Source organism: Pseudomonas sp. B611, assembly GCF_055407965.1.
In genome coordinates this window covers 170,962-396,193 of sequence record NZ_JBUZST010000006.1, presented here as the reverse complement: position 1 = coordinate 396,193, position 225,232 = coordinate 170,962, and the positions used below count along the sequence as shown (strand labels likewise).

At 61.1% G+C, this 225,232-nt stretch carries 214 protein-coding genes, 3 tRNA genes and 5 pseudogenes (2 of these 222 running past the window's edge); 98 read left to right on the top strand and 124 right to left on the bottom strand.

What is annotated here, in order from left to right; translation table 11 throughout:
* On the bottom strand, positions 1-63 hold the start of the coding sequence (locus ACZRMO_RS16700) for a LysR family transcriptional regulator (RefSeq protein WP_463973524.1). Its footprint begins 822 nt before the window's first position; only the first 63 of its 885 coding nucleotides appear in the window; it begins with the start codon at positions 61-63; its stop codon lies beyond the left edge, outside the window.
* Between the two features lie 80 nt (positions 64-143).
* On the opposite strand from ACZRMO_RS16700, the gene ACZRMO_RS16695 reads away from it, so the two are divergent.
* Both ACZRMO_RS16695 and ACZRMO_RS16690 read left to right on the top strand, forming a co-directional pair.
* Positions 144-842, top strand: coding sequence for a CTP synthase C-terminal region-related (seleno)protein (locus ACZRMO_RS16695; protein WP_463973523.1), 699 nt, complete (start codon positions 144-146; stop codon positions 840-842).
* Positions 839-1,159: an antibiotic biosynthesis monooxygenase family protein gene (locus ACZRMO_RS16690; protein ID WP_463973522.1), complete on the top strand. Its 321-nt coding sequence runs from the start codon at positions 839-841 to the stop codon at positions 1,157-1,159. The genes ACZRMO_RS16695 and ACZRMO_RS16690 overlap by 4 nt, the downstream gene beginning before the upstream one ends.
* 118 nt (positions 1,160-1,277) lie before the next feature.
* Here ACZRMO_RS16690 and ACZRMO_RS16685 read toward each other — a convergent pair whose 3' ends face one another.
* A complete protein-coding gene (locus ACZRMO_RS16685) occupies positions 1,278-1,601 on the bottom strand; it encodes a DUF2025 family protein (protein ID WP_124524831.1) in 324 nt (107 codons plus the stop codon).
* Between the two features lie 232 nt (positions 1,602-1,833).
* Here ACZRMO_RS16685 and ACZRMO_RS16680 point away from each other — a divergent pair, with 232 nt between their 5' ends.
* Together ACZRMO_RS16680 and ACZRMO_RS16675 are read left to right on the top strand one after the other, a co-directional pair.
* Positions 1,834-2,961, top strand: coding sequence for a glycerophosphodiester phosphodiesterase family protein (locus ACZRMO_RS16680; protein WP_124524832.1), 1,128 nt, complete (start codon positions 1,834-1,836; stop codon positions 2,959-2,961).
* A complete protein-coding gene (locus tag ACZRMO_RS16675; RefSeq protein WP_463973521.1) occupies positions 2,962-3,615 on the top strand; it encodes a helix-turn-helix domain-containing protein in 654 nt (217 codons plus the stop codon).
* Here the strand turns inward: ACZRMO_RS16675 and ACZRMO_RS16670 are convergent.
* Positions 3,607-4,470 carry a sterol desaturase family protein gene (locus ACZRMO_RS16670; RefSeq protein ID WP_463973520.1) on the bottom strand — a complete coding sequence of 288 codons (864 nt, stop codon included), beginning with the start codon at positions 4,468-4,470 and terminating at the stop codon, positions 3,607-3,609. The two genes, ACZRMO_RS16675 and ACZRMO_RS16670, sit on opposite strands and share 9 nt — an antisense overlap.
* Positions 4,471-4,624: 154 nt before the next feature.
* Between ACZRMO_RS16670 and ACZRMO_RS16665 the strand changes: the two genes are divergently transcribed.
* Entirely contained in the window at positions 4,625-4,930 is a 306-nt protein-coding gene (locus ACZRMO_RS16665; protein ID WP_463973519.1) for a PepSY domain-containing protein, read from the top strand.
* Between the two features lie 177 nt (positions 4,931-5,107).
* Here the strand turns inward: ACZRMO_RS16665 and ACZRMO_RS16660 are convergent.
* Positions 5,108-5,374 (bottom strand): annotated as a pseudogene (locus ACZRMO_RS16660) (methyl-accepting chemotaxis protein); the annotation flags it as partial.
* Between the two features lie 173 nt (positions 5,375-5,547).
* Here ACZRMO_RS16660 and ACZRMO_RS16655 point away from each other — a divergent pair.
* Together ACZRMO_RS16655 and ACZRMO_RS16650 are read left to right on the top strand one after the other, a co-directional pair.
* Positions 5,548-6,570, top strand: a complete 1,023-nt coding sequence (locus ACZRMO_RS16655; protein WP_463973518.1) for a transporter — start codon at positions 5,548-5,550, stop codon at positions 6,568-6,570.
* Positions 6,571-6,819: 249 nt separating this feature from the next.
* Positions 6,820-8,436, top strand: a complete 1,617-nt coding sequence (locus ACZRMO_RS16650; RefSeq protein WP_463973517.1) for an inorganic phosphate transporter — start codon at positions 6,820-6,822, stop codon at positions 8,434-8,436.
* 155 nt (positions 8,437-8,591) lie between these two features.
* Here the strand turns inward: ACZRMO_RS16650 and ACZRMO_RS16645 are convergent, their stop codons facing one another.
* Genes ACZRMO_RS16645 through ACZRMO_RS16635 form a run of 3 tightly spaced genes read right to left on the bottom strand, consistent with a single transcriptional unit; the run spans position 8,592 to position 11,258 of the window.
* On the bottom strand, positions 8,592-9,566 hold the full coding sequence (locus tag ACZRMO_RS16645; protein WP_463973516.1) for a 5-oxoprolinase subunit C family protein: 975 nt from the start codon (positions 9,564-9,566) through the stop codon (positions 8,592-8,594).
* Positions 9,563-10,441 carry a 5-oxoprolinase subunit B family protein gene (locus ACZRMO_RS16640; RefSeq protein WP_463973515.1) on the bottom strand — a complete coding sequence of 293 codons (879 nt, stop codon included), beginning with the start codon at positions 10,439-10,441 and terminating at the stop codon, positions 9,563-9,565. Before ACZRMO_RS16640 ends, ACZRMO_RS16645 begins: the two co-directional genes overlap by 4 nt.
* A 58-nt stretch (positions 10,442-10,499) precedes the next feature.
* The gene (locus ACZRMO_RS16635; protein WP_017738803.1) at positions 10,500-11,258 is read right to left on the bottom strand and encodes a 5-oxoprolinase subunit PxpA; all 759 of its coding nucleotides are present in this window, start codon (positions 11,256-11,258) and stop codon (positions 10,500-10,502) included.
* Between the two features lie 226 nt (positions 11,259-11,484).
* Here ACZRMO_RS16635 and ACZRMO_RS16630 point away from each other — a divergent pair, with 226 nt between their 5' ends.
* On the top strand, positions 11,485-12,402 hold the full coding sequence (locus ACZRMO_RS16630; protein WP_463973514.1) for a LysR family transcriptional regulator: 918 nt from the start codon (positions 11,485-11,487) through the stop codon (positions 12,400-12,402).
* Here ACZRMO_RS16630 and ACZRMO_RS16625 read toward each other — a convergent pair.
* Positions 12,399-13,295, bottom strand: a complete 897-nt coding sequence (locus ACZRMO_RS16625) for a LysR family transcriptional regulator (protein WP_207040792.1) — start codon at positions 13,293-13,295, stop codon at positions 12,399-12,401. The two genes, ACZRMO_RS16630 and ACZRMO_RS16625, sit on opposite strands and share 4 nt — an antisense overlap.
* 106 nt (positions 13,296-13,401) lie before the next feature.
* Between ACZRMO_RS16625 and ACZRMO_RS16620 the strand changes: the two genes are divergently transcribed.
* A complete protein-coding gene (locus ACZRMO_RS16620) occupies positions 13,402-14,160 on the top strand; it encodes an SDR family NAD(P)-dependent oxidoreductase (RefSeq protein WP_463973513.1) in 759 nt (252 codons plus the stop codon).
* Here ACZRMO_RS16620 and ACZRMO_RS16615 read toward each other — a convergent pair.
* Positions 14,117-14,578 carry a multidrug/biocide efflux PACE transporter gene (locus tag ACZRMO_RS16615; protein ID WP_463973512.1) on the bottom strand — a complete coding sequence of 154 codons (462 nt, stop codon included), beginning with the start codon at positions 14,576-14,578 and terminating at the stop codon, positions 14,117-14,119. The genes ACZRMO_RS16620 and ACZRMO_RS16615 overlap by 44 nt on opposite strands.
* Positions 14,579-14,666: 88 nt before the next feature.
* Here ACZRMO_RS16615 and ACZRMO_RS16610 point away from each other — a divergent pair, with 88 nt between their 5' ends.
* The gene (locus tag ACZRMO_RS16610; RefSeq protein ID WP_463973511.1) at positions 14,667-15,521 is read left to right on the top strand and encodes a LysR family transcriptional regulator; all 855 of its coding nucleotides are present in this window, start codon (positions 14,667-14,669) and stop codon (positions 15,519-15,521) included.
* A gap of 11 nt (positions 15,522-15,532) precedes the next feature.
* On the opposite strand, the gene ACZRMO_RS16605 is transcribed toward ACZRMO_RS16610, so the two are convergent.
* Positions 15,533-16,375: a LysR family transcriptional regulator gene (locus tag ACZRMO_RS16605; RefSeq protein WP_463973510.1), complete on the bottom strand. Its 843-nt coding sequence runs from the start codon at positions 16,373-16,375 to the stop codon at positions 15,533-15,535.
* Positions 16,376-16,486: 111 nt separating this feature from the next.
* On the opposite strand from ACZRMO_RS16605, the gene ACZRMO_RS16600 reads away from it, so the two are divergent.
* Positions 16,487-17,212, top strand: a complete 726-nt coding sequence (locus ACZRMO_RS16600) for an SDR family oxidoreductase (protein WP_463973509.1) — start codon at positions 16,487-16,489, stop codon at positions 17,210-17,212.
* Between the two features lie 43 nt (positions 17,213-17,255).
* Here the strand turns inward: ACZRMO_RS16600 and ACZRMO_RS16595 are convergent, their stop codons facing one another.
* The 4 genes from ACZRMO_RS16595 to ACZRMO_RS16580 are packed head-to-tail and all read right to left on the bottom strand — an operon-like array spanning position 17,256 to position 19,784.
* Positions 17,256-18,470 (bottom strand): RNA polymerase sigma factor, encoded by a 1,215-nt coding sequence (locus ACZRMO_RS16595; RefSeq protein ID WP_463973508.1) that lies wholly within the window; start codon positions 18,468-18,470, stop codon positions 17,256-17,258.
* Positions 18,467-18,943, bottom strand: coding sequence for an SRPBCC family protein (locus tag ACZRMO_RS16590; protein ID WP_124524848.1), 477 nt, complete (start codon positions 18,941-18,943; stop codon positions 18,467-18,469). The genes ACZRMO_RS16595 and ACZRMO_RS16590 overlap by 4 nt, the downstream gene beginning before the upstream one ends.
* A 34-nt stretch (positions 18,944-18,977) precedes the next feature.
* On the bottom strand, positions 18,978-19,322 hold the full coding sequence (locus ACZRMO_RS16585; protein ID WP_061449320.1) for a YciI family protein: 345 nt from the start codon (positions 19,320-19,322) through the stop codon (positions 18,978-18,980).
* A 42-nt stretch (positions 19,323-19,364) separates the two neighbouring features.
* Positions 19,365-19,784: a YybH family protein gene (locus tag ACZRMO_RS16580; protein WP_463973507.1), complete on the bottom strand. Its 420-nt coding sequence runs from the start codon at positions 19,782-19,784 to the stop codon at positions 19,365-19,367.
* Positions 19,785-19,933: 149 nt separating this feature from the next.
* On the opposite strand from ACZRMO_RS16580, the gene ACZRMO_RS16575 reads away from it, so the two are divergent.
* Positions 19,934-20,434, top strand: coding sequence for a GNAT family N-acetyltransferase (locus tag ACZRMO_RS16575; RefSeq protein WP_463973506.1), 501 nt, complete (start codon positions 19,934-19,936; stop codon positions 20,432-20,434).
* Positions 20,435-20,494: 60 nt separating this feature from the next.
* On the opposite strand, the gene ACZRMO_RS16570 is transcribed toward ACZRMO_RS16575, so the two are convergent.
* Entirely contained in the window at positions 20,495-20,977 is a 483-nt protein-coding gene (locus ACZRMO_RS16570; RefSeq protein ID WP_463973505.1) for a GyrI-like domain-containing protein, read from the bottom strand.
* A 193-nt stretch (positions 20,978-21,170) separates the two neighbouring features.
* Between ACZRMO_RS16570 and alaC the strand changes: the two genes are divergently transcribed.
* Complete coding sequence (gene alaC / locus ACZRMO_RS16565; protein WP_017738792.1) at positions 21,171-22,382, top strand: alanine transaminase; 1,212 nt, start codon at positions 21,171-21,173, stop codon at positions 22,380-22,382.
* A gap of 158 nt (positions 22,383-22,540) precedes the next feature.
* Here the strand turns inward: alaC and ACZRMO_RS16560 are convergent, their stop codons facing one another.
* Both ACZRMO_RS16560 and ACZRMO_RS16555 read right to left on the bottom strand, forming a co-directional pair.
* A complete protein-coding gene (locus ACZRMO_RS16560; protein ID WP_122488943.1) occupies positions 22,541-23,893 on the bottom strand; it encodes a GntP family permease in 1,353 nt (450 codons plus the stop codon).
* 84 nt (positions 23,894-23,977) lie between these two features.
* Positions 23,978-24,511: a gluconokinase gene (locus ACZRMO_RS16555; RefSeq protein ID WP_026137052.1), complete on the bottom strand. Its 534-nt coding sequence runs from the start codon at positions 24,509-24,511 to the stop codon at positions 23,978-23,980.
* 214 nt (positions 24,512-24,725) lie between these two features.
* On the opposite strand from ACZRMO_RS16555, the gene gntR reads away from it, so the two are divergent.
* From gntR to ACZRMO_RS16530, 5 genes are all read left to right on the top strand, one after another.
* A complete protein-coding gene (gene gntR / locus ACZRMO_RS16550; protein WP_177413989.1) occupies positions 24,726-25,757 on the top strand; it encodes an HTH-type transcriptional regulator GntR in 1,032 nt (343 codons plus the stop codon).
* 200 nt (positions 25,758-25,957) lie between these two features.
* Complete coding sequence (locus tag ACZRMO_RS16545; RefSeq protein ID WP_463973504.1) at positions 25,958-26,590, top strand: glutathione S-transferase family protein; 633 nt, start codon at positions 25,958-25,960, stop codon at positions 26,588-26,590.
* A 15-nt stretch (positions 26,591-26,605) separates the two neighbouring features.
* Positions 26,606-27,343, top strand: a complete 738-nt coding sequence (locus tag ACZRMO_RS16540; RefSeq protein ID WP_463973503.1) for an NAD-dependent epimerase/dehydratase family protein — start codon at positions 26,606-26,608, stop codon at positions 27,341-27,343.
* Positions 27,344-27,489: 146 nt separating this feature from the next.
* The gene (locus ACZRMO_RS16535; RefSeq protein WP_463973502.1) at positions 27,490-27,909 is read left to right on the top strand and encodes a hypothetical protein; all 420 of its coding nucleotides are present in this window, start codon (positions 27,490-27,492) and stop codon (positions 27,907-27,909) included.
* A gap of 160 nt (positions 27,910-28,069) precedes the next feature.
* Positions 28,070-28,558 carry a hypothetical protein gene (locus tag ACZRMO_RS16530; protein WP_463973501.1) on the top strand — a complete coding sequence of 163 codons (489 nt, stop codon included), beginning with the start codon at positions 28,070-28,072 and terminating at the stop codon, positions 28,556-28,558.
* 185 nt (positions 28,559-28,743) lie between these two features.
* Here the strand turns inward: ACZRMO_RS16530 and ACZRMO_RS16525 are convergent.
* The 3 genes and pseudogenes from ACZRMO_RS16525 to ACZRMO_RS16515 all read right to left on the bottom strand — a co-directional run.
* Positions 28,744-29,157, bottom strand: a pseudogene (locus ACZRMO_RS16525) (methyl-accepting chemotaxis protein); the annotation flags it as partial.
* 177 nt (positions 29,158-29,334) lie between these two features.
* Positions 29,335-29,958, bottom strand: a pseudogene (locus ACZRMO_RS16520) (PAS domain-containing protein); the annotation flags it as partial.
* Positions 29,959-30,228: 270 nt separating this feature from the next.
* A complete protein-coding gene (locus ACZRMO_RS16515) occupies positions 30,229-31,098 on the bottom strand; it encodes a LysR family transcriptional regulator (RefSeq protein ID WP_463973500.1) in 870 nt (289 codons plus the stop codon).
* A gap of 95 nt (positions 31,099-31,193) precedes the next feature.
* Between ACZRMO_RS16515 and gstA the strand changes: the two genes are divergently transcribed.
* The gene (gene gstA, locus ACZRMO_RS16510) at positions 31,194-31,796 is read left to right on the top strand and encodes a glutathione transferase GstA (RefSeq protein ID WP_463973499.1); all 603 of its coding nucleotides are present in this window, start codon (positions 31,194-31,196) and stop codon (positions 31,794-31,796) included.
* 86 nt (positions 31,797-31,882) lie between these two features.
* On the opposite strand, the gene ACZRMO_RS16505 is transcribed toward gstA, so the two are convergent.
* The 4 genes from ACZRMO_RS16505 to ACZRMO_RS16490 form a co-directional block, all read right to left on the bottom strand.
* Positions 31,883-32,887 (bottom strand): ABC transporter substrate-binding protein, encoded by a 1,005-nt coding sequence (locus ACZRMO_RS16505; RefSeq protein WP_463973498.1) that lies wholly within the window; start codon positions 32,885-32,887, stop codon positions 31,883-31,885.
* On the bottom strand, positions 32,884-33,399 hold the full coding sequence (locus ACZRMO_RS16500) for a sigma-70 family RNA polymerase sigma factor (RefSeq protein ID WP_463973497.1): 516 nt from the start codon (positions 33,397-33,399) through the stop codon (positions 32,884-32,886). The genes ACZRMO_RS16505 and ACZRMO_RS16500 overlap by 4 nt, the downstream gene beginning before the upstream one ends.
* 219 nt (positions 33,400-33,618) lie before the next feature.
* Positions 33,619-34,410 (bottom strand): phosphate/phosphite/phosphonate ABC transporter substrate-binding protein, encoded by a 792-nt coding sequence (locus ACZRMO_RS16495; RefSeq protein WP_463973496.1) that lies wholly within the window; start codon positions 34,408-34,410, stop codon positions 33,619-33,621.
* A gap of 9 nt (positions 34,411-34,419) precedes the next feature.
* Positions 34,420-35,349: a fatty acid desaturase gene (locus ACZRMO_RS16490; protein ID WP_463973495.1), complete on the bottom strand. Its 930-nt coding sequence runs from the start codon at positions 35,347-35,349 to the stop codon at positions 34,420-34,422.
* Positions 35,350-35,650: 301 nt separating this feature from the next.
* Between ACZRMO_RS16490 and ACZRMO_RS16485 the strand changes: the two genes are divergently transcribed.
* Both ACZRMO_RS16485 and ACZRMO_RS16480 read left to right on the top strand, forming a co-directional pair.
* Positions 35,651-36,088 carry a GNAT family N-acetyltransferase gene (locus ACZRMO_RS16485; RefSeq protein ID WP_463973494.1) on the top strand — a complete coding sequence of 146 codons (438 nt, stop codon included), beginning with the start codon at positions 35,651-35,653 and terminating at the stop codon, positions 36,086-36,088.
* A 60-nt stretch (positions 36,089-36,148) separates the two neighbouring features.
* On the top strand, positions 36,149-36,967 hold the full coding sequence (locus ACZRMO_RS16480) for a class I SAM-dependent methyltransferase (protein WP_463973493.1): 819 nt from the start codon (positions 36,149-36,151) through the stop codon (positions 36,965-36,967).
* A gap of 137 nt (positions 36,968-37,104) precedes the next feature.
* Here the strand turns inward: ACZRMO_RS16480 and def are convergent, their stop codons facing one another.
* The 3 genes from def to ACZRMO_RS16465 all read right to left on the bottom strand — a co-directional run bounded on the left by def (position 37,105) and on the right by ACZRMO_RS16465 (position 38,947).
* Positions 37,105-37,644, bottom strand: a complete 540-nt coding sequence (gene def, locus ACZRMO_RS16475) for a peptide deformylase (RefSeq protein ID WP_463973492.1) — start codon at positions 37,642-37,644, stop codon at positions 37,105-37,107.
* Positions 37,645-37,647: 3 nt separating this feature from the next.
* Positions 37,648-38,592, bottom strand: coding sequence for a YihY/virulence factor BrkB family protein (locus tag ACZRMO_RS16470; RefSeq protein ID WP_463973491.1), 945 nt, complete (start codon positions 38,590-38,592; stop codon positions 37,648-37,650).
* A gap of 169 nt (positions 38,593-38,761) precedes the next feature.
* Positions 38,762-38,947, bottom strand: coding sequence for a CsbD family protein (locus ACZRMO_RS16465; protein ID WP_463973490.1), 186 nt, complete (start codon positions 38,945-38,947; stop codon positions 38,762-38,764).
* 200 nt (positions 38,948-39,147) lie between these two features.
* On the opposite strand from ACZRMO_RS16465, the gene ACZRMO_RS16460 reads away from it, so the two are divergent.
* Positions 39,148-39,525 carry a hypothetical protein gene (locus ACZRMO_RS16460; protein WP_448183399.1) on the top strand — a complete coding sequence of 126 codons (378 nt, stop codon included), beginning with the start codon at positions 39,148-39,150 and terminating at the stop codon, positions 39,523-39,525.
* A gap of 191 nt (positions 39,526-39,716) precedes the next feature.
* Here the strand turns inward: ACZRMO_RS16460 and fadD1 are convergent, their stop codons facing one another.
* Positions 39,717-41,408 carry a long-chain-fatty-acid--CoA ligase FadD1 gene (gene fadD1, locus ACZRMO_RS16455; protein WP_463973489.1) on the bottom strand — a complete coding sequence of 564 codons (1,692 nt, stop codon included), beginning with the start codon at positions 41,406-41,408 and terminating at the stop codon, positions 39,717-39,719.
* A 390-nt stretch (positions 41,409-41,798) separates the two neighbouring features.
* A complete protein-coding gene (fadD2, locus tag ACZRMO_RS16450) occupies positions 41,799-43,487 on the bottom strand; it encodes a long-chain-fatty-acid--CoA ligase FadD2 (RefSeq protein ID WP_463973488.1) in 1,689 nt (562 codons plus the stop codon).
* A 210-nt stretch (positions 43,488-43,697) separates the two neighbouring features.
* Between fadD2 and ACZRMO_RS16445 the strand changes: the two genes are divergently transcribed.
* Positions 43,698-44,642: an alpha/beta hydrolase gene (locus ACZRMO_RS16445; protein ID WP_463973487.1), complete on the top strand. Its 945-nt coding sequence runs from the start codon at positions 43,698-43,700 to the stop codon at positions 44,640-44,642.
* Between the two features lie 57 nt (positions 44,643-44,699).
* Positions 44,700-45,170, top strand: a complete 471-nt coding sequence (locus ACZRMO_RS16440; protein WP_010208208.1) for a MaoC family dehydratase — start codon at positions 44,700-44,702, stop codon at positions 45,168-45,170.
* 181 nt (positions 45,171-45,351) lie between these two features.
* Here ACZRMO_RS16440 and ACZRMO_RS16435 read toward each other — a convergent pair whose 3' ends face one another.
* Entirely contained in the window at positions 45,352-45,819 is a 468-nt protein-coding gene (locus ACZRMO_RS16435; protein ID WP_010208206.1) for a ferritin-like domain-containing protein, read from the bottom strand.
* Between the two features lie 205 nt (positions 45,820-46,024).
* Between ACZRMO_RS16435 and ACZRMO_RS16430 the strand changes: the two genes are divergently transcribed.
* Together ACZRMO_RS16430 and ACZRMO_RS16425 are read left to right on the top strand one after the other, a co-directional pair.
* Entirely contained in the window at positions 46,025-46,261 is a 237-nt protein-coding gene (locus ACZRMO_RS16430; protein ID WP_076949988.1) for a DUF3820 family protein, read from the top strand.
* A gap of 10 nt (positions 46,262-46,271) precedes the next feature.
* Complete coding sequence (locus ACZRMO_RS16425; RefSeq protein ID WP_463973486.1) at positions 46,272-47,447, top strand: aminotransferase class V-fold PLP-dependent enzyme; 1,176 nt, start codon at positions 46,272-46,274, stop codon at positions 47,445-47,447.
* A gap of 213 nt (positions 47,448-47,660) precedes the next feature.
* On the opposite strand, the gene ACZRMO_RS16420 is transcribed toward ACZRMO_RS16425, so the two are convergent.
* The 3 genes from ACZRMO_RS16420 to zwf are packed head-to-tail and all read right to left on the bottom strand — an operon-like array spanning position 47,661 to position 50,510.
* Positions 47,661-48,326, bottom strand: a complete 666-nt coding sequence (locus ACZRMO_RS16420) for a bifunctional 4-hydroxy-2-oxoglutarate aldolase/2-dehydro-3-deoxy-phosphogluconate aldolase (protein ID WP_099585438.1) — start codon at positions 48,324-48,326, stop codon at positions 47,661-47,663.
* A 17-nt stretch (positions 48,327-48,343) separates the two neighbouring features.
* Positions 48,344-49,057 (bottom strand): 6-phosphogluconolactonase, encoded by a 714-nt coding sequence (gene pgl, locus ACZRMO_RS16415; protein WP_463973485.1) that lies wholly within the window; start codon positions 49,055-49,057, stop codon positions 48,344-48,346.
* Positions 49,044-50,510 (bottom strand): glucose-6-phosphate dehydrogenase, encoded by a 1,467-nt coding sequence (gene zwf / locus ACZRMO_RS16410; RefSeq protein WP_463973484.1) that lies wholly within the window; start codon positions 50,508-50,510, stop codon positions 49,044-49,046. The genes pgl and zwf overlap by 14 nt, the downstream gene beginning before the upstream one ends.
* A gap of 219 nt (positions 50,511-50,729) precedes the next feature.
* On the opposite strand from zwf, the gene ACZRMO_RS16405 reads away from it, so the two are divergent.
* The gene (locus tag ACZRMO_RS16405; RefSeq protein ID WP_177413991.1) at positions 50,730-51,590 is read left to right on the top strand and encodes a MurR/RpiR family transcriptional regulator; all 861 of its coding nucleotides are present in this window, start codon (positions 50,730-50,732) and stop codon (positions 51,588-51,590) included.
* A gap of 122 nt (positions 51,591-51,712) precedes the next feature.
* On the opposite strand, the gene ACZRMO_RS16400 is transcribed toward ACZRMO_RS16405, so the two are convergent.
* The 10 genes from ACZRMO_RS16400 to ACZRMO_RS16355 form a co-directional block, all read right to left on the bottom strand.
* Complete coding sequence (locus ACZRMO_RS16400; protein ID WP_124524879.1) at positions 51,713-52,558, bottom strand: D-hexose-6-phosphate mutarotase; 846 nt, start codon at positions 52,556-52,558, stop codon at positions 51,713-51,715.
* Positions 52,559-52,698: 140 nt separating this feature from the next.
* Positions 52,699-54,045: a carbohydrate porin gene (locus ACZRMO_RS16395; protein ID WP_463973483.1), complete on the bottom strand. Its 1,347-nt coding sequence runs from the start codon at positions 54,043-54,045 to the stop codon at positions 52,699-52,701.
* Between the two features lie 85 nt (positions 54,046-54,130).
* Positions 54,131-55,291 carry an ABC transporter ATP-binding protein gene (locus tag ACZRMO_RS16390; protein ID WP_124524881.1) on the bottom strand — a complete coding sequence of 387 codons (1,161 nt, stop codon included), beginning with the start codon at positions 55,289-55,291 and terminating at the stop codon, positions 54,131-54,133.
* A 2-nt stretch (positions 55,292-55,293) separates the two neighbouring features.
* Complete coding sequence (locus ACZRMO_RS16385; protein WP_017737960.1) at positions 55,294-56,139, bottom strand: carbohydrate ABC transporter permease; 846 nt, start codon at positions 56,137-56,139, stop codon at positions 55,294-55,296.
* Positions 56,132-57,040: a carbohydrate ABC transporter permease gene (locus ACZRMO_RS16380; protein WP_026136944.1), complete on the bottom strand. Its 909-nt coding sequence runs from the start codon at positions 57,038-57,040 to the stop codon at positions 56,132-56,134. The genes ACZRMO_RS16385 and ACZRMO_RS16380 overlap by 8 nt, the downstream gene beginning before the upstream one ends.
* A 170-nt stretch (positions 57,041-57,210) precedes the next feature.
* On the bottom strand, positions 57,211-58,497 hold the full coding sequence (locus ACZRMO_RS16375; protein ID WP_463973482.1) for an ABC transporter substrate-binding protein: 1,287 nt from the start codon (positions 58,495-58,497) through the stop codon (positions 57,211-57,213).
* A gap of 104 nt (positions 58,498-58,601) precedes the next feature.
* Positions 58,602-59,861 carry a D-mannose isomerase gene (locus ACZRMO_RS16370; RefSeq protein ID WP_463973481.1) on the bottom strand — a complete coding sequence of 420 codons (1,260 nt, stop codon included), beginning with the start codon at positions 59,859-59,861 and terminating at the stop codon, positions 58,602-58,604.
* A 252-nt stretch (positions 59,862-60,113) separates the two neighbouring features.
* Entirely contained in the window at positions 60,114-60,959 is an 846-nt protein-coding gene (locus ACZRMO_RS16365) for an ATPase (RefSeq protein ID WP_463973480.1), read from the bottom strand.
* A gap of 114 nt (positions 60,960-61,073) precedes the next feature.
* Entirely contained in the window at positions 61,074-62,072 is a 999-nt protein-coding gene (locus ACZRMO_RS16360; RefSeq protein WP_124524887.1) for an NAD-dependent epimerase/dehydratase family protein, read from the bottom strand.
* 52 nt (positions 62,073-62,124) lie between these two features.
* Entirely contained in the window at positions 62,125-63,018 is an 894-nt protein-coding gene (locus tag ACZRMO_RS16355; RefSeq protein WP_463973479.1) for a LysR family transcriptional regulator ArgP, read from the bottom strand.
* Positions 63,019-63,116: 98 nt separating this feature from the next.
* On the opposite strand from ACZRMO_RS16355, the gene ACZRMO_RS16350 reads away from it, so the two are divergent.
* The 7 genes from ACZRMO_RS16350 to ACZRMO_RS16320 all read left to right on the top strand — a co-directional run bounded on the left by ACZRMO_RS16350 (position 63,117) and on the right by ACZRMO_RS16320 (position 70,696).
* Positions 63,117-63,518 (top strand): ACT domain-containing protein, encoded by a 402-nt coding sequence (locus ACZRMO_RS16350; RefSeq protein WP_463973478.1) that lies wholly within the window; start codon positions 63,117-63,119, stop codon positions 63,516-63,518.
* A 5-nt stretch (positions 63,519-63,523) separates the two neighbouring features.
* On the top strand, positions 63,524-64,123 hold the full coding sequence (locus tag ACZRMO_RS16345; protein ID WP_463973477.1) for a LysE/ArgO family amino acid transporter: 600 nt from the start codon (positions 63,524-63,526) through the stop codon (positions 64,121-64,123).
* A gap of 178 nt (positions 64,124-64,301) precedes the next feature.
* A complete protein-coding gene (locus tag ACZRMO_RS16340) occupies positions 64,302-64,898 on the top strand; it encodes a superoxide dismutase (RefSeq protein WP_016975406.1) in 597 nt (198 codons plus the stop codon).
* A 152-nt stretch (positions 64,899-65,050) separates the two neighbouring features.
* Entirely contained in the window at positions 65,051-65,233 is a 183-nt protein-coding gene (locus ACZRMO_RS16335) for a hypothetical protein (protein WP_463973476.1), read from the top strand.
* Between the two features lie 226 nt (positions 65,234-65,459).
* A complete protein-coding gene (locus tag ACZRMO_RS16330) occupies positions 65,460-67,511 on the top strand; it encodes a putative bifunctional diguanylate cyclase/phosphodiesterase (protein WP_124524892.1) in 2,052 nt (683 codons plus the stop codon).
* 127 nt (positions 67,512-67,638) lie between these two features.
* Positions 67,639-68,982 carry an imelysin family protein gene (locus tag ACZRMO_RS16325; protein ID WP_463973475.1) on the top strand — a complete coding sequence of 448 codons (1,344 nt, stop codon included), beginning with the start codon at positions 67,639-67,641 and terminating at the stop codon, positions 68,980-68,982.
* Positions 68,983-69,241: 259 nt separating this feature from the next.
* Positions 69,242-70,696, top strand: a complete 1,455-nt coding sequence (locus ACZRMO_RS16320) for a TrkH family potassium uptake protein (protein ID WP_017737972.1) — start codon at positions 69,242-69,244, stop codon at positions 70,694-70,696.
* Here ACZRMO_RS16320 and ACZRMO_RS16315 read toward each other — a convergent pair.
* Positions 70,653-71,711: an AraC family transcriptional regulator gene (locus tag ACZRMO_RS16315; protein ID WP_463973474.1), complete on the bottom strand. Its 1,059-nt coding sequence runs from the start codon at positions 71,709-71,711 to the stop codon at positions 70,653-70,655. The genes ACZRMO_RS16320 and ACZRMO_RS16315 overlap by 44 nt on opposite strands.
* Positions 71,712-71,874: 163 nt before the next feature.
* Between ACZRMO_RS16315 and ACZRMO_RS16310 the strand changes: the two genes are divergently transcribed.
* The 4 genes from ACZRMO_RS16310 (at position 71,875) to ACZRMO_RS16295 (ending at position 74,022) form a co-directional block, all read left to right on the top strand.
* On the top strand, positions 71,875-72,186 hold the full coding sequence (locus ACZRMO_RS16310; protein WP_463973473.1) for an Mpo1-like protein: 312 nt from the start codon (positions 71,875-71,877) through the stop codon (positions 72,184-72,186).
* A gap of 160 nt (positions 72,187-72,346) precedes the next feature.
* Positions 72,347-72,475, top strand: a complete 129-nt coding sequence (locus ACZRMO_RS16305) for a hypothetical protein (protein WP_256659200.1) — start codon at positions 72,347-72,349, stop codon at positions 72,473-72,475.
* Between the two features lie 75 nt (positions 72,476-72,550).
* Positions 72,551-72,721 carry a hypothetical protein gene (locus ACZRMO_RS16300; protein ID WP_463973472.1) on the top strand — a complete coding sequence of 57 codons (171 nt, stop codon included), beginning with the start codon at positions 72,551-72,553 and terminating at the stop codon, positions 72,719-72,721.
* Positions 72,722-72,825: 104 nt separating this feature from the next.
* The gene (locus ACZRMO_RS16295) at positions 72,826-74,022 is read left to right on the top strand and encodes an MFS transporter (RefSeq protein WP_207040695.1); all 1,197 of its coding nucleotides are present in this window, start codon (positions 72,826-72,828) and stop codon (positions 74,020-74,022) included.
* Here ACZRMO_RS16295 and arfB read toward each other — a convergent pair.
* The 8 genes from arfB to ACZRMO_RS16255 all read right to left on the bottom strand — a co-directional run bounded on the left by arfB (position 74,019) and on the right by ACZRMO_RS16255 (position 82,081).
* Positions 74,019-74,432: an alternative ribosome rescue aminoacyl-tRNA hydrolase ArfB gene (arfB, locus tag ACZRMO_RS16290; protein ID WP_463973471.1), complete on the bottom strand. Its 414-nt coding sequence runs from the start codon at positions 74,430-74,432 to the stop codon at positions 74,019-74,021. The genes ACZRMO_RS16295 and arfB overlap by 4 nt on opposite strands.
* 12 nt (positions 74,433-74,444) lie before the next feature.
* Entirely contained in the window at positions 74,445-75,128 is a 684-nt protein-coding gene (locus ACZRMO_RS16285; RefSeq protein WP_463973470.1) for a pentapeptide repeat-containing protein, read from the bottom strand.
* Between the two features lie 105 nt (positions 75,129-75,233).
* Positions 75,234-76,655 (bottom strand): amino acid permease, encoded by a 1,422-nt coding sequence (locus ACZRMO_RS16280; protein ID WP_463973469.1) that lies wholly within the window; start codon positions 76,653-76,655, stop codon positions 75,234-75,236.
* Positions 76,656-77,308: 653 nt separating this feature from the next.
* Entirely contained in the window at positions 77,309-78,517 is a 1,209-nt protein-coding gene (gene rluB, locus ACZRMO_RS16275; RefSeq protein WP_305431118.1) for a 23S rRNA pseudouridine(2605) synthase RluB, read from the bottom strand.
* A 305-nt stretch (positions 78,518-78,822) separates the two neighbouring features.
* Positions 78,823-79,743: an SMC-Scp complex subunit ScpB gene (scpB, locus tag ACZRMO_RS16270; RefSeq protein WP_463973468.1), complete on the bottom strand. Its 921-nt coding sequence runs from the start codon at positions 79,741-79,743 to the stop codon at positions 78,823-78,825.
* 12 nt (positions 79,744-79,755) lie between these two features.
* Entirely contained in the window at positions 79,756-80,454 is a 699-nt protein-coding gene (locus ACZRMO_RS16265) for a segregation and condensation protein A (protein ID WP_177325347.1), read from the bottom strand.
* Between the two features lie 120 nt (positions 80,455-80,574).
* Positions 80,575-81,204 carry an L-threonylcarbamoyladenylate synthase gene (locus ACZRMO_RS16260; RefSeq protein ID WP_463973542.1) on the bottom strand — a complete coding sequence of 210 codons (630 nt, stop codon included), beginning with the start codon at positions 81,202-81,204 and terminating at the stop codon, positions 80,575-80,577.
* Between the two features lie 13 nt (positions 81,205-81,217).
* Positions 81,218-82,081: a PHP domain-containing protein gene (locus ACZRMO_RS16255; protein ID WP_463973467.1), complete on the bottom strand. Its 864-nt coding sequence runs from the start codon at positions 82,079-82,081 to the stop codon at positions 81,218-81,220.
* 87 nt (positions 82,082-82,168) lie between these two features.
* On the opposite strand from ACZRMO_RS16255, the gene ACZRMO_RS16250 reads away from it, so the two are divergent.
* The 7 genes from ACZRMO_RS16250 to ACZRMO_RS16220 all read left to right on the top strand — a co-directional run bounded on the left by ACZRMO_RS16250 (position 82,169) and on the right by ACZRMO_RS16220 (position 87,800).
* Complete coding sequence (locus ACZRMO_RS16250; RefSeq protein WP_463973466.1) at positions 82,169-82,765, top strand: septation protein A; 597 nt, start codon at positions 82,169-82,171, stop codon at positions 82,763-82,765.
* 1 nt (position 82,766) lies between these two features.
* Entirely contained in the window at positions 82,767-83,066 is a 300-nt protein-coding gene (locus ACZRMO_RS16245; protein ID WP_124524906.1) for a YciI family protein, read from the top strand.
* A gap of 107 nt (positions 83,067-83,173) precedes the next feature.
* Complete coding sequence (locus ACZRMO_RS16240; RefSeq protein ID WP_463973465.1) at positions 83,174-83,581, top strand: SH3 domain-containing protein; 408 nt, start codon at positions 83,174-83,176, stop codon at positions 83,579-83,581.
* 7 nt (positions 83,582-83,588) lie between these two features.
* Complete coding sequence (locus ACZRMO_RS16235) at positions 83,589-84,266, top strand: response regulator transcription factor (protein WP_124524908.1); 678 nt, start codon at positions 83,589-83,591, stop codon at positions 84,264-84,266.
* A gap of 267 nt (positions 84,267-84,533) precedes the next feature.
* A complete protein-coding gene (locus tag ACZRMO_RS16230) occupies positions 84,534-84,998 on the top strand; it encodes a Spy/CpxP family protein refolding chaperone (protein ID WP_017737990.1) in 465 nt (154 codons plus the stop codon).
* A 68-nt stretch (positions 84,999-85,066) separates the two neighbouring features.
* Positions 85,067-86,410, top strand: a complete 1,344-nt coding sequence (locus ACZRMO_RS16225) for a sensor histidine kinase (protein WP_463973464.1) — start codon at positions 85,067-85,069, stop codon at positions 86,408-86,410.
* Positions 86,411-86,450: 40 nt separating this feature from the next.
* Positions 86,451-87,800: a CoA transferase gene (locus ACZRMO_RS16220; protein WP_463973463.1), complete on the top strand. Its 1,350-nt coding sequence runs from the start codon at positions 86,451-86,453 to the stop codon at positions 87,798-87,800.
* Between the two features lie 115 nt (positions 87,801-87,915).
* Here ACZRMO_RS16220 and ACZRMO_RS16215 read toward each other — a convergent pair whose 3' ends face one another.
* Together ACZRMO_RS16215 and arcD (ACZRMO_RS16210) are read right to left on the bottom strand one after the other, a co-directional pair.
* A complete protein-coding gene (locus ACZRMO_RS16215; protein ID WP_463973462.1) occupies positions 87,916-88,776 on the bottom strand; it encodes a DNA-3-methyladenine glycosylase family protein in 861 nt (286 codons plus the stop codon).
* Positions 88,773-90,200 carry an arginine-ornithine antiporter gene (arcD, locus tag ACZRMO_RS16210; protein ID WP_463973461.1) on the bottom strand — a complete coding sequence of 476 codons (1,428 nt, stop codon included), beginning with the start codon at positions 90,198-90,200 and terminating at the stop codon, positions 88,773-88,775. The genes ACZRMO_RS16215 and arcD (ACZRMO_RS16210) overlap by 4 nt, the downstream gene beginning before the upstream one ends.
* A gap of 447 nt (positions 90,201-90,647) precedes the next feature.
* Between arcD (ACZRMO_RS16210) and arcD (ACZRMO_RS16205) the strand changes: the two genes are divergently transcribed.
* From arcD (ACZRMO_RS16205) to ACZRMO_RS16150, 12 genes are all read left to right on the top strand, one after another.
* A complete protein-coding gene (arcD, locus tag ACZRMO_RS16205) occupies positions 90,648-92,075 on the top strand; it encodes an arginine-ornithine antiporter (RefSeq protein WP_026136948.1) in 1,428 nt (475 codons plus the stop codon).
* A 34-nt stretch (positions 92,076-92,109) separates the two neighbouring features.
* On the top strand, positions 92,110-93,366 hold the full coding sequence (gene arcA, locus ACZRMO_RS16200) for an arginine deiminase (RefSeq protein ID WP_124524914.1): 1,257 nt from the start codon (positions 92,110-92,112) through the stop codon (positions 93,364-93,366).
* 69 nt (positions 93,367-93,435) lie between these two features.
* Complete coding sequence (locus tag ACZRMO_RS16195; protein WP_124524915.1) at positions 93,436-94,446, top strand: ornithine carbamoyltransferase; 1,011 nt, start codon at positions 93,436-93,438, stop codon at positions 94,444-94,446.
* 156 nt (positions 94,447-94,602) lie between these two features.
* On the top strand, positions 94,603-95,532 hold the full coding sequence (gene arcC / locus ACZRMO_RS16190; RefSeq protein ID WP_124524917.1) for a carbamate kinase: 930 nt from the start codon (positions 94,603-94,605) through the stop codon (positions 95,530-95,532).
* A gap of 18 nt (positions 95,533-95,550) precedes the next feature.
* Entirely contained in the window at positions 95,551-95,913 is a 363-nt protein-coding gene (locus ACZRMO_RS16185) for a DUF5064 family protein (RefSeq protein WP_207040665.1), read from the top strand.
* 214 nt (positions 95,914-96,127) lie between these two features.
* A complete protein-coding gene (locus ACZRMO_RS16180) occupies positions 96,128-97,636 on the top strand; it encodes a sigma-54-dependent transcriptional regulator (protein ID WP_448183364.1) in 1,509 nt (502 codons plus the stop codon).
* Positions 97,637-98,055: 419 nt separating this feature from the next.
* Positions 98,056-98,439: a glycine cleavage system protein GcvH gene (gene gcvH, locus ACZRMO_RS16175; RefSeq protein WP_078738842.1), complete on the top strand. Its 384-nt coding sequence runs from the start codon at positions 98,056-98,058 to the stop codon at positions 98,437-98,439.
* A gap of 10 nt (positions 98,440-98,449) precedes the next feature.
* Positions 98,450-101,287: an aminomethyl-transferring glycine dehydrogenase gene (gene gcvP / locus ACZRMO_RS16170; protein WP_463973460.1), complete on the top strand. Its 2,838-nt coding sequence runs from the start codon at positions 98,450-98,452 to the stop codon at positions 101,285-101,287.
* A gap of 162 nt (positions 101,288-101,449) precedes the next feature.
* On the top strand, positions 101,450-102,826 hold the full coding sequence (locus tag ACZRMO_RS16165; protein WP_463973459.1) for an L-serine ammonia-lyase: 1,377 nt from the start codon (positions 101,450-101,452) through the stop codon (positions 102,824-102,826).
* A gap of 39 nt (positions 102,827-102,865) precedes the next feature.
* Positions 102,866-103,990: a glycine cleavage system aminomethyltransferase GcvT gene (gene gcvT, locus ACZRMO_RS16160; protein WP_463973458.1), complete on the top strand. Its 1,125-nt coding sequence runs from the start codon at positions 102,866-102,868 to the stop codon at positions 103,988-103,990.
* A 391-nt stretch (positions 103,991-104,381) separates the two neighbouring features.
* Entirely contained in the window at positions 104,382-104,594 is a 213-nt protein-coding gene (locus tag ACZRMO_RS16155; protein ID WP_004887993.1) for a cold-shock protein, read from the top strand.
* Positions 104,595-104,688: 94 nt separating this feature from the next.
* Positions 104,689-105,177, top strand: a complete 489-nt coding sequence (locus ACZRMO_RS16150; protein WP_463973457.1) for an RDD family protein — start codon at positions 104,689-104,691, stop codon at positions 105,175-105,177.
* A gap of 136 nt (positions 105,178-105,313) precedes the next feature.
* Here ACZRMO_RS16150 and nadA read toward each other — a convergent pair whose 3' ends face one another.
* The 15 genes from nadA to ACZRMO_RS16075 all read right to left on the bottom strand — a co-directional run bounded on the left by nadA (position 105,314) and on the right by ACZRMO_RS16075 (position 126,326).
* Positions 105,314-106,372 (bottom strand): quinolinate synthase NadA, encoded by a 1,059-nt coding sequence (nadA, locus tag ACZRMO_RS16145; RefSeq protein WP_159955586.1) that lies wholly within the window; start codon positions 106,370-106,372, stop codon positions 105,314-105,316.
* Between the two features lie 241 nt (positions 106,373-106,613).
* The gene (locus tag ACZRMO_RS16140) at positions 106,614-107,900 is read right to left on the bottom strand and encodes an OmpP1/FadL family transporter (RefSeq protein ID WP_463973456.1); all 1,287 of its coding nucleotides are present in this window, start codon (positions 107,898-107,900) and stop codon (positions 106,614-106,616) included.
* A gap of 190 nt (positions 107,901-108,090) precedes the next feature.
* Positions 108,091-109,164, bottom strand: coding sequence for a glucuronyl hydrolase (locus ACZRMO_RS16135; protein ID WP_463973455.1), 1,074 nt, complete (start codon positions 109,162-109,164; stop codon positions 108,091-108,093).
* Positions 109,161-110,315, bottom strand: coding sequence for an MFS transporter (locus tag ACZRMO_RS16130; protein ID WP_463973454.1), 1,155 nt, complete (start codon positions 110,313-110,315; stop codon positions 109,161-109,163). The genes ACZRMO_RS16135 and ACZRMO_RS16130 overlap by 4 nt, the downstream gene beginning before the upstream one ends.
* Positions 110,312-111,448: an acyl-CoA dehydrogenase family protein gene (locus ACZRMO_RS16125; protein ID WP_463973453.1), complete on the bottom strand. Its 1,137-nt coding sequence runs from the start codon at positions 111,446-111,448 to the stop codon at positions 110,312-110,314. The genes ACZRMO_RS16130 and ACZRMO_RS16125 overlap by 4 nt, the downstream gene beginning before the upstream one ends.
* Positions 111,442-113,091, bottom strand: a complete 1,650-nt coding sequence (locus ACZRMO_RS16120; RefSeq protein ID WP_463973452.1) for a class I adenylate-forming enzyme family protein — start codon at positions 113,089-113,091, stop codon at positions 111,442-111,444. Before ACZRMO_RS16120 ends, ACZRMO_RS16125 begins: the two co-directional genes overlap by 7 nt.
* The gene (locus tag ACZRMO_RS16115) at positions 113,088-114,899 is read right to left on the bottom strand and encodes a CoA transferase (protein ID WP_463973451.1); all 1,812 of its coding nucleotides are present in this window, start codon (positions 114,897-114,899) and stop codon (positions 113,088-113,090) included. The genes ACZRMO_RS16120 and ACZRMO_RS16115 overlap by 4 nt, the downstream gene beginning before the upstream one ends.
* Positions 114,900-114,985: 86 nt before the next feature.
* Positions 114,986-115,258, bottom strand: coding sequence for a MoaD family protein (locus ACZRMO_RS16110; protein WP_463973450.1), 273 nt, complete (start codon positions 115,256-115,258; stop codon positions 114,986-114,988).
* A gap of 44 nt (positions 115,259-115,302) precedes the next feature.
* A complete protein-coding gene (locus ACZRMO_RS16105) occupies positions 115,303-115,710 on the bottom strand; it encodes a M67 family metallopeptidase (protein WP_463973449.1) in 408 nt (135 codons plus the stop codon).
* A gap of 5 nt (positions 115,711-115,715) precedes the next feature.
* Positions 115,716-116,888: a molybdopterin-synthase adenylyltransferase MoeB gene (moeB, locus tag ACZRMO_RS16100; RefSeq protein ID WP_463973448.1), complete on the bottom strand. Its 1,173-nt coding sequence runs from the start codon at positions 116,886-116,888 to the stop codon at positions 115,716-115,718.
* Positions 116,889-117,127: 239 nt separating this feature from the next.
* Positions 117,128-119,626: a prodigiosin MAP biosynthesis aminotransferase PigE gene (gene pigE, locus ACZRMO_RS16095; protein WP_463973447.1), complete on the bottom strand. Its 2,499-nt coding sequence runs from the start codon at positions 119,624-119,626 to the stop codon at positions 117,128-117,130.
* 20 nt (positions 119,627-119,646) lie between these two features.
* A complete protein-coding gene (locus ACZRMO_RS16090; protein WP_463973446.1) occupies positions 119,647-122,049 on the bottom strand; it encodes a decarboxylase in 2,403 nt (800 codons plus the stop codon).
* Positions 122,050-122,080: 31 nt separating this feature from the next.
* Positions 122,081-123,310 carry an MFS transporter gene (locus ACZRMO_RS16085; RefSeq protein WP_463973445.1) on the bottom strand — a complete coding sequence of 410 codons (1,230 nt, stop codon included), beginning with the start codon at positions 123,308-123,310 and terminating at the stop codon, positions 122,081-122,083.
* Positions 123,307-124,338, bottom strand: a complete 1,032-nt coding sequence (locus ACZRMO_RS16080) for a methyltransferase (RefSeq protein WP_463973444.1) — start codon at positions 124,336-124,338, stop codon at positions 123,307-123,309. The genes ACZRMO_RS16085 and ACZRMO_RS16080 overlap by 4 nt, the downstream gene beginning before the upstream one ends.
* Before the next feature lie 11 nt (positions 124,339-124,349).
* Positions 124,350-126,326: a TonB-dependent receptor gene (locus ACZRMO_RS16075; RefSeq protein ID WP_463973443.1), complete on the bottom strand. Its 1,977-nt coding sequence runs from the start codon at positions 126,324-126,326 to the stop codon at positions 124,350-124,352.
* 162 nt (positions 126,327-126,488) lie between these two features.
* On the opposite strand from ACZRMO_RS16075, the gene ACZRMO_RS16070 reads away from it, so the two are divergent.
* Positions 126,489-127,454 carry a helix-turn-helix domain-containing protein gene (locus ACZRMO_RS16070; RefSeq protein ID WP_463973442.1) on the top strand — a complete coding sequence of 322 codons (966 nt, stop codon included), beginning with the start codon at positions 126,489-126,491 and terminating at the stop codon, positions 127,452-127,454.
* A 5-nt stretch (positions 127,455-127,459) separates the two neighbouring features.
* On the opposite strand, the gene ACZRMO_RS16065 is transcribed toward ACZRMO_RS16070, so the two are convergent.
* From ACZRMO_RS16065 to ACZRMO_RS15965, 21 genes are all read right to left on the bottom strand, one after another.
* Entirely contained in the window at positions 127,460-128,329 is an 870-nt protein-coding gene (locus ACZRMO_RS16065; protein ID WP_463973441.1) for a phosphotransferase, read from the bottom strand.
* 201 nt (positions 128,330-128,530) lie between these two features.
* Positions 128,531-129,397, bottom strand: a complete 867-nt coding sequence (locus tag ACZRMO_RS16060) for an HNH endonuclease (RefSeq protein WP_463973440.1) — start codon at positions 129,395-129,397, stop codon at positions 128,531-128,533.
* Positions 129,398-129,428: 31 nt separating this feature from the next.
* Entirely contained in the window at positions 129,429-130,568 is a 1,140-nt protein-coding gene (locus ACZRMO_RS16055) for a PDDEXK-like family protein (RefSeq protein ID WP_463973439.1), read from the bottom strand.
* A 235-nt stretch (positions 130,569-130,803) separates the two neighbouring features.
* Positions 130,804-130,879 (bottom strand) — tRNA-Lys (locus ACZRMO_RS16050).
* A gap of 63 nt (positions 130,880-130,942) precedes the next feature.
* Complete coding sequence (gene queC, locus ACZRMO_RS16045; RefSeq protein ID WP_463973438.1) at positions 130,943-131,632, bottom strand: 7-cyano-7-deazaguanine synthase QueC; 690 nt, start codon at positions 131,630-131,632, stop codon at positions 130,943-130,945.
* Between the two features lies 1 nt (position 131,633).
* The gene (queE, locus tag ACZRMO_RS16040; protein ID WP_124524942.1) at positions 131,634-132,281 is read right to left on the bottom strand and encodes a 7-carboxy-7-deazaguanine synthase QueE; all 648 of its coding nucleotides are present in this window, start codon (positions 132,279-132,281) and stop codon (positions 131,634-131,636) included.
* 164 nt (positions 132,282-132,445) lie between these two features.
* Complete coding sequence (ybgF, locus tag ACZRMO_RS16035; RefSeq protein ID WP_463973437.1) at positions 132,446-133,279, bottom strand: tol-pal system protein YbgF; 834 nt, start codon at positions 133,277-133,279, stop codon at positions 132,446-132,448.
* A 6-nt stretch (positions 133,280-133,285) separates the two neighbouring features.
* The gene (gene pal / locus ACZRMO_RS16030; RefSeq protein ID WP_003209827.1) at positions 133,286-133,786 is read right to left on the bottom strand and encodes a peptidoglycan-associated lipoprotein Pal; all 501 of its coding nucleotides are present in this window, start codon (positions 133,784-133,786) and stop codon (positions 133,286-133,288) included.
* A 55-nt stretch (positions 133,787-133,841) separates the two neighbouring features.
* Complete coding sequence (tolB, locus tag ACZRMO_RS16025) at positions 133,842-135,122, bottom strand: Tol-Pal system beta propeller repeat protein TolB (RefSeq protein WP_463973436.1); 1,281 nt, start codon at positions 135,120-135,122, stop codon at positions 133,842-133,844.
* A 17-nt stretch (positions 135,123-135,139) separates the two neighbouring features.
* Complete coding sequence (gene tolA / locus ACZRMO_RS16020) at positions 135,140-136,213, bottom strand: cell envelope integrity protein TolA (protein WP_017738026.1); 1,074 nt, start codon at positions 136,211-136,213, stop codon at positions 135,140-135,142.
* Entirely contained in the window at positions 136,213-136,665 is a 453-nt protein-coding gene (tolR, locus tag ACZRMO_RS16015) for a protein TolR (protein WP_463973541.1), read from the bottom strand. Before tolR ends, tolA begins: the two co-directional genes overlap by 1 nt.
* Before the next feature lie 23 nt (positions 136,666-136,688).
* Positions 136,689-137,384 carry a protein TolQ gene (gene tolQ / locus ACZRMO_RS16010; protein ID WP_015885609.1) on the bottom strand — a complete coding sequence of 232 codons (696 nt, stop codon included), beginning with the start codon at positions 137,382-137,384 and terminating at the stop codon, positions 136,689-136,691.
* A 1-nt stretch (position 137,385) separates the two neighbouring features.
* A complete protein-coding gene (ybgC, locus tag ACZRMO_RS16005; RefSeq protein WP_071484353.1) occupies positions 137,386-137,841 on the bottom strand; it encodes a tol-pal system-associated acyl-CoA thioesterase in 456 nt (151 codons plus the stop codon).
* A 140-nt stretch (positions 137,842-137,981) separates the two neighbouring features.
* On the bottom strand, positions 137,982-139,040 hold the full coding sequence (ruvB, locus tag ACZRMO_RS16000; protein WP_463973435.1) for a Holliday junction branch migration DNA helicase RuvB: 1,059 nt from the start codon (positions 139,038-139,040) through the stop codon (positions 137,982-137,984).
* On the bottom strand, positions 139,041-139,652 hold the full coding sequence (ruvA, locus tag ACZRMO_RS15995; RefSeq protein ID WP_003193868.1) for a Holliday junction branch migration protein RuvA: 612 nt from the start codon (positions 139,650-139,652) through the stop codon (positions 139,041-139,043). It abuts the gene before it with no gap.
* 68 nt (positions 139,653-139,720) lie between these two features.
* Positions 139,721-140,245 (bottom strand): crossover junction endodeoxyribonuclease RuvC, encoded by a 525-nt coding sequence (gene ruvC / locus ACZRMO_RS15990; RefSeq protein ID WP_065908840.1) that lies wholly within the window; start codon positions 140,243-140,245, stop codon positions 139,721-139,723.
* A 158-nt stretch (positions 140,246-140,403) separates the two neighbouring features.
* Positions 140,404-141,150, bottom strand: a complete 747-nt coding sequence (locus ACZRMO_RS15985) for a YebC/PmpR family DNA-binding transcriptional regulator (protein ID WP_257781293.1) — start codon at positions 141,148-141,150, stop codon at positions 140,404-140,406.
* Positions 141,151-141,283: 133 nt separating this feature from the next.
* The gene (gene aspS / locus ACZRMO_RS15980) at positions 141,284-143,059 is read right to left on the bottom strand and encodes an aspartate--tRNA ligase (protein ID WP_017738029.1); all 1,776 of its coding nucleotides are present in this window, start codon (positions 143,057-143,059) and stop codon (positions 141,284-141,286) included.
* 108 nt (positions 143,060-143,167) lie between these two features.
* Positions 143,168-143,389, bottom strand: a complete 222-nt coding sequence (locus ACZRMO_RS15975; protein WP_010208103.1) for an FmdB family zinc ribbon protein — start codon at positions 143,387-143,389, stop codon at positions 143,168-143,170.
* A gap of 171 nt (positions 143,390-143,560) precedes the next feature.
* Positions 143,561-143,902: a ribbon-helix-helix domain-containing protein gene (locus ACZRMO_RS15970; RefSeq protein WP_463973434.1), complete on the bottom strand. Its 342-nt coding sequence runs from the start codon at positions 143,900-143,902 to the stop codon at positions 143,561-143,563.
* Positions 143,903-144,083: 181 nt separating this feature from the next.
* The gene (locus ACZRMO_RS15965; RefSeq protein WP_099585507.1) at positions 144,084-144,557 is read right to left on the bottom strand and encodes a Dps family protein; all 474 of its coding nucleotides are present in this window, start codon (positions 144,555-144,557) and stop codon (positions 144,084-144,086) included.
* A gap of 431 nt (positions 144,558-144,988) precedes the next feature.
* On the opposite strand from ACZRMO_RS15965, the gene ACZRMO_RS15960 reads away from it, so the two are divergent.
* Positions 144,989-145,591, top strand: coding sequence for a cold-shock protein (locus ACZRMO_RS15960; RefSeq protein WP_005790922.1), 603 nt, complete (start codon positions 144,989-144,991; stop codon positions 145,589-145,591).
* Positions 145,592-145,673: 82 nt separating this feature from the next.
* Here ACZRMO_RS15960 and ACZRMO_RS15955 read toward each other — a convergent pair whose 3' ends face one another.
* Positions 145,674-145,880: a SlyX family protein gene (locus tag ACZRMO_RS15955; protein ID WP_016975456.1), complete on the bottom strand. Its 207-nt coding sequence runs from the start codon at positions 145,878-145,880 to the stop codon at positions 145,674-145,676.
* Between the two features lie 3 nt (positions 145,881-145,883).
* The gene (locus tag ACZRMO_RS15950) at positions 145,884-146,309 is read right to left on the bottom strand and encodes an HIT domain-containing protein (RefSeq protein WP_463973433.1); all 426 of its coding nucleotides are present in this window, start codon (positions 146,307-146,309) and stop codon (positions 145,884-145,886) included.
* Positions 146,310-147,042: 733 nt separating this feature from the next.
* Between ACZRMO_RS15950 and ACZRMO_RS15945 the strand changes: the two genes are divergently transcribed.
* On the top strand, positions 147,043-148,338 hold the full coding sequence (locus ACZRMO_RS15945) for an OprD family porin (RefSeq protein ID WP_463973432.1): 1,296 nt from the start codon (positions 147,043-147,045) through the stop codon (positions 148,336-148,338).
* A 191-nt stretch (positions 148,339-148,529) separates the two neighbouring features.
* Here the strand turns inward: ACZRMO_RS15945 and ACZRMO_RS15940 are convergent, their stop codons facing one another.
* Together ACZRMO_RS15940 and ACZRMO_RS15935 are read right to left on the bottom strand one after the other, a co-directional pair.
* Positions 148,530-149,372, bottom strand: coding sequence for a mechanosensitive ion channel family protein (locus ACZRMO_RS15940; protein WP_463973431.1), 843 nt, complete (start codon positions 149,370-149,372; stop codon positions 148,530-148,532).
* A 138-nt stretch (positions 149,373-149,510) separates the two neighbouring features.
* Positions 149,511-149,996, bottom strand: coding sequence for a YajQ family cyclic di-GMP-binding protein (locus ACZRMO_RS15935; RefSeq protein ID WP_003209785.1), 486 nt, complete (start codon positions 149,994-149,996; stop codon positions 149,511-149,513).
* A 123-nt stretch (positions 149,997-150,119) separates the two neighbouring features.
* On the opposite strand from ACZRMO_RS15935, the gene ACZRMO_RS15930 reads away from it, so the two are divergent.
* Genes ACZRMO_RS15930 through ACZRMO_RS15920 form a run of 3 tightly spaced genes read left to right on the top strand, consistent with a single transcriptional unit; the run spans position 150,120 to position 153,701 of the window.
* Positions 150,120-151,037 carry a putative 2-dehydropantoate 2-reductase gene (locus tag ACZRMO_RS15930; RefSeq protein ID WP_463973430.1) on the top strand — a complete coding sequence of 306 codons (918 nt, stop codon included), beginning with the start codon at positions 150,120-150,122 and terminating at the stop codon, positions 151,035-151,037.
* A 46-nt stretch (positions 151,038-151,083) separates the two neighbouring features.
* The gene (locus ACZRMO_RS15925) at positions 151,084-153,120 is read left to right on the top strand and encodes a sensor histidine kinase (RefSeq protein ID WP_463973429.1); all 2,037 of its coding nucleotides are present in this window, start codon (positions 151,084-151,086) and stop codon (positions 153,118-153,120) included.
* Positions 153,121-153,122: 2 nt separating this feature from the next.
* A complete protein-coding gene (locus tag ACZRMO_RS15920; RefSeq protein WP_124524954.1) occupies positions 153,123-153,701 on the top strand; it encodes a cob(I)yrinic acid a,c-diamide adenosyltransferase in 579 nt (192 codons plus the stop codon).
* Positions 153,702-153,838: 137 nt separating this feature from the next.
* On the opposite strand, the gene ACZRMO_RS15915 is transcribed toward ACZRMO_RS15920, so the two are convergent.
* The 3 genes from ACZRMO_RS15915 to secA form a co-directional block, all read right to left on the bottom strand.
* Positions 153,839-154,783 carry a Nudix family hydrolase gene (locus ACZRMO_RS15915; protein ID WP_463973428.1) on the bottom strand — a complete coding sequence of 315 codons (945 nt, stop codon included), beginning with the start codon at positions 154,781-154,783 and terminating at the stop codon, positions 153,839-153,841.
* Positions 154,784-154,803: 20 nt separating this feature from the next.
* The gene (gene argJ, locus ACZRMO_RS15910) at positions 154,804-156,021 is read right to left on the bottom strand and encodes a bifunctional glutamate N-acetyltransferase/amino-acid acetyltransferase ArgJ (protein ID WP_463973427.1); all 1,218 of its coding nucleotides are present in this window, start codon (positions 156,019-156,021) and stop codon (positions 154,804-154,806) included.
* Between the two features lie 124 nt (positions 156,022-156,145).
* Positions 156,146-158,881, bottom strand: a complete 2,736-nt coding sequence (secA, locus tag ACZRMO_RS15905) for a preprotein translocase subunit SecA (RefSeq protein ID WP_463973426.1) — start codon at positions 158,879-158,881, stop codon at positions 156,146-156,148.
* 305 nt (positions 158,882-159,186) lie between these two features.
* Here secA and ACZRMO_RS15900 point away from each other — a divergent pair, with 305 nt between their 5' ends.
* Entirely contained in the window at positions 159,187-159,642 is a 456-nt protein-coding gene (locus ACZRMO_RS15900) for a DUF721 domain-containing protein (RefSeq protein ID WP_463973425.1), read from the top strand.
* A 4-nt stretch (positions 159,643-159,646) separates the two neighbouring features.
* Here the strand turns inward: ACZRMO_RS15900 and ACZRMO_RS15895 are convergent, their stop codons facing one another.
* Entirely contained in the window at positions 159,647-161,125 is a 1,479-nt protein-coding gene (locus ACZRMO_RS15895) for a helicase HerA-like domain-containing protein (protein ID WP_463973424.1), read from the bottom strand.
* A gap of 204 nt (positions 161,126-161,329) precedes the next feature.
* On the opposite strand from ACZRMO_RS15895, the pseudogene ACZRMO_RS15890 reads away from it, so the two are divergent.
* Both ACZRMO_RS15890 and ACZRMO_RS15885 read left to right on the top strand, forming a co-directional pair.
* A pseudogene (locus tag ACZRMO_RS15890) lies at positions 161,330-162,361 on the top strand (cache domain-containing protein); the annotation flags it as partial.
* Positions 162,362-162,454: 93 nt separating this feature from the next.
* Complete coding sequence (locus ACZRMO_RS15885) at positions 162,455-163,219, top strand: methyl-accepting chemotaxis protein (RefSeq protein ID WP_463973540.1); 765 nt, start codon at positions 162,455-162,457, stop codon at positions 163,217-163,219.
* Positions 163,220-163,749: 530 nt separating this feature from the next.
* Here ACZRMO_RS15885 and ACZRMO_RS15880 read toward each other — a convergent pair.
* Both ACZRMO_RS15880 and purU read right to left on the bottom strand, forming a co-directional pair.
* Positions 163,750-163,920: a hypothetical protein gene (locus ACZRMO_RS15880; RefSeq protein WP_305431177.1), complete on the bottom strand. Its 171-nt coding sequence runs from the start codon at positions 163,918-163,920 to the stop codon at positions 163,750-163,752.
* A gap of 86 nt (positions 163,921-164,006) precedes the next feature.
* Entirely contained in the window at positions 164,007-164,855 is an 849-nt protein-coding gene (gene purU / locus ACZRMO_RS15875; protein ID WP_010208067.1) for a formyltetrahydrofolate deformylase, read from the bottom strand.
* A gap of 346 nt (positions 164,856-165,201) precedes the next feature.
* On the opposite strand from purU, the gene mvaT reads away from it, so the two are divergent.
* A complete protein-coding gene (gene mvaT, locus ACZRMO_RS15870) occupies positions 165,202-165,576 on the top strand; it encodes a histone-like nucleoid-structuring protein MvaT (RefSeq protein WP_005790963.1) in 375 nt (124 codons plus the stop codon).
* A gap of 86 nt (positions 165,577-165,662) precedes the next feature.
* On the opposite strand, the gene sbcB is transcribed toward mvaT, so the two are convergent.
* The gene (gene sbcB, locus ACZRMO_RS15865; protein ID WP_463973423.1) at positions 165,663-167,090 is read right to left on the bottom strand and encodes an exodeoxyribonuclease I; all 1,428 of its coding nucleotides are present in this window, start codon (positions 167,088-167,090) and stop codon (positions 165,663-165,665) included.
* Between the two features lie 167 nt (positions 167,091-167,257).
* Between sbcB and ACZRMO_RS15860 the strand changes: the two genes are divergently transcribed.
* From ACZRMO_RS15860 to ACZRMO_RS15835, 6 genes are read left to right on the top strand one after another with little or no spacing between them, the layout of a single operon-like run.
* Positions 167,258-167,950, top strand: a complete 693-nt coding sequence (locus tag ACZRMO_RS15860) for an RDD family protein (protein ID WP_463973422.1) — start codon at positions 167,258-167,260, stop codon at positions 167,948-167,950.
* A complete protein-coding gene (locus ACZRMO_RS15855) occupies positions 167,947-168,927 on the top strand; it encodes a stage II sporulation protein M (protein ID WP_463973421.1) in 981 nt (326 codons plus the stop codon). The genes ACZRMO_RS15860 and ACZRMO_RS15855 overlap by 4 nt, the downstream gene beginning before the upstream one ends.
* Entirely contained in the window at positions 168,914-170,443 is a 1,530-nt protein-coding gene (locus ACZRMO_RS15850) for a DUF4129 domain-containing protein (protein WP_463973420.1), read from the top strand. The genes ACZRMO_RS15855 and ACZRMO_RS15850 overlap by 14 nt, the downstream gene beginning before the upstream one ends.
* Positions 170,440-171,597 (top strand): DUF4350 domain-containing protein, encoded by a 1,158-nt coding sequence (locus ACZRMO_RS15845; protein WP_463973419.1) that lies wholly within the window; start codon positions 170,440-170,442, stop codon positions 171,595-171,597. Before ACZRMO_RS15850 ends, ACZRMO_RS15845 begins: the two co-directional genes overlap by 4 nt.
* Positions 171,594-172,589 (top strand): AAA family ATPase, encoded by a 996-nt coding sequence (locus ACZRMO_RS15840; RefSeq protein WP_124524966.1) that lies wholly within the window; start codon positions 171,594-171,596, stop codon positions 172,587-172,589. The genes ACZRMO_RS15845 and ACZRMO_RS15840 overlap by 4 nt, the downstream gene beginning before the upstream one ends.
* A 7-nt stretch (positions 172,590-172,596) precedes the next feature.
* Positions 172,597-173,928: a DUF58 domain-containing protein gene (locus ACZRMO_RS15835; RefSeq protein WP_463973418.1), complete on the top strand. Its 1,332-nt coding sequence runs from the start codon at positions 172,597-172,599 to the stop codon at positions 173,926-173,928.
* Between the two features lie 61 nt (positions 173,929-173,989).
* On the opposite strand, the gene ACZRMO_RS15830 is transcribed toward ACZRMO_RS15835, so the two are convergent.
* Both ACZRMO_RS15830 and ACZRMO_RS15825 read right to left on the bottom strand, forming a co-directional pair.
* Positions 173,990-174,349: a PilZ domain-containing protein gene (locus ACZRMO_RS15830; protein ID WP_463973417.1), complete on the bottom strand. Its 360-nt coding sequence runs from the start codon at positions 174,347-174,349 to the stop codon at positions 173,990-173,992.
* 222 nt (positions 174,350-174,571) lie between these two features.
* On the bottom strand, positions 174,572-174,946 hold the full coding sequence (locus tag ACZRMO_RS15825; protein WP_124524969.1) for a tol-pal system YbgF family protein: 375 nt from the start codon (positions 174,944-174,946) through the stop codon (positions 174,572-174,574).
* Between the two features lie 173 nt (positions 174,947-175,119).
* On the opposite strand from ACZRMO_RS15825, the gene pyk reads away from it, so the two are divergent.
* Positions 175,120-176,571, top strand: a complete 1,452-nt coding sequence (gene pyk / locus ACZRMO_RS15820) for a pyruvate kinase (RefSeq protein ID WP_207040618.1) — start codon at positions 175,120-175,122, stop codon at positions 176,569-176,571.
* Positions 176,572-176,770: 199 nt separating this feature from the next.
* Here the strand turns inward: pyk and ACZRMO_RS15815 are convergent, their stop codons facing one another.
* Together ACZRMO_RS15815 and ACZRMO_RS15810 are read right to left on the bottom strand one after the other, a co-directional pair.
* Positions 176,771-177,520, bottom strand: a complete 750-nt coding sequence (locus ACZRMO_RS15815; RefSeq protein WP_463973416.1) for an enoyl-CoA hydratase-related protein — start codon at positions 177,518-177,520, stop codon at positions 176,771-176,773.
* Positions 177,521-177,550: 30 nt separating this feature from the next.
* Positions 177,551-178,483, bottom strand: a complete 933-nt coding sequence (locus ACZRMO_RS15810; RefSeq protein WP_463973415.1) for an iron-sulfur-binding ferredoxin reductase — start codon at positions 178,481-178,483, stop codon at positions 177,551-177,553.
* 215 nt (positions 178,484-178,698) lie between these two features.
* Here ACZRMO_RS15810 and ACZRMO_RS15805 point away from each other — a divergent pair, with 215 nt between their 5' ends.
* The 4 genes from ACZRMO_RS15805 (at position 178,699) to ACZRMO_RS15790 (ending at position 185,170) form a co-directional block, all read left to right on the top strand.
* Positions 178,699-180,222: a fumarate hydratase gene (locus ACZRMO_RS15805; RefSeq protein WP_016971118.1), complete on the top strand. Its 1,524-nt coding sequence runs from the start codon at positions 178,699-178,701 to the stop codon at positions 180,220-180,222.
* 254 nt (positions 180,223-180,476) lie between these two features.
* On the top strand, positions 180,477-182,252 hold the full coding sequence (locus ACZRMO_RS15800) for an ATP-binding protein (RefSeq protein WP_463973414.1): 1,776 nt from the start codon (positions 180,477-180,479) through the stop codon (positions 182,250-182,252).
* Positions 182,237-183,562, top strand: coding sequence for a sigma-54-dependent transcriptional regulator (locus ACZRMO_RS15795; RefSeq protein ID WP_463973413.1), 1,326 nt, complete (start codon positions 182,237-182,239; stop codon positions 183,560-183,562). The genes ACZRMO_RS15800 and ACZRMO_RS15795 overlap by 16 nt, the downstream gene beginning before the upstream one ends.
* A 288-nt stretch (positions 183,563-183,850) precedes the next feature.
* Positions 183,851-185,170: an MFS transporter gene (locus tag ACZRMO_RS15790; protein ID WP_124524981.1), complete on the top strand. Its 1,320-nt coding sequence runs from the start codon at positions 183,851-183,853 to the stop codon at positions 185,168-185,170.
* A 133-nt stretch (positions 185,171-185,303) separates the two neighbouring features.
* On the opposite strand, the gene ACZRMO_RS15785 is transcribed toward ACZRMO_RS15790, so the two are convergent.
* Complete coding sequence (locus ACZRMO_RS15785; protein WP_463973412.1) at positions 185,304-186,065, bottom strand: COG4705 family protein; 762 nt, start codon at positions 186,063-186,065, stop codon at positions 185,304-185,306.
* Between the two features lie 166 nt (positions 186,066-186,231).
* Here ACZRMO_RS15785 and ACZRMO_RS15780 point away from each other — a divergent pair, with 166 nt between their 5' ends.
* Complete coding sequence (locus tag ACZRMO_RS15780; protein ID WP_463973411.1) at positions 186,232-186,864, top strand: flavin reductase family protein; 633 nt, start codon at positions 186,232-186,234, stop codon at positions 186,862-186,864.
* Positions 186,865-187,009: 145 nt separating this feature from the next.
* Here the strand turns inward: ACZRMO_RS15780 and ACZRMO_RS15775 are convergent, their stop codons facing one another.
* Together ACZRMO_RS15775 and ACZRMO_RS15770 are read right to left on the bottom strand one after the other, a co-directional pair.
* Positions 187,010-187,288 carry a hypothetical protein gene (locus tag ACZRMO_RS15775; RefSeq protein ID WP_463973410.1) on the bottom strand — a complete coding sequence of 93 codons (279 nt, stop codon included), beginning with the start codon at positions 187,286-187,288 and terminating at the stop codon, positions 187,010-187,012.
* Positions 187,289-187,300: 12 nt separating this feature from the next.
* A complete protein-coding gene (locus ACZRMO_RS15770) occupies positions 187,301-187,642 on the bottom strand; it encodes an antibiotic biosynthesis monooxygenase family protein (protein ID WP_463973409.1) in 342 nt (113 codons plus the stop codon).
* A gap of 328 nt (positions 187,643-187,970) precedes the next feature.
* Between ACZRMO_RS15770 and ACZRMO_RS15765 the strand changes: the two genes are divergently transcribed.
* Positions 187,971-188,900 (top strand): AraC family transcriptional regulator, encoded by a 930-nt coding sequence (locus tag ACZRMO_RS15765; protein WP_463973408.1) that lies wholly within the window; start codon positions 187,971-187,973, stop codon positions 188,898-188,900.
* 140 nt (positions 188,901-189,040) lie between these two features.
* Here ACZRMO_RS15765 and ACZRMO_RS15760 read toward each other — a convergent pair whose 3' ends face one another.
* The 4 genes from ACZRMO_RS15760 to edd all read right to left on the bottom strand — a co-directional run bounded on the left by ACZRMO_RS15760 (position 189,041) and on the right by edd (position 194,157).
* Positions 189,041-190,510, bottom strand: a complete 1,470-nt coding sequence (locus tag ACZRMO_RS15760) for an ATP-binding protein (protein WP_124524987.1) — start codon at positions 190,508-190,510, stop codon at positions 189,041-189,043.
* Entirely contained in the window at positions 190,500-191,234 is a 735-nt protein-coding gene (locus ACZRMO_RS15755; RefSeq protein ID WP_017738074.1) for a response regulator, read from the bottom strand. The genes ACZRMO_RS15760 and ACZRMO_RS15755 overlap by 11 nt, the downstream gene beginning before the upstream one ends.
* Positions 191,235-191,377: 143 nt before the next feature.
* On the bottom strand, positions 191,378-192,334 hold the full coding sequence (locus ACZRMO_RS15750; RefSeq protein ID WP_463973407.1) for a glucokinase: 957 nt from the start codon (positions 192,332-192,334) through the stop codon (positions 191,378-191,380).
* Entirely contained in the window at positions 192,331-194,157 is a 1,827-nt protein-coding gene (gene edd, locus ACZRMO_RS15745; protein ID WP_124524989.1) for a phosphogluconate dehydratase, read from the bottom strand. The genes ACZRMO_RS15750 and edd overlap by 4 nt, the downstream gene beginning before the upstream one ends.
* A gap of 221 nt (positions 194,158-194,378) precedes the next feature.
* Between edd and gap the strand changes: the two genes are divergently transcribed.
* From gap to ACZRMO_RS15705, 8 genes and pseudogenes are all read left to right on the top strand, one after another.
* Positions 194,379-195,380, top strand: coding sequence for a type I glyceraldehyde-3-phosphate dehydrogenase (gene gap, locus ACZRMO_RS15740; protein WP_064453966.1), 1,002 nt, complete (start codon positions 194,379-194,381; stop codon positions 195,378-195,380).
* Between the two features lie 212 nt (positions 195,381-195,592).
* Entirely contained in the window at positions 195,593-196,111 is a 519-nt protein-coding gene (locus ACZRMO_RS15735; RefSeq protein ID WP_122674402.1) for an RNA polymerase sigma factor, read from the top strand.
* 61 nt (positions 196,112-196,172) lie between these two features.
* On the top strand, positions 196,173-197,141 hold the full coding sequence (locus ACZRMO_RS15730; protein WP_463973406.1) for a FecR family protein: 969 nt from the start codon (positions 196,173-196,175) through the stop codon (positions 197,139-197,141).
* Between the two features lie 115 nt (positions 197,142-197,256).
* Positions 197,257-199,827, top strand: coding sequence for a TonB-dependent receptor (locus ACZRMO_RS15725; protein WP_463973405.1), 2,571 nt, complete (start codon positions 197,257-197,259; stop codon positions 199,825-199,827).
* A 136-nt stretch (positions 199,828-199,963) separates the two neighbouring features.
* Positions 199,964-200,572 (top strand): biliverdin-producing heme oxygenase, encoded by a 609-nt coding sequence (locus ACZRMO_RS15720; RefSeq protein ID WP_463973404.1) that lies wholly within the window; start codon positions 199,964-199,966, stop codon positions 200,570-200,572.
* 184 nt (positions 200,573-200,756) lie between these two features.
* Complete coding sequence (locus ACZRMO_RS15715; RefSeq protein ID WP_463973403.1) at positions 200,757-201,158, top strand: YbaN family protein; 402 nt, start codon at positions 200,757-200,759, stop codon at positions 201,156-201,158.
* 85 nt (positions 201,159-201,243) lie between these two features.
* Positions 201,244-202,575, top strand: a pseudogene (locus ACZRMO_RS15710) (methyl-accepting chemotaxis protein); the annotation flags it as partial.
* Positions 202,576-202,677: 102 nt separating this feature from the next.
* Complete coding sequence (locus ACZRMO_RS15705; RefSeq protein WP_463973539.1) at positions 202,678-203,433, top strand: methyl-accepting chemotaxis protein; 756 nt, start codon at positions 202,678-202,680, stop codon at positions 203,431-203,433.
* A 168-nt stretch (positions 203,434-203,601) separates the two neighbouring features.
* Here ACZRMO_RS15705 and ACZRMO_RS15700 read toward each other — a convergent pair whose 3' ends face one another.
* Positions 203,602-204,165 (bottom strand): NAD(P)H nitroreductase, encoded by a 564-nt coding sequence (locus tag ACZRMO_RS15700; protein WP_463973402.1) that lies wholly within the window; start codon positions 204,163-204,165, stop codon positions 203,602-203,604.
* A 139-nt stretch (positions 204,166-204,304) separates the two neighbouring features.
* On the opposite strand from ACZRMO_RS15700, the gene ACZRMO_RS15695 reads away from it, so the two are divergent.
* The 3 genes from ACZRMO_RS15695 to ACZRMO_RS15685 are packed head-to-tail and all read left to right on the top strand — an operon-like array spanning position 204,305 to position 207,928.
* A complete protein-coding gene (locus tag ACZRMO_RS15695; RefSeq protein ID WP_463973401.1) occupies positions 204,305-205,732 on the top strand; it encodes a di-heme oxidoreductase family protein in 1,428 nt (475 codons plus the stop codon).
* Positions 205,733-205,763: 31 nt separating this feature from the next.
* Positions 205,764-206,828: an imelysin family protein gene (locus tag ACZRMO_RS15690; RefSeq protein ID WP_448183301.1), complete on the top strand. Its 1,065-nt coding sequence runs from the start codon at positions 205,764-205,766 to the stop codon at positions 206,826-206,828.
* A 2-nt stretch (positions 206,829-206,830) separates the two neighbouring features.
* On the top strand, positions 206,831-207,928 hold the full coding sequence (locus ACZRMO_RS15685) for a DUF1513 domain-containing protein (RefSeq protein WP_463973538.1): 1,098 nt from the start codon (positions 206,831-206,833) through the stop codon (positions 207,926-207,928).
* A 161-nt stretch (positions 207,929-208,089) separates the two neighbouring features.
* On the opposite strand, the gene ACZRMO_RS15680 is transcribed toward ACZRMO_RS15685, so the two are convergent.
* From ACZRMO_RS15680 to ACZRMO_RS15635, 10 genes are all read right to left on the bottom strand, one after another.
* On the bottom strand, positions 208,090-208,317 hold the full coding sequence (locus ACZRMO_RS15680) for a hypothetical protein (RefSeq protein ID WP_017738089.1): 228 nt from the start codon (positions 208,315-208,317) through the stop codon (positions 208,090-208,092).
* Complete coding sequence (locus tag ACZRMO_RS15675; protein WP_124524998.1) at positions 208,314-209,033, bottom strand: lipopolysaccharide kinase InaA family protein; 720 nt, start codon at positions 209,031-209,033, stop codon at positions 208,314-208,316. The genes ACZRMO_RS15680 and ACZRMO_RS15675 overlap by 4 nt, the downstream gene beginning before the upstream one ends.
* A gap of 4 nt (positions 209,034-209,037) precedes the next feature.
* A complete protein-coding gene (locus tag ACZRMO_RS15670; RefSeq protein ID WP_124524999.1) occupies positions 209,038-209,718 on the bottom strand; it encodes a class I SAM-dependent methyltransferase in 681 nt (226 codons plus the stop codon).
* Between the two features lie 191 nt (positions 209,719-209,909).
* On the bottom strand, positions 209,910-211,190 hold the full coding sequence (locus ACZRMO_RS15665; RefSeq protein WP_463973400.1) for a sensor histidine kinase: 1,281 nt from the start codon (positions 211,188-211,190) through the stop codon (positions 209,910-209,912).
* Complete coding sequence (colR, locus tag ACZRMO_RS15660) at positions 211,180-211,863, bottom strand: two-component system response regulator ColR (protein ID WP_026136965.1); 684 nt, start codon at positions 211,861-211,863, stop codon at positions 211,180-211,182. The genes ACZRMO_RS15665 and colR overlap by 11 nt, the downstream gene beginning before the upstream one ends.
* Positions 211,864-212,200: 337 nt before the next feature.
* The gene (groL, locus tag ACZRMO_RS15655) at positions 212,201-213,847 is read right to left on the bottom strand and encodes a chaperonin GroEL (protein ID WP_463973399.1); all 1,647 of its coding nucleotides are present in this window, start codon (positions 213,845-213,847) and stop codon (positions 212,201-212,203) included.
* Positions 213,848-213,897: 50 nt separating this feature from the next.
* Complete coding sequence (locus ACZRMO_RS15650) at positions 213,898-214,194, bottom strand: co-chaperone GroES (protein ID WP_124525003.1); 297 nt, start codon at positions 214,192-214,194, stop codon at positions 213,898-213,900.
* Positions 214,195-214,440: 246 nt separating this feature from the next.
* On the bottom strand, positions 214,441-214,917 hold the full coding sequence (locus ACZRMO_RS15645) for an FxsA family protein (protein ID WP_017736750.1): 477 nt from the start codon (positions 214,915-214,917) through the stop codon (positions 214,441-214,443).
* A 66-nt stretch (positions 214,918-214,983) separates the two neighbouring features.
* A complete protein-coding gene (locus ACZRMO_RS15640; protein WP_463973398.1) occupies positions 214,984-215,715 on the bottom strand; it encodes a HugZ family pyridoxamine 5'-phosphate oxidase in 732 nt (243 codons plus the stop codon).
* 106 nt (positions 215,716-215,821) lie between these two features.
* On the bottom strand, positions 215,822-216,829 hold the full coding sequence (locus tag ACZRMO_RS15635; protein WP_124525006.1) for a DUF481 domain-containing protein: 1,008 nt from the start codon (positions 216,827-216,829) through the stop codon (positions 215,822-215,824).
* 193 nt (positions 216,830-217,022) lie between these two features.
* Between ACZRMO_RS15635 and ACZRMO_RS15630 the strand changes: the two genes are divergently transcribed.
* The 4 genes from ACZRMO_RS15630 to ACZRMO_RS15615 all read left to right on the top strand — a co-directional run bounded on the left by ACZRMO_RS15630 (position 217,023) and on the right by ACZRMO_RS15615 (position 221,819).
* Positions 217,023-217,337 (top strand): MGMT family protein, encoded by a 315-nt coding sequence (locus ACZRMO_RS15630; RefSeq protein WP_463973537.1) that lies wholly within the window; start codon positions 217,023-217,025, stop codon positions 217,335-217,337.
* 43 nt (positions 217,338-217,380) lie between these two features.
* On the top strand, positions 217,381-218,913 hold the full coding sequence (locus tag ACZRMO_RS15625; RefSeq protein WP_463973397.1) for an AmpG family muropeptide MFS transporter: 1,533 nt from the start codon (positions 217,381-217,383) through the stop codon (positions 218,911-218,913).
* Between the two features lie 216 nt (positions 218,914-219,129).
* Positions 219,130-220,845 carry a proline--tRNA ligase gene (locus ACZRMO_RS15620; protein WP_463973396.1) on the top strand — a complete coding sequence of 572 codons (1,716 nt, stop codon included), beginning with the start codon at positions 219,130-219,132 and terminating at the stop codon, positions 220,843-220,845.
* Positions 220,846-220,865: 20 nt separating this feature from the next.
* Entirely contained in the window at positions 220,866-221,819 is a 954-nt protein-coding gene (locus ACZRMO_RS15615) for a hypothetical protein (RefSeq protein ID WP_463973395.1), read from the top strand.
* A 132-nt stretch (positions 221,820-221,951) separates the two neighbouring features.
* Here ACZRMO_RS15615 and dinB read toward each other — a convergent pair whose 3' ends face one another.
* Positions 221,952-223,010, bottom strand: a complete 1,059-nt coding sequence (gene dinB, locus ACZRMO_RS15610; RefSeq protein WP_463973394.1) for a DNA polymerase IV — start codon at positions 223,008-223,010, stop codon at positions 221,952-221,954.
* A gap of 279 nt (positions 223,011-223,289) precedes the next feature.
* Here dinB and ACZRMO_RS15605 point away from each other — a divergent pair.
* From ACZRMO_RS15605 to mprF, 3 genes are all read left to right on the top strand, one after another.
* Positions 223,290-223,366: transfer RNA gene (locus ACZRMO_RS15605), tRNA-Met, on the top strand.
* A gap of 333 nt (positions 223,367-223,699) precedes the next feature.
* A tRNA-Met gene (locus tag ACZRMO_RS15600) sits at positions 223,700-223,776 on the top strand.
* Between the two features lie 279 nt (positions 223,777-224,055).
* Positions 224,056-225,232, top strand: the beginning of a protein-coding gene (gene mprF / locus ACZRMO_RS15595) for a bifunctional lysylphosphatidylglycerol flippase/synthetase MprF (RefSeq protein ID WP_463973393.1). It continues 1,466 nt past the right edge of the window; only the first 1,177 of its 2,643 coding nucleotides appear in the window; it begins with the start codon at positions 224,056-224,058; its stop codon lies beyond the right edge, outside the window.

Genomic DNA, 225,232 nt, shown 5'->3' with positions numbered 1-225,232 from the left:
CAGCGCGAGGATCAGCGACAGGTCCGCGTGTTCGATTTGATAGTGCGTTGCTGCATTGAACATATGGGTAAACGCCAATATTGATTGCGCGAACGCCAATCTATAGTGCGCTCCAGGACACCACAAGCCATGGGATGCACACGATGACAAGCACGACGCTGAACCTCGCCCTGATCGGCGATTACAACCCTGAGGTGACCGCACACCAGGCCATTCCCGTGGCACTGCAACAGGCAGGCGACTCACTCGGCCTGACGGTTCACCTGCATTGGCTCGACACCGATACACGCCCGTCATTGCATGGCTTCGACGGTTTCTGGTGCGTGCCCGCCAGCCCCTACCGCGACCTCGACGGCGCACTGCGGGCGATCCGTTTTGCCCGCGAGCAGCGGCGACCTTTCCTCGGCACCTGTGCTGGTTTTCAACACGCGCTGCTGGAATATACGCGCAACGTATTGGGTTGGGCGGATGCCGAGCATGGCGAGTTGGCACCCGACGCCAAACGCGCCGTGATCGCACCTTTGAGCTGCGCGTTGGTGGAAGCCGTCGACAGCGTGCGTTTGGTGCCCTACACCCGTATCGCCGAGGCTTACGGCTCGTTGGATCTGCACGAAGGTTACCGTTGCCGCTATGGGGCAAACCCTGAGTTTCTGCACGCCCTGCTGGACGCAGACTTGATTCCCAGCGGCCACGACTCGAACGGCGACTTGCGCGCGGTGGAATTGCTCGACCATCCGTTCTTCGTCGCCACTCTGTTCCAACCCGAACGCGCCGCGCTTAAAGGCATCACCCCGCCGCTGGCCGTGGCGTTGCTCAAGGCTTGCCAGGCGGTGTCGGCATGATCGCCAACACGCCTGCCCCGCCCTACTACGCGGTGATCTTCAGCTCGCTGCGCACCGACGGTGACCACGGCTACGGCGAAGCCGCCACGCGCATGCTGGAACTGGCGCGTGAGCAGCCAGGGTTTCTCGGGGTGGAATCGGCACGGGAGGATGGACTGGGGATTACCGTGTCGTATTGGGAAAGTGAGGCGGCGATCCTGGCGTGGAAGCAGAACGCCGAGCATAGCGCCATGCGCGAACAAGGGCGGGCAAGCTGGTATTCAGCGTTCCAGACACGGGTATGCAAGGTCGAGCGGGCCTACACATTCCAAAACTGAAATGCGGACCCTGTGGGAGCTGGCTTGCCTGCGATGGCGGTAGTGAATTCAACACTGTCATCGCAGGCACGCCAGCTCCCACATTGGGTTCTCTATAACATCGGAAATGTGTTGTGACTTAACTCACTAGGCTACGCAACGCACTGATCTGCGGAATTTCCACCCGGCGCATATACACCCGCAGCGGCTCGCTGATGTTGATGCGGTCGTCGATATTCTGGTCCAGCAGCAACTGGATACGCTCGCGCGACAGGGTCATGGTGTCATCCGTGGCCGGCAGCCAGACAAACTCGGCGGTGGGGATGATGCCGTCATCGGCCACGTCCATGCCAAAGGAGTCTTCGCTGAAACGCACGATGTATTGGCCGGTCTTGCGGTTCAAGCCAACAAATCCGTGGAGTTGGTCAGCGGCCTGGCAGATAAGCTCGGAAGTGATGCGCATGGTAAACCTCACTGAAAAGTCCCACTGGGACTGGAAAGATGGTTTACACGCGTGGCAGAAATGGATGCCCTCTAACGGAGCAGCTCTGCGCAAGATTACTGCAATGCACCACAAAAAAACCGAGAAAATTGACGCCCACGCACGTTAATGTCGGTTTGGTGATAGCGCCATTCGCAATCAATTGTTAAAAAGGAGGCCTTCTAAAAGCTACCTCCTCGAAAGGACTTCGCATATGCCTGTCACGTTCACCAAGAGCGCCCTGCTGCTCGCACTGATGCTGGGCCTTGGCCAGGCACAGGCTGCCGACCCGATCAGCCCGGCTGAATTGGCAACCAACGCAGGCATTCCGTACCCGGCGGTCATCGCCCACCGTGGCGCATCCTACGACGCCCCCGAATCCACCGCCGCTGCTTACAAGGTCGCCCGCGACCTAGGTGCCGACTACCTGGAAATGGACTTGCAGCGCAGCAAGGACGGCGTGCTGTTCGCCCTGCATGACAACAACCTGCAGCGCACCACCGACGTGGCCACCAAGTTCCCCGAGCGCAAAGACGCGCCGGCCAACGAATTCACCTGGAAAGAACTGCAAACCCTCGACGCTGGCAGCTGGTTCAACGCCGCCTACCCCGACCGCGCCCGCCCGGGTTTTGTCGGCCTGAAAATCCAGAGCCTGGACGACATCATCAAGATCGCCGAAGGCAACCCGCAGCACAAACCCGGCCTGTACATCGAGACCAAGGAGCCCAAGCAATTCCCGGGCATCGAAGCCGACCTGAAAAACAAGCTGCTGGATAAGGGCTGGTTGAGCTCCGCCGGTTCCAAGCTGGGCAAGAGCAACACCGGCGTCGGCCAGGGCAAGGGCCGCGTAGTGCTGCAAACCTTCGAAAAATCCAGCCTGGTCGAGCTGCAGAAAGAAATGCCGAACACCCCGAAAATCCTGCTGTTGTGGGTCGGTGAAGGCAGCATCGAGCCAAAATCCAAGCAGACGTTCGCCGAGTCCGGTGAAACCACCAAGGCCGCCTACTACGCCAAGCAGGAGCCGAAAGACGCCGCCGAGTTCGAGAAGTGGGTAGACGAAGCCAAGAGTCTGGGCGCCATCGGCACCGGTCCTTCGGCGGAGCTGACCGCGCACGGCGATCAAAGCTATTCGGACCTGGTCAAGCCAGAGATGAACAAGCTGACCCACGACAAAGGCCTGCTGGTGCACGTCTACACCGTGGATGAGCCGGTGGATTTCGACAAAGTGATGAAGGCCGGCGTCGATGGCATCTTCACCAACCGTGCCGCCGAACTGTTGAAGTTCTACAAGCGCTGGCCGTCGTCCAGCGTGCAAGACCTGCTGAACGACTATAAGTACTGAGTGAAGGCCGAATGGTCGGGCCGCTTGTGGTTGGGCCGTGACTACGGTCTGATCCTCGGCGAGCTGGGGCGCACTGCGCCCCATGCGCACTATGCGCATCAGTTGATGTGCAGCACGGGCTCACCGATCACGGTCAGCCTGGATGGCCAGGTCACCACGGCCCATCGCCTGTTTATCCCTTCGCGACACACCCACGCCATTCTTGAAACACAGGGCGAGGTAACGGTGTTGTATGCCGAACCTGCCGTGTTTGATATCGCCCCTTTGCTGCACGCGGACCTGTCCCTGGAGGCCTTGCGCCAACTGCCCCGGCGCAGCCTGGATGACCCGCGCCTGGAACGCGCCCTCAGCGCCCTGGATCAACAGCTGGGCGGCAAGGTGTCGGCCCAGGCGTTGGCCGAGGCGGCGCACCTGTCGCTCAGCCAGTTGGAGCGCCTGTTCAGCCATCGCCTCGGCGTGCCCGTGCGCCGCCTGGTGCTGTGGCGACGGCTGCGTGTCGCCCTGCAATTGGCCCTCGCCGGCAACACGCTGACCCAAGCCGCACACGGCGCGGGCTTTGCCGATTCGGCGCATTTCTCGCGGACCATGAAGCAGTTGTTCGGCGTCACGGCGGCGGCGTCATTGCGCCAGTTGGATGTGCAACTGCTAGCGTAGCGCGTCGGGCAGTGGCGGCTCCTTGCCGGTACGTACCGGCATAAACGGATCACGCAATTGCGCGCCATAGTCCAGCGGAAAATCCGGCCGGCTGCCAATGCCCAGATCCCCCGGGCCCATGCGGTAGTCATCACGGTAAAACGCGGTGCCCAGCAGCCAGTCCCACAGGTTGAAAAACAAGCCGAAATTCACATCTCCCGCGCGCCCGTATTTCATATGGTGGAAGCGATGCACCGGTGCCCAGGCGAACACCCAGCGCAACGGCCCCAGGCGCATGTCGACATTGGAATGCTGCAACAGCAGTTGCACGGCAATCGCCAACGCCAGCAACAGGGCCACGTCCAGGGGAATGCCCAGCAAGATCAGCGGCAGCAGGCCAGCCGTGGCTTCGAGCATTTGGTGCAAGGGATGTTTCATCAAGCCGTTGAAACCATAGAGCCGCTGCACACTGTGGTGCACCGCATGCAAACGCCACAACGGCGCGATGCGATGGCTGGCGTAGTGCATCAAGGTGATGCCCGCGTCGGCCAGCACGATAGCCATCAGCAGTTGCTGCCACAACGGCCAGCCACGCGGCCAGATGCCATCGAACGCCAGCAACGCCGTGAGCCCCGGCAGGATCAACAGGCCCAAGGCGTTGAGGCTTTCGTTGACCAGCGCATGCAAGGTGTCGCGGCGGCGATCGCCCAGGCTGCGATTCCACTGCGGTTCGTAGGGCAACCACTGTTCCGCCAGGAACGACACCGCCACCGCCGTGGCAAAGATCAACAGCAGCCACTGCGGCTGGCAGAGTGCCCAACCGATAAAGCCCAGCAGAAATGCCGGCGCATAGATCCAACTGACTAACCGTTTCATCCGAGTCTCCCTTTAAATGAGGACCCAGCATGAAATCCTGCGCGCCTGGCGGATTGAACAAACTGCGCAACTGCTTGAATTAATTAAGGGTGAATTAAGTTGCGCTGGCTAACCTGAGGCCACTTAAACAGCTCACCCGAAAAGGACACACACGATGAAAACCCTGACCGCTTTGTTCGCAGCCACCGCCTTGACCCTGACCGCCGGCCTGGCCCAGGCCGACGTGCGCCCTGACCAGATTCCAGGCCTGTTGCAGTCCGGCGCGGTGAAGCCTTTCGAGCAACTGAACAAAGACGCCCTGGCCAAACACCCTGGCGCCACCATCAATGACACCGAACTGGACGACGAAGCCGGTCGCCTGGTCTACGAAGTGGACCTGACCGACACCACGGGCAAAAAGTGGGACGTGAAGCTCGACGCCAAGACCGGCGAAGTGCTGGAAAACAAACTGGATACTTGATCAACACACAGACTGCACCTGTTGATCGTTCCCACGCTCTGCGTGGGAACGCCGCCGGTGACGCTCCGCGTCACGCCTTCAAGAACGGACGCAGAGCGTCCAGGGATGCATTCCCACGCAGAGCGAGGGAACGATCAACCCAGTGTGGGAGCCCGCTCCCACATTTTTTGTACCCAGTCAGGCACCCAACCGCGCCGTCACCTCATTCAACTCCCCCGACAAGCCCCGCAAATTCTGACTCGCCGCTTCCGTACGCTGCACGTTATCCATATTGGCCGTGGCCACCGTGGTGATCTGCGTAATGTTGCGCGAAATGTCCTCGGCCGCCGTCGCGATGTGCCGGTTCATGTCGCGAGCGGCCAGATGCCCGAGTTCATCCTGGCGACGGCTGGCCACACGCTCGGCGAATCGGCCGTGGCTCAGTTGGGTAACGTAGTCGATCGAACCGCGAATCGGCCGCGCCAGACGCTTCTTGAACGCTTCCTGACAAATAGTCAAATTAATGTCACAACGGCGAAATAACTAGAAAACTGTCACAAAACTGTCAAATCCACTTGCAATGATTCGCCTACGCGAACCTGTGAAACGTCCTACAGGCCCTTTGTCTGCGAGCCGCCATGAACCACAGCATTGACCACAGCCACCAGGATCCCGATCTGTTTGGCTTGCTTTACGGTTTCCGTTTTCGCCCCGGCGAAAAGGGCGAGCAGATTGATTCAGCCACGGCCTTGCGGGCCTTGCAGCAACCGGCCGACCCGGAAGAATTTTTGTGGCTGCACCTGAACCTGGCCCACGCCGCGTGCGAGCGTTGGATGCAGACGCACCTGCAATTGCCCGAAGAATTCTTCGAAGCGCTGCACGAAGGCTCGCGCTCCACCCGTATCGAACACGTCGACTCGGCCTTGCTGGCGGTGGTCAACGACGTGGTGTTCAACTTCAGCAGCATGGTCTCCTCGGATATTTCCACCCTGTGGGTCTGCGCCCGCAGCCGCTTGCTGGTCAGCGCGCGCCTGCAACCGCTGCACTCGGTGGACAAGCTGCGCTCGTCGGTGAAGGCCGGCGAACGCTTCCGCTCACCGCTGGAGTTGCTTGTGCATTTGCTGCGCGACCAGGGCGAAGTGTTGACCCAGATCGTGCGCAAGACCAGCATCAGCGTCGACCATATCGAAGACCAGTTGCTGTCTTCACGCCTGTCCACCAACCGCGCCGAACTGGGCGCCGCACGCCGCGTGCTAGTGCGCTTGCAACGCCTGCTTGCGTTGGAACCCGGCTCGCTGCTGCGCCTGCTCAACCGCCCGCCGCAATGGCTGCAAAAGGAAGACGTGAAGGAGTTGCGCAAATCCACCGAGGAGTTTGCGCTGATCATCAACGACCTGATGGCCCTCGGTGAGCGCATCAAGCTGTTGCAGGAAGAAATCGCCGCCAACCTCAACGAGCAAAGCAACCGCACGCTGTTTACCCTCACAGTGGTGACGGTGCTGGCGTTGCCGATAAATATCATTGCCGGTTTTTTTGGCATGAACGTGGGGGGCGTGCCGCTTTCCACAGACCCGGAGGGGTTCTGGATTCTGGTGGCGTTGGTGGCGACGTTTACTTTGATTGCCGGGCGTTGGGCTTTCAGAAAGCGCAAAGACTACTGAACTGGAATGCAGTTAAAAATGTGGGAGCGGGCTTGCTCGCGAAAGCGGTATGTCAGTTATAGATAAGTTGACTGACCCACCGCTTTCGCGAGCAAGCCCGCTCCCACACAAGCCCACTCCACATTTAGCCCTGCGGTGTTATCTCGACCGGCGGCATCTTCAATCATTGAAACACTGACATATGGCAGCATCTCTGTAACATTCTGCAATGATCATGAACGACATCCCTCCCACACTGGATGCTCCGGCATGGCCACCCCTTCCCTGACTGCCTCCCCCCACACCTCCCCCGCAGACCCCAAGCCCCGGCTGGATAAGAAACCCAACCTGGTGACGGTGATCATTTTCTTCGCCGTGCTCGCCATGGGCCTGCTGTTCACCGCCTACAGCCTGATGCACGACATGCACGAGCTGGGCACGGTGGTCACCACCTGGACGCCGTTCCTGCTGCTCGGCGTGGCGCTGTTGATTGCCCTGGGTTTCGAGTTCGTCAACGGCTTCCACGACACCGCCAACGCCGTGGCGACAGTGATTTACACCAACTCGCTGCCGCCGCATTTTGCGGTGGTGTGGTCGGGCTTTTTCAACTTCCTTGGCGTGCTGCTGTCCAGCGGCGCGGTGGCGTTCGGCATCATTGCCCTGCTGCCAGTGGAGCTGATTTTGCAGGTCGGTTCATCGGCCGGTTTCGCGATGATCTTTGCCCTGCTGATCGCGGCGATCCTGTGGAACCTCGGCACCTGGTGGCTGGGCTTGCCGGCCTCATCGTCCCACACCCTGATCGGTTCGATCATCGGCGTCGGCGTGGCCAACGCCTTGATGCACGGGCGTGACGGCACCAGCGGGGTGGACTGGGCCCAGGCGATCAAGATTGGCTATGCGTTGCTGCTGTCGCCGCTGATCGGCTTCGGGTTTGCCGCGCTGCTGTTGCTGGCCCTGCGCGCCTTTGTGAAGAACCGCTCGCTGTACAAGGCACCGAAAGGCGACACCCCGCCGCCGTGGTGGATTCGCGGCATGCTGATCGCCACCTGCACCGGCGTGTCATTCGCCCACGGCTCCAACGATGGGCAAAAAGGCATGGGCCTGATCATGCTGATCCTGGTGGGCACGTTGCCGATGGCCTACGCGCTGAACCGCACCATGCCCGCCGAACAGTCGTTGCAGTTCGCTGCGGTGGCCGAAGTGACCCAGGTCGCCCTGGTGAAAAGCGCGCCGCAGGTGTTGGCGGGCGATCCACGGCCGATCCTCTCCACCTACGTGCGCACCAAGGAAGCCACGCCGGAACTGGTGCCGGCCCTCGCCGCGCTCGCCGGGCAGATCGGTGAAGAAGTCAAAGGCTACGGCTCCCTGGCCAAAGTCCCCGCCGAAGCCGTAGGCAACGTGCGCAACGACATGTACCTGACCAGCGAAACCATTCGCTTGATGGACAAGGGCAAGGTCGGCAACTTCGATGCCGACACCCAAGGCAAGCTGCAACTGTTCAAGCAACAGATCGACAACTCCACGCGCTTTATCCCGCTGTGGGTGAAGATCGCCGTGGCCATCGCCCTCGGCCTGGGCACCATGGTCGGTTGGAAGCGCATCGTGGTAACCGTAGGCGAGAAGATCGGCAAGACCCACCTGACCTACGCCCAGGGCGCGGCCGCGGAAACCGTGGCGATGCTGACCATCGGCGCGGCGGATATGTATGGCTTGCCGGTGTCCACCACCCATGTGTTGTCCTCCGGTGTGGCCGGGACCATGGTGGCGAATGGCGGTGGGTTGCAGATGAAGACCATCCGCAATTTGTTGATGGCGTGGGTGCTGACGTTACCCGCGGCGATCCTATTGTCGGGCAGCCTCTACTGGCTATTCACCAAACTCTTCTGACCCAACACAGAGCAAAAATGTGGGAGCGGGCTTGCTCGCGAATGCGGTGTGTCAGTCAATTCATCTCTGACTGATCCACCGCATTCGCGAGCAAGTCGAATCGTCGCACCGCCGCTCCCACACAAGCCAGCTCCCACATTTGGATGTTTGTTTCTTCAGTTGTTGAAGAGCCCAGCCAAAGCCTTCACCCGCTTTTTATAGACCCGCCGCGCCTCCAGCGCCTCTTCCAGGCTCACCGCCACAAACCCCGCCCGCTGGTTCGGCTGCATCTGCCCGATCAAGTCCAGGTCGGCGCTGATCACCGTGCCGATCATCGCGTAGCCACCGCCCGACACCGCATCCCGATGCAGCACAATCGGCTCCAGCCCCGCCGGCACCTGGATCGAGCCGATCGGGTAGCAACTGTCGACAATGTTCGACGGATCCGAGCCCGCGCCAAACGGCTGCTCCCGTGGCTGAAAACTCAGCGCGCTGCCGCCCTTGAAGCGATAGCCGATACGGTCCGCCTCTGAACCCACGGTCCAGGGCTCGGCAAAAAAGCTGCTTTTCGCCGCCTCGCTCAAACGCTCGTAATACAAGCCTGGCACCACCCGCAAGGTCACATCACCGCCGACGGAACGGCGCAAGGCCATCGGCAAACTGTTGCCGGCACGTCCCGCACCACTCGCCGCGCCGATGGGCAACACATCGCCTTCCTGCAAGCGCCGCCCGTGGAACCCACCGAGCGCGCCCAGGGTATAAGTCGAGCGACTGCCCAGCACCACCGGCACATCGATACCACCGGCCACCGCCAAGTATGTGCGGGCGCCGGCCTTGGGAAATTCAAAGCGCAATACCTGCCCGGCACGCACCTGGAACGCGGTGTCCTGGTGCACCACTTCACCGTCCAGGCGCGGTGACATCAACGCACCGCTGAGGGCCACCAGAGCATCCTCCTGGAATTCCAATTCGGGGCCGATCAACGTGCATTCCAGACCAGCCGCGCCAGGCGGGTTGCCCACCAGGTGGTTGGCCGCGCTCAGCGCGTACTGGTCCAACGCCCCTGAGGGTGGAATGCCCAGGTGGTAATAACCTTCGCGGCCAAGGTCTTGCACCGAGGTGGCGAGGCCGGGTTTGAGGACCTTGATCATGCCAGCGCCTCCTGCAGGGTTTTCGGATAGCCGATGGGATCAGCCAGAAAGGCGTCGAGGGAAAATTCCACTGCTCGGATGCGCAGGTCGAAACGTCCTGCGTCCACCTCGGCGACGGCCCTGTCGTAGGCGTCACGGTCCATGGGGGTGAACTGCACGATATCGCCGGGGCGGAAGAACACCATGTGCTCCTTGAGGTACGCCAACTGCTGCGCCGGGTCGTAGATCGGTGCCGGGGTCACGCCGAACATCTGGTAGCCGCCGGCGCCGCGCACCGAGTAGATGCAGCCGAAGCAGCCGCCATGGCCGAGGGTCAATTTTGGCGTGTCGGTGCGCGGGCGCAGGTACTTGGGCACCTGCAATTGGCGTTCGCGCTCGACCATCTGGAACATGAACGGTAAGCCCGCGACAAACCCCACCATCGACACAAACCACGGTGCGCCACTGTGGGCGGCGATAAACGCGTCCACATCGGCGAGGCCATTGATGCGTGCGGCGTATTCCAGGTCCGTGCCGCTGGGGTCTTGATGGCGGTCGCGAAAGCGCATCAGCGTCTCGTGGGTCCAGGGGTCGTTGTACAGCACCGGGATTTCGATGATGCGCGTGTGCAAGGTGCGCTCGGCCACGGCCTGGGCTTCGGCGCTTTGCACCGCATCGAGCAGCACGTGGGGCGCGATGCGGTCGGGGTCGAAGCGGATCTGGAACGAGGCATTGGCCAGGCACACATCCAGCACGCCTTCCAGCGCCAGGCGCTCCACCGCGCGGGTCACCGCCATGCCTTTGAAAAAGGCCTCCAGGGACATGCTGTCGCTGACCTCGGCAAACAGGTGTTCATCACCGCCGAAGCTGTAGCGGATAGGGGTCGTTTCAGCCATGTCTGTTCCTCTTGGAATCATTGTAGAAAGGCAGGCGAAAAAAAATAACGGGGCGATCTTATTCTGCGGTTTTTACCGTAATGCCCGCTTGGTCCAGGGCTTCGCGGGTGGCTTCCACCAACTCCAGCGCACCCGGGGTGTCGCTGTGCAGGCAGATGGAATCAAATTCGATAAACAGGTCTTCGCCTTCGACGGTGCGCACCAGTCCGGTCTGACAAGCCCGTAGGACTCGCGCCGCGACCGTCGCAGGATCCAACGCACGCACCGTGCGGGTAAACACAATGGAGCCGCTGAGATCGTACTCACGATCCGCATAGAATTCGCGCACCACCGGTTGCCCCAGCTCCTTGGCCACGCGCCAGATCACCGAGTTGGGCATGCAGTACAGCAACAGCGTCGGTTCGATGATTTGCAGGTTTTGCACCAACAGGCGCGCGGCTTCTTCGTCGCGGGCCAGGTGCATATAGAGCGCGCCATGGGGCTTGATATGTTGCAGGGTCATACCTTGGGCGCGGGCGATTTCCCGCAGGGCGCCGAGTTGGTAGAGGATGTCGTCGACCAATTCCTGGGCCGGTGCGTTGATATGCCGACGGCCAAAGCCAACCAGGTCGCGAAAGCCAGGGTGCGCGCCGATGGCCACGCCCAGTTGCTTGGCACGCTCGACGGTGCGGCGCATGGTGCCGGGGTCGCCGGCGTGGAAGCCGGTGGCGATATTGGCCGAGCTGATGTAGGCCATCAGCTCCGCGTCGACGCCATCGCCGATGGTCCAGGGGCCGAAGCCTTCGCCCATGTCCGAGTTGAAATCCACTGCCTGCATAGAGGTCGCTCCGCCTAAGTGATGGCAGAAAGTAGGCTGCGGCTTGACCCCTTGGGAAGATCTATTATCAGATAGTCCATCTTCTGAAAAACAGATACACACTGATCGCTCCCATGCTCCGCGTGGGAGCGTAGCCATGGACGCTCTGCGTCCGCTCTTTGAACCGTGACGCGGAGCGTCACCAGAGGCATTCCCACGCGGAGCGTGGGAACGATCGGAGCCACAAATGTCCCTGACCTTGCGCCAAGTCCGCTACTTCGTCGCCACCGCCGAGATCGGCCAGATCTCCCAGGCGGCGATTCACCTGAACATCTCCCAGTCGGCGGTGACCACGGCGATCAAGGAACTGGAAGCCATGCTCGGCGTGCAACTGTTTGTGCGCTCGGCCCAGGGCATGAGCCTGACCGACGCCGGGCGGCATTTTCTCAACCGCGCCTATGTGATCCAGCGCAGCGTGGACGACGCGCTGAACAGCCCGCTGCCCGACTACCGCGCCAGCGGCGTACTGCGGGTGGCCGCCAGCTACACGGTGCTCGGTTACTTCCTGCCCCACCACTTGCAACGCATGGAACACTGGCACCCGGACGTACACATCAAGGTCTTCGAGCAGGAACGCCAGGCCATCGAGCAAGGCCTGCTGGACGGCCAATTCGACATGGCCGTGGTGCTTACCGCCAACCTGACCCACGCGGATATCACCTCGGAGATCCTGTTCAACTCGGAACGCCGCTTCTGGCTGCCCAGCCATCACCCGCTGTGCGACCGCGACGCCGTGAGCCTGGCGGACGTGGCCCGGGAACCCTACATCCTGCTCACCGTCGATGAGGCCGAACACAGCGCCATGCGCTACTGGGAACAGGCCGGGCAAACGCCCCAGGTGCGGCTGCGCACCAGTTCGGTGGAGGCCGTGCGCAGCATGGTCGCCAATGGTAGCGGCGTGGCGATTCTGTCGGACCTGGTACACCGGCCCTGGTCGCTGGAAGGCAAACGCATCGAAACGCTGACCGTTACCGACCCCGTCACACCGATGAGCGTCGGCCTGGCCTGGCACCGCGAGCGCGCGTTCACTCCGGCGATGCAGGCGTTTCGCGACTACTTCCACGACGCCTTCCTCGCCCCGCAACAGTTGTCGGCACGCCGCTAAAGTGCGCCTTGCAACAGCGCGGCCAGCCAATCCATAAACACTCGCACCCGCAGCGGTAAATGCCGTTGGCCGGCGTAGAGCAACGATACGTCCAGCGGCGGCGCCGGGTAGTCGGGCAAGAACGCCACCAATTCGCCGCTGGCCAGCAACTCGCGAATGCCCAGGGCCGGCACCTGGGTGATGCCGAACCCGCCCAGGCACGCCACGCGGTACGCATCGGTGCTGTTGACCGTGACCCGCCCGGCCATGGCAATGCGGTGCACCTTGTTACCTTGCTGGTATTCAAACCCCGCCGAGCGTGAACCCAACGGCCGCACGTAATGCACCAGTTGATGGTGGGCAAGGTCGGCCAACGTCGTCGGCACGCCGTAACGTTGCAGGTACGCCGCGCTCGCGCAGTTGATCATCGGCAGGCTGCACAGCAGGCGCGCCACCACGCTCTGGTCCGGTTGCGCGCCGACCCGCAGCACACAGTCGAAGCCTTCGGCGAGCAGGTCGACCTGGCGGTCGGTGCTGCTGATTTCCAGCTCGATCAGCGGGTGCGCGTCCATGAACTCCGGCAGGCGCGGCAGGATCAATTCCCGCGCCATCACGTTGGGCATGTCCACCCGGATGCGCCCGCTCAGTTGCGCCTCGTCCTGGCGGAACAGCCCTTCCAACTCCTCCATGTGCGCCAGCAGATCCTTGCTGCGTTCGTACAGCACGCGCCCGTCCTGGGTCGCCTGTACCTTGCGCGTGGTGCGCTGCAACAGGCGCGCGCCGAGCAGTTCTTCCAGCGCTTGCACGTGCTCGGACACGGTGGAGCGTGGCAGGCCGAGGCTCTCGCCGGCGCCGGTAAAGCTCGACAGTTCGGTGACGCGCACAAACGTGCGCAGCAGCTCAAGTTTGTTCATCGGATTGTTCGCCTTATCCGGCCAGTGATTCCGGTATAGCGCTGTTTATCACGTAATGGGCGGACAAATACACTCAACCCCACAGACAACCTGAGAGGGATACACCATGACCCGTAAAATTGCATTGATCACCGGCGCCAGCCGCGGCCTGGGCAAAAGCGCGGCGCTGCACCTGGCGGCACAGGGTGTCGATATCATCGGTACTTACCACAGCGCGGCGGCCGAAGCCCAAGCGGTGGTCGAGCAGATCCAGGCCCTGGGCGGCCGCGCCGCAATGCTGCAACTGGATGTGAGCCAGAGCGCCACCTTCCATGATTTTGTCGGCGAAGTCGCCGGCGTGCTCAAGGATGTGTTCGCACAGGATCACTTCAACTTTCTGATCAACAACGCCGGCATCGGCGCCCACGCCAGCTTTGCCGACACCAGCGAAGCGCAGTTCGACCAACTGGTGGCGATCCAATTCAAGGGCCCGTTTTTCCTCACGCAAAAGCTGCTGCCGCTGATCCGTGATGGCGGGCGCATCGTCAATATTTCCAGTGGCCTGGCGCGGTTCAGCCTGCCGGGCTATGCGGCGTACGCGGCGATGAAAGGCGCGATGGAAGTGCTGACGCGCTACCAGGCCAAGGAACTGGGCGCGCGTGGGATCACCGTGAATATTCTCGCCCCCGGCGCCATCGAGACCGACTTCGGCGGCGGCGCCGTGCGTGACAATGCGGCCCTCAACAGCATGGTCGCCAACAACACGGCACTGGGGCGTGCCGGGTTGCCGGACGATATCGGCGGGGCCATTGCAACCTTGCTGGCCGACGGCAGCCATTGGATCACCGGTCAGCGCATTGAGGCTTCGGGCGGGATGTTTCTTTGACCGCCTGGAGCTTGTCGCGCAGCACGTCATAGGCCCAGTGATAGACATAGGTGTACGGCAGGAAGAACAGCAGTACACCGATGTCGAGGATAAACGCGTCCAACAGGCTGATATTCAGCCACGCGGCAATCAGCGGCACGCACACGATGATCAGCCCGCCTTCAAACATCAGCGCATGCAGCACCCGCGTCCAGGCGTTGTTGGCCAGTTGCAGGCGCGCCTTGAGGCGGTCGAACAGGCTGTTGAAAATGATGTTCCAGGTCAGCGCCAGCAAGCTGATGCCCAATGTCACCGCGCCCATCTCCAGCGCCGGCCGGCCGGTGATCCACACCAGCAACGGCGTGCAGATCAACAGGGCCAGGCCTTCAAAACCGAGGGCTTGGCCAACACGTTCAGAAATCGATTTGGTAGGGTTCATGGTCTGGCTCCGTGGGGGGTGATGGTTGCCATGATTACCCCCTGCGCCGATACTTCATAACCAATAACCATCGAGATAGGCGATAGTCATGGCGTCCAACGAAGTGCTGCAGGCGTTTGTACAGGCCGCCACCCAAGGCTCGTTTTCCGCGGCGGCGCGCAAGCTGGGCAAAAGCCAGTCCACCGTCAGTGCCGCCGTGGCGAGCCTGGAGATTGACCTGGACCTGGTGCTGTTTGACCGCAGCAGCCGCAAGCCCACACTGACCGCCGCCGGGCAGGTGTTGCTGCAACGTGCCGAGCAGGTGCTGGAAGCCAGCAGCCGTTTGGAATTGGCGGCGAGCCAGTTGTCCCAGGGCCTGGAGCCAAAACTGACGATTGCCATGTCGGATACCTATCAATCCGACCGCTTCGAGGTCGCCCTCAGCGCGTTCGAACAACGCTACCCGGACCTTGAACTGGAATGCCTGATCGCCGAATGCGAAGACTTGATCGCCCTGGTGCAAAGTGGCCGGGCGCAAGTCGCGTTTATCGAAAAACAAGAGGTGTACCCGCCCGACCTGACCGGCGCGCCCGTGGAGGAACGCACGGAAATCGCGCTGTATGTCGCGTCCAAGCACCCCTTGGCGAAGCTGCAAAACATCCCCGCCGACACCCTGCGACAACACCGCGAACTGCGCCTGGCCAGCATCATCAATCCGAATGAAACCCGTGCCAGCGGGCGGGTGTGGTCGGCGCCGAGTTACCTGATGCTGATGGAGATGGCCCAGCTCGGATTTGGCTGGGCGCCGCTGCCGCGCTGGCTGGTGGAGCGCTTTGATGGCGGCCAACTGGTGGAGCTCAAAGCCCGCAGTTGGCCGCGCTCGGTGGCGGTGGATGCACTGTGGTCGCGGCACCACCCGCCGGGGCCGGCGGGGAGTTGGTTGCTGGGCAAGATGCTTGAGTAACCCCTGGCGGGTTATGCGGCCGACACCTGCGGCGGGCGGTTGGCCTGGAAATATTCGTGCAGAGCACGTAATGCTGGCAACTCCAGTGCTTGCGCGGCGAAACACAACCCCACTCGGCGTGTAGGGGCGGGCAGGTGCCATTCACGAATGACTACGCCAGCCCGCTCCGCCGCCATCGACTGCGGCAACATCGCCACGCCTACCCCCGCCGCGACCATATGCAGCGCCTGGGTCAGGGACCCGGCGTGCCCCGCCACCGCCTGCGGCGAGCGGCCGTACAAGGCCATCAAGCGCTGGTGTGAATCGTGTTGCGGGCAGGTAATCCAATCTTCAATCGGTGCCCATGCCTGTTCTTTGCTCGACTGCGCCATGGGGTGTGCGGCTGGCAACACCATCACGTAGGACTCTTCCCAAAGCGGCAGGAACAACTCGTCCTCGCAGCACATTTCCTCCACAGCCAGACGCCCTTGGCCTTCGCAGCCTTCCTGCAAAGTCAGCAACAAGCCCGGTAGGCCTTGGTGCGCCATGCGCAGGAAGGTTTCGATCTGGCTGTCGGCGATATCGCCCTCCACACCCAGCTCCAGGGCGATGCGATTTTCGCGCCCGCGAAACAAACGGCTTAACGCCTCGGCTTCGGCCACCATGCGCCGCGCCTGGGGATACAGCACCCGCGCCTCGGCACTCACCGCCACACCCCGTGGCTGACGCACGAACAACGCCACGCCCAGTTCGTCTTCCAACTGCTTGATGGTCACCGACAAGGTCGGCTGGCTGATAAACAAACGCTGGGCTGCCGCGGTGATATTGCGCTCTTCAAAGACCGCGAGAAATGCCTTGAGGTGACGCACATCCATAGTTGAATCCGATGGCTGACAGAGAAATAAGGCATTTTTCAGCCTTGTCGACGGTAAATATACTGCGACCACCAGCCAGTTATCGATTTTTCTTATCTCAGGAGTTCATGCATGAGCAAGCCACTGATCATCATCACCGGCGCCAGTTCCGGTATCGGCGAAGCCACTGCCCGCCGGTTGTCGGCCGCCGGCCACCCGCTGTTGCTGTTGGCACGTCGTATTGATCGCCTTGACGAGCTGGGCCTGCCGAACACCTTGAATCGTGGCGTCGACATCACCGACCGCGCCGCGCTGGTCGCCGCCGTGAAAGAAGCCGAAGCCCGATTCGGCCCGGCCGATGCGCTGATTAACAATGCCGGCGTAATGTTGCTGGGCGCGGTCAGCGAGCAAGACCCGACGCAGTGGGAACAGATGCTGGATGTGAACGTCAAGGGCCTGCTCAACGGTATCCACGCCGTGGCGGGTAGCATGGTTGCGCGTAAAGCCGGCACCATTATCAACGTCAGCTCGGTGGCCGGGCGCAAGACCTTCCCGAATCACGTGGCGTATGTGGGCACCAAGTTTGCCGTGCATGGGATTTCGGAAAACCTGCGTGAAGAATTGTCGCCCAGCAATGTGCGCGTCATCACCATCGCCCCTGGCGCGGTGGAAACCGAATTGCTCAGCCACACCACTGACGAAGCGATCAAGACCGGCTACCAGGCCTGGAAACAGGACATGGGCGGCACCGTGCTCAGCGCCGATGATGTGGCCTCGGCGATTGCCTATGCCTACCAGCAGCCGCAGCATGTGTGCATTCGCGAGATCGTGTTGGCCGCTACGCGCCAGCAACCATAACCCAGATATTGCGAACAACTCGGCCCGCTCCCACACTTGGTCTTCATTGTTTGAGTTGGGCCAAGCGTCGTTCGAGGAAGCGTTTTTCTGGCGCCTGCTGGGTCAGTGACAGGGCTTTTTCATACGACATGCGCGCTTCTTCAACGCGCCCCAGTTGCCGGCAAAACTCCCCACGCGCCGAGTGCGCCAAGTGGTAATCCAACAAATCGCCACGCGCCAGGATCCCCTCGACCTGTTGCAGCCCCGCCAAGGGTCCATCGCGCATGGCCAGTGCCACGGCGCGGTTCAGTTCGATCACGGCTGACGGCATCATCCTGAGCAACACATCGTAGAGCCCGACGATCTGCGGCCAGTCGGTTTCTCCCGCACTGGGCGCTTCGGCGTGCACGGCCGCGATCGCCGCTTGCAGGCAATAAGGCCCAAAGCGCCGAGTGGTCAACGCGTGCTCCACCAGTGCACAGCCTTCGTCGATCAAGAAGGCATCCCACAGCGAGCGGTCTTGCTCATCCAGCAATACCAACTCCCCACTGGCCGTGGTGCGCGCCGGGCGGCGGGATTCATGCAACAGCATCAATGCCAGCAAGCCCATGACTTCGGGTTCGGGCAGCAACTCCATCAACAATCGACCCAGGCGAATGGCCTCACGGGTCAAATCCTCGCGAGTCAGGTCCGCCCCGATGGACGCCGAATAGCCCTCGTTGAACACCAGGTAAATCACCCGCAACACGCTGTCCAGGCGCTCGGGCAATTCGTCCCGGGACGGCACTTGATAAGGGATCTTCGCCTCACGGATCTTGCCCTTGGCCCGCACGATGCGCTGGGCGATGGTCGCCGGCGAGGCCAGGAACGCCCGGGCGATTTCCTCGGTGGTCAGGTCGCAGATCTCGCGCAAGGTCAGCGCCGCCTGGGCGTCGGCTGCCAGTGCCGGGTGGCAGCAGGTGAAGATCAGGCGCAGGCGGTCATCTTCCACGTGTTCATCGCTCCAGTCTGCCGCTTCCAGTGCCTCGGCCTGCGCCTGCAGCAACGGAGTGAACCGCGCCTGGCGACGCAGACGGTCGATGGCCTTGAAGCGCCCGGTCGACACCAGCCAGGCGCGTGGATTGTCCGGCACACCGTCCAGCGGCCAGCGCTGCACCGCTACAAAAAACGCTTCGTGCAGGGCTTCTTCGGCCAGGTCGAAATCACCCAGCAAGCGAATCAACGTCGCGAGTACCCGGCGTGATTCACTGCGGTAAATGGCCTCGACCGACAGGTTCAATCGGGCATGCCCTGGGTCACCAGGGTGACCAGCCGATCCAGGCTCTGGCCCCAGCCATCATGAAAGCCCATGGCTTCGTGGGCCTGCTTGTCTTCGGCACTCCAGTGCATGGCGCGGGCGGTGTAAAGCGTCTTGCCGTCGACCTCTTCAAAGGTGACCTCGGCACTCATGAACGGCTTGCCCGAAGGTATCCAGCCGGGCATGAAAGCATCGGTAAACACCAGCCGATTGGGCGCATCGATTTCCAGGAATACACCCTGGGTCGGGTACTCGGCACCGTCCGGCGCCCGCATCAAGGTGCGAAACAAGCCACCGACCCACAGGTTCATTTCGCACTCGGGGGTGGTCATGCCGTGGGGGCCCCACCATTGCTGGAGCAAAGCGGGTTCGGTCCAGGCGCGGAACACCCGGCTGCGCGGCGCATCGATCATGCGGCTGATGGACAATTCAAACTCGGCAGGTTGCATGGACATGGGGTAAACCTCTTGAGTCTTGGGGTTGTTGTATTCAGAGATTCAATTCACGTACGGGGCGCACTTCCACACTGCCGACCCGGGCGGCCGGAATGCCACCGGCCACCTGGATCGCTTCATTCAAGTCACGGGCCTCGATCAGGTAGAAACCGGCGAGCTGCTCCTTGGTCTCGGCAAACGGTCCGTCGGTGATCGACAACTTGCCATTGCGCATACGCACGGTGGTAGCGGTGGTCACCGACTCCAGTGGCTCGGCGGCCAGCATGCGACCGCTGGCCTGAACGGACTGCGCGTAGGCGAAGCACTCCGGGTCTGCCGGGCTGTCCGGCGAGGTGTGCAGCACCTGTTCGTTGCTGTAGATCAGGCACAGATATTTCATGGTGTTCTCCGTTTTCGGACTACTGACTATAGATCGCGCAGGTCAAGGTTTCAGGTCGAACAGACCGGCGCCGGTCTCCATGTCGAACGGCGCGGACCAATGCTCATGCACCACTTTCCATTGGCCATCGATGCGCTGGTAACCGGCGCTGACGCGCATCCAGCAGGTCTTGAGCACTCCGTCCGGGCCGGTGCCCCCACAGTGGGCCAGCCAGTGGGCAAAGGCGCTGTCTGCTCCGGCAACGATATGCAGCTCATGAAAGTCGAACACGCCGGGGCCAGGGCAGAACTCCATACACGCCTGCCAATGCGCCTGGTAGGCAGCCTTGCCCTTGAATTGCAGCGCGCCAACGGCATCGAACGCGGTGATATCGTCGGCGTAAAAGCTGACAATTTTCTCGACATCCTTGGCGGTGACAGCCTGTTTCCATTGTTCGATCAGGGTGTTGATAGCAGTGCTCATGGCGATACTCCTTGGGGTAGAAACCATCACGGAAGACACCCTTAGTCGAATGGCCCACCGGCAAATCGACACCCCCCTTAAAAATAATTTCGCCACCGACAAACCCGCTAGAATCCAGGCCTCTTTGTAGGATTTCGGATACGCCCCCGATGGAAACCCGCCTCGCCCTTTATGAGACGCTGAGCCTTGCGCAGAAACAGCAACTCGACACCCTGCAAGTACACCCCGAGCAACTGGCGTATTCCGGCGATATCTACTGTGCGCTGAACAGCTTGCTGGTCAATCCCCATCCCGACGCCATCAAAGGCTTCGCCCTGCTCGCCGACGAAACGCCCGTGGCCTTCCTGCTGCTCAAACGCCCGCCCTGCCTGCCCCATTGGGCGGATGAACACAGCGCCACGCTGCATGCATTCCAGGTGGATCGCGGGCAACAAGGCCGGGGGTTTGGCAAGGCGTGCCTACAGGCGCTGCCGGAGGCGGCGCGGTTGGCGTGGCCGCAGATCAAGGGGATTGAGTTGTCGGTGGACGCAGACAATGTGGCGGCGACGGGGCTGTATCTGGCGGCAGGTTGGGTCGACGACGGCGAGGCGTACAAGGGACGGATTGGCTATGAGCGCAGGTTGAGGTGGGTGTTTGCGCCACAACGCTGATGTCACGTAAACAGGGCATTCAAAGGTTCATGTCCTGTTTACGTGACAGTGGCTGACGTATCAGCCTCGTTCGCCCACAGGTAGCCAGATCTCCACCGTCCCGGTGCCCTTGCGCGCGTCAAAATCGGCGCTGTAGCGCTCGAAATCAGCGCCCATCACCTTGTAGCCCGAGTGCGGCAACCACTCGAACATGATGCGTTCATACGTTTGCTCAAGCGCCTGCACCGGCCCGTAATGCGGGAACACGGCGTAGTTGAGCGGTGGGATTTCGATGTATTCGAAGTTGCCCGGCACATCGGCTTTGCTAGGGACTTCGACGCCGGCCATGTAGTCGAATTCGCCATGTTTGGGGTTATGGCAAACGCCATAGGTCACACCGCCGACGCGCTTTTTGATGTCCTTGATGCAGGTATCAAACAACTCCCACAGCTTGGGAATATCGCCCACGGTGGCCTTCGAATAACGCCCTTGTACACCGGCAATCACCAGCGCCTTGCCCGCTTCCATGCGTGGCTCCAACGGTTGTTTTGTCTGCTGATCCATACGAACAGTCTCCTTCTTATAGGGAACAAACCCGCATCGAGTATAGGGGCATATCCGCGCTGTACTCCAAGCAGAAAATTTTCCTGCGCATCTGGACAACTGGCCATCATCGCCCGTATTGTCTGCCCGCAGGCCACCGCAGTGGCCGACGTCGCTCGGACGGTTCCGGGCGCTTACGTACCTCGAGGCAACAATGGCAGACCAAGGTTCGCCGCGCCGCTTTGCGCGCATAGATCGACTCCCCCCTTACGTTTTCAATATCACAGCCGAGCTGAAGATGGCTGCGCGTCGGCGCGGCGAAGACATCATCGACTTGAGCATGGGCAACCCCGACGGCCCCACGCCGCCGCACATTGTCGAAAAACTCGTGCAAGTGGCCCAGCGTGAAGACACCCACGGCTACTCCACCTCCAAAGGCATTCCGCGTCTGCGCCGGGCGATTTCGCGCTGGTACAAAGACCGCTATGAAGTGGACATCGACCCCGAGTCGGAAGCCATCGTGACCATCGGGTCCAAGGAAGGCCTGGCACACTTGATGCTGGCCACCCTGGACCAGGGCGACACCGTGCTGGTGCCCAACCCGAGCTACCCGATCCACATCTACGGTGCCGTGATTGCCGGCGCCCAGGTGCGATCGGTGCCGCTGATTCCCGGCGTGGATTTCTTCGCCGAACTGGAACGGGCGATTCGCGGCTCGATCCCCAAGCCAAAGATGATGATCCTCGGCTTCCCGTCCAACCCCACCGCGCAGTGCGTGGAGCTGGATTTCTTCGAACGCGTGATCGCGCTGGCCAAACAGTACGACGTGCTGGTGATCCACGACCTGGCCTATGCCGACATCGTCTACGACGGCTGGAAAGCCCCGTCGATCATGCAGGTGCCGGGCGCCAAGGACATTGCGGTGGAGTTTTTCACCCTGTCCAAGAGCTACAACATGGCCGGCTGGCGCATCGGTTTCATGGTGGGCAACCCGGAACTGGTCAACGCCCTGGCGCGCATCAAGAGCTACCACGACTACGGCACGTTCACCCCGCTGCAAGTGGCGGCGATTGCCGCGCTGGAAGGCGACCAACAGTGCGTGAAGGACATTGCCGAGCAGTATCGCCAACGCCGCAACGTGCTGGTCAAGGGCCTGCATGAGTTGGGTTGGATGGTGGAGAATCCGAAGGCGTCGATGTACGTCTGGGCGAAGATTCCCGAGGCGTATGCCGCCATGGGTTCGCTGGAGTTTGCCAAGAAGTTGTTGCTGGAGGCGAAGGTGTGCGTGTCGCCGGGGATTGGGTTTGGCGAGTATGGCGATGATCACGTGCGCTTTGCGCTGATCGAGAACCAGGACCGGATTCGGCAGGCGGTGCGAGGGATTCGCGGGATGTTCAGGGCGGATGGCCTGGTTACCAAGGCATAACCCAATCCACCTGTAGGAATAGGGTCAAAACTGTGGGAGCGGGCTTGCTCGCGAATGCGGTGGATCAGTCAATGTATTGGGTGACTGATCCACCGCATTCGCGAGCAAGCCCGCTCCCACATTTGGATTGGGTTTGCACCCTACCTTTGTGGTGTGGGTTACACCACCAACGACAACAGCATGATGAAGATCAACGCCACCACGGACAGAATCGTCTCCATCGCCGTCCACGTCTTGAACGTCTCTGCTACGGTCATATTGAAGTACTGCTTCACCAGCCAGAACCCCGCATCGTTGACGTGCGACAAGATCAACGACCCCGCCCCCGTCGCCAACACCAGCAGCTCACGGTTAACGCCTGGGATCATGCCCACCACCGGCACCACGATGCCCGCGCCAGTAATGGTTGCCACGGTTGCCGAACCGGTTGCGATACGAATCACCGCCGCCACCAGCCACGCCAACAGGATCGGGTTGATCTGCGCGTTTACTGCCATATGGCCGATCACGTCGCCCACGCCGCTGGTCACCAGCATCTGCTTGAAGCCACCACCGGCACCGATGATCAGGATGATCGCGGCGGTCGGCGCAAGGCTGGCGTCGAGCAATTTGAGGATCTGCTTGGAGTGAATGCCCTGGCGATGACCAAAGGTGTACAGCGACAGCAGCAACGCCAGCAACAGCGCGGAGATCGGGTGACCGATCATGTCCATCCAGTTGCGCACGATATGGCCGTCAGGCAAGCCGATATCCGCAAATGTTTTCAACAGCATCAGGAACACCGGCAGCAGCACGGTGATCAGGGTGATGCTGAAGCTCGGCAGGTTCTTGTGTTCCGACTCGCGGGCCAGTTGGTCCACCAGTTCCTGGGACGGGTTGCCCGGGATGTACTTGGCGATGAACGTACCGAAGATCGGGCCGGCGATGATGGCCGTCGGCAGCGCGACGATCAGGCCGTACAGGATAGTCTTGCCGATGTCCGCGCCAAACACGCCGATGGCCAGCAGTGGGCCCGGGTGCGGTGGCACCAGGCCGTGCACCGCCGAGAGACCGGCGAGCAGCGGGATGCCGATCTTGATCAGCGACACGCCGGTGCGGCGCGCGACGATGAATACCAGCGGGATCAGCAACACAAAACCGATCTCGAAGAACAGCGGGATGCCCACCAGGAACGCGGCGAACATCATGGCCCACTGGACCTTTTCCTTGCCGAAGGCGCGGATCAGGGTCTGCGCGATCTGATCGGCACCGCCGGATTCGGCCATCATCTTGCCGAGCATCGTGCCCAGCGCGAGGATGATGCCGACAAAGCCGAGCACCCCGCCGAAGCCGTCCTGGAACGCCTTGATGATCTTGTCCACGGGCATGCCCGAGGTCAGGCCGAGGAAGCCGGCCGCGATGATCAGTGCAATGAACGGGTGCACCTTGAACTTGGTGATCAGTACGATCAACCCGATGATAGTGACCACTGCATCAAGCAGCAGGTAGGACTCGTGGGACATGCCAAACATGGGGGGTCTCTCCTGTTTGTTGTTGTTATTAAAGCGGGTGTTGAATTTCCTGCCGGGGATAGCGCTATCTTTTCCGGCAAAAAATCACTTGGAAGGTTCGAAGCCGTGTTGCAGCCACCAGGCATGGGTCTGCTCGGCCAACGCCTCGACACTGTCTACGCTGGCGTTGAGCGCCAGGGTCAGCGGCTCGCCCACGGGCGATTCAAGGGTGGCGAACTGGCTGTCGATCAGGCTTGCCGGCATGAAGTGGCCGGGGCGGTGGGACACGCGGTCGGACGCCACTTCACGGCTCAGCTCCAGAAACACGAAACCCAGGCCCGGCGCGGCTTCGCGCAGGTGGTCGCGGTATTTCTTCTTGAGGGCGGAACAGGTCAGTACCGGGTGTTCACCGGCTTTCAGCGAACGGCGCAATTCATCGCAGAGGATGTCGAGCCAGCCGGCACGGTCGTCGTCGTTGAGGGGGTGGCCGGCGCTCATCTTTTCGATGTTCGCGGCAGGGTGAAAGCTGTCGCCTTCAATCGCAGTGGCGCCGTTCAGACGGCACACGGCCTCGCTGACGCTGGTCTTGCCACAGCCAGCAACACCCATGATGACCAGGGCAGTAACAGGTTGACTCATGAAACACCTCAGGACGCAGATAGCGCTACCTTTGCACGCTGTAAGGCTAGTGCAAAAACAGGCTTTTCCCGCGCCGTCTTGTCTTTTTTTATGGAGTGACGCGTGCATCCGCTCCAAGCGTTTGAACCCGGATCAGGCAACCCGAAATTCAAGAATTTGCAGCCTTTTGGAGACAGCGCTACCTTAGTGCCTCGATTTTTGTTTGGCAAGCCGCCTGATGACCTCCAAGAACGATAAAAAATTGCGCACCACGGGTCGCCCGACCCTTAACGAAGTCGCTCGCCTCGCCGGCGTCAGCCCGATTACCGCGTCCCGCGCCTTGCGCGGCATCAGCACCGTGGCCACCGAACTGGTGGAAAAAGTGCAAAAGGCCGCCAGCGAACTGAACTACGTGGTCAACCCCGCCGCCCGCGCCCTGGCCTCGGCCCAGAGCCATTCGGTGGTGGTGATCGTGCCGTCATTGTCCAACCTGCTGTTTATCGAAACCCTCGAAGCCATCCACCAAGTGCTGCGGCCCAAGGGCTTTGAAGTGCTGATCGGCAACTCCCACTACTCGCGCGATGAAGAAGAAAACCTGCTGCGCAACTACATGGCCTACCAGCCACGGGGCTTGCTGCTGACTGGCTTCGACCGGACCGAGAGCGCCCGACGAATGGTCGAGGCCAGCAATGTGCCGTGTGTGTACATGATGGACCTGGACCCGAATGCCGGCGTGAACTGCGTGGGTTTCTCGCAATTGGCGGCGGGTGAAACGGCGGCGGCGCACCTGCTGTCCCGCGGGCGCAAGCGCCTGGCCTATATAGGCGCGCAACTGGATCAGCGCACCTTGCTGCGTGGCGAAGGTTTCCGCCGTGCACTGCAACAGGCGGGCATGTACGACCCGGCGCTGGAATTGCTGACGCCGCGCCCCTCCTCCGTGGGCCTGGGCGGCGAACTGTTCCTGCAGATGCTGGCAGCCCATCCCGACGTGGACGCGATCTTCTTCGGCAACGACGACTTGGCCCAGGGCGCCTTGCTGGAAGCCCTGCGCCACGGCATCAACGTGCCGGCGCGCGTAGCGGTGCTGGGTTTCAACGACCTGCCCGCCTCGTCGTTCATGGTGCCGCGCCTGAGCAGCATCAGTACGCCGCGTGAGGCGATCGGGCGGCGATCGGCGGAGCATCTGTTGACGATCATGGCGGGCAACAAGGTGGCCAAGCCGGTGGTGGACATGGGCTTTGAACTGCAAGTTCGGGAAAGCACCTGACCCTCTAAAGCCGAACACCCTCAAAATGTGGGAGCTGGCTTGCCTGCGATAGCGTCCGTCCAGTCACTGCAATATTGACTGATAGACCGCTATCGCAGGCAAGCCAGCTCCCACATCTTTTTTACCGTGCCCACTTGGAAATATCGCGGTCGGCTCCTACCCCTGCTAGATTGGCGGCTCTCCACCGCAAGGAAAGCACCATGGGACACTCTCTGAAAATCTTGGGCCGCACGTCCTCCATCAACGTGCGCAAAGTGCTGTGGACCTGCCAGGAACTCGGCATCGACTACCACCGCGAAGACTGGGGCATCGGCTACACCCCCACCCAATCCCCCGAGTTCCTCGCCTTGAACCCCAACGCCCAGGTGCCGGTACTGATCGACGATCACGGCGTGCTGTGGGAATCCAACACCATCTGCCGTTACCTCGTCGGCCTCTACGAGCGCCATGACCTGTTGCCCGCCGAACCTGCGCCACGGGCGCGCGTCGAGCAATGGATGGACTGGCAAGCCACTGAACTCAACCCGTCCTGGGGCTATGCCTTTCACGCGTTGGTGCGGCACAACCCCGACTACCAGGACCCGCAGCGCATCCAGGCCGGCGTGCAAGCCTGGAACAGCAAGATGGGCCTGCTCGAACAACAGTTGATCAAGACGGGCGCCTATGTGGCCGGCAATGAATTTACCCTGGCCGATATCCTCGTTGGCCTGTCGGTACACCGCTGGCGCAACGCCCCGCTGGACCATCCGCCCTACCCTGCGGTCGAGGCGTATTACCAGCGCCTCAGCCAGCGCCCTGGTTTCCAGGCCTTCGCCCTCGACGGCCATAACTAAAACAAGGACAACACCGTGAAAGGACTCAACGTACTGCTCACCGGCGCCTGCGGCAGAATCGGCAAGACGTTTTTCGAAGCCTCGAAAGAGCGCTACCGCTTCACCCTGACCGACCGCATCGCGCCGGATTTCGCCCTCGGCGAACACCGCTTCATGCACGCCGACCTCAGCGACAAAACCGGCCTGGCGGCGTTGCTCGACGGTATCGACGTGATCGTGCACCTGTCGGGCATCCCCCACGCCAGCGCTTCGTTCGACGAATTGCTGCCGAACAATATCCTTGCCACCACCTACCTGTTCGAAGCCGCCGTGGCCGCCGGGGTCAAGCGTCTGGTCTTCGCCAGCAGCGCGCAGACCATCGAAGGTTACCCGGTGGACCGCCAGATCGTTCCCGGCATGCCGGTAATGCCCGCCAACCTGTATGGCGTGAGCAAATGCTACGGCGAGGCGCTGTGCGCCTACTACGCGGCGAAAACCCCGCTCTCGACGATTGCCCTGCGCATCGGCGCCTTCGAGTTCGTCAAAACCCACGACCTCAACAACGCCCGCGACCTCAGCGCCTGGCTCAGCCCGCGCGATGCGGTGCAGCTGCTGCAACGCTCGGTGGAAGCCGAAGGCGTGAAGCACCTGATCGCCCATGGCATCTCCAACAACCGCTTCAAGCGTTTGGATTTGAGCGAAACCACGCGGGTGTTGGGTTATCAGCCGCAGGATGATGCGTTCCAGACGTTTGAAATCCCGATCACTTACTAAGCCCTTTGGCGGCCCAAGGACTACCATTCGTCCGCTCAGTGAAAAAACTGTCAATTCTGACAGTGGCTCCCGTCCTTCTTCGACGTTCTACTGCCGAGCAGGCTCGCCCATGTTAGGCGGCTGCGATGTCGAATAAGGAGATGAACATGGCACAAAGCACCCCTGAAGCCTCCGAGGGCTGGTTGAAATCCACGGCCTTCGAAGGCGATATCGATACCACCGACGTCAGTTATCGCCAATCACCCACGGGAACCAGAGGCATCACGCTGTATGGCCTACAGCCAACCCTGGCTGGCAGTTTTACTGGCATTCAAATCGACTTCCCCAATAGCGTGAGCCCAGGCCCGATTCCTGTACCGCAACCGTTCCCGGCCACCGTTCAAGTGAGCTACTTTCGCCAGACAAGCAGCGGCTTAAGGACCTCTTTTCATGCAAAGAGTGGCATGCTCGATTTGACCACTTTTAACCAACCACTTGGCTTCGCATCGGGCACATTCGACGTAATGGCAGATGTTGATGGCACCGACCAGACGTTCAAAGGGACGTTTGACATCCATACGGTATGAAGAAGGCAAGGCCTAGTCACGCTGCGGCAACGATTGACCCATACATGGTCATTCATTGCCGCTTCTTATCGTTTAGGCACCGCGAAAATAACAGGAATGCCCCCCCGGCACGCTATTTGCTCCACCTGAGGCACACAGACATTCCCCCAGGTGACCGATCATGCTGGTTAACAACAACACCCAAGCCGTGACCACCGTGCAGCAGCTCAAGCGCTCCGACATGGACCCGGCCAACGCCGCCGCCAGCGCGCTGTACAGCGGCGCCCTGCAAGCGGCGCAGCAAAGCGTGACCGTGCCGGCCGCGCAGAAGGCACTGGACAAGGCCGCCGACCGCATCGACGAAGCCTTCGCCAAGACCCGCGTGCAGTTGCAAACCAGCAGCACGGATGTGCCGACGGTCAACGCCACGTCTTCGGCCCGCGCAGAATTCACCGACTACATGAGCAAATCCCCGGCCGAACGCATCCGTGAGCAATTGCTCAAGGAACAAGGTTTGACCGAGGCGGATGTGCAGGGCATGTCCCAGGAAAAGCAGGACGCGATCAGCAAGCAAGTGGCGGAGCGCGTGAAGCAGCAGCAAGAGCAACAGGTCGTCGCGAAGGCCACTGACCCGGCGCAGGCGGTGAAAGCGACCTTGGCGGCTATTTAAGCCAAATGTGCAATGGCTGTTGCCAGTTGATTAAGGGTTAACACTGTACCTGTGGCGAGGGAGCTTGCTCCCGCTGGAGTGCGAAGCGCTCCCAAAATCTTGGGGCTGCTACGCAGCCCAGCGGGAGCAAGCTCCCTCGCCACAGGTTACTTTTATCCCTTCCACATTCTTGGCCTGCTGCCAGGTTATTGCAGTTGTAACGTGGAATTGAACTGACTGATCGCATCCACCACATGCTTTGACCCTTCCTGAATCTCCAGGATCACCTGTCCCGCCTCGTTCGCCAGCTCCACCCCCAGCCCCGTGCGGCTCAAGCTCGACTGCATGCTCGACACCGCACTCAGCGACAGGTCGTGGTTCTTGCGCACCACATCGACAATTTCCACCGTCGCCTGGCTGGTCCTGGCCGCGAGGCTGCGCACCTCATCGGCCACCACCGCAAAGCCGCGCCCATGCTCACCGGCGCGCGCCGCTTCGATGGCCGCGTTGAGCGCGAGCATATTGGTTTGCTCGGCGATGCTGCGGATGGTCTGCACAATGGCGCCGATGATGTCCGACTGCTTGCTCACCGCGTCGATGCTTTGCGCCGCCTGGTTCAAGTCGTGGGAAATCTCTTCAATGATCTGCACGGTTTGCTGCACCACCTCCGAGCCTTTGCGCGCGCAGGCGTCGTTTTGTACCGAGGTGGCGTGGGCCGAATCGGCAGCATTGCGCAAGGTGGTGACCTGATCGGTGATGTCGCTGGCAAACTTCACCACTTTGTACAGGCGCCCATTGGTGTCGAAGATCGGGTTGTAGGACGCTTCCAGAAACAGCGTCTTGCCGTGTTTGTTTCTGCGCTCAAATCGGTGGGAATGGTATTCGCCACGGTTGAGAGAAGCCCAGAACGCCTTGTAGGCCGGCGACTCCACCTCGCTGCGATGGCAGAACATGCTGTGGTGCTGGCCGATGATTTCGTCCAACGAGTACTGCACGGTGCGCAGGAAGTTGTCGTTGGCGTTGAGGATCTGCCCCTGCGGGGTGAACTCGATCACCGCCATGGAGCGGCCGATGGCATCGATCAGGCTTTGGTTTTCGTGTTCATGGTGAACCCGTGCGGAAATATCCGACGCCACCTTGATCACACTCTGAACCTGCTTGTTGCTGTCCAGCACGGGCATGTAGCTGGCTTCGAGCCACACTTCCTGACCGCGCTTGTTCAGGCGCATAAAGGTGCCGCTGATGGCCTCGCCCCGCGCCAGGTCACGCCAGAGCTTGGCGTAGGGCTCGCTGTGGGTGTAGGCCTCCTCGCAAAAGATCCGATGATGTTTGCCGCGAATCTCCTCGGCGCTGTAGCCCATGGTTTTGCAGAAGTTGTCGTTGGCATCGAGGATCACGCCATTGCGGTCAAACTCGATCATTGCCATGGAACGGCTGATGGCGGCGAGTTTGGCGTTGGCTTCGGTAAGGGCGCAGGAGAAACGTTCGATTTCTTGTAGGTCGGATTTGTGATGGCGGTTGAACATGGTCAGATCACCCTTGATTCCCGGCGCCGGTCGGCGCATTCCATTCATCTGTTGGATACTGCTGGCAAACCTTGCATGGGGAACAACCATCCGAATCGCTTTATATGCCAAGCGTCATAACGGTTCTGGGTGAGCATAGACAGGGCTTGGCGCTATGCAAGGCCACTAGTCAGCCAGCATTTTTAACAATGCATGGGCGGCGGGTGATGGCGGGCAGGTTTGCGAGGCCACCAAGGAGAATTCGCGGTGTACGGGAACGGCCAGCGGCATCACGCGCAGGCCCTGGCGTTGGGCCGGCAGGGTCATTTCCGGCACCAGGGTCACGCCGACGCCTTCACGCACCAGGCTGAAGGCGCTGCTCCACTCGCGCACTTCCACGCGGATATCCGCCAGGGCCAGTCCGGCCTCGGCGCCCAGGCTGCGGGCGTTGGCAGTGCAGCCGCCCGTGGCCAGCACAAAAGGTTGCTGCAACAACTCTTCCAGCGTCAGCGTGGCATCGGCCGGCCGTTGCGCCAGCGCGTGCTGCTGCGGCAACACCGCCAGCCAGTTATCGCGTCCCAACACCGTGGCGTTACGCTCGGGCTTGGGGTTGAGCACCACGCCGAGATCGATCAGGCCAGCTTCGAGCAAGGTGTTCACTTCGTTGTCAGTGACTTCAAGGGTGGTGACTTCGATGCCTGGGTACAGCTGAGCGAAGCGCTGCAACAGCGGCGTCAGAAACGTCGCCAGCACCATGGGGAAACTCGCGATGCGAATACTCCCACGCAACATGGGCTTGGCGTCGTCCACGGTGCTGCGGATGGCCTGCAAGGCGCCAAGCATCACCCGCGCCTGCTCGATCACACTCAGCCCCAGCGCCGTGGGCAAGGTCTTGCGTGGCGCGCGGGTAAACAGCTGCGCCCCCAAGGTGGCCTCCATGCCGGCCATGGCCTGGCTGGCGGCGGACTGGGTCATGCCCACGCGCTCGGCGGCGGCGGTGATGCTGCCGTGGTCGGCAACGGCCACCAGCAAGCGCCAGTGCATCAGGTTCATCATGGCAGTAGCTGTCCTTATGGCAGGGACTGAAGGTTTAATTTTACCCACGGTGCCATGGCCGCGAGACTGGCGCAAATCCCCTGGAGCTGCCCTCGATGAAACTGTATTACTTCCCACACGCCTGTTCCCTGGCACCGCATATCGTCCTGCGGGAATTGGCGCTGCCGTTCGAACTGGTGCGGGTGGATAACCAAGCGAAAACCACAGCCAATGGCGAAGACTTCCTGCAGATCAACCCCAAGGGCTATGTGGCGGCGCTGCAACTGGACAACGGCGAAGTGCTGACCGAAGCCGCTGCGATCCTGCAATACCTGGCCGACCTCAAACCCACCGCCGGCCTGGTCCCGGCCAATGGCAGCTGGGCGCGCGTGCGCTTGCAGGAATGGCTGAATTTTATTGCCACCGAGATTCACGGCGGGCTGGCGGTGTTCTTCAACGCGGCGATCCAGGGCGAGGTGCGGGCTATGTTCCAGGCCACGCTGTTCAAGCGGTTGGCGATTTTGGAGCAGACGTTGGAAGGCCAGGACTATCTGCTGGGTGCGCAGTATTCGGTGGCGGATGCGTATTTGTTTGTGGTGCTGCGCTGGGCGGCTTTCCACGATATTGACCTGGGCAAATGGCCGGCGTTGGCGGCGTTCCAACAACGGATCGGGCAGCGGCCAGCGGTGATTGCGGCATTGGCTGCCGAGAGCCAATAAGAGGCCACACCACCAACCACTGTGGGAGCGGGCAAGCCCGCTCCCACATAAGCCTTCATCCACAGTTGAGTTTTGTGGCTTTCAACTCAGAGCGCGGCGTTAACCTTGGCCGCCACCTCCGCTGGCACCCACTGCTGCCACACCTGTGGCTGTTCCTTGAGGAACGCCAAGGCTACTTGGCGCGGTGGGGTGCGCTTCTCGCTCATGTCCGCGAGGATGCCGTTGAGCAGATCAATCGGCAGGTCGACCTTTTCAAAGAAACTCACCAGCTGCGGATACTGCGCCTTGAACGGCGCCGACACGCCAATCGCCAGCTGCGCCGGCATTGAGCGGGTGCCGATGGGGTTGGGGTTTTTCGCGTCTGCGAGGGTCTTCCAGGCGTCGGCGTTGAACGCCGGTTCTTCCAGCTTGATCAGCTTGAAGCGCCCCAGCAGCGGCGTCGGCGACCAGTAGTAGAACAACACCGGCTTGCCGCGCCGGATCGACGAAGCCACTTCCGCATCCAGCGCCGCGCCGGAGCCGGTGCGGAAGTTGACGAAGCTGTCGGTGAGGCCGTATGCCTTGATCTTCTGGCTGTTGACGATCTCCGAGGTCCAGCCGGTGGGGCTGTTGAGGAAGCGCCCGCGGCTCGGGTCTTCGGGGTCGCGGAACACGTCCTTGTAGCGCGCCAGGTCGGCCACCGACTTAAGGTCCGGCGCCAGGGGCTTGATGCCGCGCGCCGCGTCGCCCTTGATCACGTATTCGGGCACCCACCAACCTTCGGTGGCGCCTTTGACCGTGTCACCGAGGCCGAACACCTTGCCTTCGCTTTCAGCCTTGACCCACGCCGGACTGCGCCCGGCCCATTCTTCGCCGATCACCTGGATATCGTCCTTGGCCAGGGCGGCTTCGAGGCTGACGGTGCTGCCGGGTAAGGTATCGGTGGGCAGGCCGTAGCCTTTTTCGACGATCAGGCGCAAGACTTCGGTGATCAGGCTGCCGCTTTCCCACGTGATATCGCCGAAGTGGATCGGGGCGGCGGCGTGTGTCGGCGGGGCCAATAGCGTCAGTGCGAGCAGCGAGCCACCCAGCAGGTTTTTCAGTCTTTTCATGCAGAACCTCGTGTTGATGATCGTTGGCGGGTGAAGACCCGGGCCATGTAGTCGCTCACCGAGCGCTGGGAAATGCCCAGCTCGACGGCGATTTGCGGGTAGGTCAGGCCATTGAGCCGGGATAGCAGGAAGGTCGCTTTGACCTTGGCCGGCAAGCCGCCGAGCATCTGGTCAATCGCTTGCAGCGCTTCGAGCGTTTGCGCCAAGTCTTCGGGGGACGGTGCTCTGCAGGTCTCGTCGTGGTCGAGGGCATCCAGGTAGGCGCGTTCCAGGTCACGGCGGCGCCACAGCTGGTACATCAGGCGCTGGGCGATGGTGGTGAGCAAGGCGCGGGGCTGGCGGATCGGCAGCCGGTCCGGCGACGTCAGCAGTTGGACGAACGTGTCGGCCGCAATGTCTTCGGCATGGGCGCGGGAATCGAGGTGGCGGTGCAGGCGGCCGCACAGCCAGTCGTAATGGCTGCGGAATAACCCGCCCACGTAATCGCTGTGAGAACTGTCGGCGCCGGACATAGTGGCTCCATCTGATTGGGTTGCACGTTATGTCCGGTGTTCCGGTGGGGCGATCCTAGCAAGGCTGCTTATTCTTTAATAATATTTAAAATTCATTCTTATATAACTGATCGTTCCCACGCTCTGCGTGGGAATGCAGCCCCTGACGCTCTGCATCTGCTCTTTGGCGCGTGACGCGGAGCGTCACAGGGGGCATTCCCACGCGGAGCGTGGGAATGATCATTTGAGTACTGAGTAGCCAGTGCTGGCGGCTTGCTGCTGGAAGTCCAGGAGCACTTGGTAGTCGTCTTCGCTGGCTGGCAGGACTTCCCGTACCCCGAGGGTTTCCGCGACCTGCGGCAAATCCTGCAACGCCAGGTTCATCGCCTCACGGATCCTTGCGGCCTGCGCATCGCTCAAGCCCAGCGGGCCGATATAGGGCAACGTCGGGCTCGGCGCGCTGCGGGTGACGAGGCGCAACCCTGCCACTTCGTCAGGGGCGAAACGCGAGAGGTAGTCGTAGGTGACGCTGTCGATGGCAGCGAGGTCGGCGCGGTTTTCCCGCAGCCAGCGCAAGCTCCCACGGTGGGCGCCGCTGATGGCGACGCTGGCAAAGAAACGGCCGTCGCGTTGCCAAGGGGCCAGGCGTTCGCGCAGCAGGTTCATGCCGCTGTTGGAGTCGTGGCCGTTGATCACGCCACGGCTGTTGTAGAAATCGGCCAAGGCGGTGCGCAGATTGTCGTCGCGGGTCAGCAGCAGGCTGCAATGTTCACCCTGGCTGCTGTGGGCGAGCTCATAACGGGGACGGCCAATGACGCGGACCTGGCCGCGCAGCTGGGTCATCAGCGGGTAGCCGCAGGTTTGGCTCACGAGCAGTTCGGGGGCGAGCCACAGGCTGCGCAGGTCCAGATGATCGGCGTTGCGACGTTTGAGACCCAGCCGTTCGAAGATACGCGCCAGCCACTCTTGGTTGGCGTGCTGGATTTGCTCGGGCGCCACATACATCAGCAACTCGGCGTAGTGCTCACTCATGCTTGTCTCTCATGCAAAAGGATGGCGCGGGCTGTCGATGGCCTTGAGGGCGTGGCGGCTGATCAACTGCCCGTAGCCCTGCACCAGGAAACCACCGCTGCGCGCCAGCCACTGCTCGCGGCGGGCACGGTAGACCGTGGGCAGAAAATACCAGGGCAGCTTCGGCAAGTCGTGGTGCACCAGGTGCAGGTTGTTATTGAGGAACAACCAGGACCAGGGCCAGGCCGCTTCGTTAAGCACGGTACGTTGCTCGGGTTGCGGGTGCGGGCGATGTTCATAGTAGGAACGGATCGACGCCAGGGACAGCGCCGGCACGCTGACCAGCAGCAGGTAATGCCACACCGACAGTGCGCTGTAGTGGGCGATGAAACCCAGCATCAACAGGGTGATGGCGCCATGGGCCAGCCACATCGGCCAGGCCTGGGGCAGGCGCTGCCATTCATGGCGCGCCAGGCGTGCTATCGCCAACGGCGCAGCCAAGAGGAAGCGCCCCAGTACCGTCTTGGTCAACCAATGGATGCCGCGTTCGAACAACGAGCTGTGGTCCCACTGCTGTTGGTTGAGGTAGCGGCTTTCCGGATCGATGCCCGGCAGGGTCAGGTCGCCGTCGTTATGGTGCAGCAGGTGGCTGTCGCGGTACAGGGTGTAGGGGTACCAGACGGCGAATGGCGCGTAACCGAGGAGTTTGTTGAGCAGCAGCGAACGGGTTGGATGGCCGTGGAGCAATTCGTGCTGCACCGACAACCACAGCGTCACCAGCGGGATCAGCAACAGCGTGCTCAGCCACACGCCCAGCCAATGGCTGCCAAGGATCACGGTAAACCAGCCGGCATACACGCCGACCAGCAGCAGCCAGGTCGGCCATTCGGTCTTGGCGGTGAAGCTTTGCGCCAGGGCTTGGATTTCCTGGCGGTGGATCGGGTCAAGGTAGTGGGCCATCGTCAGCTCAGAGCAGGTGTTTCCTGCTCTGTGCCGTGACGCGGGAAAATCTTGCAGATCATTTGGTTCTAAGCTTGGAACTCAATGGCCGAACAAGCCGCTCTCAGACTTCTTGGCTTTCTTGTCGGCGCGTTTTTCATCGGCGGTCTTTGCCGTTTTTTTCTTCGCGGCTTTCTTTGAATCCATACCTTTGGCCATGATGCATGCTCCACTGACAGTGAATGTAACAGTGGGTATACCACCTATTGCCCGGCAGAAGGCGCTTATAATCGCGCCCCCTTTCTCACGCCTCCTGAACACCATGCCCGAGTTGACCATCGATCTGCTGGCAGAGCCCCTGTGGCCGCTGCTGAACAAGTTTTATCGCAGCCACAATTCGTCGATGAAGGCGCTCAAGGGCGGGCGTTTGTGGGTCGCGCGCGATGGCGAGATCGTCGCCGGCTTGTGCCTGACGCCCGTCGTGGGCGGGCAATGGTTGACCGGGGTGTTTGTCGACCCGGCGTATCGTGGCCAGGGCTTGGCGGCGAAGTTGATTCTTCAAGCAGCCGCGGAAGGCGAAGGCACGCTGTGGCTGTTGTGCCATCCCGACCTGGAGGGGTTGTATCAGCGCATGGGTTTTACCCAGGACACGCTGCTGCCCCAATCCCTCAGCGAACGGCTGGTGCGCTACAAGCGCAACAAGCCGATGATCGCCATGGGCTTAGAACGTTTGGTGAGGTCGACCTCGGATAATGTGTGATCGACCGATAGCGGGCCCATGCTAGCCTCGGCGGCACAGTGGCCCACTTTTCGGATGATCATGAAAACGACGTTTGCAGCGCTGTCCCTTACCGCCCTCCTCTTCCCGACTTTCAGCCAGGCCGCCGACGCGCCCATCAGCGCCCAGCAGTACGCCAGCGTGCTCGCCGGCAGTTGGCGCGACCCGGCCAACAGCGCCCGCGATGGTTATCGCCACCCGCAGCAGACCCTGGCGCTTTTCGGCCTGGGCGCCAAACAGACGGTGATCGAAATCACCCCCGGCGGCGGTTGGTACAGCGAACTGCTGGCGCCATTACTCAAGGACCACGGGCACTACATCGCCGCCGTACAGGCCGCGAGCAGCAGTACCTACGCGCGTACATCCGAAGAAAACCTGAAGAAGAAGTTCGCGGCGGACCCGGCGCGGTATGGCAAGGCACAGGTGGTCGAGTTCGAGCCCAAGGCGCCGGTGTTTGGCCAGCCGAGTTCGGCGGATGCGGTGCTGACCTTTCGCAACGTGCACAACTGGGTAGAAGCAGGCACCGCGCCGGCCACGTTCAGTGCGTTTTATGCCGTGTTGAAACCGGGTGGCGTGCTGGGGGTGGAGGATCACCGGGCCAAGGACGGGGCGGATCTTGCGGCGATCAAGGACACGGGTTACCTGACCACGGCCCAGGTGGTGAAACTGGCCACCGATGCCGGGTTCAAGCTGGCGGCGCAGAGTGAAGTGAACGCCAACCCGAAGGACACCAAGGATTACCCGGCAGGGGTGTGGACGTTGCCACCGACGTTGCGGCTGGGGGAGCAGGATAAGGCGAAGTATGTGGCGATTGGCGAGTCGGATCGGATGACGTTGCGGTTCGTCAAACCCACCCAATAACCCGACTTGAAATGCCTTTCAAATGTGGGAGCTGGCTTGCCTGCGATAGCGGTGCAACAGTCACAGCAAGGGTGACTGACCCACCGCTATCGCAGGCAAGCCAGCTCCCACAGTTTTGATCCCAGTGAATCTGGAAATCAGTCGTCGGCAGTGGGGTCCATGTCCGGAAACATCACTTCGATATAGCCGAACTTAGTGAAATCGGTGATCCGCGACGGGTACAACCGCCCGATCAAGTGATCGCACTCATGCTGCACCACCCGCGCATGGAAACCCTCGGCAATCCGTACGATCGGCTCGCCCTTGGGGTCGAAACCTTCGTAGCGGATTTGCTGATACCGGTCCACCGCCCCGCGCAAACCAGGCACGGACAGGCAACCCTCAAAGCCCTCTTCCAGCACCGGACTCAACGGCGTGATCAGCGGGTTGATCAGGATGGTCTGCGGCACCGGCGGCGCGTCCGGGTAGCGTTCGCTGGCCTCGAAACCAAAGATCACCAGTTGCAGGTCAACGCCGATCTGCGGCGCGGCCAGGCCAACACCGCCTACGTGTTCCATGGTCTGGAACATGTCATCGATCAATTGCCACAGCTCGGGGCTGTCGAACATTTCCGGGGGCACCGGTGGCGCGATACGCAGCAGGCGCTCGTCACCCATTTTCAGGATTTCACGGATCATCGATCAGACTTCATCAGTGGTTGGCTTGGAGTGGTCCCGGCCGAGGCCCGAGACATGTTGTTTTTCCTGCGGCGGCTCATCGAAATCCTTGGCACCCGGCGCCTTGCCTTCGGCCGACATGTGTTCGATCACCGCATTCATTTCCGCCCCCAGCAGCAACACGGCGGCGGAAATATAGAAGTACAGCAGCAACACAATGATCGCACCGATACTGCCATACATGGCGTTGTAGTCGGCGAAGGTTTTCACGTAGTAGCCAAAGCCCAGGGACGCGACGATCCACACCACCACCGCCAACACGGAGCCCGGGGTGATAAAGCGGAATTTCTGCTTCACGTCGGGCATCACGTAGTACATGAGGGCCACCGCGAACATCAGCAGGATAACGATCAGCGGCCAACGCAGGATGGTCCACAGGGTAACCACGAATTCTTGCATGCCGATCTGCCCGGCGACCCATTCCATCACTTGCGGGCCAAGCACCATCAGTGCGGCGGCGGCCAGCAGCATGCCGGCAATGCCGACGGTGTAGAAGATCGACAGCGGAAAGCGCTTCCAGATCGGCCGGCCTTCGACCACGTCATAGGCGGCGTTCATCGCGCTCATCATCAGGCGCACGCCGGCCGATGCGGTCCACAGGGCAATCACGATACCCACCGAGAGCAGGCCGCCCTTGGATTGCTGCAACTGGTCGATCACCGGGTTGACCTGCTCCAGGGCCTGGGGCGGCAACACCAGTTCCGACTGCAAGCGCAGCCAGGAGAAAAAGTCAGGCAGGTGCAGGAAACCAATCAGGGCGATGAGGAACAGCAGGAAGGGAAACAGCGAAAACAGCATCTGGTAGGCCAACGCCGAGGCGTAGGTGGGCATCTCGTCATCGACAAACTCTTTGACGGTGCGCATCAGTACTTTGTGGAGCTTGAGGCCGTTGAGGACCGGAAAAATCATAGCGTCTCCTTTCGCCGCAAAAAATTGAGTTCAAGGGCGACTCAGGGGCCGTTTTCTACATCAAGGTAGCTTATTTGGCGACCTTGAAACAATTTCGAAACTTTAACTGCATCCGGTGACATAAAAACGGCCATCCGTGGATGGCCGCTTTCCCTGCTCAAGTACCCGCCTATTTGACGGCTTTCTTGACGGCGTCCTTGGTGTCGCCAATGGCTTTTTCGACCTGGCCTTTCTTTTCCTGCACCACGCCTTCAGCGTGCAGTTTGTCGTTGCCGGTGACTTTGCCGATGCCTTGCTTGATGTTGCCAATGGCTTCGTCTTTCAAACCTTTTGCCTTATCCGCTGTGCTGCCCATGGTATTTCTCCAGAAGAACAATCAAGGGTTTTGGTCATTACCTACAGATTGACCCGGCGCTGTCCGGCAGAGTTTCAATTATTTTTCGATGGGCATTTCATCGCCAGGCGCAGGTTTGGCTTTATGTTTTGCGGCCAACCCACGAGAATGCCCGGCACATTCAGGCTATAACGCTGAATAACAGATCCCGTAGGAAGGTTATGAAACTCAATAAAGCACAGGCCATCGCCCGCAGAAACACCGAACTGGGCGGTGCCGTACTCGGCGTCAACAACTGCCACTTCACCGACCTGGACAGCAAGCGCAACATCTGGTGGTTCGACCTGCCCGTGGTGCGTATTGGCGTGGGCCAGTACGAGTGGATCCACCTGTTGATGCACAACGCCGAGACCGACCAGTTGCTGCACCTGAAGGTGCCGACTGTGTTCCTGCGTGAGCACATCGAAGGGCTGGTGGTGCGTAATGCGAACAAGCGCAAGCCGGAGATCACCCTGGAGCTGAGCGCGGACAAGGATTCGTTCTTGAAGGATGTGCGGCCGGCGGGTGCGGGCATCAGCTTCGCGCAGTTTGCCCTGTAAAAACCGAATCGAAATGTGGGAGCGGGCTTGCTCGCGAATACGGAGTGTCAGTCGCAGATGCTTTGACTGATCCACCGCCTTCGCGAGCAAGCCCGCTCCCACACAAGCCAGCTCCCACATGGGATTGCATTTCAAGGCAAGCCAGTCGGCCGGCATTAAAAAACCCCGCATTCGCGGGGTTTTTTATTGGGTTACTTCTTCAGGCCCAGCTTCTTCAGCTCTTCATCACGCAACTCACGACGCAGGATCTTGCCCACGTTGGTCGTCGGCAAGGCATCGCGGAATTCCACGAGCTTGGGCACCTTGTAAGCGGTGACGTTGGCACGCATGTGCTCCATCACCTGGTCCTTGGTCAAGGTGGCACCCGGCTTGACCACGATGAAGATCTTGATGATCTCACCGGACTTCTCGTCCGGCACACCGATGGCCGCGCATTGCAGCACGCCCGGCAGGCCGGCCAGCACGTCTTCCAGCTCATTGGGGTACACGTTGAAGCCCGACACCAGGATCATGTCCTTCTTGCGGTCGACAATGCGCATGTAGCCATCCGGCTGGATGATCGCGATGTCGCCGGTCTTCAACCAACCTTCGCTGTCGAGCATCTCGGCGGTGGCGTCTTCACGCTGCCAATAGCCCTTCATCACTTGTGGCCCCTTCACGCACAGCTCGCCGGTTTCGCCCAGCGGCAGCTCGGTGCCGTCATCGGCGATGACTTTGCACACGGTGGACGGCACGGGAATGCCGATGGTGCCGACCTGGATATGCTGGATCGGGTTCACGGTCGCCACGGGGCTGGTTTCGGTCATGCCGTAGCCTTCGCAGATGCCACAGCCGGTCACGTCCTTCCAACGCTCGGCGGCTGCCAATTGCAGGGCCATGCCGCCCGACAGGGTGACTTTCAGCGCAGAGAAATCCAGCTTGCGGAACGCCTCGTTGTTGCACAGTGCCACGAACAGCGTGTTCAGGCCGACAAAGCCGCTGAACTTCCACTTCGACAGTTCCTTGACCATCGCCGGCAGGTCGCGCGGGTTGCTGATCAGGATGTTGTGGTTGCCGATCAGCATCATCGCCATGCAATGAAAGGTGAACGCATAGATGTGGTACAGCGGCAGCGGCGTGATCAGGATCTCGCAGCCTTCATTGAGGTTGGAGCCCATCAGCGCCTTGCATTGCAGCATGTTGGCGACCAGGTTGCGGTGGGTGAGCATCGCGCCCTTGGCCACGCCGGTGGTACCACCGGTGTATTGCAGCACCGCGACATCGCCGCTCGCCGGGCTGGCATCGCTGACCGGTTGGCCGTGCCCCTTGGCCAGCACGTCGTTGAACTTGATCGCGTTGGGCAGGTGATAGGCCGGGACCATCTTCTTCACGTACTTGATCACGCTGTTGATCAGCAAGCGCTTGAGCGGCGGCAACAGGTCGGCGACTTCGGTGACGATGATGTGCTTGACGGCGGTCTTGGGCACGACTTTTTCTGCCAGGTGCGCCATGTTGGCCAGGCAGACCAGGGCCTTGGCACCGGAGTCGTTGAATTGGTGTTCCATTTCCCGCGCGGTGTACAGCGGGTTGGTGTTGACCACGATCAGGCCAGCCCGGATGGCACCGAACACGGCGACCGGGTATTGCAGGACGTTGGGCAACTGCACGGCGATGCGGTCGCCGGGCTTCAAGTCGGTATGCTGTTGCAGGTACGCGGCAAACGCGCCGGACAGTTCGTACAATTCACCATAGGTGATTGTCTTGCCCAGGTTGCTGAAAGCCGGTTTGTTGGCGAAGCGCTGGCAGGACTGTTTCAGTACCGCCTGAATATTTGGATACTCGTCTGGATTGATCTCTGGAGCAATCCCGGCGGGGTACTTATCCTTCCAAAAGTCTTCGTTCATGGAAGCCCACTCCTCAGCGACGCGAATTCATCATCGCATTTGATGCGATTATTATTGGTGTATGTTTTTTTAGGTGAATCTGGCGCTTTCAAGCAGGCCGAGACGTCACAAAGCGCGCCGAGAGTAGCAGCTTTGCCAAGGGCCGCCTAGAGCCAAACGCGGGCCCCACAGTCATATTCGCGACTGTCCTACAATATTTGGTCACACTATAAACAACCCCGAAACAACATCGCAAAAGGCTCTGGAATAGGCTCTTCAGGGCAACAAAAGACAAATGTGGGAGCGGGCTTGCTCGCGAATGCGGTGTATCAGTCAACCTATCTGGTGACTGACACTCAGCATTCGCGAGCAAGCCCGCTCCCACACTTTTGATTGCATTTCAATTCAAGGTCAGGCGATGTCGCGAAGCTCACGCCGCAAGATTTTCCCTACAGGCGTCATCGGCAACGACTCACGCAACACAATATGCTTGGGCACTTTGTAGCCCGTGAAGTTGGTCTTGCAGTACGCCTTCAATTCCTCAAGGCTCACGCCCTGGGCGCGCGCGACCACGAACAGCTTCACCGCCTCCCCCGTGCGCTCGTCCGGCACGCCGATCACCGCACAGTTGGCCACCGCCGGGTGCGCCATCACCACGTCTTCGATCTCGTTGGGGTACACGTTGAAGCCCGAGACGATGATCAGGTCTTTCTTGCGGTCGACAATGCGGATAAACCCGTCCTCATCGATCACCGCAATATCGCCAGTCTTGAGCCAGCCCTCAGCGTCCAGCGTGTCGGCAGTGGCGGCCTGTTGCTGCCAATAGCCCTTCATCACTTGCGGGCCCTTGATACACAGTTCGCCACGTTCGCCCAATGGCAATTCAACGCCGTTGTCATCGATTACCTTCATCGCTGTATTTGGCACCGGGATGCCCACAGTGCCCAGGCGCGATTTATTGCCGTAGGGGTTGGTGCTGGCCACCGGTGAGGTTTCCGTCAGACCGTAGCCTTCGCCAATGGCGCAACCGGTGAGTTGCTCCCAGCGTTCGGCGGTAGCCTTGATCAGCGCGGTGCCGCCGGAGTTGGTGAGCTTGAGATGAGAAAAGTCCAGGGTCTTGAAATCGGGGTGGTCCATCAATGCCACAAACAACGTGTTCAAGCCAAGCAGCCCAGTGAACCGCCACTTTTTCAGCTCCTTGATAAAGCCACCGATGTCCCGTGGATTGGTGATCAGCACGTTGTGATTACCGGAAACCATCATGCACATGCAATTCGCGGTGAATGCATAGATGTGGTACAGCGGCAGCGGCGCAATCATCACCTCCTGCCCTTCCTTGATCAGCGGATGGCCGTCCTCGCCAGTCTGGGACATGCAGGCGCGTACCTGCTGCATATTCGCCACCAGGTTGCCGTGGGTGAGCATCGCGCCCTTGGCCAAACCGGTGGTGCCGCCGGTGTATTGCAGCACGGCAATATCATCCAACGTCACCGGATGGCGGGTCACGCCCAGGCCTGCGCCCATGCGCAAGGCGCGCTTGAACGAAACGGCCCGCGGCAGGCTGTAGGCCGGGACCATCTTCTTCACCTTGTCCACCACGGTGTTGATCAGCCAGCCTTTGGCGGCGGGCATGAAGTCGCCCATCTTGGCTTCGATCAGGTAGTCGATCTCGGTGTCGCCGCACACCTCCTGCACCCGCGAACCGAACAGGTTGAGGTACACCAGCGCCCGCACACCGGCGTCCTTGAACTGGTGGCGCATTTCGCGCGGGGTATACAGCGGGTTGGTGTTGACCACGATCAGCCCGGCGCGCAAGGCACCGAACACGGCAATCGGATAATGCAGCACGTTGGGCATCTGTACCGCAATGCGCTCGCCCGGCTTGAGGTCGGTGTGCTGTTGCAGGTAGCCGGCGAACGCCGCGCTCTGGCGCTCCAGCTCGGCATACGTGAGGGTGATGCCCATGTTGCTGAACGCCGGACGGTCGGCAAAGGCCTTGCAGGAACGTTCGAAGACTTCGATTACCGACTTGTAGGCCGTGAGGTCGATGTCATTGGGGACGCCTGCGGCGCGTTTGTCATTCCAGAAATCAGGTTGCATTATTCTTGTCCTCTTACCTGAGTGTGTCCGGCCGCTTTTGCAGTGCTATATAAAGCGGAGCTTGGGGGACGTTAGCAGTTATGGCCAAACTGGCAAATACGCCAAACCGTGTCATTGATTGTATGAATCTCGCCTCTGATGCGTAGGCAGATACCCCGCCCCTCAACGGATGAGCTATACACTGCATCGACCCCGAGCAAAGGAAGCGCCATGAACCACAGCACCTTCTGGCTGACCGCGAATGACCGCAGCCGCCTGTACGTCAATCAATGGCTGCCGGAAGGCCGTGCCAAGGCGATGATCATGCTGTCCCACGGCATGGCCGAGCACAGCGGGCGTTATGCACGCCTGGCGGGCGCCTTGTGCGCAGCGGGCTACGGCCTGTATGCGCTGGACCAGCGCGGCCACGGCCGCACCGCCGACGAAGGCACCCTGGGCCTGTACGCCGAAAAAGATGGCTGGAACAAGGTGGTGGGCGATCTCGCCAGCCTCAACCAGCACATCGGCCAGCAGCAGCCGGGCCTGCCGATCATCCTGTTGGGGCACAGCATGGGCAGCTATATCGCCCAGGCCTACCTGCTGCACCACAGTGCCAGCCTGGACGGGGCGATTCTCAGTGGTTCAAATTTCCAGCCGGTGGCGCTGTACCGTGCCGCACGGCTGATCGCGCGGATCGAGCGCGCGCGCCAGGGCTTGCGTGGGCGCAGTGCGTTGATCGAGTTCCTGTCGTTCGGTTCATTCAACAAAGCGTTCAAACCCAACCGCACCGCTTTCGACTGGCTCAGCCGCGACCCGGATGAGGTGGACAAGTACATCAACGACCCACTCTGCGGTTTCCGCTGCACCAACCAGCTGTGGATCGACCTGCTCGGTGGGTTGCAGCAGATCAGCAAAGCGTCCAATCTCGCGCAGATCGATCCGGGCCTGCCGATCCTGGTGACCGGCGGCGAATGTGATCCGGTGAGTGAGGGCAAGCGTCTCACAGGCCTGGCCAACGCCCTGCGCGAGGCCGGCTGCCAGCAGCTACAACTGACGATCTACCCGCAGGCGCGCCATGAAGTGTTCAACGAAACCAACCGCGAGGAAGTCACCGCGGATGTGCTGACGTGGCTCGACCAGGCCCTGACCCTGCACAGGCCGGCCCGCTGCGAGTAATTTTTGCTTTAAAATCAGCCGATTAAATGACCGATTAGCCACAGGATGCACCTTTAGATGACCCAGGTAACCAACACCCCGTACGAAGCCCTCGAAGTCGGCCAGACCGCCAGCTACAGCAAATTGGTGGAAGAGCGCGATATCCAGCTGTTCGCCGCGATGTCCGGTGACCACAACCCGGTGCACCTGGACGCCGAATACGCCAAGGCGACCATGTTCAAGGAGCGTATCGCCCACGGCATGTTCAGCGGCGCCCTGATCAGCGCGGCCGTGGCCTGCGAACTGCCTGGGCCGGGCACTATCTATATCGGCCAGCAGATGAGCTTCCAGAAGCCGGTGAAAATTGGCGACACCCTGACCGTGCGCCTGGAAATCCTCGAAAAACTGCCGAAGTTCCGTGTGCGTATTGCCACTCGCGTGTTCAACCAGCGGGATGAGTTGGTGGTGGATGGCGAAGCAGAGATCCTGGCGCCGCGTAAGCAGCAGGTTGTAACGCTGACCGAATTGCCGCCGATCAGCATTGGCTGATCTCGATCTAAGCCATACGCAAAAAAATGTGGGAGCGGGCTTGTGTGGGAGCGGCGGTGCGACGATTCGACTTGCTCGCGAAAGCGCTGGGTCAGTCAATGAAGCAGTGACTGAAAGACCGCATTCGCGAGCAAGCCCGCTCCCACAAAAGACCACTCCCACATTAGTTACAGGGTAAGGCTTACGACTGAGCGCGAGCCTGGTTACGCAGTGCCTTCACCTGGTCGTGGTTGCGTTGTACGCCGTGGTACTGACGCTCAACCAAGTCACGAATGCCCAACAGGTTATGCTTGTTGATCTTCTCGATCGCTTCCTTGTAAGCCTTCAGCGCGTGGTCTTCACCGCGCTCGGCTTCGTTCAGGACAGCCTCTTCATCTTTACCGGTGAGCATCGACTTCACGTCGACCCAGCCACGGTGCAGTGCGCCGGCAACGCTGCCGGAATCTTCCGGGTCACCGCCCAAGGCACGTACTGCGGTTTTCAGCTCAGCGGCGGCAGTCGCGCAATCGGCGGAACGTTTTGCAAACAGGGCTTTGAGTTCTGGGTGCTTGATGTCTTCAGCGCACTCCTTGAAACCCTTTTGGCCGTCGATGCTGGTCTCGATCAGGTCGTTCAGTACGGAGATCGATTCTTTATTGATGTCAGTCATTTTTCAATTCCTTGTACGGGTTAGAAGGTTGTCTTAATGGTTGCAGCGCCCGTGCCAGGTTTTCAAAAAACAAATTAGTCTTTATTTTCAATTAGTTACGATAAATTGAACCATCTGTATGTACGTTATTTGCATGATCTGTCATTTGGCCTTCATGCAGAATGCCTGTATTTTCCAGGGTCTCGATACAAACACCTGAGCCTTCATGAACCCCGAAAAACTCGAACTGCTGATCACCCGCCAAATGCCCTTCGGCAAGTACAAAGGGCGGATCATTGCCGACCTGCCCGGCCCCTACTTGAACTGGTTTGCCCGTGAAGGTTTCCCCCACGGCGAGCTGGGTGGACTGCTGGCATTAATGCAGGAAATCGACAGCAACGGCCTCTCTGAATTGCTCGAACCGCTGCGCGCCAAGCACGGTAAACCCGCCCCTCGCCATTAAGAGCCCTGCCATGCCAAGGAATGCCGATAACGAACACCACTGGCACACCATCGCCCAGCGCTATGAGCTGGAGCCCGGGCCGATCAACCTGGAAAACGGCTACTTCGGCCGCATGAGTCGCGTCGTGCGTGCGCAGTATCTGGAGCAGGTGGCGTTTATCAACCGCAGCAACTCGTGGCATGTACGCCAGCGTTTCGAGCAGGGTGAAAACGTCGAAATCCGCCACCAGTTGGCTGAGCTGATCAATGTCGACCCCGAGTCGGTGGCCTTTACCCGCAACGCCACCGAAGCCTTGCAGTCGCTGATCCGCAACTACAACCGCCTGCAACCGGGCGATCAGGTGTTGATCAGTGACCTGGAGTACGACACGGTCAAAGGCGCCATGCGCTGGTTGGCTGGGGTTCGCGGTGTGGAGGTGATCGAACTGTCCCACGCACACCCGGCCAGTTTCGACAGCCTGGTGCAGACTTATCGTGATGCGTTCACCCAGTACCCGCGTTTAAAGCTGATGGCGCTGACCCACGTCACCCATCGCACTGGCCTGGTGATGCCCGTTGCAGCGATTGCCAAGGCCGCGCGCGAGCATGAGGTGGACGTAATCCTCGATGGCGCCCACGCCCTGGGCCAGATCGACTTCAACCTCGCCGAACTGGGCATTCAATTCGCCGGTTTCAACCTGCACAAATGGATCGGCGCACCGCTGACCCTGGGCTTTCTGTACATCGCGCCCGAGCGCCTGGCCGACATCGACCCGGACATGGGCGAGTTTCACTACCCGCTCAACGACGTGCGCGCACGCACGTCCTACAGCACGCCGAACTTTCCGGCGCTGATGACCTTGCCGATGGTGTTTGCAGAGCATCGAGCCTTGGGTGGCTCGGCGGCCAAAGGTGCGCGGGTCAATTACCTGCGGGACCTGTGGGTGAGCCAGGTGCGGCCGTTGGCGGGAATTGAGGTGCTGACGTCGGATGATCCACGGCTGTATTGCGGGATCACGGCGTTCAAGTTTGTAGGGCGGGATCAGCAGGCGATGGCAGATCGTTTGCTCAAGGACTACAACCTGTTCACCACCACACGGGTGGGTGCGGCGTTTGGCACCTGCATTCGGGTGACGCCGGGGTTGGTCACTTCGGCTGCGGACATCAATGTCTTGGTCAACGCCATCACCGAACTGAGCACCGATTAAAACTGTGGGAGCTGGCTTGCCTGCGATAGCGGTCTATCAGCTAATGCAACGGTGACTGACCCACCGCTATCGCAGGCAAGCCAGCTCCCACATTGATCATTCCCACAGTTGCTTAGCGGTGATATCCAGTTTTTTTCAGGCAAAAAAAAGCGGTACACCGACCAAGTGCACCGCCAAAAATGCCGTTAAGCACAGCAACAACGATTCGATAAATCAGTCCAGCAGCGCCAGCGCCTCGGCGGTGACTTCCTGGATACGCGCCCAGTCGCCGTTCTTGATCCACTCAGGATCAAGCATCCAGCTACCGCCCACGCACATCACGTTTTTCAACGCCATGTAGTTCTTGATGTTGGCCGGGCCAACACCGCCAGTCGGGCAGAATTTCACTTCGCCGAACGGGCCGCCGAGGGCCTTGATCGCCGCGACGCCGCCGCTGACTTCCGCCGGGAACAGCTTGAAGCGGCGATAACCCAGGCCATAACCTTCCATGATGCCGGAAGCATTGCTGATGCCCGGCAGCAGCGGGATCGGGCTGTGTACCGAGGCTTCCAGCAGGTCGCGGGTGATACCTGGGGTGACGATAAACTGCGAACCGGCGACTTCCGCCGCTTCGAGCATATGGCGATCCAGCACGGTGCCAGCACCGGTGCACAGTTCAGGACGTTGCTCGCGCAGGACCTGAATGGCCTTGAGGCCGAACTCGGAACGCAGGGTCACTTCCAATGCGGTCAAACCACCGGCTGCCAGGGCATCGGCCAGCGGCAGGATGTCCTGTTCGCGGGCGATGGTGATCACCGGCAGGATCCGCGCCTTGGCGCAGAGGCTGTCGATCAAGGCAACTTTATCCGCCATGGACACGGTCGGTTGAGGGCTTTTCATAGCGGCTGATCCTTGGCTCATGGGCACCAGTAAATCTCTAATGTAGGTTGCAAAAACGCGCGAATCGGCATGGCAGCAACGTCGTCACTGGCCAGCGCGGCGCTCAAGGTGGTCAATTTCGAACTGCCGGAAATCGACAGCACGGTGTAGTGCGCCGTGGCCAGCAGGGCGCGACTCATGGTCAGGCGCTGGTGCGGCACGGTGGGCGCCAGCATTGGCCAGCAACGGCGGGTACCGTCAGGCTTCAAGGCTTCGGTCAGGTTCGGGCTGTTGGGGAACAGCGACGCGGTATGGCCGTCATCGCCCATGCCCAGCACCAGCACGTCAATCGCCGGCAATTCAGCCAGCAGGCGATCGGCCTGCTCGGCAGCGTCTTCAAGGTTGGCCGCAGCGCTGTAGAGGCTAAGGAACTTGGCCTTGGCCGCCGGGCCTTGCAGCAAGTGTTGCTTGAGCAAACCGGCGTTGCTGTCGGCGTGTTCCACCGGCACCCAGCGTTCGTCGGCCAGGGTGATGGTCACCTTGGACCAGTCCAGGCCCTGCTTGGCCAGGTGCTGGAAAAACGCCACGGGACTACGGCCACCGGACACCACCAACGTCGCTTCGCCACGGGCACTGATGGCCGCGCGCAATTGCTCGGCCACATCATTGGCCAGGCCTTCCGCCAACAGCACCGGCGTGCGGTACTCATGGGGCGTGACGCCCTGGGGCAGTTTCAAATCAGATATCGCCATACCACGACCTCCCATCCCGCGTGATCAGTGCAATGGAGCTCATCGGCCCCCAGGAACCCGCCGCGTACGGCTTGGGCGCATCGCCGGATTTTTTCCACCCGGCGATCAACTGGTCACACCACTTCCACGCGGCTTCGATTTCATCTTTGCGGACAAACAGGTTCTGATTGCCGCGCATCACTTCCAGCAACAACCGCTCGTAGGCATCGGGAATCCGTGCGCTGCGATAGGTGTCGGAAAAATTCAGTTGCAGTGGGCCGCTGCGCAGTTGCATGCCCTTGTCCAGGCCTTGTTCCTTGGTCATCACACGCAAGGAAATACCTTCGTCCGGTTGCAGGCGGATGATCAGTTTGTTGCTGATCTGCAAGCGCTGCTCGGGAGCGAAGATGTAGTGGGACGGTTCCTTGAAGTGGATAACGATCTGCGACAACTTTTGCGGCATGCGCTTGCCGGTCCGCAGGTAGAACGGCACGCCGGCCCAACGCCAGTTGCGGATATCGGCACGCAGGGCGACGAAGGTTTCGGTGTCGCTCTGGGTGTTGGAATTCTCTTCTTCCAGGTAACCCGGCACCGGCTTGCCCGCGCTGTAGCCGGCGATGTACTGGCCGCGCACCACCTGGGTGGTCAGGCCTTCCGGGCTGATGGGCGCCAGGGCCTTGAGCACCTTGACCTTCTCGTCACGGATGCTGTCGGCGGACAAGTCGGCCGGCGGGTCCATGGCGATCAGGCAAAGCAGTTGCAGCAGGTGGTTCTGGATCATGTCCCGCAGCTGGCCGGCCTTGTCGAAATAGCCCCAACGGCCTTCGATACCGACCTGCTCGGCCACGGTGATTTCCACGTGGGAGATGTAGTTCTGGTTCCACTGGGTTTCGAACAGGCTGTTGGCGAAACGCAGGGCGATCAGGTTCTGGACGGTTTCTTTGCCCAGGTAGTGGTCGATGCGGTAGGTGCGGTTCTCCGGGAAGAACTGCGCCACGGCGTCGTTGACCTTGCGCGAGGATTCCAGGTCCGAACCGATGGGCTTTTCCAGCACCACACGGGTGTTTTCCGCCAGGCCAGCCTTGGCCAGGTTTTCGCAGATCGCGCCGTACACGGCCGCCGGGGTGGCGAAGTAGGCGATCAGGCGTTGCTCGCTGCCGACTTTTTCCGCCAGGGCGATGTAGTCGTCAGCGTTCTTGAAGTCAACGTGAACATAGGTCAGGCGCGCCAGGAAACGCTGGGCGATGGTTTCGTCCAGTTCCTTGCCGACGTAGCTGCGCAGTTCCTTTTCGATATGGGCCAGGTGCTGTTGCTCGGTCCCGGCTTCACGGGCCAGGGCCAGGATGCGGGTGTCGTCGTGCAAGAGCCCGGCGCCATCGAGTTGATAGAGGGCAGGAAATAACTTGCGCAGCGCCAGATCACCCAAGGCGCCAAACAGGGCAAAGGTGCAGGGTTCTACGGTTATCGAAGGCATGATGTTTGTTCTTTTATCAAGTTAAGCTACAAATACCTTTTTTCAAGGCATCACTCAAGGAAAAATGTAGTAATAACCACAACATTTTCCCGAAATACGCATTCCGAGTGGTGGTGTTCAGCTACCCTCAGTAGGATAGGCCACCGCAAAAGACCACTGGTCGATTGGTTGCCACCCTTTATTTGCATCGTCGCCCGAAGGAAAGACTGAATGGACCGCGTGCGAAATCTTCTGGAACAGATCCAGAACCGCCTCGAAGAATTGAACAAGGCCGAGAAAAAAGTCGCCGAGGTCATCCTGCTCAACCCACAGCAGGCGACCCGCTTCTCTATCGCCGCCCTCGCCCAAGCCGCCTCGGTCAGTGAACCGACGGTCAACCGTTTCTGCCGTTCGTTCGGCGTCAGCGGCTACCCTGAACTGAAACTGCAACTGGCGCAAAGCCTGGCCAGTGGTGCGGCGTATGTCAGCCGCGCCGTGGAAGCCGATGATAACCCTGAGGCCTATACGCAGAAGATCTTTGGCAGCGCCATTGCCTCCCTGGACAGCGCTTGCCAGGCACTGGACCCGAACCTGATCAGCAAGGCCGTGGACCTGTTGATCCAGGCGCGGCAGATCCACTTCTTCGGCCTTGGCGCTTCGGCACCGGTGGCCATGGATGCGCTGCACAAGTTCTTCCGCTTCAACCTGTCGGTCACCGCCCACGCGGACGTGCTGATGCAGCGCATGATCGCTTCGGTGGCGCATACGGGCGAGCTGTTCGTGATTATTTCCTACACCGGGCGTACCCGCGAGTTGGTGGAAGTGGCGCGTATCGCCCGTAGCAACGGTGCCTCGGTGCTGGGCGTAACCGCCGAGAACTCACCGCTGGCCAAGGCCAGCACAGTGAGCCTGAATATCCCGTTGCCGGAAGATACCGACATCTACATGCCGATGACCTCGCGGATCATTCAGTTGACGGTACTGGATGTGCTGGCCACCGGTATGACGTTGCGCCGTGGCGTGGATTTCCAGCCGCATCTGCGCAAGATCAAAGAGAGCTTGAATGACAGCCGGTATCCGGTTGGGGATGAGTTCAACTAAGGCTGGAATCTCGACCAGCAGTACCGGCCTCATCGCGGGCAAGCCCGCTCCCACATTTTGATTTGTGAACACATTCAAATGTGGGAGCGGGCTTGCTCGCGAAGGGGCCAGCAGCCACACCGCTAAACCCCAGCCCGCGCCTGCAAACTCAAATGCGCCCGCTCCCCCGGCGCCAAACTGGCCGCGGCCATCGCCGACTCCACACACACAAACCCCGACGCCTCGTTGAAGCTCACGCCCAACAGCGGCCGGCTGCCCGGATGCCATACCACTGTGTCGGCGCTGTCGCCGGTGTCGATGCACAGCTCACGCTGCCAGGCATGGTCCTTGAGCTGCAATTCCCCATCATGCTGGAACACCCGCTGGCACCCACCGTCCACCCGCAACTCACCTTCCTGTTGGCAGGCCTGGCGGCTGAGCTGGTCATAGCCTTGCGCGCCGTCGAGCCCAGACAGCGCTATCTCATCGACATGACCAATACGCCAGTAGGCATGCAAAGCATGGCTCAATTGGCACGGCAGCTCGTCCTGATGCTCGGTGCTCAGGCGCAGTTCCAGGGTTTCGCCCAGGTGCGCGTGCAGGTCCACCTGCCAGTCGCACAGCTGCAGTTGCCAGTGCAGGCGCACGCCATCGTCGTCGGTGCTGCTGTCGAGCAGTTTCCAGTCGATCAACCGCGCCCAGCCATGGGACGGCCACGCGTTCTCGCTGGGGTGACGGCCATACCACGGCCAGCACACCGGCACGCCGCCCCGGATGGCGCCGACCTGCGGCCACTTCGCCGCGCACCACAACCAGGGTTTTTGCCCAGTGGGCTGAAAGTGCAACAGTTGCGCGCCCTGGCGACTGAACACCGCCTGGCACAGCGGGTGGTCGATCACCAACACGTCACGCATCTGGAAGCGCTCCCAGGCAAACACAGGGCGTTCACGCAGGGATTTGAAAAAGCGTTGCAGCGGTTGCTCATGCATTTGCCACAGTCCTGAATGTCTTTGTAGGGGCTGGCCTGCCAGCTCCCACAGGGAGATGTGCTCCCCTTCCCCAAAAAAAAGCGGATAGCCATGGCTACCCGCAAAATGCGCACAGAGAGAAGGAGCTTATCGCAACAGCGTTAGAACGTAGACTGAATTTTCAGGCCGGCCACCAACGCGTTGTCGACTTTATCCACGCCGCCAGGTTGCACGACGTATTGCAGGTTGGGACGCACGGTCAGCCAGTTGGTGACGTGGAAACCGTAGTTGATTTCGAAGTTGTACTCGGTCTCGCGGATCGGCCGGTACAGCGGGTTGTCATAGTCGCTCACACCATTGGCGATGTTGAGCAACTCAGCGTCTTTCTTCACGTCCTTGTTGACGTGCAGACGCGCCGCGCCAATACCGACGTCGTCTTTTGGACGCGCATCGAATGGGCCTTTGTACACCAGCATCAGCGACTGGTAGTTGTCGACGGTGTTGGTTTCCTTGTCGTGGAACGTGGCGTTGGCCGCGATGTTCAGACCACGGGAAGCGTCGCCGTTGTGCGTGGTGAGTTGCTGTTGCGCAACGAACCAGTAGCCTTTCTTGCTGCTGCGGGTACGGTAGTCGGCGCCGCTGGTCGCTGCGTCGCCGCCATTGACGTCTTCACGCACGTCAGAGGCATCGGCCGCGCTCTTGTAGTAACCCACACGGTATTCGCCTGGCAGGTTGTTGACCTTCGGCGACCAGACCAATTCCACCGGGATCACGGTGCCCTTGGTGCCGCTGCCGCTGAGTTTGAAGCCGTTGCCGTGCTCCAGTTGCGATGGGTTCTGGTTGTACGCACCGATTTGCGCATACAGCTCAGGGGTGATGTGGTACTTCACGCGGATCGCCGCCTGGCTGACGGGCCAGTTGTACCAGGTGTTTACATAGTTACCGACCTGGGAACCGCAGAACGACAGGTTCTGGAAGTCGCACGGGAAGGTGTTGAAGTCTTCGCCTTCACCGAAGTAACCGAGTTTCACATCCAGCTTGTTGTCGAACATCTGGTGCTGGATCCAGAACTGGGTCAGACGCACCATATGGCCACGACCATAGACTTCCATCGACGAGCTCAGCGTGCCGGCACGTGGGTCGCCGATGCGGTCGTTGGAGATGTTCTGGCCATTACGGTTGGTCAACTGGATCTTGGCCTGGGTGTTGTCCCAGCCCCACAGTTTTTCCAGGTCCAGGGCTACACCCAGACCAAACTGGTCGGCATAGCGACCGGTCTTGTCGTTGTTGTAGCCGCCGTGGGCGTTGTAGCCCATTTCGCCTACGTAGTCAGCCTTGATATCGATACCTTGCTCGATCAGCTTGGTCCGTTCGCCGCCCCAATCGCCGGTCATCCACTTGGAATCGGCGCTGAATGCTTCGTCCGCCATCGCATTGGCGGACAAAACCAGGGCTGCTGCCGCTGACAGTTGGCAGATCAGCCGGGTAGTGTTGTGTTGCTTTTTCATCCCTACATCCTCGTCTTTATTGTTATTAAACTGTTTTTATCTAACGTGGTTTACTTTTTTTATCTAAAACAACAACTTATCTGCTTCAGCGGCCTTTGAATTGGGCCACATTGTCGGCATGCCCCTGTGCAGGCGATGAAGAAGCAGTGCCCAGACGCTCACCGGTACTGGCGTCGAACAGCAATACCTTGGATGGATCGAATTGCAGGGTCAGGGTCTCGCCCACCTGCGGTGCCACATCGGGCGCCAGGCGGCAGCAGACCTTGGTGTCATTGAGCTGCACGAACACCAGGGTGTCCGGGCCGGTGGGCTCGGTGACTTGCACTTCGGCGCGAATGCTCGACGCGCTGTCGCCCTCGCCCGCCGCGAGCATGATCTGCTCCGGGCGCAGGCCGAGGATCACGTCGCGGTCTTCAAGGCCGGCATCGGTCACGTTCAGCGCCAGTTCGCAACGGGCCTGGCCGCTGTCGAGCACGGCCACCAGGCGACCGTCCTTGCGCTGCAGGCGCAGGGGCACGAAGTTCATCGGCGGCGAGCCGATAAAGCTCGCCACGAACTGGTTGGCCGGGTTGTTGTAGATGTCTTTCGGCGTGCCGAACTGCTGGATGATGCCGTCCTTCATCACCGCCACTTTGTCGCCCAGGGTCATCGCTTCGATCTGGTCGTGGGTCACGTAGACGGTGGTGGTTTTCAGACGCTGGTGCATCAGTTTCATTTCGGTGCGCATCTCGACGCGCAGCTTGGCGTCGAGGTTGGACAGCGGTTCGTCGAACAGGTAGATCTTCGGCCGACGTGCCAGGGCGCGGCCCATGGCCACACGTTGCTGTTGGCCACCGGAAAGCTGGCCTGGCTTGCGGTTGAGCAGGTGTTCGATCTGCAACAGCTTGGCCACGCGCGCCACTTCGGTATCGATGTCAGCCTGGGGCATCTTGCGGATCTTCAGGCCGAACTCGATGTTTTCGCGCACGCTCATGGTCGGGTACAGCGCGTAGGACTGGAACACCATGGCGATGTCGCGATCCTTGGGGCTCATGCCGCTGACGTCCTGGTCGCCGATCATGATCGCGCCGCCGGTGATGGTCTCAAGGCCGGCGATGCAGTTCATCAGCGTGGATTTGCCGCAACCCGAAGGGCCGACCAGAATCAGGAATTCGCCTTCCTTGATCGACAACTCGATGTTCTTCAAGGTGTCGGGCAGGCCAGGGCCATAGGTCTTGTTTACATTGCGAAGTTCAAGCGTAGCCATGATTACCCCTTGACCGCGCCGGCCGTGAGGCCGCGCACGAAATACTTGCCTGCGATCACATAGACCAGCAGGGTCGGCAGGCCGGCGATCATCGCCGCTGCCATATCCACGTTATATTCCTTGGCCCCGGTGCTGGTGTTGACCAGGTTGTTCAGCGCCACCGTGATGGGCTGCGAATCGCCGCTGGAGAACACCACGCCGAACAGGAAGTCGTTCCAGATCTGGGTAAATTGCCAGATCAGGCAGACCATGATGATCGGGGTCGACATCGGCAGAATGATCCGACGAAAGATGGTGAAAAATCCTGCGCCATCCAGGCGTGCAGCCTTCACCAACGCATCGGGAATGCTCACGTAGTAGTTACGGAAGAACAACGTGGTGAACGCCAGGCCGTAGACTACATGGATAAACACCAGGCCGGTGGTGGTGCTGGCCAGGCCCATCTTGCCGAGGGTGAACGACGCCGGCAGCAGCACGGTCTGGAACGGCAGGAAGCAGCCGAACAACAGCAAGCCGAAGAACAGCTGCGAACCTTTGAAGCGCCAGAACGACAGCACGTAGCCGTTCAACGCACCGATAGCGGTGGAGATCAGTACGGCCGGCACGGTGATCTTGATCGAGTTCCAGAAGTAACCATCCACCGTGGCCCAGGCCTTGACCCAGCCGATGCCGGTGACCACGGTCGGCCAGCTCAGCAGGTTGCCGTTGCTGATGTCGTCCGGGGTCTTGAAGCTGGTGAGCAGCATCACCACCAGCGGCACCAGGTACAGCAGCACGGCGAGGATCAGCACCGCGTAGATCGCGATGCGACTCAGGCTGATGGCAGGTTTGGAGGCGAGACTAGTCATTACGTTTGGTCCTCAGCTCGGAGTAGAGGTAAGGCACGATGATCGCGAGGATCGCACCGAGCATCAGGATGGCACTGGCCGAACCCATGCCCATCTGGCCACGGCTGAAGGTGAACGAGTACATGAACATCGCCGGCAGGTCGGACGAATAGCCCGGGCCGCCTGCGGTCATCGCCGCCACCAGGTCGAAGCTCTTGATCGCAATATGCGCGAGGATCATCACCGCACTGAAGAACACCGGGCGCAGGCTAGGCAGCACCACGCTCCAGTAGATGCGCGGCAGGCTTGCGCCGTCGATCTGCGCGGCGCGTATGATCGACTGATCAACTCCACGCAGGCCAGCGAGGAACATCGCCATGATGAAGCCCGAGGCTTGCCACACAGCGGCGATCACCAGGCAATAGACCACGCGATCCGGGTCGATCAGCCAGTCGAGACGGAAGCCTTCCCAGCCCCAGTCCCGCAGGAGTTTGTCCAGGCCCATGCCCGGGTTGAGCAGCCATTTCCAGGCCGTACCGGTGACGATCATCGAGAGCGCCATCGGGTACAGGTAAATGGTGCGGATAAAACCTTCGCGGCGGATACGCTGGTCGAGGAACACCGCCAGCAGCACACCAATGACCAGGGTGATGCCAATGAACATGCCGCCGAACAGCGCCAGGTTCTTGCTCGCCACCCACCAGCGGTCGTTGTCGAACAGGCGCTCGTATTGCGCCAGGCCCGCCCACTTGTAGCTGGGCAGGAAGGTGGACGTGGTGAACGACAACACAAACGTCCACAGGATGTAGCCGTAGAAGCCCACCAACACGATGAACATGCTCGGCGCCAGCACCAATTTCGGTAGCCAGCGCTGCAGTGCATCGAACGGCGAGGCTTTGCTGAACACAGCAACAGAACTCATGGGGAAATCCAATACAGGGAAAAAGGACTACAGCCTGTCGAAGTCAGTTCGTTGTGGCGAGGGAGCTTGCTCCCGCTCGGCTGCGCAGCAGACGCCGCCTTTGGGGGCGCTTCGCACCCCAGCGGGAGCAAGCTCCCTCGCCACAACAACCCGACTCCTACAGAAAGGTGTTACTTCGCAGACTTGATCGCAGCGCCCAGTTTCTTGGCAGTGTCGGCCGGGTCGGCTTTCGGGTCGTTGAGGAAGTTGGTCACGACATCAAAGAACGCACCTTGCACCGCCAGGTTGGTGGCCATGTTGTGCGCCATGCTTGGCTGCAGGCCGCCAGTCTTGGCGTCGGCCAGGAAGTCCTTGGCGGCGGTCTGGGCGCAGGAGTCGAAACCGAGCTTGTCCATTTCGTGGAGCATATCGTTGCGCACCGGGATCGAACCCTTGTTGATGCTGAACACTTTCTGGAAGTTTTCACCCAGCACGACTTTGGCAATGTCCTGCTGGCCGGCAGCAGTGCCTTTGTCTTTCTGCTTGAACACCGCCAGGGAGTCGATGTTGTAGGTGAAGGCTTTTTCAGTACCCGGGAAGGCTACGCACTCGTAGTCCTTGCCAGCGACTTTCTTCGCGGCAGTCCACTCGGACTTGGCCCAGTCACCCATGATCTGCATGCCGGCCTTGCCGTTGATGACCTTGCCTGCTTCGAGGTTCCAGTCCTGGCCTTTGCCGTCAACGTCCATATAGGTCGCGACTTTCTTCAGTTCGGTGAGGGACTTGACCATTTCCGGGCCGGTCAGCGCGGCGTTGTCCAGGTCCACCAGGGCTTTCTTGTAGCCATCGGCACCCATCACCGAGAGGACGACGGCTTCAAATACGGTGCTGTCCTGCCACGGCTGGCCACCGTGGGCGAGTGCGATGAAGCCCGCGGCTTTAAGCTTGTCGCCGGCTGCGTAGAATTCTTCGAGGGTTGTCGGGTTCTTGGTGATACCGGCTTTCTTGAAGACTTCCGGGTTGATCCACAGCCAGTTCACGCGGTGGATGTTGACCGGTACGGCGACGTAGTCACCGTCGTACTTCACGGTATCGGAGACTTTCTTGTCGAGCAGGGAGTCCCACTTTTCTTCTTTGGCGACGTCTTTGAGCACGTCGGTGTCGAGCAGGCCGGTGGACGCCCATTCCTGGATGTCGGGACCTTTGATCTGGGCAACGCCAGGCGGGTTGCCGGCGACTGCGCGACTTTTCAGCACGGTCATGGCCGTGGCACCACCGCCACCGGCGACGGCGCCGTCTTTCCAGATGAAACCGTCTTTCTCAACTTGGGCCTTCAGGACATCTACAGCCGCCTTTTCACCGCCAGACGTCCACCAATGCACCACTTCCACCGTACCTTTGGAGTCGGCGGCAAATGCAGTGAGGGGAAACAACGAGGCAATGGAAATAGCGACGGCGAGGCGATTAATCGCGTTCATCTGAGTACCTTTTTTTGTTGTTATGCATGCAAGTCTAGAGCTTGCGCTGCACGGAGTTTAAACATGGATTTTTGCGGCGCAGGTAACAAAGGGACGTACAAATGTCACCATCTGGTGACATAGCACCCTTCCCCAATCGCACTGGCCATGCTGGGTGCCAAAGGTAGCGCAGGCAGCACGACCGCTTGCCAGGCATGGTACAGGTCCGGCTTGCCGCCCCAGATGGTGCTGCTGGGTTGGTTGTGCGGGCTGAGTTCGTGGTGCCAGCTGCCGTGGATGCGGTCGATGAAATGGGTTTCGCAGAATTCCCAGAAACGCCGATACCAGGTTTCGTAGTGCAACTCACCGGTGCGTTTGAGCAAGGCCTGAGCGGCGGCGCTGGCTTCGGCGTGGGTCCAGTGCAGGCGTTCGCGCACCACCGGGCGGTGGCTCCAGTCGAGGGTATAGACAATGCCGGGGGCACCATCGACGGCCCAGGCGTATTCGCAGGCGCTGGCGAACAGGCCCTTGGCGTCGGTCAACAGCCAGTCCGGCGTGGCCAGCCCGGCGTGCAGACGCGCGGCTTCCAGGTGCAACACCAGCCGCGCCCACTCAAAACCGTGGCCGGGGGTGATGCCGTAGGGGCGAAAGCCATCGGCGGGGTTGTCTTGGTTGTAGTCGAGTTGGGGTTGCCATTGGGCGTCGAAATGCTCGATCACCATGAATTGGTTGCCGGCGGCGTGGGTATGGATCACCCGCTCGACGATCCGCAGCGCGCGGTCCAGCCAGCGTGTTTCGCCGGTCACATCGGCCAGGGCGAGGAACGCTTCGGTGGCGTGCATGTTGCTGTTGGCGCCGCGATAGGCTTCGACCCCGCTCCAGTCCTGGGCAAAGGATTCGAGCATCACGCCCTCTTCCTCACTCCAGAAAAACTGGTCGATGATGTGGGTCGCGTCGTTGAGCAGGTTCTGTGCACCGGGCGCGCCGGCCACTGCCGCTGAACTGGCGGCCAGGGCGACAAAGGCGTGCAGATAGGCAGCCTTGCCACGGTTGCCATCGAGGGCGTGGGGTGTGGCGAACCAGCCGCCGTGTGCCGCATCCTTCAGCGGGCCACTGAGGGCCGCAACACCGTGGGCTACCAGGTCGGCGTAACCCGGCAACCCCAGGGCGTGGGCCATGGCGAAGCTGTGGGTCATGCGGGCGGTGTTCATGGTTTCGGCGTGGGCACCGGCTGGCAGTTGGCCGTTGTCGTCCAGGTTGCCGAAACCGTCGGGCAGTCGCGAAGCCTTGGCGAACGCCAGCAGGCGCTGACCTTCGGCAGCCAGCCAGGCGTGATGGGCAGGCGCGTTCAGCCAACTGCTGGCAGGCAGAGGTTGGGTGGTCATGGGTGGCCCTTATTATTGTTTGTGGGATGACCGGAGTCTAAACAAGGAGGCCTGGGGGGCAAGTAACGAAGGGGATGGGAAATGTCACCAGGCGGTGACACTTCACTGACGATCGTTCCCACGCTCTGCGTGGGAATGCCGCCTTGGACGCTCTGCGTCTGCGCACCGGACTGGTGACGCGGAGCGTCAGGGGATGCATTCCCACGCGGAGCGTGGGAACGATCATCACGATCATCAGCCAACCCCCACAAGTCACTGGCTCAGCGGTATGACCTTCGCCGGTTCACTGAGCCGTTGGTGCAGGTTCTGTACCTGGCTCTGCAAGGTGGTGATGTTGCGGGTGGTCTGGATGCGGAACACATCGAACTCTTTGTTGGTCGGCGCATCGCTGTTGGCCGGCTGGTTGTCCTGGGCACTCTTGAGCACCAGCAGGTCCTGCTCCAGACGGGCAATGGCCGCACTTGGGTTGCCTTGTTTTTTCAGCGCGGCCACATCGGCCACCAGCTCCTTGAACTCGGCATCGCGCTTGGCCGCATCACCTTGCGCCGCTTTCAGGGTGGCCACGGCGTCGGTCAAGGCCTGGACCTCGCCTTGCAGCTTGCTGTTGGCACTCGACAGCTCGGTGGTGCTGGCGCTCATTTGTGCCAGGCGCTTGTCCAACTCGGAGGCCTGGCCGGCCACACCAACCTGTTGCTTGCCCTGTTCCAGCAACTGGGTTTCCAACTGGCGGATCTGCAACTTCAGCGCTTCGCTGCCGTTGTTCACACTGGCTTCACTGGCGACGACCTTGCCGGAAATATCCTGCAGGCGCCCCGCCGCTTCTTCGCTGATACGCGCAAAGGCTTCCTGGGTCGCGACCAGTTGCTGGCCCATCAGGGAAATCTGCTGGAAGCTCCACCAGGCCAGGCCGGCAAAGGCGATCAGCAACGCGCCGATCAACGCCCACAATGGCCCGGTGCTGGCGCTCTTGACCTTGACCACGGGGGTGTTGCGCGAGCGCACGGACGTGGCGGGAGTCGGTTCGAAATCGTCGTCATCCCCCAGGTCGGCCCGCAGGCTGGGAACGTTGTCGAAATCGTCTTTAGCATCGTTACGCATGAATCAACCCTGAATCGGTGAGGTGGCGAGCGCCGGGAGTATAAACCGCTGTCCTGTTGCTCTGATCGACCCGGAACCACGAATTCGGTTCCCGATGTGTTGCCTGTTGTGACCTTACTTCAGCCCCGGATCCTGGGCCTTCCACCAACCGCAGAACTCGTCGAGGGCGGTCCACAGGCTAACCTTGGGCTCGTAGTCCAGATAATGCCTGGCACGGCTGATATCGAGGGTGAAATCTTTGTTCATCACCTGCATGCCCAACCGCGACAGCGCGGGTTCCGGGCGCCCCGGCCACATCGCGCAGAACGCTTCGTTGAGCGCCGCCACGCTGTAGGACAAGCCGTAGGACCGGTAACGTTTCACCTGCGGCAATTCCATCTGGCGCATCACGTAGTTCACCACATCCCACACCGGCACCGGGGTGCCGTTGCTGATGTTGTAGGCCTTGCCCAACGCCGAGCCGGTGGCGAGCAAACTGCTGAGCAACGCTTCGTTGAGGTTGTGCACACTGGTGAAATCGACTTTGTTCAAACCGTCGCCAACGATGGCCAAGCGGTTCTTGCGCTGCATTTTCAGCAGGCGCGGGAAGATGCTCATGTCGCCGGCGCCGGTGACAAAGCGCGGGCGCAGGGCCAGCACTTCAAGGCCGAACTCCTGGGCACCAAAGACTTTTTGCTCGGCCAGGTATTTGGTCGCGGCATAAGGGTGCTTGAAGCGCTTGGGCACTTGCTCTTCGGTCAGGCCCAAATGGTCGCGGCCATCAAAATAGATCGACGGCGACGACAGGTGGACCAAGCGCCCGACACGCTGTTTAAGGCAGGCCTCGACGACATTTTCGGTCACTAGCACATTGCCTTGGTGGAAGTCCTGATACTTGCCCCACAGCCCGACGGCGCCGGCGCAATGCACCACGGCTTCAACGTCGCGGCACAGGTCACGCACCAGGTCGGCATCATTCAAATCACCCTGGATAAACTCGGCGCCGCGCCGGACCAGGTGTTCCACACCTTCGGCACGCCGCCCGTTGACCCGTACGTCCAGGCCTTGCTCCAGGGCGAAACGCGCAAAGCGCCCGCCAATGAAGCCGCTTGCGCCGGTGACCAGAATTTTCATGTATTACTCCGTGCTCTTTCGTTTTTCATCGCTGTTGCCTTGACGCGCGCCATCACTCCAACGGCACCAACCATTGGCCGCACGCCTGGGCCAGATGGTCGGTCAACAAGCCCAACAGTTGCCCGCCACTGCGCCAATGATGCCAGTACAGCGGCACATCGATGGGCTTATCTGGCAACAACTCCACCAATACGCCCTTTGCCAGCTGGTCGCGCACCTGCAATTCCGGCACCAGGCCCCAACCGAGCCCGGCCTCAGTGAGGCGGATAAAACCTTCGGACGACGGGCATAAATGGTGTTCGAAACCGCCGTCCACGCCGAGAGACGCCAGGTAGCGGTGTTGCAGGAAATCATCCGGGCCAAACACCAATGCCGGCGTGCGCGCCAGTTGATCGGCGCGTACGCCCTCGGGAAAGTGCCGGGCGATAAAGGCCGGGCTGGCCAGCGCACGATAGCGCATGGCGCCGAGCAACAGGCTACGGGCCCCGGCCACCGGGCGTTCGCTGGCGCAGATACACGCCGCCACTTCACCGGCGCGCATGCGCTTGAGGCCGACGGTCTGGTCTTCCACCACCAAGTCCAGCAACAGGTGTTGCTCGGCACAAAACACGCTGACCGCCTCGGCCCACCAGGTGGCGAGGCTGTCCGCATTCAAGGCGATGCGCAGGCGTTCAGGCATGCCCTCTGCGTCCAGCGCTGGCACCTGGCTTTGCAGGTCGCGCTCCAGCAGGCGCACCTGCTGCACATGGTTGAGCAGGCGCCGGCCGATGTCGGTGGGCGTCGGCGGTGTGGCGCGTACCAGCACCGGCTGACCGATGCGCGCCTCCAGCAATTTAATGCGCTGGGAGATCGCCGATTGCGAGACCCCGAGCACTTGGGCGCCGCGCTCGAAGCCGGCCTGTTCCACCACCGCCGCCAGGGCGGAAAGCAATTTATAGTCGAACATCAGTTTCTCTAATGAGCGATCAGCAATATTGGTTTTTCTTATACAGCTTGGCCCGTGAGAATGACCAGCATTGCTTCTCTCTATTCAAGGAATCTCACATGGCTGGCGAAACCGCCCTGGCAACCCTGCTGCGCAGCATGAGCCCGCAGCTGAATGACGGCGATTACGTGTTCTGCACCCTGCCCGACCCGCGCATCCCGGCGGGTTGCGAGGTGATCGGCAGCTTTCGCGAGAGGGAAGGCCTGACGCTTATCGTCGAACGCCAGCAGGCGGAACAGGCGGGCCTGGTCTTCGACTACGTCGCCGCGTGGATCACCCTGAACGTGCATTCGGCCCTGGAAGCCGTGGGCCTCACCGCCGCGTTCGCCAGCGCGTTGGGCCAGGCCGGCATCAGTTGCAATGTGATTGCCGGTTATTACCACGATCACCTGTTCGTTGGCCGCGCCGATGCAGAACGCGCGATGCAGGTATTACGGCAACTGGCGGCGGACGCGGAGTAAATCCCATGTGGCAAAGCTACGTAAATGGCCTGTTGGTGGCCCTCGGTTTGATCATGGCCATTGGCACCCAGAACGCATTTGTCCTGGCGCAAAGCCTGCGCCGTGAGCACCACTTGCCTGTCGCGGCGTTGTGCGTGGTGTGCGATGCGTTACTGGTGGCTGCAGGGGTTTTCGGCCTGGCCACGGTGCTGGCGCAAAACCCGCTGCTGCTGGCGATTGCCCGCTGGGGCGGCGCGGCGTTCCTGTTGTGGTACGGCACGTTGGCGCTGCGCCGGGCGTTCTCGGCGCAGAGCCTGGAGCAAGGCGGCAACCTCAAGACCCGTTCGCTACGCGCCGTGATGCTCAGCGCGTTGGCGGTGACGCTGCTCAATCCCCACGTCTATCTGGACACGGTGCTGCTGATCGGCTCACTCGGCGCACAGCAAACCGAACCCGGCGCCTACGTGGCCGGGGCGGCCAGTGCCTCGTTCCTGTGGTTCGCCACTTTGGCGCTCGGCGCGGCATGGCTGGCGCCGTGGCTGGCGCGGCCGGCCACCTGGCGCCTGCTGGACCTGTTGGTGGCGGTGATGATGTTCAGCGTGGCCTATCAATTGATCGCCGCGTAGGGAATATTCCAAAACGCTCTGGAACCTCTATCCCACACAGTTGTTGCGTGGTTTTGCCGCACCCCCGGTGCTATGATCCTGCCCCTGCGCCGCAAAGAGTACAAACTCCCCGGCGCTTGTTTGGCCGCCCGTGATCGGCCTTGCGCTCACCGCAACTGACCTGATTAGGAGAATCATCATGGCTTTCGAATTGCCGCCGCTGCCCTACGCACACGATGCCCTGCAGCCGCACATTTCCAAGGAAACCTTGGAATTCCACCACGACAAGCACCACAACACCTACGTCGTGAACCTGAACAACCTGGTGCCAGGCACCGAGTTCGAAGGCAAGACCCTGGAAGAGATCGTCAAGTCTTCTTCGGGCGGCATCTTCAACAACGCCGCTCAGGTCTGGAACCACACCTTCTACTGGAACTGCCTGGCGCCAAACGCCGGCGGTCAACCAACCGGCGCGCTGGCTGAAGCCATCAACGCTGCGTTCGGTTCGTTCGACAAGTTCAAGGAAGAGTTCACCAAGACGTCCGTCGGCACCTTCGGTTCCGGTTGGGGCTGGCTGGTGAAAAAGGCTGACGGTTCCCTGGCCCTGGCCAGCACCATCGGTGCCGGCAACCCGCTGACCAATGGCGATACCCCGCTGCTGACCTGCGACGTCTGGGAACACGCTTACTACATCGACTACCGCAACGTGCGTCCAAAGTATGTGGAAGCGTTCTGGAACCTGGTCAACTGGAAGTTCGTGGCTGAGCAGTTCGAAGGCAAGACCTTCACTGCCTAAGCAACGCTTGCAGTAAAAAGAGCCCGGCGATTGCCGGGTTTTTTTTGCGCGTAATTTCACACAACGAACGAAGAATCGTGGAACTCATTCTGGAAACATCTCCACTCAGTCGCGGGAGGAATAGACCTCTTAATCAAATGTGGAGAATCACTATGGATCCTATTTCGATGGCGGTAGGTGCAGTACCCATGGTTTCAGGCCTTCTTGATAAAGGCATGGATCTGGCAAAGGGTGCCATGGACATGGCAGGACAACTGTTGAACAACATGTCTGACGCAGGACAAAAAGCCGGAGATACCGGGGCGCAATCACAAGTTCAGATTACTTACGACTGACTCCGCACGCCTCACCCAGGAAGGCCGGCCCGCCCGGTCTTCTCACCCACCAGGCCTTGGTGCCTTGACCCCCTCCGACACGCACCGCCCCTTCTTGATGCCTCCCCAGCCCCTCGCGCCAAAAACTCAATTGCGCCGGTACCCCAATGTCCCTTTGACTGCCATCACGAGATTGCCAATACTCATGGCATATTGAGGCTACCCGCATGGAACAAGGAATAACCCTTTGAAGCTGGAACTCAAAAACAGCTTGTCGGTGAAGTTGCTACGGGTCGTGCTGCTGTCGGCATTGGTCGTGGGTGTGGCGCTCAGCGTGGCGCAGATCGTGTTTGACGCCTATAAGACGCGCCAGGCCGTGGCCAGCGACGCCCAGCGCATCCTCGACATGTTCCGCGACCCCTCGACCCAGGCCGTCTACAGCCTTGACCGCGAGATGGGCATGCAGGTCATCGAGGGCTTGTTTCAGGACGACGCCGTGCGCATGGCGTCCATCGGCCACCCCAACGAAACCATGCTCGCGGAAAAAAGCCGCGCCTTGCAGCAATCCCCCAGCCGCTGGCTGACCGACCTGATTCTGGGCCAGGAACGCACGTTCACCACGGCATTGGTGGGTAAAGGCCCCTACAGCGAGTATTACGGCGACCTGAGCATCACCCTCGACACCGCTACATACGGCAAGGGTTTCATTGTCAGCTCGGTGATCATCTTTATCTCCGGGGTGCTGCGCGCCTTGGCCATGGGCCTGGTGTTGTACCTGGTCTACCACTGGCTGCTGACCAAGCCGTTATCGCGGATTATCGAACACCTGACGTCGATCAACCCGGACCGCCCCAGCGAACACAAGATCCCCCAACTCAAGGGCCATGAGCGCAATGAACTGGGACTGTGGATCAACACCGCCAACCAGTTGCTCGAATCCATTGAACGCAACACCCACCTGCGTCACGAGGCCGAAAGCAGCCTGCGGCGCATGGCGCAGTACGACTTCCTGACCGGCTTGCCGAATCGCCAGAAGTTGCAGGAGCAACTGGACAAGATCCTCATCGATGCGGGCCGCCGGCAACGCCGCGTGGCGGTACTGTGTGTGGGCCTGGACGACTTCAAAAGCGTCAACGAGCAGTTCACCTACCAGGCTGGCGACCAACTGCTGCTGGCCCTGGCCGACCGTTTGCGCGCCCACAGTGGCCGCCTCGGCGCCCTGGCCCGCCTGGGGGGCGACCAGTTCGCCCTGGTGCAGGCCGACATCGACCAGCCGTACGAAGCCGCCGAACTGGCGCAAAGCATCCTCGATGACCTGGAAGCCGAGTTCGCCCTCGACCACGAGCAGATCCGCCTGCGCGCCACCATCGGCATCACCTTGTTCCCGGAAGACGGCGACAGCACCGAGAAACTGCTGCAAAAAGCCGAGCAGACCATGACCCTGGCCAAGAGCCGCTCGCGCAATCGCTACCAGTTCTATATCGCCAGCGTGGACAGCGAAATGCGCCGTCGCCGCGAACTGGAAAAAGACCTGCGCGACGCCTTGAGCCGCAACCAGTTTCACCTGGTGTACCAGCCGCAGATCAGCTACCGCGAGCATCGCGTGGTGGGCGTCGAAGCACTGATCCGCTGGCAGCACCCGGAGCACGGCCTGGTGCCGCCCGACCTGTTCATCCCGCTGGCCGAACAGAACGGCACCATCATTGCGATTGGCGAATGGGTGCTGGACCAGGCCTGCCGGCAGTTGCGCGAATGGCACGACCAGGGTTTCACCGAGTTGCGCATGGCGGTCAACCTGTCCACCGTGCAGTTGCACCACACCGAGTTGCCGCGGGTGGTCAACAATCTGATGCAGATCTACCGCCTGCCACCCCGCAGCCTGGAGCTGGAAGTCACCGAAACCGGCCTGATGGAAGACATCAGCACCGCCGCCCAACACCTGCTGAGCCTGCGCCGCTCCGGGGCGTTGATCGCCATCGACGACTTCGGCACCGGCTATTCATCCCTCAGCTACCTGAAAAGCCTGCCGCTGGACAAGATCAAGATCGACAAGAGCTTTGTCCAGGACCTGTTGGATGACGACGACGATGCCACCATCGTGCGGGCCATCATTCAGCTGGGCAAAAGCCTGGGCATGCAGGTGATCGCCGAAGGCGTGGAAACCGCCGAACAGGAGGCGTACATCATCTCCGAGGGCTGCCACGAGGGGCAGGGTTATCACTACAGCAAACCGCTGCCGGCCCGGGAGTTGGCGGCTTTTTTGAAACAGTCCGAGCGCAATAACGCCGCGATTCTTTGAACCGGGAAAACGATACTGAATATTTCCCGCGTTTAAGCCTTTACACAAAATGCAAATCTTTCGCATTATGTCGCAGTTTTGCGCTCCCCCCGCGCGCCCTATCAACAACCGAAGCAGGATGTTCGCCATGATTCGTATGCCCCTGGCCACCGCCAGTCTGCTGGCCATTGCCATTTCTCTCGCCGGTTGCGGCGAAGGTAAAGACAAGGCCGCCGCGCCACAGGCGCCGACCCCGGCTGCCAGCACTACCGCTCCAGCGGCTGCCACCCCTGCCGGCCAGGTTGACGAAGCCGCCGCCAAGGCTGTGGTCGCGCATTACGCTGACATGGTGTTCGCGGTCTACAGCGACGCCGAATCCACCGCAAAAACCCTGCAAACCGCGATCGACGCGTTCCTCGCCAAGCCAAGCGACGAAACCCTGAAAGCCGCCCGCGCCGCCTGGGTTGCCGCCCGCGTGCCGTACCTGCAGAGCGAAGTGTTCCGCTTCGGCAACACCATCATCGACGACTGGGAAGGCCAGGTGAACGCATGGCCACTGGACGAAGGCCTGATCGATTACGTCGACAAGTCCTACGAACACGCCCTGGGCAACCCGGGCGCCACCGCCAACATTATCGCCAACACCGAGATCCAGGTCGGCGAAGACAAAGTCGATGTGAAGGAAATCACCCCGGAAAAACTCGCCAGCCTCAATGAGCTGGGCGGTTCCGAAGCCAACGTTGCCACCGGCTACCACGCCATCGAGTTCCTGCTCTGGGGCCAAGACCTCAACGGCACCGGCCCTGGCGCCGGTAACCGTCCAGCGTCGGACTACCTGACCGGCGACGGCGCCACTGGCGGCCACAACGAGCGTCGCCGCGCCTACCTGAGCGCCGTGACCCAACTGCTGGTCAGCGACCTGGAAGAAATGGTCGGCAACTGGAAGCCAAACGTCGCCGACAACTACCGCGCCACCCTGGAGGCAGAACCTGCCACCGACGGCCTGCGCAAAATGCTGTTCGGCATGGGCAGCCTGTCCCTCGGCGAGCTGGCCGGTGAGCGCATGAAGGTGTCCCTGGAAGCCAATTCGCCGGAAGACGAGCAAGACTGCTTCAGCGACAACACCCACAACTCGCACTTCTACGACGCCAAGGGCATCCGCAACGTCTACCAGGGCGAGTACACCCGCACCGACGGTACCCAGATGACCGGCGCCAGCCTGTCGTCCCTGGTGGCCAAGGCCGACCCGGCTGCCGACAGCGCATTGAAGGCTGACCTGGCGGCGACCGAAGCGAAGATCCAGGTCATGGTTGATCACGCTGGCAAAGGTGAGCACTACGACCAATTGATCGCCGCCGGTAACGATGCGGGCAACCAGATCGTACGCGACGCCATCGCCGCCCTGGTCAAGCAGACCGGTTCGATCGAAGCCGCTGCGGGCAAGCTGGGTATCAGCGACCTGAACCCGGATAGCGCTGATCACGAGTTCTGATCAGTGCCAAGTTGAAAAAGGCGACCTTCGGGTCGCCTTTTTTATGCACGCCTTTCCACACTCGTTCAAACACCACAAAACCCATGTGGGAGCGGGCTTGCTCGCGAATTCGGTGGGTCAGCCAAATATCCAGTGACTGATACACCGCATTCGCGAGCAAGCCCGCTCCCACATTTGCTCCGTATCGCCTGAAGGGGCCGGTTTACAAGACCTGCACCGCAGGTAGAATGACGCCACTCCCACATACCCGAGTTCACTCATGGCGTTGCCGACCCTACGCATCATCGGTTTCATCATCGGCATCTTCCTGATCACCCTCGCGATCGCCATGGTCGTGCCCATGGCCACCTTGGTGATCTTCGAACGCACCCAAGACCTGCCGTCGTTCCTGTGGGCCAGCATGATCACCTTTCTCGCCGGCCTGGCCCTGGTCATTCCCGGGCGCCCTGAACACGTACACCTGCGGCCACGGGACATGTACCTGCTGACCGTCACCAGCTGGGTGGTGGTGTGCATCTTTGCCGCGCTGCCGTTCCTGCTGACCCAGCACATCAGCTACACCGACTCGTTTTTTGAAAGCATGTCCGGCATCACCGCCACCGGCTCCACCGTATTGAGCGGGCTGGACAGCATGTCCCCGGGCATCCTGATGTGGCGCTCGCTGCTGCACTGGCTGGGGGGCATCGGCTTTATCGGCATGGCGGTGGCGATTCTGCCGCTGCTGCGCATCGGTGGCATGCGCCTGTTCCAGACCGAATCCTCCGACCGCTCGGAAAAGGTCATGCCGCGCTCGCACATGGTGGCGCGGCTGATCGTGGCGGCGTACGTGGGCATCACCATTCTTGGCAGCCTGGCGTTCTGGTGGGCCGGGATGGGGTTGTTCGATGCGATCAACCACGCGATGTCGGCGATTTCCACCGGCGGTTTTTCCACCTCCGATGAGTCCCTGGCCCACTGGAAACAACCGGCGGTGCATTGGGTCGCCGTGGTGGTGATGATCCTCGGCAGCTTGCCGTTTACCCTGTACGTGGCCACGTTGCGCGGCAACCGCAAGGCATTGATCAAGGACCAGCAGGTGCAGGGTTTGCTCGGCTTGCTGCTGGTGACCTGGCTGGTGCTCGGCACCTGGTACTGGTGGACCACCAACCTGCATTGGCTGGACGCCCTGCGCCACGTGGCGCTGAACGTGACCTCGGTGGTCACCACCACCGGCTTCGCACTGGGGGACTACAGCCTGTGGGGTAACTTCTCACTGATGCTGTTTTTCTACCTGGGCTTTATCGGCGGTTGCTCGGGCTCCACGGCCGGCGGGATCAAGATCTTCCGCTTCCAGGTCGCCTACATCCTGCTCAAGGCCAACTTGAACCAACTGATTCACCCCCGCGCAGTGATCAAGCAGAAGTACAACGGCCACCGTCTCGACGAAGAAATCGTGCGCTCGATCCTGACCTTCTCGTTTTTCTTCGCTATCACCATCTGCGCCATCGCCCTGGCCCTGTCGCTGCTCGGCCTGGACTGGATGACCGCGCTGACCGGCGCCGCCAGCACCGTGTCCGGCGTCGGCCCGGGACTGGGGGAAACCATCGGCCCGGCCGGCAACTTCGCCAGCCTGCCGGACGCCGCCAAGTGGATCCTGTCCCTCGGCATGCTGCTGGGCCGACTGGAGATCATTACAGTGTTTGTGCTGTGTATTCCGGCGTTTTGGCGCCACTGATCGCCGTCGCTTCCAGCAACCGCGCCCGGTACTCGCCGGGCGTGGCATCGAACCAGCGACGAAACGCGCGGAAGAAGTTACTCGGATCGGCAAACCCCAACAGGTAGGCAATTTCCAGCAAGGTCATGCTCGGCTGCGCCAGGTATTGCTCGGCCAGTTCGCGACGGGTGTCGTCAAGCAAGGTCTGGAAGCTGGTGCCCTCCTCCTGCAAACGCCGCTGCAAGGTGCGCTGGGACAGGTGCAGGGTCTGGGCCACCACTTCACGCTTGGGCTCACCCTGGGGCAACAGGCGGCACAGCACCTGGCGCGCCTTGTGGGTCACGCGGCTTTCCGAGAAACGTGCCAGGTATTCTCCGGCAAACCGATCATGCAACAGCGCCATGGCTTCGTTGGCGGTGGGCAGCGGCGCATCCATATCGGCGCGCTCGAAGATCAGCGCGTCGTACGGCGCGTTGAACTCCAGGGGGGCATGGAACGCTTGTTTATAGGGCGCCAGATCCTCGGGCTGATCACCTTGCAACAGCACTTTACGGGGTTGCAGGGTGCGCCCGGTGAGCCAGCCGCACAGGGCCAAGGCACTGGCCAGCGAAGCTTCGGCACTCTGCCGGGTCGGTGGGAGATGATCGCCATGCACCGTCAGAATCAGCGCATAGCCTTCGGGTAACAGGCGGAAACTCAGGTCGGCGCTTTCCGCAATGATCCGCTGGTAACGCACCAGGCGCATAAAGCCTTCGGCCAGCGTGTTGCTGGACATCAGCGCATACCCCGCCACATGAAACGACGCAGGGCGCACCACTTTACCCATATTCAAGCCAATCGCCGGGTTGCCCGACAGCTCCACCGCTCGCTGCCACAGGCGGGTCATGGAGTCTTGCGGGAACCGCGCATCGGGATCATCCAGGGCGCTGTAGTCCAGGCCCAGTTGCTTGAACAGGGCGCGGCAATCCAGGCCGTCCATCTCCAGTGCCTTGACTATCCCCATCGCCCAGCTTGCAGAAGTTGTTCGTTCGCTCATGGCGTCTTCTTAATGTAAGCAGGCTTAAAACGGCAGCCAGGAATGCCAAGGATACTAAAGTGGCATCTATTGTCACTGGCTGTTACCACTGATCACTCTAGACTCAAATAAGCTCCCCGCCGAACATCTGTTGGGCGGCACAACAATCAAAGGGCCGGCCACCGTGGAAAACGTCAAGCAATTCAATAGCTTCGCTGAGTTCTACCCCTACTACTTAAAAGAGCACGGCAACAGCACCTGCCGACGCCTGCACTTTATCGGCACCACGCTGGTGATTGGCCTCCTCGCCTACGCCATTGGTCGCGGTTCGTTGGGCTTGCTGCTGGCCATACCCGTTGCCGGCTACAGCTTTGCCTGGATCGGCCACTTCTTCTTCGAAAAGAACCGTCCCGCGACGTTTAAACACCCGTTCTACAGCTTATTGGGGGATTTCGTGATGTATCGCGACATGATCCTCGGCAAGGTGCCGTTCTAGACCTGTGACCTCATGTCACTTGCGTTAAAGAATGAAAGTTCAGCCATCCGCCTACATAAAATTCTTTTTGTCATTTGCAGTGCTGTATCCTGCCAAGGCTTTTTGAGAGCGCGGAATCACCTGCGATTGAAAAAAACAGACCTTGCGAGGAGCGACGACGATGCACGAGATACCTAATCTCCCCTTCCCAAGCCTGCACGAAACTGAGCAGCCAACACCGCAGCAGGCCGGCGACAAGCAGCCTGAGGCCAAAGAAGCCAAACCAGTCGACAGCGAAAGCCAGGACTGACGCCGTACCAGACCGTGTGGAAAGCGCAGCTTTGAGCGCTTTCCACACTGCCTGAACAGACCCGGACACCCCTTGATGACCGACACCCCAGACACCGCCGTGCTCGACGCTGCCTTGCAGATGGTCGACGTATGGAACCGCCTCAGCGCGGAGAAACAAGCCGTGCTGCTCAAGCGCTTCGGTACCCAGGAAAACGCCTTGGCCGCCCTGGTTACCACTCAACTGCTCGCCCCCGCCCAACCCTGACGTCTTTTTGATCTGACGATTTTGCGATTTACCACCCTGCGCGAGCCCAACCACCGGTATCATTAGCAGCCTATCTTTACCTGCTGCGACTGTGGACCTCTCCCATGCCAGATACCCAGCGCCCCATGGCGGTCACGCTGCAAGTTGTTTCCATCGTGTTGTTCACCTTTATCGGCTACCTGAATATCGGCATTCCCCTCGCCGTATTGCCGGGCTATGTCCACAGTACGCTTGGCTACGGCGCCGTGATCGCCGGGTTGGTGATCAGCGTGCAATACCTGGCCACCCTGCTGAGCCGCCCGTACGCTGGCAAAATCATCGACAACCTGGGTAGCAAGCGCGCGGTGCTGATCGGTTTGGCGGGCTGCGGCTTGAGCGGCGTGTTCATGCTGTTGGCAGCGTGGTTTGCCAGCCTACCGGCCGTCAGCCTGGGCAGCCTGTTGATTGGTCGCCTGGTCTTGGGCAGCGCGGAGAGCCTGGTCGGCTCGGGCGCCATCGGCTGGGGCATCGGTCGCGTCGGCGCGGCCAATACGGCCAAGGTCATTTCCTGGAACGGTATCGCCAGCTACGGCGCCCTGGCCGTCGGCGCGCCGCTGGGGGTGCTGCTGGTCAGCCATCTCGGGCTGTGGAGCATGGGCGTCAGCATCATCTTGCTGGCGATCATCGGCTTGCTGCTGGCCTGGAAGAAGGAACCCGCGCCCATCGTCGCCGGCGTGCGCCTGCCCTTCATGAATGTGCTGGGCCGCGTGCTGCCCCACGGTTGTGCGTTGGCGCTGGGTTCCATCGGTTTCGGCACCATCGCCACCTTTATCACCCTGTATTACACCACCCAGCACTGGGACAACGCCGTGTGGGCCCTGAGCCTGTTCGGCGCGAGTTTTATCGGCGCACGCCTGCTGTTTGGCAACCTGATCAACCGCATCGGCGGCTTTCGCGTGGCGATTGCCTGCCTGTCCGTGGAAATCCTCGGCCTGCTGCTGTTGTGGCTGGCGCCGGACGCCAACCTGGCCCTGGCCGGTGCAGCGTTGAGCGGGTTTGGCTTTTCCCTGGTGTTTCCGGCGCTGGGCGTCGAAGCGGTCAACCTGGTGCCAGCGTCCAGCCGTGGCTCGGCGGTGGGGGCTTACTCGCTGTTTATCGACTTGTCGCTGGGGATTACCGGCCCGTTGGCCGGGGCGGTTGCGGCAGGCTTCGGCTTTGCGTCGATCTTCCTGTTCGCCGCCCTCGCCGCCCTCGGTGGGTTGCTGCTGAGCGTCTACCTGTACCGGCAAGCGCCCAAGGCCCGCGAAGCGCGCGGCGACTAGAAGTCGACCTTGCCGCGCCCGGCCTTGATGGTGCCGCGCTTGGTCTTGGACTCCAGGCGACGTTTTTTCGAGCCCAGGGTGGGCTTGGTCGGACGGCGCTTCTTCTCGACCTTGATGGCACTGAGGATCAGCTCCACCAGGCGCTCCAGCGCATCCGCGCGATTCTGCTCCTGGGTCCGATATTGCTGGGCCTTGAGCACCAGCACGCCTTCGCTGGTGATACGGCTGTCGCGCAGCGCCAGCAGCCGCTCCTTGTAGAATTCCGGCAACGACGACGCCGGAATATCAAAACGCAGGTGCACCGCGCTCGACACCTTGTTGACGTTCTGCCCACCGGCGCCCTGGGCGCGAATCGCGGTCAGCTCGATCTCGGCATCCGGCAGCTGCACATTGTTGGAAATCACCAGCATCAATCAAAAACCCTAGGCAACGGACAAGCCCAACTCGGACAACAACATCGACGCCTGGGCTTTGGAAATCACGGCGCCTTTGAACAGTTTGGCATCATTGAGGCGAAACCCGCTCAAATCCGCGCCCCGCAGGTCGGCCCCGGCAAAGTTGGCACCGTTGATACGGGCGTGGGCGAGGCTGCAGTCGATCAATTCAGCCTTGCGAAAGTCGGCATCCGACAAATCGCTATCGGAGAAATCCAGGTTATTCAGCACAGTGCGCGCAAACGACAACCCGGACAGGAAGGCACTGTTGAGCCGGGTCTCGCTGAAACTCAGGCCCAGGGATGCACAGTGGGTAAAGTTGGCACCGGTCAACTTGCAGTGCTCGAAACTCGCCTGGGGCAGTTTGTTGCGCTGCCAGCGGGTGTTGTTCAGGTCGCAGCTGTGGAACTGCGCTTCCAGCAGGTTGGCCGCTTCGAATATCGCGAGACTGGCGCGGCAGCTTTTCCACTGGGTGCCTTCCAGGCGGGCGCCGAGGAAAGAGGTCTGGACCAGGATGCAGCGTTCGAAGATCCAGTGATCAAGCACCATGCGCGACAGGTCGGCACCGCTCAGGTCCACACCGATCAGGCGCAAGGGGCCGCTGTGCTGGTCGATCAGGTCTTCCAGGTCAGAGCGTTGCAGGGTGCCGCCGTCGATGTCGGTGTGGTGCATGGAGCCTCCGAGCCTGTATCAAATTAAAACGAGGCGCGAGTCTAACCCGTCAACGCCAACAAAAAACCCCGCAAAGCGCCGGGTTTTCTGTTTACGGGAAGGTTCTTACTCCAGAACCGTTCCGGTTGTGCTCAAGGCTGCCTGCGCCTTGCGCTTGTTCTTGACCCAGTAACACACCGCCATAAACGCTACCCACACCGGGATCGCGTACACCGACACCTGGATCCCCGGGATCATCAGCATGACCACCAGGATAAACGCCACGAACGCCAGGCAGACATAGTTGCCGTACGGGTACCACAGCGCCTTGAACAGCGGCACCTGGCCGGTGCGGTTCATGTGCTGGCGGAACTTGAAGTGGGAGAAGCTGATCATCGCCCAGTTGATCACCAACGTGGCCACCACCAGGGACATCAGCAGTTCCAGCGCGTGTTGCGGGATCAGGTAGTTCATCAGCACCGCCACCAGGGTGACCGCCGCCGAAGCGAGGATCGAGCGCACCGGCACGCCGCGTTTGTCGATCTTCGCCAGCGCCTTGGGCGCATCGCCCTGTTCAGCCATGCCCAGCAACATGCGGCTGTTGCAGTAGGTGCCGCTGTTGTACACCGACAGCGCCGCCGTCAGCACCACGAAGTTGAGGATGTGCGCCGCCGTGTTGCTGCCCAGCATCGAGAACACCTGTACGAACGGGCTGCCGCTGTAGGCATCGCCGGACGCATTGAGGGTGGTCAGCAGCGCATCCCACGGGGTCAGCGACAGCAGCACCACCAGCGCGCCGATGTAGAAGATCAGGATGCGGTAGATCACCTGGTTGATCGCTTTCGGGATCACCGTGCGTGGCTGGTCAGCCTCGGCAGCGGTGAAACCGAGCATTTCCAGGCCGCCGAAGGAGAACATGATGATCGCCATGGCCATTACCAGGCCGCCCACGCCGTGGGGGAAGAAGCCACCGTGTTCCCACAGGTTGCTCACCGAGGCTTGCGGGCCGCCACTGCCGCTGACCAGCAAATAGCTGCCCAGGGCGATCATGCCGACGATGGCCACCACCTTGATGATCGCAAACCAGAACTCGGCTTCACCGAAGACTTTGACGTTGGCCAGGTTGATCAGGTTGATCAGCACGAAGAACGCCGCCGCCGAGACCCAGGTCGGGATCTCCGGCCACCAGTAGTGCACATATTTGCCGACAGCCGTCAGCTCCGACATGCCCACGAGAATGTACAGGATCCAGCAGTTCCAACCCGACAGGAAGCCGGCGAAACCGCCCCAGTACTTGTGGGCAAAGTGGCTGAAGGAACCGGCCACCGGCTCTTCGACGATCATCTCGCCGAGTTGGCGCATGATCATGAAGGCGATAAAGCCGCAGATGGCATAGCCCAGGATCATCGACGGTCCGGCGGATTTGAGCACCCCGGCCGAGCCGAGGAACAGGCCGGTACCGATGGCGCCACCGAGGGCGATCAACTGGATATGACGATTTTTCAGGCCGCGTTTCAGCTCGCCTGAAGAGGAATGGGGTCCACTCATGAAAAGGATCTCACGCAAGGTTTGATGATGTTGAATGCACGTCGCTCGCTCGAATCTCGACTCAAGCAGCGCCGCTCAAACCCCAGCGCAGGCACCAGGAATACAGCGTGTTTATATCGGTCATGCGTCACCTGTTTGTTTTTATCTGTGACGAAATCGAACCCGTCCGGCTCGTGGCCAGGCGGAGTGATCAGGGTAGGCAAACCCTGGGTCTTGGCCTTTTGCGTGGGTACGCAAGGGGGGTCACAGTAAAACGCGGCGGATTGTACACGCAGACAAGCTTTAGGCCGAGCCTTGTCGTCAAGGATCAGAACTGTCAGGTAATCCTTACAACTTTCCCTACCCCAATAAACACGCCACCAAGTCGTAAACTATTCGTTACGGAGCGGAATGCAGACGTTACAGACACTGGAGATCACCTGTGGGAGCGGGCTTGTGTGGGAGCGGGCTTGCTCGCGAATGCAGTGTGTCAGCTAACACATCTATAACTGGTCCACCGCATTCGCGAGCAAGCCCGCTCCCACATAAGCTTGCATCCACATAAGCCCGCATCCACAGGTGTCATCGCATTTCAGATTCAAAGCCAAAAAAAACGCCAACCCGAGGGTTGGCGTTGTTTCTTGCAGCTTGCCGCTAAAAACTAGCCGCTGCCTTTAAGGCTTCTTGCGACCAAAACCAGGACGCTGACCCGAACCGGCCGGAGCGCCGCGGCGCTTGCCCGATGGCTCGTCCGCGACCAGTTTCGGGCCAGGGCGCTTGTTCGCCGCGGGCTTGGCTGGACGCTTGGTGCTGGCGTTGTCGGCTGGACGCTCGGCTTCACCACGGTTGCTGCGACCACCGGCCGGGGCCGGACGCGGCGTGCGTGGAGCACGTTCGCCTTCCTGGCGCGATGGCGCGGTTGGGCGACGCTCGCCTTCGATGTGCGGCTGACGGGAAATACGCCCGCCAGTGGCCGGTGCATCCAGCGCCGGGCGCACGGTACGTGCAACGCGCTCGGTGCGGGCGACAGGACGCGACGATTTACGCTGCATACGCTCAAGCTTGTCTTTGCTCTTGGCGTTCATCTGCGGCATGGCCACTGGCGTCAGGCCGACTTCGGCACTGAGGATGTCCACTTCGTACTGGCTCATTTCGCGCCAGCGGCCCATCGGCAGGTCGGAGTTCAAGAACACCGGGCCGAAACGCACGCGCTTCAGGCGGCTGACCACCAGGCCCTGGGATTCCCACAGGCGACGTACTTCACGGTTACGGCCTTCCATCACCACGCAGTGGTACCAGTGGTTGAAACCTTCGCCGCCTGGCGCCTGCTTGATGTCGGTGAACTTGGCCGGGCCGTCTTCCAGCACCACGCCGGCTTTCAAGCGCTCGATCATCTCGTCATCGACTTCGCCACGTACACGCACGGCGTATTCGCGGTCCATCTCGTAGGACGGGTGCATCAGGCGGTTGGCCAGTTCACCGTCGGTGGTGAACATCAGCAAGCCGGTAGTGTTGATGTCGAGACGACCGATGTTGATCCAACGGCCTTCTTTGGGCTTAGGCATCTTGTCGAACACGGTCGGACGGCCTTCCGGGTCGTCACGGGTGCAGATCTCGCCGTCTGGTTTGTTGTACATGATCACGCGGCGCACCGATTCGGCGGCCTCTTCACGCTTGATGACCTTGCCATCAATGGTGATTGCATCGTGCAGGTCGACTCGCTGGCCGAGGGTGGCCTCGACGCCGTTGACCTTGATGCGCTTCTGGGTGATCCAGGCTTCGACGTCGCGGCGCGAGCCCACGCCGATACGCGCCAGCACCTTTTGCAGTTTTTCACCTGCTGGGCCGATTTCCTGGCTGTCGTTCTGGTCTTTGTCGTTCATCTTAAGCACCTCCCGGTGGGTCGATTCAGGCGTGGCCTGAAGAGTGTTGAAAGCGGGGTCTTGGCCGAAGAGGTCGGCGAAGGGTCGCGAATCATACGCGTATGGCGGGCGTTGCGCATCACAGACTAGTCGATAAAGGTAAAGTCACCTGCCTTGCGCCGACCAGTGGCCCACAGCAGGTCAACATGTGGGAGCGGGCTTGCTCGCGAATGCGGCGTGTCAGTCACCACTTAAGTCAACTGATAGACCGCTTTCGCGAGCAAGCCCGCTCCCACAAGGGTTTCAGCGGTGTTTGTGAGATTGAGTCAGTCTTCAAACTCGCGGCGTTCAGCCTCGATGGCTTCGGCCAGCGCACGGGCTTCCGCTTCTTCGTCGCTCAAGGCCGGCTGTTCAAGAGCGGCGACAGCGGCCAGGAGTTTTTCGCGGGCTTCGGCAACGCCGAGGATGTCTTCCTCAGGCTCAGGCTCGGGTTCAGGCTCAGCACTTTCCGGGGCCTCAGGCTCGACAGCACCATCACGCAGCAAGTCATCAAAGTCAGTCTTGATGCCCTGCTCCATGTCGTCCAGTTCCAACAGCAACGTATGAAAGCTGGTTTCGTCCTTCGGCTCTTCCGGCTCGGCGCTGGCGTCGGCCAGCTCTTGCAGGCTGGCGGGCACCGGCGCGTCGTCGAAGTCGAGGACCGGCTCGGCTTCCATCTCGCGCAACTCGGCGAGCGGCGGCAAATCATCGAGGTTTTTCAGGTTGAAGTGGTCAAGAAACACCTTGGTGGTGGCAAACATCGCCGGTTTACCCGGCACGTCACGGTAGCCAACGATGCGAATCCACTCACGCTCCAGCAGCGTCTTGACGATATGGCTGTTGACCGCCACACCCCGCACGTCCTCGATCTCGCCCCGGGTGATCGGCTGGCGATAGGCGATCAGCGCCATGGTCTCCAGCATCGCCCGCGAATAACGCTGCGGGCGCTCTTCCCACAGGCGACCGACCCAAGGGGAAAATTTCTCACGGATCTGCAGGCGATAACCCGATGCCACTTCCCGCAGCTCAAAGGCCCGGCCATCGCAGGATTTGCGCAGGATCTCCAGCGCCTTCTTGAACACCGGCGGCTCGGGGCGTTCGGCCTCTTCAAAGAGTTCGAACAGGCGTTCCAGGGATTGCGGCTTGCCCGAGGCCAGTAGAAAGGCCTCCAGCAACGGGGCCAGTTCGCGGGGTTCAGTCAGATTCATCGATTCAGCTCTTTATTCGGCTCGCGCCCGCACGTGGATAGCCGCAAAAGGCTCATTCTGGACCAGCTCGACCAAGGATTCCTTGACCAGTTCAAGCACCGCCATAAAGGTCACCACCACCCCCAGGCGCCCTTCTTCTTTAGTGAACAGCTCGACAAACGGCACAAACCCACCGCCCTTGAGGCGTTCCAACACATCGCTCATACGCTCGCGGGTCGACAGCGCCTCGCGGCTGACCTGGTGGCTTTCAAACATATCGCCACGGCGCAGCACTTCGGCCATGGACATCAACAATTCTTCCAGGCTCACATCCGGCAACAATTTGCGCGCGCGCGCCTCGGGGGCATCCAGCTTGGGCACCACCACGTCGCGGCCGACGCGGCTCAAACCGTCGATACCTTCGGCAGCGGCCTTGAAGCGCTCGTACTCTTGCAGGCGGCGGATCAGTTCGGCACGCGGGTCGTCTTCCTCGGCTTCCACCGTCTCCGAACGCGGCAACAGCATGCGCGACTTGATCTCGGCAAGCATCGCGGCCATCACCAGGTACTCGGCGGCCAGTTCCAGGCGCACCGACTGCATTAATTCGACATAGCCCATGTACTGGCGGGTGATTTCCGCCACCGGGATGTCGAGGATGTTGATGTTCTGCTTGCGTATCAGGTACAGCAGCAAGTCCAGCGGGCCTTCGAAGGCTTCGAGGAAGACTTCCAGCGCGTCCGGAGGGATGTACAGATCCAGCGGCATCTCCATGACCGCCTGGCCATAGACCATGGCAAACGGCAGTTCCTGCTGGGCGCCGGCCTGGGGATCAACGGTTTCCACGGCGGACATTCAGGCCTCGACCATGAACGGCGCCGGGTCACCGCAACCCACGCGGATCACTTCAGGCTCGCCGTCGGCCAGGTTGATCACGGTGGAGGCTTTGTTGCCGCCGAAACCACCGTCGATGATCAGGTCGACCTGTTTTTCCAGGAGCTGGCGCATTTCGTAGGGATCTTCCAGCGGCTCAGTGTCACCGGGCATGATCAGCGACACGCTCATCAACGGTTCGCCCAGCTCCGCCAGCAACGCCAGGGCGATGGGATGCTCGGGCACCCGCAGGCCGATGGTGCGTTTCTTCGGGTGCAGCAACAGGCGCGGCACTTCGCGGGTGGCGTTGAGGATAAAGGTGTAGGGCCCCGGCGTGTGCGCCTTGAGCAGGCGGAACGTGCCCGTATCGACCTTGGCGAACAGGCCCAACTGGGACAGGTCGCTGCAGATCAGCGCGAAGTTGTGCTTGTCGTCCAATTGACGCAGGCGTCGTACACGCTCGACCGCGCCCTTGTCGCCGATCTGGCAACCGATGGCGTAGGACGAGTCCGTTGGATAGATCACCACGCCACCGGCGCGAATGATCTCCACAGCCTGTTTGATCAGGCGCGCCTGGGGGTTCTCCGGGTGAATCTGGAAGAATTGACTCACGTGTTCTACCTGTTCAGACGGTGGCAGTAATGGGGTCATGCTTGAATCGCCCCGACAAGAGCGGCAGGTCTTCAGGTACCTGGCGATACTCGCCGATTTCGGACCACCCACCTGGGCCATGAAAATCACTGCCGGCGCTGACCAGCAGACCAAATTCGCGGGCAAGGATCGCCAGGCTGCCGACCTGCTCGGCAGGCTGGTGGCCGTTGACCACTTCGATCGCGTGGCCGCCTGCTCCAATATAGTCGCTGATCAGCTTGCGACGCTTGCTGCGGGTGAAATCGTAATGCCACGGGTGCGCCAGGCTGACCCAGGCCCCGGAGGCGCGCAAGGTCGCGACCGTGTCTTCAAGGGTCGGCCAGTGTTGCTTGACGTCACCCAGCTTGCCGGCGCCCAGCCATTTGCGGAAGGCCTCGGCGCGGTCCTTGACGAAACCCTCGCGCACCATCCAGTCGGCGAAGTGCGGGCGGGCCGGCGCGTTGCCACTGTCGCCGAGCTCCTGCTGGATCGCACGGGCGCCGTCGAGGGCATTGGGCATGCCTTTGAGGCTGAGTTTGCGGCTGATTTCTTCGGAGCGCAGCCAGCGGCCATCGTGCAAAGCGGCGATGGCGGCCGCCAGCGGTGCAGCTGTTTGATCGAAACCGTAGCCGAGCACATGAATGGTGGCGCCGCCCCAGGTGCAGGACAATTCCACGCCGTTGACCAACTGCATACCCAGCGCATGCGCGGCTTCGCGAGCCTCGTCGAGGCCTTCGAGGGTGTCGTGGTCGGTCAACGCCAGGACTCGCACGCCTTTTTCAAACGCACGCGCAACCAGTACCGCGGGCGCCAGGGCGCCGTCGGAGGCCGTGCTGTGGCAGTGCAAATCAACATTCACGGGGATGTGTAACCTCAAGTCAGCTGGCGCTTTCGCTACCTAGGATGTTTGTTATTATGCCGCCACATCCAGCTTCTGGCTCTTACTGTGAAACAATTCATCGACTTCATCCCGCTGTTGCTGTTTTTCATCGTTACCAAAATCGACCCCCGGGTCATCGATATCGCCGGTCACCCGGTGTCGTTCGGAGGCATCTACAGCGCCACCGCCGTCCTGATCATCAGTTCTATCGTCGTCTACGGCGCCATCTTCATCTCCCAGCGCAAGCTGGAAAAAAGCCAATGGCTGACCCTCGTCGCCTGCCTGGTCTTCGGCGGCCTGACCCTGGCCTTCCACAGCGAAACCTTCCTTAAATGGAAAGCGCCGGTGGTCAACTGGCTGTTCGCCCTGGTCTTTATCGGCAGCCACTTCATCGGTGACCGCCTGCTGATCAAGCGGATCATGGGCCATGCACTGACCCTGCCGGAGCCGGTGTGGACGCGCTTGAACGTCGCCTGGATCGTGTTTTTCCTGTTCTGCGGCGCCGCCAACCTGTTCGTGGCCTTTACCTTCCAGGACTACTGGGTCGACTTCAAAGTGTTCGGCAGCCTGGGCATGACCGTGTTGTTCCTGGTCGGCCAGGGCATCTACCTGTCGCGCCACCTGCATGACGCTGCCCCTACCACGCCAAAAACCGAGGACTGACATGCTCTACGCCATCATTGCCACCGACGTCGCCAACTCGCTGGAAAAACGCCTGAGCGTGCGCCCGGCCCACGTCGAGCGCCTCAAGCAGCTGCAAGCCGAAGGCCGCCTCGTCCTGGCCGGCCCGCACCCGGCCGTAGACAGCAATGACCCGGGCGACGCCGGTTTCACCGGTAGCCTGATCGTCGCCGAGTTCGCCTCGCTGGCAGACGCCCAGGCCTGGGCCAAGGCCGATCCGTATATCGCCGCCGGCGTTTATGCCGACGTCGTGATCAAGCCGTTCAAGCAAGTCCTGCCTTGACCCGAGCCTGTGCCGGACCGATTGCGCTCGGCACACACCTAATTGCTCATTATTCTCGGTAACCTGCCGACAACGTCCTGAATATTCGTGTGGAATCAGGAGTTCCGATGCGCTTACGTCAGTTGTGTCTGTTGGCAGTGTTAATGATCGGGGCTACGGCCCACGCGGAAGAAACCTCGAACATCGGCAATTCGACGCCCCTGTCGTTGAGTGCCGGCAGCCAGATCAGCGAGTTGCAGCAACGCTTGAAAGACAGCGAGCGGCAACGTGAAGAACTGAGCAAGCAACTGCAGAACGCGGAGGCTGCCCGCGAAAGCGCGCAATTAAGTCGCCTTCGCCAAGAGAACCAACGCCTGTCCCAGCAACTCAAAGAGACACAGGGCGGTGCCTTGACCCGTTGGCTGACCGAGCAACAACAGTGGTTTGTCACCGGTGGGGCCGTCGCACTGATCGCCTTGCTGTGCGGGATCTTCGCCAGCGGTGGGCACCGTCGCCGTCGACAATGGCTAAATTGAGTGAGTCATGAGCGAGCTGTTACTGATAGATGATGACCAGGAGCTCTGTGAGCTGCTGACCAGTTGGTTGAGCCAGGAAGGCTTCCAGGTGCGCGCCTGCCATGACGGCTTGAGCGCGCGTAAAGCCCTGGCTGACACGGCGCCTGCCGCCGTGGTGCTGGATGTGATGCTGCCCGACGGCAGCGGCCTGGAGCTGCTCAAGCAGTTGCGCAGCGATCACCCGGACTTGCCCGTGCTGATGCTGTCAGCCCGGGGCGAACCGCTGGACCGCATCCTCGGCCTGGAACTCGGCGCCGACGACTACCTGGCCAAGCCTTGCGACCCACGGGAACTGACCGCCCGCCTGCGCGCGGTCCTGCGCCGCAGCCACCCGGCCGCCGTGTCAACGCAGATGGAACTGGGCGACCTGTGCTTCAGCCCGGTGCGCGGCGTGGTCAGCATCGACGAGCAGGAATTCACCCTCACCGTCTCCGAAAGCCGCCTGCTGGAAGCTTTGCTGCGCCAGCCCGGCGAGCCACTGGACAAACAGGAACTGGCGCAGATCGCCCTGGGTCGCAAGCTGACCCTTTACGATCGCAGCCTGGACATGCACGTCAGCAACCTGCGCAAAAAGATCGGCCCACACCCGGATGGCCGGCCACGGATCGTGGCGTTGCGTAGCCGTGGGTACTACTACGCCCCCTGAGCATCAACACTATTCCCTGTTGAGCGGGCTTGTGTGGGAGCGGGCTTGCTCGCGAAGACGGAGTGTCAGGCAACATATTCATTGGCTGATCCACCGCTTTCGCGAGCAAGCCCGCTCCCACATTTGATCTCATCTGCCTTGCTGGTTTTGTCAGCTCCCTCCAACCCCCTCTTTACCCAAGCTTTACGCTCCCCTGACTGCCGCTGACCTTCATCTCCGTAATCTACTTACATCCGGACTCACCGGAATAGAGACAGGAGAATCACCATGCGCAAGACCCTTATCGCTTTGATGTTCGCCGCTGCCCTGCCAACCGTTGCCATGGCGGCAATGCCCGACGGCCGCGGCCCGATGGGCGGCCCGGAAGGCCACATGATGGGCGGCCCGGGCCACGGCGGTGAACACGGTCCGCGTGGCAAAGGCGGCCCCTTCAGCCAGCTGGACTTGAGCAAAGAGCAGCGCGAGCAAATCGGCAAACTGATGGGCGACCAATGGCACGCTCGCAAAGACCTGACCAAGAAGTACCTGGACAAACTCCCGGCCGCTGAGCAGAAAGCCATGCAGGACGAGATCGCTGCCGGCAAGCAGAAAACCCAGGCGGATATCCGCGCCGTGCTGAAACCCGATCAGCAGAAGAAATTCGACGAGATCGTCAAGAAACAAGCCGAGCGCCGTGCCGAGTGGAAGGAATTCCAGGCCTGGAAAGCGCAACAGCCGCAAAAAGCGCAATAATGCCCATGCGTTAACGCTTCCAGCCCAGTGGCCACCGCCACTGGGCTTTTCCTGTTTGAGGGTTTCCTGTGCGCTCATTGTTCTGGCGGATCCTGGCCAGTTTCTGGCTGGCCATCGCTCTGGTTGCCGGGTTGTCGATCCTGCTTGGGCACATGCTCAACCAGGACGGCTGGATTCTCAGCCGCCACCCCGGCCTCGCCAACCTGCCCGAAGAATGGGCGCAACTCTACGAATCCCAGGGTGAAGATGCCGCCCAGGAGTTGTTGCAACAGCGCAAGCGCCAGTACCACATTGACGTGCAAGTGCTCAATGAAAGCGGCGAGCCGGTGGTGCGCGGCACGTTCCCGCGGCGCTCGGCCGCGTTCGAAGCCCGGCAAAATGACAGCAAGGACGGCCATCTGCCGTGGCGCCGCCTGACCGCCGAGTACACCAGCGAGAAAACCGGCGACACCTACCTGCTGATCTACCGCATCCCCCACCCGGAACTGGACGCCTGGCACCGCAGCAGCCTGTTGTGGCCGTTGAGTGCGCTGGCGATTGCCCTGGTGGTGCTGACGTTGTTCAGCTTGCTGGTGACGCTGTCCATCACCCGCCCCTTGAGCCGTTTGCGCGGCGCAGTGCATGACCTCGGCCAAGCCACCTACCAGCAAAACAGCCTGGCACGCCTGGCCAACCGTCGCGACGAGTTCGGCGTGCTCGCCACCGACTTCAACCGCATGGGCGCGCGCCTGCAAAGCCTGATCGGCAGCCAGCGCCAACTGCTGCGCGACGTCTCCCATGAACTGCGCTCGCCCCTGGCCCGCCTGCGCATCGCCCTGGCCCTGGCCGAGCGCGCCAGCCCCGATGAACGGGAGAAACTCTGGCCGCGCCTGACCCGTGAATGCGACCGCCTCGAAGCCTTGATCAGTGAAATCCTGGTCCTGGCCCGCGTCGATGCCGACAACGCCAGCGCCGAAGACGTCGATCTCGACCCGTTGCTCAAGGCCCTGCAAAAAGACGCCCTGCTCAGTGCACCCGAGCAAAAGGTGCTACTGAGCGGCGACAGCGACCTGCACCTCAAGGGCTGGCCGACCATGATCGAACGCGCCGTGGACAACCTGCTGCGCAATGCCCAGCGCTTCAACCCACCGGAGCACCCCATCGAATTGCATGCCCAGCGCCAGGGCGAGCGCATCCTGATCAGCGTGCGCGACCACGGCCCCGGCGTGGAAGCCGAGCACCTGCACCAGTTGGGCGAACCGTTTTACCGCGCCCCTGGCCAGACCGCCCAAGGCCACGGCCTGGGCCTGGCGATCGCGCGCCGCGCGGCCGAACGTCACGGCGGCAGCCTGCTCCTGGCCAATCACCCGGGCGGCGGGTTTATCGCCAGCATCGACCTGCCGCTGGAACCTGGGGTTGTCACACCGACCTGATGATCTCTTATAGTGGCCCTTCTCTTACGGAGGGCCTTTGATGACTGACCTGCTGACTCCCATCCAAGCCGCACTCGATCTACCCCACACGCCGCTGGCCTTTACCGAGGCCGGCGCCCTGCCCTCGGCCTTCGCCGTTACCGAACTGGCCAGCGCCAGCCTCGGCGCCGCGGGCCAGGCGGTGGCGCAACTGATCCTGCAACAGACCGGGCGGTTGCCCGCCGTCAGCGTGGACCGGCGCCTCGCCTCCTTCTGGTTCTCGTCTTCGATCCGCCCGGTGGGCTGGCAAGTGCCGCCACTATGGGACCCGGTGGCCGGCGATTACGCCAGTGCCGATGGCTGGATTCGCCTGCACACCAACGCGCCCCATCACCGTGCGGCCGCCGAACGCATCCTCGGCAAGGTCGCCGACCGCAACGAGATGGCCAGCAAGGTAGCCCAATGGAACGCCGCCGAACTGGAGCAGGCGATTGTCGATGAAGGCGGCTGTGCCGCGCAGATGCGCTCGTGGCAGGCCTGGCAGGCGCACCCGCAAGGCTTGGCCGTGAATGCCGAGGCGTTGGTGCAGCATCAGACCGTGACAACCACCTCCGACAAACCCTGGCTCGGCTCAATCGCACGGCCACTGGCGGGCATCAAGGTGCTCGACCTGACCCGCGTCCTGGCCGGCCCGGTGGCCAGTCGCTTCCTCGCTGGCCTTGGCGCCGACGTGCTGCGCATCGACTCGCCGACCTGGGACGAGGCTGGCGTGGTGCCGGAGATGACCCTGGGCAAACGCTGCGCGCGCCTCGACCTGAAAAGCCCCGAAGGCCGGCAGGTGTTCGAAGCGCTCCTCAAGGACACCGACATTCTGCTCCACGGTTACCGCGCCGACGCCCTGGAACACCTGGGCTACACCGCCAGCGAATTGCAGCAGATCGCCCCGGGCCTGATCGATGTGAGCCTCAACGCCTACGGCTGGAGCGGACCGTGGCGCAATCGCCGCGGGTTCGACAGCCTGGTGCAGATGAGCAGCGGGATTGCCGACGCGGGGATGGCCTGGAAACACGCGGATAAACCGGTGCCGCTGCCGTTGCAGGCGCTGGATCACGCCACCGGGTACTTGATGGCAGCCAGTGCGATCCAGGCCTTGAGCGAGCGTTTGAACACCGGGCGCGGTGGTTCGGCGCGGTTGTCGCTGGCGCGCACGGCGGCGTTGCTGGTAGAGGCTGGGCAAGTGCCGCCGCAACCGGCGTTGCGGGCGGAGCAGGCAAGTGATCAAGGTTTGCTGGTGGAGCAGACGGCCTGGGGGCCGGCCCATCGATTGCTCGCACCGGTGACGATCAGCGGCACGCCGTTGCAGTGGGATTTGCCGGCTGGGGAATTGGGGGCACATCGGGCTCAGTGGTGACCTGAAAATCGCTATCGCAGGCAAGCCAGCTCCCACACTTGACCGCATTCCAAGGGATGTACTCGGTCAAAATGTGGGAGCTGGCTTGCCTGCGATGAGGCCCTCACCGTCACTATCAATCCCCCCGACTCAACGACGCCCACAAATGCTGCGCCGCATACGCCCGCAACGGCCGCCAAGCCTCGGCCCGTGCCAACAGCTGCCGCGCCGAAACCGGCCCGCCCTCCAGTGCTGCCAGGGCATTGATCAAACCAATATCCCCCGAGGCAAACGCATCCACCTCACGCATCTGACGCATGGCGATGTACTGCGCCGTCCAATCACCAATCCCCGGCAACGCCACCAACCGCGCCACGCCGTCCTTGAGGCTGGCCTTGGCCTCGAACAATTCAGGATCATCCAGCAACGCCTGGGCAACACCGGACAAGGTGCGACCCCGTGCCTTTGGCATGCCCAGGGTCGCCAAGTCTGCCACCGCCAACACCTGGGCCGTCGGGAACACATGGGTGATGCCCGCGTGTGGCGTCGCCAGTGGCTGGCCATACTGGGCGACCAATTTACCCGCCAGGCGAATCGCCGCCGCCACCGTGATCTGCTGGCCCAATACCGCACGGATCGCCAGTTCCAGGCCGTCCCAGGTGCCCGGCAAGCGCAGGCCAGGACGGGCCGCCACCAGCTGCGCCATCAACGGGTCGCTCGCCAACTGTGGGTTGATCACCTGCGGCTGGGCATCCAGATCAAACATCCGGCGCAAGCGCCGCTCGATCTCGGGCAAGGCGGCGTCAGGAAAATCGACGGTGACCTCCAGCCAATCCCCCATCCCCAGCGCCACACTGATCCAGCCATGCTGGCCGCCGACGCTGATGCTGCGTCGATACACACCTGCCTCGACCGTCTCCAACCCGCTGATCGCCCGCGCCGACAAAAAACCGATCATCTCTGCCCAATCGTAGGGCGGCGCAAATGCCAGTCTCACAACGTCAATACCCCGCTATACAGCCCATACGCCGCCAGCCCGGCGCCAGCGATCACGCAGCTGAAAATGCCCTTTTCCATATGGGTAAACAACGGCTGGCCCTGCTCACGCTTGGCCAGGGCAAACAGGATCACCCCCGGCGCGTACAGCAGCGCCGACAACAGCAAGTACTTCAACCCCCCGGCATACAGCAGCCACACCGCATACCCGAAGGCAATCAGCGCCACCAGCAAGTCCTTCAAGCGTTGGCCATGGGCGCCTTCGTAGGTCTCGCCACGCCCGCTCAACAGCACCGCATAGGCCGCAGACCACAGGTACGGCACCAGGATCATCGACGAGGCCAGGTAGATCAGGGTGGTGTAGGTGCTGTGGGAAAACAGCGTGATCACCAGGAAGATCTGGATCATCACATTGGTCAGCCACAGCGCATTGACCGGCACCTGATTGGCGTTTTCCTTTTTCAGAAACGCCGGCATGGTCTTGTCATGGGCGGTGGCGTAGAGAATTTCGGCGCAGAGCAACGCCCACGACAGCAACGCGCCGAGCAGCGACACAGCCAGGCCGATGCTGATCGCCATGGCGCCCCACGGCCCGACGATATGTTCCAGCACGCCCGCCAGGGACGGGTTCTGCAATTGTGCCAGCTCAGGCTGGCTCATGATCCCCAGGGACAACACGTTCACCAGCACCAGCAACGCCAGCACGCCGAGAAAACCGATCACCGTGGCCCGGCCCACATCCGAGCGTTTCTCGGCCCGCGCGGAGTACACGCTGGCACCTTCGATGCCGATAAACACAAACACGGTGACCAGCATCATGTTGCGCACCTGGTCCACCACATCGCCGAGCTGCGGGTTGCCCAGGCCCCAGATATCGCGGGTGAAAATATCCGCTTTGAACGCCACGGCGGCGATCACGATAAACATCAGCAACGGCACGATCTTCGCCACGGTGGTGATCAGGTTGATAAACGCCGCCTCCTTGATCCCACGCATCACCAGAAAATGCACCGCCCACAGCAACAGCGACGCACAGCCGATGGCCACCGGCGTGTTGCCCTGGCCAAACACCGGGAAGAAGTAGCCCAGGGTGCTGAACAGCAACACGAAGTAACCGACGTTGCCCATCCACGCGCTGATCCAGTAACCCCAGGCAGACGAGAAGCCCATGTAATCGCCAAACCCCGCCTTGGCGTAGGCGTACACCCCGGAATCCAGCTCGGGCTTGCGGTTGGCCAGGGTCTGGAACACAAACGCCAGGGTCAGCATGCCCACGGCGGTAATCCCCCAGCCGATCAATACGGCCCCCACTTCGGCGCGGGCGGCCATATTTTGCGGCAGGGAAAAAATCCCCCCGCCGATCATCGAACCCACCACCAGAGCGATCAGGGCGCCAAGTCGAAGTTTCTGGGCCGGTTGGGACATGGCGACTCCTGGATTAACAACTGTTTGAACTGACAACTGCGCACTCAACTCATTAACTCATCGAGTGTAGCGTTTATTAGAGAAGGCGATAAAACAGACATATTCATAACCAAAAAGCATGTCGCGCCGTGAAGTTTAGGCTTATTTAGATTTTAAATACGGCACAAAACTTAACGTTTATAGCGCGTTTGTGAAACTTCGTTCAAAAAGTTTGCACATCCGTAAAAAGGGGCTAGCTTCAAACGTCCATGCCCCTGACTAAATGATTAACAACAACGGCGAAACCGCTCTGGAAAGCGATTTCCCGCGCCTTTTTATTGCCCAAGGGATTCCATCCTAAGTCATTAATTCACAATGGAATGTGCCAATGAAGTGATCTGAGTCAGCTGTTTGAATAGCGCACAGAATTATTCTGTGGTCTCTCTTCTCCTGCATTGGAGTCACGCAATGTCTGATACTCCCGGAAAACTTAGGCTAGGTGCATTGGTTGCACTTGTCGTGGGTTCAATGATTGGTGGCGGGATCTTCTCTCTGCCACAAAACATGGCCGCCAGCGCCGATGTCGGCGCAGTGTTGATTGGTTGGGTGATTACCGCCATCGGCATGTTGACCCTCGCTTTTGTGTTCCAGACCCTCGCCAACCGCAAGCCCGACCTCGACGGCGGTGTGTATGCCTACGCCAAGGCCGGTTTTGGCGATTACATGGGCTTCTCGTCCGCCTGGGGTTACTGGATCAGCGCCTGGCTGGGCAACGTCGGTTACTTCGTATTGCTGTTCAGCACCCTCGGTTATTTTTTCCCGATCTTCGGCGAAGGCAATACGCCGGCGGCGGTAATAGGTGCCTCGGCGCTGCTGTGGGCCGTGCATTTCCTGGTGTTGCGCGGGATCAAGGAAGCGGCGTTCATCAACCTGGTGACCACCGTCGCCAAGGTCGTGCCGCTGGTGCTGTTCGTGTTGATCGCGCTGTTCGCATTCAAGCTGGAGATCTTCACCGCTGACATCTGGGGCGTGAAAAACCCCGACCTGGGCAGCGTGATGAACCAGGTGCGCAACATGATGCTGGTCACCGTGTGGGTGTTTATCGGTATCGAGGGCGCGAGCATCTTCTCGTCCCGTGCGGAAAAGCGCTCCGACGTCGGCAAGGCCACCGTGATCGGCTTTATCACCGTGCTGCTGTTCCTGATGCTGGTGAACGTGCTGTCCCTGGGGATCATGACCCAACCGGAACTGGCCAAGCTGCAGAACCCGTCGATGGCCGCCGTGCTGGAGCATGTGGTGGGCCACTGGGGCGCGGTGCTGATCAGCGTCGGCTTGATCATCTCGCTGCTGGGAGCGCTGCTGTCGTGGGTGCTGCTGTGTGCGGAGATCATGTTCGCCGCCGCCAAAGACCACACCATGCCGGAGTTCCTGCGCAAGGAAAACGCCAACCACGTACCGGTCAACGCCCTGTGGCTGACCAACGCGATGGTGCAGCTGTTCCTGATCATCACGCTGTTCTCCGCCAGCACCTACCTGTCGCTGATCTACCTCGCCACCTCGATGATCCTGGTGCCCTACCTGTGGTCGGCGGCCTACGCCCTGCTGCTGGCGGTGCGCGGCGAGACCTACGAAAACGCCCTCAAGGAGCGCAAGAAAGACCTGTTCATCGGCGCCATCGCCCTGATCTACGCGATCTGGCTGCTCTACGCCGGCGGCACCAAATACCTGCTGCTCTCCGCCCTGCTCTACGCCCCCGGCGCGATCCTGTTCGCCAAGGCCAAGCGTGAACTGGGCAAACCGATTTTCACCAACGTCGAGAAGCTGATTTTCGCCGCAGTGGTCATTGGCGCCCTGGTGGCGGCCTATGGGCTCTACGACGGCTTCCTGACCCTGTAACACCTGAATCTTTTTGTTCACTGGAGGATCTGAAATGACCACGGAAAAAGTGAAGTACGGCGTACATTCCGAAGCCGGCAAACTGCGCAAAGTCATGGTGTGCTCCCCAGGCTTGGCCCACCAGCGGCTGACCCCCAACAACTGCGATGAACTGCTGTTCGATGACGTGCTGTGGGTGGCCCAGGCCAAGCGCGACCACTTCGACTTCGTGACCAAGATGCGCGAGCGGGATATTGATGTGCTGGAAATGCACAACCTGCTCACCGACATCGTCGCCATCCCTGAAGCGCTGGACTGGATCCTGGAGCGCAAGATCACCGCCAACACCGTTGGCCTGGGCCTGGTCAATGAAGTCGGCTCGTGGCTGCGCAGCCTGGAGCCGCGCAAGACCGCCGAGTTCCTCATCGGTGGCGTATCCGCCGATGACCTGCCAAGCCAATTTGGCGGCAAGACCATCGAGATGTTCCGCGACTTCCTCGGCCACGCCAGCTTTATCCTGCCGCCGCTGCCCAACACCCAGTTCACCCGTGACACCACCTGCTGGATCTACGGCGGCGTGACGCTGAACCCGATGTACTGGCCGGCGCGACGTCAGGAAACCCTGCTGACCACCGCCATCTACAAGTTCCACCCCGAGTTCACCAACGCCGACTTCCAGATCTGGTACGGCGACCCCGACCAGGAACACGGCGCCTCCACCCTGGAAGGTGGCGACGTAATGCCAATCGGCAACGGTGTGGTGTTGATCGGCATGGGCGAGCGCTCGTCCCACCAGGCCATCGGCCAACTGGCGCGCAATCTGTTCAAGAACAAGGCAGTGGAAAAGGTCATCGTCGCCGGCCTGCCGAAATCCCGCGCCGCGATGCACCTGGACACCGTGTTCAGCTTCTGCGATCGCGACCTCGTGACCATCTTCCCCGAAGTGGTCAACCAGATCGTCGCCTTCACCCTGCGCCCTGACGAGAGCAAACCCCACGGCATCGACATCCAACGCGAGAAATCCAACTTCCTCGACACCGTCGCCGCCGCTCTCGGCCTCAAGGCCCTGCGCGTGGTGGAAACCGGCGGCAACGCCTTCGCCGCCGAGCGCGAGCAGTGGGACGACGGCAACAACGTGGTGGCCGTGGAGCCTGGCGTGGTCATCGGCTATGACCGCAACACCTACACCAACACCCTGCTGCGCAAGGCCGGCGTGGAAGTCATCACCATCAGCGCCGGTGAACTGGGCCGGGGCCGTGGCGGCGGCCACTGCATGACCTGCCCGATCATCCGCGACCCTATCGACTACTAAACGACCCTCCACCCGGCGGCGCATATCCCGCGCCGACCGGGCCGATTACCGAATCCAAGGAGAATCATCATGGCGTTCAACATCCACAACCGCAGCCTGCTCAGCCTCGAACACCACACCCCGCGGGAGCTGCGCTACCTGCTGGACCTGTCCCGCGACCTCAAGCGCGCCAAGTACACCGGCACCGAACAGCAGCACCTCAAAGGCAACAACATTGCGCTGATCTTCGAAAAAACCTCCACCCGCACCCGCTGTGCCTTCGAAGTGGCGGCCTATGACCAGGGCGCCAACGTCACCTACATCGACCCGGGCTCGTCGCAGATCGGCCACAAAGAAAGCATGAAGGACACCGCCCGCGTGCTCGGGCGCATGTACGACGCCATCGAATACCGTGGCTTCAAGCAGGAAATCGTCGAAGAACTGGCCAAGTTCGCCGGCGTGCCGGTGTTCAACGGCCTCACCGATGAATACCACCCGACCCAGATGATCGCCGACGTGCTGACCATGCGTGAACACGCCGACAAGCCGATCCACGAGATCAGCTACGCGTACCTGGGCGATGCGCGCAACAACATGGGCAACTCGTTGCTGCTGGTGGGTTCCAAGCTGGGCATGGACGTGCGCATCTGCGCGCCAAAAGCCCTGTGGCCTCACGACGACCTGGTCGGCCGCTGCAAAAAATACGCGGAAGAAAGTGGCGCACGCATCACCCTCACCGAAGACCCGAAGGCCGCGGTGAAAGGCGTGGACTTCATCCACACCGACGTCTGGGTCTCCATGGGCGAACCGGTTGAAGCCTGGGCCGAGCGCATCGAGCAACTGCTGCCGTACCAAGTGAACGCCGAGCTGATGAAAGCCACCGGCAACCCACGCACCAAGTTCATGCACTGCCTGCCGGCGTTCCATAACAGCGATACCAAGATCGGCAAACAGATTGCCGAACAGTATCCGCACCTGGCCAATGGCATTGAAGTGACGGACGACGTGTTCGAGTCACCGGCGTGCATTGCCTTTGAGCAGGCGGAGAACCGTATGCATACCATCAAGGCAATCCTGGTTTCGACCCTCGCCGACCTGTAACTGAAGGAATGCGGACCAACCTGTGGGAGCGGGCTTGCTCGCGAAAGCGGTGCATCAGTCAACACATGTATCAACTGATCCACCGCTTTCGCGAGCAAGCCCGCTCCCACATTTTGTCCCGCGTTCACAACGATGGATTCCAGAAGGACACTCTGTATGCGTATCGTCGTTGCACTGGGCGGGAACGCCCTGCTCCGCCGTGGTGAACCCATGACTGCGGACAACCAACGCGCCAATATCCGAATTGCCACCGAACAGATCGCCAAGATCCACCCCGGCAACGAACTGGTCATCGCCCACGGCAATGGCCCGCAAGTCGGCCTGCTGTCGTTGCAGGCGGCGGCCTACACCCAGGTGTCGCCGTACCCGCTGGACGTGCTCGGCGCCGAGACCGAAGGCATGATCGGCTACATCATCGAACAGGAGCTGGGCAACCTGCTGGACTTCGAAGTGCCCTTCGCCACCCTGCTCACCCAGGTCGAAGTGGACGCCAACGACCCCGCCTTCAAAAACCCGACCAAGCCCATCGGCCCGGTGTATTCCAAGGCCGAAGCGGAAAAACTCGCCGCCGAAAAAGGCTGGGCGATAGCCCCGGACGGCGACAAATACCGCCGCGTGGTGGCCAGCCCACGGCCGAAACGCATCTTTGAAATCCGCCCGATCAAGTGGCTGCTGGAAAAAAGCAGCATCGTGATCTGCGCCGGCGGTGGCGGCATCCCGACCATGTACGGCGAAGACGGCAAGCTCAAGGGCATCGAAGCGGTGATCGATAAGGACCTGTGCTCGTCGCTGCTGGCCTCGCAACTGGAAGCCGACTTGCTGGTGATCGCCACCGACGTCAACGCCGCCTTTATCGACTACGGCAAGCCGACGCAGAAAGCCATCGGCCAGGCCCACCCCGACGAAATCGAAAAACTCGGCTTCGCCGCCGGCTCCATGGGGCCCAAGGTGCAAGCGGCCTGCGAGTTCGCCCGCAAGACTGGCAAAACCGCCGTCATCGGTTCACTCTCGGACATCGAAGCGATTGTCCAGGGCAGCGCCGGTACACGCATCAGCACGGCAAAGCCTGGCATTACCTACCTGTGAAGTTGAGGAGAAACGCCTATGGCCATCTTTGAACCGGGTCACTTGCACGTCGAACGTCATGCGCTCAATGCCAATGACTACAGCTACAACCTGTGCATCGACTACGAAGTCAGCCAGGACCCCAAGGAAGGCAAGGGCATGCTTTTCAAGCTGCATGGTTCGGTGCAGGGCAAGGACCTCAAGGAAGAGTTCTTTTTACCCAAGGACCAGGCGTTCGACTTCGCCCGGCATGCGATGAACATCGCGCAGAAATACGGCATGCCAAAGATCGCGGTGCTGAACGGCTCGATGCACAAGCAATACGACCTGATGTTCGAGGATGTGCGGCATCAGTTGGATGTGAAGCCAGGTGATCCGGTCAAGCCCGAACACCTAGAGTAAGAACACCGTAAATCCCCTGTGGGAGCGGGCTTGTGTGGGAGCGGGCTTGCTCGCGAATACGGTGTATCAGTTGATACATATGCTGACTGACACACCGCCTTCGCGAGCAAGCCCGCTCCCACATTTTGATCTCCACCCCATGTGAGATTTCACCTCTACCCTCGCTCCAAGGCATACTGGCCGCCTCTCGCTCGCCAGAATCCAGATTCGCCCCATGCGTATCCACGTCAGCTTCATCGACCGCGTCGGCATCACCCAGGAAGTCCTGGCCCTGCTCGGTGGGCGCAATCTCAACCTGGATGCGGTGGAGATGGTGCCGCCCAACGTCTATATCGACGCGCCAACCCTCAGCGCCGAGGTGCTCGAAGAACTGCGCGATGCGCTCTTCAGCGTGCACGGCGTGCAGGCCGTCACCGTGGTGGACATCCTCCCCGGCCAGCGCCGCCACCTGCAACTCGACGCCCTGCTGGCTGCCATGACCGACCCGGTGCTGGCCCTGGACAGCGCGGGCAAGATCCTGCTGGCCAACCCGGCCCTGATCGCGCTGTACGGTCGCGAACCCGCCGGCGAAAGCATCAGTGAATTGTTCAACGACCCGGCGCTGCTGGCGACCTTGCTGGAACATGGCTTTCGGTTGCCGCTGCGCGAGATCAGCGTCAACGGCCAGACCCTGCTGCTGGACGCCACGCCGATCACCGACGCCGGCGCCCTGCTGACCCTCTACCAACCCAACCGCATCGGCGAACAACTGTCGGCGCTGCACCACGACCATGCCGAAGGCTTTGATGCGCTGCTCGGCGAGTCGCCGGTGATCCGCACCCTCAAGGCGCGGGCGCAGCGGGTGGCGGCGCTGGATGCGCCATTGTTGATCCAGGGCGAGACCGGCACCGGCAAAGAGCTGGTGGCGCGGGCCTGCCACGCCAGCAGTGCGCGCCACAGTGCGCCGTTCCTGGCATTGAACTGCGCGGCGTTGCCGGAGAACCTCGCCGAAAGCGAGCTGTTCGGCTATGCACCGGGCGCGTTTACCGGCGCGCAACGTGGCGGCAAGCCGGGGCTGATGGAGCTGGCCAACCAGGGCACGGTGTTTCTCGATGAGATCGGCGAGATGTCGCCGTATTTGCAGGCCAAGCTGTTGCGTTTTCTCAATGACGGCAGCTTCCGCCGCGTCGGGGGCGACCGTGAGGTGAAGGTCAACGTGCGCATCCTCAGCGCCACCCACCGTGATCTGGAAAAGATGGTCAGCGAGGGCACCTTTCGCGAAGACCTGTTCTACCGCCTCAACGTGCTCAACGTCGAAGTGCCACCGCTGCGCCAACGCGGCCAGGACATCCTGCTGCTGGCGCGCTACTTCATGCAGCAGGCCTGCGCGCAGATCCAGCGCCCGGTCTGCCGCCTCGCGCCGGGCACCTACCCGGCGCTGTTGGGCAACCGCTGGCCGGGCAACGTGCGCCAGTTGCAGAACGTGATCTTCCGCGCCGCCGCCATCTGCGAAAGCAGCCTGGTGGACATCGGCGACCTCGACATCGCCGGCACGTCGGTAGCGCGCCAGAGTGACAACGAAGTCGACAGCCTGGAACAGGCGGTGGAAGATTTCGAACGCAGCCTGCTGGAGAAGCTCTACACCAGCTATCCCTCGACTCGGCAATTGGCCAGCCGGTTGCAGACCTCGCACACCGCCATCGCCCATCGCCTGCGCAAGTACGGCATCCCCAACAAGCCTTAGCTGACAAACCGCAGTTCAACATGTGAAACCTGGCTTTCTGTGGGAGCTGGCTTGCCTGCGATAGCGGTGGATCAGGCTACCCATCTGTCACTGACAGGCCGCCATCGCAGGCAAGCCAGCTCCCACAGGGATCGCATTCCAAGTTTTGGTCCAGGAACGACATCGGCTGTACTGAAAGCGCTACAGCGTAACGATATCGCTACAACCCTGTTTTTTGCGTGCCATGCAAGGCTTTGATCCACATAGGCTTTTTTTCCTGCGCCCAACTGTAGCGAAATCGCTACAGTCGTACTGCATAACGCTATAACCATTTTTATTAACTTGTTGATTTATAACGATTTAACAACCTTGGCCGCGATCTTGCTAAGCAACTCCCCATTATTCCGTCCACCAGACGAATCTGGCCCCGAGGAGTTTCCATGAGCGAGTTGCGTTTCACTGAAGATCACGAATGGCTGCGCGCCGAAGCCGACGGCAGCGTCACCGTGGGTATCACCGCTTTCGCACAGAACGCGCTGGGTGATGTGGTTTTCGTGCAACTGCCGGAGTTGCAGGCCTACGACAAGGGCGCCGAAGCGTCCACCGTGGAGTCGGTCAAGGCCGCCAGCGGCGTGTACATGCCGCTGACGGGCGAAGTGTTGGAAGTGAACGACAAGTTGAGCGACAGCCCGGAACTGGTCAACGAAGACCCGATGGGCGAAGGCTGGTTCTTCCGCTTTAAACCGGCCGATGCCGACGCGGTAGCTAAACTGTTGGATCAGGACGCGTACGACCGCCTGATCAAAGCCAACGCTGAAGCTTGAGGAGCGCGCAATGACCGTTCAACTGACCACCGCCAACGAATTCATCGCCCGCCACATCGGCCCGCGCCAGGAAGATGAGCAGCAGATGCTCGCCAGCCTCGGTTTTGACTCCCTGGAAGCCCTGAGCGCCAGCGTGATCCCGGAAAGCATCAAGGGCACCAGCGTGCTCGGCCTGGAAGACGGCCTGAGCGAAGCCGAGGCCCTGGCCAAGATCAAGGCCATCGCCGGCAAGAACCAGCTGTTCAAGACCTACATCGGCCAGGGCTACTACAACTGCCACACACCGTCGCCGATCCTGCGCAACCTCCTGGAAAACCCGGCCTGGTACACCGCCTACACCCCGTACCAACCCGAGATCTCCCAAGGCCGCCTGGAAGCGCTGCTGAACTTCCAGACCCTGATCAGCGACCTCACCGGCCTGCCGATCGCCAACGCCTCCCTGCTCGACGAAGCCACCGCCGCCGCCGAAGCCATGACCTTCTGCAAGCGCCTGAGCAAGAACAAGGGCAGCAACGCCTTCTTCGCCTCGATCCACAGCCACCCGCAAACCCTTGATGTGCTGCGCACCCGTGCCGAGCCTCTGGGGATTGAAGTCGTGGTCGGCGATGAGCGCGAGCTGAGCGACGTCAGCCCGTTCTTCGGCGCCCTGCTGCAATACCCAGCCAGCAACGGTGACGTGTTCGACTACCGCGCACTGACCGAGCGTTTCCACGCCGCCAACGCCCTGGTGGCCGTGGCCGCCGACCTGCTGGCCCTGACCCTGCTGACCCCGCCGGGTGAATTCGGTGCCGACGTGGCCATCGGCAGCGCGCAACGCTTCGGCGTGCCGTTGGGCTTTGGTGGCCCGCATGCGGCGTACTTCTCCACCAAGGATGCGTTCAAGCGCGATATGCCCGGCCGTCTGGTCGGTGTGTCGGTGGACCGTTTCGGCAAGCCGGCCCTGCGCCTGGCCATGCAGACCCGCGAGCAACATATCCGCCGCGAGAAAGCCACGTCGAACATCTGCACTGCCCAGGTACTGCTGGCCAACATCGCCAGCATGTACGCCGTGTACCACGGCCCCAAAGGCCTGACCCAGATCGCCCAACGCGTGCACCAGCTGACCGCGATCCTGGCCAAGGGCCTGACCACCCTGGGCCTGAAGGTCGAGCAGCAGCACTTCTTCGACACCATCACCCTCAACACCGGCGCCCACACCGCCGCTCTGCACGACAAGGCCCGCGCCCAGCGCATCAACCTGCGTGTGGTGGATGGCGAGCGTCTTGGCGTATCCGTGGATGAAACCACCACCCAGGCTGATATCGAAACCCTGTGGTCGATTTTTGCCGAAGGCAAGGCACTGCCCGCCTTCGCCGAGACTGAAAGCACCCTGCCCGCCGCCCTGCTGCGCCAGTCACCCGTGCTCAGCCACCCGGTGTTCAACCGTTATCACTCGGAAACCGAGTTGATGCGCTACCTGCGCAAGCTGGCCGACAAGGACCTGGCGCTCGACCGCACCATGATCCCGCTGGGCTCGTGCACCATGAAGCTCAACGCCGCCAGCGAAATGATCCCGGTGACCTGGGCCGAGTTCGGCGCCCTGCACCCGTTCGCCCCGGCCGAGCAAAGCGCCGGCTACCTGGAGCTGACCAGCGACCTGGAAGCCATGCTCTGCGCGGCCACCGGCTATGACGCGATCTCCCTGCAACCGAACGCCGGTTCCCAGGGTGAGTACGCCGGTTTGCTGGCGATCCGTGCCTACCACCAGAGCCGTGGCGATGAGCGCCGCGACATCTGCCTGATCCCATCGTCGGCCCACGGCACCAACCCGGCGACCGCCAACATGGCCGGTATGCGCGTGGTGGTCACCGCGTGCGACGCCCGTGGCAACGTCGATATCGAAGACCTGCGCGCCAAGGCCATCGAGCACCGCGAGCACCTCGCCGCATTGATGATCACCTACCCGTCCACCCATGGCGTGTTCGAAGAAGGCATCCGCGAAATCTGCGGGATCATCCACGACAATGGCGGCCAGGTGTACATCGACGGCGCCAACATGAACGCCATGGTCGGCCTGTGCGCACCGGGCAAGTTCGGCGGCGACGTGTCCCACCTGAACCTGCACAAGACCTTCTGCATCCCCCACGGCGGTGGCGGCCCGGGCGTTGGCCCGATTGGCGTGAAGTCGCACCTCACGCCATTCCTGCCGGGCCACGCGGCCATGGAGCGCAAGGAAGGCGCGGTGTGCGCGGCGCCGTTCGGCAGCGCGAGCATTTTGCCGATCACCTGGATGTACATCAGCATGATGGGCGGCGCGGGCCTCAAGCGTGCTTCGCAGTTGGCGATCCTGAATGCCAACTACATCTCCCGTCGCCTGGAAGAGCACTACCCTGTGCTCTACACCGGCAGCAACGGCCTGGTGGCGCACGAATGCATCCTCGATCTGCGCCCACTGAAAGACAGCAGCGGCATCAGCGTGGATGACGTGGCCAAGCGTTTGATCGACTTCGGCTTCCACGCGCCGACCATGTCGTTCCCGGTGGCCGGTACCTTGATGATCGAGCCGACCGAAAGCGAATCCAAGGAAGAACTGGACCGCTTCTGCAACGCCATGATCGCCATCCGCGAAGAAATCCGCGCGGTGGAAAACGGCACCTTGGACAAGGACGACAACCCGCTGAAAAACGCACCACACACCGCCGCTGAATTGGTGAGCGAGTGGACCCACCCCTACACCCGCGAGCAGGCGGTGTACCCGGTGCCGTCGTTGATCGAAGGCAAGTACTGGCCGCCGGTTGGGCGGGTGGACAACGTGTTTGGTGATCGCAATTTGGTGTGCGCCTGCCCTTCAATCGAGAGCTACGCATAACCTGAGGCTGTACTCGGTCAAAAATGTGGGAGCGGGCTTGCTCGCGAAAGCGGTGGGTCAATCACAGTTGTATCAACTGACAGACCGCATTCGCGAGCAAGCCCGCTCCCACATTTGACCGAGCCAGGCTTAGAAAAATAATAAGAAACCGGAGAACAACTCATGTCTTTAAGCGTGTTCGACCTGTTCAAGATTGGCATCGGCCCCTCCAGTTCCCACACCGTTGGCCCGATGCGCGCCGCCGCTCGATTCGTCGAGGGCCTCAAGCGCGACCACCTGCTGGGCACCACCACCTGTGTCAAGGTGGAGCTCTATGGCTCGCTGGGTGCCACCGGCAAAGGCCACGGCAGTGACAAGGCCGTGTTGCTGGGCCTGGAAGGCGAACACCCCGACACCGTGAATACCGAAACCGTGGCAGCCCGCCTGGCGCAGATGCGCAAGGACGGCCGCCTGAATTTGCTCGGTGAACACAGCATTGCGTTCAACGAGAAAGAACACCTGGCGATGATCCGCAAACCCCTCGCCTACCATCCCAACGGCATGATCTTTCGTGCCTTCGACGCCGCCAACATCCAGATCCGCAGCCGTGAGTACTACTCGGTCGGCGGTGGTTTTGTGGTGGATGAAGACGCCGCCGGCGCCGACCGCATCGTCGAAGATGCAACCCCGCTGACCTTCCCGTTCAAACACGCGAAGGACTTGCTCGGCCATTGCGCGACCTACGGGCTGTCCATCAGCCAGGTCATGCTGACCAACGAAAGTGCCTGGCGCCCCGAAGCGGAAACCCGCGCCGGGTTGCTGAAAATCTGGCAGGTCATGCAGGACTGCGTGGATGCGGGCTGTCGCAACGAAGGCATCTTGCCCGGTGGCTTGAAGGTCAAGCGCCGCGCGGCGGCGTTGCACCGCCAACTGTGCAAGCACCCGGAGACGGCGCTGCGTGATCCGCTGTCGGTGCTGGACTGGGTCAACCTGTACGCGCTGGCCGTCAACGAAGAAAACGCCAACGGCGGGCGCGTGGTGACGGCGCCCACCAACGGTGCGGCCGGGATTGTTCCGGCCGTGCTGCATTACTACATGCGGTTTATCCCCGGTGCGAATGAAGACGGCGTGGTGCGCTTCCTGCTCACCGCCGCCGCCATCGGCATCTTGTACAAGGAAAACGCGTCGATTTCCGGCGCCGAAGTCGGCTGCCAGGGTGAAGTGGGCGTGGCCTGCTCCATGGCGGCCGGCGCCCTGTGCGAAGTGCTGGGCGGCACGGTTTCCCAGGTGGAAAACGCTGCCGAGATCGGCATGGAACACAACCTCGGCCTGACCTGCGACCCGATTGGCGGGCTGGTGCAGGTGCCGTGCATCGAGCGCAACGCGATGGGCTCGGTGAAAGCCATCAATGCCGTGCGCATGGCCTTGCGCGGCGATGGGCAGCACTTTGTGTCCCTCGACAAGGTCATCCGCACCATGCGCCAGACCGGCGCCGATATGAAAAGCAAATACAAGGAAACCGCCCGTGGCGGTTTGGCGGTCAACATTATCGAGTGCTGACGCCTCAAGGCGCGCCAGCACGTTTTTCAGGAGCTGAACATGTCCACCGAAACCCTGTTGAAAACCCCATTGCACGCCCTGCACCTCGAGCTCGGCGCGCGCATGGTGCCCTTCGCCGGCTACGACATGCCGGTGCAATACCCATTGGGCGTGATGAAGGAGCACCTGCATACCCGTGATCAGGCCGGGCTGTTCGACGTGTCCCACATGGGCCAGATCCGCCTCACCGGCGCGAATGCCGCCAAGGCCCTGGAAACCCTGGTGCCGGTCGACATCATCGACCTGCCGGTGGGCATGCAGCGCTACGCAATGTTCACCAACGACCAGGGCGGCATCCTCGACGACCTGATGGTGGCCAATCTCGGCAACGACGAGTTGTTCCTGGTGGTCAACGCCGCCTGCAAGGACCAGGATCTGGCGCACCTGCGCAAACACATTGGCGAGCAGTGCAGCATTGAGCCGTTGTTCGAAGAACGTGCCCTGCTCGCCCTGCAAGGCCCGGCAGCGGTGAAAGTACTGGCGCGCCTGGCACCGGAAGTGACCAAGATGACCTTTATGCAGTTTGCCACCCTGCGTCTGTTGGGTGTGGATTGCTATGTCAGCCGTTCGGGCTACACCGGTGAAGACGGTTTTGAAATCTCGGTACCCGCCGCCAACGCCGAGAGCCTGGCCCGTAGCCTGCTGGCCGAGACCGAAGTACAGGCCATCGGCCTGGGCGCCCGCGACTCTCTGCGCCTGGAAGCCGGCCTATGCCTGTACGGCCACGACATGAACACCGAGACCACGCCGATTGAAGCGAGCCTGCTGTGGGCGATCTCCAAGGCCCGCCGCGCCGATGGCCCGCGTGCCGGTGGTTTCCCGGGCGCCGATCGCATCTTTACCCAGCAGCAAACCGGTGTAAGCCGCAAGCGCGTAGGCCTGCTGCCCCAGGAGCGCACGCCGGTGCGTGAAGGCGCAGAGATCGTTGACGAGCACGGCACCGTAATCGGCAGCGTGTGCAGCGGCGGTTTCGGCCCGACCCTCGGCGCCCCGCTGGCCATGGGTTACCTGGACAGCGCGTTCACGGCGCTGGATACGCAAGTGTCTGCGTTGGTACGTGGGAAAAAGGTGCCACTTCGTGTAAGTAAAATGCCATTTGTGCCGCAACGTTACTATCGCGGCTGATTGACTGTTTCTATAAGTAACGCGGTTGCGTTAACGCGCACTAATTTGTAACGCAACCGCCATAAAACAGTGCATTGACGATAGTCAATTTAATAGGGAATAACCTATAACAAGTGACCAACTCTATCGAATAAGCCGAATCCATTGCGGTGACAAAAGTGTCATAAAGCCGAGCAAACGCTGGGGTTTTGGCAGGGCTTGTATTTTCTCTATTAGTTGGCGTAGAGTTTGCCCACTGTGTTTGCATGGGTCGCTTTGAACCTGGACCTGGGCAGTAGCTGAAGTAGTTACGCTACAACCCGTTCGACGTCTTACTTTCCTGCAATCCAGCCCAGTACTCTTTCATGCGAAAGAGGCTGTCATTAATTTTTAGCGTCAAGGAAATAAGAAAATGGCTGAACGTCAGAGCGGCACCGTCAAGTGGTTTAACGACGAGAAAGGGTTTGGTTTTATCACTCCAGAAAGCGGTGCGGATCTGTTCGTGCATTTCCGCGCTATTCAAGGCAACGGCTTCAAGAGCCTGAAAGAAGGCCAGAAAGTGACCTTCATCGCTGTGCAAGGCCAAAAAGGCATGCAAGCAGACGAAGTACAAGCAGAAGGCTGATCCTTCCTGCGACAAAAAGCCCCTGACATGACATCAGGGGCTTTTTTATGGGCGATATTCCGTACTATGGGTTTTTTCCCCAGAGAGCCCTGCCATGTCCAAATCCCTGCTGAGCCCCCAGGGCGAATTTCCCGCCGTTGGCCTGGGCCGTCGTCTGGCAGCGATGTTCTATGACTTCTTGCTGTGCACCGCGCTGCTGATCGTCACCGCGTTTGTCTACAAGCTGGTGTGGATGGCGTTTATCGGCGAAGCCAAGATGCGTACCCTCACCGAATCCGGCGCGCTGGACGGCGACCCGTTGCTGTCAACGATCCTGTTGTTTGTGGTGTTTGGTTTCTTCGCCAAGTTCTGGACCCATTCCGGGCAGACCCTGGGCATGCAGGTGTGGGGCGTGCGCGTGCAGAACGCGGATGGCTCGCGAATCAGCCTGTGGCAGGCGCTGCTGCGGTTTGTGGTGTCGATTGCGTCGTGGCTGTGCGTGGGGCTGGGGTTTGTCTGGTCGCTGTTTGATAAGCAAAAGCGCAGCTGGCATGACATCTATTCGGATACGCAGTTGGTGCGGATCCCGAAGCAAAAAAAATAATCACAGGCTAGTGAAAATCCAAATGTGGGAGCGGGCTTGCTCGCGAAGGCGGAGTGTCAGTCGCAGGTTTCATTGACTGATACACCGCCTTCGCGAGCAAGCCCGCTCCCACATTTTTGACCGAGCTCGCCTCAGGTCAGGCGTTGCCCGCCAGCTTCAGCCGCGCAGCCTGGGTGAAATCCAACATGCGCTTGAGCGGCCTTACCGCCTGCGGAATCACCGACGGCTCGACAAAGATCTCGTTGCTGCCCTCACGCAGGCACTGCAACGTACGCTCCAGCGTATTCATCGCCATCCACGGGCAATGCGCGCAACTGCGGCATGCCGCGCCGTTGCCAGCGGTGGGCGCTTCGACAAACACCTTGTCCGGGCACAGCTGCTGCATCTTGTAGAAGATGCCGCGGTCGGTCGCCACGATAAACGTCTTGTTCGGCAAACGCTGGGCGGCAGCGATCAGTTGGCTGGTGGAACCCACGGCGTCCGCCAGTTCGATCACGGCGGTCGGTGATTCCGGGTGCACCAGGATCGCGGCGTCCGGGTACAGCGCCTTCATGTCTTCCAACTGCTTGGATTTGAACTCTTCGTGGACGATGCACGCACCGTCCCACAGCAGCATGTCGGCACCGGTCTGGCGCTGGATGTAGGTGCCCAGGTGTTTGTCCGGGCCCCAGATAATGGTCTCGCCGTTGTCCATCAGGCTCTCGACGATTTCCAGCGCGCAGCTGGACGTCACCACCCAATCCGCGCGGGCTTTGACCGCTGCCGAAGTGTTGGCGTAGACCACCACCGTGCGCTCGGGATGCTGGTCGCAAAACGCGGAGAACTCGTCCACCGGGCAACCCAGGTCCAGGGAGCACGTGGCTTCCAGGGTCGGCATGAGGATGCGTTTTTCCGGGGTGAGGATCTTGGCCGTCTCGCCCATGAACCGCACGCCGGCGACCAGTACGGTCTTGGCCGGGTGGGCGGCGCCGAAGCGGGCCATTTCCAGGGAGTCGGAAACACAGCCACCGGTTTCTTCGGCCAGGGCCTGGATCACCGGGTCGCAGTAGAAGTGGGCAACCAACACCGCGTCCTGGGCTTTAAGCTCGGCGGCAATGGCGGCGCGCAGGCTCGCCTCTTCATCGGCGCTGAGGGCCTTGGGCTGCTTGGCGTCGAGGTGGGCTTGAACCAGAAGGCGTTCGGAAATTTGCGTCATGTTCGCAAGACCTGCAGGCGCACTAGCGCGAAAGTCGAGTGTACCACCGGCTCTGGAGCCCTTCGGGCGCCGCCGGACGAAGTGTTTTTGTTCATCAAGCACGGGTGAAACAGAAGCTGCGCAAGGCTACAGAATATCCAATCGTTTCAAAAGCCTAATCTGGCATCCAGCGGCACGCCCGTCGGGCAAAAAAAACGGCAAGGCCCAGTGATGGGCCTTGCCGTTTTCATGTTGGCACCGGTCAGAAGCGGTAAGTGACCGAACCCCCAAAGCCGTTGGCGCTGTTTTCGTACTTGGCGTCGTAGGTCAACTGCAACTGAGGATTGTTGTCGCGCACCTTGATCGGCTCCTCCTTCAGGTAAGAATAGGCGACGTCAAAGGTCAGGTTATCCACGGGCGTCCAGCCGGCACCCAGGCTGAATACGGTGCGGTCGCCCGTAGGAATACGCACGGAACGATTGGTGTTGTTGGTCGGTGTCTGGTCCACGGAGAAGCCCGTGCGCAGCACCAGTTGCTTGTTAAGCTGATACGACAGGCCGATCGCGTGGGACCAGGTGTCATGCCAGTGCTGTTCTTCGGTGATGGAATCCAGGCCGGCCAGCTCAGCCGTAATGTCGGACACGCCGGTGTTGTTGACCGTGATCTTCTTCAACTGACTCCAGCGGGTGTAGGTGCTGCCCACGTAGAGGGTCAGGGCATCGCTCAATTGCTGGGTGACCGAGAAGTCCACGGAGGATGGCGTGGTGACATTCAACTTCGCGTCATACTTCTGCGGCCCACCGTCCAGCAGGTCGGACAGCACACCCGAAGCGTTGGTATGGCCGCTCAGGTGATAGACCACTTGCGAATGGTAGGTGACGCCAACACGAGTAGTGTCCAGGGCCTGCACCAGAATACCGGCGTTGAAGCCCATCGCGGTGTCATCGCCCTTGATCTTGGCCGTTTCCGTGCCCAGGCCAAACGCAGGCACCTTGGAATCCAACTCACCGCTGATCTTGTTGAAGGTCGGGCCGAAACCTACCGACACCTTGTCGTTGAACGCATAGCTGACCGTCGGTTGCACGGTGATGACCTGCACCTTGCTCTTATTGCCAAAGCCATTGCCTTGGAAGCTGTGCTCATAGTCGGTCACCAGGCCAAACGGTGCGTAGACCCCCAGGCCAAACGCCCAGTGCTCATCGATCGGCGTCACCAGGTAGCCCATCGGCACGGCAATGCCGGGAACCATGTCGCCTTTGTTGGTGCCAGGGTTGTCCACGCCACCCTGGGAGGAACTGGCGTCCTTGATGTTGGATTTGGCATCGAGGTAGGTCGCGCCGATGCTCACTTCGTTCTGTTTGATGCGAGCCATACCGGCCGGGTTACCGAACACCGTACTGGCGTCGTCGGCCGAAGAGGAGCGACCGGCGTAGCCTGTACCCATTGAACTGATGCTTTGTTCATTGAGCGCAAAACCACCGGCGAACAGCGGTGTGGAGGCAAGCGAAATGGCAAGCGCCAAAGCGCTTCTGAGAGTTTTTTTATTCATTATTAGGACTCGAATTGTTGGGCAGCGGGGAGAAAACTACCAACGTTCGAGCGGAGCAATTATGAAGAGTTTTTCATGCGCGAGATTGTCGGACAATCCTATCCATTTCAAAGACTTTGACCGATTTAGCGCTTCTTTTTATGACTTTTTAACCTGATCGTGACCCGCTGGTTTTAGAGGCCGACGGGGCTCAGATCAGCCGAGCATCCAACTCCCCCGCCCAGGCCATCAACGCCGCCAGCAAAAAGAAACTGCCGCAGGCCGACTCCACCTTCTGCTCCGTCGTCGCCGACGTGCGATAGCAATGCCCGTTGAAACGCCCGTCGACAAAGTCATCGCTGCGCACGATCGCCGCCAGCAAACGCCCCGCCTCCTGCTGCAACACCTGCCCATCGGCCAGCTCCAGCGCCTGCGCTTGCAAGGCCAGCGACGCCATGGCCGCCGCGCATGGATCGTGCGGTCCATCGGGCTGCCCCAGGCGGTTGAGCGGTGCGTGCACCGAGCGGCTGCGCAACCAGTATTGGCTGGCGCGCTGGGCATCCTCGTGGAATGGCACACCGTACAGACGCGCACCGACGCCGAGGCCGAGCATGGCCCAGGCTTGCCCACGGGACCAATCGCCCGCAGGGTCGCCAACGTGCCATTGCCCCTGCTCATCAAGGGCATGGCTGCTCCAGGCGCCCGCCGAACCCGCACAGGCACGAAACGAGGTATGCAGGTGCTGGCGCCCCAAACTCAGCAGGTCAGGGGCGTTGCCTAATGCGAACAGGTTTAACGTCGCCGCCAGTGGGTCGATGCTTAAGCTACGATCCCCCTGCGCGCCGCCGCCCATCTCACGGCCCAGGGGGATGCAACCGAGCACCGGATCAAACGCATGGGCCAGGCGCTGTGCGGCCTGTTGCGCCAACTCCGCAGCGTCGGGATCCGCCAATAACTGCGCGCCAAGACCAGCGCCATACCAGAAGATCAAGCTGCGGTGATGGGTATCGCTGTCGAGCTTGTCGCGCAGGCGTTCAGCAATCCTTAGCGCTTGTTGCCGATCCGCCTGACGCCCGTAATGGACGGCGCGCAGCCACCACCAACCCGCCCAGAAACCGCCCAGCCACGAGCCACCGGCCGAGACTTTCCACGCACCGTCGTTGTACAGCGGAAAACCCTCGCCACACAGCCCGTGGATCTGTTCCACCCGCGCCAGAATCGCCTCGATGGCGCGCTGCGTCTCGGCACTGTTGAGCGGCCGGTCCAACACGTCGAACGCGCTCATTTGACCACCTGCAAACCCGGCGCCGCGCGTACCCGTGTCAGCACCAGGCTTAGCCCACAGGCCAGCAGCACCACGCCGATGGGCATCCACCAGGACTGGCCGAACACCAGCCCGAACAACGGCGGCCCCAGCGCAAACCCGCCAAAAAAGCCCACCGACAGCAGACCGGCCGAGGGCGCCGGCGCGCCGAAACCCGGGTCGCGCAGCACCATGCTCATGGCGATGGCATTGGTCGCCACCGCCGTCAGGCCCATGCCCAGCGCACCGGCCCACAGCAGCCAGTGACGCGCGGGCGTAGCCTGGGCGGTCAGCCACAACGCCACGCTCGCCAGCAGCAGCAACACCAGCAACAACCACGATTCATCGGCCATGCGCGCGCCCAACGGCGTCAACAGCGTGCGCGCGACAATGCCCATCACACCGAAGCCGGCGATCAAGCCACCGATGGCCGTGGCCGACATGCCCTGCCCGGCGGCGAACACGCCGAGGAAGGTCACGAAGGATGACAGCACAACACCCACGCACAGCTGGATACTCATCAACACACCGAGGCGCGCGGTCGGGCGCGCCACCCGCAAACTCAGCGGTTTGCGTGCCGATGCTGCTGGCGCCACACGCGGCCCCAACACCGCCAACAACAACGCCGGCAGCAGCAGGCACGCCAACGCCCCACGCCAACCAAAACCCAGCGCCAGGCCCGGCAACAACGCCCCGGCAAACAGCGCCGAGACTTGCACCCCGGACTGCTTCAACCCCACCACCGCCGCCTTGAACTTCGGCTCGACGCGCTCGGCAATCAGCAGATTGGTCACCGGGTTGGCCAACGACTGGGCGATGCCGCACACCGTCAGCGCCAGCACCACCCCAAAGAACCCCGGCAAGGCAGCAAGCAGGCTGTAGGAGCACGCCGTGCTCCAGAACAACAACGCCAGGCCACGCCGGCTGCCCAGCCAATTGACCAGCGGCCCGGCCCACAACGACAGCAACGCCGCAAAACCAAAGGTGCTGGTGATCAACCAACCGAGCCACGGCGTCGGCACGCCAAGGTCGGCGACCATCAACGGGCCAAGGGTGCCGACCGCGTAGAAGATCAGCATCGGCAGGGCCATGGCGCTGGTCAGCACCACGCGCAACCACAGGCTATTGCTCATCCCCGCGCTCCCACCGACGGCAGGTCGAAGTCCAACCCGTCCACGCCACAGCTATCGAGCAACTGCCGGCCGACCGCACTGATAAGCGCATCGTCGGTGCCATCGAGAATATGCGTGGTGCGCGCTGTGTTGTAGATCCCCGGCAATGGCGACCACGCGCTCAGCCCTTCGGCGCCCATGATCTGGATCGCCGAATCCGCCGCCGCGCTCAACGCCTGGGACGCCGCTACCTTGGCGATATTCACTTCAACGCTGTTGGCCACGCCCGCATCGCGCTTGGCCGCTGCGTCCTGCAACAACAACCGCGCACTGGCGATTGCCTGGTACACGCTGAACACCCGCAGGCGCACCAACTGCTTGTCGGCCAGCCGCGCCTGCTGACCACGGGGCGAATGAATGCGCACGCACATCAGGTCGAAACAACGCTGGGCCAAGCCCAGCCAATGCACCGAACGCAGGATGCGCCCCAGGCCAAGCCGCTCCTGCATCAACGCCAACCCCTGCCCCGGTTGGCCCAGCACATAGCCAGGCGCCACCGGCACATCCTCGAAGGCCAACTCGCCCTGACCACTGAAGCGGCCGAGGATCGACAACGGCCGCACCACGCGAAACCCCGGCGCATCCGCTGGCACCAAAAACATCGACAAGCCCTGCGCCGTCTGCGCCACCACCGTGACCAACGCCGCCCGCTCGGCGCGGCAGATAAACCATTTGCGCCCGTTCAAGCGCCACTGGCCGTCGATCAGTTCGGCATGCGCGGTGATGGTCGCCGGGATCGAACCGATGCTGTCCGGCTCGGACATGCCATAGCTCGACACCATCGCCCCACTCGCCAACGGCTCCAGGAAACGCTGGCGCACCGCCTCGCTGGCGTGGCGGCTGAGCATGTGCAAATCCAGGGTGGCGTCATCGCCGAAGATCGCCGGGGCGTATTCCGAACGCCCCTCCTGCTCGGCCACCGCCAGGTACTCGCGCAGGCTACCGCCGGTTTGCGGATAAAAATTACCCCACAACCCTTCAGCCCGCGCCTGCTCGCTCAGCTCGGCCAGCAACTGCGGGTTGCTGGCCAACTCGCCTTCCAAAGGGATGATGCGCTCATCGACAAACTGCCGTACCCGCTGCGCCTTCAACATGCGATGCCCGCCCCGCTTTCGAGGAACGCCACTTCGGCGGCCAACGATTTCTTGTCGATCTTGCCCGCAGGCGTCAGCGGCAATTGGCGATAGAAACGCAGGTACTCCGGCAGCTTGTTCACCTCCAGCCCTTGCTCGCGCAGGTAGTCGGTCAGCTCGCTGAGGGAGAAACGCGGCGCACCGTCACGCAAGGTCACGCAGATGCACACGCGCTGGCCGAGGTCGGGGTCGGGTACTGCCACGCAGGCGACGCTGACCACGTCCGGGTGGCTGGTGGCGAGGGTTTCGATCTGCACCGGGCTGATGTTCGCGCCGCCACGGATGATGATGTCTTTCTTGCGTCCGGCGAGGATCAGGTAGCCGTCGTTGTCGATATAGCCGAGGTCGCCGGTATTCACCCAGCCTTCGGCGTCGCGGTACTGCGCGTCGAGCTCCGGCGCGTTGACGTACTGCATCGGGCTCAACGGGCCGCGCGCCTTGATTTCGCCGACGCTGCCCTGGGGCAATTCCACGCCGTCTTCGTCAAAGATCTTGATCGCACACACCGCAGGGTTCGGTCGGCCGACGCTGTAGAACACCACATCCAGCGCATCGTCCAGGGTGTTGTGACAGTTCACCCCATCGGCGGAACCGTAGAGGCTGATAAAACCGCAACCGAACGCCTCGACACAGCGGCGCACAGTCACCTCATCAATCAGCGAACCGCCGCAAATCAGGCCGAGCAGGCTGGATTTATCCACCTGCGCCAAACGCGCATCGGCAGCGATACGTTGCAGCATGGTCGGCACGCCGAGGATGTGAGTCGGGCGCAATTGGGCGATGGCGTCGATGGCCGCCGCGACATCGAATTGCGGCAATACCGCAATCGAACCGCCGAGCCAGGACAGGCTGCCAAAGGTCGCCGTCGAACCAAACGACGAACCCAGCGGCACCAGGTACAGGCCACGGAACGTACCGCCTTCGGGATGCACGCGTTGCAGGAAGCGCCCGCGCCCACCGACCAGGGCGTTGTGGGAATAGGCGACCAATTTAGGCTCCGACTCGGTGCCGGAGGACACCAGCAAGCGCACCGGAGAATTCGGGCACACGTCGGGCAATTGCGCTGCGCTCAACGGCTCGGCCTGGAACATCTGCTCCAGGCTCAACCAACCTTTGCGCGCCTCGCCTTCGACGATCAGCACGCGCAGCGACAGCAGCGTCGGGCGCAGGGCTTCGATGACCTGGCACAAGTCGATGCCGGCGTATTGCGCCGGTACGATCACCGCACGCGCATCGCAACGGCGCACCAGGGATTGAATATCGAGGCTGCCGCGCCCCGGTGGAAACGGCGCGACCACCGCGCCCAGCGCCGCAGCGGCGAGGTCGATGGCGCAACTGCGCCAGCTGTTGGTCAGTTGATACGCCACCACGTCACCGGCGACGATGCCCGCGTTGCGCAAACTGGCGGCCATGCGCAGCGCCGCTGCATGCAGCTCGCCGTAGGTGACGCTGCTATCGGGTTCAAGCACCGCCGGTTTGTGCGGGTCGCGTTCGGCATGTTCACGAAACAGTTGATAGACCGAACGGTTGGGGTAAGTGCCGTCCTGTTCCCACACGCTGCGCACAGCGGCGGGAACCAGATCGATAATGCCTGCGTTGTTCATCGAAAACTCCAGTGAGCGTTGACCGAGGTATAGGCATTCACGCTTAAACACGTCTTCAATCGCCTGTCTTGAGCCAGGGCTGACAGGTCTTCTACGGCCACCACGGCCGGGATGTCGGCGGCGCCCAGCACCTGTTGCCAGGTAGCGGCGGGTTGCGACGCCAAGGCGCTGCGGATTGCTGCGTCGCTATGCAAGTCGCAGGCGAGGATGTTTTCCAGCTGTGCAAGTTGCGCCGGGGTCTGGCAGTCGATGGCCAGCACGCCGTCGGCGGTCGGGTAGACGCCCTTGAGCAGGCTCGGTGCGGGTGCGTCCTGCACCGTCAGCAGATTGGCGGCGCCCAGCAGCGAGCTGTCGACCCGCGCGCCCTGGCCGCTGAGGGCACGGTGCAGCAATGCCGCACTCACGCCTTGCGCCGCGACCACACCGCCCAGCACATCGAGCACGGTGAACAACGAGCCACCCGGCGTCGCCGAAGCCTGGCCAATCTGTGCGCCGACGCCGGACCAGGCTTGCACCATAAAATCGGTGCCGGGCAGCGGCTCGCCCGGGCGGTCGTGGCCCCAGCCGCCGGCGTAGGCGTACACCAGCGCCGGGTTGATGCGCAGCAGGTCGGCGCTGTCCAAGCCCAGCTCGGCGGCCTTGCCCGGTGCCCAGTTGTGCAGGAACACATCGGCGTCACGCACCCGTTCAAACAGTTCGTCGCGACCGGCGCGGGACTTGATGTCCAACTCGCGCACCTGCTTGTGCCGGTTCAGCGCATCGAAGCGCACCGACACGCCATCGACACACGGCGGCATGCCGCGCAACGGGTCACCACCGGGCAACTCAAGGCGGATCACCTCGGCGCCCAACATCGCCAGCAGATGCCCGGCCAGCGGGCCCTGGATGCGGCGGCAGGATTCGATCACGGTGAGGCCGCTCAACGGCAACGCCGGGTTGTCCAGGCAGCGCAATGGCTGGCCGCCGGCGGCGACGGCAAAACTCCATGGGCCTTGGGCGATTTGCGCGGGCAGGTCCGCATCGCTACGGCGCTCGGCAAGGCTGCGCAACGGGCACACCGCCATGCCGCTCAAGGCACACAGCGCGGTGATGCGCGCCATCGACAAGCGCGCCATGGCCTGGCGGAACACCGGCGGCATCGGCGCGACGGCTTTGGCATAGCGCAGCAGGAAGGCTTTCCAGCCCTGCCCGGCCTGTTCGCCGTCGATGCCGACCTGCGCCCAGAAGCGCCGCCAGGGTTCGGCGTCGAGGGTTTCCAGTTCGAAATACACGCCGTCCGCCGACATGAACGGCGGGCGATTCTTTGCGCACGTCGCCCCCGGCAACAGGTGTTCGGCTTCAGCACCCGCCGTGGCACCGGCCAGGTATTGGGCGATGCTCAACACGCCGGCGCCGGCCATTGAGGTGTCCACGCGGCTGAAATCGCCGCCACGCAGTTGCCCGACGGCAGCGGCGAACACGCCTTGCAGCGCGAGGCTGGCACCGAGGGTGGAGACGTAATCCACCCCCAGCCCCTGGGCCTTGCCGCTGGCCCGGCCGTGCACCGACATCAAGCCGCACGCCGCCTGTACCGTGTGTTCGGTGGCGCCGGCGTGAGTGCCGTCAGCCCAGCCATGAATCACAGCCTGCAATGACTTGAGGTCAGGGTGATGCAGGCCGATGCGCATGGCGTCGCGCTTATCGCTATCGTGGGGCGCCAGGCCCAGCGCCGTCGCCTGGTAGCGCAGTGACGCGGCCAAGCTGGCCAACCCGGCCGGTGCGCCGGTAAACGTGCCGCTGAGGCTACAGCCGTGTAGAAGTGCAGACATTCGACATTCGCCAGAAAGGTGATTGATCGCTGCGCGCGCGACCTCGGGTGAGGTACGCCGCGCCAGCCCTGAGAGATCGCCGTCGATCAGCCGCCCGCGACGGCCGGCAGGATGGTGATGGCGTCACCGGCCTTGAGCGCGGTGCCCAGGTTGTCGGCGAAACGGATGTCGCCATCGTTGACGTAGATGTTCACGAAGCGATGCACCTGGCCGTCGCCGATCAGGCGATCCTTGACGCCTGGGTACTCGCGCTCCATCTGTTCAATCACTTCCAGAACTGTATTGCCTTGCACTTCCACGCGTTTCTGATCCTGGGTAAAAGAGCGCAACAAAGTGGGCACCATCACGGAAATCGACATGCAGAACTCCCTGGGCCTTAGTTGGCCCATTGATTAATTTCGGTTTAATTAACGATGTAGATAACTTCTTCAGTCACTTTGCGTTGCACGATACGAAAACTGCGCACTGCAACTTCAACTTCCGGCAGTGTTGAAACAATCACGTAGTGCACCGATGGATCACCGGCATAACTCACATCTTCCGCACTCGGATACGCCACGCTGGCGGTGTGGGAGTGGTAGATCACCCGGCACTCTTCGTCCCGCTCATCCAGTTCGCGCCACACCGCCAATTGCTGCTTGGGGGCGAAGCTGAAGAACGTTTCGGAGCGCGCCGCGTTGTCCATCGCCACCAGGCGTTCGGCGGTTGGCTCACCCAACGGCGCGGCGATGATGCCGCAGGTTTCCAGCGGGTGATCGCGGTGCGCCTGTTCCAACATGGCCTCCAGCAGGCCGGCACGCAGCTTCAACATGGCCGTCAGTAGCTCGGCAACGTCGGTTCGACATCACGCACCCAGGCCAGTACGCCGCCGTCGAGGTTGCGCACGTTGCTGAAGCCGCGTTGCTGCAATTCCAGCATGACTGCCTTGGAACGCATCCCGGATTTGCAATGCAGCACCAGGTTGGCGTGCTTGCCGAAGCGGGTTTCGATCACTTGCGCGGTGTTCGGGCCCTTGGGGATATGTTGCGCGCCGGGGATGTGCACGATGTCCCATTCGGTCTGTTCCCGAACATCGATCAGCAGCAGGTTTTCCCGGCGTTCACGCAGGGCGTGCAGCTCGCGGGCGCTGATGGACGGAATGTCCGAAGGCAGCACGCCGTGGGGCGCCAGCAGGCCGCAGAACGCCTGGTAATCGCTGAGGGCGGTAATTGGCTGACGACCCGGCGCACGGCGCAGCGGCATTTGGCGGTAGGACATTTCCAGCGCGTCGTAGACCATCAAGCGGCCCAGCAGGCTTTCGCCGATGCCGGTGATCAGCTTGACCGCCTCGGTGGCCATGATCGCGCCAATCGACGCGCAAAGGATGCCCAACACCCCGCCTTCGGAGCAGGACGGCGCCAGTTCCGGCGGCGGCGGCTCGGGGTAGAGGTCGCGGTAATTGAGGCCCACGCCACCGGGAGCGTCTTCCCAGAACACCGAGGCCTGGCCCTCGAAGCGGTAGATCGAGCCCCACACGTACGGCTTGCCGGCCAGCACGCAAGCGTCGTTGACCAGGTAGCGGGTGGCGAAGTTGTCGGTGCCGTCGAGGATCAGGTCGTACTCGCTGAACAGCTGCACAGCGGTTTCCGGTTCCAGGCGCAGGTTGTAGCAGTTGACCTGCACATGGGGGTTCAAATCGCGGATCGCGGCGGCGGCGCTGTCGACCTTCAATTGGCCGACGGTGGCGACGCGGTGGATCACCTGGCGTTGCAGGTTGGATTCATCCACCACATCAAAATCGATAAGGCCCAAGGTGCCGATACCGGCCGCTGCCAAGTACAACAAGGCGGGCGAGCCAAGACCACCGGCACCAATGACCAACACTTTGCTGGTCTTTAAACGGCGCTGGCCGTCCATGCCGACATCGGGAATTAACAAGTGCCGACTATAACGGGTTATTTCGTCGTTACTTAGTTGGGCAAGTGGCTCTACAAGTGCAGGAAGTTTCATCACAAATACCTGTTTCCGAATGCAAGTGATTCTCAAGTAAACACTTGGTTTAATCAATTCAACAGGCCAGGGGTTTCATATTCATAAGGGATATTTTTGTATGCGTTTAAATAAACAGTTGTGAACGGGACACCTGTGGCGAGGGAGCTTGCTCCCGCTGGGCTGCGTAGCGGCCCCAAAATCTTGGGAGCGCTGCGCACTCCAGCGGGAGCAAGCTCCCTCGCCACGAGAAGCCCGGATCAGCCGAGGAAGGTCGACATGTCCTTGCACACCGCGCTGAACGCCTGCACAAAATGCCGCGCCTCGGACTCGCTGAGCACCAGCGGCGGCTGGATGCGCATGACCCGGTTGTTGTTGGCGGTGACAAAGGTCAGCACGCCATGCTCCCGGGACAATTTGCTGACAAAGCGCAGCACGAACATCTCCTCGAAGTTTTTCTCCACCTCGCTGATGGCCTCGTCGATATGCCGCTTGGCCTTGCCCGACAGCATGCGATAAGTGCCCGCCGCGTTGCCCGGCATACGGCTGGCGAACTCGCGCACAAACGCCTCGACGCCACCCTTGTAGCTGTACTCGAACTCGATGGCGATCATCAGGCCCTGGCCACGCACTTCGCGGATGAACGGGTAGCCGCTGACGGCTTCACTCAGGGCTTCCTTGAGCTGCGCACCGACCCGCGCCGCGTTGCCGGCCAGGTCTTCGTTGGCGATCACCTCCAGGGTGGCGAGGGCCGAGGCCGAGGCGAAATTGCCGCCGCCGAAGGTCGAGGTGTGCAAGGCAAAGGTGTCGATGCTGCCGTAGGCGCGGTCCCAAAGCGCCGCGCTGGACAGCGTCGCGCCAATCGGCACGGCACCGCCGGAGAGGGATTTGGACAGCACCAGAATATCCGGCACCACTCCTTCCCACTCGCAGGCAAACAGCTTGCCGGTGCGGCCGAGGCCGGTCTGGATTTCGTCGAGGATCATCACGCAATCGTGGGCGGTGCACAGCGCCCGCACCTGTTGCAGATAGCCCGCTGGCGGGAAGATCACGCCGCCTTCGCCCTGGATCGGCTCGAGGATGAACGCGCCGACATCGCCTTGTTGCAGGGCGGTTTCGAGGGCGTGCAGGTCGCCGAAGGGAATCGAATCGCAGCGCGGCAGCAGCGGCTTGAACGGGTCGCGGTGTTTGTCGCGGCCGGTCACCGACAGCGCGCCGAGGGTCTTGCCGTGGTAGCCGTTGTCGCAATACAGCACGCGTGGGCGGCGCATCGCGGCCATCGCCAGCTTCAACGCGGCTTCAATGGCCTCGGTGCCGGAGTTGCTGAAAAACACCCGCTCCAGATTACCCGGCGCCAGCTCGCTCAGGCGTTGGGCGAGCAGGCTGGTGTGCAGCGGCACCGATACGTACTGCACGAACGTCGGGTGCTGGTTTTGCAGGAAGCTCTGCAACGCCAGGTTGACGTTGGGATGGTTGTGCCCGGTGTTCAGGCAGCCGTAGCCGGCGACGAAATCCAGGTAACGGCCACCATCCAGGTCGGTCAGCCAGCAGCCTTCGCCCCTGGTGAAGACGCGCTCGATATGGTTGAACTGGTAGAACTCGCGCAGTACCGGGTTGATGTGCTGGCCGAAGCAGCGCAGGGCTTCGGCGCGCAGGTCGGCGGGCGGCGCCACGTCCTGGCGGCGGTGGAAACGGCGCAGGGGCTGGAAGTCTTCATCGCGCAGGCGCTCGCCATAGGAGGCCATGGGCGACGGCGAGAAGCCGTGCAGCTCGGCGATGCGGCCGATTTCCAGGACTTTTTCTTCAGGCAGTTCACGGCCGATGGAGAACGCTTCGGCGCGGCCTTCCAAGGCCAGCACCAGGGTTTCGGCTAGGCAGCCGTTGAGGAATTTCTTCGGCGCGAGGCCGAGGTTTTCTGTGCCGAAACTCACCGCGTCGCTGGCCGACACCAGGCCGCCGTCGACGATCAGGATGTCATTGCGGTCGTGGTTGAACGCCAGCACATCGCGGGGCAATGCGGCGTCGATCACCACCGAACCGGGGGCCAGGCGATAGGGGTCGATCACCCCGCCGCTGGAGGTGGCCGCGACGTAGAAACGCACGTCGTCGTAGCAGCTTTCGATCTCGGCGGTGAGGCGCACCTGGGCGTGCATTTCCCCCGGCAGATAGGCCAGGCTTTCCAGGCCTTGCTCGACGCTGCCGCGATGCACCAGGCGCAGGCGGCAACCGTGGCGGGCGAGCAACTTGGCGATGACCAGGGCGATGGAGCCGGGGTAGCCGACCACCGCAACTTCGCTGTCGGCCGGGTCCACGTCGAGGCGTTGCATGGCTTCCAGCACGTTCTTGTAGGCGGCGTAGGCGGTGAGGGAATTACCGGTGGTAACCGCCACGCCACTGCGCTCCTGAGTCTGCAAGCCGCGGTTGCCGACGATGGCCGTGAAGCCCCCCAGACCGACCAGATGGGCGCCCTGCTCCTTGAGGCTGTTCACGCCGTCCAATACCCGCGCGGCAATGCTGCGTGGCTGGCTGAGCATTTGCTCGGCGGTCAGTGGCAGGTAATGCAGGATGCCTTCGCAAGTGGCGCCGGTGGCGCTGACGATGCGCCCGAAATCGGCGAACGGCACCAGGTTGCGCGGTTGCCAAAGCTCGGGCTGATAGCCACGGTCTTGCTCGGCGAGCGTGCGGTCGAGCAGGTCGATGATCTTCACTTGGCGTTGCAGCGCGATGGAAGTCGGGTGAGCGATAAAACCGAATTTCATGGGAGCGTGTCCTCTGTGTTTCATTGACGGTTCCAGGCGGTTTCGGAGACCAGGCTCAAGCCGTCGCCTTCCGAGTTGTGGGCCAGCAATACGTCGAAGATATTCAGTTGCCCGGGTTGGGTCAGGGCGTTGCGCAGGTGCGCTTCATCGAAACGCACCAGCCGCTCGCGGTGCAGGTTGATCGTGCCGATGCGCTGCACGGGTTGCGTCGCGGCGGCGCGGGTGCTGACGGCGACCTGTTGCGCGCCGTTGTGGGCGTAGCGCTTGTCGAGGTAGGTCTGGATCAGCGAGAGCACACCGTTGCTGAGGTAGAACAAGGTCACGTTGCGCGCAGGGTCAGTCAGGCCTTGGGCCAGGCGCGCTTCGATGTCCGGCACCAACGCCCGGGCGCCGTCGCCGACAAACGCCAGCACGTTGCCGCTGCCGGTCATGGCGATATACGGCAAGGCCATCAGGCCATCGCCCATCAACGCACGGCCGTACCAGCCGGAGAACCCCGGGTCGGTGCGCGGCACGTTGCGCAACGCCGAGATGGCGCCACGGCCGACGTCGTACACGCCGATGTAGCGGTAGTCGTGTTGCTCGATGAGTTCGCGCACCAGGTTGCCCAGGCGGCGGAAGAAGTAGTTGGAGGTCATCGGCAGGGTTTCGATATGGTCCGCCGCCACGCTTTCGCTGGTGGCGGCCACTTGCGCCAGCTTGGCGCGGCGCAGGGCGAGCACCACGGGTTCGACCTGCAAGCCGCGCTCGATGTGATCGAGGAACACGTCCAGCGGCACGTCCAGCGCCAGGTCGGTGAACGGCGACAAGTGCCGGGGTTCATGGTTGACCTGCACCACGCGCAATTGGCGCTTGAGCTTGCCTTCGGAAAACGGCGTGGCGGCCTGATCGACCTTGCCCTTGAGGAAGAACACGCAGTGACTTTGCGGCCCATTCAGTTCGTGGTCGGTGTGCACGAACTGGTAGACCCTGCGACTGAAACCGTACAACGACAACGGCCCGAGGTAATTCGGTACCTTGCGGCCCTGATGATACGGACCGACGCTGCCCGGCTGGGTGATGCTGTCGGACAGCGCAATCGCGCCGCGTTCGGCCAGGGCATGCACGCGTTGGCGCTGCTGATCGCTGAGCTTGCCGCACTGCCAGAGCAAGTGCAGCGGCTGGCGGTTGATCAGGTCCAAGGCCTGGTCCAGCGCTTCGAGTTGCGCGCTGCTGAGGTTCACTTCAGCAGCCGTTGGCAAGGCCGGCAGCGCCACATTCAACGGCACTTGTGGACGCGATTCGAGCACGCCTTGGGTGGCCAGGATAAACACCGGCTCGGCACGTTCGGCGAGCATGGCGAAGGCTTGCTCCAGGCAGGCGCCGATCTCCTCGACCTTGCGGATGAACACCTGACGCAGGCCCTTGGCTTCGATGACCTGGCGCCCGTCGTTGTCGTTGTCGTGGGTGCCCTGGAACGCGTACCAGACGTTTTCCGGGCTGTCAGCGCAGATGATCAGCCCCGGTGCGCCGATGCGCTTGAGGTTGGCCAGGGTGCCGCGAAACTCGTCGATCATGCCCGAGGTCACGGTGATCACATAGGCGCGGCCAAACAACTGCCAGCCGGCCATGGCGCCCACCGCCAGGCTGTGTTCGTTGCAGCCGCTGAGGCAGCGCACACCGGTGCCGGCGACGTTGTGCTGCATCGACTGGATCAGGCCCGCGACCATCGAACCGGTGTAGGCGTGAAAGTCCCAGCGCTCCTGCCAGCGGCTGTGCATAAAGCGCGTGACCTCGGTGGCCAGGCTCACCGACAGCAGCGGACCGCTGATGGAACGGGCGAGCAAGCGGTTGAAGTGCGCATGCTCCAGATGGTCGAGGATGATGCGCAGCAGGTCGGCACGGCGCGCAGCGCGGTCGTCGTTGGCCACGCGCAGGTGGCGGTTGCCGCCGACGCAGTTCATCCAGCCGGGCAAGGCCGACAAGGCGCAGTACAGCACGGCCGAATGGGGCGACAGGCGCGCATTCGGCGCGGCGGCGATCAGCGCGTCGAACGGGTCGTCCATGCCCGCCTCGGCCTGTTCGCCAAGGTCGAGGATGAACAGTTCGTTGGACAACGGCGGGCTTTGCTGACGCAAGCGTGCCTGCGCGGCCTCCACCGAATCGAAGCTCATCAACCACATGTCCGGCAACGCCGCCGCATGCGCCGGGCTGCCTTGCAAGTAGCGCTGGGCCTGGACCATCAGGGTTTCCAGCACCGCATCGCTGCGCGGTCGGGGCCCCAGGGCCTGGTGCATTTCTTCGCAGTCGCCAGCGGTCACGGGCCAGTCAGCGGCATTCGGCAGCGGTTGCAAACCGGCCTGCAAATGCTCGATGACAAACGTCACGTCCTCAATCAGCGGCTGCGCCTGGGTAATCAAGCAGATTCCTAACGTGGCCTTCATGAACCTATCCCTATTCAAATCAAACTGAGGATCAAATGACCGGGCGCTGCGGGTCGCCGGTGACCAGCGCGATCGAGCGCCGCGCCAGCACGGCCACGCCGCACACCAGGGCCATCGCCAGCGACAGGCCGGCGAGCATGCCGACGTGGCCGCTGCGGTCGAGCAGCACGCCCGCGGCAATCGGCACCAACATGCGCGTCAACACGAACAGGCTGGCCTGCAAGCCGTAGTCGGCGGCCTGGCGATGCTCGCGGGAGAAAAACATCATCAAGGCGAAGACCAGGGTCGAGACCGCGCCCATGGCCGTCGCCAGCAGGAACGCCGCCGCCACCAGCCAGACCATGTCGGCGCGCAGGCCGACAGCGGCGGTCAGTGCTAATAACGAAATCAACGCCCACAACATAAACAGCGGAATCGCGCGGCCCGGGCCGATGCGCTGGATCAACCGCCCGCCGAACAAGCTGGCCACGGCGCCGACCACGCCGCCGCCGACGCCGGCGATCAGTGCAACTTTCGGCGCGACCATGCCCTGGTCCAGCAGCAGCGGTTTGAGGTACAGCCACGCCGCGCCGACAAACGGAAAACTGGTCAACAGCACCCAGGTCCACAGCCGTGCGCCGGGTTGGCGGAAGTAACCCGACCAGTCGGCCAGCGCCGGGCTGACCGGCGCGCTAGTGGTGCCTTGCGCATGGCTTTCACGCAGCCGGGCCAGGGGCAGCAACGCCAGCAGCAAGCCGCCGGCCATCAACAGGAATGGCGCTTGCCAGCCCCAGCGGCTTTGCACCAGCAACATCACGCCAGCGCCGACAATCGCGCCGAGAAACAGCGCCGCCGAACGGATGCTGCCGGCGCGCACTTGCTCCGATTGCGGCAGCAATTTGATCGCCAGAGCGTTGACCGGGATATCGGCCCAGGTCGCCAGCACCGAGGCGGCGAAGGCCAGACCGAAGAGGTACAGCGGGTTGCCGGTGATCGACAATTGGCTGGCCGCCACCAGCAGCACCGCCAGCAGCAGGCACAGCAGCATCGCCCAGTTGCGGTAATGCCCACGCTGGAAGCGATAGCGCTGCACAGGCAGTGCCAGCAGGAACTTGAACACCGCCGGCAAGCCGGCCAGTTGGAACAAGCCGATGTCGGTGCCCGACCAGCCGTGTTCGCGCATCACCAACGGCAGGCCGAGCAGCAGGTAGATGCTCGGCACCACCAGCACAAAACCGAGCCAGCCGAATAGCAATTGCAGACGCCACACGGAAGGGTTCATGAGGCGCTCCGGCGAGCCACCAGCACCGAGACGGGCGCCACGGCGAAGGCCACTTCGGGGTAGCTGTCGATGTGGCTGAAGCCCGCCTGTTGCAAGGCGTCACTCAGGCCGCCCGCCTCGGTGACATGGCGACCGAGCATTTGCATCGACAGGTAATACGGCATCACGCGCTGGGCGTGTTCGGGGTCGGCGGGGATCTCGGCGTGGGCGCTGATCAGCACGCCGCCGGGGCGCAATGCGGCATGGATCTTGGCCAGGGTGGCGGGCAGGTCCGGGACGAAGTGCAGCACCGAGGAACACCAGATCACGTCGTAACCGTCGCCAATCGGGTCGCTGGCGAGGTTGCCGCCGCGCACGCCGAGGCGTTGTTCCAGGCCAGCGCGCTGGATATTGGCGGCGGCCACTTCGACGGTTTTTTCGAAGTCGAAGACTTCGCCGCTGAGCAGCGGGTTGTCACGCACCAGGGCGATCGCCACCAGGCCGGGGCCGCCACCGAGGTCGAGCAGGCGGCGCGCCTGGCTGAACTCGGGGACCAGGGCCGTCAGGCGCAGGGCCACGTCAACGGTGACGGCGCGTTGCTCCTGAGCGATTTGCAGGCGGGCGGCGGCGGTCCAGTTGTCGATGGTGGTGGTCATGTCGGAGGGTTGGCTGTCGGGCTGGCCGGCGCGCACTTGCTCGCCCAGTTGGCTGCCGAAACGGCGCATGCCGCGCAGGCGAAAGGTCCAGGCGTCGCCGCAGTAGTCCGTCGCATCGCTGCGCAGGTAGTCGCTGGCCACCGGCGTGTTGCGGTACAGCGGCGGTTGGCGTTCATCGCGCTGGAGCAGATCCATGCTCCACAGGGCTTCGAGCCAGAAGCCGGTGTTGGCCGGGTCGAGTTCCAATTGCCGGGCGATCAGGTGGGCCGAGGTGGGCACTTGCAACAGGTCGAAGAGTTTCCATTCCAGCGCAATGCGCAGGGCGTCGGCGCGTACGGCGGACAGGGTCAGATCCCAGAAAGGTTGCAGGGCATGTGGGGTGGACAGATTCATAGGTTTATCGCTCACAGTTCATAGCTGAGCCGAAGGCCGACTTCGCGGCCCGGGCTGTACACGCGGGTGGTGCCATTCAGGTAGCCGACGGCGTCGTAGCGCTTGTCGGCGGCGTTGTTCACGTAGGCGCTGATGCCGTAGTGGCTGAAGTCGTAGCCGGCACTCAGGTCGATCAGGCCGTAGCCGCCACGGCTGTATTGGTTGGCGGCGTCGAGGTAGGTCTTGCCGACGGCGCTGACGCCGCCCTGGGCGTACCAGCCGGCAGGCGCGTCGTAGCGCAGGCTGAGGTGGCCGGTGAGGTCCGGCGCGTAAGGGTTGTGATTGCCCTTGTAGTCGTTGCTGCCTTCCGTGAATTGCTTGAAGCGCGTGCGGTTCAGGCCCACGGAAGTGACTACGCGCCAGTCGTCGGCGACGAGGTAGTCGGCTTGTAGTTCAAGCCCGGTGGAGCGCGCGGTGGCGGCGTTGGTGATGTACACCACGCCGGGCTGGATGATCTGTTGCACCTGCATGTCGCGCACGTCCATCAGGTACACCGCGGCCGAGTAGCGCATGCGTTTATCGGCGAGCCAGCCCTTGGCGCCGAGTTCGTAGGTTTTGACTTTTTCCGGGTCGTAGCCGGGGTAGTTGGCGGCGCTGGAGAAGGCGTTGAAGCCGCCGGCGCGGAAGCCTTCGGCGTAGCTGGCGTAGACGTAGGCGTCGGGTTGCCATTCGTATTGCAGCGCGGCTTTGGGGGTGAAGCGTTGCCAGCTGGCGCTTTGGCGACTGCCGATGGCCGGGTCGATATGCACTTTGTCTTGCTCGGCGCGGGCGCCGAGGGTGAGGGTCCAGCGCTCGGCCAGGGGCATCAGCCATTGGCCGAACAGCGCGCTGGTGTTGCCACCCAACTGGCTGGCGGTCTCGGTCAGGCGCAGCGGCAGTTTTTGCTGGTAGGACAGGTCGTGGTCGTCGCGGTCGGCATAGGCCCCGAGCAGCCACTGGTTGTCACGCCATTGGCCTTCGAGGCGGAACTCCTGGGACAAGGTGTTGAAGTGGTAGTCGCGAGCCAGGTGCAGTTGGTCGGCCGGCTGGAAGTCGGTGTCTTGTTGCAGGCGGTCGTAGAAGTCGTTGCGCGCGGTGATGGAGCGCAGTTTCACCCCGGAGTCGAAGATGTGCTGCACGTCCAGCGACAGGCTGCGGCCGCTGGAGTGGTTCCAACTGGGCGTGCCGGAGCGCACTTCGCGCCGGGTCGAGCTGGCAGCGCCCCATTGTGAGCCGCCATCGCGGTAGTCCTGGCGGCTGTAGCGCAGGTTGACGTCGGTGGCCAGGGTTGGCGTCCAACGCAGCACCATGCGCGCGCTGTGGCGCTCACGGTCATCGGCTTGGCCACCTTTATAGGCGTTGTCGATAAAGCCGTCCTGCTCGCGCCATTGGCCGGACACGCCGGCGTATAAGGTGCCAGGGGCCAACACCGTGCTGGCATCCGCGCTCAGTGTGCGCAGGTCGCGGCTGCCGGTGCCGGCTTCTATGCGCGCGTAAGGCGTATCGCCGGGCTGGCGGGTGTGGATGCTCAGTACGCCCGCTTCGGCGTTGCGCCCGTACAGGGTGGACTGCGGGCCGCGCAGGATCTCGATGCGCTCGACGCCCAGCAGGTTATGGTCGAAGCCCTGCCCCATCAGGGTCGGCACGCCGTCCACGAGCATCAGCATCGAGGAGGAAAACGCCGTCGCCCCGGAACTCAGGCCACGGACCACCGGCAGGTTGGTGCCGGACTGGCCGAACGGCTGGAAGGTAAAGCCTGGCGTGGTGCGGGCCAGGCGTTCCAGATCGTCGATATTGCCTTTGCGCAGGTCTTCGCCGGTGATCACCGACAGGCTCGCGGGGACTTCTTCCTGTGCCTGCTCGATCTTGTTGGCCGTGACCTTGACCGGTGCCAGTTCGGTCTGCGCCACGGCAACGCTTATGCCGCCCAGCCAACACACCAGCACACCGCTGAAAACCCCTGTGTTCAAACGCTTTCCCCTTCAATGAATCGCCCCATGGCCGCGTCGTGGCGATGGCAGTTGATGGGGAAACATGCTATTCATTAATGCGAATGCTTATCATGTATGTCCGTATGGATTTCGGATCAATCCATATGCGAATCGGAGCCAACTCTAGGGAGGGCGTTAAACGTGTCGGCTTTACAAAGGATTTCCCAGTCGTATCGAGTCGCGTCAACGCACTCGCGGTTGGTCAGCACGCAAGACTGCGGCTGGATGCGCCAGCAGTTGCCGGAAGAGCTGGGCGAGTGCTATTCGGAACGTCTGACCTTCGACGACGACCTGATGGTGGTGCGTTCGCGCTATCGCCCGACGCGCAATTTGATTGAAGAAACCGTGAGCCCGCACAACCGCCACATGCTGGTGATTACCTTCGGCATGCAGGGTGATTCCGGCTACAAAGGCGCGGATGGCGCTGCGGTGTCGTTCAGGGCGGGCTTTACCACGATCACCTCGTTCCAGCTAAGCCTGGGTGAACGCTGCTATGAGGCGGGTGCGACGGTGTCGCAACTGCGGTTGTTGATTGGCGAGAGCATGCTCACCAAGTACATCGGCGAGCAGCGCACCCAGCAGATCCTCGGCAACGGCAACGTGCGCCAACTGGCTTTCCAGAAGACCTCGGCCGCCAGCGCCAGCCACGCCAGCGCCCTGACCCGCTACCTCAACCACGGCGTGACCGGCACGTTGGACATGCACATCCACACCCTGAGCCTGCTCTCCGAACAGCTCAAGCTGCTGAGCCCCGATGCCCTGCCGGAAAGCCTGCAATTCAGCGCAACCGACATCGAGAAACTGGAGCGTGCGCGCGACATCATGATCGAGCAGATGGACCAACCGCTGACCATCCCCTATCTCTGTGCGGCGGTTGGGCTCAACGAGTTCAAGCTCAAGGAAGGCTTGCACTACCGCTTCAACTCCACGCCACACCGCATGCTCAACGAGATTCGCATGCGCAAGGCCTACACCTTGCTGGAAAGCGGTTGCCAGGTAGCGCAGGCGGCCTACCAGGTGGGGTACAAATTCCCGAACAACTTCAGCGCGGCGTTTACGCGATTCTTCGGCAAGACGCCGAAGTCGGTGTTTGGCAAACGCCGCTGAGCGCATCAAGGGTGCGTGGCGGGAGCCTGCTTGAAGGCTGCCTGGGCCTTGGGGTTGGTCAGGATGCTGTAGCGCGTGGTGCGCGAGACTTTGTGGGTGAGGAAGCGTTCGAACACCGGGTCGAAGGTGGCGCGTTGCAGGTTCGGCTGCGCCTCCATCAAGTAACGTTCGCAGAGCGCACGATAGGCTTCGAGGGTGATGAAGCGCTTGATCCAGAAGTGATAGAAGTAGCCCATCAAGAAACCCAGGCTGAAGTCATGATCGATGACCGAATGGGCGCAGCACTCAAAATCGATCAGGCGTAGCTGGCCGTCCGGGGCGATAAGAATATTCTTGGGGTGCGGGTCCATGTGCACAAACCCTTCGGCGAGCATCTGCGCAAACAATCGGAAGACCCGTGGCAGCAACTCACCGGCCTGTTCCGGGTCCGCGATAAGACGATCATCCACACTGCAGTGATCATCAAAAAAACCCACCAGCAGGTATTCCTCTTTCAGGAACGGAAAGCGCGTTTTATAGCCGAACCCGGCGACGCGCGGCACGCTGGCGGACTTGGCAGACACGACGGACAGGTTGATGAACTCATTGGTCAAGTCATGCAGGCCGAACGCACGTTTTAGCCCCAAGTAGTTTTGCAGCTGTTTTTTCCAGTGCTCAAGCTTGTTGTGCTTCAACACCCACCGGCGCTCGCCCTCCAGCAGGAAAACGCCGCGGGTGGCTTCTGGTATGTCTAGGGTGGTGTGTTGATCCGGGGTGGCGAGGAAGCGCTGGACCAGGGTGGAGAGTTCAGGCTGATGGCGCGGGTCGAAATGGAAGGTGATGTCGCCGATGGACTCGGGTTGGAATGCGCGGGTGATGTTGTTGAGGTGACGCATTGGGTCTTCCTGACGTGGGGCAATGAGGCTATCGGTCTTTGCGAAACCTTCCAGTTCCGCGCGCCGATCAAAATCGTAGACAACAAAGTTTCTTCACAGCGTTTCGAGGGATACAGAAACCAGGACGCCGATCTGACTGATGATGTTCGTGGGAGCAAACACATCTAACAAACCGGCGTTCTTGCACGCGATAGTACTCGTTTACGCGCTCCAACTACATTGGCTCCAGTGCCAGTCCAAGGCCTCTGGACTAGCCCGGCGAGCGTTTTGTTCGGGTTGGCGAAGCGGGGAACCATTCAACTTCCCGTAGTCGGTGCCCTCCAGCTGTGGCGACACGCGCACGAGCATCGTTTCCGGTTCAATGGCGATCAGCCCCAGATCAAACAGGGTGTGGATGTCCGTCCGCAACAGCAGTCCATTGGAAACCACATTGGTGTGATCGCCCTTGTAGGGATGGATATGCGCGGCTTCTAGCACAGCGAGTAGATTGCAGCCGGTAATGGCACACGCTTCGCCATAGGCCTCCAAAAGCGCTTTGCGAAAAGCAGGCTGCCCTCGGCGACGGATGATGTCGGCGGTCACACGCTTTCTGGCATCGGCGACGTCTGTAGGATCAAAACAGCCCGTTTGCTCAGCAGCAGCCTCGGCGACTGCGAGTGCCTCTTCGATAGGATTTGCAACCTGTCGAACAGAAACTCCAAATCGGCTTCCCGATAATGCATCGGGGTAAATTTCCCAAATGCCATGCTGAACTGGGTCATAAAGCTCAAAGGTGGCTTCTCCGACGTTGAACAGCTTGTCGTAGCGGTTGCCCTGATCAGTCCGTCGAGGTTTTTTGTTTTGCGTATAACCCCCGCGGGCTCGGGCGTTAACAGACATCATGTAGAGGTCGGTCAAGTTATTGGGGTTGAACTCGGGTTCACGGGCGAGAACCCAAGCTTCGACCTGTTTTCGAGTGGCGCAGCCTCCAAGCTGCTCTACAGCTACAAGGGCTTTCTCCCATTTGCGCATGCCTTCGATGCCACCTGGCTGCGCGTGACCTTCTTCGTTGCTCCAACCCTTTGCCATAAATGGTCCTCTTGGAATGTTGTTTCTGCGATTAGGCAAACTTCTGGTGAGCTCGCTGCCAAAGTTCGTGCGCGTCATCAATCAGCCCGCTGGCAATCGACTCCCTCGTTTCAGGGTCTCGCAGCAGCGCCAAATCCTCATTGGAGGGGGCATGGAGGTTCACATTGGTTTTCGCGTACCGCCAAAACAGAGTGCTAGTGTTGCGATTACGAGGGGCGATCTCTCGGCTTAGCTCAAATAGACGCTCGCGATCTTCAGGAAATTGCTCACCGTCACAGTAGTAACCCACGTAAAGCCGGTGGTTGACCTCAATGTAAACACCGCCCTTCATGAAGTTGAAAGGGAATAGGAGGCCGATGAACTTGTTGTTTTTGGCCTTTTTGTAAAAGTCAGAAACTGCCTCCTTCGTCGCCGTAATCTCTGGGTTGCCGAGGTACGAATAATGTTGAGTTTGATAAGCCGTCATGCGTTCCCAAATATCGAGCTGTAGGTCGGCCAATACCGATTGGAACGCATGATTGATATCGGCAATCACGAAGAGGTTATCGCCCAACAGAATCTGTTCTTTCAGCTTGCTCATGTAGCGCTCGCTCTGGTCACTGGATGTCAGCTTTTGGAGTAGTTCGATGTACTGGAAAATGCTTTCCCGTACGCCGGGCTCGCGGGCTACCAGAGGGATACAGTCCTTCAGCCAAGAGATGATCTCGACTTCATAGCTGAGAGAAATTACAGGCAGCGTTTTTTTGCTTTCTTGACTGGGCTCGGCGCCATTCAGGGTGAGGTACGTGGTCCAAATATCGCGGTAACCTTCCCCCGCCATTTGCTGGTGGTAGTCCCACAACTGCTCGTCACGGTCACGGGCATAGACCTTGTTCTCGATGATCACGGCTTGATTGGATGGGTTGCGAACAAGGATGTCGATGTTCTTGTACTCGACCTCGACAATCGCACGCGATGAATCGAAGTTCCGGATGCCCACTCGCGTCAACAGGAGGTTCAGCAACGCTGCTCCCTGATTGTGGCTAGCTTTTGGGTCGAGCAAGAAGGCGAGAAAGCGCGAGTGAAGCCGAACTTCATCACTTGAGCTGCGCAGTACTGAGAAGAGGTTGAAGCCTGCCGGGCGCTGATACTTTGCGCGCAGTAGAGCCGAGAGCTGCAAAAAATCGTCCACGATAGAGGAGTCCTGATTTCGGTCGAATTGCGACGCGTAGTATCAGGCAAATCATGCAAGGGGTAATGGCTATTTGATACTTCTGGAGTGCAGGAAGCCTCTGCTTCACTGTGTTGGTCGTTTCGCTCTGACCAGTTCAGCTTCCTGGCCCCTGCACCGCCCTAAATCGCAGGCAAAAAAAAACCCGGAAATCCTCACTTGCGTGGGCCTTCCGGATTTTCTAAACCGCCAAAAATGGTGGGTCGTGTGGGATTCGAACCTACGACCAATTGGTTAAAAGCCAACTGCTCTACCAACTGAGCTAACGACCCGCTGTGTGGTGGCGCGTATAATACTGATTTCTAAGGATTATTCAACACCTTATTTTAAATAAATCAGAAATAACGCGTTGGGTCCGTAATTCCGGCCGCTTGGAAGCCTTCTGCACGCAGTCGGCAGCTGTCGCATTTCCCACAAGCGCGGCCATCATCGTCTGCCTGATAGCAGGAAACTGTCAGCGAGTAATCGACGCCAAGTCCTACGCCAGCCTTGACGATATCGGCTTTGCTGAGGTTTTGCAGCGGTGCCAGGATACGGAAGCCCTGCCCTTCTACACCGGCCTTTGTCGCCAGGTTGGCCATGCGTTCGAACGACTCGACGAACTCTGGGCGGCAGTCCGGGTAGCCGGAGTAATCCACCGCGTTGACGCCGATAAAGATGTCGCGGGCGTTAAGCACCTCGGCCCAGCCGAGGGCCAGGGACAGGAAGACGGTGTTGCGCGCCGGCACGTAGGTGACAGGAATGCCTTCACCCAGGGTTTCTGGAACATCAATGCTGCTGTCGGTCAGCGCGGAGCCGCCAATGCCATTGAGGTTCAGGCCGATCACTTTATGCTCGACCACCCCCATGTCGCGCGCTACACGGGCAGCGGCGTTGAGTTCGGCGCGATGGCGCTGGCCGTAGTCGAAGCTCATGGTGTAGCAGCTGTAGCCTTCAGCTTGCGCCATCGCGACTACGGTAGCGGAGTCGAGGCCGCCGGACAGCAGGATTACGGCGCGTTTTTGATCGTTGGTTTGTGCAGTCATGTCAGCGTCCTGGCTCGTCGTTCCAAAGGTATTTGTGCAACTGCAATTGCAGGCGCACCGGTAGATTGTCCGCCACGACCCAATCGGCAAGGTCGCGGGCGTTCAGGTCGTGGTGGCTGGGAGAAAACAGCACCTCGCCTGCGCGACGGTCCAGGCCGTATTGGATCAGTTTGGAGTTCGCCCAGTCGTAATCATCACGGGAACAGATAACGAACTTGACCTGATCGTTGGCCGTCAGCAAGTCGATGTTCTCGTAACGGTTGCGGTGCGATTCCTTGGAGTCGGGCGTCTTCAGATCGACTACCCGGCTCACGCGCGGGTCGACCGCGGAAATATCCAAGGCACCACTGGTTTCCAGGGACACCTCGTAACCGGCATCGCACAATTGCTTGAGCAAGGGAATAGCGTTGGGCTGCGCCAACGGCTCACCGCCCGTCACGCAGACGTAGCGTGGCCGGAAGCCGGCAACCTGTTCGAGGATGTCGTCGAGGGTGCGCACGGTGCCGCCACTGAAGGCGTAGGCGCTGTCACAGTATTGGCAACGCAGCGGGCAACCGGTCAGGCGCACAAATACTGTGGGCAGGCCAGCGGTGCGCGTTTCACCCTGCAACGAGTAAAAAACTTCGGTGATACGTAATGTGTCTTGCATAGTCGCCACGGGCGTAACAGCTAAACAGGCTGTCCGCCTCCGTCAGGCACTTCAAGAGACCCCGCCAACGCGTGGGCCCCAAAAAGCGTGTTTCATAAAAGGGCGTGGATTCTAACGAAAAAACCCGCGCCAGGCGCGGGTTTCTTCTAAACGGGCAGCTTTGCTTACAAGCGTTGCAGATCCCGTTGGGCCAACTGGGCAGCGGAAGTCCCCGGATATTGGGCAACCACTTGCTGCAGAATACCTTTGACCTTGTCGGTATGACCCAGGCGGCGTTCTACGTCAGCGAGTTTGTACAGCGAATCCGGCACCTTGGCGTGCTTGGGGTACAACTGACTGACCTTGGCAAATGCCTGGCCCGCCGCTTGTAGATCACCCTTGGCCAGGTTGACCTCGCCCAACCAGTATTGGGCATTGCCCGCGTACTGGCTGTTCGGGTATTTGCGCAGGAAAGCGCCAAAGGCCTGGCTGGCTTTATCGAAGTCCTTGGCTTTGATCAGGTCGAAGGCTGCATCGTAATACAGTTTTTCCTTCGCCGGATCACCCGGTTCGCTGCTCGCGGCAGGGGCTTGGCTGGCAGCCGCCCCTGCTGCTGCACCACCGATAGCAGCGCTAGGCGCGCCACCGGCAGAAGAATTATCAGGAGTTGCGGCAGGTGTAACGCCGGCTCCAATGCGTCGATCAAGATCCTGGTAACGCTCCAGGCCTTCTTGCTTCAGCTGGTTCACTTGATTCTGCAGTACTTCAATGGCGCCTTGTTGCTGCGCGATTTGATCCTGCATGCGTTGCAGCTGGTTGAACAATTCGCCCTGTGCCGAGGGAGCGGACGTAGCCGCTCCCCCCGCATAGGCGCCGTTCGTGCCATAACCTGCTGGCGGATAACTGCTCCCGCTATTGTTATAGCCAGAGTTGCTATCTTCCACAGGAACCGCAGCCCACACCGCAAGTGGTGCGAGGCTGAGAGCCAATACAGTTAGAGCACGACGGCACGTTCGCATGACGAATTACTTACGCAGTTCGACGCGACGGTTTTGAGCCCAGGACTGCTCGTCGTGGCCAGTAGCAACTGGACGCTCTTTACCGTAGGAAACCAGTTCCAGTTGGCCTGGAGCAACACCTTGCAGTACCAGGTAGCGCTGAACGGCTTTCGCACGACGCTCGCCCAGTGCCATGTTGTACTCACGAGTACCACGTTCGTCGGTGTTACCTTCCAGAACAACGCGAGCGCCGTTAGCTTTCAGGTCCTTCGCGTGAACGTCCAGAGCGCGCATGGCTTCTGGCTTCAGGTCCGAACTGTCGTATTCGAAGTAGAAAGTGGTGATAGCGCGCAGAGCAGCTTCTTCGCTCAGGGAGCCGTCAACTGCACCAGTGTTAGCGCCGTAACCAGCGTTTGGATCAACAGCTGCGCCTTCACCGGCATTGTCGCCGCCTTTAGACGAGCAACCAACGGCTACGGACAGAGCCAGAGCCAGAGCAGCAAACTTACCAAACTTCAGCATTTCCATCGTGAAACTCCTAATGAACCCCAGTGTGTTAAGTACTTCTTTTTGTAGCGCCGCGTCAGTTCAGGTAAGGGGACCAGGATGGTTCTCTGACTTCGCCTTGAGCGGTAGGAAGTGGGAGCCTTACGCGTCCATTAATGGATACGAGCATCAAGACTCCCCGGCCCTGCTGGCGGGTGGCGTAGATTACCATGGTGCCGTTGGGCGCAACAGTGGCTGACTCATCAAGGTTGGTATCTGTGAGGATTTTTACGGTTCCGCGCTGCAAATCCTGGGCCGCAACCCGGAAATTAGTGAAACCATCCTGACGGTGAATCATCACCAACGTCTTTTCATCAGCCGAAAGCTTCGGATTGGCGTTGTAGTTACCAATAAAGGTCACACGTTCCGCACCACCGCCGCCCACGCTTGCCTTGTAGACCTGAGGCTTGCCGCCACGGTCGGAAGTGAAGTAGATGGTCGAGCCATCTTTACCCCAGAACGGCTCGGTGTTGATACCTGGGCCGCTGGTCACGCGAGAGATCTGGCGCGAAGCCATGTTCATCACGTAGATATCCGGGTTGCCATCCTTGGACAGCACGAACGCCAGGCGCGAACCATCCGGTGACCAGGCTGGCGCACCGTTGAGGCCTTCGAAGTTGGTGATCTGCTCACGACGACCAGTATCGATGTGCTGGACGAAAATGCGCGGACGCTTCTGTTCAAAGGACACGTAGGCAATGCGCTTGCCGTCTGGCGCAAAACGCGGCGACAGGATCGGCTCACGGGATTGCAGCAAGGTCACGGCGCGAGCACCGTCGTAGTCCGAACGCTGCAAGGTGTAGCGCGTGTTGTCTACCGAGAAACGCTCAGCTGTTACATAAAGCAGACGCGTCGAGAAAGCACCCTTGATACCGGTGAGCTTTTCAAACGACTGGTCCGAAATGTAGTGAGCCATGTCGCGGATCTGCTCGGCCGTGCCCGACACGTTGCCAGTCAGGACCTGCTGCTCGGTCGCTACGTTGAACAAGGTGTAGGTGATTTGCAGACGACCACCGGCCGGCGTGATGTTGCCGACCATCAGGTACTGCGCACCTACCGCTTTCCAGTCGCGGAACACAACTTCGCTGGCCTGGTTCGGCTGGCTGATCATGTTGCCTTTTGGAATCGGCGCGTAGTAACCGGAGTTGCGCAGGTCGTCACTGACGATCTGGGCCATGTCGTCCGGCAGCACGCTGCCGCCCTGCCAGCCAAACGGTACTACCGCGATCGGGGTGGCCCGATCGCTACCGCTGGTGACCAGGATGTTTTTTTCATCCGCCGCCGCTATCCCTGCCATACAGCAAATAACGACAAGCATTCCTCGAAGAAGGTTTCTCACAAGGCTAGATCCTCAGGTGTGAATGTCATCTTGAATGAACGATAGGGAGCGAAGTCGCTTGGTTTCATTCCCTGCATCTCGGTCAACCGGCCAATGTTCTTGACCGCTGCAACCGCCGAACTGTCGAACGAACCATCGCCACTGGACTTGGCCACGCTGACCGAAGTCACCGTACCGTCCGGCAACATGCCGATCTGCAGCACTACTGTCATGCCTTTGCGTGCCGAAGGTGGACGCGTCCAACCCTCTGCTGCCCGTGCCCGAATCAGGTCGTCGAAACTGCCCGCGACTTCATCACCACGCTCATCGGCCAAGGCTTGCTGACGCTGCGGCGTGTCGGAAAGCAAATCTGCCAAGGCCTGGGCCTTTTTCTCTTCGGCGGATTTACGTGCTGCTTCCTGGGCCTTTTTCTTGGTGGCGTCGGCGGCAGCTTTCTTCTTCGCATCATCGGCGACTTTCTTCTTCGCCTCGTCTGCTTCAGCTTTTTTCTTGGCGTCTTCGGCGGCTTTCTTCTTCGCGTCTTCGACTATTTTCTTCTTGGCCTCTTCAGCGGCCTTTTTCTTGGCCTCTTCTTCGGCAGCTTTCTTGGCTTCTTCTTCAGATTTCTTCTTGGCTATATCAGCCAATTGTTTCTCTTCGGCTTTTTTGGCTTCGGCAGCTTTCTCGGCTTTCTTGGCTTCATCAGCCTTTTTCGCCTCGTCGGCCTTCTTCGCTTCGTCAGCCTTTTTCGATTCCTCGGCCTTTTGAGCCGCCTCTTCTTTCTTTTGTTCCGCAGCAGCCTTCACCGCTTCCTGCTCGACCTTTTTCTGTTCCATCTGTTCGACTTCAGTCTGGCGCGCAGCCGACTTCTGGGCCTCACCCGCAATCTTCTGATTGGTCTGGGTGGTGGCCTGACTTTTCGATTTCAGCTGATACAGGGTCGCCTGCACGATCGGCTTGGCTGGCGGCAGGTCCGGGGTCATGGCAAAGCTGACGAACAGCATGCCAAACACCAGGACGTGCAGGGCAATTGCCCAGACGCTAGGCCAGAAGTAGCTTTCCGAGGCGGACGGCTCTCGCTGCTGCTGCATCAGGGCGCCTCGGTAATCAAGCCAACGTTACCGACGCCGGCCTTCTGCAGCCCGCCCATGGCGCCCATGACAGAGCCGTAGTCGACAACCTTGTCACCACGAATGAACACCTGGGTGTGCTTGCCGCCTTCGTTGCCGGAACGGATGATCTTGCTCACCGCGTCGGTCATCTGCGGCAAGGTCATGGCCTTGTCCTGCTGTTTCTGGGTATCGACTTCGCTGCCAAGGTTCCAGTAGTAGGTCTTGTCAGCCTTGATCGAAATGGTCAGGACCTGGGTGTTGTTGTCTTGCGGCAAGGCTTCGCTGGAAACCTTGGGCAGATCAACCTTCACGCCCTGATTGAGCATCGGCGCGGTCACCATGAAGATAACCAGCAGTACCAGCATCACGTCGATGTAAGGCACTACGTTCATCTCGGCGACCGGCTTGCGCTTTTTGCGAGCTCGAGCGATTAAAGCCATTGTGAATTACCTGCTTATTCTTCGCTGGTGTGCACTTTACGGTGCAGGATCGCCTGGAATTCATCGGCGAAGGTGTAGTAACGACCAATCAGGGTTTCGCTGGTGGCAGCAAAACGGTTGTAGGCAATTACTGCGGGGATAGCAGCGAACAGGCCAATCGCGGTGGCGATCAGGGCTTCGGCGATACCCGGGGCCACGGTGGCCAGGGTCGCTTGCTGGGCCTGGGCCAGGCCGCGGAAGGAGTTCATGATCCCCCACACGGTACCGAACAGGCCGATGTACGGGCTTACGGAACCGACGGTGGCGAGGAACGGCAAGCTTTGCTCAAGCTTCTCTTCTTCACGGGAGATGGCCACGCGCATGGCACGGGCCACGCCTTCCATCACGGCTTCCGGGTCAACGCCTGGCTGCTGGCGCAGACGGGAGAATTCCTTGAAACCGGCGCGGAAGATCTGCTCGACGCCCGAATCCGGGTCCGGGTTGCTGCCCGCCTGGCGGTACAGCTTGGACAGGTCGATACCCGACCAGAAGCGCTCTTCAAAGCTCTCCAGGGCACGTCGACCGGCACGCAGCAGGTTGCTGCGCTGAAAAATCATGACCCAAGAGGTAACCGATGCGGCTACCAGGGTCAGCATCACCAGTTGAACCACGACACTGGCATTGCTGACCAGGCTCCACATGGAGGAATGGTCGACGACGGTAGGTTCCACGCTAAATCTCCTGCTTTGATTGTTTACCCGCGCCGCTTACGCCGGCAAAGGCCGCACGTAGAGCTTCGGGAATGGCCCGGGGTTTCAAACTATTGGTGCGCACACACGCCACCAGGAACTGCCCCTCACAGAGCAGCGTTGCATCCGTTGCCCGCCTGACCTGCTGTTTAAAGCGCAGGCTGACACGGTTCAATTCGATTACTTCAGCGCTGACCAGCAGTTCATCGTCCAGCCGCGCCGGCGCGTGATACCGCGCCTCGCTGGAATGCACGACAAACAACAGGTCCTCCCCTGCCAGCTGGGATTGGGCAAAGCCCAGCTCCCGTAGCCGCTCGGTTCGAGCCCGCTCCATGAACTTGAGATAATTGACGTAATACACGATGCCGCCCGCATCGGTGTCCTCGTAATAAACGCGACAGCGATGTGCGAACGACTGATCCCCGTTTTGCGCGCGCATACTCTAGTGCTTACTCCTCAGGTTGCCAATCCGGCTGGGCAACTGTTTTTTCATTCGCTGAAACATTATCCAGTGACTGAATGACGACACCAGCCACTAGGACAGCACAAACCTCGGATAAATCATCTGGCGTGAAGCTTTTAATCGTCCACTGCATCGAGGAATTCGTCTACCACGGGCATCTCACCCAATCGTGACGGAATGTTTAACCCAAAGTGCAGGTAGGCATGCCGCGTCACCACCCGGCCCCTTGGGGTACGCATGATGTAACCCTGCTGGATCAGGTACGGCTCCAGCACATCCTCAATCGTGTGGCGCTCTTCGCTGATGGCTGCCGCCAGGCTGTCGACGCCCACCGGGCCGCCGTCGAACTTCTCGATCATGGTCAAGAGTAGACGCCGATCCTGGTGATCGAAGCCGTGCTCATCCACATCCAGCAGGTTCAAGGCCAGGTCGGCCACGGCCTTGGTGATATGGCCCTTGGCGCGCACTTCGGCAAAGTCACGTACGCGGCGCAGCAAACGGTTGGCGATTCGCGGTGTACCACGGGCACGGCGGGCGATTTCGAACGCGCCTTCCGGGTCCAGCGGCAAGCCGAGAATACCCGCCGAACGGCTGACGATGGTCGCCAGGTCTCCGGTGCTATAGAACTCTAGACGTTGAACAATGCCGAAACGGTCTCGCAACGGATTGGTCAGCATGCCCGCGCGGGTGGTGGCGCCCACCAGGGTGAAGGGTGGCAGGTCGAGCTTGATCGAGCGCGCGGCCGGGCCTTCGCCGATCATGATGTCGAGCTGGAAGTCTTCCATGGCCGGGTACAGCACTTCCTCGACGATCGGCGACAGCCGGTGGATCTCGTCGATAAACAGCACGTCGTGCGGCTCAAGATTGGTCAACAGTGCCGCCAGGTCACCCGGACGTTCCAGCACCGGGCCGGAGGTGGACTTGATCGACACGCCCATTTCCTGGGCGATGATATTGGCCAGGGTGGTCTTACCCAAGCCCGGTGGACCGAAGATCAACGTGTGGTCCAGGGACTCACTGCGCCCGCGCGCGGCCTGGATAAACAGTTCCATCTGCTCGCGCACGGTGGGCTGGCCGATGTAGTCGGCCAGGCTCAAGGGGCGGATGGCGCGGTCCTGCACTTCTTCACGGTCGCGCGGGCCGGTGGCCGCGATCAGACGATCTGCTTCAATCACTTAAATCATTCCCTTCAGGGCGCGGCGGATCATGTCTTCGGCACTCAGGTTCTTGTCCTTGATGGCCGACACGGCCTTGCTGGCTTCCTGCGGCTTGTAGCCCAGGGAAATCAGCGCATTGACCGCATCGCTCTCGGCGCTGGCGACCTGGGCCGCTGGCATGTCTGGCTGGTTCGGTACCAGGGCAAACATGCTCGGTACCACTTCCCAGGCCTTGAAACGGTCCTTGAGTTCCACCAGCAGGCGCTCGGCGGTCTTCTTGCCGACACCCGGCACCTTGGTCAGCGCCGAAGTGTCCTGGGCCGAGACGGCACGCACCAGCTCATCCACTTCCAGGCTCGACATCAACGCCAGCGCCAGTTTTGGGCCGACGCCATTGAGGCGTATCAACTCGCGGAAGAAGTCGCGGTCGCGCTTGCCAATGAAACCATAGAGCAATTGCGCGTCTTCGCGCACCACCAGATGGGTATGCAGCGTAATCGGCTCGCCGACCGACGGCAGGCGATACAGGGTGGTCATGGGCACTTCCAGCTCATACCCCAACCCGTTGACATCCAGAATCAGGTGCGGCGGCTGTTTCTCAGCCAGGGTGCCGCGCAAGCGTCCAATCACGGTTCAAATCCTTAAAGCTTGAGGGTCAGGCAAAGACCAGACCGGGAAAAACGATTGCGCTGATGCTATCAGAGACGCAGCCGCCCGCCACGACTGCGTGCCGTGCCCAGACCGTGGGGCAGCAGGCTGGAGCGGGTGTGCGCATGGCAAATGGCGATGGCCAGGGCGTCGGAGGCATCGATTTGCGGCTTGGCGGTGAGTTTGAGCATATGCATGACCATCATCTGCACCTGCTCCTTGTTGGCTGCACCGGTGCCGACCACGGCCTGCTTGACCTGGGTCGCGGTGTATTCGGCGATCTCCATGCCCTCCTCGGCACCGGCGACGATGGCCGCGCCACGGGCCTGGCCAAGCTTGAGCGCCGAATCGGCGTTCTTGGCCATGAACACCTTTTCGATGCCCATGGTCACCGGGCCGTAGGTCTGGATCACCTCGCGCACACCGCGATAGACAATCTGCAGGCGCTCGGCCAACTCGCCGGCGCCGGTGCGGATACAGCCCGAGGCGACGTAGATGCAGCCGCGCGGGGTCTGTTGCACCACGCCAAAACCGGTGATGCGCGAACCGGGGTCGATACCTAGGATTAAAGTCATAACGCCTGCGGGTTGGGTAAACACAATTTTTGACACACTGGTGATCCAATGTGGGAGCGGGCTTGCTCGCGAAGGCGGTGGATCAGCCAACATTTTCAGCGACTGACACACCGCATTCGCGGGCAAGCCCGCTCCCACATTTTGATCTACGTCTCGCCTCAGCTTAGCTGTGCAGCCACATCTTCAGGGATGTCGGCATTGGAATAAACGTTCTGCACATCATCCAGGTCTTCCAGCATATCCAGCAGCTTCAGCACCTTCTGCGCCCCATCCAGGTCCAGTTCGGCGCTGGTAGTCGGCAGCATCACGATTTCCGCGTCGGTGCCTTTGAAACCCGCCGCTTCGAGGGCGTTGCGCACGGCGTAAAAGCTGGCAAACGAGGTGAACACGTCGATGGAGCCATCTTCGTTGGTCACTACGTCGTCGGCGTCAGCCTCCATCGCGGCTTCGATCAGTGCATCTTCATCTACACCCGGAGCGAAGGAAATCTGCCCCTTGCGCTCGAACAGATAGGCCACCGAACCGTCAGTACCGAGGTTGCCACCGCACTTGCTGAACGCATGGCGCACCGCTGCTGCAGTACGGTTGCGGTTGTCGGTCATGCACTCGACCATCACCGCCACGCCGCCCGGGCCGTAGCCTTCATAGGTCAGTTCGACCATGTCGTCGGTATCGGCAGCACCGGCACCACGGGCCACGGCGCGGTCGATGATGTCGCGGCTCATGTTGGCGCCGAGGGCCTTGTCCAGCGCCAGGCGCAGGCGCGGGTTGGAGCCCGGGTCACCACCGCCCTGGCGGGCAGCGACGGTCAGCTCGCGGATCCACTTGGTGAAAATCTTGCCTTTCTTGGCATCCTGACGCTCTTTGCGGTGCTTGATGTTCGCCCACTTGGAATGGCCAGCCATAACACAACTCCGAAATTCTGTAGAAACCTTGTCAACCCCGCCAGGCGGGATTTGCCTCGTGTAACGCAAAGGCGCATCCGAAGATGCGCCTTTTTAGACTGCGTGGAACTCAGTGCGTTTTCACGCCGCAGCCTTACTCAGCCTTCGGCGTCTCGCGCAGGCGGATGTGCAGCTCGCGCAGCGCCTTGGCATCCACCACACCTGGAGCCTGGGTCATGACGTCCGCAGCACTCTGGGTTTTCGGGAACGCGATCACTTCACGGATCGACTGGGCACCGGTCATCAGCATCACCAGACGGTCCAGGCCGAAGGCCAGGCCACCGTGGGGCGGCGCGCCGTATTTCAGGGCGTCGAGCAGGAAGCCGAACTTCTCTTCCTGTTCCGCTTCGTTGATGCCCAGCAGACGGAAGACCGACTGTTGCATTTCCTTGCGATGGATACGGATCGAACCGCCACCCAGCTCAGTACCGTTCAAGACCATGTCGTAGGCACGGGACAGAGCGCCAGCCGGATTGGCTTCCAGCTCGGCCGGCGTGCACTTCGGCGCGGTGAACGGGTGGTGCAAGGCGCTGAAGCTGCCGTCGTCGTTCTCTTCGAACATCGGGAAGTCAACGACCCACATCGGCGCCCATTCGCAGGTCAGCAGGTTCAGGTCGTGGCCCAGCTTGATCCGCAGCGCGCCCAGGGCTTCGCTGACAATCTTGGCCTTGTCGGCGCCGAAGAACACGATGTCGCCGTCAACCGCGCCAACGCGATCGAGGATCTCGTTCAGGTTGTCCAGCGGGATGTTTTTCACGATCGGCGATTGCAGGCCATCAACGCCATTGGCGCGCTCGTTGACCTTGATGTACGCCAGGCCCTTGGCACCGTAGATGCCGACGAACTTGGTGTAGTCGTCGATCTGCTTGCGCGGCATGCTCGCGCCGCCTGGCACGCGCAGGGCAGCGATGCGGCATTTCGGGTCGTTGGCCGGGCCGCTGAACACCTTGAAGTCGACTGCCTTGAGCTGGTCGGCCACGTCTACCAGCTCCAGCGGGTTACGCAGGTCTGGCTTGTCGGAACCGTAGCGGCGCATGGCTTCTTCGAAGGTCATGTGCGGGAAATCGCCGAATTCCAGATCCAGCACTTCCTTGAACAGGTTGCGGATCATTTGCTCGGTCAGGCCCATGATCTCTTTTTCATCGAGGAAGCTGGTCTCGATGTCGATCTGGGTGAATTCCGGCTGGCGGTCAGCGCGCAGGTCTTCGTCACGGAAGCACTTGGCGATCTGGTAGTAACGGTCGAAGCCGGCCACCATCAGCAGTTGCTTGAACAACTGCGGCGATTGCGGCAAGGCGAAGAACGAACCGGCGTGGGTGCGGCTCGGCACCAGGTAGTCACGCGCGCCTTCCGGGGTGGCCCGGGTCAGGATTGGCGTTTCAACGTCGAGGAAGCCGTTCTCGTCGAGGAAGCGACGGATGCTGGTGGTCATGCGCGAGCGCAGACGCAGCTTCTCGGCCATTTCCGGACGACGCAGGTCGAGGAAGCGGTAGCGCAGGCGGGTTTCTTCGCCCACGTCGGAGAACTCGTTGAGCGGGAACGGAGGGGTTTCCGACTCGTTCAGCACTTCCAGTTCATAACCCAGCACTTCAATGCCGCCGGATGCCATGTTCTTGTTCACGGCACCGGCCGGACGCAGGCGCACCTTGCCGGTGATCTTCACGACGTATTCGCTGCGCACGCGGTCGGCGGCGGCGAAGCTTTCGGCGCGGTCCGGGTCGAACACCACCTGGGCCAGACCATCACGATCACGGATATCGAGGAAGATCACCCCGCCGTGGTCGCGGCGACGGTGAACCCATCCGCAAAGAGTGATTTCCTGACCTTCCAGGGTCTCGTTCAGTTGGCCGCAATAGTGGCTGCGCATCATGGTAGTGGTTTCACTTCTCGTAATTCGAAATTCGGTGGAGGCCTGCCTCGTCACCGTACATTTAAGCCAGGGGACGGATAATGCAGGAGCCTGCGCGTAGAGTTCAACTCAGTCTGCTTTGTCGCCGCCGGCCAGATTCTTCTTCGAGCCGGTCTTGAAGTCGGTCTCGTACCAGCCGCTGCCACTCAGGCGGAAGCCTGGCATGGACAACATCTTCTTGAGCTCCGGCGCCTGGCAGGCTGGGCAATCGACCAGCGGTGCTGCGCTGATCTTCTGAATGGCTTCCAACTGATGACCACAGGAAGCACATTGATAGTCGTACATGGGCATGGCGATGTCTCGGCGATCAGATCATTACTGCGCCACGCCTGCCCATTGGAGAGTAGCCCAGGCACACGCAGCAAAGCGCGGGATTATATAGGGTAAATCAAGGCAGCGCAGCCGGCTTTCTGCCCGAAGCACGGCCCGCCTGAACAGCGGGCCGCGCTCGGGACCGTTGGGTTACCCAGGGTTCGGCGGATCAACGTAGCCCTTTAGTGCGTGAACCACACACACGACCCGGACCAAGCCGCTGAAGTTCTTCACTCCCCCGTAACGCAGATGCACTTCCCGATCGACGTAAGACAGCAACGCACTGACGGAACAGGCATTGATCCTGGCGATCTCCGTGAGGATGTTCCAATAGATCTGCTCAAGCCGCAGGCACGTGGAAAACCCGTTGAGCCTGACCGATCGGGACAAGGGCCTGGCCAGTCCCATGTCGAAGCCCTTTGCAAAGGGATCAACCTTTATCTTATGGAAACCACCGGCCTCCATCACTCCATTACCCACTCCGCGTGACATACACCTGACACTCCATTGCCAAACAGCAGCCCATGGGTTTGTCCCATGGGACAGTGAGCCTATAAAACAGCAGGAGGACGGGAGCGGCCAGAAGACGCGGAGTTGATAGTTGTAGGACAACGCCAGGAAGCGAAGGGAAACAAGCAAGTGGCGCCAGGGCGGCGCCACTGCGGGTGCGTATTTACTGGTTTTCGAGCAAGGAGCGCAGCATCCACGCGGTCTTTTCGTGAACCTGCATACGTTGGGTCAGCAAGTCGGCGGTCGGCTCATCACTGACCTTGTCGAGCAGTGGGAAGATACCGCGCGCGGTGCGGGTAACCGCCTCCTGGCCCGCCACCAGTTGCTTGATCATCTCTTCGGCGTTGGGCACGCCCTCCTCTTCCTTGATGGAAGACAGGCGGGCATAGATCGAATAGGCACCCGGTGCCGGGAACCCGAGGGCACGGATACGCTCGGCAATGGAGTCCACCGCCAGCGCCAATTCGTTGTACTGCTCTTCAAACATCAAGTGCAGCGTACGAAACATGGGGCCCGTGACGTTCCAATGGAAGTTGTGGGTCTTCAGATACAGTACGTAGGTATCGGACAGCAGCCGTGACAGCCCATCGACGATGGATTTACGGTCTTCTTCACTGATACCAATATCGATTGCCATGTTTTTCCCCTTCAATTGACGAATGTTCATTGATCAGGTGCAGGACCACTCTAGCAAGAGAGTCGGCCTTGTGCAGCCCGAGGCCCTCAACGGGGCATGCGGCAAATTGCCCCTTCTACGCTGTGCTGACCGACGCAGGACAAGCTGTCGAGCACGTAGGAAAATTCTCAAAATCCCATTCAAAAACGCCCACACCTCTCTAGGACAAGCCTTTGCCGCAGAAATGCCGACGCCATCGCAATACCCTGAAATGCTTGATTTGAGTAGGCACAGCCTTTGCTGTTAAATAGGCGGCGTGTGGCTGCCGTTAATGTTTGCGGCACGTTACATAGGCTGATACCCGCGCACGTGCTCAACGCCTCCCATTGTTCAGAAGCGAACCGTGCCAGTCAGCTCTTCCTTGTGATCCGTCTTAACGTGAGTTAATCAAAATGTTGAAAATCGTCCACCTGCTAACGGGCGTTGCAGCGTTGCTGCTGTCCTTTATCCCGAGCCTGCAGCCTGAAAGCCTGCCCTACCTGCAACAACATGACGCTCTGTACCTGGCCTTGTTCGGCCTTCTTAACCTGACGCTGGCACCGGTGATCCCTTACTGGAACAAAGGCACACGTCATCAACTGCAAAACCTGGTCAGCGCGCTGCTGGTACTGACCGTTGTCGTGCAAACCCTCACCCTCCTGGCGCCCATGCCTGAAGTCGGTGGCCACCCGGCCATCCTGCTCAGCCTGGTGATTGCCGTGGTCGCTATCGTTCTTCACCTGGCGATCAGCTTCTACCGTTCGTCGCCTGCGGCTGCGTCGCAAAACTACGACATGACCAACCGCGATACCGGCACCGTCAAGTGGTTCAACACGTCCAAAGGCTTCGGCTTTATTTCCCGCGATTCGGGCGACGATATCTTCGTCCACTTCCGGGCCATCCGTGGCGAAGGCCATCGCGTCCTGGTGGAAGGCCAGCGCGTGGAGTTCTCCGTGATGAACCGCGACAAGGGCTTGCAAGCTGAAGACGTGATTGCGGCTCTGCCGCGTCGCTGATTCAACCTTCGCAACAAAAAAACCGCGATCCAGTGCTGACTGGATCGCGGTTTTTTATTGCCCGGCTATTGATGGAACGGCATCAATAATGAGGCGGCGGGGCTTCTTCTTCGGAGGTCTCGAACTGGCCGCCCATTTCTTCCTGGCGCTTGAGCAGCGCGGTCATCTGCATTTGCAGGCGTTCGACCGCCCGCTGCTGGGTGACCAGGATGTCATTGAGGGTTTCGATGGTGTCGTCCTGAAAGGCCAGGCGGCTTTCCAGGTCGTTGACGCGGTCTTGCAAGTCCATGGTTCAGCCCTGGGCAAAGATAAAATCGGCAGGCAACAGTTCACGCAGGCGCGCGCGGATGGCCGTCACTTGCGCTTCGGTGTAAGGCCGGGCGGGATGCTTGCCCCATACCGGTGCCGGCCAGGCGGCGTCGTCGCGCTTGCGCACGATCACATGCACATGCAACTGGCTGACCACGTTACCGAGCGCACCAATGTTCATCTTGTCAGCACCAAGGCCTGCGTTCAGCACTTGGGCGAGGGCTGTCGTCTCTTGCCACAAAGTCTGCTGGTCGGCGACATCCAGTTGAAACACTTCACTGATAGCGTTGATGCGCGGCACCAGGATGAACCAGGGGTAATTCGAGTCATTGGACAGCAGCAGGCGGCACAGAGGGAAATCCCCAATGGCCAGCGTGTCTTGTTGCAGGCGTTGGTCTAGGGCAAACACCGCGGGCACTCCGTTTGGCAGGTCAGTTTCAGGCGCCCAGCATACCTTCGAATGCGTCCGCCTTCACGGCGAAGACGCCGCCCGGCTAAAAGACCTGCACCTTTTCGATGCAGGCGGATATTTCGACTACGCTAAGTCGGGCTTCAGCGAGGCGCACCAAAATGACTCACTTGTGCCTCATAGAGATCCGCCAATTACCCACTTGATGGGGTGAACCGGTAACGTTTTGCTCTGGGGCACTGTTTACGGATGAATGCACAGGCGTAAAGCCCCAGCGTCAAGCCCAAACCAAACGGCGTAAAAACCCCGTGCTTATGCGGTTTTTACAGTGATTTCACAGTTTTCACGAAAAAATGACATTCGGTTACCGCTTTGTGCACGCTTGTTGCATTCAGACTCATATCGTCGGCAACAACACCGACTTGGAAGTCGGTGTTACGCGATAAAAACAGCAGCGTTTCAATGCATACCGAGGAAGGATTCAAACGTTTAAAAATGTTTGAAAACAGCATTGAAGTTGTCAGTCCCGTTACATTAAGGACTGTGAATTTGCGACATGGATCTAGCAATTTACGACAGCCTCGTAAAGAAGCTGAAAGGAAAGATAGGCAAGTATCGCCAAGTATTGTCAGCGTGATATACCTTTGCGCCGACACAAAAAGAAAGAGCCGCCCAGACAAAAATACAGGTGGGACGGCAGTACTCTTCCTAAAAACCAAAGGAGCAAATCACGATGCGCGTGATGAAGTGGAGCATGATCGCCCTGGCTGTTTCAGCAGGCACCTCACAGTTCGCAATGGCGTCCGACCAGAGCGATTCCAAAGGCTTTGTTGACGACAGTTCTTTCAGCATCAACACCCGCACGCTGTACTTTAGCCGTGACAACCGCAACAACACCTCCGGCCAGAGCTACTCCCGTGAAACTGGCCTGGGCTTCAACGGCCTATACCAGTCGGGCTTCACTCAAGGGACCGTCGGTGTGGGTGTCGACGTCATCGGCCTGCTGGGCGTGAAACTGGACAGCGGCAAGAACCGTAATGGCACCGGCCTGTTCCCTGAAGGTTCCGATGGTCGCTCGCAAGACGACTACTCCAAAGGCGGCGGCGCCATCAAGTTCCGCGTGTCCAACACTGTCCTGAAAATCGGCGACCAGTACACCACCGCACCTGTGTTCGCTTCCGACGACAGCCGTTTGCTGCCGGAACTGCCACAAGGTCTCTCGTTGACCAGCACCGAGATCAAGGGCCTCAAGCTCGAAGCCGGCCACTTCACTTCCAGCGTTGCGCAGGCCCAGACCTTCAAGGACAGTATCCTCGACTTCCCTGAAACCGGCCGTGGCATCAAGCAAGCCAACTTCGTCGGTGGCGTGTATTCCTGGACCCCAGAGCTGAGCACCAGCCTCTACTACTCCAAAGTCGAAGACTACTGGCGCAAACTCTACGCCAACGTCAACTGGACTCACGCCCTGGGCGATGACCAGTCGGTGGCCGTGGACTTCAACATCTACGACACCAAGAGCTCGGGCGAAGGCCTGCAACGCGCTTACAAAGACGACGTGACGAAGCTCGACAACCGTGCATTCAGCTTGCAGGGTGCCTACACCATCGGCGCGCACACCTTCACCCTGGCAGCTCAGAAAGTCAGCGGCGACGGCGACTACGGTTACGGTATCGATGGCGGCGGCACAGTCTTCCTGGCCAACTCCGTTGCCCGTTCCGACTTCAACGCCGAAGGCGAGAAGTCGTTCAAGGCTCGTTACGACCTCGACATGGCCACCTTCGGTGTTCCAGGCCTGACCTTCGGCGCGGCCTACACCACCGGTAGCGGCGCCAACACCGCCACCACCTCGAATGGCAAAGAGTGGGAACGTGACATCGAAGGCAAGTACGTGATCCAGAGCGGTCCTGCAAAAGACCTGAGCCTGCGTGTACGCCAAGCGACTTATCGTTCGTCTGATGGCGTGTACTACGGTTCGTCGTCTATCGACGAACTGCGTTTGATCGTGTCGTACCCGCTGAAAATCATGTAATCGATTATTTGATTACAATGATGGCTTAAGGCTCCGGCCTTAAGTAAAAAGCCGCTCCCCTGTGTACATGGGAGCGGCTTTTTTATTGCAGTTTTATTTCATACATAAAATAACTAGCAAGCTAACTAACGAGTCACATCAGAAAGTTTAAACCTGACCTATCGACCAGGTTTAAACAATGCAACGCCTTATTACTTCGCCGCCGTTTCCTGCATCACGCGAATAACCCGCTGCGGAAACGGGATATCAATCCCCGCTGCTTTCAAACTGTCGCGTGCAAGTTCATTCAACATGAACACCACATCCCAATAATCCGCCGTCTTGGTCCAGCAACGCAGGGAAACCGTGATAGAGCTGTCGCCCAAGGTCGACACCACGGCCACCGCCGCTGGGTCAGCCAGTACGCGCGGGTCTTTCGCCAGCTCCAGCAGCACCTCACGGGCTTTCTGCAGGTCGGCCTCGTAGTCCACGCCCACGTCGAACACTACTTTGCGGGTCGGCTGGCGGTTGGTGTTGGTGATGATGCCGTTGGACAGGCTGCCGTTCGGGATGATCACCGTCTTGTTGTCGCCCGTGCGCAGCACAGTGTGGAAGATCTGGATGCTGTCGACGGTACCGGAAGTGCCCTGGGCTTCGATCCAGTCACCAATACGGAACGGGCGGAACAACAGGATCAGCACGCCACCGGCAAAGTTCGCCAGGCTGCCTTGCAGTGCCAGGCCAATGGCCAGGGTCGCGGCGCCGATTGCGGCAACGAACGAGGTGGTCGCCACGCCGATCATCGAGGCCACGTTGACCATCAGCATCACTTTCAGCGCGATGTTGGCCAGGTTGGTGATGAAGTGTTGCAGCGCCAGGTCCGCATTACGCAGGGCCAGCAAACGCCCCACCCGGTGGGTCAGGATATTGATCAGCCACCAGCCGATGGCCAGGGTAAGCACAGCCAGGAATACGCGGCTGCCATATTCCATGATCATCGGAACCCAAGACTGCGACGTCTTGATCAGTTGATCCACTTCAGCGTTCAAATCCATCTACATTCTCCTGTCTAGCGGGTGTGCGACTTTAAATTGAGTACCCAGTAACGCAATTGAGCCCCGTAGGGCTCAAAGGTAGGCGCAGGTTCTGGGGCGTGGGACGTCAAAAACGCCCCCAGGTTCCCCAAATGGCCATCAGTCGCGGAAGTTATTGAACTGCAGCGGCATGTCGAAGGTCTTGGCACGCAGGGCAGCGATCGCTTCTTGCAGATCATCACGCTTCTTGCCGGTGATACGCACCTGCTCACCCTGGATGGCCGCCTGGACTTTCAGCTTGGCGTCCTTGACGTGAGCAACGATTTTCTTCGCCAGCTCCTTGTCGATGCCTTCCTTGAGGACGGCTTCCTGTTTCATCAGCTTGCCGGAGGCGTAGGCGTCCTTGATTTCAAGGCACTGCGCGTCGATCTTGCGCTTGACCAGCGACAGCTTGAGGATCTCGATCATCGCTTCCAGCTGGAAATCGGCTTCAGCGGTCAGGTTGACGGTCAGTTCCTTTTCCTTGAATTCGAAGCTGCCCTTGCCTTTCAAGTCATAGCGACGGTCCAGTTCCTTGACGGCGTTCTCGACGGCGTTGGTGACTTCGTGTTTGTCCAGTTCGGATACCACGTCGAACGAAGGCATGTCATTTCTCCAATATAAGGGGCGGGCTCAGTAGAGATGGAGCGCGCCCGAGCTAAAATGCCGGGGCATTATAGCGGTTCTTTCGCCCCGTTCACTGCGGGCGACCCTACGGAGCAAAAACTGATGTCGATCACCTGGCATATTCTCGGCGCCGGCAGCCTTGGCACCCTATGGGCTACACGGTTGGCGCGGGCGGGCGTGCCCGTCAGGTTGATCTTGCGTAACAAAACCCGTCTGGCCAGCTATCAGGCAGGGCCAGGGCTGACGCTGGTGGAGCACGGCATCGCACACACCTACCCGGTGATTGCTGAAACATCCGACAGCCCGGAGCCAATCCATCGCCTACTGGTCGCGTGCAAAGCCTACGACGCTCAAGGCGCTGTCGCACAGCTACAACATCGGCTGGCGCCGGACGCCGAGCTGATCCTGCTGCAGAACGGCCTCGGCAGCCAGGATGCAGTGGCCGCCCAGTTCCCCCTGGCCCGCTGTATTTTTGCCTCCAGCACCGAAGGCGCATTCCGCGACGGCGACTGGCGCGTGGTGTTCGCCGGCCACGGCTATACCTGGCTGGGTGACGTAGGTCATCCCGCCCCGCCGCTGTGGTTGGAAGACCTGCACGCTGCCGGAATTCCCCATGACTGGAGCACCGACATCCTTACCCGCCTGTGGCGCAAGCTCGCACTCAACTGTGCGATCAATCCGCTGACGGTGCTTTACCAATGCCGCAACGGTGGCTTGCAGGCCCACGCATGCGAAGTCGCGACCCTCTGCGCGGAACTGAGCGAGCTGCTCGAATGCTGCGGCCAACCCGCCGCCGCGCAAGACCTACACAGCGAAGTGGCACGGGTGATCGAGGCGACTGCGGCCAATTACTCCTCGATGTATCAGGACGTGGCCAATGCCCGACGCACCGAAATCAGCTACCTATTGGGCTATGCTTGCCAGGCGGCGGCCCGTCACCAATTGAACCTGCCCCATCTGCAACAGTTGCAAGTACGCTTGGTCGAGCAGTTACGCGTACGCGGATTGCCCCAAGACTGAGCCACGCGCTACCCTGCCCGCCTGTCTATCACCTGGGAAAACCCTGATGCCGCTGCGCCAGCGTCTTGAAAATCTACCGGTAGGGCAGAAACTGCTGGCCGCCCTGCTGGTGCTGCTGACCACCGTATTGCTGGTGGCCAACCTCACCTTTATCAGCGCCGCCTACTGGATCTCCCAGGAAAGCATGGCCCCCCAGGCACTCCAGGCCATTGGCCGATTGGTATCCAACCCGGCCCTGGCGGCCGAAGCCCTTGAGTCCCCGGCCAAAGCCGATGCCTTGCTCAATGAACTGACCAGCTACTCGCCCCTACGCGCGGCGGCCTTGTACGACGGCGAAGGCAACCGCCTGGCGCAGATGCAACACGGCGACCGCCTGCATCTGCCCGACCACTACCGGCACATCGAAGCCTGGCGCGTCACCGAGTTTCGCAGCAACCAGATCATCACCCTGCCCCGTCCGGGCCAGCCGTCCGGCCACTTGCTGCTGGTGGCCAGCAGTGAACTGCCGGTGGCGTTTTATACCGGGACCTTGACCGCCAGCCTGGGCATCCTGATTTTCAGCGTACTGCTGTGGCTGATCATCGCCCGGCAGATCAAACGCCTGATCACCCGGCCGATCCACGAATTGGAAGAACTCTCGCGCCAGGTCACCCGCGAAGAGAACTACGCCCTGCGCGCCGGCCGTGGCAACCATGACGAAATCGGCAGCCTGGCCGAAGCCTTCAACACCATGCTGTCGCGTATCGAAGCTCGCGAGCAACAGCTCAAGCGCGCCCGGGACGACTCCCAGGAAGCCTACGCCCAGGCCCAGGGCCTGGCCGAAGAAACCCGCCACACCAACCGCAAACTGGAACTCGAAGTCCAGGTGCGCAGCAAGATCGAGAAAAAGCTCACCGGCTTCCAGAACTACCTCAACAGCATCATCGACTCCATGCCGTCCGCCCTGATCGCCCTGGACGAGCAACTCTACGTCACCCAGTGGAACCAGGAGGCCAGCGCCCTCTCCGGCACACGCCTGGATGAAGCGCTGAACCAGCCGATCTTCCTCGCCTTCCAGCCGCTCAAACCGTACCTGCCACAGATCAAGGCCACCGTTGAACAGCACACCGTTGAGCGCATCGAGCGCGTCACCTGGATCAAGGACGACGAGCCCAAGCATTACGCGCTGACCTTCTACCCGCTGATGGGCGGCGCCGGGCGCGGCGTAGTGATCCGTATCGACGACATCACCCAGCGCCTGTCCCTGGAAGAGATGATGGTGCAGTCGGAAAAAATGCTCTCCGTCGGCGGGCTGGCCGCCGGTATGGCTCACGAGATCAACAACCCGCTGGGAGCGATCCTGCATAACGTGCAAAACATCCGCCGCCGCCTGTCGCCCGACCTGCCGAAGAACCTCGAACACGCCGAGCAGGCGGGCGTCGAACTGGACGTCGTCAACCGTTACCTGCGCAGCCGCGAAGTGCCGCAACTGCTCGACGGCATCCAGCAGGCCGGCGCGCGGGCGGCAAAAATCGTTACGCACATGCTCAGTTTCAGCCGCCGCAGCAATCGACAGATGGCGCCCTGCGACTTGCCCGCGCTGATTGATCAAGCCGTGGAAATCGCCGGCAATGATTTCGACCTGACCATCGGCTTCGACTTCAAGGGCCAGGCCATCGTGCGCCAGTTCGACCCGCAACTGGGCCCGGTGCCCGGTACCGCCAACGAACTTGAACAGGTGCTGCTCAACCTGCTGAAAAACGCCGCCCAGGCCATCCACCTGCGGGAAGACGACCGCGAGCCGGGGCGTATCATCCTGCGCACCCGCCTCAACCCGCCGTGGGCGGAAATCCAGGTGGAAGACAACGGCATCGGCATGAGTGAAAACGTGCGCAAACGCACCTTCGAGCCGTTCTTCACCACCAAGGAAATCGGCCAGGGCACCGGGCTTGGGCTATCGGTGTCGTATTTCATCATCACCAACAACCACAAGGGGCAGATGGAAGTGCACTCCACCCTCGGCCAAGGCACCTGCTTCACCTTGCGCCTGCCCTTGGCCGGCAGCCAACTGCCGCCTTACGAACTGACTCAACTGGAGCAATGACCATGGGCTTTCGCCTGTCGAAGATCTACACCCGCACCGGTGACAAAGGCGAAACCGGCCTTGGCGATGGCCGCCGCGTACCCAAGGACCATCCTCGGGTCGAGGCGATTGGCGAGGTGGATACGCTGAACAGCCAGTTGGGGTTGTTGCTGGCCAACCTGGAAGAACAGTGCGGTAAACATCCTGAATTGAAGGATGTGATCGAGGTGCTGACCCCCTGCCAACATCGTCTGTTTGACCTCGGCGGCGAGCTGGCAATGCCGGTTTACAAGGCCTTGAATGCGGCCGAAGTGGACCGGCTGGAAGCGGCGATTGATCGCTGGAACGAGGAAGTCGGGCCGCTGGAGAACTTCATCCTGCCCGGTGGCTCGGCGTTGATCGCCCAGGCCCATGTGTGCCGCAGCCTGGCACGCAGTGCGGAGCGACGGTGCCAGCAGTTGAATGCGATTGAGCCACTGGAAGGGGTGGGGTTGGCGTATATCAATCGGTTGTCGGATTTGTTGTTTGTGGCGGCGCGGGTGATTGCCCGGAGACAGGGTGTTGCGGAGGTGTTGTGGCAGGCGGCGGCTAAGCCCCACTGATGAGATCGTTCCCACGCTCCGCGTGGGAATGCCTCTTATGACGCTCTGCGTCAGGCTTTGGGACGCGGAGCGTCCTGGGCTGCATTCCCACGCAGAGCGTGGGAACGATCATCCCACGCTCTGCGTGGGAACGATCATCAAGCCTCAGGCCAGAATGCCCGGATCCCAGCCACACCCTGAGCCCCTGCTTCCCAAGCCTGTTCCCGCTCGGCCGGCCCAACCCCACCCAGCAGAAACACCGGCTTGCTGAACCCACTGATCAACTGCGCCGCCTGCTCCCAGCCCAACGGCTGCGCGTCAGGATGAGTCTGCGTCGGCTGCACCGGCGACAGCGTGACAAAATCCACGTCCATCAATTCCGCCAGCGCCAGTTCTTCGGCATTGTGGCAAGACGCCGCCAACCAACGATCCTTGGGCAGCGGGCGGCCTTTGCTCGCGTACTTGCGCAGTTGCGCCGAGGTCATGTGCCAGCCGGCCGAAGGAAAATCCCCCAGCCATTCAAATGGCCCCTTGAGCATCAACTGCGCCTTGCCGGCACACAGTCCAACCGCGTCCACCGCCAGGTCACGGTACTTCGGGTCGTAACCGTTAGGCGCACGCAGTTGAACCAGCTTGATGCCGCCAGCAATGGCTTTCTGGATGCCACGCAACAGCGTCGGGGTTTCCAGCTCGCCTAGGGTGATCAGGTATTCGGCCGGCAAACGCGCCGCCGCCACAATCGGTGCATTGGCCGCCGGGAACTCGTAGTTGGGCAAGTCCCGAGGGGCGACCCATTCCAGCGGCTGCCCTTCGGCACCGTGAGGCTCACCGGTAAACGCCGATACTTCCCAGACATCCAGCAACACCTGTTTGTCCGGGTAGTCATGCTGCACCTTGATCAACGGCCGCGCCGTGGTGACCTGGATACCCAATTCTTCCTGCAACTCGCGGGACAGCGCGCTGGCGACCGATTCACCGGCCTCCACCTTGCCCCCGGGAAACTCCCAGAGGCCGCCCTGATGCTGGGTATCGGCGCGGCGCGCCAGCAGAATCCTGCCGTCGACACCGCGGATCACCGCTGCTGCTACATGCACTCGTTTCACCGCGTTTATCCTCTTGGCGATCAGGTACGGTATTCCGCGTTGATCTTCACGTACTCGTGGGACAGGTCGGTGGTCCAGATGGTTTCGCTGCACGCGCCGCGACCCAACTCGATGCGAATGGTGATTTCTTCCTGCTGCATCACCGCCGAGCCCTGAGCTTCGGTGTAGGTTTCGGCACGGGCGCCACGGCTGGCGATGCACACGTCACCGAGGAACACGTCGATCTTGCTCACGTCCAGGTCCGGCACGCCGGCACGGCCAACGGCGGCCAGGATGCGGCCCCAGTTCGGGTCGGAAGCAAACAGCGCGGTCTTGATCAGCGGCGAGTGGGCCACGGTGTAGCCCACATCCAGGCATTCCTGGTGATTGCCGCCGCCGTTGACTTCAACGGTGACAAACTTGGTGGCGCCTTCGCCGTCGCGCACGATGGCCTGGGCCACGTCCATGCACACTTCGAACACGGCCTGTTTCAATGCCACGAACAACGGGCCGCTGGCCTCGGTGATTTCCGGCAGGTTGGCCTGGCCGGTGGCGATCAGCATGCAGCAGTCGTTGGTCGAGGTGTCGCCATCGATGGTGATGCGGTTGAACGACTTGTTCGCGCCGTCGAGGATCAAGCTGTGCAACACCTCGCGGGAAACCTTGGCGTCGGTGGCGATGTAGCCGAGCATGGTGGCCATGTTCGGGCGGATCATGCCCGCGCCCTTGCTGATGCCGGTCACGGTAACGGTAACGCCATCGTGCACAAACTGGCGGCTCGCGCCTTTGGGCAGGGTGTCGGTGGTCATGATGCCGGTGGCAGCGGCGGCCCAGTTGTCTACCGACAGGTCATCCAGCGCGGCTTGCAGGGCGCCTTCGATCTTCTCGACGGGCAGCGGCTCGCCGATCACACCGGTGGAGTACGGCAGCACTTGGCTGGCATCGACGCCGGTCAACTCGGCCAGCTTGGCACAGGTACGCGCAGCCGCCACAAGGCCTGGCTCGCCGGTGCCGGCGTTGGCATTGCCGGTGTTGGTCAGCAGGTAGCGGATCGTGCCAGCCACGCGTTGCTTGGCCAGGATCACCGGCGCTGCGCAGAACGCGTTGAGGGTGAACACACCCGCGACCGTCGAACCTTCGGCACAGCGCATCACCACCACATCTTTACGCCCTGGACGCTTGATGCCGGCCGAAGCGATACCGAGTTCAAAACCGGCAACCGGGTGCAAAGTGGGCAAAGGACCAAGACCAACAGCCATGAATGCGCTCCTTAAAAATCAGATGATGTGTGTGCCGTCGTAAGCGACGGTGAAATTAATGGCAAAACGCCGCGACGGCAAAGGCCGGTCGCGGCGCGGGGTGTTGCAGTGTCAGGGCGAAATCTTATTCGATCTGGCCGTGGCAGTGTTTGAACTTCTTGCCCGAACCGCAGTAGCACAGTTCGTTACGGCCCAGCTTCTGGTCATTGCGCACTGGCGTCTGAGCCAAGGCCAAATCGACCTCTTCGCCCAATACTTCAGGGGCTTCCAGGCCCGGCGCTTCGTCGTGCTGAAACTGCATACGCGCAGCCAGTGCCTCGGCTTCCTGACGCAGGCGAGCCTCTTCCTCGATCGGGTCTTCGCGACGCACCTGAACGTGGGACAGCACGCGGATCGAATCGCGCTTGATCGAATCCAGCAGTTCGGAGAACAAGGTGAACGACTCGCGCTTGTACTCCTGCTTCGGGTTCTTCTGGGCGTAGCCACGCAGGTGGATGCCGTGACGCAGGTGGTCCATGGTCGACAGGTGGTCTTTCCACAGGTCGTCCAGCACGCGCAGTACGATTTGCTTCTCGAAGGTGCGCAGTGCTTCGGCACTCGCCTGCTCTTCTTTCTCGTTGTACGCGGCCAGCAGTTCGGCCATCAGTTTTTCGCGCAGGGTCTCTTCGTACAGGTGATCGTCTTCGTCCAGCCACTGCTGAACCGGCAAGTCCACACCGAAATCGCTCTTCAACGCGGCTTCCAGACCGGCGACATCCCACTGCTCAGGCAGGGATTGTGGCGGAATGTGTGCGCTGACGGTGGCGTTGAGTACGTCCTGACGGAAATCGGCAATGGTCTCGCCAATGTTGTCGGCGGCCAGCAACGTGTTACGCATGTGATAGATCACTTTACGCTGTTCGTTGTTGACGTCATCGAACTCCAGCAATTGCTTACGGATATCGAAGTTGCGGCCTTCAACCTTGCGCTGCGCCTTCTCGATGGCGTTGGTCACCATGCGGTGCTCGATCGCTTCACCGGACTGCATGCCCAGGGCCTTCATGAAGTTCTTCACGCGGTCCGAGGCGAAGATGCGCATCAGGCTGTCTTCCAGGGACAGGTAGAAGCGGCTGGAACCGGCGTCACCCTGGCGACCGGCACGACCACGCAGCTGGTTGTCGATACGGCGCGATTCGTGACGCTCGGAAGCGATCACCTGCAAACCACCGGATTCCAGCACGGCCTGGTGGCGCTTCTGCCAGTCAGCCTTGATCTGGGCGATCTGCTCAGGGCTCGGGTTTTCCAGCGCCGCGACTTCCACTTCCCAGTTGCCGCCCAACAGGATGTCGGTACCACGACCGGCCATGTTGGTGGCGATGGTCAGCGCGCCTGGGCGACCGGCCTGGGCGATGATCTCGGCTTCTTTTTCGTGGAACTTGGCGTTGAGGACCTTGTGCTCGATGCCTTCCTTGTTGAGCAGGTTCGATACGTGCTCGGAAGTTTCGATGGTGGCGGTACCCACCAGGATCGGACGACCCTGGGCCATGCCGTCCTTGATGTCATTGATGATGGCCGCGTATTTCTCTTCGGCCGTCAGGAACACCAGGTCGTTGAAGTCTTTACGGGCCAGCGGCTTGTTCGGTGGGATAACCATCACCGACAGACCGTAGATCTGGTGGAACTCGAACGCTTCGGTATCGGCCGTACCGGTCATGCCGGACAGCTTGTTGTACAGGCGGAAGTAGTTCTGGAAGGTGGTGGACGCCAACGTCTGGCTTTCAGCCTGGATGTTGAGGTGTTCCTTCGCTTCGATGGCCTGGTGCAGGCCTTCGGACAGACGACGACCGGGCATGGTACGGCCGGTGTGTTCGTCAACCAGTACGACCTGGCCATCCTGCACGATGTATTCAACGTTGCGGTGGAACAGCTTGTGAGCGCGCAGGCCAGCATACACGTGGGTCAGCAGGCCCAGGTTGTGCGCCGAGTACAGGCTTTCACCTTCGGCCAGTTCGCCGATCTGGGTCAGCATCTCTTCGACGAACTGGTGACCGGCTTCGTTGAGTTCGACCTGGCGGGTCTTCTCGTCGATGGAGAAGTGACCTTCTTTGGTCACCACGCCTTCCACTTCCTCGATGTGCTGCTCAAGGCGCGGGATCAACTTGTTGATCTCGGTGTACAGGCGCGAGCTGTCTTCGGCCTGGCCGGAGATGATCAGCGGGGTACGGGCTTCGTCGATGAGGATGGAGTCGACTTCGTCGATCACGGCAAAGTTGAGTTCGCGCTGGAATTTTTCATCCATGCTGAACGCCATGTTGTCGCGCAGGTAGTCGAAACCGAATTCGTTGTTGGTACCGTAGGTGATGTCGCAAGCGTAGGCAGCGCGCTTCTCTTCCGGCGGCTGGAACGGCAATACGACACCGACGGTCAGGCCGAGGAATTCATACAGCGGGCGCATCCAGTTGGCGTCCCGGCGGGCCAGGTAGTCGTTCACCGTCACAACGTGCACGCCCTTGCCGGACAGTGCGTTGAGGTAAACGCCCAGGGTTGCCACCAGGGTCTTGCCTTCACCGGTACGCATTTCGGCAATCATGCCTTCATGCAAGGTCATGCCGCCGATCAACTGGACGTCGAAGTGGCGCATGCCCATGACACGCTTACCGGCTTCACGGGCGACCGCAAAGGCTTCGGGAAGCAGCTTGTCGAGGGTTTCACCTTTGGCTATGCGGGCCTTGAACTCTTCGGTCTTGGCGCGCAATTGGTCGTCCGAAAGGGCAACCATCTGCTCTTCGAAGCCGTTGACCAGCTGCACCGTCTTGAGCATGCGTTTGACTTCGCGCTCATTCTTGCTTCCAAAAAGTTTCTTTAACAAAGGCGCAAACATATCGGCAGGTTCTTCCACACATAGGGATGGAGGGCGCACCGTGAGTGGCCCGAGCAGCCCTCACGGCCGCATGCGAACGCGCATTCTACCCGGATTCGTGGGTGAGGAAAGTGGCGTTATTCCCCGATGCCGGCATGGTGCTGTGAGAGGGCTTGTTTAAAATAAGGGCTTTTGCTGGAACTTCAACCCATGGAGCACAGAAGTTACCTATTGATTTCGCAGGTTTTGCCCCGCCGATGCGTTGCGTGGGGGCATTCAGGCGCTTTCTGCTAAGATGGCCGCTCTGTTACTTAAGGTGTCCAATAATGGCATTTCGCCCCCTTACAGCCCGCGCTCCCGGCGCGTTGCTTCGCGAAGCCAAGCCGTTGAAAGCCATCTTTGGCCATGCGCAACGCTTGGGCCATCTGCAACGCCTGCTCGAAACCCAACTGCAACCCGCCGCACGCGAACACTGCCACGTGGCGTCCTGGCGCGAGGGCAACCTGCTGCTAATTGTCACAGACGGCCATTGGGCGACCCGCTTGCGTTATCAACAAAAACGCCTGCAGCGGCAATTGATGGCCTTTGATGAGTTCGCCAGCCTGATGCGTATCCAGTTCAAGGTCCAGCCGCCCACCGTCCAGCAAGGCGCGGTGGGGCATACCATGGACTTATCGGAAAACGCGGCCGAAACCATTCAGGCAACGGCCGACGGGATCAGCGATCCAGGCCTGCGTGCAGCATTGGAACGGCTCGCCGCCCACGCCAAGCCGAAGGCCTGAGCCGCTACTTGCGCTTACTGCCACCGAGCAACGACCCCAACAAACCCCGCACCAACTGCCGCCCCATCTGATTGGCGGCTTGTTGCATCGCGGACTTCAGCGCCTTGCCTGCCGTGGTGCCCAGGAATGCGCCGGCCTTGTCGGTAAAGCTCGGTTCCTCAGCGGCCGGCTTGGCCTCTTCGGTCGGCCCCAACTCTTTACGCGCCATCAGCACTTCGTAGGCTGATTCGCGATCGATCGGCTTGTCGTAGCGCCCCGCAAGCGGCGAACCGGCGACCAGCGCCGCGCGCTCAGCCTCGCTCAACGGCCCGATCCGCGACTGCGGCGGTGCAACCAATACGCGCTGGACGACTTCCGGCGTGCCTTTTTCCTGCAGCGTCCCCACCAATGCCTCACCCGTGCCCAGCTCGGTCAGCACCGCCAAGGCGTCAAAGGCCGGGTTTGGCCGGAAACCATCCGCCACTGCCCGCAGGGACTTCTGCTCTTTGGTGGTGAACGCCCGCAGGCCATGCTGGATACGTAGGCCAAGCTGCGCCAGCACCGTGTCCGGCAGGTCCCCTGGAGATTGCGTGACGAAATACACGCCCACCCCTTTGGAGCGGATCAACCGCACCACCTGCTCCAGGCGCTCTTGCAACGCCTTGGGCGTATCGGCAAACAGCAGATGCGCCTCATCGAAAAACAGCGCCAGCAGCGGTTTGTCCGCGTCGCCGCGCTCCGGCAGTTGCTCGAACAACTCCGCCAACAGCCATAACAGGAAGGTCGCATAGACCTTCGGCGACTCGTGCACCAGGCGGCTGGCATCCAGCAGATGGATACGCCCCCGACCGTCGCTGGCCGGTTGCAGGATATCTTCGAGTTGCAGGGCCGGCTCGCCAAACAAGGCTTCGGCGCCCTGCTGCTCCAGCACCGCCAGGCGACGTAACAGGGCCTGGCTGGAGCCGGTGGTCATCAGCGCCGCATCGTCGCCCAGCAGTTCCGGGTGATAACGCAGGTGGTTGAGCAGTGCCTTCAGGTCCTTCAAGTCCAGCAGCAACAGGCCTTCGCGGTCGGCTACCTTGAAGGTCGCGTAGAGCGCGGACTGCTGGCTGTCGGTGAGTTCCAACAAGGCACCCAGCAGCAACGGGCCCATTTCGCTGATGGTGGTGCGCAATGGATGACCGGACTGCCCGTGGATATCCCACAACGTGACCGGGTAAGCCTTGGCCGTGTAATTAAGGAAGGGCATGCCGGCAATCCGCTCGGCCACCTTGCCTTGCGGGTTGGCTGCGGCGCCCAGGCCACAGAGGTCGCCCTTGATGTCGGCGGCAAATACCGCCACACCCGCGTCGCTGAACGCTTCCGCCAGGCGCTGCAAGGTCACGGTCTTGCCCGTGCCGGTGGCGCCGGCAATGAGCCCGTGGCGGTTGGCCAGGCGCATGGCCTGGGCGATGGGCTGGCCTTCAAGGTCTGCGCCGATCAGGAGTTGCTTGGAGTCGGACATTTTCTCACCCGTGGTTAAGCTTTAGTGCTGCAAGGTCGATATAGACAGATGTGAGACCCACAAAGTCTAAAAATAGGTCAGATCGTTCCCACAGGAGCCAGCGGAACTGTCACAAGCAATAACACACCTTTTTTGACGCTGCCATTCCGCGCATCCCATAAGGGCGCGCATCGGATATCAAGACCTTAGCGGACCCTACAAGCCATGAATAAAAATCTTCGCTTCAGCCACAAAATCCTGCTTGCAGCCTCCCTTATCGTCGTCGCCGCTTTTGCGCTGTTTACCCTCTACAACGATTACCTGCAACGCAACGCAATTCGCAACAACCTCAACAGTTACCTGCATGAAATGGGCGATGTCACCGCCGGCAACATTCAAACCTGGCTCAGCGGGCGCATTGCGCTGGTCGAGAACGCTGCGCAAAACATCGCCATCAACCCAGAACCCAACGTGGTCGCCAGCCTGCTGGACCAGAAAAGCCTGACTTCCTCGTTCATGGCAACCTACGTCGGCGACAGCACCGGGGCCTTCACCATTCGTCCCGACACCAAGATGCCGGACGGCTTCGACCCACGCACCCGCCCCTGGTACAAGGGCGCCCAGACCAGCAACGGTTCAACCCTGACCGAGCCCTACATCGACGCGGCGACGGGCCAGTTGATCATTTCCATCGCCACCCCCAGCACCAAGGCCGGCCAGGCCATCGGTGTGGTGGGCGGTGACCTGAGCCTGCAAACCCTGGTGGACAACATTGGCGCACTGAACCTGGGCGGTATGGGTTATGCGTTCCTGGTCAGCGCCGACGGCAAGGTTTTGGTACACCCGGACAAGAACCTGGTGATGAAGTCCCTGGCCGATGTCTATCCAGACAACACTCCGAAAATCAGCAGCGACTTCAGCGAAGTCCAGGCCAACGGCAAGGACAACATCATTACCTTCACGCCGATCAAAGGTTTGCCGTCGGTGAACTGGTACCTGGGCATTTCGGTGGATAAAGACAAAGCTTTCGCCATGCTCAGCGAATTCCGCGCCTCGGCGGTGATCGCGACGGTGATTGCCGTGGTGATCATCATCGCCCTGCTCGGCATGTTGATCCGCGTGCTGCTGCAACCGCTGCACCTGATGACCCGTGCCATGCAAGACATCGCCGATGGCGAGGGTGACCTGACCCGCCGCCTGACCATCCAGAACCACGACGAATTCGGCACCCTGGGCAACGCCTTCAACCGTTTCGTCGAGCGCATTCATACCTCGATCCGTGAAGTGTCCTCGGCCACCGGCCAGGTCAATGAAGTAGCCCTGCGCGTGGTCAGCGCCTCCAACTCGTCGATGCTCAACTCCGATGAACAAGCCAATCGCACCAACAGCGTCGCCGCTGCCATCAACCAATTGGGCGCCGCCGCCCAGGAAATCGCCCGCAACGCCGCACAAGCCTCCAGCCAGGCCAGCGATGCACGTAACCTGGCGGAAGACGGCCAGCAAGTGGTGGAACGCAATATCAAGGCGATGACTCAGCTATCGGCGATGATCAGCACTTCCAGCACCAATATCGAAGCACTTAACAGCAAAACGGTGAACATCGGGCAGATCCTCGAAGTGATCACCAGCATCTCCCAGCAAACCAACCTGCTGGCACTCAATGCCGCTATCGAAGCGGCCCGTGCCGGGGAAGCAGGACGTGGGTTTGCCGTGGTGGCCGACGAAGTGCGCAACCTGGCCCACCGCACCCAGGAGTCGGCGCAACAGGTGCAAACCATGATCGAAGAGCTGCAAGTCGGCGCGCGGGATTCGGTCAGCACCATGACTGAAAGCCAGCGCCACAGCCAAGACAGCGTGGAGATTGCCAACCTCGCCGGCGAACGCCTGAACAGCGTGACCCAGCGCATCGGCGAGATCGACGGCATGAACCAGTCGGTCGCCACCGCCACCGAGGAACAGACCTCTGTGGTGGAGTCGATCAACATGGACATCACCGAGATCAACACCCTCAACCAGGAAGGCGTGGAAAACCTGCAATCGACCTTGCGCGCCTGTGCCGACCTTGAGCAGCAGGCCGGGCGATTGAAGCAGTTGGTAGGCAGTTTCCGCATCTAACCCATCAGGGCATAGGTATCTACACAACTTTGAGCATTGCTGCTGGACCTGTGGCGAGGGAGCTTGCTCCCGTGACGGCCTGTCAGGCGGTTGAGTTTTGTTGCTTGCACATCGCTCTGAGGTGGGAGCTGGCTTGCCTGCGATGACTATGTGTATGGCGCCGGGGCTTTTGGATCGGAGTACATATCCATTGCTGCGGTCACGGCCACTGACGGTTCCGCTCTTACAGCGGCTCACTTTTGGAAGGACCCAAAAGTAAGCAAAAGGTCCTCGCCCCACCACTCGGCACCTCGCCTAGGCTCGGTGTGCCCTCTCTCCGGCTTGAATCCGTGGGCCGCCGTCATGGGCCATCCTTGGCCCAGGACGGCTAACCCGGCGTCCTGCCGGGTTACCCACGGATTCAAGCCTGCGTTCGGCCAGCGTGGTTAACGGGGCGCCTAAGATCAAAAGCTGAAAAGCCAAAGCCAAAGCTTCGGTTTTTATCAGGTCCAGTAGTTATGTAGATACCTGTGTTCATCAAGGGCAAGCCGTTACGCCTTGTCGTCTTCGGCCTTGCCCTGCTCACGTTCCCACAGCTCGGCAGCCCCCGGGAACTCGGTACCGTCTTCAGCGTCGAGGTCATCGGGGTCATACCGACTCAAACAACCCTCCCCCAACGTCGCCGGGGCTTTGGATGTGGCTTTGTCCAGCGGATCGCTCATGGTCCACTCCTTAACGGCAGGCAAAGAAAAAGGGCCTGGGACGATTTAACGCCCAGGCCCCTCATTCTTCAATAACAACACGCGGATCAGAATACGACCGTCTTGTTGCCGTGTACCAGTACGCGGTCTTCCAGGTGATAGCGCAGGCCACGGGCCAGCACCATCTTCTCGACGTCGCGACCGAAGCGCACCATGTCTTCAATGCTGTCGCTGTGGCTGACGCGGACCACGTCCTGCTCGATGATCGGGCCGGCGTCCAGCTCTTCGGTCACGTAGTGGCACGTCGCGCCAATCAGTTTCACGCCGCGCAGCGAAGCCTGGTGATAAGGCTTGGCGCCAACAAACGACGGCAGGAAGCTGTGGTGAATGTTGATCACCTTGCCCGCGTACTCACGGCACAGCTCCGGCGGCAGGATCTGCATGTAGCGCGCCAGCACCACGACGTCGGCTTCATGCTGCTTGACCAGGCGGGAAACCTCGGCAAAGGCCGGCTCCTTGTCCTGCGGGTTGACCGGCACGTGGTAATACGGGATGCCATGCCACTCGACCATACTGCGCAGGTCGTCGTGGTTGGAAATCACACAGGCGATCTCGCAGTCCAGCTCATCACTGTGCCAGCGGTGCAGCAAGTCAGCGAGGCAGTGGGATTCGCGACTGGCCATCAGCACCACGCGCTTCTTCTGCTCGGTGTCGGTGATGTGCCAGGTCATCGAGAACTCTTCGGCAATCGGCGCAAATGCGTCGCGGAAGGCATCAAGGCCAAAGGGCAGCGAATCGGCACGAATCTCGTGACGCATGAAAAACCAACCGCTGAGATTGTCCGAGTGATGGCTCGCCTCGGTGATCCAGCCGTTGTGGGAGGCCAGGAAATTACTGACTTTGGCAACGATACCAACCCGGTCCGGGCAAGCAATCACCAGCCGAAAAGTGCGCATTAGGGGGAAACTCCAGAACTTCGCAAAGGCCGCCATTCTAGCGACAACGCAGAAAAACTGCAGTATCCGTTGCGCCCATTCTGAGCGCTCGCCCCGAACACATCCCTTAACAGCGTAAGGTTTTACCACCGTTATATGAACACCTAACTGCAAGATTGAGCAGTTAAGCCTTTTAAGGAGATTATCTTTGCGGCCTACGCCCTATTAATTAATTCGAACGCAGGGCACTGCCACAAACATTCAACGTAATTCACATAAATACACCCTTAAATGTTTACTTGAGGATTTGGCCTGACTATTATTGGTCCACGTCCTGTCAATCAGCGCTCTACATAAGGTAGTCCACATGTCCCTGATCAACGAATACCGCGCCACCGAAGAAGCTATCAAAGAGCTACAAGCCCGTTTGAAGAATCTGTCCCAAGACGACAAGCTGCAAACTGAGCTGGAATTCGAAGGCAAACTGCGCACCCTGATGGGTGAATACTCCAAGTCCCTGCGTGACATCATCGCGCTGCTGGACCCAGAGTCGAAAGTTAAGGCACCACGTGGCGCAGTGAAAACTACCGGCACCAAGCGTGCGCGCAAGGTCAAGCAATACAAGAACCCGCACAACGGCGAAGTGATTGAAACCAAAGGTGGCAACCACAAAACGCTGAAAGAGTGGAAAGCCAAGTGGGGCGGTGACGTAGTTGAAGGCTGGGCTACCCTGTTGGGCTAAGCCTCATCGGGCCAAGGCCTGATGCGCAACACATTGAAAACGCCAGCTCGCTGGCGTTTTTTATTGCCGATTTTTTAATAACCCGATTACAAATTGAAGCGTGCCGCTAAAGAATCGGCATAATGCTGCCACTGATCCAACACCTGAAGCTGATACGGCGTAGCACTTACCGCCAACTCCAGGCGCGCCTGGTTAAATGCCTCAAGGGTAATCGGTGCCCCCCACTCGGCATCCGTCAGACGCTGCGCACAGAACAGTTTCCAGCGTTGTTGTTCCTCGCTGTTCAAGGTCTCTGGAAAGTTACGCGCACGGTAGCGAAATAATAATTCGGGCAGCCGATGATCATCGAAAGGCCACGGCTGGCTCGCTAATTGTGCCGGCTCGGCGTTGCGCACTTGCTCGCATAAGCGACGATCACGATCACCAATAAAACCATCATAAAGCTGCTGCTCCGGGTCATGGGTCGGCGCAAAATCTTCCTCGGCATAAATCGCCGCCAACTTGTCGCGCCAAACTTCCTGTGCGTCAGTTAGCCGCAGCGCACGCGCCTGATAACTGTCCATATCCAATTGCAAACGCTCGCGATCTTGCGCCCGCAGCACACTCAATGGCGCCACCACCGGGCAGCGATTGATGTGCAGCAACTTGAGGGGCACCGGCAACTCACCCTCCGCCAACTCATCACGCCGCGTGTAAAGGCGCTGGCGTAACGTCTCGGCGTCAAGGTCCAGCAACCCTTGCGGGTCGAGGCCCAGGTCGCACACGATCAATGCATTGCGATTGCGTGGGTGCCACGCCAACGGCAGTACCACGCCCAGGTAATGGCGTTCAGCAGAAAAGCGCCCGGAAATATGCACCATCGGTTGCAGCAGCCGTACCTGGTCCATTACACGCTGCTTGCTGCGCAGCTCGAACAGCCAGTCGTACAGCTTGGGCTGTTTTTCCCGTACCAGCCGCGCCAACGCGATGGTGGCGCGCACGTCGGACAAGGCATCGTGGGCCTGGCCGTGGTCAATGCCGTTGGCCGCGGTCAGGCGTTCAAGCTTGAGCGTGACGCGCCCGTCCTGTTGCGGCCACTCGATACCTTCCGGGCGCAAGGCGTAGGCAGTGCGCACCACATCGATCAAATCCCAGCGGCTGTTACCCCCTTGCCACTCACGCGCATAAGGGTCGAAAAAGTTGCGATACAGGCTGTAGCGCGTCATTTCATCGTCAAACCGCAGGGTGTTGTAACCCGCTCCGCAGGTACCAGGGGCTGCCAGCTCCGCGTGTACCCGGGTCATGAAATCAGCTTCGGCCAAGCCCTTTTGCGCGAGGATGTCCGGGGTGATGCCTGTGATCGCACAAGCGGCAGGATGGGGCAGGATATCGTCGCTGGGTTGGCAGTACAGGTTGACCGGCGGCCCGACTTCGTTCAGCTCGAGGTCGGTGCGGATACCGGCGACCTGAAGCGGACGATCGCTGCGCGGGTTGATGCCGGTGGTTTCATAGTCGTACCAGAAAATGGAGGTCACGGGCTGTTCCTGTGCTGATGATGCGCAAAGTCTAGGCGCTGCAAGGCGCTCGAAGCCAGCGCGATCTCGCCTGTACAAACATCCAGCAAAAGCTTGAGTGGTTGCTTCCGGCGCCGACACTGCTAGCATCCGTGTCTGCCAGCCACACTGCACTGCCAAGGATCGCGATGCCATCAGCCCCATTGGACACCCGTTACCAGATCGAGACCCCGGAGGGCATCGACCTGCCGCTGCGCCCCGCAGGCCTTGCGCCGCGTGCATTGGCCTTTGCGTTCGACCTGGGCTTGCGCGGGCTGATCATGGGAATCCTCATCGTCCCCCTGGCGTTGCTCGGCAACCTCGGGATCGGCATCGGTTCGCTGCTGCTGTTTCTGGTCAGTTGGTGGTATATGGTGCTGTTCGAAGTGCTCAACCAGGGCTGCTCGCCGGGTAAGCAGGTGATGGGCTTGCGTGTTGTTCAGGACGACGGCACGCCCATCAGTTGGTCAGCCTCGTTGATTCGCAACCTGCTGCGTTTTATCGACATGCTGCCTTTCGGTTATTTTCTCGGGGCAATCAGCTGCCTGCAGCACCCGCACTTCAAACGGCTCGGCGACTTGGCCGCCGGCACCCTGGTGATCTACCACGAACGCCCCCTGCCACGCCCCAAAGTGCCCCAGGCCGCCGCCCTGCGGCTACCCTTTGCCCTGGACCTCAACGAGCAACGCGCCATTCTCGGCTTTGCCGAACGCCAGGGTGAACTGTCCGCCGAGCGGGTTCACGAACTGGCTTCGATCCTCGCGACGCCCTTGCAAGTGTCTCCGGCCCGGGCCGTCGAGCAACTCAACGGCGTGGCCCGTGGCCTGTTGGGGCCGACATGAAACAGAGCCTCTTCGAACACCGTCACCAGCCCCAATGGCAGGCCTTCACGGCACAGCTGGAACAGTTGGAGCAAGGCAAGGCCAAGGCCAGTGACCTGGCCGGCTTCCCTCATCAGTATCGACGACTGTGCCAACACCTCGCCCTGGCGCAGGAGCGCGGCTACAGCAGCTACCTGGTGGACCCACTGCAGCAACTGGCCCTGCGTGGCCATCAACAGTTGTATCGCCATCGCAGCCAATTGGGGGCGAAGGTACTGAGCTTCGTACTCGCGGACTTCCCGCGCCTGGTACGCGCCCAGTGGCGCTTTGTGTTGGCCGCCAGCCTGCTGTTCTTCGGCAGCCTGGTGGGCGTAGCAGTGCTGGTGTTCCTGTTTCCCGACCTGATCTACAGCATCGTCAGCCCCCAGCAGGTGGCCGAGATGCAAAGCATGTATGACCCCGCTGCCAGCCGTCTCGGGCGGGCCGCCGAGCGCGCGTCCAGTGAAGACTGGATGATGTTTGGCTACTACGTGATGCACAACATCGGTATCGCCTTCCAGACCTTTGCCGCTGGCTTGCTCCTCGGTTTGGGCAGCGTGTTCTTCTTGATTTTCAACGGCCTGATCATCGGCGCGATCTCCGGGCACCTCACCGAAATCGGCTACGGCCAGACGTTCTGGTCATTCGTGATCGGCCATGGTGCCTTTGAACTCAGCGCTATCGCCCTGGCCGGCGCGGCAGGCCTGCAGTTGGGCTGGGCGTTGATCGCCCCCGGACAACTGACCCGTGGTGAATCCCTGAGGCTGGCGGCCCATCAAAGCGTGCAGATACTCTGCGGCGTGATGGCGTTCCTCCTGATCGCAGCGTTTATCGAAGCCTACTGGTCCTCCACCACCAACATTGCACCGTGGCTCAAATACCTCGTGGGTGCCCTACTCTGGTTGCTAGTGGCCACTTACCTGATCTTTGCCGGACGGATTCGCCATGCGCCTGAGTAATGCAAGCGTGGTCATTCGCCCTCGCACATCCTGGGAGGCCATGGACCTTGGGGTGCTCATGGCGCAGGAACATCGCTGGCTGCTGATGGGCAGTTGGGCGTTGGTCACATTGCCGATTTTCGCGTTGCTGACAGCACTGCTGTGGAAGTACCCCTCCATGGTCATGTTCCTGTTCTGGTGGTTGAAGCCGGCCTTTGATCGTCTACCGCTGTATATCCTGTCCAAAACCCTGTTCGCAGAAACGCCCAGTATTTGCCAAGCCGTGCGCCAATGGCCGCGCCTGCTCAAAGGCCAACTGCTGGTCAGCCTGACCTGGCGGCGATTCAGCCTGAGCCGCAGCTTCGCAATGCCCGTCAGCCAACTCGAAGGCCTGGATGGCAAGGAACGCCAGCGTCGTCTAGGCGTATTGCAACAACGCAACGCCGGGGCCGGGCGCTGGTTGACCATTATCGGGATGCACCTGGAGATAGGCCTGTGGCTGGGGTGCATGGCCCTGTTCTATCTGTTCATCCCCCAACAGCTGGAGCTGGATTGGGACTGGCGACGGCTGGCATTGGCCACCGGGTCAGAGGCGCTCTGGCTGGAACACTTGGGCAATGGGCTCTACGCCCTGATCCTGGTGTTCTGGGAACCCATTTACGTGGCGTGCGGCTTCAGCCTTTACCTCAATCGCCGCACCGTGCTGGAAGCCTGGGACCTGGAGCTGGTGTTCCGCCGCCTGCGTCAACGCCTGAGCAGCGCGGTGCCACTTGCACTGCTGGTATTCGTGCTGATCTGCGCCCCTTCCAGCCGCCCGGCGATGGCCGATGAGGCGTCCGCGACCAATCAAGTAAGCACCCAGGCAGCCAGCCAATCGATCAAGGCATTGCTGGATAAACCACCGTTCAAAAATCCGGAAACTGTCACGTGTTATCGCTTCGGCGAAGAAAAGCCCGCCGCTGAAAACAAACCCCGCGGCAACGGCAAGCTGCCGGCCTGGCTGCAAGCATTGCTGGACAACCTCAACAGCAACGCCTTCAAACACATTGCCCAGGGCATGGAAGTATTGCTTTGGAGCCTGTTGGCAGGCGGCATTGCCCTGTTGGTCTGGCGCTATCGCGACTGGCTGCACACCTTTGTCACCCAGCGCCGGCCACGCCAAGCCAAACCCGGCAAGCCCCTGCCCACCCAACTATTCGGCCTGGAGCTGGGCGTTGAAACCCTACCCGACGATATCGCCAGCACCGCTGAGCAACTTTGGCCCACACAGCCACGGGAAGCCCTCGGCCTGCTCTATCGCGGCCTGCTCAGCAGGCTGTTGCACGACTTCAACCTGCCACTTAAAGGCGCGGACACCGAAGGCCAGGTCCTGGAACGCATTCAAAAGCTGGAACAACCACAGCTGATGGCATTCAGTGACGAGCTGACACGACACTGGCAAAACCTCGCATATGGCCATCGCCTTCCCCCGGTCCAGGCTCAACAGCAACTGTGCAGTGATTGGCGCGCCCTATTCAATTCGGGAGCGTCCCAATGAACCGGCCATTCTTGTGGGTGGGCTTGCTGCTCGTGGGCTTGCTGGGGGTGGGAGGTTATTACCTCTGGGGCAAAGCGATCCCCTACGACGAAGTCATCGACCACGGCCCTTCCCCAGAAGCCAGGGCCAACCCTTACCTGGCGGCAGAACACTTCCTGCGCCAGCACGGCCTGAGTGTCCAACACGCCAACGGCCTGGAGCGCCTGGCGACCCTTCCCGCCACGGGCAACAGCCTGTTGTTACTGGGGGATCGCAGCAACATGTCGCCTCGCCAGGTCGAACAACTCCTGGCATGGGCCAAGGCTGGTGGCCATCTACTGTTGGTGGCCGAAGCACTGTGGGACGAAGAAAGCGGCAAAAGCGACGATTTGCTGCTTGATCGCCTACACCTCCAGCAAACATTGAGTGACGAACCTGAAGAGCCCGCCCAGGCCCGCAAAAAGCGGGCTCCCGACCTGACAAAGCTCTATGTCGACAACGAAACCGCCCCGGCCTACTTCAGCTTCGACACTGACTTCAACCTCATCGACCCCAAGCACCTGGCGCAGTTTTCCGCCAACAGCGCGAAGTCCAGCCACCTGATGCAACTCAAGCTCGGGCAAGGCAATGTGACGGTGATCACCGACAGCGACCTGTGGAAGTACCCGGCAATTGGCAAGCACGACAACGCCTGGCTGTTGTGGTACCTCAACCAAGGCAGCGATGTGACCTTGCTGTTCAACAGCGACGTGGATGATCTCTTCACCTTGTTGCTGCGCTACTTCCCCCAAGCCCTGGTGGCGCTCGCCGCACTGCTCGCCCTGGCGCTTTGGCACGCCGGCATGCGGCAAGGCCCGATGCGCGCCCCCGCGCCCAAGGCGCGCCGGCAATTGCTGGAACACTTGCAGGCCAGTGCCGATTTCCTGCTGCGCCGCAGTGGCCAGGGTGTCTTGTTGCACGCCTTGCAGCGCGACATCCTGCGCGCCGCAAGGCGTCGCCACCCAGGCTTTGAACACCTCGACACGGCTGAACAGCAGCAAGCCCTTGAACAGCTGACCCGCCAACCCTCTCACGTCATCAGTCAGGCCCTCGGCCCACTTCCGGCAAAACGGCTTTCCAGTGCCGACTTCAGCCGCCAGGTGGCAAGCCTGCAAACTCTCAGGAACGCCCTATGAGCGAATATTCCCCGGCACCAGCTCCGACGACCGAAGCCCTGCACCTGGCCAGCCAGCAGGCACAGGCCCTGCGTGTTGAACTGCGCAAGGCGGTGATTGGCCAGGATCAAGTGATCGATGACGTGCTCACGGCACTGATCGCCGGCGGCCACGTATTGCTGGAAGGCGTGCCCGGCCTGGGCAAGACCTTGCTGGTACGGGCCCTGGCGCGGTGTTTTGGCGGCGACTTCGCGCGCATCCAGTTCACCCCGGACTTGATGCCCAGCGATGTCACCGGTCACGCCGTCTACGACCTGCACACCGAGCAGTTCAAGCTGCGCAAAGGGCCGCTGTTTACCCATTTGCTGCTGGCTGACGAAATCAACCGCGCCCCAGCCAAGACCCAAGCTGCCTTGCTCGAAGCCATGCAGGAGCGCCAGGTCACGCTTGAAGGGGAAGCGTTGCCCATTGGTCAACCGTTCATGGTGCTGGCAACCCAGAACCCGATCGAACAGGAAGGCACCTACCCGTTGCCCGAGGCCGAATTGGACCGCTTCATGCTGAAGGTGCGCATGGACTACCCCGATGCCCAGCAGGAGCTGGACATGGTGCGTGAGGTCACGCGCTCATCCCGCGCCGACATGCTCGACGTACAGCCCCTGCGCACCGTGCTGCACGCCGAAGATGTGCTGCAGCTCCAGCAGATCGCCAGTGAGCTCGCCCTCGACGAGCAAGTCCTGGACTATGCCGTGCGCCTGGCACGCGCCACCCGCAGCTGGCCCGGCTTGACCATCGGCGCAGGCCCCCGTGCGTCTATCGCCCTGGTGCGCGGTGCCCGGGCCAGGGCGCTGTTGCGCGGCGGCGAGTTCGTCACCCCGGATGACATCAAGAGTTGCGCCTTGGCCGTATTGCGCCACCGGGTGCGTATCGCCCCGGAACTGGACATCGACGGATTGGACGTGGACCAGGTGCTCAAGCAAATGCTCGACCAGATCCCGGCCCCTCGGCAGTGAGCCGCCCATGAAACCCACCCGCCTGCTGCTGACCTGGCTTGCTGTGCTGCTGGGCTTGAACACCCTGCTGGGCGCTGCGGCGGCGTTGCAGCTTGAGGTGCCCGACACCCTGCACTCGGTCGCCTGGGGGCTGCTGCTGGCGCTCTTGTTGCTGGCATTACTGGATGCCGCCCGCCTACGCCGGCGCCCCTCCCCGCGCGCGCAACGGCAGATGCCCGGCAGCTTGGCATTGGGTCGTTGGGGCGAGGTACACCTAAGGTTTGAGCACGACTACCCACAACCCCTGAGCGTGCACGTATTCGACCATGTCCCCGATGGCCTGGGCGTGGAGAACATGCCCCAATCCATCGAGTTGCGACCCGGCGAGCGAAGTGAGCTGGTGTATCGCCTACGCCCTTTGCGGCGCGGGCATTTCAGTTTCAGCCGTTGCGAAGTGCACCTGCCAAGCCACTTGGGGCTTTGGGCGGCGCGACGCTTTGTCGACGTCAGCGACTCCACCCGTGTCTACCCGGATTTCGCCCGCCTCTATGGTGCGCAACTCCTGGGCGTGGATAACTGGCTGAGCCAGCTGGGGGTTCGCCAACACCCACGACGGGGGCTGGGGCTGGAGTTTCATCAACTGCGCGAGTTTCGCGAGGGTGACAGCCTGCGCCAGATCGACTGGAAAGCAACTGCCCGGCAACGCACGCCCATCGCCCGGGAATATCAGGATGAACGCGACCAGCAGATCGTGTTCATGCTCGACTGCGGCCGTCGCATGCGTAGCCAGGATGGCGAGCTGTCGCATTTCGACCATGCGCTCAATGCCTGCCTGCTGCTCAGCTATGTCGCCTTGCGCCAGGGTGACGCCGTGGGGTTGTGCACCTTCGCCGGAGAGCGGTCGCGCTACCTGGCGCCGGTCAAAGGCAGCAGCCAGTTGAACCTGCTGCTCAACGCGGTGTACGACCTGGACACCACCCGACGCACGGCCGACTACGAGGTCGCAGCCACCCAATTGCTGGCTCGACAAAAACGCCGTGCGTTGGTGATCGTGGTCACCAACCTGCGGGATGAGGACGATGATGCGTTGCTGAGCGCCGTCAACCGCATCAGCCGCCAACACCGGGTGCTGGTGGCAAGCTTACGCGAGGAGGTACTCGATCAATTGCGCCAGGCCCCGGTGCAAACCTTGGACGAAGCCCTGGCCTACAGCGGCGCCGTAGACTACCTCAACACCCGCAATGAACTGCACGACCGTTTGGCCGCCCATGGCCTGTCGGTGCTGGACACCTCGCCATCGGAGCTGGGAGCGGATCTGGTAACACGCTACCTGGGTTGGAAAAAGGCCGGAGTATTCTGAAGCGCCGAGGGCGCAGCCACGGCTGGGGTGGTCCCCTGGCCGTGCCGATTGCGCACTGGATCTAAGCGGAAGCCTGCACGTGGTCAAAACTGAAGTAGTGCAACAACAGGTTGATCAGTTGCCCATACTCCGCAGGCGCCTGGGACAGGCTGAACCCCGAATCGTAATGCTGTGGATTGATATCTTCCCGGCTCCACAAGCAGGTCGCCGTCAGATCCACTACAAGCACAGAGGCTTCAGGCCCGGGCATCTTCAAGCGTAGCTCGAAGTCGACGCCGACCATCATGGGTAATTGGCTGATTAACATCAGCCCGCCTTCCGAGACATTACCTAAAAAGCCAATGGGCTTATCGGTTAGACGGTTAAACACTTGCAGGAAACAAGGTAACTGGTGCCGTTCGATCCGTCGGTCGGTAAACATGGTGAGATCGCCATCCAGTGGCCATGACTCTGGCCGTGCCAGTGATAAGGAACGAGCAACATCGCTCGCTCTCCCTGGATTCCGACGTGACAACAACACGTTTGTCACAGGACAACTGCCGAATCCGGGCCCCACATCCGTTCGAATGAAAACTTGTACAAACGAACATTCAAAGAGTAGCCCAAGACTGGCAGCTGGCCAGCTATTAAATGACGAATATCATCACAAAGACGCTGGACGTGCCTGTGCGGTGCTCGCGCCGGAGTAATGCCCCAGCTGTTGCAAGGTATCGAGCCGCGCGCGGGCACGGTATGCGTACTCGCTCGACGGATATTGATTGATGATGAATTGATAGGTCTGCACAGCATCGACGAACAGTTTCTGCCGCTCCAGGCATTGCCCGCGCAGCATCGAGACTTCCGGCTGCACGTAGCGTCGGCTGCGGCTTTCACGATCGACCTGGGACAACTCCAGGGTCACGCGCTCGCAATCGCCAACCTTGTAGGCGCGGTAGGCGTTGTTCAAATGGTGGTCCATCGACCAGCGGGTGCAGCCGACAACACTGACGGCCAGGGCAGCAATGAGCAAAATTCGCATGAGGGTTCTCCTGTCTTGTGCAATGTATCGACCCCTCGCCGAAAATCTTCAAGGTTGTTCGTAATCAGCCGCAGCGAAAACAAGTCAATCCTCGATAAGTAGTGCAAACGAACAATGACTACAACGATAGAGCATAGTAGCCTTCCTCAGCGCTTGAACTCAGGAGTCTGTGCATGTCCGTCCGTCGTACCAAAATCGTCGCCACCCTTGGCCCGGCCAGTAACTCGCCGGAAGTCCTCGAACAGCTGATTCTGGCTGGTTTGGACGTTGCCCGTCTGAACTTCTCCCACGGCACCCCAGACGAGCACAAGGCTCGCGCCAAACTGGTGCGTGACTTGGCCGCCAAGCACGGCCGCTTCGTGGCACTGCTGGGTGACCTGCAAGGCCCGAAAATCCGTATCGCCAAATTTGCCAACAAGCGTATCGAGCTGAAGATCGGTGATCAGTTCACCTTCTCCACCAGCCACCCGCTGACCGAAGGCAACCAGCAAGTCGTGGGTATCGACTACCCGGACCTGGTCAAGGACTGCGGCGTCGGCGACGAACTGCTGCTGGACGACGGCCGCGTCGTGATGCGCGTCGACACCGCCACTCCGACCGAACTGCACTGCACCGTGATCATCGGCGGCCCGCTGTCGGACCACAAAGGCATCAACCGTCGTGGTGGTGGCTTGACCGCACCGGCCCTGACTGAAAAAGACAAGGCCGACATCAAGCTCGCCGCCGAAATGGAAGTGGACTACCTCGCCGTGTCCTTCCCGCGCGACGCCGCCGACATGGAATACGCCCGTAAACTGCGCGACGAAGCCGGCGGTACCGCTTGGCTGGTGGCGAAGATCGAACGCGCCGAAGCCGTGGCCGATGACGAAACCCTCGACGGCCTGATCAAGGCTTCCGACGCCGTGATGGTTGCCCGTGGTGACCTGGGCGTGGAAATCGGTGACGCCGAGCTGATCGGTATCCAGAAAAAGATCATCCTGCACGCACGCCGTCACAACAAAGCGGTAATCGTGGCGACCCAGATGATGGAGTCGATGATCCAGAACCCGATGCCGACCCGCGCCGAAGTGTCCGACGTGGCCAACGCCGTGCTCGACTACACCGACGCCGTGATGCTCTCGGCGGAAAGTGCTGCCGGCCCGTATCCGCTGGAAGCGGTGCAAGCCATGGCGCGTATCTGCGTCGGCGCCGAAAAGCACCCGACCAGCAAGACCTCCAGCCACCGCATCGGCAAAGAGTTCGAAAGCTGCGACCAGAGCATCGCCCTGGCCGCCATGTACACCGCCAACCACTTCCCGGGCGTGAAGGCGATCATCGCCTTGACCGAAAGTGGCTACACGCCGTTGATCATGTCGCGCATCCGTTCCTCGGTGCCGATCTACGCGTTCACCCCACACCGCGAAGCCCAGGCTCGCGCGGCGATGTTCCGTGGCGTGTACACCGTACCGTTCGACCCGGCTTCGCTGGCACCCAATGAAGTCAGCCAGGCAGCCATCGACGAGCTGGTCAAACGCGGCGTTGTGGAAAAAGGCGACTGGGTCATCCTGACCAAGGGCGACAGCTACCACACCACCGGCGGCACCAACGGCATGAAGATCCTGCATGTGGGCGACCCACAGGTCTGAGTGATCGGCTGCTGAAAAACAAAAGCCCCGCCATGTGAATGGCGGGGCTTTTTGCATTTCAAACCGGCTGATGTGTTGGCTTGGAGGGCCCCTTCGCGGGCAAGCCCGCTCCCACAGTTAACCGCGTACATCCTGAAGGAACTCGGTCGAATGTGGGAGCGGGCTTGCCCGCGAAGAGGCCAGACCAATCACCAAAGCTTCATCGCCGAGTGATAAAAGCCGACAACGCCGCCACCGCCTCCGGCGACCGCAACCGCTGGGTAAACAACGCCCCCTCTTCCTCGATCACCCGCCGCAACTGCTCGCGATCCACACCCTTCATCAGTTGCTTGGTCACCTGCACCGCCCCCGGCGCCAGGTCTTCAAAACGTGTAGCCATTTCCCGCGCCTTGGCCAGCGCCGCTTCGCCGCTCGCCAACGCCTCAGTGGCAATCCCCCACGCGGCCGCCTGCTCGCCGCTGAAACCTTCGCCCAGCAGCAACAATTCAGCCGCCTTTGCATACCCCAACAAGCGCGGCAGGATCAGGCTCGAACCAAATTCCGGACACAACCCCAGATTGACAAACGGCATACGCAAACGCGCATCGCGGCTGACGTAGACCAGGTCGCAATGCAGCAACAGCGTGGTGCCAATCCCCACCGCCGCGCCCGCCACTGCGGCGACCACCGGCTTGCGGCAGTTGAGCAGGCTTTGCATAAAGTGAAACGGTGGGCTGTCGAGGCTGGCGGGCGGCTGCTGAAGGAAGTCGCTGATGTCGTTGCCGGCGGTAAAACACGCGCTGCTGCCCTGGATCAGGACGGCACGAATAGCATCATCCGCGTCAGCCTGTTCAAACGCCTCGGCCAACTGCGTGTACATCGCGCGGGTCAGGGCGTTTTTCTTGTCAGGGCGGTTGAGCTGCAAGATCAGCAACCCACGTTCGCGGTGCTGCAGGATGGCGTCGGTCATGGCGATTCTCGCGGCCTTGGAATTCAGCGCTCAACCACGGGGCAGGAACACATCGGCCAGCAGTTGATTGCGCGGCAGGCCCGCCAGGAACAGGCGCTTGGAAAACGCCTCGACCTGGGTCGGGTGCCCGCAGAGTAAGGCCAGGGTTTGCCGCGAAACAAGCCGCAGTTGTGCCAATGCCTGGGGCGCCTGCGCCGCCGTCCACAACTCCACGGTCAGGTTGGGATGCTGGGCGGCCAGCGCAGCCAAGGGCTCGGCCAGATAATGCCCATCCGCATCATGGGCCTGGTGAATCACGCGGATGGCGCCCTGGTGATCCTGGCGCAACGCCTCGCGCAACACGCCCCACAGCGGGCCGAGGCCGGTGCCCGACGCCAGCAGCCACAACGGCCGGGATTGCCAGTCGGGATCGTATTGCAGCGCGCCGCCGCGTAAGTCGCCCAGACGCAGAACGTCGCCAACCTGCAACTGCCGGGCACGATCACTGAATTCACCGGGCTGTCGGCAATCGAGGTGAAACTCCAGGAACGGCTCTTCCTGGGGCAAGCTCGCCAGGGAATACGGGCGCGCCACCTGCCCCGCCCACAACACCAGATGTTGCCCGGCGCGATAACGCAGGCCGCGCTCCGGTTGCAGACGCAGGCGCAGCACCGTCGAGCTCAGCCAATCGGCCCCCACCACCTGGGCGGCCAAACCGTCACGTGTCGGGTCAAAGGTTTCGACGCGTAGATCGCCGCTGACCTGGCACTGGCAGGCCAATCGCCAGCCCTCCTCGCGTTGCGCCGGGCTCAAGGCTTCCGGCTGCCGATCAGACACCTCACCGGCGCAGCGCACCAAACACGCATGGCAACTGCCGGCGCGGCAACTGTAGGGCACAGCCACACCCGCCTGGTTCAGCGCATCCAGCAGATTGCTGCCGGGGGCGACCGACCAGTGGCGTTCGCCGACGTGCAGTTCAGGCATATAAAGGTCTCAATCTCAGGGGATGGGCACAGGGAATCATGCCTGCGACAGTTTGACCATAGTCGGGTGTATCGGCCACCGCGCCGGGTTATACTGCCGCGCCTTTTTAGCGTCGCGCCTGCACCATTGGCGTGCCTTGGAAAGGTGGTTCCAGCCGACCGATGCAACACTGGAGCCACCTTTATTGAATGTTCCCTTATAGAGGAGCGCGACTCATGACCGTGATCAAGCAAGACGACCTGATTCAGAGCGTTGCCGACGCCCTGCAATTCATTTCCTACTACCACCCCGTTGATTTCATCCAGGCCATGCACGAAGCCTACCTGCGCGAAGAATCGCCAGCGGCCCGTGACTCCATCGCCCAGATCCTGATCAACTCACGCATGTGCGCCACCGGCCATCGCCCGATCTGCCAGGACACCGGTATCGTCACCGTGTTCGTGCGCGTGGGCATGGACGTGCGTTGGGATGGCGCCACCATGGGCCTGGACGACATGATCAACGAAGGCGTGCGTCGCGCCTACAACCTGCCGGAAAACGTCCTGCGTGCATCCATCCTGGCCGACCCGGCAGGCGCGCGTAAAAACACCAAGGACAACACCCCGGCGGTCATCCACTACTCCATCGTCCCGGGTAACACCGTGGAAGTGGACGTGGCGGCCAAAGGCGGCGGCTCCGAGAACAAGTCGAAAATGGCCATGCTCAACCCGTCCGACTCGATCGTTGACTGGGTGCTCAAGACCGTTCCGACCATGGGCGCCGGCTGGTGCCCACCGGGCATGCTGGGCATCGGCATCGGCGGCACCGCCGAGAAAGCCGCGGTGATGGCCAAGGAAGTGTTGATGGAATCCATCGACATCCACGAGCTGAAAAAGCGCGGCCCGCAGAACCGTATCGAAGAGATGCGCCTGGAGCTGTTCGAGAAGGTCAACCAACTGGGCATCGGCGCCCAGGGCCTGGGTGGCCTGACCACCGTGCTCGACGTGAAGATCATGGACTACCCGACCCACGCCGCCTCGCTGCCGGTGTGCATGATCCCCAACTGCGCCGCCACCCGTCACGCGCACTTCGTGCTCGACGGTTCGGGCCCGGCGTCGCTGGAAGCGCCACCGTTGGACGCCTACCCGGAAATCGTCTGGGAAGCCGGCCCATCGGCCCGCCGCGTCAACCTCGACACCCTGACCCCGGAAGAAGTGCAGAGCTGGCAGCCGGGCGAAACCGTGTTGCTCAACGGCAAGATGCTCACCGGTCGCGACGCCGCGCACAAGCGCATGGTAGAGATGCTGAACAAGGGCGAAACCCTGCCGGTAGACCTCAAGGGTCGCTTCATCTACTACGTCGGCCCGGTTGATCCGGTGCGCGAAGAAGTGGTTGGCCCGGCTGGCCCGACCACCGCGACGCGGATGGACAAGTTCACCCGCCAGATCCTCGAACAAACCGGCCTGTTGGGCATGATCGGCAAATCCGAGCGCGGCCCGACTGCGATCGAAGCGATCAAGGACCACAAGGCCGTGTACCTGATGGCCGTGGGCGGCGCCGCTTACCTGGTGGCACAAGCCATCAAGAAGTCCCGCGTTGTCGCGTTCGCCGAGCTGGGTATGGAAGCGATCTACGAGTTCGACGTCAAAGACATGCCGGTCACCGTTGCGGTGGACAGCAAGGGCGAATCCGTACACATCACCGGTCCTGCCATCTGGCAGAAAAAGATCAGTGAAAGCCTGGCGGTAGAAGTGCAGTAAGCGCTTCCCCGCAAGGATAAAGGCGACTGCGGCCCCATGGCCCAGTCGCCTTTTTTATGGCTGACACTTTTGTTGGGCCGAGTGCGGTCAAATGTGGGAGCGGGCTTGCTCGCGAATGCAGTCTGTCAGTTGATGCATATGTAACTGACACACCGCATTCGCGAGCAAGTCCGCTCCCACACAAGCCACACGTCACAAGATTCAGGGCGCTCATGATATGGTGCACTCCCCTCACTGCGCCTGTTCATCACCGTATGATCGTGATCCCTCGCCCCCTGCGCCTGACCTTCTACTCCCTGCTGATCATCGCCGGCGCGCTGCTGGCCGCCGCCTTGGCCACCCGCCATGCCGAACGCCAGGCATTGGTAGACGACGCCGCCCGCGCCAATCAGCAACTCGCGCTGTACGCCAACTCCCTGCACACCCTGATCGAACGCTACCGCGCCCTGCCCGCCGTGCTGGCGCTGGACTCGGAAATGATCAATGCGTTGAAAGGCCCGCTGGATGCCGCTACCCAGGACGTGCTCAACCGCAAGCTGGAGCGCATCAACGGCGCCGCGCAGTCGTCCACCCTGGAGCTGATGGACCGCACCGGCCTGGCCGTGGCCGCCAGCAACTGGAACCTGCCGAGCAGTTATGTCGGGCACAACTATGCGTTTCGGCCGTATTTCAGCCAAACCCTGAGCCAGGGCACCGGGCGCTTTTACGCCGTCGGGGTGACCACCGGGGTGCCGGGGTATTTTCTCTCCAGCGCGGTGGAGGATGAACACGAGCAGTTCCTCGGCGCCATGGTGGTCAAGCTGGAATTTCCCGAGCTGGAACGCGAATGGGCCCAAGGCAACGACCTGCTGTTGGTCAGCGACGCGCGGGGCATCGTGTTTATCGCCAATCAGCCGGGCTGGCGTTATCGCAACCTGCGGCCGTTGTCGGCCACCGATCTGGCCGAACTCAAGGCCACCCGCCAATACGACAAGAAACAACTGGAGCCCCTGGAGACCGAGGCACTGCAGCGCTTTGACGACAACAGCCACCTGGTGCGCGTCAACGGCCCCGATGGCAAGGCCAACTACATCTGGGAATCCCTGCCGCTGAAAGCCGAAGGCTGGACCTTGCACCTGCTGCGCAAGCCGCAGTTTGCCTTTGAGGACCAACGCAACGCCGGTCTTGCCGCCGCCGGTTCGTGGCTGGCGTTGGTGTTCCTCGTGCTATTCCTCACCCAACGCTGGCGCCTGGCCCGTTTGCGCCAGCGCAGCCGCGAAGAGCTTGAGCAACTGGTGGAAGAACGCACACAAGCCCTGCGCACAGCCCAGGATGGCCTGGTGCAATCGGCCAAGCTGGCGGCATTGGGGCAGATGTCCGCCGCCCTCGCCCATGAGATCAACCAACCGCTGACCGCCCAACGCATGCAGTTGGCCACCTTGCGCCTGCTGCTCGACCACGGTCGCGTGGAGGACGCCTACAAGGCCCTCACCCCGCTGGACGAAATGCTCACGCGCATGGCCGCGCTCACCGGCCACCTCAAGACCTTTGCGCGCAAAAGCCCCAGCGGCCTGCGCGAACGCCTGGACCTGGCAATGGTGGTCGATCAGTCCCTGCACCTGCTCGACGCACGCCTGCGCGACGAATCCATCGGCGTGGTACTCGACCTGACCCGCCCGGCCTGGGTGCGCGGCGACGCGATCCGCCTGGAACAGGTGCTGATCAACCTGCTGCGCAATGCCCTCGATGCAATGGCCAACACCTCGCGCAAACGCCTGGAAATCCGCCTGCACGCCGACCAGCAACTGTGGCAACTGACCGTCAGCGACAGCGGCGGCGGGATTGCCGAAGAACACCTCAACAGCGTGTTCGACCCGTTCTTCACCACCAAGCCGGTGGGTGACGGCCTGGGTCTGGGGCTGGCAGTGTCTTACGCCATCGTGCATGAACTCGGCGGGCGCCTGATCGCCGGCAACCGTGGCGACGGCGCGGTATTTACCTTGACCTTGCCCATCGCACTGGAGACACCCGACCTATGCTTAACGCAGTGATTGTGGTCGATGACGAAGCCAGCATCCGCACGGCCGTCGAACAGTGGTTGAGCCTGTCGGGCTTTGAGGTGCAGTTGTTCAGTCGCGCCGAAGAATGCCTGGCGCAATTGCCCAGGGACTTTCCCGGGGTGATCCTCAGCGATGTGCGCATGCCCGGCCTCAGCGGGCTGGAGCTGCTCGCCGAAGTGCAGCGCCGCGACGCCGACTTGCCGGTGATCCTGCTGACCGGTCACGGCGATGTGCCGATGGCGGTGGAAGCGATGCGCGACGGCGCCTACGACTTCCTCGAAAAACCCTTCAGCCCCGACGCCCTGCTCAACAGCCTGCGCCGGGCGTTGGACAAACGCGGGCTGATCCTGGAAAACCGCCGCTTGCATCAACAGGCCGATCATCGGTCGCAGTTGGACTCGACGCTGCTCGGCGTGTCCCGGGGTTTGCAGAACCTGCGCAGGCAAGTGCTGGACCTGGCGAGCTTGCCGGTCAATGTGCTGATCCGGGGCGAGACCGGCAGCGGCAAGGAACTGGTCGCACGCTGCCTGCATGAGTTCGGCCCACGGGCGAAAAAACCGTTTGTCGCGCTCAACTGCGCGGCGATCCCCGAGCAACTGTTTGAAGCCGAGTTGTTCGGCCACGAAAGCGGTGCGTTCACCGGCGCCCAGGGCAAGCGCATAGGCAAGCTGGAATACGCCCACGGCGGCACGCTGTTCCTCGATGAAATCGAAAGCATGCCCCTGGCCCAGCAGGTCAAACTGCTGCGGGTGTTGCAGGAGCAGAAATTGGAGCGATTGGGCTCCAACCAGAGCATCCATGTGGACTTGCGCATCATTGCCGCGACCAAGCCCGACCTGCTGGAAGAGGCCCGCGCCGGGCGTTTTCGCGAAGACCTGGCGTATCGGCTGAACGTCGCACAACTGCGCCTGCCGCCGTTGCGGGAGCGGCGCGAAGATATTCCGCTGCTGTTCGAACACTTCGCCCATAGCGCGGGCGAACGCCTGGGCCGCACGGCGCAACCGCTGAGCGGCGCGCAGCTGGGGCGCCTGCTCAGCCATGACTGGCCGGGCAATGTGCGCGAGCTGGCGAACGTCGCCGAACGTCAGGTGCTGGGGCTGGGCGAGCCGGAGCCGGAAGGGATCGAGGCGGGGCAGTCGCTGGCGGCGCAGCAGGAAGCGTTTGAAGCGCATTGCTTGAAGGCGGCACTGACGCGGCACAAAGGCGATATCAAGGCGGTGCTGGCGGAGTTGCAACTGCCGCGGCGGACGTTGAATGAGAAGATGCAGCGGCATGGGTTGGTCAGGGAGATGTTTCTCTAGCGACCTTCAGGCCTCATCGCGGCGGTGCGACGATTCGACAAGCCCGCTCCCACATTTTTGAATGTATTCACAAATCAATATGTGGGAGCTGGCTTGCCTGCGATGAGGCCGGCAGCCATAAGCGGATTTCCGCTCATCACCCCCCATTCATCAGCAACTTTCCGCTCAAAAAAATCCCCCAACCCCTCTAGACCGGGCCTTCATCCACCTGGCACAGCTCCTGCTATAGCCCCAGCCAGGCTGTGCCCAGGCACGCTTCATAAAAACAACTAGATGAAGGATCCTTCAATGGATAACTCCAACGCCCTGCCTCTGGGGTCGGCGGCCGCGCCGGCAAAAGAGCGCACCACCTCCAGCCGTATCAAGTCGATCTTCAGTGGCTCCGTCGGCAACATGGTCGAGTGGTACGACTGGTACGTCTACGCCGCGTTCTCGCTGTACTTCGCCAAGGCCTTTTTTCCCGCCGGCTCCTCTACCGCACAACTGATGAACACCGCCGCGATCTTTGCCGTGGGCTTTATCATGCGGCCCATCGGTGGCTGGTTGATGGGCATGTATGCCGACTACAAAGGTCGCAAGGCGGCGCTGATGGCCTCGGTGCTGCTGATGTGCTTCGGCTCGCTGCTGATCGCCCTGACTCCCGGTTATGACACCATCGGCATCGGCGCACCGATCCTGCTGGTGCTCGCACGCTTGCTGCAAGGCCTTTCGGTGGGCGGTGAGTACGGCACTTCCGCTACCTACCTGAGTGAAATGGCGACCAAGGAACGTCGTGGTTTCTTCTCCAGCTTCCAGTACGTGACGCTGATTTCCGGCCAGCTCATCGCCCTCGCGGTGTTGATCGTATTGCAACAGACCCTGACCACCGAGCAGTTGTACGCCTGGGGCTGGCGTATCCCGTTCGCTATCGGCGCGCTGTGTGCAGTGGTTGCGCTGTACCTGCGTCGCGGCATGGAAGAAACCGAGTCGTTCACCAAGAAGGAAAAAGCCAAGGAAAGCGCGATGCGCACCTTGCTGCGTCACCCCAAGGAAGTATTGACCGTGGTCGGCCTGACCATGGGCGGCACCCTGGCGTTCTACACCTACACCACCTACATGCAGAAGTACCTGGTGAACACCGTCGGCATGAGCATTTCCGACTCCACCACCATCTCGGCGGCAACGCTGTTCCTGTTCATGTGCATCCAACCCCTGGTCGGTGGGCTGTCGGACAAGGTAGGCCGGCGGCCGATCCTGATCGCGTTCGGCATTCTCGGCACCCTGTGTACCGTACCGATCCTCACCACCCTGCACACCATCCAGACCTGGTGGGGCGCGTTCTTCCTGATCATGGCCGCGCTGATCATCGTCAGCGGCTACACCTCGATCAACGCCGTGGTGAAAGCCGAACTGTTCCCCACCGAAATCCGTGCGCTGGGCGTAGGCTTGCCGTATGCGCTGACCGTGTCGATCTTCGGCGGCACGGCTGAATACATTGCGCTGTGGTTCAAGAGCATTGGCATGGAGACGGGCTATTACTGGTACGTGACCGCGTGTATCGCGGTGTCGCTGGTGGTCTACGTGACCATGAAAGACACCCGCAAGCATTCGCGGATTACCACGGACTAAAGACGCTGGGAGCGAGCTTATGTGGCGAGGGAGCTTGCTCCCGCTGGAGTGCGGAGCACTCCCAAGATCTTGGGGCCGCTACGCAGCCCAGCGGGAGCAAGCTCCCTCGCCACAGCAAGCCCGCTCCCACATTTTAGTTTTGTGTCGCCTGGCTAATGCGGTCACGCCCATACCGCCTCTGCGCATACGACGCCCCCGCAATCATCGCCACTAACACCGCCGCCAGCACCGCTGACGAGCCAATCGTGCCGAAATCCAGCCCGCCCTTTTCATAGGGTTTGGTGAGGAAGTCCCCCAGTGTTGCGCCAAACGGCCGGGTCAGCACGAACGCGACCCAGAACAACAACACCGACGAGATTTGCGTGAAGTACTTGAGCGCAACAACCACGGCGATGGTCGAGCCGATCAACAACGCGCCGCCGGCAAAACCCAGCCCCGAATCGTCCGCCAGGAAGTCGCCCAACGCGGTGCCCAGGGTGTTGGAAAACAGAATCGCCATCCAGTAGAACAACTCCCCGCGAAAGGTCTGCACCTTGTTCACGTTCAGCGAATCGCCGCTGAGGTGCCACATGGCGAAGATAATCATCAGGATCACAATCAGGATCATCGACCCCGTGGCGTAACCCAGACCCAGGGTGCGGTCCATAAAGTCCGACATGGTCGTGCCAGCCGTGCTGGTGGACAGGATCACGATCCAGTACAGCACCGGGTTGTAGGTTTTCGACCAAAGTTGCGTCAGCAGGGTGACGAGAAACACGCTGATCAGGATCATCGAGCTGAGGGCGTAGCCGACATTCAGGGTCATCGACAACAAATCCCCAGCGGTTTCACCGAGGGTGGTTGCGCAGATTTTCATGACCCAGAACGCCAAGGTGATCTGAGGAAGTTTATTCATGGGGTGGGAGGCTCCGAGGCGCAGTCATTCAATTGCGCGCAGACTGAACGGGGAGCTGTGAAAAATAGGTGGGCGCGGTATGAAAATTCCATATCGCCGATGGAAATTCTCCGCCACGCCTTGCAGTATGGGCGCCTCATTGCACCCGATCGCAGGAACCCCGGCCATGCCCGACGACATTCATTTCTACGAACCCGCCAACGGCCACGGCCTGCCCCATGACCCGTTCAATGCCATCGTCGGCCCGCGGCCCATCGGTTGGATTTCGTCCCACGACAGTGACGGCCGTCTGAACCTGGCGCCCTACAGCTTCTTCAATGCCTTCAATTACATTCCGCCGATCATTGGGTTTTCCAGTGTCGGGCGCAAAGACAGCCTGAACAATATCGAACAGACCGGCGAGTTTGTGTGGAACCTGGCGACCCGGCCGCTGGCCGAGCAGATGAATCAGAGTTGCGCGGCGGTATCGCCTGAGGTGAACGAATTCGAACTGGCTGGACTGACACCGGTGGCGTCAAAGGTCATCAAGGTGCCACGGGCGGGTGAGAGCCCGGTGTCGTTTGAATGCAAGGTGACGCAGATTATTCAGCTGCAACGGGCCGATAAGGAGCTGGTGCCGAGTTGGCTGGTGCTGGGCGAGGTAGTGGCGGTGCATATTGCCAAGTGGTTGCTCAAGGATGGTATCTACGACACCGCCGCCGCCGAGCCGATTTTGCGCGGTGGTGGCCCAGCGGATTACTTCCAGTTAGGGCCAGAAGCCTTGTTCAAGATGTACCGCCCAGGCGCCACCAAACCCTGACTGAAATGCGATCAAAACTGTGGGAGCGGGCTTGCTCGCGAAGGCGGCGTGTCAGTCGACATCTTTATCAACTGACAGACTGTATTCGCGAGCAAGCCCGCTCCCACACAAGCCCGCTCCCACAGTTTGTGGTTAGTGGTGAGGGTTAGACGGTGGCAGGCGCCCAGGCCAACTGGCCTTCTTCGTCAACATCGACCAACCGCTCCAACTGCAACGCAGCCGCATCATCAGCATCAGACGCCGTCTTGAATTTCTGTCCATCAAGGATCTTGTGAAAGCGCGGGGCGCCCATGCCATCCAGTGCCTTCACGGCGACGGCGGCGCTGTAGCCACCCTCTCCCGGCACTACGGCGGAAACGGCTTCGTGGTGGGCAAATTCTTTACGTGCCATGTTGCAGGTCCTGGCCAATGGGAAGTCGGCCATTCTAAACCTGATTCACCCGGCGAGTTGCAGGTACTCGCCATAAGCATTGGCGGCGGATGCATCGGTGAAGGTCTGGAAATCCATGCTGCGGATGACCATGTCGTTCAACAGCTCGGTGAAGATCATCAAGGCCGGCGAGTTGAAGTAGACGCTCATCGCCTGCTCGCTGCTCCAGAAACCTGAGACCAGCCACACATCGGCGTCTACCTGGGACTGCTGCAACGAGAATTGCAGGCAACCCTGAGCCTGGCGGCCCGGTTCGATCAAACTGCTCAAGCGTGCACCGAGTTCGGTGCTGCACCCGCTGCGGGCGCGGATAAAGGCCATATGGCTCGCGGGAATGGGGGTGGGCATGTTCGACTCTCCCGTTGAGAAGTGATGCTCGGCAAACACTGTGGGGGCGTGTTGCCACAGGATCAAAGATAACGGCGCGGGGCCGGGCGCGGTTAGTCGATTCCTGCCGGCTTATTGCACAATCCTGCGAGAAGCGCAGACAGGCGACCTGGCCCGCTGGATTTATCGCAGGCACAGACTCAGTGTTTCAGGCAGATGACAGGCCTCGTACTTGCCTGATTCACGACTTATCGCAGGATCAGGCAAGGATTGTGCAGAATCGACGTAACACTTTTGCACAACCCGCCGCTAAGCTGAGCCCATCAAAAAAGCGTGTAGAGGCCCACCCATGTCGTCGCCTGAACATCAGCCCGTGCCCCTCGATGCCGAGATGGAAAAACAGCGCGCCGAACTGGCCAGCATCGTGCACCGGCACACCTGGGAGGACGGTTCCTACGGCACCGCGATCACCTCGCTGTACCTGAACCGCCACAATACGCCGCGCGATTTCATGCCGGTGCTGGTGGAGCCCGCCCTGTGCATCCTCGCCAGTGGCAGCAAGGAAGTGCGCCTGGCCGACGAGATCTTCGCCTACGACCCGCTCAACTACCTGGTGTTCTCGGTCGCCATGCCCGTGGCCGGGCGCATCATTGAGGCCACGCCTGAAGACCCCAACCTGTCGGTGCGCATCAATATCGACCCGGCGCAACTCACCGCGCTGATTGCCGAAGCCGGGCCGATGGGCGTGCCGTCGCGGCCGACCGCCCGGGGCATGTACGTCGACCGCATCGACCATGCACTGCTTGATGCGGTGCTGCGGCTGGCGCGCTTGCTGGACACACCGAAAGACATCGCCATGCTCGCGCCGTTGATCAACCGCGAGATTCTCTATCGCTTGTTGCGTGGGCCGCAGGGTTATCGGCTGTATGAAATTGCCGTGGCCAACAGTCAGAGCCATCGGGTCAGCCAGGCGATCACTTGGTTGAACGGTAACTATGAACAACCGTTGCGCATTGATGACCTGGCCAAGGAAGTGAACCTCAGCGTCTCGACCTTGCACCACCGGTTCAAGGCGATTACGGCCATGAGCCCGCTGCAGTATCAGAAGCAGCTGCGCTTGCAGGAAGCGCGACGGTTGATGATTGCCGAAGGGCTGGAAGCGTCGGCGGCGGGGTATCGGGTGGGGTATGAAAGCCCGTCGCAGTTCAGCCGGGAATACAGCCGGTTGTTTGGTGCGCCGCCCCTGAGAGACCTCGCCAGACTGCGCCAAAGCATCTGACCCAAATACAGATCGAACTGTGGGAACTGGCTTGTGTGGGAGCTGGCTTGCCTGCGATGGCGGTGGATCAGCCAATACATCTGTTGACTGACATACCGCTATCGCAGGCAAGCCAGCTCCCACATTGGTTCTGCATGCATTCAGTCGAGACCGCGGGGTAATTGCAGGGTGACTCGCAATCCACCCTCACGCAAATTCTGCAAACTCACCTCCCCCCCATGACTGTGGGCAATATTGCGCGCAATCCCCAATCCCAAGCCATACCCCTGCTGCTGCCCGGCCAAACGGAAGTGCGGCTCAAACACCTGTTCCAAGCGCTGCTCCGGCACACCCGGGCCTTCATCATCCACATGCAGGATGAACTGCGCGCCATCGTCCTCGATGTGCAAATGGGCGGTCTGCCCGTACTTCAAGGCGTTGTCGATCAGGTTGCCGATGCAGCGCTTGAGCGCCAGCGGTTTGCCCGGGTAGGTGGTCAGCGCGCGGCCGTGCTGGGTCACGCGGCCGTTGCCGTTGGGGGCCAGGTACGGTTCCACCAGGCAATCGAGGACGTGGTTGAGGTCCACCGGTTCGATGTTTTCGTGGATGTCGGTGTCTTTCACGCATTGCAGCGCGCCTTTGACCAGCAACTCCAATTCATCCAGGTCGCGGCCGAACTTGGCTTGCAGGTTTTCGTCTTCGAGCAGCTCCACGCGCAAGCGCAGGCGGGTGATAGGCGTACGTAGGTCGTGGGAAATCGCGCTGAACAATTGGCTGCGTTCGGTCAGGTACCGGCTGATGCGTTCACGCATGGCATTGAAGGCGCGACCCACTTCCTCCACTTCGCTGCCGCCGCCTTCGGCCACCGGTTCGACGTCGGCGCCCAGGGACATGTCCCGCGCGGCCCGTGCCAGGCGCTTGAGCGGGCGGCTTTGCCAGTGCACCAGCAGGCCGATGAACAGCAGCAAAAAGCCGCTGGTGAGCACGATAAACCACACTTGCTGGGACGGCAGGCCCTGTTCTTCCAGGCTGGTGTAGGGCTCGGGCAACAGCGAAGCGATGTACAGCCATTCGCCGGGCGCGAGCTGGATCTGCGTGACCAGCACCGGCGGGTTCACCGGTTCCAGGGTCAGCGCGTAATGCGCCCAGGAGCGTGGCAGTTCATCGAGTTTCAAGCCAGCGTTAAAGATACGCAGGTCTTCGGCACTGACAAATTCCACCGAGATATGCACGTCGGCGCCGAGGGTCTGGCGCAGCACTTCGTCCACCGCCACCAGCACCGCCTGCTTGCGCGGGGTTTCCGGCAGCACTTGCATGTCCAGCGGACGGTCATTGAGGGTCACCACAAACCGCGTGCCGCCCATGCTGCGCAATTGGTCGAGGACCAACGGGCGATAGGCCACTGGCAACGAGCGGAAATAACTCACGCTGGCGGTCATCGAATGCGCCAGGCTGCGGGCGCTGGTGACCAGGCCTTCGAGCTGGGTGGCGCGCAATTGCGAAACCCAGATCACGCTCGACAGCGCCTGGGCAAACAACACCACCAGCAAGGTCAGCAGCAACATGCGCCCCAGCAGCGAACGCGGCACCGGAAAACGCCGGCGGCGCTCAGTCACAGGTTCAGTGGGCATTGCCGGCAACCACGCTGGCTGCCAGTTGATAACCGCTGCCGCGCACGGTGCGGATCAGCCGCGGCGGTTTTTCGGTATCGCGCAGGCGTTGGCGCAGGCGGCTGACGGCCATGTCGACGATACGGTCCAGCGGCATCAGGTCACGGCCACGGGTGGCGTTGCCGATGGTGTCGCGGTCGAGGATCTGTTGCGGGTGGTCGAGAAACAACTTGAGCAGGGCAAAGTCGGCGCCGGAGAGGATCACTTCTTCGCCATCGAGGTGGAACAACCTGTGGCTGATCATATCCAGGCGCCATTCATCAAACACCAACACGTCGCTGCTGCCCCGTTGCTCCTGGCCGAATTGGGCACGGCGCAACAGCGCCTTGATCCGCGCTTGCAGCTCGCGGGGGCTGAAGGGTTTGCCGATGTAATCGTCGGCGCCCAGTTCCAGGCCGATCACGCGGTCGGTTTCGTCGGAGCTGGCAGTGAGCATGATGATCGGCACCTGCGCCTGGCGCGGGTGCTGGCGGATCCAGCGGCAAAGGCTGAAACCGTCTTCGTCGGGCAACATCACGTCGAGGATGACCAGGTCGCACGGCGCCTCGTTCATCGCCTGGCGGAACCCCGCACCGTCCGGTACGCCACGCACCTGGAAGCCGGCACGACTGAGGTAGGTTTGCAGCAATTCGCGGATTTCCTGGTCGTCGTCGACGAGGAGAATGGATTTACTGATTACGCTCACGGGGCCTCCTTGTTGTTATGGCCAAGCTTAAGTCATTTGTTGCCCTTGAGGCCCTCATCGCAGGCAAGCCAGCTCCCACATTTTGACCGTGTGAACCCGGTCAACTGTGGGAGCTGGCTTGCCTGCGATAGGGCCATCACTGCCTACGCAAAAGCCTGTTCAAGCGCCACGCCCGCCCCAGTCAACCCGGAGTAAGGCGCCGTCACCAACCACACCGGAATACCCTTGAAGTAGTCACTCATGCAGCCTTTGTCGCAAAAACTCTTGGCGAAACCACTGTTGATAAAGAAGTCGGCAAACCTCGGTATCACCCCGCCCACGATATACACACCGCCGCGCCCGCCGGTGGTCAGCACGTTGTTCCCCGCCACGCGGCCCAGCCAGATGCTGAACTGGTCCAACACTTCCATCGCCACCGGGTCGCCGGCCAGGCCTGCGGCCGTGATGGCCTCGGGCGTGTCCAGCACCGGCGTGTGCCCATCCACCGCGCAAATCGCCCGGTACAGACGCGGCAAGCCGCCGCCGCTCAAGGCGGTTTCGGCGCTGACGTGACCGATTTCCGTGTAGATGTGCTGCCACAGCTGGGTTTCACGCGGGCTGCTCAGGGGCAAGTCGACATGGCCGCCCTCCCCCGGCAACGCCGCAAAGCGACCGCCACCCAAGTCCAACAGCGTGCCGACGCCCAGGCCGGTGCCCGGGCCGATCACCACGGCCGGGCGCAACGGTTCCGGTGTGCCTTCGCAGACCACACGGAATTCATCGGGCTTGAGGCGGGTCATGCCCAGGGCCATGGCCGAGAAGTCATTGACCAGCAGCAGCTCATCCACCTGCAACGTCTTGCAAAACGCCGTCTTGCTCAGGCGCCAGTGATTGTTGGTGAACTTGAACTCATCGCCACTCACGGGACCTGCCACCGACAGGCATACCGCGCCAATCGCACCGATTTGCAGGCCTTCTTCCTTGAGGTAAACCTTGATCGCGTCCTCAGGGCTGGCGTGATCCGCCGTGGCGTGCACGCGGATCGAATGCAGCTCCTGGTCCCGCCACAACGCAAACCGCGCGTTGGTTCCACCGATATCACCGACCAGCGCAAGCTTCACTTAAGCGTCTCCAGGGCAGAGGTAAAGGCGCTGGCGCCCTGCTCTGCGGAGCTTGCGGCCAAGCGCATAAATGCAAACAGCTCGCGACCAGCCCCCACGTTATTGCCCAACAGGCCCGTGGCAGGCGCGCGCGCTGCAAATTCTTCGGCGTCCACCTTAAGCTCCAAGGTGCCCTTCACGCCATCGACGCGAATGATATCGCCATCACGCACCCGCGCCAGTGGCCCGCCGCTCTGGGCTTCGGGGTTGACGTGGATCGCGGCGGGGATCTTACCCGAGGCGCCGGACATGCGCCCGTCTGTGACCAACGCGACTTTGAAACCACGGTCCTGCAACACGCCCAGGAACGGGGTCATCTTGTGCAGTTCGGGCATGCCATTGGAGCGCGGGCCCTGGAAACGCATCACGGCAACAAAGTCTTTTTCCAGCTGGCCGGCCTTGAAGGCATCGGCCAAATCCTGCTGATCCTGGAACACCACCGCCGGTGCTTCGACGATTTGATGCTCAAGGGCCACGGCCGACACCTTCATCACACCACGGCCGAGGTTGCCTTCCATCACCCGCAAACCGCCTTCCGGGGAGAACGCACGGGCCACCGGGCGCAGGATGGTTTCGTCGAGGCTTTCGATAGGCCCGTCGCGCCAGATCAGCTCGCCGTCCACCAGGAACGGTTCCTGGGTGTAGCGGCTCAGGCCCTTGCCCGCGACGGTGTTGACGTCTTCGTGCAACAGGCCGGCTTCGAGCAGTTCGCGGATCAGGAACGACATGCCGCCCGCCGCCTGGAAGTGGTTGATGTCGGCCTTGCCGTTTGGATAGACGTGGGACAGGGTCGGCACCACCTCGGAGAGGTCGGCCATGTCCTGCCAGGTAAGGATAATGCCCGCCGACATGGCGATGGCCGGCATGTGCAGGGTGTGGTTGGTGGAACCACCGGTGGCGTTGAGGGCGACGATGGAGTTGACCAGGGATTTCTCGTCGACGATCTCGCCGATCGGCGTGAAGTTGCCGCTGGCCTTGGTCAGGCGCGTGACCTGATGCGCGGCTTCGCGGGTCAGCGCGTCACGCAGCGGCGTGTACGGGTTGACGAACGACGCACCAGGCAAGTGCAGGCCCATCACTTCCATCAGCAACTGGTTGGTGTTGGCGGTGCCGTAGAAGGTGCAGGTGCCGGGGCTGTGGTAGGACTTCATCTCCGATTCCAGCAGCTCTTCGCGAGTGGCCTTGCCTTCGGCGTAGCGCTGGCGCACGTCGGCTTTCTGCTTGTTGGAGATACCCGATGGCATTGGCCCGCCTGGCACGAAGATCATCGGCAGATGGCCGTAGCGCAGCGCGCCCATCATCAGGCCGGGAACAATCTTGTCGCAGATGCCCAGCATCAGCGCGGCGTCGAACATGTTGTGGGACAGCGCTACCGCCGTGGACATGGCGATCACTTCACGGCTGAGCAGGCTCAGCTCCATGCCGGGCTCGCCCTGGGTTACGCCGTCGCACATGGCGGGGGTGCCACCGGCGAACTGGCCGACCGAGCCGACTTCGCGCAAAGCTTTTTTGATTTGTTCCGGGAAATGTTCGTACGGCTGGTGCGCCGAGAGCATGTCGTTATATGACGAAACAATTGCCACGTTGGCGGCGTTCATCATGCGCAGGCTGTTTTTGTCTTCGGTGCCGCAACCGGCCACGCCGTGGGCGAAGTTGGCGCATTGCAGCTTGCCGCGCATCGGACCGTCGCTGGCTGCGCCGCGAATGAGCGCAAGGTAAGCCTCGCGGGTGGCGCGGCTACGGGCGATAAGCCGTTCGGTGACCTCAAGAACGCGGGGATGCATGTGTAGAACTCCAGGCTAACGGATGTGGCGACCTGAGTGTCTATGCTGATCAAACGCCCGCTACGCATGGGATGGCAGGGTGTCGTTTAAATCATCGGACCAGTTGATTCAGGTCACTCGTTGTAGATTGAACAAAATATTGCCACTAAAAAGGCTTGTTTTCTATTTTTATGCGAATAATCTTGTAATTCTTACAACAAATCGACGACAGGCACTCTCCAATGACTCTTCGTATCGCAATCAATGGTTTTGGCCGTATTGGCCGTAATGTCCTGCGCGCACTGTATACCCAAGGCTACCGCCAGGATTTGCAGATCGTCGCCATCAACGATCTGGGCGACAGTTCGATCAACGCCCACCTGCTCAAATACGACACCGTACATGGCACTTTCGAAGCAGAGGTCGCCCACGATCAGGAAAGCCTGACCGTCAATGGTGACCGGATTGCCGTCAGTGCCATTCGCAACCCCGCCGACCTGCCGTGGGCTGCCCACAAGATCGACGTGGTGTTCGAATGCACCGGCCTGTTCACTGACCGTGACAAGGCGGCCGCCCATATTACCGCTGGCGCGCGCAAGGTGATCATTTCTGCACCGGCCAAGGGCGCGGACGCGACCGTGGTCTACGGCGTAAACCATGACATTCTGCGCCAATCCCACCAGATCATCTCCAACGCCTCGTGCACCACCAACTGCCTGGCGCCGGTGGCCCAGGTGCTGCACCGCGAACTGGGCATCGAAAGCGGCCTGATGACCACCATCCACGCCTACACCAACGACCAGAACCTCACCGACGTCTACCACACCGACCCGTACCGCGCGCGCTCGGCCACCCAGAACATGATCCCGAGCAAGACCGGCGCCGCCGAAGCGGTGGGCCTGGTGCTGCCGGAACTGGCGGGCAAGCTGACCGGCATGGCCGTGCGGGTGCCGGTGATCAACGTGTCGCTGGTGGACCTCACCGTGCAGTTGAAGAAAGACGCCACGGCCGAACAGGTCAACGCGCTGCTCAAAGAAGCCAGCCAGCACTCGAAAATCCTCGGCTACAACACCCTGCCGCTGGTTTCGAGTGACTTCAACCACAACCCGCTGTCGTCGATCTTCGATGCCAATCACACCAAGGTCAGCGGCAAATTGCTGAAAGTGCTGGCCTGGTACGACAATGAGTGGGGCTTCTCCAACCGTATGCTGGATAACTGCCTGGCGCTGTGCAACGCCGAATAATCCCTGCCGCCGCTGGCTTGTGTGAGAGCTGGCTTTTTGTGGGAGCTGGCTTGCCTGCGATAGCATCACCTCGGTCTGACTGAAAGACCAAGGTGCCTGCATCGCGGGCAAGCCCGGCTCCCACAGGGATCTGCTCAGTCCTGCAACGTGCCACTTGCCATTTGCGTTGATGATAAGCATTATCATTAACTGCAAATCGGTCTGGTATCACTGTGAGCCAATCTCGCTTCAACCAAGTCTTTCTCACCCAACGGGTGATTCTGCTTCGCACCTTGCAGCGCATGGTGAATAACCACAGCACCGCCGAGGACCTGTTGCAGGAAACCTACCTGCGCGTCACCCGGGCCCTCAGTGAGCGGCCTATCGATCACCTCGAACCTTTCGTCTACCAAACGGCGCGCAATCTGGCGCTGGACCACCTGCGCTCCCGCAGGATCCAGGCCCGCACGTTGCAGGAAGATGTCCCGCTGGACATCCTGCAAAGCGTCGCCGCACCCATCAGCACGCCCGAAGATGCCACCCAGGCCGAGCAATTGCTTGAGCACCTGAGCGTCAGCCTGGGCCAGTTGAGCGCCCGCCAGCAGCAGATCTTCATCCTCAGCCGCCTGCACGGTTGCAGCTACCAGGAGATTGCCGATCAGTTGGACGTGTCCTTGAGCACCGTGCAAAAGGAACTGAAATTGATTATGGCCATCTGCGTAGGTGTGGCCGAAAGGTTGGATCGGCCTTAAGCTTCACCCGATTACGCTGTAGGAAAGATCAATAAAACGTGGCGAAGACCCGAGGAACACCGTGACGGACCCGAATAAACGGCACCCCCATGAGCTGGCTCATGAGGTGTTGCAAGACACGGCTATGGACCAAGCCCTCGATTGGCTGATCGCCTTGCAATGCCCGTTGCCCGGGCAACAGGCCGAATTTGAAGCCTGGCTGGCCAGCGACCCGGCCCACCGCCAAGCGTTCGCCAAGGCCCAGGCCGCCTGGGGTGGCGCGCCAGTGCACAGCGCCGCCGTGGCCCTCGCCGCGCCGCGCAAACCGAGCGCCTGGCGCCGGATCAAACCGCACTGGAAACCCCTGGCCACCGCTGCCGTGCTGCTGATCGGCCTGTTCAGCTTCAGCAACCTGCCGGTGCGCCTGCAAGCCGATCATCTCACCGTGGTCGGCGAACGCCAGCGCCTGCAATTGGACGACGGCGCCAAGGTGCTGCTGAACACCAACTCGGCGTTTTCCAGCCGCATCAAGGACCAGCAGCGCATCGCCCGCCTGTACCAGGGCGAAGCGTTTTTTGAAGTGGCGCCCAGCCACGGCCTGCCCCTGGAGATCGACGCCGGCCCGGTGCGCGCCAGCGTGCGCGATACCGCCTTCGCCGTGCGCTACCTCAATGGCGAGGCGCAGGTGCAGGTGCAACGCGGCGACGTCGACCTGAGCAACACCTTCGACGACGCGCGCGTGCGCTTGAGCGCCGGGCAAAGTATCCGCATCGGCCCCAAGGGCTTCGGCCCGCCCGCCAAGCTGGACGCCAACAAGGACCTGGCCTGGGTCCAGGGCCGGCTGATCTTTGAGAACTGCCCGATGAGCGAAGTGCTCGCCGAGCTGCGCCGCTATTACCCGGGCTGGATCGTCAACAACAACGAGCAACTGGCCAGCGTCGCCGTCACCGGCAACTACCGCCTCGACCAGCCCCTGGACGTGGTGCGCTCACTGGCCCACATCACCTCGGCCAAGCTGTCGGAATACCCGGCGCTGGTGATCTTGAACTAAATGAGAATTATTTTTACTCGATAACCTCTGGCGGTACGTCTCGTCTTAGCCAATGCAACTGATTCCCATTTGTTTCAGTTCGCAACTATAAGATTCGTACTCCGGAGCGCTCTCGATGTCCTCTCGTTTCAACCGCCGGTCTTCCTTGCCCGTGCTGTCCGTGCTGACCGCCGCCATCCTGCTGGCTGGCGCGCCGGTGATGGCCGCCACCGCTGCCGAGCCTGCGCCGCGCAGCCACGGCAACTACAATTTCAGTATCGAGCAACAGCCGTTGGTGTCCGCGCTGAACGCCTTCACCAGCGTCACCGGCTGGCAAGTCGGCCTGCCGGCAGAGCTGGGCCAGGGTGTGTCGTCCCCTGGCGTACGTGGCCCGCTGCCACCGGAAAAAGCCTTGGATCAGTTGTTGGTGGGGACCAACCTGAGCTACCGCAAACTGGGCAACAACAACATCGTCCTGGAAAAACGTGCGGCCGGCGGCACCCTCAACCTGCAGCAAGTGACCATCAGCGCCACCCGCCACGAGCAGGATGTGACCAGCGTACCGAGCACCGTCAGCGTGCATGACCGCCAGGAGCTGGACCGCCTCAACGTCGGCAACAGCCGCGACCTGGTGCGCTACGAGCCCGGCGTCTCCGTGGGCGGCGCCGGTACTCGTTCGGGCAATGCCGGCTTCAACATCCGTGGCATTGACGGCGACCGCATCCTCACCCAGGTCGATGGCGTCGAAGTGCCCGATCACTTCTCCAACGGCCCATACGCGCAAACCCGTCGCAACTACGTCGACCCGGAGATCGTCAAGCGCGTTGAAATCCTGCGCGGACCGGCCTCGGCCCTGTACGGCAGCAGCGCCATCGGCGGCGCGGTGAGCTACTTCACCCTCGACCCCGACGACATCATCAAGCCCGGCCAGGACGTCGGCGCCCGCCTGAAGACCGGCTACAGCTCCGCCGACGAAAGCTGGCTGACCTCCGGCACCGTCGCCGGGCGTGTGCAGGACTTCGACGGCTTGCTGCACCTGAGCCAGCGCAACGGCCACGAGACCGAATCCTACGACGGCAACAACGTCACCGGCTTGAACCGCACCGCCGCCAACCCGGAAGACGCGCGCACCACCAACGTGCTCGCCAAGCTCGGCTGGAACTACGGCGATGACAACCGCCTGGGCTTCACCTATGAGAAGTACAAGGACGACCGCGACACCAATCAGAAGAGCGCCGTGGGCGGCCCGTACAACACCGGCTTCAACAGCAACCTGTACCGCGCACGCACCGGCAACGACACCATCAGCCGCGAGCGCTTTGGCCTGGAAAACAGCGTTGCCGTCGACTCGCTGTTTGCCGACCGCATCAAGACCAGCCTCAACTACCAGATCGCCAAGACCGACCAGACCACGGACGAACACTACGTGTCGGGCGCGCGCAATTTGTTGCGCCAACGGGAGACGCTCTACGAGGAAAAACAATGGGTGTTCGACGCCCAGCTGGACAAGGCGTTTGCCATTGGCGACACCGACCACGTGGTGACCTATGGCACCACCCTCAAGCAGGCGAAGGTCACCGGTTCACGCACCGGCAGCGCCACCTGCCTGACCGTCAGCACCTACTGCGCAACCGTTGGCGGCCCGAGCACCTTCCCATCGGACAAAGTCGTACCCGCCAGCGACTTCCCGGACCCGACCATCAACACCTACGCGCTGTTCGCCCAGGACCAGATCACCTGGGGCAAATGGACCTTCCTGCCCAGCGTGCGTTATGACTACACCCAGCTCAAGCCCAAGCTGACCGAGGACTTCCTCAACGCCACCGACCCGAATCGCGTCTACGCCCACGACGACAGCGACAAGACCTGGCACCGCGTGTCGCCGAAATTCGGCCTGACCTACGCCCTGACCGACAACTACACCTGGTTCGGCCAGTACGCCGAAGGCTTCCGCACGCCGTCGGCGAAAGCCCTGTACGGCCGCTTCGAAAATATCCAGCAAGGCTATGTGGTCGAACCCAACTCGGACCTCAAGCCGGAAAGCAGCAAGAGCTTCGAAACCGGCCTGCGCGGCAACTTCGAGGAAGGCAACTTCGACGTGGCGGTGTTCTACAACAAGTACCACGACTTCATCAACGAAGACGCGGCACTGCTGTCCCCCACCGGCACCGCGTTCAAGGCCAGCAACATCAAGCGCGCCACCATCAAGGGCGTGGAAGCCAAGGGTCGCCTGAACCTCGACAGCTTTGGTGCCCCGCAGGGCCTGTACACCCAGGGCTCGGTGGCCTATGCCTATGGCCGCAATGAAGACACCGGCGAGCCGATCAACAGTGTCAACCCGCTCAAGGGCGTGTTTGGCCTGGGCTACGAGCAGCAAAACTACGGCGCACTGGTCAGCTGGACCCTGGTCAAGAAGCAGGATCGTGTCGACAAGAACACCTTCTTCTCGCCCGACGGCGACACCAGCAAGGCCCCGTTCAAGACTCCAGGCTTTGGCATCGTTGACCTGACCGGTTTCTACAAAGTGACCAACGACGTGACCATCAACGGCGGCCTGTACAACGTGACCGACAAGAAATACTGGAACTGGGACGACGTGCGCAGCTTCGACAGCATTGGTGAAGCCGGCGTGACCGCGCCCGCCAATATCGACCGCCTGACCCAGCCTGGCCGCAACTTTGCGATCAACCTGATCTGGGATATCTGATAGCGCCTGCCTCACCCCGCCGATATTTAAGCGCCGGGGTGAGGTTTTTTTACTGTGCCGCGTCTTCTTGTTCGTCTATTTGATAACGGCTCTCTTTAAGAGCAACAAGGCGCTCCCCCTTCTCAAGGACTTTTTCATGACCGCTTCTCCTACCGCAGAACGCCCAAGCCTGCGCTCCCAGCGCCTGAACCAGATCACCAACGAACCGCACACCAAGCTCGACGCCCTCGTCAAAGCCCACGCGCCGTTCGAAACCCAAGCCAACTTTGCCCGCTTCGTGGTGGCGCAATACCTGTTCCAGTCGGAACTGGTGTCCCTGTACAACGATGCCGAACTGATCAAGATCGTCCCTGACCTGGCCGCACGCTGCCGCGCCGACGCCGCCAAGCTGGACCTGGCCGACCTCGACACCGACGTGCCGGCGCCCGTTGCCGGGGCGGTGAACAGCCCGAGCAAGGCCGAAGCCCTGGGCTGGCTGTTCGTGTCCGAAGGTTCCAAGCTGGGCGCCGCGTTCCTGATCAAACGCGCCGTGGGCCTGGGCCTGAGCGAAACCTTCGGTGCCCGTCACCTGGGCGAGCCGGCCGGTGGCCGTGCTGAAGGTTGGAAGAGCTTCACCCGCACCCTGGACGGCCTGGAATTCAGCGCTGAAGAAGAAGCCGCCGTGGAAAAAGGTGCAGTGGATGCGTTTGTGCGCTTCACCGTGCTGCTGGAACAGGCGTACGCTAGCGCCCCTGAACTGGCCTGACTCCCAGATTGAAATACAATTTAAATGTGGGAAAGGGCTTGTGTGGGAGCGGGCTTGCTCGCGAAGGCGTTGGGTCAGTCGACATCTTTATCAACTGACAGACTGTATTCGCGAGCAAGCCCGCTCCCACATTTGGATCTCATTTCAAGCTGATTTTTTGCTTTATCTTATTTTGCGCAAACCCATGACCGGCAGAACCCAATCCACCTCGAAAATCGCCCGGATCCTCTTCGGCCTGCTGGCCTACGTCAGCCTGGGCATTGGCTTGGTGGCGATTGTCATACCGGGTTTGCCCACCACCGAATTCATCCTGCTCGCCGCCTGGGCCGCCACCAAAAGCTCACCGCGCCTCAGCGCCTGGCTGGAAAACCACCGGTTGTTCGGGCCGATCCTGTTCAACTGGCGCAACGGCAAGATCATCGCCCGCCGCGCCAAGATCAGCGCCACCGTGAGCATGCTGCTCTGCGCCGGGCTGATGCTGGTGATGCTCGACCATGGCTGGCCGATCTACCTGGCAATTGCCGGGATGAGCCTGGGCAACCTGTGGATCTGGTCGCGCCCGGAGCGGCTCGCACGGCCCGCATAACGCTGCGCGTAGGACACTTCCTACCACTCATCGCCTCCCTCTCATGAAACGCCCCTCTGCGCCGATGCCAAAGACATAGCGCCGAATGGACTTGGCCGTGCTCCGCATACCAACAAGTCCATTCGCGAGTGAACCTATGTTCGACACCCTCTCCATCCGCTTGAAAATCGTGCTGTTGTCGGGGCTGTGCCTGCTGGGAGTGATTGCGCTGATCATCGGCGTCAACCTCTACCAGACCAGCCAGAACGATCAGTTGATCAGCGACTCAAGCTCGCGAATGCTCACCCACAGCGTGCAGAACCTGCTGCAAGCCAAGGCCGCCGAACAAGCGGTGCAGTTGCAGAAAAGCTTTGGCGAAAACCTGCTGGTGGTGACCGCCCTCGCCGACCAAGTCAAAGACTTGCGCGCCCTCGCCAACCAACGTGGCCTGGAACCCGGCGCCCTGCGTGAAGCCCTCAACCAAAGCGTCAAGACTGCCTTTGAGCGCAACCGCGCCGCGCTGGGCATCTGGTTGTCGTTCGAACCCAACGGGCTGGACGGCAAGGACAGCGAATTCATCGACGATAAAGCCCGTGTCTCCAACGAAAAAGGCCGTTTCTCCACCTACTGGAGCCGTGCCGGTGGCGAAAGCTTGAACACGATCATGGTCGAGGAAGACCTGACCAAGACCACCCTCAATCTCAGCGGAACGCCCTACAACATCTGGTACACCTGCCCACGGGACACCCGCAGCGTTTGCCTGTTGGACCCGTACGCCGATGAAGTGGCCGGCAAATCGATGCTGATGACCACCATCTCGCTGCCGCTGATCGTCGACGGCAAAGTCATCGGCGTGGTCGGCATCGACATTGCCCTCAACACCTTGCAAGCCGCCACGGATGCGGCGCAGAAAGACTTGTTCGACAGCACCGCGCACCTGGAGATTCTGGCCAGCGGCGGCCTGATCGCGGCCTACAGCGGCGAGCCGGCGCGGGTCGGCAAGAACCTGATCGACACCCTGGGTGCGGAGGGCAAGGAGATCGTGCAACTGCTGGCCAATGACACCCGCACGATCCGCGAGCAAGACGACACCATTCGTGCCGTGTACCCGGTCAAGCCAATCCCCGGAGCCAAATCCTGGGGCGTATTGGTCAAGTTGCCCAAGCAGGTGATGCTCGCCGACAACGTGAAAATGCAAGCCCTGCTCGACGAGGCCCAGGCCGCCGGCACCCTTAAGGCCCTGCTGGTCGGCGCCGCCGCTGGCTTGCTGGGCTTGCTGCTGATCTGGCTGACCGCCACCGGCGTGACCCGCCCGATCAACAACGTGGCCGCCATGCTCAAAGGCATTGCCAGCGGCGACGGCGACCTCACCCAACGCCTGGCCTATAGCAAAAAAGACGAACTGGGCGAATTGGCGAACGGCTTCAACGCCTTCCTCGACAAGCTGCAACCGACCATCGCGCAGATCAAGCAAAGCATCACCGAAGCGCGCGGCACCGCCGACCAGTCCTCGGCCATCGCACGCCAGACCAGCGAAGGCATGCAGGTGCAATTCCGCGAAATCGACCAGGTGGCCACCGCCTCCAATGAAATGAGCGCCACCGCCCATGACGTCGCCAACAGCGCCTCCAACGCCGCCAGCGCGGCACGCGGCGCCGATCAGTCGGCGCGTGAAGGCATGTCGATCATCGAGCAAAGCACCCGCGACATCACCACCCTCGCCGAAGAAGTCAGCAAGGCCGTGGGCGAAGTCGAGGCGCTAGCGGTGAACAGCGAGCAGATTGGCTCCGTGCTGGAAGTGATCCGCAGTATTGCCGAGCAGACCAACCTGCTGGCGCTCAACGCCGCCATCGAAGCGGCCCGCGCCGGCGAAAGCGGCCGGGGGTTTGCGGTGGTGGCCGACGAAGTGCGCAACCTGGCCAAGCGCACCCAGGATTCGGTGGAGGAAATCCGCGTGGTGATCGAACGCATCCAGAGCGGCACCCGTGGCGTGGTGGCGACCATGCATTCGAGCCAGAGCCAGGCCCAGAACAACGCCGGGCAGATCCATCAGGCGGTGCAGGCCCTGGGCAAGATCAGCGATGCCGTGACGGTGATCAGCGACATGAACCTGCAAATCGCCAGCGCCGCCGAACAACAGAGCGCCGTGGCCGAAGAGGTCAACCGCAACGTCTCGGCGATCCGCACCGTGACCGAGACGCTGACCGGCCAGGCCACGGAATCGGCGGCGATCAGCAGCCAACTGAATGCCTTGGCCAACCAGCAGATGACGTTGATGGATCAGTTCAGGGTTTAGTTCGCAATCCCAAGAACAATGGAATCCCCCTGTGGGAAAGGGGCTTGTGTGGGAGCGGGCTTGCTCGCGAAGGCGGCGTGTCAGCCAATTCATCTCTGACTGATCCACCGCCTTCGCGAGCAAGCCCGCTCCCACACAAGCCCGCCCCACATTTAGATCACCTTGGCCTTAAGCCCCGGGCCAAACCTGCACAAACGCCGCCACATCTTCCTTCGCCGCCGTACGCGGCGGGTTCTGCGGCGTACCCAGGTACAGGAAGCCAATCACTTCCTCACCTTCCGTCAGCCCCAAGCCTTGGGCAACGTGAGCCGAATACGACAACTCACCAGTACGCCACACCGCACCAATCCCCTGGGCATACGCCGCCAGCAGGATGCCATGGGCCGCGCAACCAGCCGCCAGCAACTGCTCGGACTTCGGCACCTTGAAGTGTTCCTGCAAACGCGCAATCACTACCACCACCAACGGCGCACGCAACGGGCCGTTCTGGGCCTTGTCGATCACCGCTTGCGGGGCGTCGGCGTCTTGCAGGCGCGCGGCCTCGGCCAACAACGTGCCCATCTGTTCACGAGCGGCGCCTTCCACCGTAAGGAAGCGCCACGGGCGCAGTTGGCCGTGGTCTGGCGCGCGCAGGGCGGCGGCGAACAGCACGTCGCGCTGCGCCTGGGTCGGTGCCGGTTCCAGCAGGCGCGGCACGGAAACACGGTTGAGCAAAGCGTCGAGAGCCTGCATTGGCCACCTCCAGAGAAAAATGTGCGGCCATTCTAGCGGGAATGCAGCGCCCCCCACCAAACGATAATTGCTCTTATTCCTTACGCCCTGCCCTGTTAGACTTTGCCACCTTATTTTTGCCCTTCGTTCAGGAAACTCGATGTCCCGTTGGCTTTTTCGCCTGTCCGCTGCCTTCCTGGCCTTGAGCCTGACTGCCTGCGGCGACGCGCCCCGGTTTACCAAGGCCGAGCCGGGTGAATCGCGGGCGGGCGGCGCGGCGACCGTGAACAAGCGCGACCAGAACGCGTTTTCCCTGCCCTCGGCCAACCTGTCGCCCACCCGCCGCCTGGATTTCAGCGTCGGCAACAGCTTCTTTCGCAGCCCCTGGGTGATTGCGCCGTCCACCACCACCGCGCGTGATGGCCTGGGCCCGCTGTTCAACACCAATGCCTGCCAGAACTGCCATATCAAGGACGGTCGCGGCCATCCGCCGTTGCCCGACGCGGCGAATGCGGTGTCGATGCTGGTGCGCCTGTCCATCCCGGACACCCCGGCCTACGCCAAGGCCATCGAGCAGATTGGCGTAGTGCCCGAGCCGGTCTACGGCGGGCAATTGCAGGACATGGCCGTGCCGGGCGTACCGCCCGAAGGCAAGGTGCGAGTCGATTACACACCGGTCAACGTGACGTTCAAGGACGGCACCGTGGTCGAGCTGCGCAAGCCAGACCTGCAGATTACCCAGCTCGGCTACGGCCCGATGCATCCAGATACACTTTTTTCGGCGCGCGTTGCCCCGCCGATGATCGGCCTGGGCTTGCTCGAAGCCATCAGCGACGCCGATATCCTGCGCAACACCGACCCCAAGACCGCCGACAAGGAAGCCATCGTCGGCCGGGCGAACTGGGTCTGGGATGACGCCCAGCACAAGACCGTCCTCGGGCGTTTTGGCTGGAAAGCCGGGCAACCGAACCTCAATCAACAAAATGTTCACGCGTTTTCTGGTGATATGGGCCTCACCACGTCCCTGAGACCCTTTGATGACTGCACCGATGCCCAAGTCGCCTGCAAACAGGCGCCTAACGGCGATGGCCCCGATGGCGAGCCGGAAGTCAGCGACAACATCCTGCGCCTGGTGCTGTTCTACACCCGCAATCTCGCCGTGCCGGCCCGGCGTGGCGTCAACACGCCCGAGGTGCTGGCCGGCAAGAACCTGTTCTACCAAGCCGGCTGCCAGGGTTGCCACACGCCCGCGTTCACCACGGCGGCCAATGCCGCCGAACCTGAACTGGCCAGCCAGGTGATCCGCCCCTACAGCGACCTGCTGTTGCACGACATGGGCGAAGGCCTTGCCGACAACCGCAGCGAATTCAAGGCCGGTGGCCGCGACTGGCGCACCGCGCCGTTGTGGGGCATCGGCCTGACTCAGACCGTAAGTGGCCACACCCAGTTGCTGCATGACGGCCGCGCCCGCAACCTGCTGGAAGCCGTGCTGTGGCACGGCGGTGAGGCACAAGCGGCGCAGCAGCATGTGTTGTCCTTTAATGCCGAACAGCGCGCCGCGTTGCTGGCGTTCCTGAATTCTTTATAAGCTTCGCCCCAATTACCGAAGGGAGCTTTACATGTTCCGTCCCAAGTTGTTGTTCACCAGCCTCGCCGCCCTCGCCCTGGGCGCCTGCTCGCCGCAAGACCCGCAAGCCGTGACCTCGGCGGCCATCGCCAAGCAAGTGATCCTGCCGACCTACAGCCGTTGGGTCGAAGCTGACCGCCAACTGGCCGTCAGCGCCCTGGCCTACTGCCAGGGCAAGGAAAGCCTGGATACCGCCCGCGCCGACTTCCTCCACGCGCAAAAGGCCTGGGCCGAGTTGCAACCGCTGCTGATCGGCCCGCTGGCCGAGGGCAACCGTTCGTGGCAGGTGCAGTTCTGGCCGGACAAGAAAAACCTCGTCGGTCGCCAAGTCGAACAGTTGGTCACCGCCCAACCGCAGATCGATGGCGCCGCACTGGCCAAATCCAGCGTGGTGGTTCAGGGCCTGTCGGCTTACGAATACATCCTCTACGACGCCAAGACCGACATCGCCGACGAAGCGCAGAAAGCCCGTTACTGCCCGTTGCTGGTCGCCATCGGTGACCGCCAGAAAGCCTTGGCCGAAGAGATCCTGGCGAGCTGGAACAGCACCGACGGCATGCTCGCGCAGATGAGCAAGTTTCCGAACCAGCGCTACGCCGATTCCCACGAAGCCATTGCCGATCTGCTGCGCGTCCAGGTGACCGCACTGGATACCCTGAAGAAGAAACTCGGCACGCCAATGGGCCGCCAGACCAAGGGTATCCCGCAGCCGTTCCAGGCCGATGCCTGGCGCAGCCAGTCGTCCCTGCAAAGCCTCGAGGCCAGCCTCGCCGCCGCCCAGACCGTATGGGTCGGCGTCGACAACAAAGGCTTGCGTGGCCTGCTGCCAGCGGATCAGAAGGCGTTGGCCGACAAGATCGACGCCGCCTACGCCGCCTCGCTGAAACTGTTCGCCAGCAACCAGCGCACCCTCAACGAACTGTTGGGTGACGATGCCGGCCGCCAACAGCTCAACGACCTCTATGACAGCCTCAACGTCGTCCACCGCCTGCACGAAGGCGAGCTGGCCAAGGCGCTGGGCATCCAATTGGGCTTTAACGCCAACGACGGTGACTGATGATGCTCAGGCGACAGGCTTTGGCCGTTGGCAGCGTGCTGCTCAGCGCCCTTACATTGGGTGGCTGGACGCTGTTCAAGCAGAAGGACAAGGGCCCGCTGCTGCTGTCGGCGCGGGATGATGGCGACGGCAAGCACTACGCCGTCGGGTTTCGCCTGGACGGCAAGCAGGTGTTTGCCACCCAGGTCGCCCAGCGCTGCCACGACATCATCAACCACCCGACGCTGCCGATTGCGCTGTTTGTCGCCCGTCGCCCGGGGACCGAGAGCTACCTGATCGACTTGCGCGACGGCACGCTGCTGCAAACCATCACCTCCCATGCCAATCGCCACTTTTATGGCCACGCGGTCATTCACAAGAGCGGCGACTGGCTGTACACCACCGAGAACGACACGTCCGACCCTGGCCGTGGTTTGCTCGGTGTGTACAAGTTCGAAGGCGAGCGGCTGGTGCACAGCGGTGAGATTTCCACCCATGGCATTGGCCCGCACCAGGTGTCATGGATGCCCGACGGTGAAACCCTGGTGGTGGCCAACGGCGGCATTCGCACCGAAGCCGAAAGCCGCGTCGAGATGAACCTCAACGCCATGGAGCCGAGCCTGGTGCTGATGCACCGCGACGGCACGTTGATCAGCAAGGAAACCCTCGGCCAGCAGATGAACAGCGTACGCCACATGGGGATCGCCAGCGATGGCACCATCCTTACCGGGCAGCAGTTCATGGGGCCGTCCCAGGAGCGTTCCGAGTTGCTCGCGATCAAGCGGCCCGGGCAACCGTTCGTGGCGTTCCCGGTGGCCGATGAGCAGTTGCAGGCCATGGGGCACTACACCGCCAGCGTCGCCGTGCACAGCGAGTTGCGCCTGGTGGCGTTGACCGCGCCGCGGGGCAATCGCTTCTTTATCTGGGACATGGACAGCCTTGAGCTGCGCCTGGACGGCCCGCTGCCAGACTGTGCCGGCGTGGGCGCAGTGGCCGATGGGTTCGTCGTCACATCCGGCCAAGGCCGTTGCCGTTTCTACGACTGCCGCCAAACACCGTTGGTGGCAAAACCCTTGGAATTGCCGGCAGGGCTGTGGGATAACCACCTGCACTTAGTCTGATCGTTCCCACGCTCCGCGTGGGAATGCTACCCGTGACGCTCTGCGTCACCCTGGCGGGACGCAGAGCGTCCCAAGAGGCGTTCCCACGCAGAGCGTGGGAACGATCAACGCACAAAAAAGGCCTCGCATTGCGAGGCCTTTTTTATGGGGTTTGCATCGTTTCAACTCTGCGGCCTCATGCCTTGGGACATGCCAAACATAAACAACAGCAACTCATGATCAGGCTTGACCGCCGTACTCGCCTTGGCGACGCGCGGCAGCAAGCACTGCGCGCTGCCTTGCACGGCACTGAGGACTTGTGTGCGAGGTTGTTCCCATGCGGCCAGGGCCAGCGCTGCAACGCCCATCGCCCCCACCAGGAACAAACCTCGTGCTATTTCTAGCTTCATCTGGTTAAACCCTTGATAGCGCTGCCAAACGCCGTCTCGTAAAAGTAGCTGAGTTTGTTCCAGTCGGCGCTGTTCCACGACGAATGGCGCCGCAGTTGCTGCATATCGTGGGAAGCCGCGCGATAAGCGGTCAACCGTTGCCGGCATTTCTCGAAATCCAGCAAGGCAATGTCGACGTTGGCCGAGTCGCCTGTACCGGTGACGCGTACAAAAACGTGCTTGGCATACAGGCAACCGTGCTGCCAGCGGCCCTTGTGCATACGCACCAATGTCCCGGCCAACTCTTTGAGCACACGTTCGTGGACCAACTCGCCGTACTGTTCGCGGCCACCGGCGGCGTACCAGTTTTCGATTTCATCGAAGCCGTCCAGGGCCGCCGTCACCAACAGGGCTTTCCATTGGTGCTCTGGGTCGCGACGCGCCCCGCAAAACACCAGGTCCGGCACCCGCACATCGAGTGCGCGCAGGCCCTTGAGTGCGTCACGCTCGCGCAACACAGTCGGGCGCCCGAAGGGATGCAACCAACTGCGGTAGATATGCCCGGTCTGGCGCTTGCTGTAGAGCAAGCGGCCATTGGGGCCGGTCACCCGCTGCACACCACTTTCACCGCCACGCCGACGATTGGGTTCCTCGACCCACTCACCCTGCTGGCGCCAGAAAAAATCGAACTTCTCTTCGGGAGCTACATGACTGCCTACTACGCACTCAACTGCCATCCTGTTACCTCTTTCTCAATACATACACTCGCCACATGGCGTAGAGCGGCATGAAGTCCAGAGATTCCTGAACGCGGAAACCGGCCTGCTCGAATTCGTCTTCAACAGTAGCAGCTGGTAACACAAAGCGATTTTGGTAACCGTCCTGCTCACTTTTCCCCTGACGTTTTGCTTCGAGGCGCTTACGTTTCCATGCCTTGAAATTGCCATCGACCCACAGCGAAAGGATCACGCTGTCGCGTGTAACACGCTGAAACTCTCGCAATATCGCTACCCGGTGCGCCGGGTCACCAATGTGGTGCAGCAAGCGCATGCAGAAAATGCTGTCCACCGAGTTATCCGGCAAATCGATATCGAAGGCAGATGTCTGCAAGGGCCGTACCCGTTTCACCACATCGGCGGGTTGAGCGGCCATCGCGACCTTCAACATCGACTCGGAATTGTCCGCGCCGATAATCACGCGGTTGGGTTTTTCGGCCAACAGCGGCCAGAAGCGCCCCGCGCCGCACGGCAGGTCCAGCACCAGGCCAGGCTCACCGGCCATGGCCAACGCACCACGGGCCAATTGCTCATCGCGTTTGTGGGACAGCCGGCGCGCCAGATTGTCCTTGTGCTTGAGCAAATATTCCTGGGCGTGCTGATCGTCGTACTTATCGGAAAATTCGAGCTTGATCGGGGTAGACATCAACGGATCTCCAGTTACTGATGCCTACAACCTTAAGCATCCAACTGTGATCATCCGGTCAACTCTTTGTGAAAAACTTGTCCTGTCTAATCCCATACATTTCAAGACTTTACGGACACATTCAGTATCATGTAGCCATCTTCGCCGAAAATCAGCACCAGCTTGCCGCAGCATAACGGCAAGCCGGGCCTTCAGGACTTGACCTGGCTCAGCTCAACGTGAAAGCGGCAGCCGTTGGGTTCCACGGTGCTCAGGCTGACGCTCCAGCCCTGGTTCTCACAGATCCGCTGCACCAGCGACAGGCCCAGGCCAAGGCCTTCGCCGCGCTTCTCGCTGCCACGCACAAAGGGCTCGAACATGGCTTCGCGCTTGTCTTCCGGGATGCCCACACCTGAGTCCTCCACCACGAAACCTTCCGGCTCCAGTGTCAGGCGGATAAAGCCGTGCTCGGTGTAGTGCAGGGCATTGCGCAGCAAGTTACCCATGACCGCGTGCAGAAAGGTGGCGTTGTAGCGCGTATCCAGCGGGTTGCCCGGCTGATAGATCAGCTCCAGGCCTTTGCGTTCGATAGGCTCGCGCCAGATGCCGAGCAGATCGTCCGCCACCAGCTCCAGCGTGACCTGGGGCGACATGCTGCCATCGTCGTGCTGGGCGCGGGCGAGCATGAGGAAGGTCTGCACCAGCTCGCGCATTTCTTCGCAGGCGCGGGCGATGCGTTCCACTTGGTTGCGCCCGCGCTGGTCGATGGCCGGGTTTTCCAGCAGCAACTCGCAGGAGCTGGCCAGGACCATCAACGGCGTGCGCAATTCATGGCTCACATCACTGGTGAACAACTGCTCGCGAGACAGTGCCTGGCGCAGGCGCCCCAGGGTGGCGTCGAACGCCACGGCCAGTTCGCCTACTTCATCGGCCGCGTAATCCGGCGCCAGGGGCGGTGCCAGTCCGAGCAATTGGTCGCGGTGGCGCACTTGGCGGGCCAGGCGCACCACCGGTGCCATCACTTTGCGCGCCAGCACCCAGCCGAGGAACACCGCGAGTGCCAGGCTGAGCACAAAGCCCACCAGCACCACGGCGAACAGCACGCGCTCACGTTCTTCAAAATCGCTTTGATCTTGCAGCAGCACGTAGCGCCGGCCATCCACCACTTCGACCATGGCGTGGTACGACAGCGCCTCACGGAACACTTCATGGAAGCCCGGCTCCAGGTGACGCAGATCCTTGGGCAACTCGAAATCCCCAGGGCCGCCGCTGAAATAAAACAGCTGGTCCGGCTCGGGGCGGTGGTTCCAGTCCTCGACGCTGTCCATCAGCAGCAGGCGTTGCAAGTCACCGCCCAGGCCCGCCGAGATCAGTTTCTCTTCCACCAGGTGTACGGTGGCGACGATGCCCATGGCGAAGGCCCCCGCCACCAACGCACTCATCAAGGCAAAGGCGATGATGATCCGTTGGGCAAGGCTTTGCTTAAACTCCATCACGCCCCTCGGCCAGGCGATAACCGACGCCGTGCACCGTTTGCAGCAACGGCTTGGCGAACGGTTTGTCGATCACTTGGCGCAATTGATGGACGTGGCTGCGCAGGCTGTCGCTGTCGGGGCAGTCATCACCCCACAGGGCCTCTTCGAGGATTTCGCGACGCAGGACGTGGGGACTTTTCTGCATCAGCACCGCCAGCAATTTCAGGCCGACCGGGTTGAGCTTGAGCAGGCGCCCTTCGCGGGTGACTTCCAGGGTATCGAGGTCGTAGCTCAGATCAGCCACTTGCAAGGCACGGCGGCCGCCACCCTGGGCGCGGCGCAGCACGGCTTCGATACGTGCGGCCAGTTCCGACAGGGCGAAGGGTTTGAGCAGGTAGTCATCGGCGCCGGACTTGAAGCCCTGCAGCCGGTCATCCAATTGGTCGCGGGCGGTGAGCATGATCACCGGCGTGTCGCGGCGCGCGTCTTCGCGCAGGCGCTTGCACAGGGTGTAGCCATCGATGCCGGGCAGCATGATGTCGAGCACGATCAAGTCGTAATGCTCGGTGGCGGCCAGGTGCAGGCCCGACAAACCGTCCTGCGCACAGTCCACGGTATAGCCTTTGAGCCCCAGGTAATCAGCCAGGTTGGCCAGAATATCGCGGTTGTCTTCAACCAATAGAATTCGCATGGGCAGTGTCTCCGTACGCGGTAACGGCCGTGTTGGCTCGCGCAGCTTAAGGCCAAGTGTGGTTCAGGGATAGACCTGCAAGGCCCGTCGATACAGGTTTTCAACCGATATTTCAATTGAACGAGATTTTCACTATAGCTTCACGTATTGAACACAGCGACGATGAAAAAATTATCGATGGGGCACACATTCTCATCGACAGATCGACCGCTTTCGCGGGCAAGCCCGCTCCCACATTGGGATGGGAAACACTTCAAAACCTTGACCCTGTGCCCAAAAAAAAGCCCCGCCTGCATCACTGCAGGCGGGGCTTTTTCAGTACGGGGGTAAGGCTGGCTTACATCATGCCGCCCATGCCACCCATGCCGCCCATGTCTGGCATACCACCGCCGCCAGCGCCTTCAGCCTTTGGCTTGTCAGCAATCGCAACTTCGGTGGTCAGCAGCAGACCAGCGATAGAAGCGGCAGCCTGCAACGCCGAACGGGTCACTTTGGTTGGGTCCAGGATACCCATCTCAACCATGTCACCGTATTCGCTGGTTGCGGCGTTGTAACCGTAGTTACCTTTACCGTTCTTCACTTCGTTGACCACAACACTTGGCTCGTCGCCGCTGTTGGAAGCGATCTGACGCAGTGGCGATTCAACGGCACGACGCAGAACAGCGATACCAACGTTCTGGTCAGCATTGTCGCCTTTAAGGTCAACCAGGGCTTCCAGAGCACGGATCAGCGCAACGCCACCGCCAGGTACCACGCCTTCTTCAACGGCTGCACGGGTTGCGTGCAGGGCGTCTTCAACGCGGGCTTTCTTCTCTTTCATTTCTACTTCGGAACCAGCGCCAACCTTGATCACTGCAACGCCGCCGGACAGCTTGGCCAGGCGCTCTTGCAGTTTTTCACGGTCGTAGTCGGACGAAGTTTCGGCAACCTGGGCGCGGATCTGGGTGATGCGCGACTGGATGTCAGCTTCAACGCCAGCACCGTCAACGATGATGGTGTTTTCCTTGGAGATGGTCACGCGCTTGGCGCTGCCCAGGTTTTCCAGGGTGGCGCTTTCCAGGCTCAGGCCGATCTCTTCGGAGATAACGGTACCGCCGGTCAGAACAGCGATGTCCTGCAGCATGGCCTTGCGACGGTCGCCGAAGCCTGGAGCCTTGACGGCTGCGACTTTAACGATGCCACGCATGTTGTTCACAACCAGAGTCGCCAGGGCTTCGCCTTCAACGTCTTCGGAAACGATCAGCAGTGGACGGCCGGCTTTGGCAACGGCTTCCAGTACTGGCAGCATTTCGCGGATGTTCGAGATCTTTTTGTCGACCAGCAGGATCAGCGGGCTTTCCAGCTCGGCAACCATGGTGTCTGGCTTGTTGACGAAGTACGGGGACAGGTAGCCACGGTCGAACTGCATGCCTTCTACAACCGACAGTTCGTTTTCCAGGCCAGTGCCTTCTTCAACGGTGATCACGCCTTCTTTACCGACTTTTTCCATGGCTTCGGCAATGATGTCGCCGATGGAGTTGTCGGAGTTGGCGGAGATGGTGCCTACCTGAGCGATTGCCTTGGTGTCAGCGCAAGGCTTGGACAGGTTTTTCAGCTCGGCAACAATGGCGATGGTCGCCTTGTCGATGCCGCGCTTGAGGTCCATCGGGTTCATGCCGGCAGCGACGGCTTTCAGGCCTTCGTTGACGATCGACTGAGCCAGAACGGTAGCAGTGGTAGTACCGTCGCCTGCGTCATCGTTGGCACGGGAGGCAACGTCTTTGACCAGCTGCGCGCCCATGTTTTCGAAACGGTCTTCCAGTTCGATTTCTTTGGCGACGGAAACGCCGTCCTTGGTGATGGTCGGAGCGCCGAAGCTCTTCTCGATGATCACGTTACGGCCTTTCGGGCCCAGGGTCGCTTTTACTGCGTCAGCCAGGATGTTGACACCGGTGAGCATTTTTTTACGGGCGGAATCGCCGAATTTAACTTCTTTAGCAGCCATGATCGATATTCCTTAAATACTTTGTAGTAACGGGAAAATGAGCGGGGAAATCAGTCTTCCAGAACGGCGAGAATCTCGTTCTCAGCCATGACCAGCAGATCTTCGCCATCAACTTTCACAGTGTTGCTGCCGGAGTAAGGGCCGAATACAACCTTGTCACCGACTTTAACGGCCAGCGCACGCACGTCACCGTTTTCCAGAGTCTTGCCTGGGCCTGCAGCGACGATCACACCGTGGTTGGCTTTTTCAGCAGCCGAACCTGGCAGTACGATACCGCCAGCGGTTTTCTTTTCTTCTTCGCTGCGCTTGATAACGACGCGGTCGTGCAGAGGACGAAGCTTGCTCATTGTCGATCTCTCCTAATTGTGTTTTTCATCGGCCGGTATCAGTACCGGCGGGTTGTATTCCGGCTGTGCCGGTCACGCCTCGCCAAGCAAGACGCGGAAGTCTGTCTGGTGTCGCCACCAGAAACCTTGCGGTGACCGTTACATAAGGGCGCATAAGCTTATTACAAGGGGCCTCGGCGGAATTTTTTTACCTGTGCCGACGGCTGAATGCAACACGGCACCCGAAGGTGCCGTGCCAGTGAAGCGTTATTTGCTGTCGCGGTGTTCGAACTCGCCTTCGATCACATCACCTTCACGCCCCAGCGGTTGGCGCGGGGCCGGGCCGCCACGGGGTTGCAGGTCGTCGGCGAACGCGCGTTGGCGCAGTGCAGCCTCTTCGGCACGTTGGCGCATCTTGCCGGCGAGCAGCTTGCGCGAGAACGGCAGCAACAGCAGCAGGCCGATCACGTCACTGATGAAACCGGGCAGTATCAACAGGCCACCGGCCAAGGCCATCATCAGGCCCTCAAGCATGGTCTGGGCTGGCAGCTCGCCACGATTCAGGCTTTCACGGGCACGCAGTGCCGTGGCCAGGCCGGCGACGCGCAGCACCAATACGCCAAGCATCGAGCCGAGAATAATCAGCAGCAATGCCGGGAAAAACCCGATCGCACTGCTGACTTGAACAAAGACGAACAGCTCCAACACTGGAAATAGCAGAAAGAGCAATAAAAAAGGGCGCATCAACTGGTTCCTCAACGCAAGAATGCCTTGCTAGTCCACCTTAGATGACGTCGCCGTTCCGTGAATTCAAGCGCTGGCTGCAGTTTTTTTCGGCCAGACCTCGGCGTGAGCCAATGAAACCAGGGCTTCGCGCACTTGTGTCGGCGTGTTGCAAGACTCTGCAAAAGGCAGCCAATGCAACGACTGGCCGACACGCAAGTGCATGCCTTCACTGTCGATGCCGGCCAACTGCGCGGGCTCGCGGGTGGGCAAGCCGGTCAACGCGACGTAGTGGGCGATGGCCTTGGTGTGGTCGCTGTTCATGTGTTCGATCATGCTGCGCTCAACCTTGCCGGCGAACGGGTTGGCCAGGGTGAGTTGATCAACCCAGTGAATTGCGCCAAACCCACCGATGTAGCGATGGCGTACCGGCTTGAGCACCCAGAAATCGAAGTCATGGGCCTTGTGGTAGTTGGCCGAGTCGGGGAAATAGCGGTAGTAACGCTCTGCCGCCGCTTCAATCGCAGCCGGGTCTTCGATCTTCTCGGCTTCACCCAGGTAGGTCAGGCGCCCTACCGCTTGCACGTCATCCGCCTCGCGCTCGCCGACCAGCAGCGAGCACTTGGGGTCTTTTTGCAGGTTATGGGTGTGCTGGGCGATGCGGCTGATCAGGATCAGCGGGCGGCCCTGTTCGTCGAGGCAGTAAGGCACCACTGAACCGAAAGGAAACCCGGGCATGGCCTTGGACAGTGTGGAGAGAGCCCCACGGTATTCCTTGAGCAACAGCTCTCGGGCGTTCTTGGCAACCTGTGCGCTCAACGTATGACTCCTCGGGGTATTCAGCCGCCCATACATATGGGAATGGATCTCAACACAAGGTAATCAATATCCGCAGAGGTTGCCAAGCAGGTTTTGTTCGACCGTGTTACCAGGCCACGCCAAAACCAGCGGTGTAGCGGGTCTTGCTCAAGCTGCTGTCGGAATCGCCACTGATGATGTCGCGCTCGGCCTTGAGGTTGAGGGACGCCCATTCGGTGACTTTGTAGCGCAGGCCCATTTCCGCATCCAGGGAGTAGTCGATCGGCCCATCGACCGGTTTGCCCAATTCCCCTGTGGTGAAGAACTCAACGGTCTTGCCCACCAGGTAGCGGTTGTAGTTCCACTTCATGGCCAACGAGTAGAAATGGTCTTTGCCACCCTCGGAATACTCGTAATCGGTGCGGTTGACCAGGGAACCGAGGGAGAACGCGCCCAGTTCATCATCCCAGAACTGGTAGCCCGGGCCGGTACCGACGGTGCGCTGGCGGGACAGGTCTTCAACCTTGTCGCGCTTGTAGGTCAGACGGCCCTGCCAGAACCAGTGCTCGGTGATAAACCGGTCCAGGTCATATTCCAGCGCCCAGTTGTCGGTAGTGGTCACGTCATCCTGGAACTCGCGGTTGTACTCGCCCTGCCCGGTGTGGCGCCACAGGCCATGACGCGCGGTGGTCTTGAAGTCGATGTCGTAGTCGTTGGTGTCTTTTTCCGCACGCTTGTAGTCCAGCGCCAGATCGACATTGCCCTTCCACACCAGGTCTTCGATCACCGGCTTGGGCTTGATGATCTGCTGGATGCTGGCCAGGTCGACGGTTTTCGGTGCCTCGCCATTGGCCAGCACCACCTTGCCGTCATCCGCCGCTTTCAACGACTTGGCCTTCTCGCCGGTGTAGGCGTCCTGCTTGACCAGCAACTCCTGGTCGCTCTCCAGGGTTTTCACCTGTTTCCAGTCAATCGGGATGGCCCCTGCGTAGTCGGTCTGAATCAGCAGCTTGCCACCGTCGAAGACTTTGATCTTGCCGCTCAGGCGGTCACCGTTCTTCAACCAGACGGTGTCAGCCAGCAAGGGCGTGGAGGCGCTGAAAACAGCAAGGCACAGCAGGGTTCTGGACAACATAAGCGGATTCGGGGCTCAGGATTGGCGAAAAGGGCGCGTTATCGTGTTAGATAGCTAGGACTGACTCAAGGATTAAAATTGAGTTCAATTCTCATCGGCATGTTTACAGACGTTTCTTACAATCAGGCTGAAGTTCTCAACGGATGCACCCACAGTGAATCAACCCGCCGACACCCCACAAAGCCCCGCCGAAATGCGCCGTACGGCGCTGTACCTGACGCTGACCCAGGTGCCCGAAGGCTGCGTGGTGAGTTACGGCGAGCTGGCACAGCTAGCCGGACTGGGCCGCGCGGCACGCTGGGTCGGGCGCACGTTGAGCCAGTTGCCGCAAGACACGCGGTTGCCCTGGCACCGGGTGCTGGCTGCCGGTGGTCGGATAAGTCTGCCGGTGGGTAGTGCCTCAGGCGACGAACAACGTGCGCGTTTACGCAGCGAAGGCGTCAGTATCCTGAACAATCGCGTGGATATTCAGCGTCATGGCTGGCGCCCGGTAGAGCACAGCGGTTAGAGTGCGCGCTTTGTTTTCGCAATCCTGAGGCAGACTCCAGCCCATGCCCCGTAAAACCTGGCGCGCCGCGCTCGCCGCCTATGCCAGCCCCTCGACATTAGTCCTGTTGTTGCTCGGCTTTGCCGCCGGCTTGCCTTACATGTTGGTGTTCTCGACGCTTTCGGTGTGGCTGCGTGAGGCCGGTGTGGCCCGCGAGACCATCGGCTATGCGAGCCTGATCGGTTTGGCGTACGCCTTCAAATGGGTCTGGTCGCCGCTGCTGGATCAGTGGCGCCTGCCAATCCTCGGCAAACTCGGGCGGCGTCGTTCCTGGCTGGTGCTTGCCCAGTCGCTGGTGATTCTCGGATTGATCGGCATGGGTTTCTGCGATCCGCAGAAACACCTGTCCTGGCTGATAGCCATCGCCGTGGTCGTGGCCTTCGCGTCTGCCACCCAGGATATTGCGGTGGACGCCTACCGCCTGGAAATTGCCGACGACAGCCGCCAGGCAGCCCTGGCGGCCAGCTATATGTCCGGCTACCGCATCGCCGCCCTGCTGGCCACGGCCGGTGCGCTGTTCTTTGCCGAAGGTTTCGGCTCTACCGGTTTCAACTACCAACACTCGGCGTGGCTCGGCACCTATGTGCTGTTCGGCGTACTGATGGTGCCGGCGCTGCTGACCACCCTGTTCATGCGCGAACCCAATGTGCCACTGCGCACCCAGTTGCAGGCCGGGCGCTACAGTTTTGTGCACCAATTGGTCTCGGTGTTTGTGCTGATTGTGCTGCTGGTGTCGGTGCCGGCGATGTTCACCCAGCTGTACAACACCGATTTCGAGAGCGTGCTGTTCCACGGCATGAGCCTGTGGGACCTGTTGATGGACGACCGCGCGTTCCTGCGGGCCATCCTCTATATCACCCTCACCGCGCTGTGCCTGTCGGCCATGGGCCGTCGCGGCCTGGCGCCGGTGCTGACGCCGGTCAACGATTTCATCCTGCGTTACCGTTGGCAGGCGCTGCTGCTGCTTGGGCTGATTGCCACTTACCGCATGTCCGACACGGTGATGGGCGTAATGGCCAACGTGTTCTACATCGACCAGGGCTTTACCAAGGACCAGATCGCCGGGGTCAGCAAGATCTTCGGCCTGATCATGACCCTGCTCGGCGCTGGCATGGGCGGCCTGCTGATTGTGCGGTTCGGTATCTTGCCGATCCTGTTTATAGGCGGCGTGTTCTCGGCCGGCACCAACCTGCTGTTCGTCGCGCTGGCCGATATGGGCCCGGACCTGCAGATGCTGATTTTCACCATTTCCCTGGATAACTTCAGCTCGGGCATGGCGACCTCGGCGTTCGTCGCCTACTTGTCGAGCCTGACCAACCTGAAGTTCTCCGCCACCCAATACGCCCTGCTCAGCTCGATCATGCTGCTGCTGCCACGCCTGATCGGCGGGTATTCGGGGGTGATGGTGGAGAAGTTCGGTTATCACAACTTCTTCCTGATCACCTGCCTGCTGGGTGTGCCGACGTTGTTTCTGATTGCGTTGCATTGGTTCCAGGAAAACCGGCGGGCGCGGTTGAATCCGCCAGTAGAAGACTAACCGACCTGCTTTTGTGGCGAGGGAGCTTGCTCCCGCTGGGGTGCGAAGCGCCCCCAAAAAGCCGGCGACTGCTGCGCAGCCGAGCGGGAGCAAGCTCCCTCGCCACAGCAAGCCCGCTCCCACAGACCCCTCTGCATTCTGATACCTGTACTCCGGCTGCCCACGCCCGTACAATCCCAAGTCATTTCAAGTCCAAGCAACCGACAACGGCCTACCATGCGTACCAGTCAATATTTGCTCGCCACACAGAAAGAAACGCCTTCCGACGCGGTTGTGATCAGCCATCAGCTGATGCTGCGCGCCGGTATGATCCGCAAACTGGCCTCCGGCCTGTACACCTGGCTGCCCATGGGCTTGAAGGTGATGCGCAAGGTCGAAGCCATCGTTCGCGAAGAAATGAACGCCGCCGGCTCTCTGGAAGTGTTGATGCCGAGCACCCAACCGGCTGAACTGTGGCAGGAATCCGGGCGCTGGGAAGAGTACGGCCCGGAATTGCTGCGCTTCAAGGATCGTCATGGCCGCGATTTCTGCGCCGGCCCGACCCACGAAGAAGTGATCACCGACCTGATGCGCAATGAGCTGAGCAGCTACAAGCAGCTGCCGCTGAACCTGTATCAGATCCAGACCAAGTTCCGTGACGAAATCCGCCCACGCTTCGGCTTGATGCGCGGCCGCGAATTCATCATGAAGGACGCCTATTCGTTCCACGCTGACCAGGCGTCCCTGCAGGTCACTTACGACCGCATGCACACCGCCTACTGCAACGTGTTCACGCGCCTGGGCCTGAAATTCCGCCCGGTTGAAGCGGACAACGGTTCCATCGGCGGCGCCGGCTCCCACGAGTTCCACGTACTGGCCGAATCCGGCGAAGACGATATCGTGTTCAGCAACGGCTCCGACTACGCGGCGAACATCGAAAAAGCCGAAGCCGTGCCACGGGAAACGTCCCGCGCCGCACCCGCCGAAGAGCTGCGCCTGGTAGACACCCCGGAGACCAAGACCATCGCGGCCCTGGTGGAAAAATTCAATCTGCCGATTGAAAAGACCATCAAGACCCTGATCGTGCGCGCCGAGGAAGAAGGCAAGCTGATCGCCCTGGTGATTCGTGGCGACCACGAGCTCAACGAAATCAAAGCCGCCCAGCAACCTGGCGTGGCCAGCCCGCTGGTCATGGCCACCGATGCCGAACTGCGCGACGCCATTGGCGCCGGCGCCGGTTCCCTCGGCCCGCTGAACCTGCCGCTGCCGATCATCATCGACCGTTCGGTCGAGCTGATGAGCGACTTCGGCATCGGCGCGAACATCGACGACAAGCACTACTTCGGCGTGAACTGGGAGCGTGACCTGCCGGTTCCGACCGTAGCCGACCTGCGTAACGTCGTCGCTGGCGACCCAAGCCCGGACGGCAAGGGCACCCTGGAAATCAAGCGCGGCATCGAAGTCGGGCACATCTTCCAGTTGGGCAACAAGTACAGCCAGGCGATGAACTGCAAAGTGCTGGGCGAAAACGGCAAGCCGGTGATCCTCGAAATGGGTTGCTACGGCATTGGCGTGTCCCGCGTGGTTGCCGCTGCCATCGAGCAGAACAACGACGAAAACGGCATCATCTGGAGCGACACCCTGGCGCCGTTCCAGATCGCCCTGGTGCCCCTGCGCTACGAAACCGAGCAAGTACGCGAAGCCACCGACAAGCTGTATGCCGAACTGACGGCCGCCGGTTTTGAAGTGCTGCTGGATGACCGGGACAAGAAAACCAGCCCGGGCATCAAGTTCGCCGACATGGAACTGATTGGCATCCCGCACCGGATCGTGGTCAGTGACCGCGGCCTGGCCGATGGCAATCTGGAATACAAGAGCCGGACCGAAGCCGAAGCCCAACCGTTGCCGGTGGCTGACGTGCTGTCTTTCCTTCAGGCGCGTATTCGTCGCTGAAAACCAGATCAAGAGAAGTCATGTTCAAGCGAAACACCAGAGCCCTGGGGGGCGCCGCCTTGTGCGGCGCCCTGCTGGTCAGCGGCTGCGCCAACCAGATGTCGCAACGCAGTGAGCACGAGGAGCGGGTCGAGCGTAAGTTGCTCGACCACAGCCTGCAGATCGATGTAGGCGAACCTAAAGTGCTGGAGCTGCCGCAACGCCGGGTGCGCATTCACGAGCAGAAGACCTTTGAGGTCACCGAGTTCGAAGTCACCCGTCGTTACGACCGCTACACCCCCTACCAGCCCTGGCGCAAACTCTATGAGATGCCTTTGGGTGCCGTAGCCCTGGTGGCCGGCGCGGGCGCCAACGTGGTGAATATCTTCGCCCTTGGCAACCTGCCGACCAGCGTTACCCGTGACTGGTTGACCTATGGCGTAGACGGCCTCAACCCGTTCATGAACGTGCAGTCCCATGGCCGCGCGCAACAGAATCTGGCGGGTATCGATGAAGTCCAGCGCGACAAGCGCGTGGAGTATTCGAGCCTGCCCTGGAGCGAGCGCCCGGTACAAGTCACCGCCGGCAAGCAAACCCATGAGCTGAGCACCGACCGCAACGGCGTCCTGCGCCTGAACCTGTTGGACAGCCCCTTTGCCGAGCAGGACCTGAACCGCATCACCACCCTGAAAATCAGCGTGGCAGATGGCCAGGACGACGTGCATTCGGATTCGACCCTGGCGATCAGCAGCACATTGCGCGGCAAGCTGCTGGAAGCCCATGGCCTGATCTACGACGACCTGGAAGATGACGAGGTGAACCAGTGGGTGCACCGGGTCAAGCGCTTGTCGGAGTTGGGTTTGGAAGAGGAAGCCAGCGAGCTTGAGCAAAGTCTGATCGAGTTGACCCGCAATGATCCTGAGTTGCAGCAGGAGTTTTTGCAGGCACTGACCAAGGATGCGGGGCGACTTGTCGCCGATCCTGGCGCTCGCTAATAATTTACAAACGCAGCAAATCCAAATGTGGGAGCTGGCTTGCCTGCGATTGCGGTGAACCAGCTTGCATATACAGTGGCTGATACACCGCTATCGCAGGCAAGCCAGCTCCCACAGTTTTTGACCGGTGTTCTACCAGGAAAATTCGAGCTGCTCGTTACCGCTACTTAGATCCAGCAGCCTCACCCCAATACCCAACAACCGCACCGGCTTCCCACCCCGATTAAACGCCTGCGTCAGCAGCTGTTGATAACTCTCCAGATCCCGCCCTGCCCCCGCCTGCTCCAGGGTCGTCTGGGTAAAATCATGAAACTTCACCTTAACGAACGGCTTGCCCGCACGGTAGCTGCTGTCGATACGTGACATCCGCCCAGCCAGGGTTTCCATCAGCTCGGGAAGCTTCGCCAGACAGCTTGAAAGATCCGGCAGATCCACATCGTAGGTATTTTCCACACTGATGGATTGCCGGCGACTGTCGTTGTGCACCACCCGGTCATCAATCCCACGCGCCAGGCTCCAAAGCCGCTCACCAAAACTGCCAAATTCGCGCACCAGCGCCAGCTTGTTCCATTCGCGCAACTGCAAGCAGTCTTCAATACCCAGGCGCGCCAGTTTATCCGCCGTGACTTTGCCCACGCCGTGCAATTTGTTCACCGGCAATTGGGACACAAAGTCTTCGACCTGGTCCGGGGTAATCACGAACAGACCGTTGGGTTTCTTCCAGTCACTGGCGATCTTGGCGAGGAACTTGTTCGGCGCCACGCCAGCGGAGACGGTGATGTGCAACTGATTGGAAACCCGGCGCCGGATATCCTGGGCAATGCGCGTGGCGCTGCCGCCGAAGTGCGGGCAGTCGGACACATCCAGGTAGGCTTCATCCAGCGACAACGGCTCGATCAGGTCGGTGTAGTCGCGAAAGATCGTGTGGATTTCCTTGGACGCTTCCTTATAGGCATCCATGCGCGGCTTGACGATGGTCAGGTCCGGGCACAGCTTCAAGGCGTGGCGTGAAGACATGGCCGAACGCACCCCATACGCCCGCGCTTCGTAGTTGCAGGTGGCGATCACTCCGCGCCGGTCAGCCGAGCCACCCACCGCCAGCGGCTTTTGCGCCAGGCTCGGGTCGTCGCGCATCTCAATGGCGGCGTAGAAACAGTCACAGTCGACGTGGATGATTTTGCGCTGCGTCATATAAACAGAAGGTTGATTCAACGGATGGCCAGTATCGCATCCACCCCTGTATATAGCACCAGTAGTTTGAATCTTCGGCTTGAGCGGTAGGAAAACTCACGGATGAATTTATTTTCTCAATCGAATCGAGCGCCCCAATAGAGCTGAAACCCTTGGCCAGACTGGGCCAGAGCCGTTCACACAAGTGTCTTATAGCGCTAACCGATTGAACCACAAGCGCTTTTCTTCGAATAAGCGGTTGACACCCCAGCGTTCCTCTGTAGAATGCCGACACACAGACGCGGGATGGAGCAGTCTGGTAGCTCGTCGGGCTCATAACCCGAAGGTCGTCGGTTCAAATCCGGCTCCCGCAACCAAACATCAAAAAAGGCTACTCGAAAGAGTGGCCTTTTTTGTGCGCGCTTGTTTGATCGTTCCCACGCTCAGCGTGGGAACGCCTCTTAGGACGCTCCGCGTCCCGCCATGCGCAATCGTGACGCAGAGCGTCACAGGAAGCATTCCCACGCAGAGCGTGGGAACGAGTGGCCTTTTTTGTGCGTGTCTGTTTTTGATTGTCGGACAAAAATCTTTGCCTATCGCGCACTTACCGTTCGCAGGCGGTCATTCAACGGCTAATTCATACTTATTTGACCGATACATCTATTAACGGTTGACACCCCGCCGCTTGGCTGTAGAATGCCGCCCACAGACGCGGGATGGAGCAGTCTGGTAGCTCGTCGGGCTCATAACCCGAAGGTCGTCGGTTCAAATCCGGCTCCCGCAACCAAACATCAAAAAAGGCTACTCGAAAGAGTGGCCTTTTTTGTATCCGGTGAAAAAGTCCTTCTGAAACAATGGCATGGCATCTTTCATGAAACCGTAGACGGTTTGTAGAGTCCATCTCATTGCAAGCTATGCTCAATGCTCAAGCGCTGCCCTCTACGACCAATGGCCGCAGTCGCCGCCCCCGGCGATCCGCGTTAATATTTGTAATTATTTTGTCCATAGGGATTGGTAACTTGGCTGGATACCTCCATCCTGTCGCGCACAATCCACGAGGTGATTGATGCGCGCCAACTCGTCTGAACCACTAGACACCGTCACAGCAGAACAACCGATCGCTCCCGCCCGTTTACGCTGGCTGGATCTGTTGAGCAAATACCGCCAGCCCATCGGCTTGGCTGTCACCTTGTTGCTCTTCGCAATCGCCCTGATCGCCTGCCGGCACTTGTTGCTGGAGCTGGACCTCTACGCACTGCATGACTCGATCCTGGAAGTACCCAAGCCTGCCCTGCTGGGTGCGTTTGCCGCAGCGGTCGCAGGTTTCGTCATTCTGTTGGGCTATGAGTTTTCCGGTGCGCGCTATGCCGGGGTGAAGTTGCCGGCCAAGACCCTGGCCCACGGCGGTTTCACAGCCTTTGCCATCGGCAACGCGATAGGCCTGTCGATGCTGTCAGGCGGTTCGGTGCGATACAGACTCTATGCGCGCCACGGTATCGGCGCTTCGGAAGTCGCCCGCATGACCGTGTTCGCCAGCCTGGCGCTCGGTTGCGCCCTGCCCCCTCTCGCAGCGCTCGCCACCTTGAGCAACCTGCCCGCCGCAGCCACCGCGCTGAATTTGTCGCAAGGTTTGCTCGGCGGCGTCGCCGGCGCGGTGCTGCTGCTGTCAGTGGCATTGTGCATCGGCATCTATCGCCGTCGCTTACCGGAGCAACCCTTCGCCGATAACCTGCTGGTCAAGATCGGCCGTCGCACCCTGCGCCTGCCCGGCGCCCGCCTGACCTTCCTGCAACTGGTCATCACCGCACTCGACGTCGCCGCTGCCGCCACCGTCCTTTATATGTTGTTGCCGGAAGCGCCACCCTTCGGCCCATTCCTGCTGGTATACCTGCTGGCCCTGGCGGCCGGCGTGCTCAGCCATGTGCCGGGCGGTGTGGGTGTCTTCGAAGCCATCCTGCTCGCTGCCTTCGCCGACAAACTCGGTGCCGCACCACTGGCCGCCGCCCTGCTGCTGTACCGCATGATCTATGTGGTGCTGCCATTGCTGATCGCCTGCGTGTTTCTGCTGGTCAATGAAGCCCAGCGCCTGTTCCAGACTCAGCAAAGCCTGCGGGTGGCCTCTGGCCTGGCGGCACCGGTGTTGGCCGTACTGGTTTTTTTGTCCGGCGTGGTCCTGCTGTTTTCCGGCGCCACGCCAGAAATCGACTCACGCCTGGAAAACATCGGCTTCCTGATTCCCCACC

Excerpts from the sequence above, each read along its gene's own strand:
- ACZRMO_RS16695 (WP_463973523.1), top strand. The coding sequence starts at position 144 with ATGACAAGCACGACGCTGAACCTCGCCCTGATCGGCGATTACAACCCT.
- ACZRMO_RS16690 (WP_463973522.1), top strand. The coding sequence starts at position 839 with ATGATCGCCAACACGCCTGCCCCGCCCTACTACGCGGTGATCTTCAGC.
- ACZRMO_RS16685 (WP_124524831.1), bottom strand. The coding sequence starts at position 1,601 with ATGCGCATCACTTCCGAGCTTATCTGCCAGGCCGCTGACCAACTCCAC.
- ACZRMO_RS16680 (WP_124524832.1), top strand. The coding sequence starts at position 1,834 with ATGCCTGTCACGTTCACCAAGAGCGCCCTGCTGCTCGCACTGATGCTG.
- ACZRMO_RS16670 (WP_463973520.1), bottom strand. The coding sequence starts at position 4,470 with ATGAAACGGTTAGTCAGTTGGATCTATGCGCCGGCATTTCTGCTGGGC.
- ACZRMO_RS16665 (WP_463973519.1), top strand. The coding sequence starts at position 4,625 with ATGAAAACCCTGACCGCTTTGTTCGCAGCCACCGCCTTGACCCTGACC.
- ACZRMO_RS16655 (WP_463973518.1), top strand. The coding sequence starts at position 5,548 with ATGAACCACAGCATTGACCACAGCCACCAGGATCCCGATCTGTTTGGC.
- ACZRMO_RS16650 (WP_463973517.1), top strand. The coding sequence starts at position 6,820 with ATGGCCACCCCTTCCCTGACTGCCTCCCCCCACACCTCCCCCGCAGAC.
- ACZRMO_RS16645 (WP_463973516.1), bottom strand. The coding sequence starts at position 9,566 with ATGATCAAGGTCCTCAAACCCGGCCTCGCCACCTCGGTGCAAGACCTT.
- ACZRMO_RS16640 (WP_463973515.1), bottom strand. The coding sequence starts at position 10,441 with ATGGCTGAAACGACCCCTATCCGCTACAGCTTCGGCGGTGATGAACAC.
- ACZRMO_RS16635 (WP_017738803.1), bottom strand. The coding sequence starts at position 11,258 with ATGCAGGCAGTGGATTTCAACTCGGACATGGGCGAAGGCTTCGGCCCC.
- ACZRMO_RS16630 (WP_463973514.1), top strand. The coding sequence starts at position 11,485 with ATGTCCCTGACCTTGCGCCAAGTCCGCTACTTCGTCGCCACCGCCGAG.
- ACZRMO_RS16625 (WP_207040792.1), bottom strand. The coding sequence starts at position 13,295 with ATGAACAAACTTGAGCTGCTGCGCACGTTTGTGCGCGTCACCGAACTG.
- ACZRMO_RS16620 (WP_463973513.1), top strand. The coding sequence starts at position 13,402 with ATGACCCGTAAAATTGCATTGATCACCGGCGCCAGCCGCGGCCTGGGC.
- ACZRMO_RS16615 (WP_463973512.1), bottom strand. The coding sequence starts at position 14,578 with ATGAACCCTACCAAATCGATTTCTGAACGTGTTGGCCAAGCCCTCGGT.
- ACZRMO_RS16610 (WP_463973511.1), top strand. The coding sequence starts at position 14,667 with ATGGCGTCCAACGAAGTGCTGCAGGCGTTTGTACAGGCCGCCACCCAA.
- ACZRMO_RS16605 (WP_463973510.1), bottom strand. The coding sequence starts at position 16,375 with ATGGATGTGCGTCACCTCAAGGCATTTCTCGCGGTCTTTGAAGAGCGC.
- ACZRMO_RS16600 (WP_463973509.1), top strand. The coding sequence starts at position 16,487 with ATGAGCAAGCCACTGATCATCATCACCGGCGCCAGTTCCGGTATCGGC.
- ACZRMO_RS16590 (WP_124524848.1), bottom strand. The coding sequence starts at position 18,943 with ATGTCCATGCAACCTGCCGAGTTTGAATTGTCCATCAGCCGCATGATC.
- ACZRMO_RS16585 (WP_061449320.1), bottom strand. The coding sequence starts at position 19,322 with ATGAAATATCTGTGCCTGATCTACAGCAACGAACAGGTGCTGCACACC.
- ACZRMO_RS16580 (WP_463973507.1), bottom strand. The coding sequence starts at position 19,784 with ATGAGCACTGCTATCAACACCCTGATCGAACAATGGAAACAGGCTGTC.
- ACZRMO_RS16575 (WP_463973506.1), top strand. The coding sequence starts at position 19,934 with ATGGAAACCCGCCTCGCCCTTTATGAGACGCTGAGCCTTGCGCAGAAA.
- ACZRMO_RS16570 (WP_463973505.1), bottom strand. The coding sequence starts at position 20,977 with ATGGATCAGCAGACAAAACAACCGTTGGAGCCACGCATGGAAGCGGGC.
- alaC (WP_017738792.1), top strand. The coding sequence starts at position 21,171 with ATGGCAGACCAAGGTTCGCCGCGCCGCTTTGCGCGCATAGATCGACTC.
- ACZRMO_RS16560 (WP_122488943.1), bottom strand. The coding sequence starts at position 23,893 with ATGTTTGGCATGTCCCACGAGTCCTACCTGCTGCTTGATGCAGTGGTC.
- ACZRMO_RS16555 (WP_026137052.1), bottom strand. The coding sequence starts at position 24,511 with ATGAGTCAACCTGTTACTGCCCTGGTCATCATGGGTGTTGCTGGCTGT.
- ACZRMO_RS16545 (WP_463973504.1), top strand. The coding sequence starts at position 25,958 with ATGGGACACTCTCTGAAAATCTTGGGCCGCACGTCCTCCATCAACGTG.
- ACZRMO_RS16535 (WP_463973502.1), top strand. The coding sequence starts at position 27,490 with ATGGCACAAAGCACCCCTGAAGCCTCCGAGGGCTGGTTGAAATCCACG.
- ACZRMO_RS16530 (WP_463973501.1), top strand. The coding sequence starts at position 28,070 with ATGCTGGTTAACAACAACACCCAAGCCGTGACCACCGTGCAGCAGCTC.
- ACZRMO_RS16515 (WP_463973500.1), bottom strand. The coding sequence starts at position 31,098 with ATGATGAACCTGATGCACTGGCGCTTGCTGGTGGCCGTTGCCGACCAC.
- gstA (WP_463973499.1), top strand. The coding sequence starts at position 31,194 with ATGAAACTGTATTACTTCCCACACGCCTGTTCCCTGGCACCGCATATC.
- ACZRMO_RS16505 (WP_463973498.1), bottom strand. The coding sequence starts at position 32,887 with ATGAAAAGACTGAAAAACCTGCTGGGTGGCTCGCTGCTCGCACTGACG.
- ACZRMO_RS16500 (WP_463973497.1), bottom strand. The coding sequence starts at position 33,399 with ATGTCCGGCGCCGACAGTTCTCACAGCGATTACGTGGGCGGGTTATTC.
- ACZRMO_RS16495 (WP_463973496.1), bottom strand. The coding sequence starts at position 34,410 with ATGAGTGAGCACTACGCCGAGTTGCTGATGTATGTGGCGCCCGAGCAA.
- ACZRMO_RS16490 (WP_463973495.1), bottom strand. The coding sequence starts at position 35,349 with ATGGCCCACTACCTTGACCCGATCCACCGCCAGGAAATCCAAGCCCTG.
- ACZRMO_RS16485 (WP_463973494.1), top strand. The coding sequence starts at position 35,651 with ATGCCCGAGTTGACCATCGATCTGCTGGCAGAGCCCCTGTGGCCGCTG.
- ACZRMO_RS16480 (WP_463973493.1), top strand. The coding sequence starts at position 36,149 with ATGAAAACGACGTTTGCAGCGCTGTCCCTTACCGCCCTCCTCTTCCCG.
- def (WP_463973492.1), bottom strand. The coding sequence starts at position 37,644 with ATGATCCGTGAAATCCTGAAAATGGGTGACGAGCGCCTGCTGCGTATC.
- ACZRMO_RS16470 (WP_463973491.1), bottom strand. The coding sequence starts at position 38,592 with ATGATTTTTCCGGTCCTCAACGGCCTCAAGCTCCACAAAGTACTGATG.
- ACZRMO_RS16465 (WP_463973490.1), bottom strand. The coding sequence starts at position 38,947 with ATGGGCAGCACAGCGGATAAGGCAAAAGGTTTGAAAGACGAAGCCATT.
- ACZRMO_RS16460 (WP_448183399.1), top strand. The coding sequence starts at position 39,148 with ATGAAACTCAATAAAGCACAGGCCATCGCCCGCAGAAACACCGAACTG.
- fadD1 (WP_463973489.1), bottom strand. The coding sequence starts at position 41,408 with ATGAACGAAGACTTTTGGAAGGATAAGTACCCCGCCGGGATTGCTCCA.
- fadD2 (WP_463973488.1), bottom strand. The coding sequence starts at position 43,487 with ATGCAACCTGATTTCTGGAATGACAAACGCGCCGCAGGCGTCCCCAAT.
- ACZRMO_RS16445 (WP_463973487.1), top strand. The coding sequence starts at position 43,698 with ATGAACCACAGCACCTTCTGGCTGACCGCGAATGACCGCAGCCGCCTG.
- ACZRMO_RS16440 (WP_010208208.1), top strand. The coding sequence starts at position 44,700 with ATGACCCAGGTAACCAACACCCCGTACGAAGCCCTCGAAGTCGGCCAG.
- ACZRMO_RS16435 (WP_010208206.1), bottom strand. The coding sequence starts at position 45,819 with ATGACTGACATCAATAAAGAATCGATCTCCGTACTGAACGACCTGATC.
- ACZRMO_RS16430 (WP_076949988.1), top strand. The coding sequence starts at position 46,025 with ATGAACCCCGAAAAACTCGAACTGCTGATCACCCGCCAAATGCCCTTC.
- ACZRMO_RS16425 (WP_463973486.1), top strand. The coding sequence starts at position 46,272 with ATGCCAAGGAATGCCGATAACGAACACCACTGGCACACCATCGCCCAG.
- ACZRMO_RS16420 (WP_099585438.1), bottom strand. The coding sequence starts at position 48,326 with ATGAAAAGCCCTCAACCGACCGTGTCCATGGCGGATAAAGTTGCCTTG.
- pgl (WP_463973485.1), bottom strand. The coding sequence starts at position 49,057 with ATGGCGATATCTGATTTGAAACTGCCCCAGGGCGTCACGCCCCATGAG.
- zwf (WP_463973484.1), bottom strand. The coding sequence starts at position 50,510 with ATGCCTTCGATAACCGTAGAACCCTGCACCTTTGCCCTGTTTGGCGCC.
- ACZRMO_RS16400 (WP_124524879.1), bottom strand. The coding sequence starts at position 52,558 with ATGCATGAGCAACCGCTGCAACGCTTTTTCAAATCCCTGCGTGAACGC.
- ACZRMO_RS16395 (WP_463973483.1), bottom strand. The coding sequence starts at position 54,045 with ATGAAAAAGCAACACAACACTACCCGGCTGATCTGCCAACTGTCAGCG.
- ACZRMO_RS16390 (WP_124524881.1), bottom strand. The coding sequence starts at position 55,291 with ATGGCTACGCTTGAACTTCGCAATGTAAACAAGACCTATGGCCCTGGC.
- ACZRMO_RS16385 (WP_017737960.1), bottom strand. The coding sequence starts at position 56,139 with ATGACTAGTCTCGCCTCCAAACCTGCCATCAGCCTGAGTCGCATCGCG.
- ACZRMO_RS16380 (WP_026136944.1), bottom strand. The coding sequence starts at position 57,040 with ATGAGTTCTGTTGCTGTGTTCAGCAAAGCCTCGCCGTTCGATGCACTG.
- ACZRMO_RS16375 (WP_463973482.1), bottom strand. The coding sequence starts at position 58,497 with ATGAACGCGATTAATCGCCTCGCCGTCGCTATTTCCATTGCCTCGTTG.
- ACZRMO_RS16370 (WP_463973481.1), bottom strand. The coding sequence starts at position 59,861 with ATGACCACCCAACCTCTGCCTGCCAGCAGTTGGCTGAACGCGCCTGCC.
- ACZRMO_RS16365 (WP_463973480.1), bottom strand. The coding sequence starts at position 60,959 with ATGCGTAACGATGCTAAAGACGATTTCGACAACGTTCCCAGCCTGCGG.
- ACZRMO_RS16360 (WP_124524887.1), bottom strand. The coding sequence starts at position 62,072 with ATGAAAATTCTGGTCACCGGCGCAAGCGGCTTCATTGGCGGGCGCTTT.
- ACZRMO_RS16355 (WP_463973479.1), bottom strand. The coding sequence starts at position 63,018 with ATGTTCGACTATAAATTGCTTTCCGCCCTGGCGGCGGTGGTGGAACAG.
- ACZRMO_RS16350 (WP_463973478.1), top strand. The coding sequence starts at position 63,117 with ATGGCTGGCGAAACCGCCCTGGCAACCCTGCTGCGCAGCATGAGCCCG.
- ACZRMO_RS16345 (WP_463973477.1), top strand. The coding sequence starts at position 63,524 with ATGTGGCAAAGCTACGTAAATGGCCTGTTGGTGGCCCTCGGTTTGATC.
- ACZRMO_RS16340 (WP_016975406.1), top strand. The coding sequence starts at position 64,302 with ATGGCTTTCGAATTGCCGCCGCTGCCCTACGCACACGATGCCCTGCAG.
- ACZRMO_RS16335 (WP_463973476.1), top strand. The coding sequence starts at position 65,051 with ATGGATCCTATTTCGATGGCGGTAGGTGCAGTACCCATGGTTTCAGGC.
- ACZRMO_RS16325 (WP_463973475.1), top strand. The coding sequence starts at position 67,639 with ATGATTCGTATGCCCCTGGCCACCGCCAGTCTGCTGGCCATTGCCATT.
- ACZRMO_RS16320 (WP_017737972.1), top strand. The coding sequence starts at position 69,242 with ATGGCGTTGCCGACCCTACGCATCATCGGTTTCATCATCGGCATCTTC.
- ACZRMO_RS16315 (WP_463973474.1), bottom strand. The coding sequence starts at position 71,711 with ATGAGCGAACGAACAACTTCTGCAAGCTGGGCGATGGGGATAGTCAAG.
- ACZRMO_RS16305 (WP_256659200.1), top strand. The coding sequence starts at position 72,347 with ATGCACGAGATACCTAATCTCCCCTTCCCAAGCCTGCACGAAACTGAG.
- ACZRMO_RS16300 (WP_463973472.1), top strand. The coding sequence starts at position 72,551 with ATGACCGACACCCCAGACACCGCCGTGCTCGACGCTGCCTTGCAGATG.
- ACZRMO_RS16295 (WP_207040695.1), top strand. The coding sequence starts at position 72,826 with ATGCCAGATACCCAGCGCCCCATGGCGGTCACGCTGCAAGTTGTTTCC.
- arfB (WP_463973471.1), bottom strand. The coding sequence starts at position 74,432 with ATGCTGGTGATTTCCAACAATGTGCAGCTGCCGGATGCCGAGATCGAG.
- ACZRMO_RS16285 (WP_463973470.1), bottom strand. The coding sequence starts at position 75,128 with ATGCACCACACCGACATCGACGGCGGCACCCTGCAACGCTCTGACCTG.
- ACZRMO_RS16280 (WP_463973469.1), bottom strand. The coding sequence starts at position 76,655 with ATGAGTGGACCCCATTCCTCTTCAGGCGAGCTGAAACGCGGCCTGAAA.
- rluB (WP_305431118.1), bottom strand. The coding sequence starts at position 78,517 with ATGAACGACAAAGACCAGAACGACAGCCAGGAAATCGGCCCAGCAGGT.
- scpB (WP_463973468.1), bottom strand. The coding sequence starts at position 79,743 with ATGAATCTGACTGAACCCCGCGAACTGGCCCCGTTGCTGGAGGCCTTT.
- ACZRMO_RS16245 (WP_124524906.1), top strand. The coding sequence starts at position 82,767 with ATGCTCTACGCCATCATTGCCACCGACGTCGCCAACTCGCTGGAAAAA.
- ACZRMO_RS16240 (WP_463973465.1), top strand. The coding sequence starts at position 83,174 with ATGCGCTTACGTCAGTTGTGTCTGTTGGCAGTGTTAATGATCGGGGCT.
- ACZRMO_RS16235 (WP_124524908.1), top strand. The coding sequence starts at position 83,589 with ATGAGCGAGCTGTTACTGATAGATGATGACCAGGAGCTCTGTGAGCTG.
- ACZRMO_RS16230 (WP_017737990.1), top strand. The coding sequence starts at position 84,534 with ATGCGCAAGACCCTTATCGCTTTGATGTTCGCCGCTGCCCTGCCAACC.
- ACZRMO_RS16220 (WP_463973463.1), top strand. The coding sequence starts at position 86,451 with ATGACTGACCTGCTGACTCCCATCCAAGCCGCACTCGATCTACCCCAC.
- arcD (WP_463973461.1), bottom strand. The coding sequence starts at position 90,200 with ATGTCCCAACCGGCCCAGAAACTTCGACTTGGCGCCCTGATCGCTCTG.
- arcD (WP_026136948.1), top strand. The coding sequence starts at position 90,648 with ATGTCTGATACTCCCGGAAAACTTAGGCTAGGTGCATTGGTTGCACTT.
- arcA (WP_124524914.1), top strand. The coding sequence starts at position 92,110 with ATGACCACGGAAAAAGTGAAGTACGGCGTACATTCCGAAGCCGGCAAA.
- ACZRMO_RS16195 (WP_124524915.1), top strand. The coding sequence starts at position 93,436 with ATGGCGTTCAACATCCACAACCGCAGCCTGCTCAGCCTCGAACACCAC.
- arcC (WP_124524917.1), top strand. The coding sequence starts at position 94,603 with ATGCGTATCGTCGTTGCACTGGGCGGGAACGCCCTGCTCCGCCGTGGT.
- ACZRMO_RS16185 (WP_207040665.1), top strand. The coding sequence starts at position 95,551 with ATGGCCATCTTTGAACCGGGTCACTTGCACGTCGAACGTCATGCGCTC.
- ACZRMO_RS16180 (WP_448183364.1), top strand. The coding sequence starts at position 96,128 with ATGCGTATCCACGTCAGCTTCATCGACCGCGTCGGCATCACCCAGGAA.
- gcvH (WP_078738842.1), top strand. The coding sequence starts at position 98,056 with ATGAGCGAGTTGCGTTTCACTGAAGATCACGAATGGCTGCGCGCCGAA.
- gcvP (WP_463973460.1), top strand. The coding sequence starts at position 98,450 with ATGACCGTTCAACTGACCACCGCCAACGAATTCATCGCCCGCCACATC.
- ACZRMO_RS16165 (WP_463973459.1), top strand. The coding sequence starts at position 101,450 with ATGTCTTTAAGCGTGTTCGACCTGTTCAAGATTGGCATCGGCCCCTCC.
- gcvT (WP_463973458.1), top strand. The coding sequence starts at position 102,866 with ATGTCCACCGAAACCCTGTTGAAAACCCCATTGCACGCCCTGCACCTC.
- ACZRMO_RS16155 (WP_004887993.1), top strand. The coding sequence starts at position 104,382 with ATGGCTGAACGTCAGAGCGGCACCGTCAAGTGGTTTAACGACGAGAAA.
- ACZRMO_RS16150 (WP_463973457.1), top strand. The coding sequence starts at position 104,689 with ATGTCCAAATCCCTGCTGAGCCCCCAGGGCGAATTTCCCGCCGTTGGC.
- nadA (WP_159955586.1), bottom strand. The coding sequence starts at position 106,372 with ATGACGCAAATTTCCGAACGCCTTCTGGTTCAAGCCCACCTCGACGCC.
- ACZRMO_RS16140 (WP_463973456.1), bottom strand. The coding sequence starts at position 107,900 with ATGAATAAAAAAACTCTCAGAAGCGCTTTGGCGCTTGCCATTTCGCTT.
- ACZRMO_RS16135 (WP_463973455.1), bottom strand. The coding sequence starts at position 109,164 with ATGAGCGCGTTCGACGTGTTGGACCGGCCGCTCAACAGTGCCGAGACG.
- ACZRMO_RS16130 (WP_463973454.1), bottom strand. The coding sequence starts at position 110,315 with ATGAGCAATAGCCTGTGGTTGCGCGTGGTGCTGACCAGCGCCATGGCC.
- ACZRMO_RS16125 (WP_463973453.1), bottom strand. The coding sequence starts at position 111,448 with ATGTTGAAGGCGCAGCGGGTACGGCAGTTTGTCGATGAGCGCATCATC.
- ACZRMO_RS16120 (WP_463973452.1), bottom strand. The coding sequence starts at position 113,091 with ATGAACAACGCAGGCATTATCGATCTGGTTCCCGCCGCTGTGCGCAGC.
- ACZRMO_RS16115 (WP_463973451.1), bottom strand. The coding sequence starts at position 114,899 with ATGTCTGCACTTCTACACGGCTGTAGCCTCAGCGGCACGTTTACCGGC.
- ACZRMO_RS16110 (WP_463973450.1), bottom strand. The coding sequence starts at position 115,258 with ATGTCGATTTCCGTGATGGTGCCCACTTTGTTGCGCTCTTTTACCCAG.
- ACZRMO_RS16105 (WP_463973449.1), bottom strand. The coding sequence starts at position 115,710 with ATGTTGAAGCTGCGTGCCGGCCTGCTGGAGGCCATGTTGGAACAGGCG.
- moeB (WP_463973448.1), bottom strand. The coding sequence starts at position 116,888 with ATGAAACTTCCTGCACTTGTAGAGCCACTTGCCCAACTAAGTAACGAC.
- pigE (WP_463973447.1), bottom strand. The coding sequence starts at position 119,626 with ATGAAATTCGGTTTTATCGCTCACCCGACTTCCATCGCGCTGCAACGC.
- ACZRMO_RS16090 (WP_463973446.1), bottom strand. The coding sequence starts at position 122,049 with ATGAAGGCCACGTTAGGAATCTGCTTGATTACCCAGGCGCAGCCGCTG.
- ACZRMO_RS16085 (WP_463973445.1), bottom strand. The coding sequence starts at position 123,310 with ATGAACCCTTCCGTGTGGCGTCTGCAATTGCTATTCGGCTGGCTCGGT.
- ACZRMO_RS16080 (WP_463973444.1), bottom strand. The coding sequence starts at position 124,338 with ATGAATCTGTCCACCCCACATGCCCTGCAACCTTTCTGGGATCTGACC.
- ACZRMO_RS16065 (WP_463973441.1), bottom strand. The coding sequence starts at position 128,329 with ATGCGTCACCTCAACAACATCACCCGCGCATTCCAACCCGAGTCCATC.
- ACZRMO_RS16060 (WP_463973440.1), bottom strand. The coding sequence starts at position 129,397 with ATGGCAAAGGGTTGGAGCAACGAAGAAGGTCACGCGCAGCCAGGTGGC.
- queC (WP_463973438.1), bottom strand. The coding sequence starts at position 131,632 with ATGACTGCACAAACCAACGATCAAAAACGCGCCGTAATCCTGCTGTCC.
- queE (WP_124524942.1), bottom strand. The coding sequence starts at position 132,281 with ATGCAAGACACATTACGTATCACCGAAGTTTTTTACTCGTTGCAGGGT.
- ybgF (WP_463973437.1), bottom strand. The coding sequence starts at position 133,279 with ATGCGAACGTGCCGTCGTGCTCTAACTGTATTGGCTCTCAGCCTCGCA.
- pal (WP_003209827.1), bottom strand. The coding sequence starts at position 133,786 with ATGGAAATGCTGAAGTTTGGTAAGTTTGCTGCTCTGGCTCTGGCTCTG.
- tolB (WP_463973436.1), bottom strand. The coding sequence starts at position 135,122 with ATGCTTGTCGTTATTTGCTGTATGGCAGGGATAGCGGCGGCGGATGAA.
- tolA (WP_017738026.1), bottom strand. The coding sequence starts at position 136,213 with ATGCAGCAGCAGCGAGAGCCGTCCGCCTCGGAAAGCTACTTCTGGCCT.
- ybgC (WP_071484353.1), bottom strand. The coding sequence starts at position 137,841 with ATGCGCGCGCAAAACGGGGATCAGTCGTTCGCACATCGCTGTCGCGTT.
- ruvC (WP_065908840.1), bottom strand. The coding sequence starts at position 140,245 with ATGACTTTAATCCTAGGTATCGACCCCGGTTCGCGCATCACCGGTTTT.
- ACZRMO_RS15985 (WP_257781293.1), bottom strand. The coding sequence starts at position 141,150 with ATGGCTGGCCATTCCAAGTGGGCGAACATCAAGCACCGCAAAGAGCGT.
- aspS (WP_017738029.1), bottom strand. The coding sequence starts at position 143,059 with ATGATGCGCAGCCACTATTGCGGCCAACTGAACGAGACCCTGGAAGGT.
- ACZRMO_RS15975 (WP_010208103.1), bottom strand. The coding sequence starts at position 143,389 with ATGCCCATGTACGACTATCAATGTGCTTCCTGTGGTCATCAGTTGGAA.
- ACZRMO_RS15970 (WP_463973434.1), bottom strand. The coding sequence starts at position 143,902 with ATGTCACGCGGAGTGGGTAATGGAGTGATGGAGGCCGGTGGTTTCCAT.
- ACZRMO_RS15965 (WP_099585507.1), bottom strand. The coding sequence starts at position 144,557 with ATGGCAATCGATATTGGTATCAGTGAAGAAGACCGTAAATCCATCGTC.
- ACZRMO_RS15960 (WP_005790922.1), top strand. The coding sequence starts at position 144,989 with ATGTTGAAAATCGTCCACCTGCTAACGGGCGTTGCAGCGTTGCTGCTG.
- ACZRMO_RS15955 (WP_016975456.1), bottom strand. The coding sequence starts at position 145,880 with ATGGACTTGCAAGACCGCGTCAACGACCTGGAAAGCCGCCTGGCCTTT.
- ACZRMO_RS15945 (WP_463973432.1), top strand. The coding sequence starts at position 147,043 with ATGCGCGTGATGAAGTGGAGCATGATCGCCCTGGCTGTTTCAGCAGGC.
- ACZRMO_RS15940 (WP_463973431.1), bottom strand. The coding sequence starts at position 149,372 with ATGGATTTGAACGCTGAAGTGGATCAACTGATCAAGACGTCGCAGTCT.
- ACZRMO_RS15935 (WP_003209785.1), bottom strand. The coding sequence starts at position 149,996 with ATGCCTTCGTTCGACGTGGTATCCGAACTGGACAAACACGAAGTCACC.
- ACZRMO_RS15930 (WP_463973430.1), top strand. The coding sequence starts at position 150,120 with ATGTCGATCACCTGGCATATTCTCGGCGCCGGCAGCCTTGGCACCCTA.
- ACZRMO_RS15925 (WP_463973429.1), top strand. The coding sequence starts at position 151,084 with ATGCCGCTGCGCCAGCGTCTTGAAAATCTACCGGTAGGGCAGAAACTG.
- ACZRMO_RS15920 (WP_124524954.1), top strand. The coding sequence starts at position 153,123 with ATGGGCTTTCGCCTGTCGAAGATCTACACCCGCACCGGTGACAAAGGC.
- argJ (WP_463973427.1), bottom strand. The coding sequence starts at position 156,021 with ATGGCTGTTGGTCTTGGTCCTTTGCCCACTTTGCACCCGGTTGCCGGT.
- secA (WP_463973426.1), bottom strand. The coding sequence starts at position 158,881 with ATGTTTGCGCCTTTGTTAAAGAAACTTTTTGGAAGCAAGAATGAGCGC.
- ACZRMO_RS15900 (WP_463973425.1), top strand. The coding sequence starts at position 159,187 with ATGGCATTTCGCCCCCTTACAGCCCGCGCTCCCGGCGCGTTGCTTCGC.
- ACZRMO_RS15895 (WP_463973424.1), bottom strand. The coding sequence starts at position 161,125 with ATGTCCGACTCCAAGCAACTCCTGATCGGCGCAGACCTTGAAGGCCAG.
- ACZRMO_RS15885 (WP_463973540.1), top strand. The coding sequence starts at position 162,455 with ATGCTCAACTCCGATGAACAAGCCAATCGCACCAACAGCGTCGCCGCT.
- ACZRMO_RS15880 (WP_305431177.1), bottom strand. The coding sequence starts at position 163,920 with ATGAGCGATCCGCTGGACAAAGCCACATCCAAAGCCCCGGCGACGTTG.
- purU (WP_010208067.1), bottom strand. The coding sequence starts at position 164,855 with ATGCGCACTTTTCGGCTGGTGATTGCTTGCCCGGACCGGGTTGGTATC.
- mvaT (WP_005790963.1), top strand. The coding sequence starts at position 165,202 with ATGTCCCTGATCAACGAATACCGCGCCACCGAAGAAGCTATCAAAGAG.
- ACZRMO_RS15860 (WP_463973422.1), top strand. The coding sequence starts at position 167,258 with ATGCCATCAGCCCCATTGGACACCCGTTACCAGATCGAGACCCCGGAG.
- ACZRMO_RS15855 (WP_463973421.1), top strand. The coding sequence starts at position 167,947 with ATGAAACAGAGCCTCTTCGAACACCGTCACCAGCCCCAATGGCAGGCC.
- ACZRMO_RS15850 (WP_463973420.1), top strand. The coding sequence starts at position 168,914 with ATGCGCCTGAGTAATGCAAGCGTGGTCATTCGCCCTCGCACATCCTGG.
- ACZRMO_RS15845 (WP_463973419.1), top strand. The coding sequence starts at position 170,440 with ATGAACCGGCCATTCTTGTGGGTGGGCTTGCTGCTCGTGGGCTTGCTG.
- ACZRMO_RS15840 (WP_124524966.1), top strand. The coding sequence starts at position 171,594 with ATGAGCGAATATTCCCCGGCACCAGCTCCGACGACCGAAGCCCTGCAC.
- ACZRMO_RS15835 (WP_463973418.1), top strand. The coding sequence starts at position 172,597 with ATGAAACCCACCCGCCTGCTGCTGACCTGGCTTGCTGTGCTGCTGGGC.
- ACZRMO_RS15830 (WP_463973417.1), bottom strand. The coding sequence starts at position 174,349 with ATGTTTACCGACCGACGGATCGAACGGCACCAGTTACCTTGTTTCCTG.
- ACZRMO_RS15825 (WP_124524969.1), bottom strand. The coding sequence starts at position 174,946 with ATGCGAATTTTGCTCATTGCTGCCCTGGCCGTCAGTGTTGTCGGCTGC.
- pyk (WP_207040618.1), top strand. The coding sequence starts at position 175,120 with ATGTCCGTCCGTCGTACCAAAATCGTCGCCACCCTTGGCCCGGCCAGT.
- ACZRMO_RS15815 (WP_463973416.1), bottom strand. The coding sequence starts at position 177,520 with ATGACCGACGCCATCCTGCAGCACCGCGAACGTGGGTTGCTGATCTTG.
- ACZRMO_RS15810 (WP_463973415.1), bottom strand. The coding sequence starts at position 178,483 with ATGCCTGAACTGCACGTCGGCGAACGCCACTGGTCGGTCGCCCCCGGC.
- ACZRMO_RS15805 (WP_016971118.1), top strand. The coding sequence starts at position 178,699 with ATGACCGTGATCAAGCAAGACGACCTGATTCAGAGCGTTGCCGACGCC.
- ACZRMO_RS15800 (WP_463973414.1), top strand. The coding sequence starts at position 180,477 with ATGATCGTGATCCCTCGCCCCCTGCGCCTGACCTTCTACTCCCTGCTG.
- ACZRMO_RS15795 (WP_463973413.1), top strand. The coding sequence starts at position 182,237 with ATGCTTAACGCAGTGATTGTGGTCGATGACGAAGCCAGCATCCGCACG.
- ACZRMO_RS15790 (WP_124524981.1), top strand. The coding sequence starts at position 183,851 with ATGGATAACTCCAACGCCCTGCCTCTGGGGTCGGCGGCCGCGCCGGCA.
- ACZRMO_RS15785 (WP_463973412.1), bottom strand. The coding sequence starts at position 186,065 with ATGAATAAACTTCCTCAGATCACCTTGGCGTTCTGGGTCATGAAAATC.
- ACZRMO_RS15780 (WP_463973411.1), top strand. The coding sequence starts at position 186,232 with ATGCCCGACGACATTCATTTCTACGAACCCGCCAACGGCCACGGCCTG.
- ACZRMO_RS15775 (WP_463973410.1), bottom strand. The coding sequence starts at position 187,288 with ATGGCCGACTTCCCATTGGCCAGGACCTGCAACATGGCACGTAAAGAA.
- ACZRMO_RS15770 (WP_463973409.1), bottom strand. The coding sequence starts at position 187,642 with ATGCCCACCCCCATTCCCGCGAGCCATATGGCCTTTATCCGCGCCCGC.
- ACZRMO_RS15765 (WP_463973408.1), top strand. The coding sequence starts at position 187,971 with ATGTCGTCGCCTGAACATCAGCCCGTGCCCCTCGATGCCGAGATGGAA.
- ACZRMO_RS15760 (WP_124524987.1), bottom strand. The coding sequence starts at position 190,510 with ATGCCCACTGAACCTGTGACTGAGCGCCGCCGGCGTTTTCCGGTGCCG.
- edd (WP_124524989.1), bottom strand. The coding sequence starts at position 194,157 with ATGCATCCCCGCGTTCTTGAGGTCACCGAACGGCTTATCGCCCGTAGC.
- gap (WP_064453966.1), top strand. The coding sequence starts at position 194,379 with ATGACTCTTCGTATCGCAATCAATGGTTTTGGCCGTATTGGCCGTAAT.
- ACZRMO_RS15725 (WP_463973405.1), top strand. The coding sequence starts at position 197,257 with ATGTCCTCTCGTTTCAACCGCCGGTCTTCCTTGCCCGTGCTGTCCGTG.
- ACZRMO_RS15720 (WP_463973404.1), top strand. The coding sequence starts at position 199,964 with ATGACCGCTTCTCCTACCGCAGAACGCCCAAGCCTGCGCTCCCAGCGC.
- ACZRMO_RS15715 (WP_463973403.1), top strand. The coding sequence starts at position 200,757 with ATGACCGGCAGAACCCAATCCACCTCGAAAATCGCCCGGATCCTCTTC.
- ACZRMO_RS15705 (WP_463973539.1), top strand. The coding sequence starts at position 202,678 with ATGCAGGTGCAATTCCGCGAAATCGACCAGGTGGCCACCGCCTCCAAT.
- ACZRMO_RS15700 (WP_463973402.1), bottom strand. The coding sequence starts at position 204,165 with ATGCAGGCTCTCGACGCTTTGCTCAACCGTGTTTCCGTGCCGCGCCTG.
- ACZRMO_RS15695 (WP_463973401.1), top strand. The coding sequence starts at position 204,305 with ATGTCCCGTTGGCTTTTTCGCCTGTCCGCTGCCTTCCTGGCCTTGAGC.
- ACZRMO_RS15690 (WP_448183301.1), top strand. The coding sequence starts at position 205,764 with ATGTTCCGTCCCAAGTTGTTGTTCACCAGCCTCGCCGCCCTCGCCCTG.
- ACZRMO_RS15685 (WP_463973538.1), top strand. The coding sequence starts at position 206,831 with ATGCTCAGGCGACAGGCTTTGGCCGTTGGCAGCGTGCTGCTCAGCGCC.
- ACZRMO_RS15680 (WP_017738089.1), bottom strand. The coding sequence starts at position 208,317 with ATGAAGCTAGAAATAGCACGAGGTTTGTTCCTGGTGGGGGCGATGGGC.
- ACZRMO_RS15675 (WP_124524998.1), bottom strand. The coding sequence starts at position 209,033 with ATGGCAGTTGAGTGCGTAGTAGGCAGTCATGTAGCTCCCGAAGAGAAG.
- ACZRMO_RS15670 (WP_124524999.1), bottom strand. The coding sequence starts at position 209,718 with ATGTCTACCCCGATCAAGCTCGAATTTTCCGATAAGTACGACGATCAG.
- ACZRMO_RS15665 (WP_463973400.1), bottom strand. The coding sequence starts at position 211,190 with ATGGAGTTTAAGCAAAGCCTTGCCCAACGGATCATCATCGCCTTTGCC.
- colR (WP_026136965.1), bottom strand. The coding sequence starts at position 211,863 with ATGCGAATTCTATTGGTTGAAGACAACCGCGATATTCTGGCCAACCTG.
- groL (WP_463973399.1), bottom strand. The coding sequence starts at position 213,847 with ATGGCTGCTAAAGAAGTTAAATTCGGCGATTCCGCCCGTAAAAAAATG.
- ACZRMO_RS15650 (WP_124525003.1), bottom strand. The coding sequence starts at position 214,194 with ATGAGCAAGCTTCGTCCTCTGCACGACCGCGTCGTTATCAAGCGCAGC.
- ACZRMO_RS15645 (WP_017736750.1), bottom strand. The coding sequence starts at position 214,917 with ATGCGCCCTTTTTTATTGCTCTTTCTGCTATTTCCAGTGTTGGAGCTG.
- ACZRMO_RS15635 (WP_124525006.1), bottom strand. The coding sequence starts at position 216,829 with ATGTTGTCCAGAACCCTGCTGTGCCTTGCTGTTTTCAGCGCCTCCACG.
- ACZRMO_RS15630 (WP_463973537.1), top strand. The coding sequence starts at position 217,023 with ATGCGCCGTACGGCGCTGTACCTGACGCTGACCCAGGTGCCCGAAGGC.
- ACZRMO_RS15625 (WP_463973397.1), top strand. The coding sequence starts at position 217,381 with ATGCCCCGTAAAACCTGGCGCGCCGCGCTCGCCGCCTATGCCAGCCCC.
- ACZRMO_RS15620 (WP_463973396.1), top strand. The coding sequence starts at position 219,130 with ATGCGTACCAGTCAATATTTGCTCGCCACACAGAAAGAAACGCCTTCC.
- ACZRMO_RS15615 (WP_463973395.1), top strand. The coding sequence starts at position 220,866 with ATGTTCAAGCGAAACACCAGAGCCCTGGGGGGCGCCGCCTTGTGCGGC.
- dinB (WP_463973394.1), bottom strand. The coding sequence starts at position 223,010 with ATGACGCAGCGCAAAATCATCCACGTCGACTGTGACTGTTTCTACGCC.